Origin of the sequence: Halomonas litopenaei, from assembly GCF_003045775.1 — a bacterium.
GTDB lineage: Bacteria > Pseudomonadota > Gammaproteobacteria > Pseudomonadales > Halomonadaceae > Halomonas > Halomonas litopenaei.
Genome location: NZ_PXNS01000006.1, coordinates 57241 through 287926, shown reverse-complemented (window position 1 = coordinate 287926; position 230686 = coordinate 57241). Strand labels below are relative to the sequence as shown.

Sequence of the window (230686 nt, the reverse complement as noted above, 5' to 3'; positions counted from 1 at the left end):
CCAGCAACTGTGCACTCCGTGAATGCATGTCCAGGCGCCCCTCGAGCCGCACCAGGTTCCAGTAATGACCATTGAGCGTACGCGCCAGCAACAGCATGCCGGCAGGGGGCTGCAGGCGGTCCAGCGCGCCCCACACCCGGGGGCTCAGCTCGCGCAGACGCCGATGCACCCGTACATCGCCGAAGTCCTGCTCACCGGGCGCGAACAGCGGCGACACCGCTTCCGCGGATTCGCGATACAGCGCCAGCGGCGCGCCCTCTCCCTGTCGACCGCCGAGCCCGCGCACGGCCTCATCCATGGCCATGGGGTCGCCGTCCAGGGTTGCCCCAAGTAGCGCCACCAGACCGGCCAGCCGCTCCCGGGGGACCGCGATCACGGCGCCCAGGTCATACACCACCAGCCGGCCCTGTTCATCGACGGCAAAATTGCCGGCGTGGGGATCGGCGTGCAGTTCATGGTGGGTGAACAGCTCCTCGGTGATCCAGTCCGCCAGGGTGCGCGACACCCGCTGACGAAGGGTATCGTCGGCACCTTCGAGGTCACGCAGGGGCGTCCCCGGCAGATACTCCATCGCCAGCACCCTTGGACCACTGAGCTCCTTCACGGGCTGCGGCATCACCAGGTCGGGGTGATCGGCATAGCGCCGCCGGTAGCGCTCCAGTGCGTCCGCTTCGGCGCGATAGTCGAGCTCGCGCCGCAGTCCATCGGCGAGTTCGTCGAATAGAGCATCGAGGCGTGCCTGGGACACCTTGAGCCAGCGACCCAGTCGCAGCAGCCTTCTGACCTGCACCAGGTCCTGTTCCAGCACCCGATCGAGCCCCGGGTACTGCACCTTGAGCACCAGGGTACGACCGTCCCGGGTCCGGGCCCGATGCACCTGTCCCATAGAGGCGCTGGCAAAGGGCTCGGGCTCGATCTCGTCGAACAGGGCATCGAGGTCGCCGAGCTCTGCCTCAAGCGCCACCTTGATCTCGGCCCAGGGCGCCGGAGCAGCATCCTTCTGTAGCCGGGCAAGCTCTTCGGCCAGGGCCGGGGGCAGCAGGTCATCCCACTGGGACATGACCTGAGCGATCTTCATCGCCGGCCCCTTGAGCTCGGAAAGGCCTTCAAACAGCGACTCGCCGAGCGCCTGCCAATCGGCCTTGCCGCCGATTCTCGAGCGCAGCAGGGTCGATCCGGTACGAGCGGACAACCCGAGCATCCGGCGTGTCCGGCCTGACTGACGCATGCTGCCTCCTGCCCGTACGGGCGCCCTGCAAGATGCTGGCAACGCTGGCCTCACCGGGAGGATAGCGCGTCACAAGACGGTCACCTTACCCGCATCTGCACACAAAAATGATATAGGACTTGTACACTTTTCACTCCATGGTACACCTGGCATCTCATCACACATACTGGAAGAATATCCAGACGATTCACCCGCACCGGTGCGCTATGCGATTGATCATTGCGGAAAAACCGAGCCTGGCTCGCTCCATCGCCGAGGCGCTGCCCGGGGCAGCACAGAAAAAAGACGGCTACCTGTCCGTCGGCGACACCGAGGTCACCTGGTGCCTCGGCCACCTGCTGGAGCAGGCGCCGCCGGATGCCTACGACCCGGCCTTCAAGCCCTGGCGACGCGACCACCTGCCCATCGTGCCCGGTCAGTGGAAGCTGGTGCCCAGGCCCAAGGCCCGCGGTCAGCTGTCGGTGATTCGTGCGCGCCTGAAACAGGCACGCCAACTGGTGCACGCCGGCGACCCCGACCGCGAGGGCCAGCTGCTGGTCCAGGAGGTGATCGAGCACCTGGGCTGGAAGGGGCCCGTCCAGCGTCTGCTGATCAACGACCTCAACCGGCCTGCGGTGGCTCGAGCACTCGGGCGGATCGAGGACAATGCCAGGTATTACCCGCTCTACCGCGCCGCCCAGACCCGCGCCCGCGCCGACTGGCTGTACGGCATCAACCTGACCCGCGCCTGGACCCTGATCGGCCGCCAGGCGGGCCACGATGGCGTGCTGTCGGTGGGGCGCGTGCAGACGCCGGTGCTCGGCCTGGTGGTGCGCCGCGATGAGGAGATCCGTCATTTCACGCCCTACCCCTTCTATGTGCTGTGGGCTCACCTGCGCGTCGGCGCCGGCACCTTGAAGGCCTGGTGGGTCCCCGGCGAGTCCCATCGCCTGGACGAGCGCGGTCGACTGCTCGACGCCGCTCCTGCTCAGACGCTGGCAGAGCGCCTGCCGGGTGCTGAAGGCCAGGTGAGCAGCGTGGACTCCCGTCGTCGTCGCCAGCCGCCGCCCTTGCCTTACTCTCTGTCGGCGCTGCAGGTCGATGCGGCACGCCGCCACGGGCTCTCGGCCAAGGCGGTGCTGGACATCTGCCAGCGCCTTTACGAGCGCCATCAGTTGATCACCTATCCGCGCTCGGACTGTCGCTACCTGCCGCGTGAACACCTGGCGAGCCTGCCGGGCCAACTGGCCAGCGCCTGTCGCGATGACACCACCCTGTCCGGTTGGCTGGCCAACGCCGACATGGGGCTTCGCTCACGCGCCTTCGACGACGCCAAGGTCGGCGCCCACCACGCTCTTGCCCCCACCGGCAAGCCCTTCGTTGCCGAGCGCCTGTCGCGTCAGGAAGCCGACGTCTACCGTCTGATCGCGCGCAACGTGCTGGCCCAGTTCTATCCGGCGCTGGAAACCCAGGAGGTGAAGGCCGAGTTCCGCCTGCTGGACGAGCGCTTCCAGGCCTCCGGCCAGACGCTGCTGGTGCCCGGCTGGAAGCCCCTGTTCACCACCCGTGACGAGCCACCGCCGTTGCCGGCGCTGGTCGAGGGCGAGGCCTGTCAGGCACTGGAGGCCCAGGTCGAACAGCGCGAGACGCGCCCACCGGAGCCGTTTACCGATGCCAGCCTGATCAAGGCCATGATGAATATCGCCCGCTACGTGGAGGACCCCGAGGTACGCCGCACCCTCAGGGAAACCGACGGTCTGGGTACCGAGGCCACCCGTGCCGGCATCATCGAGACGCTGCTGGAGCGCGACTATCTGGTGCGCAAGGCCAAGGCGCTGCGCGCCACACGCCTGGGGGTGGGTCTGATCCACTCGCTGCCCGAAGCGGTCAGCCGCCCGGAGCGCACCGCCCTGTGGGAACAGCGGCTGGAAGGCATCGCCGAAGCCCAGGCCGAACCGGAACCCTTCGTCGCCCAGCTGGTCGAGGACCTTCGCACGCTGGTGGGCAGCGCCGACAGTCAGCGGCTGAGTGCCGCCCTCGGCGCCGCCCAGGGCGAGTCGCCGGAAGCCGGCCCCGCCAGCAAGCGAGGCCGCCGCACCAACTCGCCACGCCGCAGCGCCGGGCGTAAACGCCGCCCCTCCCGTAAAGGCAGCACCACATGACCACACTGATCATCGGTCCCGGCGCCATCGGCCGCCTACTGGCCTGTCGGCTTGCCGCTGGCGGCCAGAGCGTGCGCCTGCTGGGGCGACGACCGCTGCCGACGATCCAGACCCTGACCTCACCGGATGGCACGACCCAGCGCCTTGAACTGGCCACCACCACCGAGCCACGCCTTGCCTGCGTCGATGTCGACCAGGTCATGCTGACCACCAAGGCCTACGCCGCCAGGGCAGCCTTCGCTGCGGTGGCCGACCATCTGCCTGCCGCCACACCGCTGGTGCTGTGGCAGAACGGGCTGCGCGTGCAGCGACCCTTGACCGATACCTGGAGCGGGCCGGTGCTGTGCGCCTCCACCACCGAGGGCGCCTTTATCAGGGCGGACGACAGCGTCGTCCACGCCGGCCAGGGTCAGACCGTCATCGGTCATCTCGACGGCGGCCTCGACGGCCATCCAGGCGAAGGCCACGGCCCCCATACCCAACCCCTCCGGACTGACGCTCTCCAGACCCAAGCCCACCAGACCCAAGCCCTGGCCAGTTCGCTGGCCACCACCCTGAGCGCCGCCGGCCTGGCCACCGAGGCGGTGGACGATATCGCCACCCGGCTGTGGCACAAGCTGGCGGTGAACGCCGCCATCAACCCCCTGGTGGCACGCTACCGACTACGCAATGGCGAGCTGCGCGGGCATCCTTACCGCGACATGGTCGACGCCACCGTCGACGAGGTGGCGCAGATACTGGCGGCACTGGAGATTCCCGCTCCCGCCATCGACGTTCCCTCCAGCGACGTGCCCTCCAGCGACGTCAACGATGGCAACCGCGCCTGGCGCGCCCTGGTCTGGCAGGTCATCGAGCGGACCGCCGCCAACCGTGCCTCGATGCTGCAGGATATCGAGGCAGGCAGGCCCACCGAACACGACGCCATCCTCGGCCCGCTGCGCGAGGCCGCCACACGCCTGGGCCTCCCTTGCCCCCAGCTCGACGCGCATTGGCGCTTTCTGAATGCCTGAAACGAGCAAGCCCAGGCTGGCGGTACACAAAAGCGATTGCTATTTTAACGGTTGGCAGTGATTCGACTCCCACCTGAATATCGACTCGAATCACCTTGCCGGGCCGGCCCTCGAACAAGTCCGTGTCCCCGCATGCGGTCTTGCCTTTGTGAGCCATGTTCACTACGAGCTGCGTTCACACTGCGCCGTGTTCTCGATCAGCCTCGTTCAAAACTCGGTCAAAATGAGCCGCGTCAAGATTGAGAGCCAAGGTGAGAGCTGAGGTTGCTGAGATTTAAGTTGGCTGAGTCTAGAATTGAGAGCCGAGCCCTTGAGTAAAACCGAAGCATGATCGATCAGGTGCCACCCGCGGAGGCTATTCCGCCAGGACAACCATGATGACTGCTTGTCGCTTGCCCTCTCTCCCCGCTCGACGCCCCACGTCGCACACCTTGCTGGCGGGCCTGCTTGCGGCACTGACCCTTGTCGCCTTTTCGGCCCCTGTGCTGGCGAGCGAAGACGCTGCCGACCCGCTGGCCGACAATGACGCCGCCCACTCGGCCACCCCGGCCTTCTCCGGCATGGGCCAGGAAATCGTCAGGCTCGACAGCGGCGTCCTGGTGCAGGGCGACAAGGTCCACACCCCCGACGGCTACACCTCCGGCTTCCGCCTGACCGCCGGCATGGCGCCACAGCAGGAAAGCGGCTGGGACCTGGGGGCCGAGCTGCGCTATCGACAAAGCGATGACGTACCCATGTCTTCCAGCGACAGCCAGCATGTCCAGGACGTGACCAGCCTGGGGGGCAGCCTGGTCGCCGGCTTCCGAGTCGGCCACTTCGGCGTCTACGGCAAGACCGGCATGGCCCAGTGGGTCAGCGATCCGGTCACCGGTCGCAACACCTTCGATTCCACCAGTGGCTCCACCCGGGTCCAGGGTCTCGGGGCCCGCTGGATGACCCGCAGCTGGATCGGCCAGGTCGAGTTCGAGGAGGTCAATGACCCCGAACTTGAGCATCTGAATATGATTACGGCCTCGTTCCACCTCCCCTTCTAGGGCTTGTCTGAAAAGTGCCTGCGCTCGGTAATACGGCGTTAAAAATCGGCTGGTGCGCCAGCCCGGTCAACATGCTCATTTACACCCCGTAAACTGCGCTGTCTCACCGATTTTTGCCTTGTCTAACCTTCGCTCGTCGACTTTTCGGACTGAGCCTAGCACCGCCGGCAAACCGAGTCGGAATCGACTCGCTCGCGTTACACGCAGTGACTTTTGACGTCGCCTTGCGCCACACCTCATCTTTATGCGTTTGTTTTAAAGACATTTTTCTGAGTACGGCATGAGAATAGCTTCGTGGTTTGGCATAACACCAAATCACAAGGAATCTCCTGCCATGTCATCGATCCCCCACCGCTCCATCGATATCGACGCTAACCGCCTGTGGGACAGCCTGATGCAGATGGCCGAGGTCGGCCCTTCCCCCAACGGCGGCAGCCGCCGCCTCGCCATGACCCCTGAAGATGCCGACGGGCGCCGTCTGCTGCTGGACTGGGTCGAGGCGCTGGGCTGCACCTGGCAGCGTGACAAGGCCGGCAACCTGTTTATCCGGCGTGCCGGACGCGAGGACCACCTGCCCCCGGTGTCCATGGGTAGCCACCTGGACACCCAGCCGCTGGGCGGACGCTTCGACGGCGTGCTGGGGGTACTGGCGGGCCTGGAGGTGCTGCGCAGCCTTCACGACAACGCCATCACCACCCGCCGACCGTTGTCATTGATCGTCTGGACCAACGAGGAAGGCAGCCGCTTCGCCCCGGCCATGGGCGGCAGCGGCGTCTGGACCGGCCGCCTCGATGAGGCGACCTTCTTCGGCGCCAGCGACAGCAAGGGCGTCACCCTGGGCGAGGCCATCGCGGCCTGCGGTGAGGCCGGCGATCTGGCCCTGGGCGAACCCGAACTCGACGCCTACTTCGAGCTGCACATCGAGCAGGGCCCGGTGCTCGAGGAGCAGGGCCATCCCCTCGGCATCGTCACCGGGGTCCAGGGCATCCGCTGGTACGACCTGAGCCTGCGCGGTCAGTCGGCCCACGCGGGCCCCACGCCGATGAGCTATCGCCGTGACCCATTGCTCGCCGCCACCGCCATGATCCAGCGCATGCGCGAGGTGGTCATGGCGGATCCGGACGGCGCTGCGCGCCTGACCGTGGGCGACTTCCAGGTGGTCGAGCCCTCGCGCAACGTGGTCCCCGGCGAGGTCCGCCTGCTGCTGGACCTGCGCCACGTCAGCGACGAACGCCTCGATGCACTGGATGCCGAACTGGAACGTCTGGCCAGGGACGCCGCCGACGCCGAGGGCGTGGAGCTGACGTTCGAGCGCCGCTGGCATTCTCCGGTCACCCCCTTCGACGACGCCCTGATCGACTCCCTGCGCGAGGCCGTCAAGGCGCGCGAGCTCGATGCCCCCTGCATGATGAGCGGTGCCGGGCACGACGCCGTGCACCTGTCCCACGTCACCCCCACGGTGATGATCTTCGTGCCCTGCCGCGACGGCATCAGCCACAACGAGGCCGAATACGCCGAGCCTGAGCACTGCGCGCTGGGCACCCAACTGCTGTGCGACGCGGTGCTGGCACGCGCCGAGCGCGACTGAGATCGCCATCAGCGCCCTGAACAACACGCAATGAATCGATTTCGATTCATCGAGTCGGAATAGCATCAAAGGCCCTTTGCCCGATCAGCCGACTCGCTCCCCGGACGCTCAGGCCATTCACAACAAGAGATATCTTATGGACATCAACTCCCATGTGCTGCTGCTGTTTGCCAACGCCTTTCTGACCACCGCGCTGTCGGTGGTCATCGTCGGCGTCATCCTGCTGCGCGAATACCGGCCGACCATTCGTCGCCTGAAGGACGAGGCGGCGGCTTCCTCCTCGGCCGACACCACCAACCACAACAAGACTTCATCTGACCTGAGAGACCTGTCATGACCCTGGCCATCTTCGCCATCGTACTGACCGCCTACGTGGCGGTGGCGGCCCTGCTGGCACGCCGTATCAAGAACAAGGACGACTTCTACGTCATGGGTGAGCAGGGCTCGACGTTGCTGATCGTCGGCACCCTGGCCGCCACCTTCCTCAGCGCCGTGACCCTGATGGGGATCGCCGGCATCTCCTACAGCGAAGGCCCGCTGGTGATCGCGGCGCTGGGCTCCTTCGGCGCCTGGGTCGGGACCCTGATCGCGGTGGTGTTCATCGGTCGCAAGCTGAAGGCGCTGAACTGCCGCACCATGATGGACTTCTTCGACTACCGCTTTAACAACAAGTGGGTCAGCGTGGTCGCACTGATCCTGATGGTGATCGGCCTGCTCGGCTACGGCATCATCCAGCTGATCGGCGCCGGCCTGGTGCTGGCCGAGATCATCGATATCCCCTTCCCGGTGATCATCTTCGCCTTCACCCTGGCGCTGCTGGCGTTCTGCTCGCTGTCCGGCATGTACGGGGTGGTCTACACCGACACCATGATGTTCTTCACCATGCTGGCCATCGCCTTCGTCATCGCACCGATGTTGATCGGCGACGCCGGCTTCGAGGCGATGAAGGGCCTCGGCGAGACCCTGCCCGGTTTCTGGACCGTGGGGGGCGCCAACGACCGCCCGCTGGGCTGGTCGATCTCCCAGTTCCTGGTGTGGATCCTGTTCTTTGCCTGCACCCCGGCGCTGGTGTCCCGCGTCTTTCCGGCCAAGAACGACTTCGTCATCCTCAAGGTGGCGGTGATCGGCGTGTTCTTCGCCCCTGCCATGCAGCTGTTGGTGTTTCTGGCGGCCAGCGCCATGCAGGTGATCCAGCCCGGCATCGAGCCCACCGACCGCGCCATGATCGTCGGCTTCATGGAACACACCAACCCGACCCTGGCCGGTATCGGCCTGGCCGGCCTGATGGCGTCGATCATGTCCACCGCCTCGACACTGTTCGTGCTGACCGGCTTCGCCCTGGCCCGCGACCTCTACGAGAAGTTGTTCGACCGTGAGGTCAGCGAACGCAAGGGCGTGGTACTCGGCCGCATCTCCCAGGCGGTGGTAGCGCTGGTAGTGTGCGCCGTGGCGATCTCGCGCCCGGCGGGCATCTACTGGATCTCGATCTACGCCGGCGCGATCTTTGCCGTGGCCTGGCTGCCGACCATCGTCGCCGCCATGCACTGGCGTCGGATGAACGCCAACGCCGCGCTGGCCTGCATGCTGGTGGGCTCGATCACCTTCATCGTGGTGGGCGAACTCGAGCGCCACGGCCTGATCAGCCTGCCGCTGCATATCGACAACCTGCAGGTGGCCATCCTGCTCGGCACCCTGGCGCTGATCGCGGTGGGACTGAAGAGCCAGCCTTCCGAGTACGAGCTCAAGGTGTTCGACGACATTCGTGCAAGGCGACTGTCCGATACCACCATCCGCGACATCCTGGCCCGCCCCGATGGCGCCCGCGAGCTGGTGCGCGAATACCGCCAGGTGTGGGGCATCATGGTGCTGTTCGTGATCATCGCAGGCGCGCTGTGGGGCTATCTGTTCAGCAAGCTGGGGACCTGAGCCCACCGTCACCGCTGCTGTCACTGATCCACCAGGCCGGCGCCGTGAGGCGCCGGCCTGGCTTTACTAACACGCGCTCCCGGCACACCATTGACGTTCTGGACCCTGCCTGGAGCCTCGATGAACCACGGCCCCCTCATGCCCCGACAGCTACTGGCCATCCTCAACGCCCTCGAGGACGGCATCTTCATCACCGACCTCAAGGGACGCCCGCTGTGGGTCAACCAGGCGAGCCTGTCACAGCTCGATGCCAGCGCTGAGCACCTCTACCAGAGCGACGTCTACCGGCTCGAGGAGGAAGGTGTGTTCTCGCCCTCGGTCACCCGCTTCGTGATCGAGGAGCGGCGACCGGTCAGCGTGGTCCACCGTTATCGCGGCAAGGACTACCTGGTCAACGGCAGCCTGTTTCACCTGGGCGGCGACCCTTCCGGTGAACCCGATGCGGTGCTGGTCCAGGCCCGCAACCTGGACCGCGACGTACTGGCCTCGCGCTCGCCGGACACCACCCAGGCGCTGCTCGATCACGTCATGCATCAGCTCAAGCGTATCCGTCAGGAGCAGGTAGCAACGGAGGCCAGTCCCGCCTCGTCCAGCCGCAGCCCGCGCTATCGCCGGTGCCTGGAGCGCCTCGAGCGCGCCGCCGCCAGTGACACCACGGTGCTGCTCAGCGGCGAGACCGGCGTCGGCAAGAGCTGGCTGGTCAATCGCCTGCACCAGTTCAGCCCGCGCTCTGACAAGCCGCTGATTCACGTCAACTGCGCGGCGATCCCCGAGGCCCTATTGGAAGCCGAGCTGTTCGGCCACGAGAGCGGCGCCTTCACCGGCGCCCATCGCGACGGGCGGGTCGGCTACGTGGCCCTGGCCGAGGGCGGCACCCTGTTTCTCGACGAGATAGGCGAACTGCCGCTGACGCTTCAGCCCAAACTGCTGCAACTGCTGCAGGAACGTCAGTACCACCCGCTGGGCGGCAAGCCGCGCAAGGCCGAGGTACGCATCGTCGCCGCCACCAACGCCGACCTGGCCGCCCGGGTGCGGGATGGCAGCTTCCGCGCCGACCTGTACTACCGACTCAATATCGTGCCCATCGAGATTCCACCGCTGCGCGAGCGCGCCGAGGACATCCCCGGTCTGGCCAATCAGCTGCTGGCCAGGATATCCCGCCGCCACAAGCGCCGTATCACCCTGGAGCGCGACGCGCTGAGGGCGCTGACCCACCACTCCTGGCCCGGCAACGTGCGAGAACTGGAAAACCTGCTCGAGCGCCTCAGCGTGTTCTGTGAAGACGACACCATCGGCATCGACGATCTCGCCCTCGACCACCCGGAGCTTGTGCCCGCTAGCCTTGCCGACCGCGTTTCCCTCAACGGCTCGCGCAAGAGCTCCTTGCAAGACGACGGCCCAAGCGACGGGGCTCTGTCGCTGCCACTGGATGATTCCCGCCCCCTGCCCGAGCGCTTGGCCGAGATCGAACGCCAGGCCATCGATGACGCTCTGTCCCGCGCCGGCAGCACCCGCAAGGCAGCCCAGGGCCTTGGCGTCAGCCAGTCCTGGTTGATGCGACGGCTCAAGCGCGATCGGTCGAGCTCGTCCGACTGAAACGTCGGCATCCACAACACATCCCGAAACGCCCGACCGACACACCCAACCGATACGCTCACCCAAGACGCCAGCGCCCGGCCATCTGGCCGGGCGCTGGGTGTTCAGGGTATCGCTCGCGGTGGCGTCAGCCGGTGTTGCGAAGGCCAGCGGCGATCCCCGCCATGGTCACCATCAGGGCGCGGGACAGGTCCGCGCTGATGGCGCCGTCGGCGTCGCGGTTACGCTGCAGCAGTTCGGCCTGCAGGCCGTGCAGCGGGTCGATGTAGGGGTTGCGCACCTCGATGGCCTGGCGAATCAGCGGCGTCTTCTCGAGCAGCTCCTGCTGATCGAGGATCTTCAGAAGTTCCTCGTTGAGCTTGCCGAAACGCTCGCGCAGGCGGTTGCCCAGGGCCTCCAGGCTCGGCTCGTCCACCAGGCGATGCTCGTAGTAGGCGGCCAGCTCCACGTCGGCCTTGGCCAGCAGCATCTCGAGCATGTCCAGGTAGGTGCCGAAGAACGGCCACTGCTCGCGCATCTCCTGCAGCACCTCGAGTCCGCCGGGCTCGGCCAGGCGGGTGGCGAAGGCCTCGCCGGTGCCGAGCCAGGCCGGCAGCATCAGACGGATCTGGGTCCAGGCGAAGATCCAGGGGATCGCGCGCAGGGTCTCGACGCCGCCGTCCTGACGCCGCTTGGTCGGCCGTGAGCCCAGCGGCAGGCGGCCCAGCGCCCCTTCCGGGGTGACCGCACGGAAGTACGGCACGAAATCGGGGTCCTGGCGAACCACACCGACATAGGCACCGTGGGCGATCTCGGCCAGGCGGTCCATCTCGTCGCGCCAGGCCGGCTTGGGCTTGGGCGGCGGCAGCAGCGACGCCTCCAGTACCGCGCAGGCGTAGATCTCCATGGAGCGCAGGGCGATATCGGGCTGGCCGAACTTGAAGCGGATCATCTCGCCCTGCTCGGTCACCCTGAGGCTGCCGTTCACCGAGCCTGGGGGCTGGGACAGGATGGCGGCGTGGGACGGACCGCCGCCACGGCCCACGGTGCCACCGCGGCCGTGGAACAGGGTCAGGTCGACACCGTGGCTTTCACAGACATCGACCAGCGCCTCCTGGGCGCGGTACTGGGCCCAGGCCGCCGCCAGCTGGCCGGCGTCCTTGGCCGAATCGGAGTAACCGATCATCACCTCCTGGCTATCACCGGCGAACTGGCGGTAGCCGGGCAGCGCCAGCAGCCGATCGATGACGTCGCCGGCGCGATTGAGGTCGTCCAGGGTCTCGAACAGCGGTGCGATGGGCATGCCGACACGGCCCCCCACCTCCTTCATCAACAACGCCACGGTGAGCACGTCCGAAGGCTGCGCGGCCATGGAGATGATGTAGGTGCCCAGCGCCTCGCCGTGCTCGGCGGCGACCACCTGGAAGGTGTCCAGGGTCTCACGGGTCTCGGCGGAGCACTCCCAACGCCGCGGGATCAGCGGCCGGGTCGACTCGAGCTCCGCCAGCAGGAAGGCCTGGCGCTGCTCCTCGCTCCATTCGCGGTAGTTGCCCAGGCCCAGGTCGTGGGTCAGTTCTTCCATCACCAGGGCATGGCGGCTGGCCTCCTGGCGCAGATCGAGCTTGGTCAGGGTGACGCCGAATACCGCCACACGGCGCAGGGTATCGAGCAGCACACCGTTGGCGATGGTGTCCAGGCCGACGTCGCACAGCGAACGGTAGCAGGCCAGCAGCGGCGCATAGAGCTGGTCCCGGGTCTCGATGATCGGCCCGCCGTCATAGCTCTTGCCGTCGAGTTCGGCCTTTGCCCAGTCGCGGGTGGCCTCGACCTTCGCCACCAGACGCTTGAGCAGCTCGCGATAGGGCTCGGCGACGTTGCCGACCTCGGCACGCAGGGCACTGTTGGTGCTCCACATGGACAATTCGATCTTGAGCTGCTCGAGATCCCGCAGGTACAGGTCCGCCGCCATCCAGCGGCCCAGCAGCAGCACCTCCCGGGTGACCCGGGCGGTGACGTTGGGGTTGCCGTCGCGATCGCCGCCCATCCAGGAAGCGAAACGCAGCGGCGCGGCGTCCAGCGGCAGACGCTCGCCGGCGCTTTCCAGCAGCAGGTTATCCAGGTCCCGGTGGAAGTCCGGCACCGCCTGCCACAGTGAATTCTCGATCACCGCAAAGCCCCACTTGGCCTCGTCCACCGGGGTCGGCCGGTCGTGTCGGATCTCGTCGGTGTGCCAGGCCTGACTGATCAGCTCCTCGAGCCGCCCCTTGGCCCGGGCCGCACGCTCGGGGTACTCGCTGGAGGACTCGATGGCGCTGAGGCAGTCATCGATGGCGTCGTACTTCTGGATCAGGGTGCGCCGGATGACCTCGGTGGGATGGGCGGTCAGCACCAGCTCGACGCGCATGTTGGCCAGCGTCTCGACCAGGGTGCGCGACGAGTGGCCCTCGCGCCGGGCGCGCTCGAGCAGCTCACCGAGCACCGGCTGCATCCCCGGCTTGTAGTCCTCGACCCGACGAAAGCGGGCACGGTAGTGCTGCTCGGCGATGTTGGCCAGGTTGAGGAACTGGTTGAACGCCCGGGTCACCGGCAGCAGGTCCTTCTCCGGCAGCCGGCGCAGGTACTCGATCAGCTCCTGCTGGCCGGCCTCTTCGCCCTGGCGGCCCCGCTTGGCCAGTCCGCGAATCGTCTCGATGCGTGACACGAACTCGGGTCCGAGATCATCGGCGATGGTGCGTCCCAGGCTGTCGCCGAGGATGCGGACGTTATCGCGCAAGGATTCGTGCAGATCGTGGCTCATGGGGTCTCCTTGGGTGTGGTGTCCAGCGGGTCCCGAGCGTGCGGCCCCGCCTTGCTATCGATAGGGTCTGGCCGGCCTCGTCAGTCCATGGTCGGATCGGACGGCTCGGCGCGTTCGGCACGCTTGGCCTGCTGCCAGTGCTCTTCCATGCGCTCCAGCGAGGCCCGGCCGAGCGGCGTGCCCTGGGCATCCAGGGACCGCTCCATATGGCGAAAGCGGCTCTCGAAGCGCTGATTGGTGCCTCTCAAGCAGGCTTCCGGGTCGACGCCCAGGGTGCGCGCCAGATTGACGGTGGCGAACAGCAGGTCGCCCACCTCGGTGGCGGCGTGGTCGCGATCCCCGGCCGAGAGCGCCTCGCGAATCTCGCCCAGCTCCTCTTCGAGCTTGTCGAGCACCCCGTCGGTGTCCGGCCAGTCGAAGCCCACCCGGGCCGCGCGCTTGGACAGCTTGGCGGCGCGACTAAGCGCCGGCAGGGTCCGCGGCACGTCATCCAGCGCCGAGACAGAAACCACCGCTTCGGCCTCGCCCTGCTGCGGGCCGCTGCGTCCTTCCCGTTCCTCGGCCTTGAGCGCCTCCCAGCGGGAGTGGACCTGACGGGTCTCGACCTCGGCGGCACTGACGCCCTGGCGGCGGGATTCAAGGGTGCCGTCGGGAAACACGTGGGGATGGCGACGCAGCATCTTGTCGGTCAGCGTGTGCACCACGTCATGGAAATCGAAACGCCCTTCCTCGCTGCCGAACTGGCTGTAGTAGACTACCTGGAACAACAGGTCGCCGAGCTCCCCCGGCAGCTCGTCGAAGGCGCGTCGCTCGATGGCGTCGGCGACCTCGTAGGCTTCCTCGAGGGTGTGGGGGACGATGGTGTCCCAGTGCTGCTTGACGTCCCAGGGGCAGCCCTGCTGGGGGTCCCGCAGCACCGCCATCAGGGTCAGCAGGTCATCGATGGAATAGCGCCGGCTCATGTGCGACGCCCTCCCTGACCGCGCTTGCGCTTGACCTCGATGATATTGGGCAACTGCTGGATGCGGGAGAACAGCCGGCCCAGGGTCTCCAGGCCGTCCACCTCGGCGGTGATCGAGATGCGCGCGATGCCGTCGTCGGTGTTGGTCAGGGTATTGACCGAGAGCACGTTGACCTTGTCCTGGCCGAGCACGGCGGTGACGTCACGCAGCAGGCCGGAGCGGTCCCAGGCCTGGATCTCGATATCCACCGGGTACTGGCTGCTGGAGCGCTCGCCCCACTCCACCTCGATCACCCGCTGGGGTTCGTCGACCCTAAGCTGCAGGATGTTGGGGCAGTCCTGGCGATGGATCGACACGCCACGGCCCTGGGTGATGAAGCCGACGATCGGCTCGCCGGGGACCGGATGACAGCAGTTGGCCATGTTGGTCTTGAGGTTGCCGACGCCCAGCACGGTGATCTCGCCGTCCGGGGTCTTGGCCGGCTTCTGACGCGGCTTGGCCAGCAACCGGTCGAGGTGCTCCTGCTCGTCGCTGTCGCCGAACAGCTGCTGGGCCTGGTGCAGCACCTGACCGATACGCAGGTCGCCGGCGCCAAGCGCGGCGTACATGTCGTCGGCATTGGCGTAGTTGACCTTCTGGGCCAGGGTGGCGAGGTCCATGTCGTGGACGTCGAGACGCTTCATCTCGCGCTCGAACAGCGCCTTGCCCTCTTCCAGGTTCTGGTCACGCGCCTGGTGCTTGAACCAGGACTGGATCTTGGCCCTGGCCCGGGAGGTGCGCACGAAACCCAGGTTGGGGTTGAGCCAGTCACGGCTCGGGGCGCTCTTGTTGGCGGTCAGGATCTCGACCTGCTGACCGGTCTTGAGCTTGTAGGTCAGCGGCACGATGCGACCGTTGACCTTGGCGCCGCGACAGCGGTGGCCCACCTCGGTGTGCACGCGGTAGGCGAAGTCGATGGGGGTGGCGACCCTGGGCAGGTCGATGACGTGACCGTCCGGGGTGAACACATAGATGCGATCCGGCGCCACGTCGCTGGTCAGGCCCTCGCGCAGGTCGCCGAATTCGCCGATCTCCTCGTGCCACTCGAGCACCTGACGCAACCAGGCGATCTTTTCCTCGTAGCTGTCGCTGCGGGCATTGGTATCGTGGCCCTTGTAGCGCCAGTGGGCGCAGACCCCAAGTTCGGCCTCTTCATGCATGGCGAAGGTGCGGATCTGGATTTCCAGCACCTTGTTCTCGGGGCCGATGACCGCCGTATGCAGGGACTGGTAGCCATTCTTCTTGGGGTTGGCGATGTAGTCGTCGAACTCGTCGGGCACGGTGTGCCAGCGCGAGTGGACGATGCCGAGCATGGTGTAGCAATCCTGCACCGTGGGCACCAGGATGCGCACCGCGCGTACGTCATGAACCTGGGAGAAGTCGATGCGCTTGCGCTTCATCTTTCGCCAGATAGAGAAGATGTGCTTGGCCCGACCGTCCACCTGGAACTGGTGGATGCCCTGGGCCGACATCAGCGACTTCAGGGTCTCCACCACCTCCTGGATGTAGCGATCACGATCCAGTCGCTTCTCGGCCAGCTGCCGGGCGACGGTCTTGTAGTCGTCCTCGTGGAGGTAGCGGAAGGACAGGTCCTCGAGCTCCCACTTGAGGTGGCCGATGCCCAGGCGGTGGGCCAGCGGGGCATAGATGTCGAACACTTCGCGGGCGACCCGCACCTGCTTCTCGCGCGGGGCATCGCGGACCTGGCGCAGGGCGCAGGTGCGCTCGGCGATCTTGATCAACGCCACCCTGACGTCGTCGATCATGTTGACCAGCATCTTGCGCAGGTTGTCCTGCTGATCCTGCTGCTGCAGGCCGGCAGTGGTGGCCTGGGTATTGCTGATCGCGGCCATCTGCAGCACGCCTTCGATCAGGCTCGCCACCTCGCGGCCGAAACGTTTGGCCACTTGCTCGGGCTTGATCAGGTTCTCACGCACCGCGCGATACAGCACGGCGGCTTCGATGGCGGTCTGATCCAGGCGCAGCTCACCGAGGATATCGGCCATCTCGAGGCCCATGCGAAAGCTCGAGCCGTCCTTCAACCAGGACTTGTGGGGCCGCTCGGAGGCCTGCTCCAGCGACTGCGCCAGCTGGCAGGCCTCGACCAGTTCATCAGCGTCGGCCAGCTTGACGTCGTCCTGCAGCCGCGCGACCCACTGATCGATATCGACCCGACCATCCGCGGTCAACGGCTGGTCTTCCCGCACTTTAACCATCTTTCCTGACTCCTTGGCGTGGCGACGGCCCCTGGCGTTCGAACAGTACCATCGACTCGAGGTGCGAGGTGTGCACGAACATGTCCGCCATGGCGACCCGTTGCAGACGATAACCTCCCTGCAACAAGTGTGCCGCATCGCGAGAAAGCGTGGCGGGATCACAGGCAATATACAAGACCCGGGACACCGTACTTTTGGCCAGTGCCCGGCACAGCGCCTCGGCCCCTTCCCTTGGTGGGTCCAGTACCACCACCTCGGCATCATGGGTACGCAACAGCCTCGCCACCTGCCCTTCGTCATGCAGGTTGCCCTGGAGGGCAGCGACGTCCAGATCCGCGCCCGCGGCGTTGTCGGCCAGGCGTGAGGTCATCTCCGGCGAGCCTTCCACCGCGCTCACCGCGTAGCCCGACGCCGCCAGCGGCAGGCTGAAATTGCCGATCCCGGCGAACAGATCCAGCAGGGGTTCATCGACCCGGCGAGGTGTCCCCAGCCAATCCAGCGCGGTCTCGATCATGCGCTGGTTGACCTGGGCGTTGGCCTGCAGGAAGTCGCTCGGTCCGACGCCGAGGCTGAGCGGGCCACGCGCCGACGGGACCGTCACCTGGAGTCCTCGGGGCGGGGTCACCAGCCACTCGAAGCGCACCTGTTCACGGCCTGCCAGCACGCCGACGGCGATGCCTCGCTCATCGGCCCATGCACGCCAGCGAGCCAGGTCCGCGGGTTGCTCGCGCAGTTGGCGGATCACCAGGGTCACCTGGCCGTCGCTGGCCAGCAGTTCCAGATGGCCGACCTGGCGTGGCGCCTCGAGGCTCGCCAGCTGCTGGTGCAACGGTGCCAGCAGCGACGACAGCTCCGGCACCAGAACGGTGCAGCTCTCCACCGATACCAGCCGGTGACTGCGCCTGGCGCGAAAGCCCAGATGGATGCCGCCGTCGGCATCGACCCTGACGCCCAGGCGCGCACGGCGGCGATAGGCGACGTCATCACTGGCCAGCACCTCGATGCGTTCGAGGTCGACCTCGACGCCCTGACGGGCTAGCAGCTCCGACAGTACGACGGCCTTGTGACGACGCTGGGCGTCGAGTTCCAGATGCTGCAGATCACAGCCGCCACAGCGCTCGATGTAGGGACAGGGCGGCGTCACCCGGGTCGGCGCGGCCTCGATCAGCTCACGCAGGTGGGCCTCGTCGTAGCGCTTGCGGGTGCGATGCACCGCCACCCTGACCCGCTCGCCGGGCAAGGCCCCCTCGACAAACAGGGTCTTGCCGGCGGGCGAACGGGCAATCCCGCGGCCATCGTGGGACAGCCCCTGAATCTCGAGCACGTCGGGCAGCTCATCGGACGTGTCGGTCTGGTAGGCCCGGCGAGTGTCCGACGGGCGCTTGTGAGCAAGCCCCGAGACACCGGAGCGCTGACGCGGCGGACGGCGTTTTCCCAGTCCAGCCACCTCAGGACTCCGGCGCCAGCAGACCGGTGGAGAGATAACGGTCCCCCCGGTCGCAGACGATGAACACGATCACCGCGTTCTCGACCTCTTCGGCCACCCTGAGCGCCCCGGCCAGGGCGCCTCCCGAGGACACCCCCGCCAGGATTCCTTCTTCCCGGGCCAGTCGGCGCATGTGCTCTTCGGCCTCGTACTGGCCGATGTCCAGTACCCGATCGACCCGCTGGGGTTCGAAGATCTTCGGCAGGTAGGCCTCGGGCCAGCGACGAATCCCGGCGATGCTGGCGCCGTCCTCGGGCTGCAGGCCGATGATCTCGATGTCGCCGCGCTGCTCCTTCAGGTAACGCGACACCCCCATGATGGTGCCGGTGGTCCCCATGGAGCTGACGAAGTGGGTGATCCGACCGTCGGTCTGCTGCCACAGCTCGGGGCCGGTGGTGCGATAGTGACCCAGCGGGTTGTCGGGATTGGCGAACTGGTCCAGCGACTTGCCCTCGCCTCGGGCGACCATGGTATCGGCCAGGTCCCGGGCCTCTTCCATGCCGCCTTCCTTGCTGACCTCGATCAGCCTGGCACCGTAGGCCGCCATGGCCTGCTTGCGCTCGCTGGAGGCGTTCTCAGGCATGATCAGCACCATGCGATAGCCCTTCATCGCCGCGACCATGGCCAGGGCGATGCCGGTATTGCCGGACGTTGCCTCGATCAGGGTGTCGCCGGGGGCGATCTCGCCGCGCTTTTCGGCCTCGTCGAACATCGACAGGGCCGGCCGATCCTTGACCGAGCCCGCCGGATTGTCACCCTCGAGCTTTGCCAGCAGCACATTGTTGCGCCCGGCGCCGATGCGCTTGAGGCGGACCAGCGGGGTCTTGCCGACCAGCTGGTCGAGGTAGGGGAATTCCATAAGACTTTCCTTGTAACGTCATCTGACGCCATTATATCGACGCCCCTCGCCACTGGACAGGCATGGTCCCATGGGGTGACATGGAGACGTACGAGGCGGCGGTGGCCGCTCTTCGTCCGCGCCTATTCCCGGCCAGGAACGCAGCGCCTATGAGTTTGAGAACACGGTTGATGCTAGCCCTCGTGGGGCTGCCGCTGCTGCTGCTGGGGCTGGCGATCAGCCTCGCCTTGTATCAGGACCATGGCCTGCGCGAGGCCGCCATGGAAGAAAACCTCTCTACCGCCACGCGGCTGGTGGCACCGGAGATGGGCGAAGCCCTGTCGCTGGACGATATCGCCGGCGTTCAGGCGGCTGCCAATCGCCTGATGGATATCCCCAGCGTCCGTGCCCTGCGCCTGGTGCAGCAGGATCAGGTGGTGCTTGAACTCGGTCGACTGCGGGCCGAAGCCCTGAACGTCGAGGCTCCCGGCCAGGGGCTGTTGACCCAGCACTATCGCCAGTGGGTATTGACGACGCCGATCAATGCCGTGGACGGCGCCTACCTGATCCTCGATATCGACGCCTCGCTGCTGCTGCTCGCCACCTACAGCGATATCGCCAGGGGCGCCATGATCCTGCTGGTCTGCGGCCTTCTGCTGTTTCTGGTGGCCTTCACCCTGGGCCGCCGCCTGACCCAGCCGCTGGATGACATCGCCCACCTGCTCGACCAGCTCGCCACCGGCCGCCAGCCCCACCACCTGCCGCTGGACCACCCGCTGGAGCTGGCCGAGCTGGGGCGCCGGGTCAACGCCCTGATCGACCACCAGGCGCGGGCGCGCGAAGACCTGCAGCAGCAGATCGAACACGCCACCTCGGAACTTCAGGAGTCCATGGAGACCATCGAGGTGCAAAACATCGAGCTCGACATGGCCCATCGCCAGGCGGTGGAGGCCAACCGGGTCAAGTCAGAGTTTCTGGCCAACATGAGCCATGAGATCCGCACGCCGCTCAACGGCATCATCGGCTTCTGCCGGCTGCTGGGGCGCTCGTCGCTGGACCCGCGTCAGCGCGAGTGGCTCGACCAGGTGCAACGGGCCTGCGACAACCTGATGTCGCTGGTCAACGATGTGCTCGACTTCTCCAAGCTGGAAGCCGGTCGTCTGGTGCTGGAACAGGTGCCGGTGGACCTCCAGTCGCTGGTCGACGAGGTGCTGGGGCTGCAGGCGCCACTGGCCCAGCAGAAGGGCCTGCAGCTGCTCAGCCTGATCTATGACGACGTACCGGCGGAAATCACCGGTGATCCGCTGCGACTGCGCCAGATCATCACCAACCTGGTCAACAATGCCATCAAGTTCACCGACCGCGGCGAGATCATCGTGCGGGTCATGGTCGAACAGTCCCGTCACGAGCGCTTCACCCTGCGCATCAGCGTCAGCGATACCGGCATCGGCCTCAGTGACAGCCAGCAGCGTCGACTGTTCCAGGCCTTCCGCCAGGCCACCGCCGGACACAGTCGCCAGTACGGCGGCACCGGCCTGGGGCTGGCCATCTCGCGGCAACTGATCGAGCAGATGGGCGGCACCATCGGCGTGGACAGCACCCTCGACCACGGCTCCACCTTCCACTTCACCCTGCCCCTGACCAGCACCGCAAGCCAGGTGCGTGCGCCCGAACTGGCGCTCGACCAGGCCTCGATCTTTGTCGAGGAACCCCACGGCCCCACCCGCAGGGCCCTTTTGCATATGCTCGAACAGTGGGACGCCCGGGTTGTGGCGAGCCCTCAGCAGGCCGCGCTGGCACTGGAAGCCATCGCCATCGAGGAGCTCGAAGAGGGCCGCATCGGCGAGCTGCGCACACGACTCAGGCAGCGCAACTGCCCCACCCTGCTGTTGATCAATGCAGGACTTCCGGATGTGCCCGGACTGGGTCTGCCCGATGGCTCGAGCGTACTGTCCAAGCCGTTGGCTCGCCAGACCCTGGCGGAAGCGGTGGAGGGCGCCCTCGCCGGTACTCGCCACAGGCCGAGCCTGCCTGCGCCGACGTCCCCGCCGGCGCTACCGTCTCGCCAGCCCTATGTGCCCGACGAGACGTCGACAGCGGCCCCGGCTGCACCGCCCCAGTGGAACAACTCACAGACCCCGCCGCCTTCGCCGGACACGCAAACCTCTATGGCCAGCCTGCTGATCGTCGATGACAGTGAGACCAACCGCCTGCTGCTGCGAGAACTGGTGGAAGGCCCCGAGCGTCGCGTGACCCTGGCCACCAGTGGGGAAGAAGCCCTGGCGCTGGCCCAGCAGCAGCTCTATGACATGGTACTGATGGATATTCGCATGGGTGGCATGGATGGTGTGGAGACGACCCAGGCGATCCGCCAACTCAGCCCCGCCTGGGCGAAGCGACCGATCATCGCGGTGACCGCCCACGTGCTGGAACACCAGCGCCGAGCGCTTCTGCAAAGCGGCATGGACGATGTGCTGATCAAGCCACTCGACACCGAGTGCCTCGACCGCCTGCTTAGAGAAAGGCTGGGCAGCGGCCTGACGGAGACGACCCCGGCGCCAAACTCGCCGGTCTCCGACAAGTATCGACAGGACGCCAGTGACGCTGATGACTCGGTCGAGCCGGCTGTCCCAGACCAGGCCCATGGCAAGGAGCAAGGCAAGGAGCATGGCAAGAACCTTGGCAAGGACCTTGGCAAGGACCAGGGCCAGACCCGTGACAACAGCGATGACCAGGGCAACGACCTGCCCGACATCGACATCGCCCTGGGCACCCGCCTGGCGGGTGGGCGCGAAGCGCTGGCCAGGCAATTGCTGGCGAGCCTGGGGGCATCGCTGGACGAGACCCGTCGAGAGATCGAGGCGGCGCTGGCGGCCGAGGACGAAGAGGCCCTGCTCGATAGCATCCACGCCCTCAACGGCGCCTGCCGCTACTGCGGTGTACCGCGCATGGCGCTGCTGGTGGAAACCCTCGAGACCCGACTTCGCTCACGCGGGATCGACGGGGTTCGTCCGCTGCTGCCCACCCTGGAGCAGGCCATGACCCAGGTCGAGCGCTGGCAGCAGGACAGCGGAGAAACCCCACTGAAGGGACCGGTTTAGCCGACGCGGGCAACTGTCGCGCCCCCCTGCAGCGCTCAACGCCTTTCGAGCACCACGAAGGCCAGTGCCACATCGCTCTCGTCGCTGAGACTCAGGTGACAGGCGCCGACGCCCGCCTGGTCGGCCAGACGTAGCGCTTCCCCCGAGACCACCAGCTCCGGCCGCCCCAGGGGATCATTGACCACCTGTATCTCGGTCCAGCGCATGCCATGGCGAAGACCGGTGCCCAGTGCCTTGAGCCAGGCCTCCTTGGCGGCGAAGCGCTTGGCCAGAAAGGCCGAAGGCCGTGGCGCCTCGGTGTAGCGCTCGGCTTCCAGCGGCCCCAGGATGCGCTCGGCGAAGCGCGCGCCATGGCGCGCAATGGCCGCATCGAAGCGTTCGATCCGCGCGATGTCGGTGCCGATGCCGAGGATCATGCCAGGGCTCCGACAGACCCGGTATTCCCGGGCAAGGTCCCGACAGACAGACCTCCTCGAGCCGGCGCTGACATCGGCGACACTTCAGTGCTGATGGTCGTGCTCATGCTCGTGCTCTTGCTCAAATTCGTCGATGGCCGCGACCAGCCCCGCCTCGTAGCCGGCCAGCATCAGTCGCTTCATCTCCGCCACCGCCTCCTTGAGGCCGACGAACAGCGCCCGGGCGATGATGGCGTGACCGATATTGAGCTCGTTGAGGCCGGGGATGGCGGCGATGGCCTCGACGTTGTGGTAGTGCAGGCCGTGACCGGCGTTGACGATCAGATCGAGTTCGACGCCCATTTCGGCGGCGGCCACGATGCGCTGGTACTCGCGAGCCCGATCGCTGTCGTTATCGGCCTCGGCGAAGGCGCCGGTGTGCAGCTCGATGGCCGGAGCACCGGCGCGCCTGGCGCTGGCGATCTGATCCGGATCGGGATCGATGAACAACGATACCTCTGCCCCCACGGCGGCCAGTCGGCGACAGGCGGCTTCGATGGCGTCGAACTGGCCGACCACGTCCAGGCCACCTTCGGTGGTCAGCTCCTCACGCTTCTCCGGCACCAGACAAACGTGGGCCGGACGTACCTCTTCGGCCAGCGCCAGCATCTCCTCGGTCACGGCCATCTCGAGATTCATGCGGGTGTTGAGAACCTCGGCCAGCAGGCGCACGTCGCGTTCCTGGATATGACGGCGGTCTTCCCGCAGATGGACGGTGATGCCATCGGCGCCGGCTTCTTCGGCGACCAGGGCCGCCTGAATCGGGTCGGGATAGCGGGTACCGCGGGCCTGGCGCAGGGTCGCGATATGGTCGATGTTGACGCCGAGCAGCAGTCGAGGGGGATGCATCAAGGTTCTCCGTCATGGGGATGAAAGACGAGCCCTATGGTAGCACCGCCGACAGGCCGGCGGTCACCCGCGGCCAGGCGATATCAGCGCGCTGAAGCGTCAGCGAGACTGGCGGCGACGCTCGGCCATGGCGACCATCAGCGCACGGGAGCGCAGCGGACGGTCGCCCAGCAGCGGTGCCAGGGCGACAAGGGTCAGCGCGCCTGGCGGCGACGCTCGGCCATGGCGACCATCAGCGCACGGGAGCGCAGCGGACGGTCGCCCAGCAGCGGTGCCAGGGCGACAAGGGTCAGCGCGCCTGGCGGCGACGCTCGGCCATAGCGACCATCAGCGCACGGGAGCGCAGCGGACGGTCGCCCAGCAGCGGCACCAGGGCGACAAGGGTCAGCGCGCCTGGCGGCGCCGCTCGGCCATGGCAACCATCAGCGCACGGGAGCGCAGCGGACGGTCGCCCAGCAGCGGCGCCAGGGCCGCACGCGATAGCGCCTTGGCCGGCCCCGCGAGCCCGGCCTCGCCCCAGTCGGCCCCGGCCAGCAGGCGCAGGGTGCGCCCGTCGATGCCGCGCTCTGCGACGACAAAGGCCCGACTGCCGGGCTCGAAGCGGTAGCGCCGCTGGGGATCCAGGCCGCCACCGTCGGGCGTGGTGAAACGCGGCGCGGCGTCCAGCGCATCGAGTAGCGCAAATTCGAGCCGACGCAGGGCCGCAGCGCGGGAGGCCGGCGTCGCCAACTCGTCCAGCGCCGAGGTGTAGAAGGCGAACACCTGCCCCACCGGCAACTCCACCGGCAGCAGGCGGGTCAGCAATTCGTTGGCGTAGAGACCGCACAGCAGCCCCTCGCCGGCGAGCATCGCCGCCGGGCCACGGGACTCGATCAATCGCAGCCGCTTGAGCTCGCGATCGCCCTGCCAGGTCAGGTGCAGGGGCGCGAACGGCTGCATCTGACTGCGCGAGCGACTACCGGGACGCTGCACGCCCTGGGCCACGGCGCGCACACGCCCGTGGTCCAGGGTCAGCAGTTCGACCAATGCACTGGTCTCGCGGTAGGGACGCTTGTGGAGCAGAAAGGCGGGCTGGGGCTGCATGGGGATCCCGACGTCGGGGCAACAGGATCACAACAGGACCATCGTCGTCGATGATCCTGCCGGGGCGCGGGGGAACGGCTCAGTCGAGGTCGTAGCCGAGGCTCTTGAGGGCGCGTTCGTCGTCGGACCAGCCACGCTTGACCTTGACCCACAGGTTGAGCATAACCTTCTTGTCCAGCGCCCGCTCCATATCCAGGCGTGCCTCGCGGCCGATCTTCTTGATGCGATCGCCGCTGTCGCCGATCAGGATCTTCTTCTGGCCCTGACGTTCGACCAGGATCAGCGCGCTGATGTGCACCACCCGGGCCTCGTCACGAAACTCCTCGATCTCGACGGTCATCTGATAAGGCAGCTCGTCGCCGAGCTGGCGCATGACCTTCTCGCGTACCATTTCGGCAGCCAGAAAACGCATGCTCTTGTCGGTGACCTGATCTTCCGGGAAGAAGTGGATACCCTCGGGCAGGTGCTTGTCGATCTCGGCCTCGAGCTCCGGCACATTGGTGCCGTGCTGGGCGGCGATCGGCACCACCGCGGCGAACTCGCGCTTGTTGCCGAGCTCGGCCAACCACGGCAGCAGGGTGGCCTTGTCCTGCAGGCGGTCCACCTTGTTGACCGCCAGGATCACCGGCGCCTCGACGTTGGCCAGGCGGTCCAGCACGATCTGGTCCTCCTCGGTCCAGCGGGTGCGGTCGACCAGAAAGACCACGCAGTCCACGTCCCGCAGGGCCTGCACCGCCGCCTGGTTCATGAAGCGGTTGATCGCCTTGTTGCGGTCCTTGCCGAGGATATGGATACCCGGGGTGTCGACGAAGATGGCCTGAGCGTCGCCTTCGGTCTTGATCCCCAGCACCTGGTGGCGGGTGGTCTGCGGCCGCCGCGAGGTGATCGAGATCTTCTGTCCGAGAATACGGTTCATCAGGGTGGACTTGCCGACGTTGGGACGGCCGACAATGGCCACGAATCCACAGGTCTGACTCATGCGCTGACTCCCTTGGGATCGAGGCGTTGCAGGGCGCTTTCGGCGGCCATCTGTTCGGCGTGGCGGCGGCTGGCGCCGGTGCCGACGGTGTGTTCGTCGAGCATCTCGACATGGCACTCCACGGTAAAGGTCTGGGCGTGGGCCTCGCCTTCCACCGAGGTCACCTCGTAGCGAGGCAGCGGTGCCTGACGGGACTGCAGAAACTCCTGCAGGCGGGTCTTGGGGTCCTTCTGGGACTGCTTGAGGTCGATGCGCGCCAGGCGCTCCTCGAACCAGGCCAGCACCCGCGTGCGTACCGCGTCCATACCGGCGTCCAGGTAGATGGCACCGATCACCGCCTCGACGGCGTCGGCGAGGATCGATTCACGCCGATGGCCGCCACTTTTCATCTCGCCGGAACCCAGGCGCAGGCATTCGCCAAAGCGCATCTCCCGGGCCAGCTCCGCCAGGGTCTGGCCCTTGACCAGGCGCGCCCTCAGGCGCGAAAGCTGGCCTTCACGGGCCTCGGGAAAGCGCTCGAACAGCGCCTCGGCAATGACAAAGTTGACGATCGAGTCACCCAGAAACTCGAGGCGTTCGTTGTTGCGCCCACCGAAGCTGCGGTGGGTCATGGCCAGTTCCAGCAGACTCGCGTCCTGGAATTCATGGCCGATGCGGCGACTGAAGGGGGTCAGGGAATTGCTCACGACGCTCCTGTTAACTCTTTGTGCTGGCGATGGAAGAACCAAGCGGCGTTGAAGCGATCACGGGATCGTCCTCACGCTGGAAAAGCTCGGCAGTCCACCGTCCCAATGCATCCATACCGCGAAGGCCTTGCCGACGATGTTGGCTTCCGGGATAAAGCCCCAGTAGCGGCTGTCATTGGAGTGGTCCCGGTTGTCGCCCATGGCGAAGTACATGCCCTCGGGCACCACGACGTCGTGGACCAGCGGGCCGCGATCGCGGGGATTATTGTAGATCTGATGCTGATGTTCGCCCAATTGCTCGGAGAACAGCAGCTCACCTGGCGCGCTCTCCGGAGCGTCGTCGAGCAGCGTCTTGGGCACCGGCTCGCCGTTGACGTAGAGCTGTTTGTCGACGTAGCGCAGGGTATCGCCGGGCAGCGCCACCACGCGCTTGATGAAATTCACCGCCGGGTCCTGGGGATAGCGGAAGACCATGACGTCACCCCGCTCCGGCTCGTTCAGATCGAGGATCTTGGTGTTGGCCACCGGCAGCCTCAGGCCATAGGTGAACTTGTTGACCAGGATGAAATCCCCGACCTCCAGCGTCGGGCGCATGGAGCCTGACGGAATCTGAAACGGCTCCACCACGAAGCTTCTGAGCACCAGCACCACCAGCAGCACCGGAAAGAACGACTTGGCGTAGTCGACCGGCCAGGGGTCCTTGCGCGAAAGCTCCCGAGCGGACAGATCCACGCCTTCGGTGGTGCCGGTTTCGGCAGCTGCGGTGACGGCTTGACGCCGGGGGCGCCACCAGACCAGGTCGAGCAGCCAGATCAGACCGGTGACGGCGACCGCGATCACCAGCAGCAGGGAGAAGTCCATATCAGTGTTTCCAGGTGGCTTGTAAGTCGGTATCTGAGGGAGGGGCAAGCCGTCCCGGCGTCACACCGGGACGGATCGACCGCCGCTGGGGCATCAGTCGTTCACCTTGAGCACGGCGAGGAAGGCGTCCTGAGGGATCTCCACGCGACCGACCTGCTTCATGCGCTTCTTGCCGGCCTTCTGCTTCTCGAGCAGCTTCTTCTTGCGGGTCATGTCGCCGCCGTAGCACTTGGCGGTCACGTTCTTGCGCAGCGCCTTGACCGTGGAACGGGCCACGACCTGGCCACCGATGGCGGCCTGGATCGCCACGTCGAACATCTGACGCGGGATCAGCTCTTTCATCTTCTCGACCAGCACACGACCACGGCTGTGGGCATGATCGCGATGGATGATCACCGCCAGGGCATCGACCCGGTCGCCGTTGATCAGCACGTCGAGGCGTACCAGCTTGGCCGCCTCGAAGCGCTCGAAGTTGTACTCGAGCGAAGCATAGCCCTTGGAGATGGACTTGAGCCGATCGAAGAAATCCATGACGACTTCGCTCATCGGCAATTCGTAGGTCAGCTGGATCTGGCTACCCAGGAACAGCATGTCCTTCTGGGTGCCGCGACGCAGCTCGCACTCGCTGATGACGTTGCCGACGAATTCCTGGGGCACCAGGATGCTGGCGCGCACGATGGGCTCGCGCATCTCCTCGACGTCGGCCATGTCCGGAAGCTTGGACGGGTTGGAGACGTAGCTGACGTCACCGTTCTTCATCGCCAGTTCGTAGACCACCGTCGGCGCGGTGGTCAACAGGTCCAGGTCGTACTCGCGTTCCAGACGCTCCTGCACGATCTCCATGTGCAGGGTGCCGAGGAAGCCGACGCGGAAACCGAAGCCCAGAGCGTCGGAGTTTTCCGGCTCGTAGTCCAGCGAAGCGTCGTTGAGCGCCAGCTTCTCGAGCGCGTCGCGGAAGTCTTCGTAGTCGTCGGCGCTGACCGGGAACATGCCAGCGTAGACCTGGGGCTTGACCTTCTGGAAGCCCGGCAGGCGCTTGACGTCCGGCGTCTTGGCGTGGGAGATGGTATCCCCCACCGGAGCCCCCTGAATGTCCTTGATACCGGCCACCACGAAGCCCACTTCACCGGCGCGCAGGATGTCGGTCTCCTTGCGCAGCGGGGTGAAGATGCCGACCTCGTTGGCCTGCCAGTCACGTCCGGTGGACAGGATGCGAATCTTGTCGCCCTTCTTGAGCACGCCGTCGAAGATCCGTACCAGCGATACCACGCCCAGGTAGTTGTCGAACCAGGAGTCGATGATCAGCGCCTGCAGCGGCTTTTCGGGGTCGCCCTTGGGCGGCGGAATATCGCGCACCAGCCGCTCGAGCAGCGCATCGATGCCCAGACCACTCTTGGCCGACACCTGACAGGCGTCGGTGGCGTCGAGACCGATGATCTCCTCGACCTCGTGGGCGACCTTGTCGGGGTCGGCCTGGGGCAGGTCCATCTTGTTGAGCACCGGCAACACTTCTAGCCCCTGCTCGATGGCGGTGTAGCAGTTGGCCACCGACTGGGCCTCGACACCCTGGGCGGCGTCGACGACCAGCAGTGCGCCCTCGCAGGCATACAGCGAGCGCGACACCTCGTAGGAGAAGTCGACGTGCCCCGGGGTATCGATGAAGTTGAGCTGGTAGGTCTCACCATCGTTGGCGTGGTAGTCCAGCGTCACCGACTGGGCCTTGATGGTGATGCCGCGCTCGCGTTCCAGATCCATGGAGTCCAGCACCTGATCCTTGAGCTCGCGCTCTGACAGGCCACCGCAACTCTGGATCAGGCGATCGGCCAGGGTGGACTTGCCATGGTCGATGTGAGCGATGATCGAGAAGTTACGTATATTATTGATTACCTTGCGGTTATCAGGATCAGACATGCAGGATGATTCCATCTTGAGAACGCACCGGACAGCGACAGGCTCGCCCTGCCCCGATGACGCGGAAAAAAAAGTTGGCGCTATTGTACCGGCATCCCCTGCCCCGCGCATCCCAAGCCGTTGCGGCGGCTCGATTCGATATCACAGGACGACAACGCCCGAGGGCCATGGCGGCCCTCGGGCGTCGTCGGTCAGCGGGACGCGCCTCAGTCGTCGGCCAGGCGCAGCGCCACGAACAGCGAGCGACCGTCACGGTACAGACGGACCGGCACCGCCTGATCGGCAGGCAGCTCACGCACCAGCTGGCTAAGCTGGCGACCGCTTTCCACCGCGACCTGGTTGACGCTGACGATGATATCGCCACGCCGGATACCGGAAGCCGCCGCCACGCCACGCGGATCGACGTCGCTGACCCGCACGCCGGCGTCGATGCCGTACTTGTCACGCTCGGCGTCGGACAGCGACTGCACCGCCAGACCCAGGCGTGCCGGCGACGCGCTGCCGGACGACTGACCGCTGCCACCGGCCAGTTCCTCGGGCCAGTCGCCAACGGTGACCTCGAGGGTCTTGCGATCCCCGGCGCGCAGCACGGTCAACTCGACCTCGCTGTCCGGGGCGACACGGCCGATCAACCGCGGCAGGTTGCTGGAGCGCTCCACCGTCTCGCCATTGACCGCGAGCACGATGTCACCGGCCTGGACGCCGTCACGCGCCGCAGGTCCGTCGGGATCGACGTCGGCGATCAGGGCACCCTCGGGGCGGTCCATGCCGAACGACTCGGCCAGGTCCTTGGACACCGGCTGAATCATCACACCGAGCCAGCCCCGGGTGACGTGACCTTCGCTTCGCAACTGGTCGGCGATGTCCATGGCGACATTGATCGGAATGGCGAAGGACAGCCCCATGAAGCCACCGCTACGGGTGAAGATCTGGGAGTTGATGCCGATCACCTCGCCGTCGAGGTTGAACAGCGGTCCACCGGAGTTACCCGGGTTGATCGCCACGTCGGTCTGGATGAAGGGCACGTAGGCGTCACGCGGCAAGGTGCGGTTGATCGCCGAGATGATGCCTGCGGTGACCGAGTGATCGAAGCCGAACGGCGAACCGATGGCGGCCACCCACTCCCCCACCTTGAGGTCGTCGGAGTCACCCAGGGATAGCGTCGGCAGATCGCTGGCATCGACCTTCAGTACCGCCACGTCGGTCTTCTCGTCGGCCCCCACAAGCTCAGCCTTGAGGTCACGACGGTCATTGAGGCGCACCATTATCTCGTCGGCACCCTCGACCACGTGGGCATTGGTCATGATGTAGCCGTCGGCGTCGATGACGAAGCCGGAACCCAGCGACTGACGTTCCTCGGTGCGACCACCGCCTCCGCCGGGCGGCACCGGGAAGCGATCACCGAAGAAATGACGGAAGATGTCGGGGATTTCCTGGCCACCGAAATCGCCGAAGGGCGTGGAGTAGCCCTCGGTGACCCGCGTCGTCGAGATGTTGACCACGCCGGGGGCGGCCTCTTCGACCAGTTCGGTAAAATCAGGAAGATCCCTGGCCAGACTGGATTGGGCGACAACCATTCCCACCACCAGCGTCATCCACATGGACAGGGTGCGAGTCATTGGCTTCATGCAAGGCTCCTGCGTAAGACTCAGATAGGACTCAGAGTGCATTTGACGCAACCTCGAGGGTCGCTTCTTGTAGTACCGTCACGCCGCCAAAAGGTTCAGTCATTAGCGGGCAAAATAACGCGACAAGGGCCCGCAAAGTGCTCGGGCACAGGGCTATCACAACAGGGCTATCACAACAGAGCTATCACAACGGGGCTAGAGCACCAAGGTCGGCCGATACGCCTCGGCGCGGCGGCGCAGATGCCGACGCAGCACCACGCCGCCAAGGGCCAGGCCCGCGATAAACACCAGCGGCAGCGACCAGTGATCCGGCGACTGGACGTTGACGGCAAGGGTCGCCCCCAGCGCCAGCCACAGCGGCAGGCCGTAGACCAGCACGCTGGCGCGCACCAGGCTCGTCCGGGACAGGGCCAGGGTCACCGTCTGCCCGATGGCAGGACGCTGCTCGGTATCGATCTCGAGCTCACGCCGATCGTCGCTCCTGCGCAGCAGCCAACGTGCCCCGCAGCCGCCCCGAGCAGCGCAGCGCCCGCAGCCGCCGGTTGCCGCCAGCGCTACCCTGACCCCGGCGGTCGTCCAACCCACCACTCGCGCCTCTGCGGTCGCGCAGTCGGTGCTCATGACGACGCTTCCTGGTGGACGTTGCTCGCTGCCTCAGGGCGCGCACCATCGCTCACACCCTGCGGCTGCCCCTCGGCCAGCTCAAGGGTTTCGGCCACCTTGACCAGCACGCTGGGGGGTAATTCGCCTACCGCCACCACCTGAAGCAACTGGCCTTCACGCTGCACTCGGCGCACCGCGGCGTGACTGGCGCCCAGTCGATGGACACCCGGCCTTAGTACCCGTGAACCCGCTACCGGTTCGACGAACAGGCTGATGGTCGACAGGCCATCGCTGTACAACTTGTGGCGGCGAGGCCCATCGCTGTCGGATGCCATCGCCATCAACGGCTGGGCAACAAAGCCGCGAGGCAGCCAGCCTGCGCGCCAGTCGAGCCTGGCCGAGGACGGCGGCCGGCGCAGCTCCACCTTGCCGTCGTAGCGTTCCGGCGGCGTCATCGCCACCAATTGGAAGGTATCCAGCACCTGGCCCCGCTCGTCGATCAGGGTGCGCTTCAAGGGAATGGCCGTCTCGCGGTCGAGCCAGATGCGATAGCCGTAGCGCATGGCGTCAAGCGGCAACAGTTCCAGACGGATCGCGTGACGATTGGCGATTCGCTCCTCGCCGTCGAAGCGCAGCCGATAGAAGCGTGACAGGTGCTCGACCAGCGCCTGGGGAGAGGCCGGCGCCGCCCCCTGGCTATCACCGAGTTCGAAGCGAAAGGCGCCCCCCTCTCGCAGCAGCGAGCGACTGGGGCCATCGAGGAAGTGGAGGCGATCGCGCTCGACGCCCTGCTGGATGTCGCGGGCCACCGACAGCGTCACCACCTCCTCATCGACGATGCGAACGGCGCGCGCCTGATACTGGTAGCAATGGGAAGCCCAGACACTGCGCTCGAACCAGTCTCCCGGAGACTCGGGGGGTGACAAGGCGGTCAAGGCGCTGCAGTCGTAGACGCTCTGGATACTATTCGGGTCAGCTACCGAGTCAGCTGAGGCCTCGGCGTCCGCCGTTACGGCGTCGACACCAGGGTCGGCAACGGCCTGGGCGGGAAGAGAAAGACAGACAAGGGAAAGCGTCAGCCAGCCGGCCAACGCTGCAAGCGACCCCTGATGTGGCATAGAAATCATGTCCTGACAGGCACTGCTGAGAATGCGCTCGGCCCTGTGGGGCCGAGCAGATCATTGCTATCTCGATGCCAGATCGATCACCTCAACGGGCTTCCGCCGGGGTGCTGCGCAGCATCGGCATCCAGTTGTCGGCACTGCTGAAGGCCGCCCCCTGGGCATGACGATCGAGGTACGACTGCAACAACTGGGCCTGCGCCTGGTCACTGACCCGCGACTGCTGGGCAGATGGCGACAGCATCATCGGCGAGGCCACCTGGGCGCCGACGGTCATCAGGCCATTGCTGGAGCCTGTGCCGGACTGAAACATCGGCAGATCCATCAGCGAAGGCCGAGACGCCGCTACGCTGGCGAGCTCTGCACCTGGCACGGCGGACGCTGTCTGTGCTGCGCCGCTATTTACGCCGCCGCTTACGCCACCCGCAGCCCCGCTGCTGGCCACACCGGCACCGGAACCGTCGATGGAGCCATCGAAGGCGCCGTTATAGAACTGAACCCCGCTGATCACCATCAACGAGACCGCCGCGGCAATACCGGCACCGCGTGCGAGCCCCATTCCGCCGCGCTTGGCGACCGCGCCGTCGGCGGGAGCCTCCATCTGCGGCGCAGGCTCATCCTCGAGGCGAGCCAGGATACCGGCGGACAGATCCACCGAGGGGTCACTATCGGTCTCGCGGCGCAGCGCGGCACGCATCAAATGGTAACGACGCCAGCTCTCGGCGCTGTCCTGGTCGCTCTCGAGCGACTTCAGCACTCGACGCAATTCCAGCTCGTCACCTTCATTGTCCATCAGGGCTGAAAGCGATTCCCGTGCGTTCAGACTCATTCTCCACACCTCATTTCGACGAAGCGTCGCGCCTCCAGCTCCATAGACCACCGGAGATGCGCCAGGTTCCGCCACCGATTCTCGGTTACTCGCCACCGGCTCGAGCGCCAGGTGACGACCGTCGTTGATTGTTGCATCGGGCCGGTCACTGGGTAAGACGCCCAATCTGGCGAACAGTTCATCCCAATTTGAAAAAAATGGGGAATTCGGCAACAAAAGGGGTCGCCCTGCCTCACCCCTGCGCCCACGACCAGCTCACAGGGTCGCGATAGCGAATCAGGGAAGTGACTCGGCGTTTCGCGAGGTCGTCATCAGCGGCTGAATATGTTGATCCACTGCTTCCCTGGCGCGAAAGATGCGCGAGCGCACGGTACCCACCGGGCACTGCATGATCTGGGCGATGTCTTCATAGGAAAGACCATCGAGCTCGCGCAGGGTAATGGCGGTGCGCAGGTCATCGGGAAGATTCTCGATCGCCTCGAATACCGCCGCCTCGAGCTGGTCCCTGGCGATGGACGCCTCCGGTGTCTCGATATCGGCCAGCCGGCCACTCATGTCGACGATCTCGGCGTCATTGATATCCAGATCGCTGCCCGGCGGACGACGCCCGCGGGACACCAGATGATTCTTGGCGGTGTTGATGGCGATGCGGTACATCCAGGTATAGAAGGCGCTCTCGGCGCGAAACTTGCCAAGCGCCCGGTAAGCCTTGATGAAGGCTTCCTGGGCCACGTCCTGCACCTCGGCATGGTCGCTGATATAGCGACCGATCAGGCCCAGAATCTTGTGCTGGTACTTCTTGACCAGAAGGTCAAAGGCTCGGGTATCGCCCTTCTGCGCGCGCGCCACCAGCTGCTGGTCCGTTTCCTTGGGCGTCATGTCTCTCCTCCCCGACGATGTCGGGCTGACGACGCCGGACCCTCGGTCTGGCCCTTGGCAACAGGGTGCCACCTTTCGCCTGTCGGCGATGTATAGGTCATGGGTCTCGTCATGATAAAAGGCACAAGTGTTCCTGTTTCCTTGGCTCGCATCAAGCGTTCTCTGAGTGCATCTCTCGACGCCGCTCCGACATCGGGTGCGCGACAAGGTTCCCTCAGGCGATTGAATTTACCCCTCCCTCAAGGGATAGTAGAGCCACGCAGAAACGTCAGCGCTGACACGATACACACAGGTAGACCTCATGTCCGACAAGCAGGTGAACAACCTCAACGTCCTGGCCCAGGATGTTCTCGTCACTCCTGAGCAGTTGAAGCAGGAAATCCCTCTTTCTCCCGAGGCCGAGGCCACGGTGATCGAGGGCCGCAAGACCGTGCAGAACATCCTCGACGGCACCGATCCCAGGCTGCTGATGGTGGTGGGCCCCTGCTCGATCCACGATGTGGACGCCGCGCTGGACTACGCTCGTCGCCTGCGCCGCCTGGCCGACGAGGTGAAGGACAGCCTGTACATCGTGATGCGCGTCTACTTCGAGAAGCCGCGCACCACCGTGGGCTGGAAGGGTCTGATCAACGACCCCCACCTGAACGGCTCCTTCGAGATCGAGGAAGGCCTGCACATCGCCCGTCGCCTGCTGGTGGAGCTCTCCGAGCTGGGCCTGCCGCTGGCCACCGAGGCACTCGACCCGATCTCGCCCCAGTATCTGCAGGACTGCATCAGCTGGTCGGCCATCGGCGCCCGCACCACCGAGTCCCAGACCCACCGCGAGATGTCCTCCGGCCTGTCATGCCCGGTGGGCTTCAAGAACGGCACCGACGGCAGCCTCGACGTGGCCGTCAATGCGCTGCAGTCGGTCGCTCACCCGCACAACTTCCTGGGCATCGACCAGCAGGGCCAGGTGGCGATCATCCGCACCCGCGGCAACGCCTACGCCCACGTCGTGCTGCGCGGGGGCAACGGCAAGCCGAACTACGACAGCGTGAGCGTAGCGCTGGCCGAGCAGGAGCTGAAGAAGGCCGGGGTCAAGCCCAACATCATGATCGACTGCTCCCACGCCAACTCCAACAAGGACGCCGCCCTGCAGCCGCTGGTGCTCGACAACGTCACCCACCAGATTCTCGACGGCAACCGTTCGATCATCGGCCTGATGGTCGAGTCCAATATCGGCTGGGGCAACCAGAAGATCACCGAGGACCTGAGCGAAATGGCCTACGGAGTCTCCGTGACCGACGCCTGCATCGACTGGGACACCACCGTGGAGGCCTTCCGCAGCATGAACGAACGCCTGGCGCCGGAGCTGGCAAAGCGGGTGAATTGATTCGCCCCTGGTGCGAGGCAAGGGGCTGAAAGGCCCCGACGCCAGGCGCCAGCGGCGCCATCATCCCCAGCGCCAGCGACGCCTGCAGAAGCAACGCCCACGACAGCAAGGAGCCCGCCAAGTTGGCGGGCTCCTTGTTTTTGGCCGGTGTATCACGCCTGCTCGCGAGGCGCGGCTTCCCTCAGCCGGCCTGGCTTACGCCGTCGATCTCGCGCACGAAGGGCGGTAATGCGTCGAGCAGCGCGCGGCCGTAGCGGCGAGTCAGCACGCGGCGATCCAGCAAGGTGATGCGGCCACGGTCGGCCTCCTTGCGGATCAACCGACCACAGGCCTGGACCAGCTTGATCGAGGCATCCGGCACGCTGATGCGCATGAACGGGTTGCCGCCCTGGCTCTCGATCCATTCCGCCAACGTCGCTCCCACCGGGTCGTCCGGCACGGCGAACGGCAGCCGCGTGATCACCACATGGGTCAGGTAGTCGCCGGGCAGGTCGATGCCCTCCGCGAAGCTCGCCAGACCGAACAGGATGCTGCCCTCGCCGGCGTCGATACGCTGGCGATGGCGGCTGACCAGCTCGCGCTTGGGCAGACGGTCCTGGGCCAGCACTCGCTCTCGACGCTCCCGCGACAGGGCCTTCTCCACCCCGCGCAGCTGGGCCCGGGACGAGAACAGCACCAGCACCGCTTCCTTGTCGTCGAGAGCCTCGACGAAGTCGACGATGGCCCGCTCGTGGCCGTCACGGTCGGCGGGGTCCACCGCCTCCCGGGGCACGCTGAGCACCGCTCGGGAATAGTCGAAGGGACTCGGCAGACGCTGGTAGCGATAGCGGTTGGCCAGCCCCGCCCTCTCCTGCAGGCGCTCGAAACGGCCCAGGGCGGTCAGGGTGGCCGAGGTCACCACAGCGCCGTGACAGCGCCCCCACAACGAACGCGCCAGGGTATGGGCGGCAGATACCGGGCTGGCCGAGAAGATCAGCTCGGGCTCGCCCTGGAAGCGCTCCAGGGTCAGCCAGCGTGCCCGCGGCGGCGCGTCCGCCGGATCGCCCTCGGCAAAGGCCTGCCACAAGGCGTGGGCCTCCAGCGCCCGGCCGTGCAGCAGCGCCAGCAGCGGCAGCCAGGCTTCGGCCTGCTCCCGGGCAAGGCCGGTGGACTTCTCCGGGTCCAGGCTCTCGCGCAGGATGTCGGTCATCGACTCGAGCAGACGGCAGAGCTCGGCGAAGGGCACCACCAGCGCCTCGGCCTGGGCCCGCAGGGCCTCGGGCACACGCCCCATCTCGAAGCGGTGCTGAGCACCGTCCTCGTCGTCATTGAGCCCATGGGGCCGCTCGGCCAGCTGGTGGCCCAGCGCAAACACCTCGCCCAGGCGTGGCTCCAGCGCTTCCATCGCGGTGGGCAGTGCGCCCAGCAGTCGCGCCAGGGTCGGCTGCACGCCCAGGGCCGTATTCAGCTCGGTCAGCGAGCCCCTGAGGTTTCTCAGCCAGCGCAGCCCGCCGCCCACGCTGAAGCGATGGGTGAAGTGGGAGATCGCCTTGTCCGGCAGGTGGTGGCCCTCGTCGAAGACGTAGATACAGTCGGCAGGGTCTGGCAGCACCAGGCCGCCGCCGAGCGCCAGATCCGCCAACACCAGGTCATGGTTGGCGACGATGACGTCGGCCTGATCGAGGTCGCGCCGGGCACGAAAGAAGGCACAGGCACCGAAGTGCCCGCAGCGGCGGTTGGTGCACTGGCGGTGATCCACCGTCAGTCGCCGCCAATGGCTATCGTCGATGGCTTCGCCCCAGCTATCGCGATCCCCTTCCCAGCGACCGTTGCCGTAGGCGTCTCCCATGGCGGCCACCAGCGCCTTGAAGTCATCGCCGGTGGCGGCGTCCAGGCTCTGCTCGAACAGCGACAGGGTCGGGTTTTCCTCGGCGCCGTCCATGGCCGCGTCGAGCTTGGCCACGCACACATAGCGCCCGCGCCCCTTGGCCAGGGCAAAGTCGAAGGACAGTCCGCTGTGGGCCTTCAGCGACGGCAGGTCCTGGTGCAGCACCTGCTCCTGCAGCGCCACCGTGGCGGTGGCCAGCACCAGGCGCTTGCCGCGCGCCTTGGCCACCGGCAACGCCGCCAGCAGGTAGGCCAGGGTCTTGCCGGTACCTGTGCCCGCCTCCAGCACACAGACGTGCTCGTCGCTCACCCGCTTGCCATCCTCATCGGTCTCGATGCCGGCCAGGGTGCGGGAGATCTCGGCGATCATCAGCCGCTGGCCGTAGCGCGGGGTCAGCTCCAGCGCCTCCAGCACCCGACGATAGGCGCTTTGAATCTCGCTCTTGAGGGCGTCGTCTAGCATGGCGGGTCCACGACAATTGAGAAAAAGGACAAGGGGGAGAGACGCAAAGGGCCGGCGCTGGGCCGGCCCTGACTGCGTACAAGCGTCAAACGCCTGACGGGCTTACAGAAGCCCTTCCGGCGGATGCTCGCAGGGCAGCTTGTCGCCGATGAAGCGCTCGATTTCGGGCAGCGAGAAGGCGTCTTCTTCACCCACGAAGCTGATCGACACGCCCTTGGCGCCGGCACGGCCGGTGCGCCCGATGCGGTGGACGTAGTCCTCCGGATCCTCGGGCAGGGTGTAGTTGATCACGTGGCTGACGTCCTCGATATGGATGCCACGGCCGGCCACGTCGGTGGCCACCAGCACCTGAATCTCGCCCTCGCGGAACTGCTCCAGGGTGCGGATGCGCTGGTTCTGCGGCACATCGCCGGACAGCATGGCCACATTGATGTCGGCCTTCTTCAGCAGCTCCAGCAGCTTGCGCACCAGATCGCGGCGATTGCCGAACACCATCACCCGGTCGAACGACTCCTGCTGCAGCAGGTTGACCAGCAGTCGCTGCTTGTCTTCGTCGCCCACCATGTACACCCGCTGATCGATATCGGCGGCGTTATCCACGGTGACCGCGATCTCGACGTGGGCCGGCTGATGGGTCCACTGGCTGGCCAGGTTGAGGATGTCCTCGGTGAAGGTCGCGGAGAACAGGAAGGTCTGCCGCTCTTCGGTCTTCGGCGTGTAGCGGATGATGCGCTTGACGTCGGGAATGAAGCCCATCGACAGCATGCGATCGGCCTCGTCCAGCACCAGCACCTCGACCTGACCGAGGTCGATGTCTCGCTTCTGCTGGAAGTCCAGAAGGCGGCCCGGAGTGGCCACCAGGATATCGACGTTGCCGGCAAGCCCCTCGCGCTGCTTCTGGTAATCCATGCCGCCGACGACGCTGGTCACCTTGAGCGAGGTGAAGCGCGCCAGGGCCTTGGCGTCCTTCTCGATCTGCAAGGCAAGCTCGCGGGTCGGCGCCACGATCAGTGCGCGCGGCGTCCCCGGCTTCTGGCCATCCGGCACCTCCTCCTCGAGGAAGTAGGCCATCATGGAAATCAGGAAGGCGGCGGTCTTGCCGGTACCGGTCTGGGCCTTGCCCACCACGTCTCCACCCATCAGGGTGTGGGTGAGGGCCTCGGCCTGAATCGGCGTGCAGTACTCGAACCCGAGCGCATGGATGGCGCGCATCAGCGGCAGCGGCAGATCGAAGTCGTGGAACCGCCACTTGCCCGCCACGGCGGGCACCTGAAACTGGCGCAGATCCCAGTTGGACTGGCGGCGCCTCGGCTTGCGGCGACGACGCTTGGGCTTGCGGCTCTCGGCCGGTGCGGTGGTCTGTTCCGACTCGCTCATAGGCTGTGCTGTGTGTCCGTCTCGAAGAGAAGTTGAAGGAAAGCGGAAAGCGTCGAGGCAACGGCACAGGGCCCCCTCGAGTTTCCTCAAGCCGGGTATTGTACCAGCGTCTGGCCGTTTGGGCTTGCCCGATGCGCATCGAATCGTGTCTAGCGGCTGTCCTGGCGGCCCCGCACTGATAGAATGTGCCCATTGAATACAGGAGCCCCGCGTCATGACACGCCGCAAGAAGACCCGTTCCCTGGCCGACAAGGTGACCATCCGTACCGGTCGGCGCAAGGACTACAAGCAGTGGCGCCACGAAAATCCCGATGAGGTCACCTCATCACGGCGCTTCTCCGCCAAGAAGCGCCAGCAGCGCAAGGCCCAGGCCGCACGCCGGCTGGAGCGCATGCGCGCCGCCCCGTCGATCGAGATTCACCCCGAAGGCAAGGGGCCGGACAGCAGTAACAGCGACAGCAACAAGGGAGAGCAGTAATGCGCCTGGTGTGCTTCAACATCAACGGCATCCGCGCACGCCTGCACCAGCTCGAGGCGCTGATCGCCTCCCACCAGCCCGACCTGATCGGTTTGCAGGAAACCAAGGTCCAGGACAGTGAATTCCCCCGCGAGGCGGTGGAAGCCATGGGCTACCAGGTGCACTTCCATGGCCAGAAGGGTCACTACGGCGTCGCCATGCTGACCCGCGAGGCCCCGGAGGAGGTTCGCTATGGCTTTCCCGACGACGGTGAAGACGCCCAGCGCCGCATGATCGGCGTGCGTCTGCGCGCCGCCGACGGCGAGCCTGTATGGGTCTACAACGGCTATTTCCCCCAGGGCGAGAACATCGAGCACCCGACCAAGTTTCCCCACAAGCGCGCCTTCTACGCCCAGCTCCAGCGCCTGCTCGACGAGGACCACTCCCCCAGCGAACGCCTGGCGGTGATGGGCGACTTCAACATCTCGCCCGCCGACATCGATATCGGCATCGGCGAGGCCAGCCGCAAGCGCTGGCTGCGCGAAGGCAAGACCAGCTTTCAGCCGATCGAGCGCGAATGGCTGGATGGCATCAAGGCCTGGGGCCTCGAGGACAGCTATCGCCGCCTCTACCCCGAGGTGGACGATCGTTTCAGCTGGTTCGACTATCGCTCGAAGGGCTTCGATCGCGAACCCAAGCGGGGCCTTCGCATCGACCATATCCTGACCACGGCATCGCTGTCCGAGCGCGTCACCGACGCCGGCATCGACTACGACCTGCGCGCCATGGAAAAACCCTCGGACCACGCCCCGGTGTGGACCGAACTGGATCTTTAGAACTTCACAACACCACGCGCGGCACCAGAGACTGCATCAAGCTGCCACGCAGCGAGGCGTGAAGGCGCGTTACCATCGAGACGCGAAAGGGCCACTTCAGGTGGCCCTTTGCTTTTCCAGCTGCATTTTTGCAAGAAGATGGGGACCTCTACCCCTTCTCCACCAGCCTTCGGATGTCTGCGGCGATGGAGTCCACCGGATCGGTGTCACGCATCAGCAGACGGGCGTCGCCGCCTGAATCGAAGGCGAAGATAGCGCTGGAATGGTCGACGTCGTAGCTGCCGTCGGCCTCGGGTTCGCCCAGACGATAGCTGACGCGGTAGCGGTTGGTGACCGCGTCGAGGGCAGCCTTGTCGCCGGTCAGGCCGATAAAGCGCGGCCCAAAGGCTTCGGTATAGGCGTCGAGCACCTCGGGGCTGTCGCGCTCAGGATCCACCGAGACGAACAGCACCCGGACGGCGTCTCTGGTCGGCTCGTCGAGTTCACGAATCGCCGCTGACAAGCGCGCCAGCGCGGTGGGACAGACGTCCGGGCAGTGGGTGAAGCCGAAGTAGACCAGGGTCGTCTTGCCGGCGTAGTCACCCTCATCGACCTGCTGGCCGTTCTCGTCGATCAGCTCGAAGTCCAGCGCCGGCATGGCGTCGGAGATGTCGGTGCCACGCCAGTTGACGTCCTCGCAGCCGGCAAGGGCAAAAAGCGCAGCCGTCAGCAGCAGTGCCGCACCAGCCCTGGCGACTGCCTGGCTCGCTCCAGCTCCCCTTCTCTGCACCTTGCCATTGCCGCCGGTCCTGCCCTGTCGCATTGCCAACCTCGTAGCTTTCAGTTCATGGGCCGTTGTCTCGGCTCTACTTTGCAGCCTCTGCGGCCGACACCGTTCTCTCGACACCACTTTGCCGGCCCAGCTGTCTCAGCTGTCTCAGCTGTCTCAAGACCGTCGTTACAGCGCCGCCGGCGAGACCACTTCGAAGGTCGTCTCGACGCGCTCGTCCCCTTCGAGGATCAGGCGGACCTCGACTTCATCGCCAACGTTCAGCGACTGTTGCGGCTTCATGAACATCAGGTGATACCCCTGGGGGGCGAACTCGCGGGTCTCGCCGGGGGGCACTTCGAAGCGCTCGACGCCGTGCATCATGGCCATGCCGTCTTTCTCCATGCTCATGTGCAGCTCCACCGAGGCGTAGGCGTTGGTCTCTGCTCCGACCACCGCTGCCGGCTCGTCGCCCGCATTGTAGAGCTTGAAGTAACCGGCGCCAGGGCGGTCGCCGGGCAGCATGCGCAGCCTGGCGTCGCTGATCTCTAGCTCGGCGGCAAGCACCGGGGTAGCCGCCAGCAGCGACAGCAATCCGGCAACCAGGGTGCCCTTGAACATGCGCATGAAAACGTCTCCTTGAGAAAGTGCCGGCACGAGCCTGTGTCGCCGGGTGGCTCAGTCGTCAAACGCCGACCAACACCGTTCACCGTCGATGGATACCATCAGCACAGCGCCGACAGGCCACAGTGGGTATTGAAACGACGGGAGTTGACGTCCAGCTCCACCTCGCCGCTCTGGGTATCAAGATAGAAGGAGGCAAAGCCTTCGTCCGATGCCAGCCGATAGGAGCCGCACACGCCATAGCCGTAGCGCACCTCCTGCAAGTTGGCGAGCTCGATCGGTGCCGAGGTCTGAAGTGACGCCGCCAGGGCGGCACGCGCGTCATCGTCCAGACGGCTGTCGGACATCGCCTGGGAGCCAAAGATGGCCGCCCCGAGCAGCACCACGGCCACCGCGGGAACGATGACCAGCAATATGAGGCTTCTGGAATTCTTCATGGGGCGAATTCTACGCTGAGGGTCATTTTTGCCACAAGGCAGCGAGCCGCCTCAGCCAGCGCCCTCGTCGGAGGGTCGAGGTGAATCCGTGGCGCCAGCGCCAGGTTCAGCGGCCGCGCCCTGCCCCGTCTGCGAGCCCGCGGACAGCGCGCCCAGCCAGGTTTTCGCCTCGTCCTCGCCCTTGGCGAGTGCGCGGTTCAATGCCTCGCGCGCGGTCTGTTCGCGGCCCCAGCCTGCGGCAATCTGTCCCAACCGGAGCCAGTCCGAGCCAGCGTCGGAACGCTCGGCAAGAGTCTGCCAGGCGTCCAGCGCCTGGTCATGGTCGCGAGCCTGAAACCAGGCCTCGGCCAGCAACCGGCGACGTTGCTCGCTATCCTCGAGGACGCCTTCCGCCAGCGCCCGTTCGAGCAGCTCGGCGGCGCGTGCGGGGGTACCGGCGGCCAGGTGGAGCTCGATGCGACGTTCAAGGTCATCGTTGCCGGACAGGGCGCCCTGACGCCAGCCGGCCTCCCACAGCGCCGCGGCCCGGACCGGATCACCCAGCCGCTGGGCCATGGCCGCGGCCCGGCGCCAGGCATCGGCATCAGCAGGATCGGTGGCAAGCCGCGCCTCCAGGGCCGCCAGGGCCTGATCGAGACGACCGCTCTTGTGCATCACGCCACCGGCGAAATCGAGCCGCGCCTGACTCGGCTGCGGGTCCGCCGCCTTGGCCTGTTCGACCCCGTCGGCGGCGGCCTCCCAGTCCTCGTCGGCGGCCGCTAGCTCGGCCAGGGTCCACAGCGCCTCGACATCCTCGTGGCGCGATAGCCAGTCTTCCAACAGCGTTCTCGCCTGCTGACGTTGCTGCGCCTGGATGCGCTGTTCAATCTCCTGGCGCAGCCAGCGATCTCGCTGGGCCTGCTCGACCCCATCGATCCGGCGGGCGCTGGCCAGGTGATCGGCGGCCTCCTCGGGCCGGTTCTGGGCCGATGCCGCCCCGGCGGCAAGCTGCAGGTACAGCGCCCTGGCCCAGCGGTCCGAGGCGTTGCCTCCGGTGAGCCGCTCGGCCTGGCTCTCGGCCTTGGCCTCGGCCCCTGCCGGGTCGTCGGCCAGGCGCTGCTCGAGGCTCTTGAGGTCGGCGATGATGCCACCGGACAGGGTGGGCGCGGCGCTTGCCGCAGGACTTGCCAGTGCGCCGGCCAGACCCGCCATCAGGCCCAGCGCCAGGGCGGCACCAGTGCCTTGCAGGTAGCGCCCCAGCGGGGTGGTCTTCAACAGTACTGCCATGGCGATCGACCCCTTGTGTGGCTATCTCGATGTCTATCTCGACATCTATCTCAACTGGAACTCGAGTCGTTGACGCGCCCGCCGAAGCCCGGACGCCGCCTCGAAGCGCCAGCCGGCGATGGCCTGACGCGCAGCGTCCTCGAATACCCGACGGGGGCTGGCCTCGAGTACCTGAATGCTGCCGCGATCGACGCTGCCGTCGGCGCGGATGATAAATTGCATCACCACGTAGCCCTCGAGACCACGACGCTGGGCCCGGCGCGGGTACTCCGGCGGCACCTTGCGCGTAGCCCGGGCCGAGGTGCCCACGTCCACCGGCTCGTTGGAGGCAGGCGCGGCGGCGCCGGCCCCCGCCGCGCTGGCGCTGCCCGTGTTGCTGGTCGCATTGGTGGCCACGCTGGGCGCTGGCGTTGGCTGTGGTGCGGGCTCAGGCTGCGGTGCGGGCTCAGGCTGCGGCGTCGGCTCCGGCCGGGGTTTCGGTTCAGGCCTGGGCTCGGGTTCGGGCTCAGGTTCAGGTTCTGGCGGCGTCTCGGTCAGCTCCGGCAAGGCGCTGTCCAGCGCCTTGGGCTCGCGTGGCGGCGGTACCACCTCGGGGTCCGGCAACTGGATCTCGCTGACAGCGGTCTGGGCCGGGCTCGGCGGCGGCGGCGCGGCGGCCACCGGCGGTGGAGGTGGCGGCGCCGATGCCGAAGCAGCGGAGGCCTCCGCCGGGGCCTCGGCCTGGGGCGCCACCGCCTCGGCCAGGCTCAGAGTGATTTCCTCGCGCAGCTCAGGCTCGGCCTCCGGTGGCACCACCAGCAGCGCCAGCAGGGCGAACAGTACCAGGGTCAGCAGGCTACCCGCCGCCAGAGAGACCACTCGCCTCATGCGTCGGAGCTCCTTTCGGCGGCGACGGCAACCTTGTCGACACCGGCGTCGCGCAGCCGGTCCATGGTCTCGATCAACACCCCGGTGGCGGCGTTGCGATCGGCCTGGATCACCACCGAGCCATCCTCGGAAAGCATGCCGGCGACGGTGGTGCCGACGCGATGGATGTCCACCGGCTCACCGTCCACCCACAAGGCGCCTTCCGGCGTGATCGCCACCAGCACCTGGACGTCGGGACGAGAAGAGGCGGCGCTGGACTCGGGGCGCTCGATCTCCACCCCGCTCTCCTTGATAAAGCTGGTGGTCACGATGAAGAAGATCAGCATGATGAAGACCACGTCCAGCATCGGGGTCAGGTTGACCTCGCTGGCCTCTTCGGCGCCGGCGGACAGTCGACGTCTACGCATGTGCATCCTCCGCGGCGCGGGCAAGGCGGTCGTGCAGCCGCTGATCCTCGCGCCGAATGATATGTTCGAGCCGTGTAATGAACAGAAGCCCCACCACCGACACCGCCATCCCGGTCAGGGTCGGCAAGGTGGCCCGGGCGACGCCGTCGGCCATGGCGCGGGCCTGGTTGCTGTCGGCCATGGACAGACTGTCGAATACCGTGATCATGCCGGTCACGGTGCCGAGCAGCCCGAGCAGCGGGCAGATCACCACCAGGAGCTTCAACCAGGGCAAGGGGCCACGTAGCCGTCGGATCAGCTCCGTCACCCAGACCTCACGCAGGGTGCGGGCACTCCAGCTCTGGTGGTCGGGCCGCTCGACCCAGCGGCGCATCAGCTCGGCCCGGGCCGGGCGATAGTGGAAGCGAAAGAACCACCAGCGCTCGAGCCCCACCGAGAACAGCAGCATGGCCACCACGGCGATCACCACCAGCACCGGCCCGCCGGCGTCGATCAGCCGGACGAGGGGATCAAGCCAGGGGTGCGTCGGCATGGCGCCTGCTTCCTTGCTTTGCGTCGGTGGCCGGTTGCAGGGCCTTGCGATCGGCTTCCAGGCGGTCGGCCAGCACCGCGCTGGCGCGGCCTTCCATGGTGCCGATCAGGGCGCGCGAGCGTGACGACATGGCGGTATGGGCGAACAGCAGCGGTACCGCGGTGATCAGGCCCAGCACCGTGGTCACCAGCGCCTGACTGATACCGCCGGCCATCAACTGGGGATCGCCGGTGCCGAACACCGTGATCGACTGGAAGGTCACGATCATGCCGGTCACCGTGCCCAGCAGGCCCAGCAGCGGCGCCACCGCAGCGAGCATCTTGACCAGTGCCTGGCCGCGCTCGAGACGCGGCTGCTCGGCCAGCATCGACTCGTCCAGACGTGCCTCCAGGGCTTCGGGAGCATGGCCGGCACCGAAGGCGTGGAAGCGCTGAAGCACCCGGCCCAGGGGGTTGTCATTGGACAGCTCATCCATGTTGGCGAGCTGGCGACGGGTGGTCATGCTGACCCGCAGCAGGTACAGATACTGGCCAAGGGCGATCAAAAGACCCAGGGCGCCCAGGGCGACCACCACATAGCCGACCGCACCGCCCTGATGGAAGCGCTCGAGCAGCGTGGGCTGGCGCGACAGCGCCTCGATCACCCGTCCGTCAACGGGATCCACCGGCAGCAGCTGGCCATCGCCTGACTGATAAGCGTCGAGCACAGCGCCGACGCGCTCAGGGGTGTGCTCGAGGGCGGAGAGCCGCCCTTCGTCGCCGACCCGCTCGAGCAACTGGCCGCCGCCAAAGGCCATCAGGTCACCCACACGGGTCACCTGGCGTGGCGCGACCTCACCGCTGCCTGCGGCCACCGGCGCCTCGAATCGGCGCACCAGTCCGGTCTCGGCGGTCAGCCCCATCAGGCTGTCGGCCAGGGTCTCGATCTGGGCGACGGTCAGGATGGCGTCGTCGTCCAGCCGCGGCGGCAAATCGACGTCGGCGCCCAGGGTCAGCAGGCTCTGGCCGAGATCGTCTCTCAGTTCACCGCTGGTGCCGGCCACCGCGCTGAACACCGCGTTGAGGTCGCCGCCCTCGGCGTCGCGCTGTGCACCGATCTCGTCCAGCGCCTGACGCGCCTCGGCCATCTCGGACTCCAGCCGCTCGCGTTCGTCCCGGGCGGCGTCACGACGGGCCTCGGCCTCCTCGAGCGCGGCGGACAGCGCGTCACTGTCCTCCACCAGCTCGGCCAACCTCGCCTGATCACGCGCCTCGGCGGCCTCTCGCTCCAGCTTGAAGCTCGACAGTACGCTGTCGCTATCGCTGTGCTGCTGGGCCATGGCGGCAGGCGCAGCGGCGGCCAGCAGCGCGGTCACGGCGGCACCCAGCACCAGCCTGCGGGCGAGGCCCTTGCCCATCGGGTTGTGCCGGTTCAGCGACACCGGGAAATCCGTCAAAGACACCATCAGGAACGCTCCTCGATCGGTTGGGTCAGCGGCAGCGTCAGCAGTTCCGGTGCACGCTGGTCACGCACGATCTGCAGGCCCTTCTCCACCTGGTCGCGCTCGGCAGCGGACAGCGACTGCCAGCCTCCGTCGTCCCATACGCCACCGTTCTGGCCATCCGGGGTCAGGTAGTACCAGCCCACGCGTCCCAGTCGCAGGAAGTCGACCTCGCGGGTCTGATCGCCCTCTTCCAGGGTGCCGCGCCAGGCATCGAGATCGCGCCCATAGTCGAGCTCGGCACGCCAGGCCGCCAGCACCCGCTCGAGCTTCTCGGCTGCGGTCAGCTCGGGGTTGGCCAGGGAGGCCTCGAGCGACGCCACCCGGGCCTTGCGCTCGCCATGGAGGAATGGCACGTCCTGATCGACCCAGGCGTCGAGGCGGCGGGTCATGTCGTTCAACAGGCCCGGCAGGGCGTCGCGGGTCTCGGCCATGGTCGCCATGCCCTGACTGCGCTGCTCGAGGGTCGCCTTGAGCTGCTCGAGCTGGGGGGCCAGCGCCTGGTTGTAGGACTGAAGCCGCTGGGCCTCCTGCTCGGCCTGGCGCAGCGCCTCGATACGCTGACGCACCTCGTCGTCGGCCTGGTCGATCCGCGCCTGCAGCTCGGCCTGGGTCGTCTGGGCCGCCAGGGCCTCGTCGCCGAGATTGTCCGCCGTGTTCTGTGCCTGGGCTACCCCGCTGTGCCCCAGCGCCAGCGCCAGCGCACAGGAGACGCCCAGCAGGCTGTTCCTTGCCGCTGCGCCAGCCGTCACCACATCGCTGGGGCTAGCCTGTGATGGCCCGGCGAAGGGCCGCCCGTTGATCTGCTTGTTCGCCATTCCAAGGCCTCCGACCTGCTCTCGCGCCGCCTTGGGGCGCCGCGTCAAATGCCACGACAGTACCCGAAACACGAATTGTTATCAATGCGAGCAAGGTGCCTCTACCCCGAGTTCATCGCTGTCAACACCTCTCGGGCAAGGGCATCGACGCCCCTGTCCGACAGCGGATCGGCACGCCTGGCGAGGGGTTGGCGGCCATGCACATCGATGCCAGACACCCACCAATAAAAACGCCGTGGCGTTGGCCGCCACGGCGTTTGTCAGCGTTGCCGGCCTAGCCGGCACAGCCGTTTCTACATCTTGCACTCAGAGCTTGCTGTCGAGCTCCGGAATGGCCTCGAACAGATCGGCCACCAGGCCATAGTCGGCGACCTGGAAGATCGGCGCCTCCTCGTCCTTGTTGATGGCGACGATGACCTTGGAGTCCTTCATCCCGGCCAGGTGCTGGATGGCTCCGGAGATGCCCACGGCGATGTACAGGTCCGGCGCCACGATCTTGCCGGTCTGGCCGACCTGCATGTCGTTGGGCACGAAGCCGGCATCCACCGCCGCACGGGACGCACCGATGGCGGCGCCCAGCTTGTCGGCGATGTTGTCGAGGATCTTGAAGTTCTCGCCGCTGCCCATGCCGCGACCACCGGAGATGACCACGCGGGCAGCCCCCAGCTCGGGACGATCGCTCTTGGCCAGCTCTTCACCGACGAAGCTCGACAGGCTGTTGTCGATGCTCGCCTCGACCGGTTCGATGGCAGCGGAGCCACCCTGGCCGACGGCGTCGAAGGCGGTGGAACGCACAGTGATGACCTTGAGCGCGTCCTCGCTCTGGACGGTGGCGATGGCGTTGCCGGCGTAGATCGGACGCTTGAAGGTGTCGCCGCTCTCCACCGCGATGATCTCGGAGATCTGGGCCACATCCTTCAGTGCCGCCAGGCGCGGCAGCACGTTCTTGCCGGTGGTGGAAGCGGCCGCCAGCACATGGCTGTAGTCGTCGGCCAGGGCCACCAGCAGGTCGGCGGTGGGCTCGGCCAGCAGGTGAGCGAAGGTCTCGCTGTCGGCGACACGCACCTTGCTGACACCATCCAGCTTGGCTGCGGCCTCGGCCACGGCGGCCACGTCCTGACCGGCGACCAGCACGTCGATATCACCACCGATAGCCTGGGCGGCGGCCACCACGTGGGCGGTGGCGTCGGCCAGCTGGCCGTCGTGGTGTTCTGCCAGAACCAGAATGCTCATGAAATCACCTTCGCTTCATTCTTCAGTTTGTCCACCAGCTCGTCCACCGAGCCCACCTTGACGCCACCCTGGCGCTCGGCCGGCGGCTCGACCTTGACCAGCTTGAGACGGCTGGCCACCTCGACGCCCAGATCGGCCGGGGTCATCACGTCCATCGGCTTCTTCTTGGCCTTCATGATGTCCGGCAGCTTGGCGTAGCGCGGCTCGTTCAGGCGCAGGTCGGTAGTGACCACCGCCGGCAGCTTCAGCGACACCGTCTGCAGTCCGCCATCGATCTCGCGGATGACCTTGAGGGTCTCGCCTTCGACTTCCACCTCGGAGGCGAAGGTGCCTTGGGCCATGCCGGTCAGCGCGGCCAGCATTTGACCGGTCTGGTTGTTGTCGGAGTCGATCGCCTGCTTGCCGAGGATGACCAGCTGCGGCGCTTCCTTCTCGACCACCTTGGCCAGTGCCTTGGCCGCGCCCAGCGATTCAACGCGCTCGTCGCTCTCGACGTGGATGGCGCGATCGGCCCCCAGCGCCAGGGCCGTGCGCAGCTGTTCCTGCGCCGCCTTCGGCCCCACGGTCACCGCCACCACCTCGGTCGCCACGCCCTTCTCCTTCAAGCGCACCGCCTCTTCCACGGCGATTTCGCAGAAGGGATTCATGGCCATCTTGACGTTGGTCAAGTCAACGTCGCTGCCATCCGGCTTGACCCGGATCTTGACGTTGTAGTCGATGACGCGTTTGACCGCGACGAGTACTTTCATGTTGTCCTCGCTTGGTTCATCTGGGGAACCTTGAATGTAAGGAAGGAACCATCAACACGTTGGCGGTGACGGGCACCGCATCGATTTACGCATCGCGTGTCCCGAGAGGACACCACGATTGAGAACTTTTCGCTATGCCCTTATGCGTTTCATGCAAGCGTTTGATAGGGGCTCGGTGCGTACCTTCAATGTGCCACAGGCCGGGCCTTGGCAACAATCCCCGCATGCCGAGTCGACCATTGGGGAGGGTCGACCATCGTAAGGATGACCCGACGACGCTATTATGCCTATCATGGGACACACCGTGAAGCAAACGACCGTTTAAAATCTGTACGACGTTGGTGGCACCCCGACGTCACGCCGAGGAGGAAAGCACCCGATGGCAGAACAAGTAGAACGCGACACCATGGAGTTCGATGTGGTCATCGTCGGCGCCGGTCCGTCTGGACTGGCCGCCGCCTGCCGACTGATGCAGCAGGCCAACGAGGCCGAGCAGGAACTGACCGTCTGCGTGGTCGAGAAGGGCTCCGAGGTGGGCGCCCATATTCTGTCCGGAGCGGTGCTCGAGCCCCGCGCGCTATTCGAGCTGTTCCCCGACTGGGAGGAGCGTGGCGCCCCGCTGACCACCCCGGCGGTGCGTGACGAGCTGTACCTGCTCAAGGACGCCGAGAAGGCCCAGAAGCTGCCCAACGCGCTGGTGCCCAAGAGCATGCACAACACCGGTGGCGACATCACCCGCTATGTGATCAGCGCCGGCAACCTGTGCCGCTGGCTGGCCGAACAGGCAGAGTCCCTGGGCGTCGAGATCTTCCCGGGCTTCGCCGCCCAGGACGCCATCGTCGAGGACGGCGTGGTACGCGGCATCCTGACCGGCGACATGGGCGTGGCCGCCGACGGCAGCGAGAAAGGCGGCTACGCACCGGGCATGGAGCTTCGTGCGAAATACACCCTGTTCGCCGAGGGCGCCCGTGGCCACATCGGCAAGCGCCTGATCCGCGAATTCCGCCTGGACGAGGGCAAGGATCCCCAGCACTACGGCATCGGTCTCAAGGAATTGTGGGACGTACCGGCGGAACAGCACGAGCCAGGGCTGGTGCTGCACGGCTCCGGCTGGCCGCTGGACAAGAACACCCACGGCGGCTGGTTTCTCTACCACGCCGAGAACCAGCAGGTGGTGGTCGGCCTGATCATGGACCTGGCCTACCAGAACCCCTACCTGTCGCCGTTCGACGAGTTCCAGCGGATGAAGCACCACCCGGTGCTCAAGCGCTACCTGGAAGGCGGCAAGCGGGTGGCCTACGGGGCCCGTGCCATCGCCAAGGGCGGCCTCAACTGCCTGCCGAAGATGACCTTCCCCGGCGGGCTGCTGATCGGCTGTGACGCCGGCACCCTCAACTTCGCCAAGATCAAGGGCATCCACACCGCCATGAAGTCCGGTCTGGTGGCGGCAGAAAGCGTGTTCGAGTCGCTCAAGGACGGCAACGAGGGCGGCGACGAACTCAAGGCGTTCGAGGCCAGGTGGCAGGACAGCTGGGCCTACAAGGAGCTCGAGCAGACCGCCAGCTTCGGTCCCGCGATCCACAAGTACGGCACCGTGGGCGGTGGCGCCTACAACTTCGTCGATCAGTTGCTCGGCGGCAAGCTGCCCAGGGTCCACGACACCACTGCGGACCATGCGGCGCTCAAACCCGCCAGCGAGTTCGAGAAGATCGACTACCCCAAGCCCGACGGCAAGCTGTCCTTCGACAAGCCCTCCTCGGTGTTCCTGTCCAACACCAATCACGAGGAAGACCAGCCCTGCCACCTCAAGCTCGAGGATTCGGAAATTCCGATCCACAAGAACCTGCCGGAGTACGCCGAGCCCGCTCAGCGCTACTGCCCCGCCGGGGTCTACGAAGTGGTCGAGGGTGACGATGGCCAGCCGCGTTTCCAGATCAACTTCCAGAACTGCGTCCACTGCAAGACCTGCGACATCAAGGACCCCGCCCAGAACATCACCTGGGTCGCCCCTGAAGGCGGCGGTGGTCCCAACTATCCCAATATGTGATCGCGGGCGGGCCGCGTCGCTGCCGAACGCGGCCCAACCATGACCCAGGGCGTTGACACGCCCGTTAGCCAACACCCTCAGCGGACGGGCCCAGCCCCGTCCGTTTTTTTATTGCAGGGCATACACTTAACGTCATAACAAATCGGTCTATTGGGCTTCTTGCCAAGACATCGCCGAGCCCTAATAGTGTGCCCCCTTATCGATCGCCCCCCCCCTGCCGAACACCCGCCTTGTCATCGGCCTATCCGGCCGAACTCCAGGCCAGGGCCAGGGACAGCGACAGGGCAGCCGTGATCGAGGCCGCTACAGGGAGATACCATGGCCCACACCCGTCAAATACTGCTGGCCCTGATCCTCGGGATCCTGGCCGGCGGCGCCGTCAATCTGTTCCTGCCCCAGTGGGCGGGCGTCCTGGATACACAACTGCTGACCCCACTGGGTCAGGTATTTCTGCGCCTTCTGCAGTTTATCGTGGTGCCTCTGGTGTTCTGCGCTCTGGTACTGAGCTTTACCCAGGTCGATCGCAGCGAAAGCGTCGGGCGCTACGCCGGCAAGCTGCTGATGCTCTATGTGCTGACCAGCGCGGTGGCCCTGGCCATCGGCATGGGCATGGCCGCCTGGCTGACCCCGGGCCTCGGCGTGGACAGCGCTCAGGCCGCCGGCGTCGAGGCCCGCGACCCGACCCCGCTGGCCCAGTGGCTGGTGGGCCTGGTACCGAAAAACCCCTTTGAGGCGCTGGCCGAGGCCAACCTGCTGCAGATCATCCTGGCCGCCGCCCTGGTCGGCGTGGCCGCCCGCCAGCTACCGGAACAGAGCCGGCCGCTGGTCTCGCTGCTGCAGAGCGGCTACGACGTGACCCTCAAGATCCTGTCGATGGTACTCAAGCTCGCCCCCATCGGTGTGTTCGCGCTGATCGCCTCGGTGGTGGCCACCCAGGGGTTCGACCTGCTGTTGAAGCTCGGCCTGTACGTGATCGGCCTGCTGGCGGCCATCGGCGCCATGGCGGTGTTCTATCTGGCCCTGCTGGCGATCACAGGTGCCCGCCCCCTGGCCTACCTGCGCCACTTCGGCGAGGCCCTGAGCTTTGCCCTTGGCACCGCCAGCTCCAACGCCACCCTGCCGATCGCCCTCAACAATGCCCGGGCCTACGGTGCACCACACCAGCTCAGCGCCTTCGCCCTGCCCTTCGGGACCGCCCTCAAACGTGACGGCGCCGCCGTGCTCCAGGGCTTCAATGCGCTCTTCGTGGCGCAGCTTTTCGGCGTCGAGGTGACCCTGACCCTGGCCGCCACCATCTTTACCACCGGCCTGCTGGTATCCTTCTCCACCGCTGGCGTGCCGGGCGCTGGCCTGGTGGCCATGAGCACCGTACTGTCGGCTGCAGGGCTGCCGCTGGAGGGCGTCGCCGTGGTCGCCGGCGTGGACCGCTTCACCGATGGCTTCCGCACCTCTCTGAACGTGATGGGCAATACCGCCAACGCCATGCTGCTGAGCCGTCTGGAGGGCCGCCACCATGCCGCCCACCCAGCCGCCCACCCAGACTCTGGCCAGACAGGCGCCAGCGAGGCAGGCCGCTAGACGATGAATCGACAGGGCCCGGCTGCGCAGGAGAGCCAGGCCCCACCTCGACCAGGTACTGATGATTCAGCGCCATGCTGATAGTCCAACGAGCACGGCCCCGTCACCTGATGACGGGGCCGTGCTCGTTGATGGTGTTGACGCTGAAGGACCGCTGTAGGCGCCACAAGGCGGCGCCGTCAGCAGTGGCGTCAGGAAGCGGTGGCGGGGCCGGTCTCGGCCGGGCGTGCGGGATCGCCGCTCCACTCGCTCCAGGAGCCGACATAGAGCCGCGGGGCCGGCAGACCCGCCAGGCGATAGGCGAGAATGTCATGGCAGGCGGTAACGCCGGAGCCGCAGTAGGCAATCACGCCAGGATCCTGCTGCGACGTCTGGGGCAGTTCTCTTGCTAAAGCCTCCGGCGACTTGAAGCGTCCATTGTCGTCGAGATTGAGGCTACAGGGGCGATTGACCGCACCAGGGATATGCCCGGCTCGGGGGTCCATCGGCTCGACCTCGCCGCGATAGCGCTCACCGGCCCGGGCGTCCACCTTCAGCGCCGCAGTCGACGCCATCTCCTCGAGGACGACGAAACGACTGTCGTCGAATTCGGGTGCCCACTGCGACGGCGCAGGAGGTGCACCCTCCCCCACCTCCCAGTCACCATTGATGCCCTCCCAGGCGGCGAGGCCACCGTCGAGCAGGCGCACCCGCGGGTGGCCGGCCCACTCGCTCAGCATCCACCAGGCCCGTGCCGCCGCCAGCTGGCCGCCGGCATCATCGAGCACCACCACCTCGCGCTCAGGCGCAACGCCCAGCCGCTGAAGGGTCGCGGTGAAGTCGGCGTGGCTCGGCAAGGGGTGTCGTCCGCCTGCCCCGGAGCCAGCGTCCCTGGGCCCGGACAGGTCACGGTCCAGATCCAGGTGCAGACTGCCAGGGACATGCGCCTGACGCCACAGCGCCGCCCCGGCCTCGGGGTCGTTCAAGCGCACGCGGCAGTCCAGCACCAGCGGCGGGGTGTCGCCGTCTAGCGCGTGTCGCAGGCTATCGGCGTCGATCAAGGGATGGGTCATGACGAACTCCTTCTCATGTCAGAACACTGTCTGGTGGCGCAAGGCTTTATCGCACCGGAGCCTTATCGTATCGAAGCGCTTTCGCGCGTCTCGACAAGTGGCCCGCGTCCTGTCCAGCCGGCACGGGGCAAGGCCTGAAGGCGCCCCGCTCGCGAAGCCGCCCTGATCAGGCGCTCGACAGCCGCTCGATCGGGGCGCGATGGGCGATCAGGCGGCGCTTGCCGGCACGATCGAAGCGCACCTCGATGACCGGATTGGCGGGGTCGCCTTCCACCAAGGCGACCTCACCGTCACCGAAGACGCCGTGGCGAATGCGCTCACCCACCTGGTAATGGCCATTGCCTGGCGCTCGCTCAAGCGCCTTGATCGGCAGCGGCTGCCCCAGGGCATTCAGATAGCGCCCCACCAGTGCCGGCTCGGCGACGCTCACCTCCTCGGGGTCGGCTCCGTCAGCGCATCGGTACAGCGCCCTGGCCACGGCGCTGGCGTCGCGGCAGGCGCTCTCTTGGATAAAGCGGCTGGGACGATGATCGCCGCCATCGTGGAGGAGGACCAGACGTTCGATGGCCCGGGTGATGGCCACATAGTAGAGCCTGCGCTCTTCCTCGAGACGCTCGGGGGACAGGGGGTTGTCACGACTGTAGTGGGGAAAGTCCTCTTCATTGACCGCCCCCACCATCACCAGCGGCCACTCCAGGCCCTTGGCGCCATGGACGGTGTTGATCAACACCCCTTCGTCGCGGTTCTGCACCGGGCGCCGCAACAGCTCGATGAAGGTGGCGATGTCGCCGACCTCCCGAGCCTGCTCGATCAGGACATCGAGCAGGCGCACGTCCTCCTCGCCCTTGTCGCGGCGGGAGGCGGCGCGCTTGAGCACCTTTTCCGCCTCGACCTCCGCGACCACGTGCTCGAGCAGCGCGTCGGCGGACAGATGGGCAAGCTTCGGCAGCTCGCACAGCAGTTGCCAGCGACGCTTGAGGGTGCGCTTCTGGTGGGGCTTCAGTCGCGCCAGCAGCGCGTCGCTCGGCCCTGGCCAGGTCTGGGTGTCGGCCAGGCGCTGGACCAGGCTAGCGAGCACTTCACGTGGTACGAAGCAGGTCGGCTGGGCAAACATTGGCATCAGCGCGCCGGGGTCGCGCAGTTTCTCGGGCGACAGCGCCAGCGATAGATAGCCGGCCAGAGCCTCCACCAGCGGCAGGCGAAAGACGAAGCGATCCTCCCGGGCCAGGCGAAAGGGAATGCCCTCGCGCAATAGCGCCAGCTGCATCGGCACCGACAGGGTCCAGCTACGTACCAGCAGACAGGCTTCGTCGAGACGACGGCCGGCTTCCACCCAGCGCTTGAGTCCATCGAGGAAGGCACTGGCGCCCCGTGCCACCTTGAGCTCGGTACGCGGATTGGTGGGCGCCGCCAGACACAGCTGATCCGGGCGACGCGGGTTGCCGGCGATGGCATGATTGGCGGCCAGCGCCAAGGCGTGACCATGGCGAAAGGTGGTCGACAAGGGGTAGTCGGTGGCGGCACCGAAGATCCGGGTAAAGTTCTCGAGCATGGCCTCCGGGTGGGCGCCGCGCCATTCGTAGATGCACTGGTTGGCGTCACCCACCGCCATCACCGAGGCCTGGTCGCCGGCCAGCACCGCCAACAACCGCTGCTGAGCGGCATTGATGTCCTGATACTCGTCGATGATCACGTGGTCGAGGAAGCCCTGAACCCGCTGGCGCAGCGCGGGATCACCTTCGAGTGCCAGCAGCGGTCGATACAGCAGATCCGAATAGGTCATCACGCCGTGATCGGCCAGCAAGGTCTCGAGACACTGGTGGGCGACGACGAAGTGGCGAGTCCCCTCGCCGAGCTCGAGCCGCTCATACAGCAACTGGGGGTCGATCACCTCGGCCTTGACCAGCGAACAGAAGTGAGCGAGTTCCTCGATGCGATCGGGCTCGAGCGCGGCGTCGCGATCCTCGTCGACCTGGGCCAACGCCTCCAGGGTCGCCTGGCGCAGCAGTCGCTCCTGCTGCCAGTCTGCGGTCAGCAGTTCGCGCCGTGGCAGCGCGCCCCAGCGGGTCAGGCTCTGACTCAGGCGATGTCCGAGAGAGTGAAAGGTACGCACCTCCGGCAGTTCCATGCCGGGTTCGGCCATGGTCACCAGACGGCGCTGAAAGTCTTCCCGGGCGGCGCGGTTGAACATCAGCACCATCATGCGCCGGGCGCTGACTCCATGGGACAGCAGGTGCAGTACCCTGGCCACCAGGGTGGTGGTCTTGCCCGCTCCGGCCACCGCCGCGACCCTGGCGTGGCCTGCCGGGTGGGCGACAACGCAGCGTTGTTCGGGCGTCAGCGCGAGCCGCTCCAATGCAGGTGAAGCCATCAGTGCGCGTCACCCTCCAGGCGTCCCAGCGGCTGCCACACGCCGTCGCTGGTAAGCCCCAGCTCGCCGCGCTCGGTGCGCGCTTCGGCCTGTTCGACCAGACGGTAGAAGACGTTACGCCCGAGTCGAGCACTCACGCCATAGGGCAGGCACACCTGGGGCACCTCCTCGCCCGCCGGTGTCGTCGACAGCGACAGTCGATACTCCTGACCCAGGGCGATACGCTCGCCGACGTTGGTGGTCAGCCACCAGCGCTTGTCTACGTGGTCTTCTGGCTGGCCTTTTGACTGGCCTTCCCGCTGAGCGTCTGCCTGCTCGGCCTCCAATACCACGAAGGCGGTGTCCTCGACGCTGATCCGCCACTTTTCGATAGGCGTGACCAGGTAATGGTGGCCGTCTTCCTCCCGTCGCAGGATGCGCGCGAACAGGCGCACCAGCTCAGGTCGCTGGATCGGACTGCCTTCGTGGATCCAGCGCCCGTCTCGGGCGATCACCAGGTCCATCTCGCCGCTCGGTTCGGGCTGCCAGTCAGACAAGGGCGGACGCTCACCAAGCTCGGCGATGCCGTTCAGGATGTGATCGAGTTGCATGGAGGCTACCTCGTCGAGTTATCGCTCAAGGCCCGGCCAACAGACCGGTGCCCGTGCCGACCGGGGCCATGGGCCCTGTTCACAACAAAGCCCGCTTAGCCCTGGTCCACAAAGCCCGCGTCGCGAAGGGCCTGCTTGAGGTCCTCCGGGGCGGCAGGCTGGGCCTTGGGAAACAGCCGGTAGAAGTTGGCGGTGGTCTGCATCGCCACCTCTTCCACGCTGATTCCTCGCTCGTCGGCGATGCACTGGGCCACGTCGACCACCCAGGCCGGCTCGTTGGGCTTGCCACGGTGCGGCACCGGCGCCAGATAGGGGCTGTCGGTCTCGATCAGCAGACGATCCAGCGGTACTTTTCTGGCCACCTCGCGCAGCGACTCGGCGGTGCGAAAGGTGACGATCCCCGACAAGGAGATATAAAAGCCCAGGCGCACCGCATCCCGCGCCATCTCGAGGTCCTCGGTGAAGCAGTGAAGTACCCCGCCGACCTCGGGATCGCTGTACTGACGAATCAGCGAGAGCGTGTCCTCCCTCGCTTCCCGGGTATGCACCACGATCGGCAGCGACAGCTCGGTGGCGGCCTGCAGATGGCGAGCGAAACGCTCGTGCTGCACCTCGGCGGGAACGCTGTCGTAATGATAGTCCAGTCCCGATTCACCGATGGCCACGGCGCCATGCTCCTTGGCGCAGGCGACAATCTCGGCAACGCCGGGTTCGTGCTCCACCTGATGCAGCGGATGCACCCCGGCGGAGATCACCACATCGTCGTGGGCCTGGCGAATTGCGGCCAGTTCGGGTACGCCGTCGAGGGTCACGCTGATGGCCAGGAACTGCTGGACGCCGCGCTCGCGGGCGGCGTCCAGGGCCCGCGACAGATCGCCGCCATGGGTATCAGGAGAAAGGCGATCGAGATGGCAGTGGGAATCGACGAACATGAAGATCTCTCGGGGCTTGAATACGGATGTCAGGGACGAATACCGGCGACGATGATCAGAGACGCCAGTGAGCCTCCGGGGAGGACGTCTGGGCACACGACGTCGCTCAGGAACGCAACAGTGCCGCCCAGCGGACCAGCCAGGCCTCGAGCACCAGTTGCGGGTTGGGATTGCCGCCTTCACTGAGCAACCGACGCTGCTCACGGGCGTAGTCGAGCAGGCGGAACCAGTCGCGCACCCGGCCATTTTTCACCGCCTGGCGATAGAGCGGTGCCAGGTCGGGGTTTCTGAGGCCTTCAGGCTCGCCGGAAAGGCCCAGGCGAATCAGATCCTCCAGCCAGGCGATACCGTACCACAGGATGGCATCGATGGCCTGGCGGTCCAGCCGGGCCGCCTCGGCCACCGGTTCGGCGCCACGTACCAGGGCGTCGAAGGTCTCGTGCAGCTGTTGACGCAGCGCCCGCGAGCCCGGCTCGGCCAGCTGTCGCGCTGCCAGCGGCAACCCACCGGCGGCTCGAAACCAGAAGCGTGCTTCGTCCTCGGAACCGAGTTCCTTCGACAGCCAGTCCAGGCAGTCTTCGAGTTCCGGCGGCTTGAGCGTCCACTGCTGGCAGCGCGAACGGATCGTCGGCAGCAGGTGGGACGGCATGTCGGAGACCAGCACGAACAGGGTGTCCTGCCCCGGCTCCTCCAGGCTCTTCAGCAGGGCGTTGGACGCGGCCACGTTCATCGCCTCGGCAGGACGGATCTCGATGACCCGGTGCCCACCCTGCTGAGCGGTCTGGGAGACGAAGCCATTGACCTGACGGATCGGGTCGATGCGAATCATCCGCTTGCCCTCCTCCGGCGCCACCCGAAGCAGGTCAGGATGGTAGCCCGAGGCCAGCATATGGCAACTGTGGCACTCACCGCAGGCGGTCTCGCCTGGGCGGGCACACAGGGCGCGGGCAATCAGTGCCTCGGCCAGGGACTGCTTGCCGAGCCCGCGGGGGCCCGACAGCAGCACGGCATGGGGCAGACGACCGGCGTCCATCAGCCGCACCAGTTCGTGCCAGCGCGGCGCCAGCCAGGGCATCGGCGGCTGGGCGACGCTACTACTCACGTCCATTGCGCCACCCGCTCGTCCAGTACCCGCGTGATCCGCCGCTGCACCTCTTCGAGGCTGGCGTCAGCGTCGATCCTGACCATCCGCTGCGGTGCCTGCTCGGCCCGGGCCAGGTAGGCCAGGCGCACCCGCTCGAAAAAGTCGCGGCGCTCCTGCTCGAAGCGATCCTTGCGCGTGCCGGTGCGGTCCAGACGACCCGCCAGGCGACGCTCCGCCGCGTCCAGCGGCATGTCCAGCAACAGCGTCAGATCCGGCGTCAGTTCTCCCTGGACCAGACGTTCGAGCTGGACGATGCGCTCGAACGGCAGGCCTCGACCGCCACCCTGGTAGGCAAAGGTGGCGTCGGTGAAGCGGTCGCTGACCACCCAGGCGCCGCGCTCCAGGGCCGGGCGAATACGCTGGGCAAGATGCTGGGCCCGTGCCGCGAACACCAGCAGCAGCTCGGCGTCACTGTCCAGCGGCTCGTCGCTGGACGCCAGCAGCAGTTCGCGAATGGCCTCGGCCCGAGGCGTCCCGCCGGGCTCGCGGGTCTGTACCACCTCGATGCCACGCGCCTCGAGGGCGTCGACCACGAAGGCCAGGTTGGTGGACTTGCCGACGCCTTCTCCGCCCTCCAGGGTAATGAAGCGCCCGCGCGCGCCGGAGGTGGGCTCGGCCGGTTGTGTCTGCGTCATGGATACCACTCCTGGTTCGGGAGACGTCCGCGTCAACGGCGCCGAATATAACGATTGACGGCGTTATTGTGCTCACGCAGCGTGCGGGAGAAGTGGTGGGTGCCATCTCCCTTGGCGACGAAGTACAGGGTGTCGCCCTCCTGCGGGTCGACGGCGGCCTCCAGTGCAGCCCGCCCCGGCAATGCGATCGGGGTCGGCGGCAGGCCATCGATCACGTAGGTGTTGTAGGGGGTGGCTTCGCGCAGGTCGGCCCGAGTGATATTGCCCTCGAAGCGATCGCCCATGCCGTAGATCACCGTTGGATCGGTCTGCAGCCGCATCCCACGCTCCAGGCGGCGCTTGAACACCCCGGCGATCTGACGCCGCTCTTCGGGGGCGCCGGTCTCACGCTCGATCAGCGAGGCCATGATCAGCGCCTCGTACGGCGTATCGATGGGCAGATCCTCGGCGCGATCGGCCCACACCTCCTCAAGCAGGGCTTCCATGCTCTGATTGGCCTGGCGCAGAATCTCCAGATCCTCCACCCCCTTGTGGTAGGTGTAGGTATCGGGGAAGAAGCGTCCTTCCGGATGCTCGCCCTCGTGCCCCAGCGCCGTCATGATCTCGTCGTCGCTCATCTCGGCACTGGCGTGGGCCAGCTTCTCGGCCTCGGCCAGGGCCGCACGCATCTGCTGGAAGGTCCAGCCCTCGGGAATGGTCACGCTGTAGGTGACCACCTCGGCGCTGGCGAGCTTATCGAGTACCTGCATGCCACTCATGCCTGGCTCCAGCGAGTACTCGCCGACCTTCAGCGACGGCACACGATCAGGCTCCACTCGCGTCAACAGCTTGAAGGCCCAGGCGTCGGCCAGCACACCCTGGGCCTCGAGATCATCCACCACCCGATTGAAACCGGCCCCGGGCGGCACCTCGTAGAGCATCGGTTCATCGAGGGTGATCGGGGCCTGCAGACGCGTCTGCCAATAGTGATAAGCGCCGTAGCCGCCAATAGCGGCAATGACGACAAGAGTGAGCAAGACCTTGAGCGCGGTGCGCATGGAAGTTCCTTAGTCTGGTCGCGCCGGCGCACGGCGCTTGTCTGAAGCGGTCAGAATAGTACGGCAAAGCGGATGCAGGCACCCCGGCTGGAAGCGCCCGGGTGACTCAGTCGGCCCCGGCATACCCCAGCAGGCGGTGGGCTCGGCGCTGAAAGGCGCGATGGACATCATTCAGCTCCCAGCCATGCTGGGGCTGCCCTTCGCTGTCGTCGAGTCGCGCGACGGGCCACACGCCCTGGACGCTGTTGCCAAGCCATACAGCCTCGCAGGACGAAAGCTCGTCGGCCAGCAACGGCGCCTCCACCACCGCGCCCTGTTCCAGCAAGGCGGCTCGCAGGGTACCTGCCACGCCACACTGATCCAGCGACGGGGTCGATACCTGTTCGGCGCCCCGGGCGAGAAAGAACACGTTCATGGCGGTGGCTTCGACAAGCTGGCCTCGATCATCCTCGAGAAGCCCCTCGGCGATGGCGGGGTCCCGCCACTCCGCTCGTGCCAGCACGTTCTCGAGACGGGCCAGATGCTTGATCCCGGCCAGCACGGGCTGGCGTGCCAGGCGCAGGCGGCAGCGACGAACCCTGACCCCGGCTGCCCAACGCTGTTGATCGGGTGCGAAGCTCGACCACACCGCCTCAAGCCTGGGGCTTGCGGACGCCGGCGGCGCGTAGCCCCGGCCACCGCTGCCCCGGGTGTAGACCAGCTTGAGCACGCCAAGCCCCGGCCCCGCGCCAGCGAGGGCGGATGCCAGGGCCTCTGTACGGGGCGGGGGCAGGTCGAGCACCCGGCAGCCCTTCAGCAGTCGTGCCAGGTGCTCAGACCACAACAGCGGCGTGCCGTCGCGCACCAGCACCGTCTCGAAAAGGCCATCGCCGTAGGCCAACCCCCGGTCACTCAGGGGCAATGTCGGCTCGGGCGGCCTATTCATCCATCAGGCCTTCTTGAACACCAGGGTGCCATTGGTGCCGCCGAAGCCGAAGGAGTTGGACAGGGTCACGTCGACCTTGGCATCGCGGGCGGTATGCGGCACGTAGTCAAGCACGCACCCTTCCTGGGGATTGTCCAGGTTGATGGTGGGCGGCAGCGCCTGATCACGAATCGCCAGGATGCTGAAGACCGCCTCCACCGCACCGGCGGCACCGAGCAGGTGGCCGATCATCGACTTGGTGGAGCTGACCGCAACGCTTTCGGCGGCGCTGCCCATGACCTTCTCCACCGCGCGACTCTCGGCCAGGTCACCGGCGGCGGTCGAGGTGCCGTGGGCGTTGATGTAGTCGATATCGCTGGCGTCGATGCCGGCGTCCTTGATCGCGTTGGCCATGGAGGCCGCCGCGCCGCGACCGTCTTCCGGCGGCAGGGTCATGTGGTAGGCATCATCGCTCATGCCGAAACCGATCAGCTCGGCGTAGATGGTCGCCCCACGTGCCTTGGCGTGTTCGTACTCTTCCAGCACCACCACGCCGGCGCCGTCGGACAGCACGAAGCCATCGCGATCCTTGTCCCAGGGGCGGCTGGCCGCCTGGGGATCGTCATTGCGTGTGGACAGTGCCCGCGCGGCGGAGAAGCCGCCCAGCCCCAACGGTGTGGTCGCCATCTCGGCACCGCCACAGACCATCACGTCGGCGTCGCCGTAAGCGATGGTGCGGGCGCTGTAGCCGATATTGTGGGTACCGGTGGTGCAGGCGGTGGTGATGGCGATATTGGGGCCACGGAAGCCGTGCTGAATCGCCAGATTGCCCGAGATCATGTTGATGATGGAGCCGGGCACGAAGAACGGCGAGATACGCCGGGCGCCGCTCTTGTTGAGTGCGTTGTGGTTGTGCTCGATCATCGGCAGCCCACCGATCCCCGAGCCGATGGCCACGCCGATGCGATCGGCATTTTCCTCGGTGCACTCGATACCGGCGTCCTCGATGGCCTGAGCCCCCGCGGCAATACCGTACTGGATGAACAGGTCCATCTTCCTGGCATCCTTGGGGTTCAGGTAGGGGCTGATATCAAAGTCCTTCACCGAACCGCCGAAGCGCGTGTTGAAGCCGCTGACATCGAAGTGCTCGATGGGCGCCACACCGCTCTTGCCGGCCAGGATGCTGTCCCAGCTTTCCTTGACGGTGTTGCCCACCGGTGTGACCAGGCCGAGGCCCGTCACCACTACCCTTCTACGAGACATCAGCTTTCCTCCAGACATCCAAAAAGTTACGGCCCAACTGTGGAGGACCGTCGGTTGCGCGCATTATACCCGAGACACAGGCCGCTGTGCTCCCCCCGGCGCCGAGGCTTTACCGGGAAGGCTGGCACAGGACCCTGGCTTCGAGGCCTGGACACGCAAAAGCCGCCCTGGCGAACCAGGACGGCTTCCGCGGGGATTGCATCCCCGCCTTTCAGCAAGCGGCCATCGCCGCCACCGGCAGACTGACTCGGAACACCGAGCCGGTCTTACTGGTTGGCGTTGACGTAGTCGATCGCTTCCTGAACGGTGGTAATCTTCTCGGCTTCTTCATCAGGAATTTCGGTATCGAATTCCTCTTCCAGCGCCATCACCAGCTCAACGGTGTCCAGGGAATCAGCGCCCAGGTCCTCGGTGAAGGAAGAGGAGTTCTGAATATCTTCTTCCTTGACGTTCAGGCGCTCTGCCACAACTTTCTTCACGCGCTCTTCGATGGTGCTCATTTAGACATACTCCAGTCGTTCACGTTAGCCGTTCTGATGACCAGCTGGTTAATTCCGCAAGTAAACTGCGGGGTAGTTTATAGACCCCTTCGGGTCGACGCAACACACGCAGGAAGCGCATTCAGCGCATGTTCATCCCGCCATTGACGTGCAGGGTTTCGCCAGTGATATAGGCTGCGCTATCGCTGGTCAAGAACCCGACCGCCGCGGCGATTTCCTCGGGCTGCCCCAGACGCGCCAGAGGCACCTGCCCCTTGAGCATCGTCTGCTGATCCTCGGACAGCGCCTGGGTCATGTCGGTGGCAATAAAGCCAGGCGCCACGGCATTGACGGTAATGGCACGGGAAGCCACCTCGCGCGCCAGCGCCCGGGTGAAGCCTTCCATGCCCGCCTTGGCGGCAGCATAGTTGCTTTGGCCGGCGTTGCCCATGGTGGCGACCACCGAACTGACGGATACGATACGGCCCCAACGGGCCTTGCTCATGCCACGCAGGCACGCCTTGCTGAGGCGAAAGACCGACTTGAGGTTGGCGTCGAGTACACCATCCCACTCATCTTCCTTCATTCGCATCAGCAGATTGTCACGGGTGATACCGGCATTGTTGACCAGGATGGTCGGCGCACCAAACTCGTCGTTGATCGACTTCAGCAGTGCTTCGACGCTGGTCGGATCGGTGACATCGAGGCGGCGCCCTGCGCCCTGAAACCCCTGCTCCTTGAGGTCCGCATCGATGCGGTCGGCACCGGCATCGGTGGTGGCGGTGCCGATCACGATGCGACCCTGCCGCCCCAGCTCGTGGGCGATGGCACGGCCGATACCGCGGCTGGCCCCGGTAATCAGGGCGACTCTAGGCTCGGTTGTCATGGTCACTTCCATTGCTTCGTCGTTGTCGCCCGGCACAGCGCCGGGCCAGGAGGCTTTCGATCAGTTGATCTCGCGAGCCAGCTCAAGGGCGGCACTGAGACTGTCGGGATCATTGACCGCCAGTCCGCGACTGCCCCGGGCAATACGCTTGTTGAGGCCGGTGAGGACCTTGCCGGGCCCGCACTCGATGAACACCTCGGCACCGCCGTCGACCATCTTCTCGACGCAGGAGACCCAACGCACCGGCTGGTAGAGCTGCTCGATCAGGCGAGTGCGCAGGGTGGCCACATCGGCATGGGCCTGGGCATCGACGTTCTGCACCACGGTATAGCGCGGCGCCTTGAGCTCGATATCGCCAAGCGCCTGCTCCAGCCGCTCGGCAGCCGGCCGCATCAGGTCACAGTGGGAAGGCACCGATACCGGCAACGGCATCGCGCGCTTGGCCCCGGCCTCCTGACAGGCGGCGATGGCACGATCCACGGCGGCCTTGCTGCCGGCGATCACCACCTGCCCGGGAGCATTGTAGTTGACAGCAGAGACCACGTCCCCGTCGGCCGCCTTGGCGCAGGCCTGCTCGACGGCCGCGTCGTCCAGACCGAGAATCGCTGCCATGGCGCCCTGCCCGGCCGGCACGGCCTGCTGCATGGCTTCGCCGCGCAGGCGAACCAGACGAACCCCTTCCGCAAAGGAAAGCGCGCCGGCGCACACCATGGCGCTGTATTCGCCGAGACTATGGCCGGCCATGGCACCGGGGCGCGGGCCCTCGAGTTCCTGCCACACGCGCCAGATCGCCACGCTGGAGGCCAACAGTGCCGGCTGGGTGCAGGCGGTGGCATTGAGCGCCTCCGCAGGACCTTCCTGGACCACCTGCCACAGGTCGTAACCCAGCGCCTCCGAGGCCTCCTCGAAGGTCGTCCTCACCACGCTGTAGCGTTCGGCCAGATCGCGCAGCATGCCGACCTGTTGCGACCCCTGCCCAGGGAAGATAAGGGCAAGCGGTTGAGTCATCTTGATCACCTATAGCTCTTGTTGGCCATCATCCATATCCACACTGCCCCCTGACAAGGGACCGGAAGATGGACGACGATGGTCGAGCTCGGCCTCCAGCCGGCTCGGCAAGTCACGGCTGACCTCCTGGGAGGCGCGCTTCAGGGCGTAGTAAAAACCCTGAGCGTCACAGCTGCCATGACTCTTTATCACAATACCCGCCAGCCCCAGCAGGCTGGCGCCGTTGTAGCGAACCGGATCCAGTTCACTCTTCAATCGTCTGAGCGCTGGACGGGCCAGCATCCCCACCAGCCGACTCCCCCAGTGCGCCTCGAAGGTCGCCTGGACGCGACCGACCAGCATCTTGGCCAGGCCCTCGCTGGCCTTGAGCAGCACATTGCCGACAAAGCCGTCACAGACCACGACGTCCGCCTGACCGGCAAACACGCCATCGCCCTCGATAAAGCCAAGATAGTCGATCCCGGCCACCTGGCGCAGTGCCGCATCGGCCTGCTGTACCGCCAGGGAGCCCTTGGTCGACTCCACCCCAACGTTGAGCAGGGCAATCCGCGGAGCCGCCAGACCGTCGACGTGGCGCGCCATGATATCGCCCATCAGGGCGAAGTCCACCAGGCGCTCCGCCGACACATCCACATTGGCACCCAGATCAAGCAAATAGCAGCGTCCGTCGCCTCGCGTCGGAATCGCCGTACTGATGGCCGGGCGTGGCACGCCCGGAACCATGCCAAGGGCGCGGCGCGACAGCGCCATCAAGGCGCCAGTATTGCCGGAACTGACGCCGACATCGGCCTCACCCGCCGCCACACAGTCAAGCATGCGAGCCATGCTTGAAGCATGGCCTCGGCGCAGCGCCTGAGAGGCGCGCATATCGGCGGGGATGATATCGGGTGCGTCACACAGGTGCAGATGCGACGCCGCCGCGGCCAGAGGCCGCGGCAGGCGTGAAATCTCGTCATCCAGCAGGCCCGCAGGGCCAAACAGCTGAATGTCGAGCTGCGGGTCCTCGATGACTGCCCTGGCCGCCCCCGCCACGGTGGCGCGGGGACCCTTGTCCCCGCCCATGGCATCTACGGCAATCCGCATCCCGGCGGCCAGGCGCTATCGAGGCGTCGTCAACTTATACGTCGACGACCTTGCGACCGCGATAGAAACCGTCCGGGGAGACGTGGTGACGCAGGTGAGTGGTGCCGGTCTCCTTGTCCTGGGACAGGGTCGGTGCACTCAGGGCGTCGTGGCTACGACGCATGCCGCGCTTGGAACGGGTCTTACGGTTCTGCTGAACTGCCATGGGAAATCACTCCACAAAAAATCGATCAGGTATCGGTGTTGCCCTTGAGGCGCTTGAGCACGTCAAAGGGACTGCCAGAGGGCGCTTCCGAGACTTCGGCATCCGCCCCGCTGCTCAGCTGGTCGCGCGAGACAGGACACTCTGACTCGTCGTGGTAGACCACCTGGGGCAGACTGAGGATAAGTTCATCCTCGACCACACCCAGCAGGTCCAGCTGTTCATTCTCCACCAGCACCGGTTCATGGGTGCTCGGCAGATCGGCGGCCAGGTCGTCACTGCTGACGAGCCCGAGCAGGAAGTCGCTCGTGACATGTTGGGCCATGGGCTCGAGGCAGCGGCGACACGGCAGCTGCAGATCGGCCTCCAGGCGCCCCCGGATCACCCGACGCCCCTGAGCGTCGATGGCGAATTCCAGCCAGGCGCTGGCATCGCCCTGTTGAGCGCCGACCTCTTCGGTCAGGCGGCTCATGTCGGCCAGCGCCACCAGGCCTTCGAGGTGTTCGGCTTGGGCGGCGAGCTTGTAGGGCTCGACCCGGCCGGGCAATCGTGAGGTCAACATAGGCGCGCAATGATAGGCACTCGTTCCGCCCCTGTCAAAGCCCTGTGCTCAATAGGTTACCATGTCCCGGGATCCGCTCGAACCCGACGAGCACAACCTGCCCATAGCGGGCCTCCCCGACACGACTCCACACATTGCAAGGAAGGACGCATGACCCCACTGGTGCTTGCCTCCAGCTCACCCTGGCGCCGCGAACTGCTTGAACGGCTGGGCCTGCCCTTCTCCTGGGCGAGCCCGGACATCGACGAGACCCGCGGCACGGACGAGACGCCCACATCATTGGTGCAGCGGCTGTCGCTGACCAAGGCCGAAGCGCTGGCCGACGCCTACTCGCGCCACCTGATCATCGGCTCCGACCAGGTAGCCCTGTTCGACGACCAGATCCTGGGCAAGCCCCACACCCAGGAGCGCGCCTGCGCACAACTGCGAGCCTTCTCGGGGCAACGGGTGCGTTTTGTCACCGGACTGGCGCTGCTCGACACCGCCGAGCATCGCCATTGGGTCGGCTACCAGCACTATGACGTGGTCTTTCGCCGTCTCACCGACACCGAGATCAGCACCTACGTCGCCCGCGAGCAGCCGCTTCAGTGCGCTGGCAGCTTTCGCATGGAGGGTCTCGGCATCACCCTGTTCGAGCGCCTGGAGGGTGACGACCCGAACAGTCTGATCGGCCTCCCTCTGATTCTGCTGTGCCGGTGGCTGCGCGAGGCTGGCGCCGACCCCCTGGCGGCATCCGCCACCGATGTCGCGAACGGCGATCAGGGCAACTGATAACGCACCGGCGATGACGCCTGCGGCAGCCCCATCCACTGGGCCACGCCCACACCGAAGCGCCGAGCCAGGCGGTCGAAGGGGTCCTGGGATGGGGTGTAGTCCTTGATTCGTGGCTGGTCGAGCCATTCATGGGCCTCTTCGTCCAGGGTACCCAGGCGATCCACCAGGCCCAGCTCCAGCGCCTGCTCTCCGGTCCAGATCAGGCCGCTGAAGATCCGGGGATCATCGGCCAGACGATCACCGCGCCCTGCCTTGACCGCATCGATGAACTGCTGATGGGTCGTATCCAGCACCTCTTGCCAGAAGGCCTGCTGTTCGGGACGCATCTCGGAGAAGGGATCGAGAAAGGCCTTGTTGTCGCCTGCGGTGAAGACGCGCCGCTCCACACCCAGGTCATCGATGGCCCCCTCCAGCCCGAAGCCGGCGTAGATGACGCCGATAGAGCCGACCAGACTGGACGGCGCAGCGACAATCTCGTCCGCCGCAGACGCCATGTAATAGGCGCCGCTGGCCCCCAGGTCCTCGACCACCGCGACGATCGGCTTGTCGCCGCGCTCGCGCAGGGCCATCACCGCCTTGTAGACCCGCTGGGACTGCACCGGACTGCCGCCCGGACTGTTGATATGCAATACCACCGCGGCGCTGCTGGGCGACTCCCAGGCGGCTTCGATACCTTCGATCAGGCGCTCGGCATTGGCCGGCGACTCGCTATCGATCACACCGTCGACCTTGACCACCCCAAGATGCCTGGCCTGCTCTCGCTCATCGCCAGGCACCATCAGCAGTGCAAAGCCCACCAGCGCCGCCACTCCCAGCAGCAGCGCCAGCCAGGCGAAACGAAAGAACAGCTTCCAGCGCCGACTGCGCCGCTGCTCGACCAGTACGCTCTGGATCCAGCGGTCCATGCTCTCGATCTGGGCAAGGCGCTGGCGCTCCCGCAATACTTCGGCGCTGTCGCCGGACGATTCAGCCGGCCCGCTGCCGCCGCTCTTGTCCGGCCCACTACCGCCGGCTGCCGCCGCTCCCTTGCCGCTGGAAGACGACATCTCCCCCTGGGTCCAGGGGTCATCCTTGGGGGTATCCGACATCCCACCACTCCTTGCAAGCCTGGCGACAACCAGGAATAGAAAACGATTTGCCAGACGATCGACGCGATTCAGCCAGCCAGGTGGTCCAGCACCTGATCGAAGCGATCCGCCACCAGCAGCGGCTCACTGCGCGACAGCCGCTGCACATCGTGCACACCATACGAGACAGCGATGCGCGGCATGCCGATGGCACGCGCCATTTCCATATCGTACTCGGTATCGCCGATCATGACGGCGCGGGAGGCGTCGACGCCGCACTCTTCGAGCAGCTCGACCAGCATCAGGGGATCCGGCTTGGAACGCGTCTCGTCGGCGGTACGACTGGCACGAAAGAAGCGACCGGTGTCGCTCTGGCGGAAGATACGATCGAGCCCGCGACGGCTCTTGCCGGTGGCCACGGCCAGCGCCGAGGACGAGGCCAGCGAGGCCAGCCCCGCCTCGACGCCGGGATAGAAGGTGACCGGGGTGGCATCACCCTCGACGAAGTGCCAGGCATAGCGTGCCTTCAAACGCTCGGCCTGCTCCGGCTGGATACCCGGACACAAGGTGGCGATGGCTTCCGGCAGACCGAGACCGATGATATCGCGAATCTCGCCTTCCCCCAGCTCGCCCCACTCGGCCTCGCGGCCAGCCGCCTGCATGCAGGATACGATCCGGGCGATGGAATCCATCAGGGTGCCATCCCAGTCAAAGATGGTCAGGTCATAGCGCAAGAGACAACTCCTCGAGAGACGACGGCGTCCACGCCATCGCCCATGGATAAATGCCTCTTCCCCGATGATGGGTCACTCAAGCACGCAGACCGGCTCGGCGCAGCACCAGAGAACCAGACGCCACGACTAACAGTGACAGCGGCCTGCGCCCGTCAGGACTAGTCTGCCAGCCGAGTCACCACCCTAGCCTTGCCCTCCAGCGTCAGATGCACCGGACACAGGTCAGCGATGGCCAAGAGCTTGTCGCGGGCCTCCTGGTCGAGATCCCCCGTCAGGAAAAGGACACGTTCGAAGTGGTCGATTTTGCCACTGGTCGCCTCGCACTCGCCACAATCCTTGGCGTGAATCTTGTCATGGGAGACGTCCACGGTGACATCATCGAGCGGAAGCTTCTTGCGCCTGGCGTAGCTGCGCACGGTCATCGCCGTGCAGGAGCCGAGCGCCGCCGCCAGCAACTGGTACGGCGTAAAACCGAGATTGGTCCCACCGTAGGAAAGCGGCTCGTCGGCCAGCAGGTGGTGCGCACCCGCGACCACGTCCTGACGAAAGCCTGCGGGATCGGCTTCGGATACTCGGGTGACGCCTTCAGGCGCTCCCGCGGGGGGCTTCGGCGCCTCCAGGCCCAGATAGCGCGACGCCCAGCCGACGATGACCTCGGCGGCGTACTCGGCGTCCTGTGGCCGGGTCAGCAGATGGTCGGCGTCATCCAGCGAAACAAAGCTTCTGGGATGACGAGCGGCGGTGAAGATGGCCGAGGCGTTTTCGATCTCCACCGTTTCGTCGTTGGGCGCGTGCAGCACCAGCAGCGGACGCCCCAGGTTCTCGATGCGCTCGTGCTGACGCTGACTCTGGAGATCCTCGATAAAGGCCTTGCGGATGGTAAAGGGACGGCCTGCCAGGACCAGCTCGGCCTCCCCTTCGCGTTCGATGACGTCGAGGTTCGAGCCGAAGTTATGAACCACATGAGCCGGATCGTAGGGCGCCCCGACGGTGGCCACCGCCTTGACCCCGGGCAGACGCTCGGCGGCGGCGATCACCGCCGCACCGCCCAGCGAATGGCCGACCAGCAGAGACGGTGACAGCCCACGCCCCTCGAGATGCTTGGCGGCGGCCACCAGGTCATCCACGTTGGAGCTGAAATGGGTATTGGCGAACTCACCCTCGGAATGACCAAGACCGGTGAAATCGAAGCGCAATACCGCCACGCCCCGCGACACCAGTCGTGCCGCGATACGCTTGGCGGCGAGGATATCCTTGGTACAGGTAAAGCAATGGGCGAAGATCGCCACCGCCTGGGGCTCACCCACCTCCGGCCGGTCGAACCTCGCCGCCAGCTGGTTGCCGTCGTGACCGGGAAACTGTTCTCTTTCGCTGATGACACGCATGACCGTCCTACCCTCCGAAGACTCATGGGCGCATCGCCGGCACAAACCGCCGATGCCTTACCTGAATCCTTGGCCGAGGACGATCGTTTGGCAACCTGGCTCGCCTGCCCGGCGCGGGCTCACCACGTCCGCCAGACACAGCGATTCACCCACACTTGCTCATTTAGCGCACTGTAATTTCAGTCTTTCTTGCCACAAGGCGGGCACCAGGCAAGGCCGCCGGCGACATCTTTCACTGTCGCCGCCGAGCCTTGTCGAGCACAGTTTCCAGGGCATCGTCGAGGGGAGCGCGAATCTGCACCGGCCGCTGACTGGTCGGCTCGGGGAAGGTCAGCGAGGCAGCATGCAGAAACAGGCGATCCAGCCCCAGTTCGCGCCCAAGGCGAGCGCCCTCTCGGGTACCGTACTTGTCGTCGCCCAACAGCACGTGTCCGGCGTGGGAAGCGTGGACGCGAATCTGATGGGTACGCCCGGTGATCGGCTCCGCCTCCACCAGGGTTGCACCGGCAAAGGTCTCACGCACACCAAAGCGGGTCCGAGCCACCTTGCCCTGCGGATCGACCCTGACTCGACGCTCGCCGTTGCCGGCGTCGTAGCGATCCAGGCGGGCACTGACGAAATCCCGACGGGCTGGCCAGCGGCCTGCCACAAGCGCCAGATACTGCTTGTTCATCTTGTGCTGCTTGAGCGACTGGTTCAGCGCAAGCAGCGCCGGCCGGGACTTGGCCAGCAGCAGACACCCTGAAGTATCCCGATCCAGCCGATGCACCAGCTCCAGGAAGTCCAGGTCCTCGCGCACCTGCCGCAGCGCCTCGATCAGTCCGATCTTGACGCCACTGCCGCCGTGCACCGCCAGTCCCGACGGCTTGTTCAAGACCATCCAGTCAGGCCCTTCCAGCAGCACGCTGCCGGCCAGCAGATTACGCAGATTATCGCTGACCTCGCGCACTGCCTCCTGCGGTGCCAGCTTGAGCGGGGGAATACGCACCAGATCGCCAAGCGCCAGACGGGTATCCGCCTTGACCCGCTTCTTGTTCACGCGCACCTCACCCTTGCGCACGATGCGGTACACCAGCGAACGGGGGGCGCCCTTGAGGCGACTCATCAGAAAATTGTCGACGCGCTGGCCGACCTGGCCTTCGGTCACTTCCACCCACTGCACTTCACGCCCTTCGGCCACGCTGTCACCCCACTCGAAACCCGCAATAAAGCGCCATTCTAGCGCAGCTTGTCGCCAATTGCTGACCCCTGGCATTGCTGTTATATTGCTTGTTCGCTCCCCGGGTCCGATTGACCCCTGCAAGCGCCTGCACGACTAGACACGCAGGCCCGAGCGAAACGTGACTGACACAGCGTTTGCCACAGAGGCCGCGACGACCCACAGAGGTCCCGCCGCCGATGTCAAGTGACAACACCGAGCCCGGCGCGCTCCACCCCAGCTGGATACCTTTCCGAAGGGGTGGGCCGTCGCCGGGAGACGTACAACACCGTGCCGGAGGCCGGCAGCGGTGAATCGATGAATGCCAGGTGTTGGCGGTGACGGCAGGACCGGATGGGCAAGGCCCCACCGAGACACGTCCTCCCTCCGCCCCGTACTCAACATGATCATGCCGTGACGTTCCTGATGAAGTAACGTCGCGGCCGGGCGCAGCTTCCGCGACATGCGCTGAGCACAAGCACGCTGCACCAACGGTTCACCCTTGCCGTTGCCCATGGGCGCCCTCCGGCGCGCCCATATTGCGAGACAACATGAAACGGATGCTCATCAACGCGACCCAGCCCGAAGAGCTGCGTGTCGCCCTGGTGGATGGACAACGCCTGTACGACCTGGACATCGAATCCGGTGCCAGGGAACAGAAAAAAGCCAATATCTATCGCGGCAAGATCACCCGCGTGGAACCCTCCCTCGAAGCCGCCTTTGTCGATTTCGGCGCCGAACGCCACGGTTTTCTGCCCCTCAAGGAAATTGCTCGCGAGTACTTCGTCAAGGAGCCTTCCGGCCGCCCCAGCATCAAGGAAGTACTGAAGGAAGGTCAGGAAGTCATCGTTCAGGTCGACAAGGAAGAGCGTGGCAACAAGGGCGCCGCCCTGACCACCTTTGTCAGCCTGGCCGGCCGCTTCCTGGTGCTGATGCCCAACAACGCCCGCGCAGGCGGCATCTCGCGTCGCATCGAGGGCGAGGAACGCGCCCAGCTGAAGGAAGCCATGGGCCAGCTCAGCGTGCCCGACAAGATGGGCCTGATCGTGCGTACCGCCGGTATCGGTCGTTCGCCCGAAGAGCTGCAGTGGGACCTCGACTATCTGGTACAGGTGTGGGAATCCATCACCGAGGAAGCCGGCAAGCGCGCCGCCCCCTTCCTGATCTACCGCGAGTCCAATGTCATCATTCGCGCCATGCGCGACTACCTGCGCCAGGATATCGGCGAGGTACTGATCGACAGCCCCGAGGTGCACCAGGAGGCGCTGGCCTTCATTCGCCAGGTGATGCCGTCCTACCAGCAGAAGATCAAGCTGTACGCCGACGAGGTGCCGCTGTTCTCGCGCTTCCAGATCGAGTCGCAGATCGAGACCGCCTACGAGCGTGAAGTGAAGCTGCCCTCCGGCGGCTCCATCGTGATCGACCACACCGAGGCACTGGTGTCCATCGACATCAACTCGGCGCGAGCGACACGCGGCAGTGACATCGAAGAGACTGCGCTGCAGACCAATCTGGAGGCGGCCGACGAGATCGCTCGCCAGTTGCGCCTGCGTGACATCGGCGGCCTGGTGGTCATCGACTTCATCGACATGGGGCCAGCACGCAACCAGCGCGAGGTCGAAAACCGCGCTCGCGACGCCCTCAAGCTCGACCGTGCCCGGGTACAGATCGGCCGTATTTCGCGCTTTGGCCTGATGGAAATGTCGCGTCAGCGTCTGCGTCCGTCCCTCGGCGAAACCAGCGGCGTGGTATGCCCCCGCTGTGACGGCCAGGGCACCATCCGTGACGTGCGTTCGCTCTCGCTGTCGGTCATGCGCCTGATCGAAGAAGAGGCCATGAAGGAGCGCAGCGCTCAGATCCGCGCCATCCTGCCGGTGCCTGTCGCTACCTATCTGCTTAACGAGAAGCGCGCCATCCTGGCCGATATCGAGCGTCGCCAGGGCGTCCGCGTGGTCATCCTGCCAAGCCCGGACATGGACACCCCCCACTACGACGTCCAGCGTCTGCGCGACGACCACGTCGACGAGGAAGGCACCGCCAACGCCTCCAGTTTCGAGCTGTCCACCGACACCGAGGTCGGCAAGGAGCCCGACGCCGCCTTCGGCAAGCCGGTGCAACGCGCCGAAGCCGCGGTCAAGAGCGTAGTCCACAACGCCCCTGCCCCCGCTTCCTTGAGCCAGGAAGAGGCTGCCAGCGAGGACAAGCCCGCACAGCCCAGTCGTCAGCCCAGCGCTCAGGGCGCTCAATCCGGTCGCCAGGCCTCGTCGTCCAGCCGCAGGCAGAGCAGCCCTCAGGCTAATCGCCAGTCAGGCCGTCAGAGCCCCGCAGAGTCTCGTCAGGCGGTTCAGAACGCCGGCCTGTTCGGTCGACTGGTCAAGGGCTTCGCCCGCTTCCTCGGCGGCGAGGAAGAAACCAGTAACGGCGCCGCGAGCGGCAGCCAAGGCTCGAGCAGCACTCGCACTCAATCCTCGAGTCGCGACGACAATGCTCAGCGCGGCGCCCAACAGCGCAGCGACAGCGGCCAGCAGCGCGGTAGCGACACGCGACAGCGCAATCGCCGTGGTGGCAGCCAGAACGGCCAGCGTCAGAGCAGCAACAGATCCAACCGTAGCGATGGCAACAGCCAGGACCGTCGCCAGCAGGATCGCCGCCAGCCGGCCGCCAAGAGCGACGGCCGCAGCGAGACTCGAAACGACGCACGCACCGACAGCAAGGCAGACACTCGAGCCGACAGAAATGACGGCAACGACAACCGCCAGCGCTCTCGCCGTGACGACAATCGTCAGCAGGACAACCGCCAGGCTGAAGGACGTCAGCAAGAGGGTCGTCAGCAGGAGGGTCGTCAACAGGAAAGCCGCCAGCCGGATAGCCGCAAGAGCGACGACAACAAGTCGCCCCGTTCGGCCAGCCGCGGTGAAACGCAGCAGGCAGATGCTGCCAGCAGCGATGCTGCCAAGGACAGCAAGCCCAAGCGCACCCGCAACAATCCGCGCAACCGCAGCCGCAAGCAGGCCATCAACCCCGAGGCGCTGAAAGAGCAGCAACGCCTGCAGGCGGAAGCGGCCGCGGCCGCGGCTCAGGAAGCTCAGCCCGATGCGGGCCAGGCAAGCGCTGCGGAAGCTACGGCCGAACAGACCAAGCCCGAAGCAAAAGCCGAAACAAGAGCCGAAGCAAAAGCCGAAGCCAAGGCCGAAGCCCCCAAGGCTGACGCCAAGACTGACGCCAAGGCCGAGGCTCCCAAGGCTGACGACAAGCCCGTCGAGAAAGCTGCAGAGAAAGCCAAGCCAAAAGCCGAAGCCAAGGCCGAGACTTCCAAGGCTGACGACAAGGCCGACGCCAAAGCCGAAGCCCCCAAGGCGGATACCAAGCCCGTCGCCAACGCCGAGGCTCCCAAGTCGGACGACGCCAAGCCCGTAGAGAAAGACGAGCCGAAGACCGAAGCCAAGGCCGAGGCTCCCAAGGCTGACGCCCAGCCTGAAGCTGCAGCCAAGGCTCCCAAGGCTGACGCCCAGCCTGGAGAGAAAGCCGAGCCGAAAGCCGAAGCCAAGGCCGAGACTCCCAAAGCTGACGCCAAGGCCGTCGAGAAAGCTGCAGAGAAAGCTGCAGAGAAAGCCGAAGCCAAGGCTGAGGCTCCCAAGCCCGAGGCTCCCAAGACTGAGGCCCCCAAGGCTGACACCAAGCCTGCAGAGAAAGCTGACGAGAAAGCCGAGCCGAAAGCCGAAGCCAAGGCTGAGGTCCCCAAGGCCGAGACGCCAAAGGCCGAGACTCCCAAGGCTGACACCAAGCCTACAGAGAAAGCCGAGCCGAAAGCCGAAGCCAAGGCCGAGACGCCAAAGGCCGAGACTCCCAAGGCTGACACCCAACCTGCAGAGAAAGCCGTAGCGAAAGCTGCAGAGAAAGCGGAGGCACCCAAGGCCGATGCCAAGGCGGAAGAGAAAGCCGAGGCGCCCAAGACTGACGCCAAGGCCGACGACGCCAAGACAGAAGCCAAGACTGACGCCAAGGCCGAAGACGACGCCTTGAGTGGCGCCACTGATGATGGCCAGGCGCCTCGCCGCCGTCGCCGTCGCCGGGCCCACAACGACCCGCGCGAGCGTCGCAAGCTCGAGGCCGAAAAGGCAAGTGACGGCCACAACAGCTGATCACTCGCCGTAAAGCAAAACGCCCGCGTCCAAGGACGCGGGCGTTTTCATTTATGCGCTTTCGTTACTCACACAGCGCCTCCGGTGCCGGCAAGTCAGGTGCTACAAATCAGGCCAGGCGCGGCTCTCGTTCGAGCGTCACACCGAAGCGTTCGGCGACCCGCGCCGACACCTGGTCGGCGAACGCCAGCAATTCCGTGGCATTGCCGCCACCGTGGTGCACCAGCACCAGCGCCTGACGATCATGGACGCCAAAGTGACCCTGTCGCCAGCCCTTGAGGCCGCACTGATCGATCAGCCACCCCGCCGCCAGCTTGACCCGTCCGTCTTCCAGTTCATAGGCCGGCATACCCGGATAGCTCTCGCGCAGTGCCCCGGCACGCGCTGCCTCGACCACAGGATTCTTGAAGAAGCTGCCGGCATTGCCGAGCTGCTCGGGGTCGGGCAGCTTCTCGCGGCGCACCTGGCAGACCGCCTCGGCCACCGCCAGAGGAGCGGGGGCCTCCCCCACCCGGGACGCCAGATCGCCGTAGCCAAGCTTCGGCGCGCCGTGACGGCTGACCCTCAAGGTGAGGTCGGTGATGATGACCTTGCCGTCCCACTCCCCCTTGAAGCGGCTCTCCCGATAGCCGAAGCCACAGGCACCAGCCGGCAAGCTTTCCACCGCACCACTGTCGCGATGGACCAGGGTCACCGACTCAAGCACATCGGCCAGTTCGACCCCATAGGCGCCGATGTTCTGTACCGGTGCCGCACCACAGTGCCCGGGTATCAGCGCCAGATTCTCGATGCCCCACCACCCCTTCGACGCCAGCGCCATGACCAGTCGATGCCAGTTGACCCCGGCACCGACATGCACCAGCGCATCCTGCCCGCACCGCTCGACCCACCAGTAATCGAGCCGCGGTCGCAGCGTCATCCCCGGCAGATAGTCGGGCAGAATCAGATTGCTGCCGCCGGAGAGCAGGGTCAATCGGCGGTCTCCGACCTGCCTGATCAGGGAGGCGAGCTGATCACGACTGAAGACATCGACGACCTCTTCGGCGACACAGGGCAGCCCCAGGGTGTTGGCTCGGGTCAAGTCCTGATCGAGGCCTATGACGGGCCTCAAGACGACGCCCCCAGACGCTGCGACAAGGTGGCCACCAGGCCATCGGCGGCACGCTCGATCATCGCGTAGACACCATCGAAGCCGCCCTCGTAGTAGGGGTCCGGCACCGCAACGCCGGGCTCCCCGGCGAACTCCATCAAGAGGCCGATATGGGCCTGGCAATTCGCCGGCGCCTGGCGCTCGAGCACGCTCAGGTTGTCGGCGTCCATCGCCAGCAGGTAGTCACATGTTTCGAAATCGGCGACCTCGAGCTGGCGACCGCGCAGCTTCGATAGATCGATTCCCCGCTTGCGCGCGGCCTGCTGGGCGCGGGCATCCGGTGGCTCACCCACGTGCCAGGGCCCGGTGCCGCAGGAATCCAGCACCACCCGGTCCGCCAGACCGTGCTCCTCGAGTCGCTGCCTCACTACCCCCTCGGCGGTGGGCGAGCGGCAGATATTGCCCAGACATACGAACAGTACCCGCATGCTTGTCTCCTGATCGTTGGCCTTCACTGGTCCGGCGACGTCTGCTGGCCGCCGAAATGGGCGCGAACCCGCTCAAGATCCTCGGCGGTGTCCACCCCCGCCCCGGGCGTCTGCTCGGCCAGCGCCACCTGGATGGCGTGCCCATAGTGCAGCGCACGCAACTGCTCGAGCTGTTCGAGCTGTTCGATGGGAGCCGGCAGCCACTGGCTGAAGGCCCGCAGAAAGCTCGCTCGATAGGCATAGAGGCCAATATGGCGTAGCCAAGCGTCGGTGGTGAGCAGCGTCGGAGGCTCACGAAAGCCCTCCCGGTCCCAGGGCATCGGGGCGCGAGAAAAGCTCAGCGCCCTGCCCGATGCGGCCCGGGTTACCTTGACCACATTGGGGTTGAACAAGGTGTCGACGTCGCCAATGGACTCGGCCAGGGTCGCGACCGAGGCGCCCTCGTCGCGCATCAGCCGCCCCGCCACCTGATCGATCAGTTCGGGCGGCAACAGCGGTTCGTCCCCCTGAACGTTGACCAGCACCGCCTCGTCCGGCAGCGCCAGGCGCTCGACCACCTCCGCCAGCCGATCGGTCCCGGTGGTATGGTCCTCGCGGGTCATCACTACCTCGGCGCCCAGCTCGAGCATCACGCTTTCGATGCGCGCATCGTCGGTGGCGATCACCACTCGGCTCGCCGAGGAGCGCCGGGCCTGATCCCAGACCCGGGCGACCATGGGTCGGCCGGCGATATCTGCCAGCGGCTTTCCGGGCAGACGACTCGAACCGTAACGCGCCGGTATGACAACGATAAAATCCTGCATCGTCTAGCGCTCCTTCACGTCTCGTCCGTGCTGGAGGTGCCCCGCCCGGGGTTGGTCTTGAGGGTCTCGTCGACCTCCATGACCCGCGCCTCCTCGACCAGCATCACCGGGATGCCGTCACGGATCGGATAGGCCAGGCCATCGAACTGGCAGCACAGCTCGCCGGCATCGCGGTCGTAGCGCAGCTTGCCCTGGCACTGGGGGCACACCAGCATCGCCAGTAGTTCCTTGTCCATCATCGTTTCTCCTGTTGAATTTGAGCCTTCGGCGGCAGTGCTCAGTCACTCTGCCGCTGCGCGATCCCGGTATCATGAGCGACCTGCGCATCGTCGGTGCCTCGCCAGGCGGACACTCGCCGATCGAACCAGGCCACGAAGGACGCCTCGGGTCTAGCCTCTACATCCAGGGCCCAGCAATCGTCGGGAACAAAGCTTCGACACTTGACCGCATCCTTGGCGGTCATCACCACAGGTCGCTGGTCGCTGGTGGTCAGGTCGGCCGGGCTGAACCGGTGGTGGTCGGAAAAGGGGGCCGGTCGATGGGCGATCCCCAGCTCCGACAGGGTGGTAAAGAAACGCTCCGGATGACCGATCCCTGCCACCGCGGTGACCGGTGTGGCGAAGGGCAGCGGCGTCAGTGGACGCCGCTCGTCGTCACCGACCCTGCGCCAGCAGGCGGGCTCCAGTTGCATGGTGAAGCCGTCGGCGGCAAGCGCGCTCGACGATTCGCCGTTGACGATCAGTGCGTCGATGCGCTCCAGCCGCTCCAGCGGTTCGCGCAGCGGCCCTGCCGGTAGGCAGCGCCCATTGCCGAAGCCTCGCTTGCCGTCCACCACCACCACCTCGAGATCACGCCCCAGGGCATGGTGCTGAAGGCCGTCGTCGGTGACGATGACGTCACAACCGGCGTCGATCAGGCACTGGGCCCCACGCGGGCGGTCCGGGTCGACCACCACCGGCAGCCCGGTCTGATCGGCCAGCATTCGCGGCTCATCGCCGCTGGCCGCTACTGGTGTATCGTCGGCAAGGTGCAGGGGGTAGCCATCGGCCTTGCCACCGTAGCCCCGTGACAGAATCCCGGGGCGAAAGCCGCGTTCGGCCAGGTGCCGCCCCATCCAGGCGACCAGCGGCGACTTGCCGGTGCCGCCGAGAGTCAGGTTGCCGACCACGATGACGGGTACCGAAGCGCGCCACACCGGCTTGTCGCCACGCGCAAAGGCGTCGGCTCGCCGGCGTACCTCGCGGCGATAGAGCGCCTCCAGCGGCCGCAGGACGGCAAGCCAGGGAGCCCCACGATAGGCCGCCTCGAGCCAGCGCTGCCCAAGCCCCATCTACGCCTCCTGGAATTGCAGCTGGTGCAACGCGGCATAGGCACCGCCATCGCGTTCCAGCAGCTCGGCGTGGGAGCCCTGTTCGATGATCTCGCCCTGTTCCATGACCAGGATGCGGTCGGCCCGTTCGATGGTCGACAGGCGGTGGGCGATGACCAGGGTGGTGCGATCCTTGCAGACCTCTTCCAGGGCCGCCTGGATATGGCGCTCGGACTCGGTGTCCAGCGCCGAGGTCGCCTCATCGAGGATCAGGATGGGAGCATCCTTGAAGATCGCCCGAGCGATCGCCATGCGCTGACGCTGACCACCGGAGAGCATCACACCGTTGTCACCGACCAGCGCCTGGTAGCCGCCGGGCATGCGCTCGATGAACTCATGGGCATGGGCGGCGCGGGCCGCCGCCTCGATGTCAGCAGGATCGGCATCGGGGACCCCGTAGGCGATGTTCTCGGCGATGGTAGCGTTGAACAACGTCACCTGCTGGGACACCAGCGCAATCTGCTGTCGTAGCGCCGTCAGCTGGTACTCCTCGATGGGGGTGCCATCGATCAGGATACGCCCGCCCGTCGGTCGGTAGAAGCGCGGCAACAGGCTGACCAGGGTCGACTTGCCGCTGCCCGAGCGGCCGACGATGGCCACCATCTCGCCCTTGCGCACGTCCAGGTCGATGCCCTTGAGCACCTCGGGCTGATCGTCTCCGTAGGCGAAACGCACCTGTTCGAGCTGTATCCGCCCCTGCAGGCGCTCGGGCATCAGGGTTCCGGTATCGCGTTCCTCAGGCTCGTCGAGCAGCCCGAACAGTTCACTGGAGGCAGCGATACCCTTCTGGATGGTGCCGTTGATCTCGCTGAGCGAGCGAATCGGCTTGGCCATCAGCGAGGCGGCGGTGATGAAGGCCACGAATTCGCCCGGCGTCATGTTGTCCATCAGCGCCGGTGACATGGCAAGCCACACCAGCAGCGCCAGCGACAGTGCCACCAGCATCTGGATGACCGGGGTGCTGGTGGCCTTGGTCAGGGCCTCCTTCAGGCTCTGGCGACGGTTGACTTCACTGGCGTCGTGGAAGCGCCCCATCTCGTATTTCTCGGCGCCGTGGGTACGCACCACGCGGTAGCCGGTCAAGGCCTCGGAGGCGACGTGGGTGACGTCCCCCATGGAGCGCTGGATGCGCTTGGAAATGCGCCGAAAGCGCTTGCTGGCGTAGCTCACCACGCCACCAATCAGCGGCGTCACGGCCATGAACAAGAGCGTCAGCATCCAGTTGGTCCACAGCAGATAGCCCAGCAGGCCGAGTACAAACAGGCCCTCCTGGAGGATTACCGTGATCGCCTTGGTGCCTGCGCCGGTCACCTGCTCCACATGGTAGGTCACCCGCGAGATCAGGTGGCCGGAAGAATGATTGTCAAAGAAGCGCCCCGGCAGGCGCAGCATATGGTTGAAGACGTCACAGCGCAGCGCGTGCACCATGTTGCGTGCGACGTTGCTCATGAAGTAGGTGCCGAGAAAGGTGCCGACACCCCTGGCGCCGAACATGCCGACGACGAACAGCGGCAGAAACAGACGAAAGGCGGCGTCGGGATTCTGGATGCCATCGATCAGGCGCTTCATCATCTCGGCCAGGGCGGTACTGGACGCCGCGTAGATGGCGTAGCCGACCACGGCGACGAGAAAGGACTTCCAGAAGGGTTTGACGTAACCAAGAAGACGCTTGTAGAGCGTCCAGCCGGAGTATTCGATCACGTTGGCTCCAGTTGCGAGGGAATCGGTCCTGTCTGGCCGCCGCGGATGGTCCAGGTGGCGATCACCCGGGCCCGCACGGCCGTCTGCCGCCGACAGCGGACGCGGCGTCGCTCCTGGCCGGCCGACACACAGGGCAGTGAGATTCAGTGCCGCGATTCTACCCCATGGCAGGGGCCTTCGACACCGCCACCGGTCAGACGGGGATGGATACCCTGCGCCGCCGCTATCCCGGCCTGGGACAAGAGGATGTTCACTCGCCCATCCACAGCGGTGTCCATCAGGCAACTGCCGGCGCGTCGCAGGCGACGCACCACCTGGTCGGCAGGATGACCGAAGCCATTGTAGGCACCGCGGGAAATCACCGCCAGGCGGGGCGGCCTGGCCGTCACCAGGGCCTCGCCGGTGCTGTCCGCGCTGCCATGATGCCCCACCACCAGAACCGCAGGCGCCAGCGGCAAGCGCGGGATCAGGAAGCGCTCGACGCGTTTTCCCGCATCGCCGGTAAGCAACACGCTGCCACCGGCGGTACTCACCAGCAGCACGCAGGAGCGATCATTGCTGCCATGCCCGGCAACGTCGCTTGCCGTTGCGCTGCCGGCCGAGGCAGGCGGCCACAGAAAGGTGAAGTCGACACCGTCCCAGCGCCAGCCCTCCCCGGCATGACAAGGGTGTCGCGGCGCGTGCGCCGACAGCGCCAGCGTCTCGCCCTCGGGGTGCCACCAATGAGCCACCCGGTGATCGCGCGCCAGGCTGGCGAGTCCTCCTGCGTGGTCCTGGTCGGCGTGGCTGATCACCACCTCGTCGAAGGCTTGCGGAGCTGCCCAGATGGACGCCAGCGGCGTAAAGCCGGAGCGAAAGCGAGGACCGCTGTCGTACAGCAGTCGATGACGGGCGGTGATCAGCTCCACCATCAGCCCCTGCCCCACGTCCCAGACCATCAGCCGTACCTCGCCCAGTCCAGGCCTGCCACCGAAGGCCGGCATCATCGCCATGGCCGCAACAAGTGCCAGGAGGCTTGCTGATCGCAGCCCGGCACCCAGGCCAGGCAGCAACAGCAGCGCGCCCAGGCCCAGCAGCAGAATACCGAGTGTCCAGCGCCCTCCTTCTCGCAGCGACAGACCGGGTGACAGTTCGGCGAACATCCGCAACGACGCCAGCATCACCTCAAGGCCCGCTTCGAACAGCCACCAGCTCGCCATCGCCGCCTCAGACGACACCGTCGACAGCACCCAGCCCAGCATCCCCAGCGGCACCAGCACCAGCGTCACCAGGGGCACCGCCAGCAGATTGGCCAAGGGGGCCAACGGCGCCACTTGACCCATCGCCAGCAGCACCAGACCCGCCATGGGTAGCGCCAGCAACAGCTGGGTACGCAATAGCGCCACCAAGGCACCCTTGAGCCCGGACGGCACCTGCCTGCCCTGCCACATCAGGATCAGCAGGGCTACAGCACCGAAGGACAGCCAAAGCCCGGGGCGCCACAGCGCCAAAGGATCCCACAGCACGACCACCGCCCAGGCCAGTGCCCAGCCCTGCCACGGCGAAGGAGAATGCCGCCCCCCGGCCACCCAAAGGGCGATAAGGACCATCACCAGTGCCCGCAGCGCCGGCGGTTCGGCGCCGACCAGCCAGACAAAGCCGCTGGTGGCCGTTGCGGCGGCCAGCCACGGCCAACGCAAAAGCCGCCAGCGCCCCGGCTGAATCAACCGCGCCACCAGGCGCGACAGGGTCAGCGCCAGCGCTGCCACCAGGCCCACGTGCAGCCCGGACACCACCGCCAGATGGGTCGTCCCGGTGGCGTTGAGCAGCGCCCAGTCGTCGGCCTCGAGTCGCTCGCCACGCCCCAGGGTCAAGGCCGCCAGCCAGCGCTGCGTCGTCTCATGCAGCGGCTGGCCATCGAGCTGTCGCAGTAACACTCGGCGTGGGTCCCGGGGTGCGGCGGCCAAGCGTTGCGGCGGCGGTTGTCCGATGACCGACCCGGTGGCGTGGATGCCTTCCCGCCACAGCCAGCGGCGATAGTCGAAGCGCCCGGGATTGGCGAGGCCACCAGGTGGGCGTAGTCGTACATCGAACCGCCAGCGCTCACCGACGGCCATCATCGTGTGCGCTGTTGCCGACGCGGTCCCGACCTCGCCGTCCATGGTGCTATAGCGACTGACCCGTATCCGCTCGAGTCCCGAGCAGTCAGGCAGCCCGGCTTCCAGCGGACGGCAGCTCTCGACCCTCATGGTCAGACGCTGCAGGCCATCGCTCTGGCGACTTGCCAACACCCGCCCCTCGACCGTCAGCGGCACCCCGGCAAGCCCCGAGGGCAAGCGGGCCGCCTGCTGCTGCAACAGACAGCCAAGCACCCACAGCCCGGCCAGACAGACCAGCAGCGCCGCCGTCCGGCGCAAGGCCAGTGATACCAGTGCCGCCACTGTCAGCAGATTCAGGCCGAGGGCGGCCTCGGGCAGCGTCAGACCGGCGCCTCCAAGGACGCTGCCCAAGGCCAGCGCCCATGCCAGCGAGAGGGAACAGGTGCCTTGACAGGAGCGGCCTGGCGGCCGACGTATCGATCGTTGCCAATCTTCGTCAGATTCCATCGCCCTCTCTCTGGAGCCCTGGAGCCCTGGAGGCTTGGGGCCCCGAAGCCCTGGAGCATTGGAGCCCTGGAGGCTTGGGGCCCCGAAGCCCGACAGCCTGTCGGCGGCGTCACGCATGCCCATCGTTGGCCGACGTCATGGCAAGGGCGGCGGCTTGTATGGATAATAGCCACGCATCCGCAGCCTCGAGCTGATTCGCCATGCCGCGTCGACTACTCAAGCGCTATCTGCCCTCGCCGGACGCCCTGCGCCGGCAGCGCTCGCTACGCTTCATGGCGCACCTGATCGCCGACCCCGCCCTGTGGGTGCTGACGCGCCGCAGCGTGGCCAACGCCTTCAGCGTTGGCCTGTTCAGCGCGCTGCTGCCGATCCCGTGTCAGATGGTCGTCGCCGCCCTCGGCGCCCGTGTCGGACGCTGCAATCTGCCGCTGTCGGTGGCTCTGGTGTGGATCACCAACCCGCTGACGATGCCGATCATCTTCTACGCCAACTACTGTCTCGGCGCCTGGCTGATGCAACGCCCGGCGCTGGAGGCGCCCCATCGGCTGACCACCGACTGGCTGCAGTCCCAGTTGCTGGACATCCTGCCGTCCCTCCTGATCGGCTCGCTTGTGGCGGCGATCGCCGTCGGCGGCCTGGCCAACCTGGTGATACGCCTGCTATGGCGCTGGCAGGTGGCACGCAGCTGGAAGGCACGCGCGCGCCGGCGACGCCGCAGGACCCAGCCGCACTGAACCAACCACACTGACTCAACCGCATCGACCCAGCCACACTGCCCCAGCCGCACTGACTCAGCCTGCGCAAAAGGCCCTGCTCGGCCCGGCGCCGTTCCCGCTGGTCTGCCGAGAAAGCCCGGACAAGCAATCCCCTACGAAAGAAGGCCCCGATGCGATTGCATCGGGGCCTTCTTCTGGCTTCTTCTGGACGCTGCGAAAGACCTACTCGGCGTGCAGCTTGCCGTTGTCGAGTCTCAGCACGCGGTCCTGATGGGCGGCCAGGGCCGGGTCATGGGTGACGATGACGAAGGCGCAGCGAGCGCTGGCGGCAAGCTCATCCATCAGCGCCAGGATGCTGGCGGCGGTGTGCTTGTCGAGGTTGCCGGTGGGCTCGTCCATCAGCATCAGGCTGGGATCGGTGACCAAGGCCCTGGCGATCGCCGCACGCTGGCGCTCACCGCCGGACAGCTCGCCGGGCTTGTGTTCGGCCCTGGGGCCCAGCCCTACCTTGTCCAGCAGAGCACGCGCCTTGTCCTCGGCGTCACGCTTGCGGCTACCGCGAATGATCAACGGCAGCGCCACGTTCTCCAGCGCCGAGAACTCCGCCAGCAGATGGTGGAACTGGTAGACGAAGCCGATGTGGCGATTGCGGAAGCGCCCGATCTCGGCGTCGCCCATCTTGTGCAACACGGTGTCGGCCACCCGTACTTCGCCGGCGCTGGGGCTGTCGAGGCCACCGAGCAGGTTGAGCAGGGTGGTCTTGCCGGAGCCGGAACTGCCGACCACCGCGACTCGCTCGCCGGCGTGCACCTTGAGCTCGAGCTGGTCGAGCACCACCAGGTCGGCGGGACCTTCATCGTAGACCCGGGACAACTCGCGGCACTCGAGCATCAGATCGTTGCCGGCGGGGGTCGACGCCTCGACACCAGGCTTGGCGATTACCGAATCATTCATAGCGCAGCACCTCGGCAGGCTGGACCCGCGCCGCGCGCCAGGCCGGATACAGGGTGGACAGGAAAGTCAGCACGAAGGCGGCCCCCACGATCTGATAGACATCGCTCCAGATCAGCTGGGACGGCAGGTCACTGATGAAGTAGACACCCGCGTCGAGGAAGTGGATGCCCAGAGTCGACTCGACGAAGGCAATGATATCGGACACCGTCAGCGCCAGCAGAATACCCAGCGCGACCCCGATGACGATACCGATCACCCCGATGGCGATACCCTGGACCATGAAGATGCCCATGATCGAACCCGGGGTGGCGCCTATGGTCCGCAGGATGGCGATGTCGGCGTGCTTGTCGGTCACCACCATCACCAGGGTCGAGACGATATTGAAGGCAGCCACGGCGATGATCACGGTCAGCAGCAGGCCGATCATGCGCTTTTCCATCTGGATCGCCTGGAACAGGTTGCCCCGGGTGAAGGTCCAGTCGTAGCCGCGATAGCCACCGCCCAGCTCATTGACGATGGCCTGGGTCTCCTGACCGGCCAGGAACAGATCGTCGAGCTCCAGACGCAGCCCGCCAATGCTGTCCCCCATGCGCGCCAGGGTCTGCATGTCCTCGATGTTGGCGTAGGCCAGGTTGGCGTCCAGGTCGGCACCGACACTGAAGATGCCGCTGACGGTGAAGCGCTTGAGCCTGGGGAAGACGCCTGCCGGGGTGATCGAGGCCTCCGGCACCAGCAGGGTCACGCTGTCCCCCACGTCGACGTTGAGGTTGTTGGCGAGGATGGAGCCGAGCACGATGTGCCACTCCCCTGCCTTGAGGTCGTCCAGCGAGCCACGCGACATGTTCTCGTCGACGATCGACACCCGGCTTTCCCACTCGGGCTCGATGCCGTTGACCATGGCGCCCTGATTGCGCCCGGCCACCGAGAACATGCCCTGCTGCTGGATATAGGGCGCCGCCCCGATGACATGTTCGCGCTGGGTCAGGCGCTCGGCCAGGGGCTGCCAGTCGGTCATCCCACCGGCCTGTTCGATCTGGGTGTGGGGCACCATGCCCAGCACCCGCTGGCGCAGCTCCCGGTCGAAGCCGTTCATCACCGAGAGCACCAGGATCAGCACCGCCACGCCCAGGGTAAGACCCAGCATGGAGGTCAGCGAGATGAACGAAATGAAGTGGTTGCGTCGCTTGGCTCGCACATAACGCAACCCGATCAGAAAGGGCAATCGATCAAGCATGGACTCGTTCCTTGTCGGCGGGCCGTCATGGTACGGTTTTTTGCGAGCGACTGCATCGCCACGGCAGAGGAATTGCGAGATCCTTGCATCTTCGATCACAGCCGCCTACATTTCGCCGTTTCTTGGCCCCAGGACATCACCCATGCCCCGCCTGCTACCCGAATGGCACCCTCAGGATGCCGTCCAGCTGACCTGGCCCCGCCGCGACAGCGACTGGGCGCCGACGCTGCCCGCCATCGAGGCGATGCTCGAGCAGCTCGCCCTGATCATCAGTCGTTATCAGAGCGTGATCATCGGGGTGCCCGACCGTGACACCGGCGAGGCGCTGTCAGGCCGCCTGCTGGCCCGAGGCGCGCCACCCGAGCGTCTGCGCCTGACCGTGGTCGACGCCGACGACACCTGGGCCCGGGACCATGGCCCGCTGGCGACCGGTGACGGCGACGGCGTTACCTTCCATGACCTCGGCTTCAACGGCTGGGGCGGCAAGTTTCCGGCCGATCGCGACAACACCCTGACCCGCCAGCTCAAGGATGCCGGCTTGATCGCCTGCCCGACAAGCGAGAGCGCGGTGATCATGGAGGGCGGCGCCCTGGAGACCGATGGCGAAGGGACGCTGCTGACCACCGAGGCCTGTCTGCTCAATCCCAACCGCAACCCCTCGATGTCGCGGGCCGATATCGAGACCTGGCTGGCCGAGACGCTGGGCATCCAACGGGTGCTGTGGCTCTGCCACGGACATCTCGAAGGCGACGATACCGACAGCCATATCGATACCCTGGCGCGCTTCTGTGATCCCCAGACCATCGCCTATGTGCGCTGCGATGATCCGAGCGATGCGCACTACGCCGAGCTCGCCGCCATGGAGCGCGAACTCAAGGCGCTGACCCGCGCGGACGGCTCGCCCTATCGCCTGGTACCGCTGCCCTGGCCTAGCGCCTGCCATGACGCCGAGGATGGCCACCGCCTGCCGGCCACCTACGCCAACTTCCTGATCATCAACGGGGCGGTGCTGGTGCCGGTCTACGGCGATCGTCACGATCTGGCGGCGCTCGACGCCCTGGCCGGGGCCTTCCCCGACCGGGATATCATCCCGGTGGACGCCAGCGCCGCCATCGTTCAACACGGCAGCCTGCACTGCCTGACCATGCAGTGGCCCCAGGGCACCCTCACCACCGCCGAAGGAGACCGCCGATGACACGCCAATTGACCGTGGGCCTGGTCCAGCAACCCGCCTGGCCCGACAAGGCCAGAAGCCTTGACGCCAGTGAAGCGAGCATCCGCGATCTCGCAGGCCGCGGTGCCAGACTGGTGATGCTGCAGGAACTCCACGCCACCCACTACTTCTGTCAGTACGAGGATCCGGCCCTGTTCGACCTGGCGGAGCCGCTGGACGGGCCCACCGGCACACGACTGGCCGAACTCGCCGCAGAGCTCGACATCGTGCTGATGGGCTCGCTGTTCGAGCGCCGCGCGCCGGGCATCTATCACAACACGGCAGTGGTCTACGACGGCGCCAAGGGCGCGGTGGGTCACTACCGCAAGATGCATATCCCCGACGACCCGGGCTTCTACGAGAAGTTCTACTTCACCCCCGGAGATCATGACGCCTCTCTCGGACAAGGGTTCACCCCCATCGACACCTCGGTGGGCCGGCTCGGGGTACTGGTGTGCTGGGATCAGTGGTACCCGGAGGCCGCGCGCCTGATGGCCCTGGCCGGTGCCGAACTGCTGCTCTACCCCACCGCCATCGGCTGGGCGCCGGGCGACGACGACGCCGAGAAGACGCGCCAGAAGGACGCCTGGACGCTGATCCAGCGCAGCCACGCCGTGGCCAACGGTGTCCCGGTGCTGGTCGCCAACCGGGTGGGCCACGAGGAGGATCACTCGAAGGTCAGCGAGGGCATCGACTTCTGGGGCGGCAGCTTTGTCGCCGGGCCCCAGGGGGAGCTGCTGGCCCACGCCGGCACCGAGCCCGAGACCCTGCTGGTGACCCTGGATCTCGACCATGGCGAAAACGTGCGGCGGATATGGCCCTACCTGCGGGACCGGCGCATCGATGCCTATGGGGACCTGACCCGCCGCTACCGCGACTAGGGCTTGCCGCCAAAGAGCCGGGCTTCGTCGACTTCTCGCATAAAGCCCAGGGCTTGTACGAAAAGCGCCGACGCTCGTCGAGCTTGAGAACAGAGCCAAGCGGCAATGGAACGACATGCCCCTGAACGCAAGAAACCCCGCCAGGTCTCCCTGGCGGGGTTTCTTGCATCTGGTAGCTAGCGGCCGGTGCTGGCCCTTTTCGCCAACGCCTTAGCGCCAGAAGTCGCGGATCGAGGCGATCCCCTGGGCCCCCACGGCGCGGGCATGGCTGGCGTCGTGGCGCGTCATGCCACCCAGCGCGTAGACCGGCATGCCGGCGCGTTCGACCAGTTGCTGGAAGTCATGCCAGCCGATCGGTGCCACTTCCGGATGGGACGGAGTGGTGCGCAGCGGTGACAGGGTCACGAAGTCGCAGCCAATGGCGTGGGCCTGGTCGAGCTGGGCCTTGTCGTGGGTCGAGGCCGCCAACCACTTGGCCTCGGCGATGGGGCGACGCTCCAGGCCCATCAGCCGCTCGCTGGTCAGATGGATACCATCGGCATCGATCCGCTCGAGCAGCTCCGGTTCACCGTTGAGCATCAGCTTGGCACCGTAACGACGGCACAGCGCCAGGGCACGCTCCGCACGGGCCACGTAGGCGTCCTCGTCGAGGGTCTTGGCGCGCAGCTGAACCAGACGCACGCCATCTTCCTCGAGGGCCCGCTCGAGCTTGGCGTCAAAGGCGTCCTCGTCGGCTTCCTCGTCACTGATCAGGTATTCCGAGGGCAGCATCACCGCACGCAGGATCGGCAGGTTGGCGGCCGGGAAGGGATAGCCAATCAGCTCGCCCATGGGCACCCAGCGTACCGCCTGTCCTTCGCGACCGAAGGGCTCACCGGAGAAGTCCTTGACCTGCCAGACGTCGAGCAGAATGTGCTTGTCGGAGTACTCGTGGTGGATGCGAATCAGCGGTTGGGCGCGACGAATCTCGATGCCGAGTTCTTCGTGCAGCTCGCGCTTGAGCGCCTCAAGCCCGGTCTCGTAGGGCGCCAGCTTGCCACCGGGAAACTCCCACAGGCCGCCGTGGTCCACATTGGAAGGACGCCGGGCCAGCAGCACTTCGTCACCGTTCGGGCTGATGATGGCGGCCGCCGCCACGTGCACCCTTCTCTTCACCATAGTGTTCATTCAACAATACCAGCTTCGGTTCGCGGGCCACGCCCGCACCAGTTTTCAGTCGGGAGGGCGATAAAAGTCGGCATAGGATACCGATTCGCTCGCCGAGATTCATCTGCCGCTGATGCATCGCCGATGGATCGGCTCCACCGCTACCCGCCGGACAGGCAAAAAAGACGACACAGGATACCGATTCACCGGCCGAGATTCATCTGCCGCCGACGAACCCATGCGGAATCAACTGCGGTAGTCGGCGTTGATCGATACATAGTCGTGGGACAGGTCGGAGGTCCACACCCGCGCGGCAGCGTCACCACGCCCCAGATCGATGGCAATGGTGATCTCTTCTGCCGCCATCACCGCACTGCCGGCGTCCTCACTGTAGCCCTCAGCACGCCCACCGTTCTCGACCAGGCGCACATCGCCCAGATCAATGGTCACCCGATCGACATCGAAGTCCTCGACCCGGGCACGCCCCACCGCAGCGAGGATACGCCCCCAATTGGCGTCACTGGCGTACAACGCGGTCTTTACCAGCGGCGAATGGGCCACCGTAAAGGCCACCTCGCGCGCCTCCTCGACGCTCAGGGCACCGCTGACATTCAGGGTGACGAACTTGGTCGCACCCTCGCCGTCGCGAATGATCGCCTGGGCCAGCTCCACCAGCACCTCATCGAGGGCCTGACGAAATATCCGCTCGTCATCGTCATCGGCGAGTGCTGCGCCCTGGCCGGTGGCGATCAGCATGCAGGCGTCGTTGGTCGAGGTATCGGAGTCCACGGTGATGCTGTTGAACGAGCGCTTGACGCCCTCCCTGAGCAGGGCATCAAGACGCTCGGACTCGATCGCCGCGTCGGTGGCGACAAAACCCAGCATGGTGGCCATGTCGGGACGGATCATGCCCGACCCCTTGGCGATGCCATTGAGGGTGACAGTGCCCTGCTTGAGCGTCACCTGGCGGGTCGCGCCCTTGGTCCGGGTGTCGGTGGTGAGGATGCCTTCGGCCGCCAGAGCCCAGGCGTCGCCACCGTCGTCGAGCTGGTCGAGCGCCTCTGGCAGGCCACCGAGAAGTTGCTCCATCGGCAGCGGTTCGCCGATCACGCCGGTGGAGAACGGCAGCACCTGGTCGGCCGACACCTCGGCGAGTTCGGCCAGCGCCTGACAGGTGGCGTGGGCGTCGCGCATGCCGATCTCGCCGGTGCCGGCGTTGGCATTGCCGGTATTGATGACCAGGTAGCGAACCGCGTCGCCCGCGGCCAGATGCTGGCGGGCCACATGGACCGGCGCCGCGCAGAAGGCGTTGCGGGTAAAGGTGCCGGACACCCTGGCGCCCGGGGCCACCTCGATCACCACCAGATCACGCCGGCCCGGCTTCTTGATGCCCGCCATGGCACTGCCCAGGCGAACCCCGGGGATCGGCCCCATTGCCGGAAAAATGCTGTCACCGACTGCCATTGTTTTCTCCTTGCGTCAAAGACGACCCCAGGCCTTGAAGCCCGGGGTCGCCGTCGTCATGGGTTGCGAGGCTTGCTCAGCTGAGCTTGCCGCAGCACTGCTTGTACTTCTTGCCGGAGCCGCAGGGGCAGGGATCATTGCGGCCAACCTTGGGGGCGTCTCGACGCACCGGGCGCTGATCGGCAACCTCGTTGACGTGACGCTCGCCGCCCTCGTCGGCCATCTCGGCGTCCGTCGCGGCAGGTGCGTCGTGGCGACTGGCCGCCTGGGCGCTCTCACGGGCCAGGGCCTCGCGACGCTGACGCTCCAGGGCGTCCACCTCCTCGGGGGCACGCACCTGCACGTGACTGAGGATACGGGTGACGTCGGCCTTGATATTGGTCAGCAGGTTCTGGAACAGCTCGAAGGATTCGCGCTTGTACTCCTGCTTCGGATTCTTCTGAGCGTAGCCACGCAGATGGATACCACGACGCAGATGGTCCATGGACTGCAGGTGTTCCTTCCAGCGGGTGTCCAGCACCTGCAGCATGACCTGCTTCTCGAAGCGCCGCATCAGCTCCTCGCCGGCGATGGCGACCTTGGCCTGATAGGTCTCGCGATGCTGGGTCTGCAGTCGCTCACGCAGCTGCTCCTCGTGGAAGCGCTCGTCCTCCTCGGCCCACTGCACCACCGGCGCGTCCAACTGGTACTCGCTCTTGAGGTGAGCCTCGAGCCCCGCCAGATCCCACTGCTCGGGCAGGCTCTGGGGTGGCACGTAGGCACTGATGGCCTCGTCCAGCACCTCTTCACGAATGCCCATGACGTTGTCGGAGACGTCGCTGGCGGCCAGGATCTCGTTGCGCTGCTCGTAGATCACGCGACGCTGATCGTTGGCCACGTCATCGTACTCGAGCAGCTGCTTGCGGATATCGAAGTTGCGACCCTCGACCTTCTTCTGGGCACGCTCGACGGCGTTGGACACCATCTTGTGCTCGATGGCCTCGCCCCGCTCCAGGCCCAGCGCCTGCATCAGCTTCTGCACCCGTTCGGAACCGAACAGACGCATCAGGTTGTCTTCCAGCGACAGGAAGAAGCGGGTCGAGCCCGGATCGCCCTGGCGGCCACTACGACCACGCAGCTGATTGTCGATGCGCCGTGACTCATGGCGCTCGGAGCCGATGACGTGCAGGCCACCAGCGGCCAGCACCGCCTCGTGGCGCTCGCGCCAGGCCTCCTTCAATGCCTCTCTCTCGGCGTCGCTGGCGTTCTCCAGCTTGGCCGCTTCGGCCTCCCAGTTGCCGCCGAGCACGATATCGGTACCACGACCGGCCATGTTGGTCGCGATGGTCACCGCACCTGGGCGCCCGGCCTGGGCGATGACCTCGGCCTCGCGCTGGTGCTGCTTGGCGTTGAGCACGTTGAAGTCGATGCCGGACTTGCGCATCAACTCGGCCAGGTATTCGGACGTCTCGATGGACGCGGTACCCACCAGCACCGGACGGCCGGCCTCGACCTGGACCTTGACGTCCTCGATGATCGCCTCGAACTTCTCTTCGGCGCTGAGGTAGACGAGGTCGTTCATGTCCTTGCGCGCCAGCGGCCTGTTGGTGGGGATGACCACCACATCGAGCCCGTAGATCTGACGGAATTCGAAGGCCTCGGTATCGGCGGTACCGGTCATCCCGGACAGCTTCTCGTACAGGCGGAAGTAGTTCTGGAAGGTGGTGGAGGCCAGGGTCTGGCTCTCGCGCTGGACGGTCACACCCTCCTTGGCTTCCACCGCCTGGTGCAGGCCCTCGGACCAGCGACGGCCCGGCATGGTACGCCCGGTGTGTTCGTCGACGATGACCACCTGTCCCTCGCTGACGATGTAGTCGACGTCAGGGTGGTACAGGTGGCGCGCACGCAGCGCCGAGTGCATATGCTGCAACAGGTTGAGGTTCTGGGCGGCGTAGAGCGAGTCGTCTTCGCCGAGCAGCCCCTGGGCGCGCATCAGCTCCTCGACCTTGTGGTGACCGCGCTCGGTCACCTCGACCTGCTTCTGCTTCTCGTCGAGGGTAAAGTCGCCGCTTTCGGGATCTTCCTCGTCGCTGCAGGGCGTGAGCTCCCTGGCGAGCCGATCCACCACCTTGTACAGCTCGGTGTTCTCGTCCACCGCACCGGAGATGATCAGCGGCGTGCGCGCCTCATCGATAAGGATGGAGTCCACCTCGTCGACGATGGCAAAGTGCAGTTCCCGCTGAACCTTGTCTTCCAGCGAAAACGCCATGTTGTCGCGCAGGTAGTCGAAGCCGAACTCGTTGTTGGTGCCGTAGGTGATGTCGCAGGCGTAGGAGTCACGCTTCTCCTCGGAGGTCTGGCCGGAGTAGATCACGCCTACCGACAGGCCGAGAAACTCATACAGGGGGCGCATCCAGTTGGCGTCACGCCGGGCCAGGTAGTCGTTGACCGTGACCACGTGCACGCCCTTGCCGGGCAAGGCGTTGAGGTACACCGCCAGGGTCGCGACCAGGGTCTTGCCCTCACCGGTCTTCATCTCGGCGATCCGGCCGCGGTTCAAGGTCATGCCGCCGATCAGCTGTACGTCGAAGTGACGCATGCCCATCACCCGCTTGCTGGCCTCGCGCACGGTGGCAAAGGCTTCGGGCAACAGGGCATCGAGCGACTCACCGGCCGCCAGACGCTCACGGAACTCAGCGGTGCGGGCGGCCAGCGCAGCGTCGTCGAGGGCTTCGAGGCTCGGCTCGAGCTCATTGACGGCGCGAACCTGGCGGGACATGCGCTTAACGTCGCGGTCGTTCTTGGAGCCGACGACTTTACGCAGCAGAGAATTGATCATGAAACTTCCTGAAATCTGGAACCTGAAAAAGAGGCCGCCAGGCATTGGCGACCGTCACGCTTCATCGAATTCAGGCGATGTCAGGAGGACCCCGGCGGGACACCACGTCGAGGGCGGCCACCGGCACCAGCATTGGCGCCGCCCAGGCCACCGACGGGGACGATGGTTTGGGCAGGGTCTTGAGGGGATGTCGGGCCAGCCGATGGCGGCAGGCCTTGAGCATGGTATGGGCCCGGATGACCGCCGGCGCCATGATGCAGATCTGCACCAGTCGCTCGGTGGCTCGGGGAGATTCGGCGGCGCTCAGGCTCGCCGGCAGCAGGCAGCCCACCAGCAGCCCTGCCAACCACCATCTGGCCACCCGACGGGCACGAGCCTCGCGGGGGCAGCAGCGATGTGGGTCGATGGCAGTCATGCTGTCGGGGAACTCCCTGGCGTGCTAGTCTCGGGCCGGCGCCATGCCGGCTGCCCATCACTCGAGCGGCCATCATGCAAACGGCCATGACACCTGCGTTCCACAGACGAACGCCGCCGAGCGACAAATTCATTGATCCTGGGGCATCCCAAGACACAAGCACATGAGTATAAAGGTTAAGCGGTTCCGCGCCCAGTCCATGACAGGGCTTCTTCAGGGCCGCGGCGAACTGGGCGGACTGATGCGCATGGCGCGCCTGATCGAGCGCGCTCAGGAGCATCTGCGCAATGAACTCTCGCCCACCCTGGCGGAACACCTGTTTGTCGGTGGCTTCCGTGACGGCCGTCTGACCCTGATCACCGACGGCGCAGCCTGGCTGACCCGTCTGCGCTACGAGCAGCCGCGTCTGCTCGACTGCCTGCACCAGTTGCCGGAGTTCCAGGCGGTGACCGGCTTCCACCTCAAGGTACGCCCAGTGCGCCCGGCCAAGGTTGCGCCGCGCCAGGTAAGGCGCCTGCCCGCCCAGGCCGGTGACGAGCTCTCGAGCTGCGCCGCCGATGTCGAGGATCCGCGACTCAAGCGCGCCCTGGAGCGCCTGGCGGCCCACGCCGAGTCGCCTTCAGGGAAAGACGACGCCTAGCCCCATCGGCGCTCCCCGCGCATGAATCGCCGCCCCCGGGCCACTCATGGGGCCACTCACGGGGGTACCCACAAGGCAGCGCCGCGGCCTCCCGACCCTGCCCGCGCCGCTTGGCGACGCCGAACACGACGTGAACATGAGGCGAACATGAAACCCCAGACAGCAGAACGCCGCCCCGAGGGGCGGCGTTCAAGCGAGTGATGGCCGAAGACAAGTTGCTACGGAAGACTGGCGATCTGCGGGGCTAACCTTGGCCTGGCCATCACCGAGGCTTGCATCACGCCATGGCCGGTGCCGCGTAGGAAATCGGCGCCGATTCGGCTTCGCTCTCGTAGGTCACGATCTCCCAGGCCTCGGGCTGCTCGATGAGCGCACGACACAGCTGGTTGTTCAGCGCGTGGCCGGACTTCACGCCACGGAACTCGCCGATCAGGCTGTGACCGAGCTGGTAAAGGTCACCGATGGCGTCCAGCACCTTGTGCTTGACGAACTCGTCGTCGTAGCGCAGACCACCGTCGTTCACGATGCGGTAGTCGTCCACCACGATGGCATTGTCGAGGCTGCCACCAAGCGCCAGGTTGTTCGAGCGCAGGTACTCGAGATCACGCATGAAGCCGAAGGTCCGCGCGCGAGACACCTCCTTGACGAAGGACGTCGTGGAGAAGTCGACCATGGCGGTCTGCTTCTGGTCCTCGAACACCGGGTGATCGAAGTCGATGGCAAAGGAGACCTTGAAGCCCTGATGGGGCAGGAAGACGGCTTCCTTGTCGCCTTCGCTGACCTTGATCTCACGCTTGATGCGGATGAACTTCTTGGCCGCGCTCTGCTCCTGGATCCCGGCGGACTGGATCAGGAACACAAAGGGTCCGGCACTACCGTCCATGATCGGCACTTCGGGCGCGCTCACATCGACGTAGGCATTGTCGATGCCGAGACCCGCGAAGGCGGACATCAGGTGCTCCACGGTCGCGACCTTCTCACCATTCTGAGACAGGGCGGTGCAGAGAGTGGTGTCGGTCACATTCAACGCCTGGGCGGGAATGCGGACCTCCGGCTCGAGGTCGGTGCGCACGAACACAATGCCCGTGTCCACCGGCGCGGGGCGAAGCGTCAGGTAGACCTTCTTGCCGGAGTGCAGTCCTACGCCCGTGGCGCGGATGACATTCTTGAGGGTACGTTGTCTGATCATTGTGCAGTCGCCAGGCAGTCGTTGGTTATCAAACACCGTTCACTATAACACCAAACGGACGTTTCAACAAAAAAACATCGCCTTTCGATCCCTGCACCCCGGAAATTTCGCGCACTCTGCTCTCGATCAGTCCGCCTGACGCCGCAGGAAGGCGGGAATATCGAGATAATCGTCCAACTCCTGAGACTTGCGCTTCTCGGCCTGCGGACGCGGTGATTCCTGCGCCTCTGGCTTGCTCGCTGCGGCCACACCGGCGCCGCCCTGGGCGCGATTGATCGCACTCTGCTGAGGACGCTGGCGCGCCTCGGGACGACGAACCTGCTGCTGCGCCGCCGGCTTCTGCTGGCGTGACACCTGATTGTCGAGACCCGCCGCGACCACGGTGACCCGCAGTTCGTCGGTCATGTCCATGTCGATGGAGGTACCCACGACGATGGTGGCGTCCTGGGAGGCGAACTCCTGCACCGTGGCGCCGACGTCGTTGAACTCACCGATCGACAGATCCGGCCCAGCGGTGATGTTGACCAGGATGCCGCGAGCGCCGTGCAGATCGATATCCTCGAGCAGCGGACTGCGGATCGCCTTCTCGGCGGCCTCGCGAGCGCGATTTTCGCCGGTGGCACCACCGGTGCCCATCATCGCCATGCCCATCTCTGACATCACGGTGCGCACGTCGGCAAAGTCGACGTTGATGATGCCCGGGCTGGTGATCAGCTCGGCGATACCCTGCACGGCACCCAGCAGGACGTCATTGGCGGCGCTGAAGGCAGTCAGCAGTGTCGCGCTCTTGCCAAGCACGGACAGAAGCTTCTCGTTGGGAATGGTGATCAGCGAGTCGACATGCTCGGACAGCTCCTTCATGCCCTCTTCCGCTGCGCGCATGCGCTTGGGGCCCTCGAAGGGGAACGGGCGGGTGACCACCGCGACGGTCAGGATGCCCAGTTCCTTGGCGACCTGAGCGACCACCGGTGCCCCGCCGGTGCCGGTACCGCCACCCATGCCGGCGGTGATGAAGACCATGTCGGCGCCACCGAGCAACTCGGCGATCCGCTCACGATCTTCCATCGCGGCCTGACGACCCACTTCGGGGTTGGCACCGGCGCCAAGCCCCTTGGTGATCTCGCTGCCGAGCTGCAACACGGTCTTGGCGGAGACGCGCTTGAGCGCCTGAGCATCGGTATTGGCGCAGATGAACTCCACCCCTTCGATGCTGCTCTCGACCATGTGATTGACGGCATTGCCGCCGCCGCCACCGACGCCGATGACCTTTATGACCGCGCTGCTTGAGGGCGCGCTATCTACGACTTCGAACATTTGCCCCGTCTCCTGAGCCGCTTGTGCGGCCCTTTCAGAAATTTCCTTTGAACCAGCCTTTGATCTTTTCCAGCGCCGGAGTCCTTTCCTCTGGTCCACGCCGGGAGACGTCCTCGCGTCTCGATTGCGACGAGATGGTGCCACCCTGCCCCTGGTGGACACGACCCTGACGGGCCTCATGTAGAGCGTAATGTAACAAACCGACACCCGTCGAATAAATCGGATTTCGCACCACGTCGGCCAGGCCCCTCACATTCTGCGGACAAGCGACCCTGACCGGCATGTGAAATATCTCTTCGGCAAGCTCCACCACACCTTCCATGCGTGATGTGCCACCGGTCAACACCACCCCTGCGGCGACCAGATCCTCAAAGCCGCTGCGGCGCAGTTCGTCGCGCACCAGGGTGAACAATTCCTCGTAACGCGGCTCGACCACTTCGGCCAGCGACTGTCGAGACAGGTCTCTGGCGGGACGGTCGCCGACGCTCGGCACCTTGATCATTTCGTCGCTGGAAGCCAGCTGGGTCAGCGCACAGGCGTACTTGACCTTGATCTCCTCGGCATACTGAGCCGGGGTACGCAGCGCCATGGCGATATCGTTGGTGACCTGGTCACCGGCGATCGGTATCACCGCAGTGTGGCGGATGGCGCCCTCGGTGAATACCGCGATATCGGTGGTGCCCCCGCCAATGTCGACCATGCAGACGCCCAGCTCACGCTCATCCTCGGTAAGCACGGCATGACTGGAAGCCAGCTGCTCGAGGATGATGGCGTCGACGTCGAGCCCACAGCGACGCACGCACTTCTCGATGTTCTGTACCGCGTTGAGTGCGGCGGTCACCAGATGAACTCGCGCCTCCAGACGCACACCCGACATGCCCAGCGGCTCACGGATACCGCCCTGGGTGTCGATGGCGAACTCCTGGGGCAACACGTGCAGCACCCGCTGCCCTTCGGAAATGGCCCTGGCCCGCGCCGAGTCGATCACTCGCTCGATATCGGAAGGCGCAACTTCGCGCTCCTTGATCGCCACGACCCCGTCGGAATTCATGGAACTGATATGACTGCCGGCAATGCCCACATAAACCGAATGTATGTCGCAACCGGCCATCAACTCAGCTTCTTCAACCGCACGCTGAATCGACTGGACCGTGGATTCGATATTGATCACCACTCCCTTCTTCATGCCACGGGAGGGATGAGAGCCGATACCGGCAATTTCGATACCACCATCGTCGGTGGGTTGCCCCACGATCGCGACGACCTTGGATGTTCCGATATCCAGCCCGACTACCATATTGGACACGTTGGATGGACCTGCCATGAGCCGGGAAATCTCCTTGAACGGATTCCGTTACCTCGGAACCTGCCTCTGTTATAAAAAAACCTGGGACGATTATAGGAACAATAGCGCTTGTTCGACCAGCCCGGGGCGTACATTCATTCCACGATACGGACACATTTAAACAAAAGAAACCGAGAAAACTTTGCCGATGGCCGGAAAAGTGTCGCCATATATTTCCGTTCTCGCGTCTGATCCATGCCGTCTTTTCGTTAACCGCGAGTCGCGGCCTCATCATCGACCGGCTCCGTCTCGCCATGCCAGGCCACGGCGACGCCGTTGGGGTAGCGCAGATCGATGTAGCGAATGTGCGACGCGACCTCACCCAGTTCACGCCGCCAGGCCGCCTCGAGGCGCCCGAGGCGGGCGTCCAGATCTCCACGGCCGAGCATGATCCAGACGCCGCTGTCCAGCTGAAAGCGCCAGGCGCCGCGGGCTTCCAGACGTAGCTGGTCGATCCCGAGCCCCATCTTGTCCAGCCGCTGCCCCAGGTCATCGAAGTAGGCCAGCACCTCGGGACCGGCGCCACCGGGCCCCGCCATATCCGGCAGTCCCATGGGCGGCTCCACCGGGGCAAAGACAAAGGGCTCGCCATCGCCGTTGAGCAGTTGATCGTCGTTCCAGCGCGCCACCGGGCGCTGCTCCTCGAGCTCGAAGGTCAGTGCATTGGGCCACTCGCGACGAATACGCACCTCCTTGAGCCAGCCCACCTGCAATGCCTGCTCACGCAGCGCCTCCAGGTCCACCGACAGCCAGGTGCGGCCCCTGACCAGCGGCGCCAGCTGGCCCTTGAGATAGCTGGCGTCCACGTGGTGCAACTCACCACCGATGGACACCCGCTCGATGGGCCGATCCAGCCACAACCACAGCGCCTTGCCACCGGCGCCCACCAGGGCAGCCAGCAGCACGACGCCAAGCCAGGTGCCGCGCCTGGCCATCTCAGCCGCGCTCCCTGGCGGTATCGAGAATACGCAGGACCAGCTCGTCGAAGTCGATGCCTGCATGGGCCGCCGCCTGGGGCACCAGACTGTGATCTGTCATGCCGGGCACGGTATTGACCTCGAGCAGCCAGAACCGACCTTCAGCGTCGCGCATCACATCGACGCGGCCCCAGCCCTGACAGCCCACCGCCTCGAACGCCGCCAGGCACAGCTCGCCCAGCGCGGTCTCCTGCTCGGCATCCAGACCACAGGGCAGGTGGTAAAGCGTCTCGTTGGACAGGTACTTGGCCTCGTAGTCGTAGAAGCCGCTGGGCACCTCGACGCGAATGGCCGGCAGCGCGCTGTCGCCAAGTACCGACAAGGTAAATTCGTCTCCCGACACAAAACGCTCGGCCATCACCCGAGTATCGAAGGTGGCAGCCTCACGATAGGCGGTTTCGAGTTCATCACGGCTGTTGACGATGCTGATGCCGATGGTCGAACCCTCATGGACCGGCTTGACCACCAGCGGCAGACCCAGTCGGTCGGCCACCTCGTTCCAGTCGGCTTCGGGCGACAGCAGCACGCTCTCGGGCGTCGGCAGACCCAGGGTCTGCCACAGCGCCTTGGTCCTGAGCTTGTCCATGCCCAGCGCCGAGGCCAGCACACCGCTGCCGGTATAGGGGATTCCCGCCAGCTCCAGGGCCCCCTGCAGACAGCCGTCCTCCCCTCCCCTGCCGTGCAAGGCAATGAACACCAGATCGGGGTTCAGCGCCTGCAGCCCGGCAACGCCGCCCTCGGCAAGGTCATAGCCGGTCACTTCAAGGCCCTGGCGCTGACACGCCGCCAGCACGGCGGCACCGCTGTTCAGCGACACTTCTCGTTCGGCGCTATGGCCACCGTAGATGACCACCACATGGCCGTAGGACTGTACTTGTCGTGTCACAGGATCACCTCGTCGAACTGAAGCTGGGCATCCGCCAGACGCTGGGAGATGCCACCCACGTCACCGGCGCCCTGAGTAATCAGGATATCGCCGGGTCTGAGCACCTTGGCCAGCAGCGCCGGCAATTCCGCCTTGTCCTGGGCGAAGATCGGATCGACTTCGCCACGCTGACGGATGGAACCCGCCAGGCTGCGACCATCGGCGCCGGGCAGCGCGGCTTCGCCGGCACTGTAGACGTCGAGCAGTACCAGCGTATCGACGCCGGACAGCACCCTGACGAAGTCCTCGTAGAGATCGCGCGTGCGTGAGTAGCGGTGGGGCTGGTAGACCATCACCAGCCGGCGCTCGGACCAGCCATCGCGCACCGCCTTGATGACCATCTCCACCTCGCGGGGGTGGTGACCATAGTCGTCCACCAGCATCACCTCACCTTCACCGTTGGGCGCGGCGAAGTGACCGTGTACCTGGAAGCGACGGCCAACCCCGGCAAAGCTCGCGAGTCCCCGCAGAATCGCCTCGGCGTCGACCCCGGCGTCGCTGGCCACGGCGATCGCCGCCAGCGCATTGAGCGCATTGTGACGGCCCGGCATGGCCAGACTGACATCGAGATCCTCGAGGTTGCCGGGCCGCACTGCGGTAAAGCGGACTTCGCCGGCACTCTGGGTGAAGTTCTCGATGCGATAGTCGGCGTCGTCGGAGAAGCCGTAGGTGACGAACTGGCGATTGATGCGGTCGAGCAGGCCACGCACGTTGTCGTCATCGATACACAGTATCGCCAGTCCGTAGAACGGCAGGTTATGCAGAAACTCGATGAAGGTGTGCTTGAGACGCTCGAAGTCGCCACCATAGGTGCTCATATGGTCGGCATCGATATTGGTGACGATGCTGACCATCGGCTGCAGGTGCAGAAAGGAGGCATCGGACTCGTCCGCCTCGGCCACCAGGTAGTCGCCCTGCCCCAACTGGGCGTTGGTGCCGGCGCTGGTCAGCTTGCCGCCGATGACGAAGGTCGGGTCCAGCCCGCCCTCACCCAGAAGAGTGGCGGTCAGGCTGGTGGTGGTGGTCTTGCCATGGGTCCCGGCCACGGCGATGCCGTGACGGAAGCGCATCAGCTCGGCCAGCATCTCGGCGCGACGTACCACCGGCACGCGATGCTCGTGGGCCCACACAAGCTCCGGGTTGTCCGCGTCCACGGCAGTGGATACCACCACCACATCGGCACCGGCAGCGTGCTCGGCAGCGTGTCCGATGAACACCTGGGCGCCGCACTGTTCGAGTCGCGCCACCACCGACGAATGACGCAGATCGCTGCCGCTGACCTGGTAGCCCTGATTGGCCAGCACCTCGGCGATGCCGCACATGCCGGCGCCGCCGATGCCGACGAAGTGGATACGACGAATGCGCCGCATGCCGAGACCGGGCCTGGTGGCAGCGGATGAGCTCAGTTGGCCGGGGACCGGCCCTTGGGTCGAATTACTCAAAACCTGTCTCCATACAGCCCGCCACCAGCCGTTCCACAGCGTCAAGGTGGGCCTCGGCCCTTGCCTTGCTCGCCATGGCCGCCAGGGTGTCGGGCTCAAGCAAGGTCCCCAGGCGCTCGGCCAGGGACGTCGGATTCATGTCACGCTGCTGAATAAGCGCCGCGGCACCGGCACCGACCAGCGCCTGGGCGTTGGCCGTCTGATGATCATCCACGGCGTGGGGAAAGGGTACGAACAGCGCCGGCTTGGCCGCCGCCGCCAGCTCCGCCACGGTCAGCGCGCCGGAACGACAGACCACCAGATCCGCCCAATCGTAGGCGTCGGCCATGTCAGCGATAAAGTCGCTGACCTCGGCGTCAACGCCGGCAGCCTGATAGCCCTCGCGGGTCGCCTGGTCCTTGTCTCTACCGGCCTGGTGGCGCACCTCGGGACGCGACTCGGGGGGTAGCTCGGCCAGCGCTCTGGGCATCTGCTGGTTAAGCGCCAGCGCCCCCAGGGAGCCGCCGACCACCAGCAGCCGCAGGCGTCGCCCGCGCATCTGGTCGGCCACGCGTGCACTCTCGCCGAGGGCGGCGATGTCATCCCTGACCGGATTGCCGACGACCTCGGCGCGGCCACCGAAGGCCTGGGGAAAGGCGGCGTAGACTCGCTTGGCCAGGTGCGACAGTGCACGATTGGTCAGCCCGGCCACGGCGTTCTGCTCGTGGATGACCAGCGGTCTGCCGCACAGTCGGGCGGCAAGCCCGCCGGGGCCGCTGGCAAAGCCTCCGAGCCCGACCACCAGCTGTGGGTCGAACTCGCGAATCACGCTTCTCGCCTGGCACACGGCGCGTCCTAGACGCACCGGCGCCTTGAGCCAGCCCGCCAGACCGTTGCCCCTGAGGCCGCTGATGGCGATCTGGTGAAGCACTATGCCGGCCTCGGGCACCAGGCGATTCTCGATACCTCTGGGACTACCCAGCCACGCCACCTCGACGCCCTGCTGCTGCAATCCCCTGGCCAGCGACAGCGCCGGGATGACGTGCCCCCCGGTGCCGCCGGCCATGATCAGCGCTCGCCTTCCCTGTGTGTCACTCACGGCTTCACTCCTGCAGCCTTGGTTCTCCTGGGCGCTTCGCGGGCCTGGTCACGCCGCGCCGCCGGCGACTGCCGACGCTGGCGCTCGCGCGTCTCGATGTCCACCCGCAGCAACAACGCCACCATGATACAGCTCACCACCAGGCTCGACCCACCGTAGGACAACAGCGGCAGGGTCAACCCCTTGGTCGGCAACATGCCGGTACTCACCGCGATGTTGATAAAGGCCTGGGCGCCGATCACCAGGGCGATGCCATAGCTCAGGTAGGCGGCAAACGGTAGCCTCGCAAGCTCGGCCCGACGCCCAACCGCCATGGCCCGCCACACCAGCAGTGCGAACAGGCCGACCACGGCGATCGCGCCGACCATGCCGAGCTCTTCGGCCAGCACCGCAAAGACAAAGTCGGTGTGGGCCTCCGGCAGGTAGAACAGCTTCTGTACGCTGTTGCCGAGGCCCATGCCGATCAAGTGGCCGCGACCGAAGGCGATCAGCGCCTGGGTCAGCTGGTAACCGCTGGCGAACTGGTCCGCCCAGGGATCGATGAAACTTGTCAGTCTCGCCATGCGGTAAGGTTCGGCCACCGCCAGGATGGCACCCAGGGTTCCCACCAGCACGAACAACAGCAGAAAGCGCCCCCAGGGCGCCCCGGCCATCAGCAACATGCCCATGACGCAGCTGGTCATGACCACCACACCGCCGTAGTCGGGCTCGAGGATCAGCAGCACGGCCACCACTCCAACCACTACCAACGGGCGCAGAAAGGCCCCCCACTGACGCCTGACCTGTGGCAGAAAGCGTTCCAGATAGCCCGCCATGTAAGCGATCAAGCAGAGCTTGGCGACCTCCGAGGCCTGTAGATTGAAGGGCACCCCGGGGATCGACAGCCAGCGGCGGCTGCCGTTGACCTCGCGCCCCACCAGCAGTACCAGCAACAGCAGCACCAGCCCCACCACCAGCAGCAGCGGGCCATTGGCCTTCCACCAGGCCAGGGGGACGCGCAGCGCCAGGCACCCCACGGTCAACCCACCCAGCACGAAGATGCCGTGGCGAATACTGAAGTACCAGGCGTTGCCGGTCAGGCTCGACGCCACCTCGGTGGAGGCCGACGTCACCATCACCCAGCCGATCAGCAGAAGCGACAGAGTAGCCACCACCAGCCAGCCATCGAAGGCATGGTCGCGGGTGGAAAGACGCTCGCGCAGGGCACCGAGGCGCTGGCGAGATCGGGCGAGACGACTCATGGCTTGGCTCCGCTGGAAAGGTCCTGCACCCAGGCGCGAAAGGCGTCTCCCCTGGCCTGATAGTTGACGAACTGATCGAGACTGGCGCAGGCCGGTGACAGCAGCACCGCATCACCGGGCCTTGCCACATCCCGTGCGCGACACATGGCTGCGTCCAGGTCGTCGACGCGGGTGATGGCGACCGCGCCCTTCAGGGCCTGGGCCAGCGCCTCGGCGTCGCGGCCGAACAGCACCACCTCACGGGCGTAGCGCGACAGCGGGGCGGCCAGCGGCGAGAAATCGGCACCCTTGCCGACACCGCCGGCCAGCAGCACCAGACGCCCATCCAGGGTCGGGCCGAGTCCGGCGATGGCGGCCAGGGTCGCGCCCACATTGGTGCCCTTGGAGTCGTTGATCCAGTCGACGTCGTCGATGGTGGCGAGCCACTCGCTGCGGTGGGCAAGCCCGCTGAAACGTTCGAGCACCCGGGCCATGGCCTCCAGCGGAAAACCGAGACGCTGGCCCATGGCCAGGGCGGCCAGCGCATTGGCCTGGTGGTGACGGCCGCTCTGGCGCATGCGAGCCACCGGCAACAGCGGTTGGTCCGCGTGGAAGAACCAGGGCTCGCCCTGGTGCTCCACCACGCCCCAGTCGTCGCCGGATTGCGGCGCCATCACGCCGAAGCGCGACAGTGCAGGCAACGCCTCGTCGGGCCAGGTCAGGGGGTCCTCGGCGTTGACCACCGCGTGCCTGGCACCACGAAAGATCGCGAGCTTGGCGCGGCGATAGCCGGCCATGTCGCCGTGGCGATCGAGGTGGTCCTCGCTGAGGTTCAGGAAGGCAGCACTGTCGGCCCCCAGACACGGGGTCGTCTCGAGCTGAAAGCTGGACAGCTCCAGCACAAAGAGATCCGCCTCGGGTTCCTGCACCAGCAGGTCCAGCGCCGGGGTACCGAGGTTACCCCCCACGGCCACCCGCCGCCCCGCCTCGCGGGCCATCTCGCCGACCAGGGTGGTCACGGTGGACTTAGCGTTGGCACCGGTGATGGCCGCCAGCGGCGCGCGACAGGCCCGCCGGAACAGCGCGATCTCACCCACCAGACGGGGCTCGCCGGTATCCGGATCGATGCGCCTGGCCGGCGTCTCGAAGCACGCCTGATGGGGGTCGATGCCGGGGCTCAGGATCACCTCCCGCGCGTCGTCCAGCACCAATCCATCGAGCGGCCCCAGGCGCACCGGCACCCCCGGAAAGTCCGCCAGGAAGACGTCGAGTCCCGGCGGCGCCTCGCGGGTATCCACCACCATGAAATCGCGGCCTTCACGCTTGAGATGACGACAGATCGCCATCCCCGACAGGCCGAGCCCTACCACCACGCTCAGGTGGGCGGGCACGACATGGCGTTGCGGCAGTCGCACATCCTGACTGGCGTCCATGGCCACCTCAGCGGATCTTGAGGGTGGCCAGACCCAGCAGGACCAGCACCACGGTGATGATCCAGAAGCGCACGATTACGCGAGGCTCGGGCCAGCCCTTGAGCTCGAAGTGGTGATGCAGCGGCGCCATGCGGAAGATACGACGACCCGTCAGCTTGTAGGAGCCGACCTGAAGGATCACCGAGATGGTCTCCATGACGAAGACGCCACCCATGATGAACAGCACCACTTCCTGGCGCACGATCACCGCGACCACGCCCAGGGCCGCACCCAGCGCCAGGGCGCCAACGTCACCCATGAACACCTGGGCGGGATAGGTGTTGAACCACAGAAAGCCGAGTCCGGCGCCGGAAATGGTGGCGCAGAATACCGCCAGCTCGCCGGCACCGGGGATCATCGGAATCTGCAGGTACTCGGAGAATACCGCGTTGCCGCTGGCGTAGGCGAAGACGCCAAGGCCCATGGCGACCATCACCGTGGGCATGATCGCCAGGCCGTCGAGGCCGTCGGTCAGGTTGACTGCGTTGGAGGAGCCGACGATCACCAGGTAGGTCAGCAGGATGTAGAAGCCACCCAGGGGCAGCACGAAGTCCTTGAGCAGCGGCAGGATCAGGCTGGTTTCCACCGGCGAGGCCGCGGTCAGGTAGAGCACCACGGCAGCCCCCAGGCCGATCACCGACTGCCAGAAGTACTTCCAGCGAGCCGGCAGTCCACGCGGGTTCTTTTCCACTACCTTGCGATAGTCGTCGACCCAGCCGATGGCGCCGAAGCCCAGCGTGACGACCAGCACCACCCACACATAATGGTTGGTCAGATCGCCCCACAGCAGGGTACTGACGGCCATGGCCATCAGGATCATGGCGCCGCCCATGGTCGGCGTACCGGCCTTGGACAGGTGGGACTGGGGACCGTCATCGCGCACCGCCTGGCCGATCTGACGCTCCACCAGACGGCGGATCATCAGGGGGCCAAACCACAGACACAGCACCAGCGCGGTGATGGTCGCCAGAATCATCCTCAGGGTGAGGTATCCAAAGACGTTGAAGGCGCTTTGATAGTTCGCCAACAATTCAGCCAGGAAAAGCAACATGTATCAGGTTCACCTTGAAACATCCGGCCGCAAGGCCGCCACGACGCCTTCCATCCCCGCGGCGCGGGAGCCCTTGACCAGCACGCTGGCCGCCTCGGGCAGATGTTGACGCACATGGCGGACCATCGCCGCCTGATCAGAAAAATGGTACCCGCCTTCGCCGAAGGCTCGGGCGGCGGTCTCGGCCGCCTCGCCCAGAGTACCGAGAAATGTGATGCCGCGTTCCCGCGCGTAGCGTCCGATCTCTGCGTGCAGATCGGCAGACGCTTCACCCAGCTCTCCCATGGCGCCGAGCAGGCACCAGTGCGGGCCGGGCAGTCCCAGCAGGGCGTCGATGGCCGCCTTCATCGCCCCCGGGTTGGCATTGTAGGTATCATCGAGCAGCCGCGCACCGCGTAACCCCTCCTCCACGGTCAGGCGTCCCGGCGTCGGCACCACCTCGCCAAGCCCCGCCACCACGTCGGCGGCGGGCAGTCCCATGGCCAGCGCCCCGGCCGCAGCCGCCAGGGCATTGGACACGTTGTGACGACCCATCAGCGGCAGCTCGACACGCCCCAGCACCTGAGCGTCGAAAGTCAGCGTGAAAGCATAGCGCCCGAGCGTATCGCAGACCAGCTCCCCGGCATGGAGTCGCGCCTCGGGCGTCAGTCCGAAATCGATCACCTCACGGGGCGACGCCAGGCGCTGCCACAGCGAGAAGTAACGGTCGTCACGGTTGAGTACGGCGACGCCCTCGGGGCCGAGTCCGCCGAGAATCTCCCCCTTGGCCTGGGCGATGCGCCCCATGCCACCGAACTCGCCGACGTGGGCCCCGGTGACATTGGTGATGATGGCGACCTGGGGTTCGGCCAGCGCTACCGTCCAGGCGATCTCGCCCAGGTGGTTGGCGCCGAGCTCCACCACGGCTCTCTGGTGATCCGAGGCAAGCGCCAGCAGCGTCAAGGGCGCGCCGATATCGTTGTTGAGGTTGCCGTGGGTGGCGAGGGTCTCGCCCTGACGAGCCAGCAATGTCGCCAGCATCTGCTTGACCGTGGTCTTGCCACTGTTGCCGGTCACCGCCACCAGCGGACCATCCCAGGCCCGGCGCCGCTCACGGGCCAGCAGCCCCAGCGCCATGCGGGTATCGCCCACCACCAACTGGGGCAAGGGGTCGTCCACCGGGTGCTCGACCACCGCCGCCACGGCACCGCCTTCGCGGGCCTTGGCAATAAAGTCATGGGCATCGAAGCGCTCGCCCTTCAAGGCCACGAACAGCGTGTCCGCCGCCACCCGACGGGTGTCGGTGACGATGGCGGCTATCGGCGAGTTCGCAAGCCCCTGAAGGCCGCCGCCCTCTTCATCGACACCCAGCGCACGGCACACCGACCTCAGCGACGCGAGCCCTGGCGCGCTCATTGGTCCCGCCCCTGTCGACGCTGGTCCAGGGCGGCTTCGGCCTCGGCCAGGTCGGAGAAGTCGTGGCGCACGCCCTGAATCTCCTGGTAGGCCTCGTGTCCCTTGCCGGCGATCAGAATCACGTCATCGGCGCTCGCCTCGGCGATGGTACGGGCGATGGCGTCACCGCGCCCGGCGATGTTCCATGCCTGCTGGCGGGCCTGGCCCTCCAGCCCCGCGAGCATCGCCTGGCGAATGGCGTCCGGGTCCTCGCTTCTGGGGTTGTCGTCGGTGATCACCACTCGATCGGCCTGGCCTGCGGCCGCCTGGGCCATCAGCGGGCGCTTGCCGCTGTCGCGATCACCGCCGCAGCCGACCAGGCACCACAGCGCCCCGCGTCCGGGCAGGTGGGCGCGAAGCGCCGCCAGGGCGTTGTCCAGCGCATCCGGCGTGTGGGCGTAGTCGATCACCACGGTGGGAGCCCCGGGCCGCGTCAACGCCTGCATCCGTCCCGGCACCGGCGTCAGGGTCGCGGCGGCAGTCACCAGCTCGTCGATGCCGACACCCAGACCGTAGAGGGTGGCCATGGCCAGCAGGGCGTTGTCGAGATTGAAGCGACCAAGCAGCGGCAGCACCACCACCTTCTCGCCTTCCGGCGTGGCGATCAGCGCACGCTGCCCACCGACGTCGGGCTCGACATCCAGCACCCTGAGCGAGACGGCATCGTCTTCACCACAGGCCAGCACCCGGGTGCCCTCGCCGATGCCCGCCAGCATCAGCCGAGCCAGGGGATCGTCGCCATTGACCACGGCCAGAGTGATCTCCGGGCGCTTGAACAGCTTCGCCTTGGAGGCGGCGTAGGCGATCATGCTGCCGTGATAGTCGAGGTGGTCGCGGCTCAGGTTGGTAAACACCGCGGCAGTAAAGCGACAGCCCGCCATCCGCTCCTGCTCCAGGGCGTGACTGGAAACTTCCATGGCTATCCGAGTGATGCCCTGGTCGGCGAGCTCACCCAACTGGCGCTGCAGCGCCAGTGGCTCGGGGGTGGTCAGCATGCCCTGGGTCAAGGCACCCGGGCGACCGTGACCCAGGGTACCGATCAGGCCACAGTCGCTGCCCGTGGCGCGGGACAGCTCGGCAATATAGTGGGTCACCGAGCTCTTGCCGTTGGTGCCGGTGACACCGATCAGCTCGAGCCCATCGGGCACCTGATACAGGGTGCGCGCGAGCTCGCCGAGTCGGGCGCGCAGCCCGGGCAGCCACAGTACGCGACCATCGACCCGCGGCGGAGCGTCTTGCGGACCTTCCGCCAGCACCAGGCAGGCGCCGGCATCCAGTGCCTTGTCGATGTAGTCGCGGCCATCGGCGGCGACGCCGGGGATCGCGACAAAGGTCGCGCCGGGCGACACCTCGCGGCTGTCGGTAGTGAGCCAGGTCGCCACCTCGCCGGCGACCGCGGCGTTCGGCGCAAGCTCACTCCAGAACTGGGTCAGCACGTCTTCAAGACGCGCCAGGGATAGGGTCATGGCGGATTCCGTCGCCTTCTGCGTCATGGGCTGTCGCCCTCCTGTTCGGGGCGATCCGGCGGTACGTCGAGGATGCGCAGGGCACTGCCCGCCACCCGCGAGAACACCGGGGCAGCGATGGCGCCGCCGTAGTAGGCGTCGCCCCGGGGATGGTCGATCATTACTACGGTGATGATGCGCGGGTCGGAGACCGGGGTAATCCCGACAAACAACGACCGGTAGGCGTTCTGCTCGTAGCCACCGCTGCCGCTCTTGCGCACGGTGCCGGTCTTGCCGGCCACACTGTAGCCGGGCACCAGCGCGCGTCGGGCGCCGGTGCCTGGTGCCACCACCTCATCCATCATGGCCAGGACGCGGTCGGCGACGTCAGGCTCGATGACCGGCTCGCCCTGGGCGGCGCGGTTGAGGCGCAGCAGCGACGGCGGCAGGCGTTCGCCATGATTGGCGATGGAGGTATAGGCACTGGCCAGCTGCAAGGCGGTGACCGACAGACCGTAACCGTAGGACAGCGCGGCCCACTGACTGCTCGACCACACCGCCGGCGCCGGCATGTTGCCGGTGGCCTCTCCGGGGAAGCCGGTGCCCGGGGCCTGGCCGAAGCCCAGCGCGCGGTAGCGATCTGGCACCACCGGGTCGTCGAGCTGCAGGGTCAGCTTGGCCATGCCGATGTTCGAGGACTTGCGCAGGATCCCGGCCAGGGTCAGCTCGCCATTGTTGGAGACGTCGCGGATGGTGTAGCGGTCGATTCGCATCCAGCCAGGCGACGTATCCACCACGGTGTCACGTGGAAAGCGACCGGTCTCGAGCAGCGCCGACATGGCCAGCGGCTTCATCACCGAGCCCGGTTCGAACACGTCGACCATGGCCCGGTTGCGCAGCCCCTGGGGGTCCAGGCCGGCGCGGTTGTTGGGGTTGTAGGAGGGCTGATTGGCCATCGCCAGCACCTCGCCGCTGCGCGCGTCCATCATCACCAGTACGCCGCCGTCGGCGTCGTTCTCATCCACGGCAGCCTTGAGCTCACGGTAGGCCATGTACTGCAGTCGCTGATCGATGGACAGCGTCAGGTTGCCGCCTGGCTCTGCCTCCTGCAGCACCTCCAGGTCGCGCACCAGACGTCCACGGCGGTCCTTGAGCACGCGGCGCTTGCCGGGCTCACCGGACAGGTAGGATTGATAGGCCAGCTCCAGTCCTTCCTGGCCCTGGTCGTCGACGTTAGTGACCCCCAGCAACTGGGCGGTCACCTCGCCGGCAGGATAGTAGCGCTTGTACTCTTCCCGGGCGTGGACGCCAGGCACCCGCAGCTTGAGCACTTCCTCGGCCTGGGCCGGGGTCATGCGCCGACGCAGGTACATGAATTCACGTTCGCTGTAACGCGCGATGCGCTCGTTGAGGGCATCGAGGTCCTGGCCCAGCGCCTGGGCCAGGCGTAACCGCTGGATGTCGTCGGCGGGCAGGTCCTGGGGGTTGGCCCACAGCGTCACCACCGGAGTCGAGATCGCCAGCGGTTCGCCGTGACGATCGGTGATCATGCCCCGGTGGGCGGGGATCGGATCGGTTCTGAGGGTACGGGCGTCCCCCTGCACCTGAAGAAAGTTTCGATCGATGACGTGAAGATCGACGATCCGCCCGGCCAGCAGACCCAGGCCCAGCAGGATCAGCGTCATCATCACCACGTAGCGCGCCCGCCCCATCGGTTCCATCGGTGGCGGGCGGCGAGGTGTAACGCCCCGGGGAAGTTCCGCGGTCATGGCGTGATCACCTCGATGTCATGGATATCGGGCAGCCGCATCTCCAGACGCTCCACCGCCAGGCGTTCGACACGCGACGGCGTCGACCAGGCGCTCTCCTCCAGCAGCAACTGCCCCCACTCCGTCTGCAACTGCTGCTGTTCACGCTCCAGCTCCTGGAGCCGAGCATACTGCTGGCGAGTCTGGTGACTGACGCTGATCACCGCCAGCGCCGACACCAGGCATGCCAGCAGCAGCGCCACCACCAGCAAAAGGCGTGGCGACATGGTGCGCGGCAGCGGCCAGCCAAAGGCGTTGATGTCCAGTCGTCCTTGAGCCATGGAAGGTCCTCAGTAGCGCTTGCGCGCCATGCGCATGACGGCGCTGCGGGAGCGTGGATTGGCCTCGACCTCTTCGGCGCTGGCCTTCATCGCCTTGCCCAGTGACTCCAGCCGTCGCGCGATCTGATCGTCGCGCAGCGGTATACCCCGGGGCACCTGGGTATCGCCCTTGACGTGATCGCGGATAAATCTCTTCACCCGTCGATCCTCCAGCGAGTGGAAGCTGATCACCACCAGATGCCCCCCGGGCGCCAGTGCCTCCAGCGCGGCTTCCAGCGCCAGATCGAGCTGATCGAGCTCACCGTTGATCTCGATACGCATGGCCTGGAACACGCGAGTGGCAGGATGCTTGCCCTTCTCCCAGGCGGGATGGGCGGCCTTGACCACCTCGGCAAGATCGGCCGTGCGGGTGAAAGGCCGTTCCTGGCGCCGAGCGATGATGGCCCGCGCCAGCCGACGAGCGTAGCGCTCCTCGCCGTAACGCTTGAACACCGAAGCCATCTCGGCCTCGCCCACACGCGCAATCCACTGGGCCGCGCTCTCGCCCTGGGTCGGGTCCATGCGCATGTCCAGCGGGCCGTCGCGCAGAAAGCTGAAACCGCGATCGGGATCGTCAAGCTGAGGGGAGGACACGCCAATGTCGAGCAGGATACCGGACAGCTTGCCATCCAGGCCGTGATCGCGGGCGACCTCTCTCAGCCGCGCAAACTCGGCACGTTCGATGGTAAAGCGTGGGTCATCGATGCTGGCCGCCTCGGCGATCGCCTGGGGGTCGCGATCAAGGGCCAGCAGGCCACCGTCTTGTGCAAGGCGGGAAAGGATGGCGCGGGAATGACCGCCTCGTCCGAAGGTGCCATCCAGATATACGCCAGCGGGATCATGCACCAGGGCGTCGACGGCACCGTCGAGCAGGACGCTTTCATGAGCGAAGCCGCGCACGGAGGATTCAGGGGAAGGTGACGGCATGCGGGTCTCGTTCGACGGCGGTGTTCCTACGCGCGGCCAGCCATCAGCGCCGTCAGCGGTGGAAAACCCTCACGCCACTGGACTCCTGGCCGCACAAACTAGTGATCGCGCCGCTCGAGCCAGGCCCGAGCGCGCAAGAAAAATGGGGAGTCGGCCGATAAGCCGGGTTCTGTCGAGGACAGTCATTCCTCTAGGAGCAGTGTCACCACTGCCCTCAAGCAACCTACCCGAACCCAGCGCGGGCCACGCCAACGGGTTCCTATTTGGTCTTGCTCCGAGTGGGGTTTACCGTGCCACGCACTGTTGCCAGGCGCGCGGTGCGCTCTTACCGCACCCTTTCACCCTTGCCGGCCTCCCGAGGGAGACGTAGGCGGTCTACTCTCTGCTGCACTTTCCGTCGGCTCACGCCGCCCAGGGGTTACCTGGCACTCCGCCCTATGGAGCCCGGACTTTCCTCCCCCGCATCAAGCGGCGGCGACTGTCTGGCCAACTCCCGCGGCAAGCATACCAGTGCCCTGCCACCCCCTCAATCCCCGCCTTGCCGTGACGGGCCTGGGACAACCCCAGCCTCTTCAGGCGATCGCTCCTGATGCCCTCTCGACACCCTCTCGACGCCCTCAATCCCCGCCTTGCCGTGACGGGCCCGGGACACCCCATAGCTCGTCCTAACGACCGCCTGGCAGCGAACCGGGACTGGATTCAATCGGCGTCCTTCAACGCCTGCGCCTGGGCGTACCACTGCTTCTTCGGCCCGCCGAGCACGCGCGCGGCCACTGCCGCGGCCTGCTTGACCCCCACCCCTTCGGCCAGCAGCGCGCGCAGCAGCGCTTCATCATCCACCGCTCGCTGGTCCGGTGCCGGCCCCGAGGCCCCGGCCACCATCACCACGAATTCGCCACGCGCCTGATCAGGATCAGACTCCATCAGTGTCAGCAGCTCGGCGGCGCTGCCGTCGAGGAAGGTCTCGAAGGTCTTGGTCAACTCTCGCCCGAGCACCACTCTGCGCTCGCCCAGTACGGCGGCCAGATCGGCCAGGGTGTCGCGGATACGATGGGGAGACTCGTAACAGACCTGGGTGACGGGTGAATTCCTCCAGGCCTCGATGCGCGCTCGCCGCCCCGCACCCTTGGCCGGCAGGAAGCCATGAAAACTGAAATGATCGGTAGGCAGCCCGGCGGCACACAGCGCAGTGACCAGGGCGCAGGGACCGGGGATCGGCACCACCCGAAAACCCGCCGCCCTGAGCTCACGCACCACGACGTAGCCGGGATCGCTGATCAAGGGAGTCCCGGCATCACTGATAAGCGCCACATCGTCGCCCTGGACGAGCCGCTGCCTGAGCGTCTCGACCCGGGACGCCTCGTTATGGTCGTGCACGGAAATCATCGCCGGCGACAGACCGAGATGACGCATCAGGCGGCCACTGTGGCGGGTATCCTCCGCCGCGACCAACGCCACCTGGCCCAGCACCTGGGCGGCGCGGGGACTGAGATCTTCCAGATTCCCAATTGGCGTGGCGACCACGTACAATGAACCAGCTTTCGCTTCTGACATCTTGGCTCCCTGGGCTGCCATCCGGAATACGGACAAGGAAGGATTCATGAGGACTTTGACTCGCGGCCCCGTGGCCGCCGCTGTACTGGCCATCACGCTGGCCGGCTGCAGCTTCACGCCGAGCATCGTACAGCGGGCCATGGACGACGACCCGGACCAACTACTGGCGCAAGCCGCCCAGCAACAAGGCACCGAAGCGGCGCAGACCCGGCTGAGGGCGGCCGACATCCTAGCACGCTCCGGACGCCGCCCCCAGGCACTGGAAGCCCTCAACAGCCTGGACGACAGCCAGCTCTCCGGCGACAGCCGGCGTCAGTGGGCACTGCTGCTGTCCGAACTGGGGGACAGTGAGGGCGATCCCCAGGCGGTCGTCAGAGCCGCCAGCGTGCTCGACGAGATGCAGCTGCCCAACGATGAAGCCAATCTGCTGCGCCTGCGCCAGGGGCTGGCGCTGGGCCAGCTGGGCGAACCTCTCGAGTCGGCTCGCCTGCTGATGCAGGTGCAGAGCGCCACCGGCCGCGAGGACATCAACGACGCCATCTGGGACCAGTTGAGCGCACTCAACGGCCGCCAGCTCGAGGCACTTGAAGAGCCCGACAACGCCATCGTCACCGGCTGGCTCGAGCTGACCCGCCTGGTCAACCAGAGCGGCGGTGACATCCAGAGGCTATTCGCTCGCCTCGATGACTGGCGCGTGGCCAATCCGGACCACCCCGCCAACCGTCGCCTGCCTACCCAGATCACCCAGTTGCGCGAACTGCGTGGCAAGAGCGTGCAGAGCATCGCGGTGCTGCTACCCGAGTCGGGCCCGCTTTCCGGCGTCGCCGACGCCATCGAAAAAGGAATTCGCAGCCACCAGGCCAATGTGGTCAACGGCGGCGGAAACGGGGCCCAGCTCAGCTTCTTCGACGCCTCCAACGGCAACCTCGACGAACTCTATCAGCAGGCCCAGAGCAGCGGCGCCCAGGTGGTCATCGGCCCGCTGGACAAGAGCGACGTGACCCGACTCGAAAGCCGCGCCGAGGTGCCCCTGCCGACCCTGGCGCTGAACTACGGCCAGTCTGCCTCCAACCAGACCAAAAACCTCTACGAGTACGGCCTGTCGGCAGAAGACGAAGCCCGCCAGGCGGCCCGCCGCGGCTGGCAGGACGGCCACCGCAGCGCCTCCATGCTGGTACCGGACAACGACTGGGGTCAGCGGGCCGGCGAGGCCTTCTGGAACACCTGGAGCGAACTGGGCGGCGATATCGCCACGGCAGTGCGCTACAACCCCGGCGCCTCGGCCACCGACAGCACCCGCCGCGCCATCAGCAACCCGCGTCCGGACATGCTGTTCCTGCTGGCCCTGCCGGACTTCGCCCGCCAGGTGCCGCCGACACTGGAATACTATTCGGCCTCCGATCTACCGGTGTACGCCACCTCACACCTCTACGAAGGCACCCCTCAGTCGCGCCTGGACCGCGACCTCGACGGCGTGCAGTTCCCCGATATTCCCTGGAACATTCCGGACGCCGCCGTGGGCGGTGCCGAGGCCCTCCCGTTCTACGACACCTATCAAGAGCTCAAGGCCGAGAACAAGCCAGCCATCTTCCGCCTGATGGCGATGGGCGTCGACGCCTACGAACTGGCACGCCGCATGCCGCAGATCCAGGCCCTGCCGGGTTCACGCATGCAGGGCGCTACCGGCACCCTGAGCGCCGCCGGCGATGGCCGCATCTACCGCGAACTGCCATGGGCGCAGTTCAGCAGCGGCGTGCCGGCACCCGTGTTCAGTGACGGCCTCGGTGATGCGGCGCCCTGACGCCATAGACGCCGTCGCCCGCGGCCAGGCCATCGAGCGTCACGCCGAGGCCTGGCTGTGCCAGCGTGGACTGATAGCGATCTCGCGCAACCAGCGCGCCAAGGGAGGCGAGATCGATCTGGTGATGCGCGACGGCGAGACCCTGGTGTTCGTCGAAGTTCGCCACCGCCGCAGCATCCGCCACGGCCATCCTGCAGAAACAATCACCATCACCAAACAACGCCGCCTGATCCAGGCGGCGCGTTTTTATCTCCACCGCAACGGGCTATCATGTCCTTGCCGCTTCGATGTCCTGGCCGTTACCGGCTCGTCACCGAGCCTAGACATCCAGTGGATCGCCGGTGCATTCGAAGCAAACTGACACAGCGGGCTCCCGGCGAGCCCCCATGGACCAGGAAGGCAGCATGGATTTCCAGAGCCGAATTCTCGGACAGTTCAACGACAGTATCGACACCAAGACCTACGCCAGCGAAGTGCTTCCACCGTTCATCGAGGTCGCGAGCCAGATGATGGTCCAGAGCCTGGTCACCGACGGCAAGATTCTCGCCTGTGGCAACGGCGGCAGCGCCGGCGACAGCCAGCACTTCTCCTCCGAACTGCTTAATCGCTTCGAGCGCGAGCGCCCCAGTCTGCCGGCCCTGGCCTTGACCACCGACACCTCGACGTTGACCTCCATCGCCAACGATTACAGCTACAACGAGGTGTTCTCCAAGCAGGTGCGCGCCCTGGGCCAGCCTGGCGACGTGCTGCTGGCGATTTCCACCAGCGGCAACTCGGCCAATGTCATCCAGGCCATCCAGGCCGCTCATGACCGTGACATGACGGTGGTGGCCCTGACTGGACGGGACGGCGGCAACATGGCCTCCCTGCTGGGACAGGACGATTGCGAGATCCGGGTGCCGGCCACCTCCACGGCCCGTATTCAGGAGGTTCACCTGCTGGTGATCCACTGCCTGTGTGACCTTATCGACGAACAACTCTTTGGTGCGAGTGAATAACATGACGCAACGCGATTCCCGTTCGACACGCCCCCTGATGACCGCCCTGCTGCTGTCCGCCCTGCTGGCCGGCTGCACCACCGTAACCTCGGTGACCAACCCCGGCACCATCGACGAGGATTACGGCGAGCGCACCCTGGGCGCGACCGTCGAGGACGAGAGCATCGAGACCAAGGCCGCCCACAACCTGGGACGCGTCGATGCACGCCTGAAGGACGCCAGGATCAACGTCGACAGCTACAACGGCGTGGTACTGCTGACCGGCCAGGTCCCCAGCGAAGAGCTCAAGCAGCGCGCCGAAGAGATCGTCAGCCAGGTGCGCAACGTTCGCCGGGTCCACAATGAACTCAGCGTGGCGGCCAACCTGCCCACCAGTCAGCGCCTCAATGACGCCTGGCTGGACACCAAGGCACGTACCGCCCTCGCCACCAGCGATCAGGTCGACTCCGGCCGCATCACCGTGGTCACCGAGAACGCTACCGTCTACCTGATGGGCCTGGTGACCCACGCCGAGGCCGACCGTGCGGTCAATGTGGTATCCAACGCCGGCGGCATGGAGCGTATCGTCAAGGTATTCGACTACATCGACTGATGGCGACAGGCGTGCCCTCGCAAGAAGGCACGCCCCTCAAGCGCAAAAGATGCACAAAAAAGCGGCGAGCCTGAGGGCTCGCCGCTTTTTATGAGATCACGCTTGTGAAGAGGTCCCGCTTGTGAAGAGGTCACGCTTTTCCAGCAGATCAAGCCGACGACAGCTCGCCGCCGACCACCTTTAGAGCGCGATGCGCCCGATGGCCTTACTTGATCACCCTGAGGGATGGACGCCCCTTGCGAGGCGGCTTGGACCTCTCGACACCTTCATCCACGCCATCGCCGCCATCGGACTCACCGCCTGCGTCCTCATCGGAAGCGGCAGGAGACTCCTCCTCTGACGAATCCTTGACGCTCTCCAGGGCCGGCGCATCGACGTCGTTGGCCTCTTCGACGGGAAGCTCAGGCTCGTGACCAAAGACCATGCCGACGCCGTTCTCGCGGGCGTACAGGGCAATCAGTGCAGGCAGCGGTACAAACAGCAACTCCGACTTGCCACTGAAGCGCGCCGAGAAACGAATCACGTCGTTGCCCATGTCCAGATCACGCACGGCGGTAGGGCCAAGGTTCAGCACGATCTGGCCGTTCTGCACGAACTGCCTGGGAACCTCGACGTTCTCGTACTCCGCATCGACGACGATATACGGCGTCAATTCATTATCCAGCAGCCACTCGTACAGCGCCCTGGCCAGGTAGGGACGGCTCGACTTCATGATATGGCCCTCTTGGTTGGCGAATGGGAACTCGGGCGACTCCGGTGGCGACCGGACACACACGGCTCAGGTATTCCGTTCAAGCAAAACATCAGGGACGAATTTCGCGCTCGGCCTCGGACAGCGCAGCACGGAAGCCATCACGGGCGAACACGCGCTCCATGTAGCCCATCAGCGGCCGTACCTGCTTCTCGGGCAGCTCGATATTGAGCGCAGGAAGACGCCACAGGATCGGCGCAAGGCAGCAGTCCACCAGGGTGAACTCCTCGCTCATGAAGAAGGGCATGTCCTCGAAGATCGGCGAGATACCGATCAGGCTTTCACGCAGCTCCTTGCGCGCCTTGTCGGCTTCCTTCTTGCTGCCGGACAGGATGCGATCGACCATCGGGCACCACTCGCGCTCGATACGATGCATCCACAGTCGGCTCTGGGCACGCGCGACAGGATAGACCGGCAGCAACGGCGGGTGCGGGAAACGCTCGTCCAGATACTCCATCATGACCTTGGACTCGTAGAGCACCAGGTCACGATCCAACAGCGTGGGGACGCTGTTGTAAGGGTTCAGGTCCGCCAACTCCTCGGGATGCTTGTCGTCGGTCACCTCGACAATATCCACGGCCACGCCCTTCTCAGCCAGCACGATCCGCACACGATGGCTGAAATGGTCCTCGCCACCGGAGTAGAAGATCATCGACGACCGCTTGGCCACTACACCCATGAAACAATCCTCGCATCAGTTCAAGCCGGGATGATAACACGACAACCCCCTTCTCGGGGGGGCATCAGGGGCACATCTTTGCTCCCGCAGCGGGTCCGCCCGGGCGCAACGATGATACCAGAAAAGGCAACGGGCGCGTGGTCATCGACCCCGCGCCCGCCATGGTGGACCAATCGGTCAGTGAATGTCTCGCCAGTACTCGCGCTTGAGGAAGTAGGCGATGATGCCAAACAGCAGGATGAAGATCAGCACCTTCGGTCCCAGCGCCTGGGCATGCAGCTTGGACGGCTCACCCACGTAGGCCAGGAAGTTGGTCAGATCATACACCGCCTGCTCGAACTCCTTGGGCTCCATGCTGCCCGGCGACGTCACCTGCAGGGTCTCGCAGGACTGGTACTTGCCGGTCAGCGGATCGAGTTCGGCGTCACCGACCGCATGATCGGAGGCTGCACAGACCTTCTCCTGCACCCCCTGCAGCGGCTCGAGCACGTTGGGCATGCCCACCGCCGGGAACACCACATTGTTGACCCCAGTGGCACGCTCGCTGTCACGATAGAAGCTCAGCAGATAGCTGTAGATCCAGTCGGTGCCGCGCAGTCTGGCCTCCAGGGTCAGATCCGGCGGCGCCTTGCCGAACCATACCTCGGCATCCTCGGCACTCATCGCCTTGTGCATCTGGTCGTTGTACCCCAGTTCCGGCGAGAAGATCAGATTGTCCTCGACCAGATCCTGGGGCATCCCCAGATCCTCGGCCGCGCGGGAGAAACGCTGGTACTCCAGGGAATGACAGCCCATGCAGTAGTTGACGTAGAGCTTCATCCCGTTCTGCAGCGAGGCCTGGTTCTCCAGATCCGGCGACATGCTGCGCAGGTGCACCCCCTCGCCGCCCGCGGCGAAGGAGCAAAGCGGGACCAGCGCGAAGAGCAGTGCGAACAGTTGCTTTTTCATTAGCCAGTCACCCTTTCAGGAACGGGTTTGGTCTTCTCCAGCCGCGTATAGATGGGCATCAACACGAAGAAGGCGAAGTAGATCACGGTGCAGATCTGGGCCAGCAGCGTCCTGGCGCCGGTCGGCGGCAGCACCCCGAGCACCCCGAGGATGACAAAGCTGATCGCGAACAGCACCAGCATCACCTTGGAGATCCAGCCCTTGTAGCGCATGGAGCGCACCGGAGAGCGGTCGAGCCAGGGCAGCACGAACAGCACCGCGATGGCCGCCCCCATGAAGATGACCCCGAGGAACTTGGCGTCCAGCCCAAACAGCGAGAAGGTGATGGCGCGCAGGATCGCGTAGAAGGGCGTGAAGTACCACACCGGGGCGATATGATCCGGCGTCTTCAGCGGGTTGGCCGGCTCGAAGTTGGGCTTCTCGAGGAAGTAGCCGCCGCCTTCGGGGAAGTAGAAGATCACCGCACAGAACACGAACAGGAACACCGCCACTCCGACGATATCCTTCACCGTGTAGTACGGATGGAAGGGAATGCCGTCCAGCGGCTTGCCGGTCTCGTCCTTCTTGGCCTTGATATCGATGCCGTCGGGATTGTTGGACCCCACCTCGTGCAAGGCAATGATGTGCAACACCACCAGCGCCAGGATCACGATAGGCAGCGCCACCACGTGCAGGGCAAAGAAGCGGTTCAGCGTGATCCCGGAGATCAGATAGTCACCGCGCACCCACTGGGCCAGGTCGGGACCGATACTCGGGATGGCGGAGAACAGCGAGATGATGACCTGGGCACCCCAGTAGGACATCTGTCCCCAGGGAAGCAGATAGCCCATGAAGGCTTCGGCCATCAGCGCCAGGTAGATCGCCATGCCGAAGATCCACACCAGCTCACGCGGCGCCTTGTAGGAGCCATAGAGCAGGCCGCGGAACATGTGCAGGTAGACCACCAGGAAGAACGCCGAGGCGCCGGTGGAGTGCATGTAGCGGATCAGCCAGCCGTACTCGACATCACGCATGATGTACTCGACGGAGGCGAAGGCACCCTCGGCGCTGGGGTTGAAGCTCATGGTCAGCCAGACACCGGTGAGGATCTGATTGACCAGCACCAGCAGCGCCAGGGAGCCGAAGAAGTACCAGAAGTTGAAGTTCTTGGGCGCGTAGTACTCGGACAGATGCTCCTGCCACATTTGGGTGGCGGGGAAGCGATCATCGACCCAGCGCATGAAACCGCGTTCGGCCTTGGCCTTGTTGGGATTCGCCATTATGCGCCCTCCCCGTCTTCGCCGACCACGATGACCGACTCGTTGACAAAGTAGTAGGGTGGAACTTCCAGGTTCACCGGAGCGGGCACATTGCGAAACACCCTGCCCGCCAGGTCGAAGCGCGAACCATGGCACGGGCAGAAGAAGCCACCGGGCCAGTCATCGACACCGACGCCTTCGGCGTTGGGCTCCGGCTTGAACAGCGGTGAACAGCCCAGATGCGTACAGATGCCGACCAGCACACCGATCTCGGGCCGAATGGAGCGCAGCGAACCGCCGGCATAGTCCGGCTGCATCGGCTTGGCGGAATCCGGGTCTGCCAGCACCTCGTCGGTCAACGCCTCGGTACGTTCGATCATCTCCGGCGTGCGATTGATGACCCATACAGGACGGCCCCGCCACTCGACGGTCATTCGCTGCCCGGGTTCGAGCTTCGAAATATCCGCCTGAACGGGCGCACCCGCCGCCCGAGCCCTGGCACTAGGCTGCCAGGAAGCCACAAAGGGTACCGCTACCCCGACGGCGCCGACTGCTCCAACTACGGAGGTCGCCCCTACGAGGAAACGGCGTCGCCCTTTGTTCACGCCGTTGTCTGCCATGATCTGGTTTCTCCCATCAGACTTTATCCGTTGTTGTTTTCACGGCCCCTTGAATGTCCGTGACCACGGATACAAGTGGATTGTATGTTAGGAAATCCCCCCCACCGGCACAAGAAGCCGGCTGACCCAGACCCCCTGCGCAAGCCCCAGACAATTGACGTGGAACAACTTTATACCACTGTGCCTGTTCGCCTTGACGGACCGGGCGGCTCAAAAGGCATAGACGATGACAGATTAACGAGGGAAACAGGCGCCGCCAGGCGACCCGATGATCCCCACCATCAGAGCACTACAGCACACAATTTTTCGAACCCCGGACACGACAACGCCCGGGCCAATGGCCCGGGCGTTGTTGATCGGCAAGCGTGGGTGATTAACGCTTGGAGAACTGCGGGCGACGACGCGCCTTGCGCAGACCGACCTTCTTACGCTCGACTTCACGTGCGTCACGAGTGACGTAGCCGGCAGCACGCAGCGGCTGACGGAAGTCCTCGTTGTACTGCATCAGGGCACGGGTGATGCCGTGACGAATGGCGCCGGCCTGGGCGCTGCCGCCGCCACCCTTGACGGTGACATAGACGTCGAACTGGCCGAGGGTCTCGGTCAGTTCCAGCGGCTGGCGAACCACCATGCGGCCAGTCACGCGACCGAAGTATTCGTTCAGGTCACGGCTGTTGACGGTGATCTTGCCGGTGCCCGGCTTGAGGAAGACGCGCGCGGTTGAGGTCTTGCGGCGCCCGGTACCGTAATACTGCTGTGTCATGGCGAAGATCCCCTCAGATGTTCAGTTCTTGCGGCTGCTGGGCAGCGTGCGGATGTTCGGAACCGGCGTAGACCTTGAGCTTGGCGTGCATGGCACGGCCCAGCGGACCCTTCGGCAGCATGCCCTTGACGGCACCTTCGATGACACGCTCGGGAGCGTGGTCGATCAGCTGGCTGAAGGTCATGGAACGCAGGCCACCCGGGTAACCGGTGTGACGATGGTACATCTTGTCGCTGGCCTTGTTGCCGGTGACCTTAACCTTCTCGGCATTGATCACGACGATGTAGTCGCCGGTATCAACGTGAGGAGTGTATTCCGGCTTGTGCTTGCCACGCAGGCGGCGAGCAATTTCGGTAGCCAGACGACCGAGCGTCTTGTCCGCGGCATCGACGACATACCAGTCGCGCTGGACGGACTGCGGCTTAGCACTGAACGTCTTCATGGATGAAATCACCAATTCGATGTGTTGGATCCCTTTCGTCGTGTTGTGGACACCCGACAGGTGTTCAGCGAGACCACGCCGCGAAGAGATCATCCCTATTTTTCTTGGTTGCGCGGCACCCGGAAATCCGGACGATGCCGCCACAACGGTCGAGCGAGCGCGCATTCTACATGAGCGAAAGCGTGCCGTCACCCCCTCGGACACACGCAATCACCGTCGGTTCAAGGCTTGTGGGGCAGCGCCAGGTACTCCCGGGACTGCATCTCCTGAAGCCTGGACAGAGTGCGCTCGAACTCGAACTCCAGCTTGCCACCCTGGTACAGCGCCTCTGCCGGCGCTTCGGCGGACATCAACAGCTTGACGCCACGGTCGTAGAACTCGTCGACCATGTTGATGAAGCGCCTGGCCTGATCGTCGGTGGCGGCGTCCATGCGCCGCACACAGGACACCAGGACCGTGTGGAACTCGCGAGCCAGCTCGATGTAGTCGTTCTGACTGCGCGGCCCGTCGCACAGCTCGAGAAAGTCGAACCAGACCACGTCCTCGTGCAGTCGACGCGCCTTGAGGATGCGATGGTTGATCTCCACCGGCACCTGCTCTTCCCCCGCCTGACCGGCGATCTCGCGAAAGCTGCGCTCGAGCTCCTGATCCGCCGCCTCGTCCAGCGGCGAATGGAAGATCTCGGCGCGCTCCAGCGCCCGCAGTCGATAGTCGACGCCGGAATCGACGTTGACCACCTCACAGTGGCGCTTGAGCAGATCGATGGCCGGCAGAAAGCGAGAGCGCTGCAGGCCATCCTTGTACAGATCGTCCGGCACGATGTTGGAGGTGGCGACCAGCACCACACCGCGCTCGAACAACGCCTCGAGCAGATTGGCCAGAATCATGGCATCGGTGATGTCCTTGACGAAGAATTCGTCAAAACAGATCACCCTCGCCTCCTCGGCAAACTTGCCGGCGATCAGCCGGAGCGGGTTCTTCTCGCCCTTGCAGTGATCCAGCTCGTTGTGGACACGCTGCATGAAGCGATGGAAATGGGTGCGCATCTTCTGGGAAAACGGCAGCGCTTCGTAGAAGGTGTCGACCAGGTAGGTCTTGCCACGACCGACGCCGCCCCAGAAATAGAGCCCGGAGATGGCTGGCAGCGCCGGCTCCTGCTCTTCCTCCTTGCGCCCGAACAGGCCCTTCACCTTCGACGCCCAGCCGTCACGCGCCGCCGCCGGCGCCTTGGCCTTGGGCGCTGCCACCAGCTCGTCATACAGTCGCTGCAGATGCGCCACGGCATTGGCCTGGGCGGCATCCTCCGTGAAATCATCACGTTGGAGGTCGCGCCGGTAGCGTTCCAGCGGAGTTTCTGGCCGACCACTGCTCGACGGGGAAGAGCTCATGTAGCGTCCTGACTGTCAACAAGTTCGGAGCCGCATTATACGCAGACCACACAGGAATGGCAGGTCCCAGGCCGCGACCGGCAACAGCGCATCACGCCAGCACGACAAGGGAGGCCCCAGGCCATTGACCCTTTATGAGCCAACGCCTCTATAATGGGCCGTCGGCCAGGCCGGCGGCGGCCGCGGGTCGTCCGAAAGAGCTCAGGGAGAACTACGTGGAACCAAGCAACTTCAACATGATCCTGGCGGCGGCTTGCCTGGTGGCCGGAATTGGACTCGGCGCACTGGGCTACCACCTGCTCAACGGCGGCGCACGCAGTGCCCAAAGGCTGCGCCTCAAGCTGACCGAACGGGAACGCCAGCTGACCGAGTGGAAAGACGGTGTCGACGACCACCTGCAACAGATGGACGACCTGGCCCGGCAGGTCTGCGATGACGCCCTCACCCTGCAGCGCCAACTTCACGAGTCGGCGCGCCAGCTTGGCAGCAAGGCCATCGGCGGCGAGGTGACACCGCCCAGCGAACCCGGCGAGACCAGCGATGATATCGCCATTCCGCGGGACTACGCCGACGGCAACCGCGGCACCCTGTCAGAGGACTTCGGTCTGCGCCAGGCCAATGACGACCAGAACGCAGAACCGCGCCCGCCACGTTACTGACCACCCCACCATGACAGAGCCCGCACACTGGTGCGGGCTCTGGCGTTGGCAGCGACACAAGCGGTCGATGGCGCTTGCTGCTCAGGCAGGGTTGTCGATGTCGACGAAGCGGTGCTCGACACCAAAGCGCTGCGCCAGCCATTCACCCAACGCCTGGACGCCGTAGCGCTCGGTGGCGTGATGACCCGCTGCCAGATAGTGGATCCCCATCTCCCGCGCCAGGTGGGTTGTGCGCTCGGATATCTCGCCCGAAACGAACACCTCGGCACCGGCCTCGGCGGCCGGGATGATCATGTCCTGAGCGCCGCCGGTACACCAGGCGATTCGACTCACCGCGTCGGTACCAGGCGCCTCGATCACCAACGGCTCGCGTGCCAGCGACGCTCCTACCTGGGCAGCCAGCTCGGCAACGCCCATTGGCCTTTCCAGCCGACCGTGCCACAGAAGCCCTTCGCCCATGGGCGCGTCCAGCGTTCCCTCCACTGTCCACCCCAGGCGCTGCGCCAGGGTCGCATTGTTGCCAAGCTCGGGATGGGCGTCCAATGGCAGGTGGTAGGCCAGCAGGTTGATGTCGTTGGCCAGCAGAGTCGACAGCCGCCGGCGCTTCATGCCGGTAACCGCCACCGGCTCGTTCTTCCAGAAGTAGCCGTGGTGCACCAGCACCAGATCGGCCTGCCAGCGCACCGCCTCGTCAAGCAGCGCCTGACAGGCGGTGACGCCGGAGAGCACACGGGTGACCGTGCGTGCGCCCTCCACCTGCAGCCCGTTCTCGGTGTAGTCCTTGAAGCGCCGGGCCTCCAGCAGCTGCTCGCAGGCCGATACCAGTTCGTCGCGGTCTATCATGAGATCTCCTGAAATAGCTCCAAACAAGCATCAGGTTGGCGATGCTACAATGGCGCACATTGTACGCACCGCCCCGCCGGCCCGCGACCGCCTCACTGCCAAGCGCCAAGGATCATCGCCGCATGCGACGCACCCTCTCGACCTATATCTGGCCGGTCCTCATCGGCATTCTGCTCGCCATCGTGCTGATCAATGCCTTCCCCGAACGGCTCGGCAGACTACCGTCACCGAGCGGTGACAGCCTGACGGTAGTTCCCGCCACGCCACCAGCGACAACCACCGAGCAGCAGGCACCGCAACGTCCTGCCCCCGAGGTCAAGGAGGCTGCGCCGCTGGACCGCCGTGGCGGCCCCGTGAGCTACGCCGAGGCAGTGGAGAAGGCCGCGCCCGCGGTGGTCAACGTCTACTCCTCGCGGGTCGTGGAACGGGAAACCCACCCGCTGATGTCAGACCCCTTCTTCCGCCAGTTCTTCGGCAACAATGACGTGCCGTCGCGCCAACGCATGCTTTCGAGCCTTGGCTCCGGCGTCATCGTCAGCGAGGACGGCTACGTGCTGACCAACCACCACGTCATCAGCGGCGCCGACCAGGTCCAGGTGGCGCTGCGCGACGGCCGCGAGACCCTGGCCCGGGTCATCGGCACCGATCCCGAAAGCGACCTGGCGGTACTCAAGATCGATCTCGGCGACCTGCCGGTGATCGAGCTGACCGACTCGCGCAAGGTCGCGGTGGGCGACGTTTCGCTGGCCATCGGCAACCCCTTCGGGGTCGGCCAGACGGTGACCATGGGCATCATCAGCGCCACCGGTCGCAGCCATCTGGGACTCAACGCCTATGAGGACTTCATCCAGACCGATGCGGCGATCAACCCGGGCAACTCCGGCGGCGCCCTGATCAACCCCGACGGCGCCCTGGTCGGCATCAACACCGCCATCTTCTCCCGCTCGGGGGGCTCCCAGGGTATCGGTTTCGCGATCCCGGCCAACCTGGCCCGCAGCATTCTCGACGAGCTGGTCACCCACGGCCGGGTCATCCGCGGCTGGCTCGGCATCGAGGCCCAGGAGCTGAACCAGGAACTGGCCGCTTCCTTCGGCCTGCAGGCGCCAGCCGGGGTAATCATCGCCGGCGTGGTGTCCCAGGGACCGGCCGACCGGGCGGGACTGAAACCCGGAGACGTACTGCTCGAGGTTGACGGTCGCGCGGTGATCGATCCGCGTCGGACCATGAGCGACATCGCTGCGGTGGCTCCCGGCACCACCCTGACCGTCAGCGTCGCCCGCGACGGCAGGCCGATAGAGGTGGAACTGGAAGTCGGCGAGCGCCCCACGCCCCAATCCCAGTCGCAGCAAACCGGCAGCAGCCAGTCAGCCCCCTGAGACGCACCCCGAGGTGGGTAACGCAGAGGCAGTGTCCAGGCGTGCCCCACCGTCCAGACATGAAAAGGCCCGGAATTGCTCCGGGCCTTTTCATGTCTGGATGCCTGTCTGGGGCCGGGGGCGCTCGGTCACAACGACCACCGGCCCTGCGTCGCTTCAATCCTTGATGCGGTACTCCGCCGAGCGCGCGTGGGCGGTCAGCGATTCACCACGAGCCAGCACCGAGGCGGTCTTGCCCAGGGTAGACGCGCCCTGTGGCGAGCAGTGAATGATCGAAGAGCGCTTCTGGAAGTCGTAGACGCCAAGCGGTGACGAGAAGCGCGCCGTACCCGAGGTCGGCAGCACGTGGTTGGGACCAGCGCAGTAGTCACCCAGCGCCTCTGCGGTATGCCGCCCCATGAAGATGGCACCGGCGTGGCGCACCTGCTCCGCCAGTCGCTCCGGGTGCTCCACCGACAACTCCAGGTGCTCCGGCGCGATGCGATTGATCAACTCCAGCGCCTCGCCCTCGTCACGACAGGCGATCAGCGCACCGCGCGTACGCAGCGAGGCCCCGGCGATGGCTTCGCGCTCGAGCGTCGGCAGCAGTCGTTCCATGGACGCTTCCACCGCCGCCAGATGCTCCACGTCCCAGCTGACCAGGATCGCCTGGGCGTCTTCGTCATGCTCTGCCTGGGAGAACAGGTCCATGGCCAGCCAGTCAGGATCGGTCTGGCCGTCGGACACCACCAGGATCTCGGAAGGCCCGGCGATCATGTCGATCCCCACCTGACCAAAGACCGCGCGCTTGGCGGTGGCCACATAAATGTTGCCCGGCCCGACGATCTTGTCGACCCTGGGCACGCTTTCGGTGCCATAGGCCAGCGCCGCCACGGCCTGGGCACCGCCCAGGGTAAACACCTTGTCCACCCCGGCCAGATGCGCCGCCGCCAGCACCAGATCGTTGACCACGCCGTCGGGCGTGGGCACCACCATGATGATCTCCCGCACTCCCGCCACGTGGGCCGGCACAGCGTTCATCAGCACCGATGAGGGATAGGCGGCCTTGCCGCCGGGCACATAGATACCGGCGCGATCCAGCGGCGTCACCTTCTGCCCCAGCACGGTGCCGTCATCTTCGGTGTACTGCCAGGAAGTGGGCTTCTGGCGTTCGTGGTAGACGCGGATACGCTCGGCGGCGGTGGCCAGCGCCTGACGCTGGTCGTCGGGCAGAGCGGCGTAGGCGGCCTCGAGACGATCGGCCCCCAGGGTCAGATCCGCCATGCTCGAGGCCTCGAGGCGATCGAGGCGACAGGTCAGCGCCACCAGGGCGGCGTCGCCCTCCCGACGAACCTGGCTGATGATCTCGGAGACCGCCTGCTGGACACCATGGTCCGACACGCCTTCCCACGCCAGCAGGTCGGTGAGACGGGACTCGAAATCCGCGTCCCGGGTCGAGAGTCGGGCCACCAGGGGCGTGTCTTGGCTCATGTCGGAAATCTCCGCTTCTGTCTTGGCCATACGTTGAGAACCCTCAGGTTCCGTTGGCTGGTGCGCTCAGCTTGCCGCCTGCCGCCGCGCCTCGACGGCGTCGCTCAAGCGGCGCAGCAGCGGTTTGATCTGATCATGCTTGATGGTCATCGAGGCCTGATTGACCACCAACCGGGTGCTGATATGGGCCATCAGTTCCCGTGGCTCCATACCGTTGGCACGCAGCGTATTGCCGGTATCCACGATATCGACGATCTCGTCGGCCAGGTTCATCAGCGGCGCCAGCTCCATCGCACCGTACAGCTTGATGACCTCGGCCTGGATGCCCTGCTCGGCGTAATAGCGCCGCGCCACATTGACGAACTTGGTCGCCACCCGACGCCGGGCACGGGCGGGCTCGGCACCCTGAATACCAGCCGTCATCAGCTTGCAACGCGCGATATTGAGGTCCAGCGGCTCATAGAGCCCCTCGGCACCGTGCTCCAGCAGCACATCCTTGCCGGCCACCCCCAGGTCCGCCGCCCCCAGCTGCACATAGGTCGGCACATCGGTGGCACGAATCACCACCAGCTTGACGTCTGGCAGATTGGTGTCGAACAACAGCTTGCGACTCTTGCCCAGGTCCTCGGCGGGCCGGATGCCGGCATCCGCCAGCAGTGGCAGCGTCTCGTCGAGAATGCGCCCCTTGGAGAGCGCCACTATCAATTGCTTGCTCATGGTCTCGCCCGGTTGTCGGGTTGGAAGTCAATGTGGCGTGTTTCCCCGCGCCGGCTCGGGCAGTCCGAGCCGGCTGGGCGAAGAAAGCTCAGCCCGGGACGCGCTTGATCCGAGCACCCAGCAGGTGGAGCTTTTCCTCGATGCATTCGTAGCCGCGATCGATGTGGTAGATACGATCGACCAGGGTCTCGCCCTTGGCCATCATCGCCGCGATCACCAGTGAGGCCGAAGCGCGCAGATCGGTGGCCATCACCGGTGCACCGGACAGATGCTCGACGCCTTCGATGACGGCAGTGTTGCCTTCCAGGGCGATGTTGGCGCCCATGCGGTTCAACTCCTGCACGTGCATGAAACGATTCTCGAAGATCGTCTCGACCACTCGCGAGGAGCCCTCGGCCACCGCATTCATGGCCACGAACTGGGCCTGCATGTCGGTGGGAAAGGCCGGATACGGAGCGGTCCTGATATTGACCGCCTTGGGCCTGCGCCCTTCCATGTCCAGCTCGATCCAGTCCTCACCGGTGGTAATCCTGGCCCCCGCCTCCTCGAGCTTGGCCAGCACCGCCTCGAGAATGTCGGCACGGGTACGACGCACCCGAACGCGGCCACGGCTGAGCGCCGCTGCGACCAGGAAGGTGCCGGTCTCGATACGGTCCGGCATGACGTCGTGGCGAGCCCCGTGGAGCCGTTCCACCCCTTCGATGGTGATGGTGTCAGTACCGTGACCACGGATATCGGCACCCATCTTGATCAGGCACTCGGCCAGATCCACGATTTCGGGTTCCTTGGCGGCGTTCTCGAGCACCGTGGTGCCGTCGGCCAGGGTCGCGGCCATCAGCAGGTTCTCGGTACCGGTCACGGTCACGGTATCGAAGAAGATGGTGGCACCCTTGAGGCGGCCCGGCGTGGTAGCACGGATGTAGCCACCCTCGACCCGGATATCGGCACCCATGGCCTCGAGGCCACGAATATGCAGGTCCACCGGACGCGAGCCGATGGCGCACCCGCCCGGCAGCGACACGTCGGCCTTGCCGAAGTGGGCGAGCAGCGGTCCCAGCACCAGGATCGAGGCGCGCATCTTCTTGACCAGCTCATAGGGCGCGTGGCAATCGCTGACCTGGGCTCCGTTGAGCTGAATGCACATCTTTTCGCCCATCACCGCCTGCACACCCATGTGGCCGAGCAGTTCCAGGGTGGTGGTGATGTCCTGCAGGTGGGGAAGATTGCCGATGGTGACCGGCTCTTCGGACAGCAGGGTGGCGCACAGGATGGGCAGCGCTGCATTCTTGGCGCCACTGGCCCAGACGTCGCCCTCGGCGGGTCCGTTGCCGGTAATGATCAATTTGTCCATGAAGGCGGTACCATCAGGCTCCGGTGTTTTCGGCGGCAGCCTGCCACTGTGCGGGGGTATAGGTCTTGATGCTGACCGCATGAAGGGCGCCGGAGGCGATTTCCTCGGACAGCGCACCATAGATGACCTGCTGACGCTTGACCGGTGACAGCTCGGCGAAGCGTTCGCCCACCGCAATCACCTGAAAGTTGCAGCCTTCACCCTGGATATGAAATTCACAGCCGTCGACACGGCTCTCGAGCAGCGCTTTGACGTCGCTGGGTTGCATGCACCTGCTCCTTGACCAGACCAATGACGGGAGACGCCCACAGCCTCGCCGTGACGTCCCGAAAAAACTCAAAGGGCATATGGTAAAGAAAAGCGGCGCGCTTGGCGATGACGCAGCGAGGTTTCCACCTATACATCCGTCACAAAAAAGACACCCCCGGCCACCTTGCGGTGGTCGGGGGTGCCGGAAGGGCTAGCGGCGAGGGCGAGCAGCCCGGATCAAGGCGCTGGATTCAGACGTCGAACCAGGCGCATCACGGACACCAGCAGCCAGACAACCGCCGCTAGGCGGTAACGGTGCTGGAAGGCAACAGATCATCCAGACCGGCAAGCTCGGTCAACTGCCTGAGCTGCGCCGACAGCTTGATGCTGTTGAGCGACAGCCCGATCCGGCGAATGGTACGCGCCCACTCGAGCATCATGGTCAGCGCCGCGCTGGAGACGTGCTCCACCTCGCTCAGGTCGAGGCACACCGAGGTGCCCGATGCCCGACTCTGGAGCCACTCACGACCTGCCTCGGCCATGTCCGCGGCCCCGTCGAAGTCGACCTTGCCACACACCCGGAGTGTACTTCCGTCCTCGAGCAGGCGGGCCGACGCCACTTCCATCAACACGCTCACGCACCGCGCTCCAGTTCGTCGACGCCGACATCCGGCGACCAGTTGTTGATCACGGCGTCGTAGTCACGGTTGTGGTCACGCATGGCCTGATCGAACTGGTTGCGGAAGGTCAGACCGAGGTTGATGCCGTTGACGATGACATTGACCACCCGCCACTGGCCGTTGGACTTGCGCAGGGTGTAGTTGACCGGGTAGATGGTGCCATCGGTGGCCACCACTTCCATCTCGACGCTGTCCTGATCGTCATAGCGTGAGGCGGACTGGTTATCGAGCACGCGAACTTCCTTGTACTCGAAGGTCACCAGGCCCTTGGCATAGGTGTCGAGCAGGGTCTGCTTGAACACCTCGACGAAGCGCGAACGCTGCTCCGGCGTGGCATTGTTGAAGTAGCGGCCCATCACACTGGCGCCGATGTAGCGAAAGTCGGCGACGCCACGCAGACTCTCGTCGACCATCTGCTTGAGCTCGTCGGGACGGTCCATGAAGTAGGCCTCTCGGCCGCCGATCATCCCCATCAGATCATTGACGCTGTCGCGAATCAGCTGTTCGGGGGATTGCTGGGCCATGGCCGGCAGACTGGCCAGCACCATCATCAGCGCCATCAACCAGCGGCGCAGGTGAACCATTGCGGGCAAAGAACGGGTCATGGAATGCCTCCTTGTATCTCCGGAAACTGCCGGATCAGTCTTTCGTCAGATTGGACACGAACTGCTGGATCAGTTCCTCGAGCACCAGCGCGGACTGGGTATCACGAATCGCCTCACCCTCGGCGATCATCTCCGGTGATCCCCCGACCGACAGCCCGATGTACTGCTCACCAAGCAGGCCCGAGGTCAGGATCGCCGCGGTGCTGTCATCCGGCAGCTTGCCGGCCAGGGAGCTGTCCAGCGACATCACCACCACGGCATCGTAGAACTCGGTATCCAGCTCGATGCTCTCTACCCGTCCCACGGTCACCCCGGCCATCGTCACTCGTGCCCGCGGCTTGAGCCCACCGATATTCGCGAAGTTGGCCCGGAGCTCGTAGGTGTCGTCGGCACGTTGCAGGTCCAGGCCGCTGACCTTGAGCCCCAGGAATACCAGCCCCAGGATACCGGCCAGCATGAACAGGCCCACACCAAACTCCATCGTCTTGCTGCGCTTCATGGACAGTCTCCGCAGAATCAGGAAAGCCCGCCGAACATCACGGCGGTAAGAACGAAATCCAAGCCCAGCACGGCCAGGGAGGAATACACCACGGTACGGGTGGTGGCCCGCGAAATACCTTCCGAGGTCGGCACCAGATCATACCCCTGGAACACGGCAATCCAGGTGACCACTATGGCGAACACGATGCTCTTGACCACGCCGTTGCCGATATCGGTAAAGAAGCCGACGCTGGCCTGCATGTTGCCCCAGTACGAGCCTTCGAACACCCCGAGCCACTCGACCCCGACCAGGTAGCCGCCGTACACGCCGACCACGCTGAAGCCGATGGTCAACAGCGGCAGCGAGACGAACCCCGCCCACAGGCGTGGCGCCACGATACGACGCAGCGGATCGACGCCGATCATCTCCATGCTGGTCAGCTGCTCGGTGGCCTTCATCAGGCCAATCTCGGCGGTCAATGCCGAGCCCGCGCGCCCGGCGAACAACAGCGCCGCCACCACCGGCGCCAGTTCACGCAACAGGGCCAACGACACCATCTGGCCGAGCGCGTCCTCGGCACCGAACCCGACCAGGATGGTGTAACCCTGAAGCGCCAGCACCATGCCGATGAACAGCCCCGACACCAGCACGATGGCCAACGACAGCACACCGACCGCATAGACCTGGGCCACCCACAGGCTGAACCCTTCAGCTGAGGGGCGCCCCAGCATGGACTGGCCGAGAAAGATGCTGGCCCGGCCGACGGCCTCCAGCAGGTCGCAGCCGCGCCGTCCCATATGGGTGATTCGTTCGATCATGGACGGCTCCCCTGGCCCAGAATGTCATCGTGAAAATCGTTGGCCGGGTAGTGAAACGGCACAGGGCCATCCGGCTCACCATGCACGAACTGACTGACTCGGGCGTCCTGTTCCACGTCCAGCGATGCCGGCGTGCCGTGGGCCATGACCCGCCCGTCGGCGACCACGTAGACGTAGTCGGCGATGGACAGGGTCTCCTTGATATCGTGGGAGACCACCACCGCCGTCAAGCCCAGCGCCTGATTCAGCCGTCGAATCAACTGGACCAGCACACCCATGGAGATCGGATCCTGGCCGACGAAGGGCTCGTCGTAGAGAATCAATTCAGGATCCAGCGCCACCGCCCGCGCCAGCGCCACACGCCGCGTCATGCCGCCGGACAGCTCTGCTGGCATCAAGTCTCTGGCCCCACGCAGCCCCACCGCCTCGAGCTTCATCAGCACCACGTCACGCACCATGCTTTCCGGCAGATCGGTGTGCACCCGCAGCGGAAAGGCCACGTTCTCGTAGACACTGAGATCGGAAAACAGCGCGCCACTCTGGAACAGCATGCCCATGCGCCGACGCATCTGGAACAGATCCTTGCGCGACAGGCGATGGACGTCCTGACCATCGATCAGGACGCGTCCGCCACTGGGGTTGAGCTGCCCCCCGATCAGTTTCAGCAGGGTAGTCTTCCCGGTGCCACTTGGCCCCATGATGGCCGTGATCTTGCCGCGGGGTATGGAGAGATCCACGCCGCGAAAGATATCCCTGTCGCCGCGCGTGAAATGCAGATTCTCCACCTCCACCAAGGAGGAAGCCGTCATCGCAGTCCCTATAGAGTCAGTATCACCGTGAACCGGCGGTTCAGACCGGACGCCCGCCCCGAATCCTCGGATTCGACGCCTGGCCAGACCTGAGCCCGAACCTTGAGAATAGAGCGCCTTGAGCCGCGCTCGGTTTTCGAACATCGTATCTTAACTCAAATGCAGCATGCCAGTGCCCCGGTTGCGCGCTTGCGCGCAGGTTTATCTAAGGGTTCAATGGGCGCCCTTTCTGCAACCAAGTCGTTCTCCATGCTGTTACCGTCTGTCGTCGTCGCCCTGGGTCTGGTGGGCCTGCTCGAGAGCGCGGATCGCTTTGTCGGCGCCGCCGCCGCCACCGCCTACCGCGCCGGCATGAGCATCATGCTGGTCGGCATGACCATCGTCTCCATCGGCACCTCTGCCCCGGAAATCGTGGTCTCGGTGATGGCCTCGCTGGATGGCGCCCCCGACCTGGCCACCGGCAATGCGCTGGGCTCCAATATCGCCAACATCGCGCTGGTACTGGGTGTGACTGCACTGGTGGTGCCGATCCCGGTACGCTTCACCATCGTGCGCCGCGAGCTGCCACTGCTGTTGGGCGCCACCGGCCTCGCCGGCTACGCCCTGGCCGATGGCAGCCTCGATCGCCTCGACGCGGCCCTGCTGATCGCGCTGCTGGTATTCAGTCTGTGGTGGCTGTTTCGCGCCGACGAGGCCGAACAGGAGATGGCCGACGACATTCCCGGCATGGCACTGGGCAAGGCCATCGGCTGGCTGGTGCTGACCCTGGCGGTGATGATCGCCAGCTCCCGCGCCCTGGTCTGGGGCGCCACTGAGCTGGCACGTACCTTTGGCGTAAGCGAGCTGGTGATCGGTCTGACCGTCGTCGCCATCGGCACCAGCCTGCCGGAACTCGCCGCCTGCGTGGCCAGCGCGCTGAAGCGCCACCACGATCTGGCCATCGGCAACGTCATCGGCTCCAACCTGTTCAATATGCTGGCGGTACTGCCGGTACCGGCGCTGCTGGCGCCGGGAGCCACCGATCCCGCAGCCGCCGGCCGCGACTTTCCGGTAATGCTTGGCCTGACGCTGCTGCTGGCGGCGCTGCTGCTGTGGCAACGCCGAGGGCGCCTGGGGCGCTGGATCGGCGCGCTGCTGGCCTGCACCTATGCGCTTTATCTGACCTGGCTCGGCCTTTCGGTCGCGGCAGGCCCCTTGTGACAACGGCAGTAAACGGCAACAATCATGGCCATGAGCAAACACCCCTCCTCGGCGCAGACGCCGACCCTGAGCGTCCGCGATATCGCACGACGCACCCTGGAGCTGGAACGTGACGCCATCGACGCCCTGATCGGGCGTCTCGACGGCGACTTCGACCGTGCCTGCCAACTGCTGCTGGCCTGCCGCGGCCGGGTGGTCGTCACCGGCATGGGCAAGTCGGGACATGTCGGCGGCAAGATCGCCGCCACCCTGGCAAGCACCGGCACGCCGGCCTTCTTTGTCCATCCCGGCGAAGCCAGTCATGGTGACCTGGGCATGATCACGCCCGGCGACGTCGTCCTGGCACTGTCCAACTCCGGCGAAACCGCCGAGGTCACTGCCCTGCTGCCGCTGCTCAAGCGCATGGGCATTCCACTGATCAGCATGACCGGCCGAGCACAGTCGACCCTGGCCCGCCACGCCGAAGCCCATCTATACGCAGGGGTCGAGCGCGAGGCCTGCCCACTGGACCTGGCCCCGACCTCTTCGACCACCGCAGCGCTGGCGCTGGGCGACGCCCTGGCGGTGGCGCTGCTCGAGACCCGCGGCTTCACCGCCGAGGATTTCGCCCTGTCCCACCCGGGCGGCAGCCTGGGCAAGCGACTTCTGTTGACCGTGGCCGACCTGATGCATACCGGCGACCGGCTGCCCTCGGTACCGTCGGGCTCGCCGCTGCGCGACGCCCTGCTCGAGATCACCCGTCAGGGACTCGGCTTTACCTGCGTGGTATCCCCCGACGGCACCCTGGCCGGGGTCTATACCGACGGCGACCTGCGCCGCACCCTGGATCGCCATCAGGACTTCAGCTCGCTTACCGTGGATGACGTGATGACCACCCCCGGGCGACGCATCGGCCCCGCCACCCTGGCGGCGGAGGCGGTCAAGCTGATGGAAGAAGGCCGGATCACCGCCCTGGCGGTGGTCGATGACGAGCAGCGCCCAATCGGTGCACTGCATATGCACGACCTGCTGGCCGCCGGTGTCATCTGAGCCTCATTTATCCCTTTACAAGGAACGCCGTCATGTCTCACGAGCTTCTCGCCTCCCTCGCGCCGGAACTGGTGGAGCGCCTGCGCCACATCAAGCTGCTGGCGCTGGACGTGGACGGCGTACTGACCGATGGTCGACTGTACTTCCACGCCGACGGCTCCGAGTTGAAGGCGTTCAACACCTTGGATGGCCACGGCCTCAAGCTGGCCAAGCGCGCCGGCATCCAGGTGGCCCTGATCACCGGGCGCAGCTCCCCCATGGTCACTCAAAGAGCCAGAGCACTCGGCATCGAGCACGTACAGCAAGGGGTCGAGCGCAAGCTGCCCGCCCTTGAATCGCTGTGCGATTCGCTGGGCCTGACCCTCGACCAGGTCGCCTACTGCGGCGATGACCTGCCGGATCTGCCCTGCATCCATCGCAGTGCGGTCGGCATCACCGTGCCAGGCGCCCCCTGCTACCTTCGTCAGCACGCCGACTGGGTCACCCAGGTTGCCGGCGGACATGGCGCGGTGCGCGAGATCACCGACACCCTGCTGATGGCCCAGGGCCGCCTCGACGATATCATCGACAGCTACCTGAGCAACGGACCGCTGACATGAAACTGAGCGCACTGCGTCCAGGCTTTCGCTTCTGGCTGGTCATCCTGCTGCTGGTACTCGGTGGCGGCCTGACGTTGCTCGACCCCCGCGAGAGCAACGTCCCCGACCTGGTACCCAATGACAAGGCCGGCGAGCCCGACTACTACCTGGTGGATGCCCGCCTGACCCGCTTCGATGCCCAGGGCACCCCCCACCAGCGCATCGATACGCCACGCCTTGTGCACACACCGCTCGACGACGTCACCCGGGTGGACCAGCCGGACCTTGCACTGATCGACGACAGCGGCCGAGAGTGGATCGCCGACGCCGACAACGGTGAACTGGGTCCGGACGGCAACCCCCTGACCCTGTCGGGCGACGCCCATCTCGAGGCCCCCGCGGAGCGTTGGCAGCTTGATACAGAGGTATTGGTCTACGACAGCGACAGTGGCCATGTCTGGAGCGAAACGCCAGCCGTCCTACGCCAACCCCCTCAACAGATGCAAGGGGAGCGCTTCGACGCCTGGATCCATGACAATACCGCTCGCCTGACCGACAATGTCACCGGTCATCATCCGCCAGAGCCTCAATAAGGAGCCCCTTCCATGATGCGTCCAAGTCCCGCCCTCCTGCTTGCCCTGGCCCTTGGCCTGGCCGCCGGCGCCACCGGCAGCAGTGTCCTGGCGCTGGAAAGTGATCGCAGCGCACCGATTCAGGTGGAGGCCGACCAGCTGGATCTCGATGATCGCGCCGGTACCGCGGTCTATACCGGCGACGTGCGCATTGTGCAAGGCAGCATGATCCTCACCGGCGAACGCGTCGAGATCCAGCGCAACGACCAGGGACAACTGTCACTGGCGACCGCGACCGGCTCCCGCGCCTACCTCGAGCAGAAGCCATCCCCGGAAGAACCGGTGGTCAAGGGCTGGGGCCGCAAGGTGATCTACCACGTGGCCGAACGCCGCATGGAGCTGATCGACCAGGCTGAGCTGCACAAGGCCAATGACACCTTCGACGGTGCCTATCTGGAGTACTTCCTCGATCGCCGCGTGGTCCAGGCCCGCTCCAGCGCCCAGGGCGTCCAGGGCGAGCAGCGCATTCGCATGACCCTCGAGCCGGAAAGCCAAGGAAACTGATGAAGACTCTCCACGCTCGCCATCTGGCCAAGAGCTACAAGAAGCGTCGCGTCGTCCAGGACATCAGCCTGTCGATCGAGCAGGGCAGCATCGTCGGTCTGCTGGGCCCCAACGGGGCCGGCAAGACCACCTCCTTCTACATGATCGTCGGCCTGGTCAGAGCCGACGCCGGCAGCATCAGCATCGATGATCAGGACCTGAGCCGCGCGGCCATGCACCAGCGCGCGCTGGCCGGTATCGGCTACCTGCCTCAGGAGGCTTCGATCTTTCGCAAGCTGTCGGTGGCCGACAACATCATGGCGATCCTCGAGACCCGCAAGGACCTCGACCGCGAGGGCCGAGAAGCACGTCTCGAGCAACTCCTCGAGGACTTCCACGTCAGCCATATTCGCGACAACCCCGGCATGAGCCTGTCCGGCGGGGAGCGTCGCCGGGTCGAGATCGCTCGCGCCCTGGCCACCGAGCCGGCTTTTATCCTGCTCGATGAACCCTTCGCCGGGGTCGACCCGATCTCGGTGGGCGAGATCAAGTCCATCATTCGTCAACTCAAGGCCCGCGATATCGGCGTCCTGATCACCGATCACAACGTGCGCGAGACCCTCGATATCTGCGATCGTGCCTACATCGTCGGCGACGGCCAGATCATCGCCGAGGGTAGCGCCGAGTCCATCCTCGCCAACCAGCGCGTCAAGGAGGTCTACCTGGGCGAGAACTTCCGCCTCTAGACCGCAGGGCCGCCCGACAGCCGCATCAAGCGGCCGCAACACTTACCAGCATCAGCATCCAACCGCCGGCCCCGAAAGGGTCGGCCTCACCTTGCACACAGGGCCTCCCTCGAAAGAAGCACCTCCCCCCTACCAAGTTGTTCCACATCGACCTTTTCACTCCCTCCCACAGGTCAAAAAACACCAACTTGGCAAGATGCTTGCATGTCTGATGACTCGTCGTTAGGGTAAAGCCTTTCGACAACACTGGTGGATCCCGACCCATGGCCCTCAAGGCGTCACTGCAGCTGCGCATCGGTACCCAGCTGACCATGACCCCGCAACTGCAACAGGCGATCGGCCTGCTGCAGCTTTCGACCCTGGACCTGCGCCAGGAGGTCCAGCAGGCGCTGGAGGCCAACCCCATGCTCGAACTCGAGGACGAGTTCGGCGAACAGCAGACCAGGGAAGCCGTGGAAGATGACTGGGCGGATCAGATTCCCGCGGAACTCAGTGTGGACAGCGACTGGTCCGACACCTACCAGGACCTGGGCACCACCCCCGCCGGCAGTGGCGAGGCGCCGGATTTCGAGCGCCAGGCAAGCTCCCAGTCACTGCACAGCCACCTGAGCTGGCAACTGGCGATGCTCGACGTCAGCGACCAGGAGCGCCTGATCGCCGAGAGCCTGCTCGACGCGGTCAACGCCGACGGCTATCTCGAGCAGACACTGGATGACATCGCCCAGGGGCTCGAGCAAGACGGTCGTCGCCCCCCTCCCCTCGCCGAGGTGGAGGCGGTGCTGGTTCGGCTGCAACAGTTCGAACCGACCGGAGTGTTCGCCCGCGACCTGCGCGAGTGTTTGATGCTGCAACTGGATAGCCTGCCTCGCGATACCGTCCTGCTGCCCCAGGCCGGACGACTGGTACGACAGTTTCTCGAGGCGCTTGCCAGCGGCGACCGACGTCTGCTGAAGCGCCGACTAGGACTCGATGACGACCAACTCGACAGCGTCATCGAGCTGATCCGGAGCCTCGACCCACGTCCCGGCAGCCAGTTCGGTGACAGCGATAACGACTACGTCATTCCCGACCTGCTGGTACGCCACACCGAAGAGGGCTGGCGCGTTGAACTCAACCCGGATGCAATGCCTCGACTGCGCATCCAGCCCGACTACGCTGCGCTGATTCGGCGCGCGGACAAGAGCCAGGACAACCAGTTCCTCAAGGACCACCTGCAGGAGGCGCGCTGGCTGATCAAGAGTCTGTCCAGCCGCAACGACACCTTGCTGAAGGTCGGCCGGGAAATCATGGTGCGTCAGATCGACTTCCTCGAGCAGGGAGAAGCGGCCATGAAACCGTTGGTGCTGGCCGATATCGCAGACAAGGTGGAGATGCACGAGTCCACCATCTCCCGCGTGACCACCCAGAAGTTCGTGCACACGCCTCGCGGCGTGTTCGAGTTGAAGTATTTTTTCTCGAGCCAGGTCGGCCAGGATGGCGACGCCCATTCCAGTACCGCCATCCGCGCCATGATCAAATCGTTGATTCAAAAGGAACCTGCCCGCAAACCTCTGTCGGACAGCAAACTGGTGGAATTGCTGGCGGAAGACGGCGTCAATGTCGCCAGACGCACCGTGGCAAAGTACCGGGAAGCCATGAATATTCCGTCTTCCAGCGAGCGCAAGCGACTGCGCTGAGGCCTTGCGCTGCGGCGTCGCTAGCCTAGTTATCGGGAAAGCGCAAGCACTTGAAATTTCGCATGACATCTGCGTCTTTCTGCGTAGCGTCGAGGGGGTTTGCAGGATCGGAAAAAGGGTTACAATCAAGCCACCACCCGAAAGAGCAAGGAGCCTGTCATGCAAGTCAACATCACCGGCCACCACGTCGAATTGACCGATCCCCTGCGTGACTACGTACAAGAGAAGCTCGCCCGTGTGGAGCGCCACTACGACAACATCACCAACGTCCAGGTGACCCTCTCGGTGGAAAAGGAACGCCAGCTGGCCGCCTGCACCCTTCACGCCGCCGGTGCCGACCTGCATGCCGAAGCGCAGGACGGCGACATGTATGCCGCTATCGACGCCCTTGCCGACAAGCTGGACCGCCAGCTGGTCAAGCACAAGGAAAAATCCCAAGCCCGCGCCCAAGGCGCCGGAATTCGCTGACTCTCATGACATTGGAAGCCATTCTCCCTCCCGAGCGCACATTGTTCGATGTCCCGGGAGGCAGCAAGAAGAGGGTGCTGGAGTTTTTCAGCACCTTCATTGCGCAGAACACCCCGAGCCTGGACAGCCAGGAGGTTTTCAGTCGGCTGATCGGACGTGAGCGCCTGGGCAGTACCGGCATCGGCAATGGCGTCGCCATTCCCCATGCCCGCAACCCCCACTGCAAGGCGCCCATCTCCGGCTTCCTCAAACTCGCGGAACCTGTCGACTTCGATGCCATCGATGGTGAGCCCGTCGATCTGGTGTTCGTGCTGCTGGTGCCGGAAGAGGCCGACGACGCCCATCTCGCCCTGCTCGGCCAGGTCGCCGGCGTCATGAACGACGCCGACACACGTCACCGTCTGCGCCACGCCAGCTCCCAGCGCGAGCTTCACGAGCGCCTGCAGGAAGCCATCCGCCAACAAGCGCCAGGGGACGACACTCCCTCCTGATCGCGGCCTTGCCTAGGCCATCAGCAATGGACGCCTGCCCAAGGAGACAGGACATGCAGCTCGTGATCATCAGTGGTCGCTCCGGCTCGGGAAAGTCCGTGGCCCTTCAGGCCCTGGAGGACCTGGGGTTCTACGCCATCGACAACCTTCCCGCGACCTTGCTGGGCGCCCTGGTGGACGAGCTGGAAAACGGTCATTCCCGCCGTATCGCCGTCAGCGTCGACGCCCGCAACCTGCCTGAGGCGCTGGAACGCTTCCCCGCCCAGCTGGCGTCCCTCAAGCAGAGTCCGATCGACTGCCAGGTGGTCTACCTGACCAGTGATGCGCGAATTCTGCTCGAGCGTTATTCCCACACGCGGCGCCGTCACCCCCTGACCCGTGATAGCGACATGACCCTGGCGGAGGCCATCGAGTCCGAACAGAAGGCCCTTTCGGGTATTCGAGACCTGGCCGATCTGGTCATCGACAGCTCTCGCCTGTCGGTGCACGAACTGCGTTCGCGCATCGCCGAACAGGTCGCCGATCACCGCAGCGGCCAGTTGAGCCTGACCGTGGAGTCCTTCGGCTTCAAGCGAGGCGTGCCGCCGGATGCAGACATCGTGTTCGATGCCCGCTGTCTGCCCAACCCCTACTGGGAACCATCGCTGCGTGATGCCAATGGCTGCGATCCCAGCGTCATCGACTTCCTCGAACGCTATCAGGACGTCGCCGACATGAAGCGCGACATTCTCGCCTGGGTGCGCACCTGGCTACCGCGCTATCAGCAAAGCCAGCGCAGCTACCTCACCGTGGCGGTGGGCTGCACCGGAGGACAGCATCGTTCGGTCTACCTGGCCGAGGGAATCGCCTCGGCCCTGGCCGACCAGCATCCCCGCGTCCGTCTACGCCACCGCGAACTCGGCCAGCAACGCCGACTGGACAGCGGAGGACTCTAGGCGTGGCCCGACGCACCCTGACCCTGACCAATCGTCGTGGCCTGCATGCACGCGCCGCGACACGCCTGGTCACCTGCTGCCAACCCTTTGACGCCACCGTCACCGTCCACCATGGCAGCCGCTCGGGTGACGCCGCCAACATCATGTCGCTGCTGATGCTGGCCGCCCCCTGCGGTACGGAGCTGACCCTGGAGGCCGAAGGCAAGGACGCGGACGCGGTGCTGGACGCTCTGGAGGCACTGTTCGACGCACGCTTCGACGAAGACGCCTGACGTCTTCCCTCTCTTGTTTTGACCGCCACCCCCTGCCTGCCAAGGACGCCATGCAACTGATCCAGACCGGCAAGTACACCGAGGTCCACTACGATCCGGACCAGGACGCCTTCATCAAGACCTTCACGCCCAAGACCAGCGATCGCTGGCGCTACCGCCTGGGCATCCGGCGCTACCCCGGCCACAATTTTCGCTATGTCGCCGGCCGACTGGAGCGACTGGGTATCGCCACACCGAAAATCCTGTCGGCAGAGCGCTATCGTCTGGTCACCGCCAACGTGCACGGCATCGCGCTCAAACAGCTGGTCCTCGACTCTCCGGAACTGCAGAACCGCTACCTGGACATTCTCGAAGCCTTGTACCGTGACCGTATCCACTGTCGTGGCCTGCACACCGAGAACTTCCTGGTCGTCGACGGAGAGGTAATCGCCATCGACCTGGACGCCTACAAGGCGCCGCGGGTCTTCACCTATCCGCGCCGAGAGTTCATCGACTGCCTGAGTCGCTCGCTGAAAAACGACGAGGCGTTCCTGTTCGAGCGCTTTCTCGAACGTGTCGACGCCCAGCATCCCTGAGCCCAGCATCCCCGAGCCCAGCATCCCTGAGCCCAGCATCCCTGAAAAAGCACCGCTCCTCCTTGTGCCCTCGCCTGCCCCGCGCTACCCCGGTTTTCCGGGTACGAGCGCTGGCGTTGGCGACGGTAGCAGCAGCAGTGGTAAACTTTTAACTCGTCACTCAGTTTACCACCAAGCGTCCTTCAGGAGCCGACATGACCTCTCCGGTGTGGCATCCCTACGCCCATCTCAAGACCCAGGCCCCTGCCCCCCGGGTAGTCGGCGGCCAGGGCACCCGCTTTACCCTGGACAGCGGCGAATCATTGCTCGACGCGACCTGCTCCTGGTGGTGCATGATCCACGGCTACGGACATCCACGGCTGGTCAAGGCGATTCAGGAGCAGGCTGCCACGCTGTGTCACGTGATGCTTGGAGGACTGACCCACGATCCCGCCGACCAGCTAGCGCGGGAACTGGTTCGCGTCACGCCAGAGGGCCTCAACCACGTGTTCTTCTCCGACAGCGGCTCGGTGGGCATGGAGGTGGCGATGAAGATGGCGGTGCAGTACCACCATCTGCGCGGCCGCCCCAACAAGCACCGCATGCTGTCGCTGATGAAGGCCTACCACGGTGATACCGCCGGCTGCATGGCAGTGTGTGATCCCGAAGAGGGCATGCATTCGCTGTTTTCCGGCTTTCTTCCTCAACACCATTTCGCCCCGGCGCCGACGGCCCCCTATGCGGCCACGCCGGAGCAGGTCGCCGCCGACCTCGACGCCTTGCGAGCGGTGCTGGAAGCCCACCACCACGAGATCGCCGCGCTGTTGATGGAACCCCTGCTGCAAGCCGCCGGAGGTCTCAACATGACCTCACCGGACTATCTGAAGGGTGCTCGCGCCTTGTGCGACGAGTTCGACGTGCTGTTGGTGTTCGACGAAGTGGCCACCGGCTTTGGCCGCACCGGGCGCATGTTCGCCGCCGACCATGCTGGTGTCAGTCCGGACATCATGGTGCTGTCCAAGGGGCTGACCGGCGGCTACCTTGGCCACGCGGCGACCCTGGCCAACGACCGTGTCCATGACACCTTTATCGGCGACAGCGAGCTTCACGCCTTTATGCACGGCCCGACCTTCATGGGCAATCCGCTGGCCTGTCGCGTGGCACTGGAAAGCCTCAGGGTCTTCGAGGAGGACGACTATCTGGGCCGTATCGCTCGGCTCAACGCCATCCTTGTGCAGGAACTCGCCCGCGACAGTGACCTGCGCGCCCACCCTGCGGTGGCCGACATCCGTGTGCTCGGCGCCACCGGCGTGATCGAGGTGCACGACAGTAAAGCGCTGAAAGGCGCCGCCGCCATCGCCCGTGAACAGGGCGTGTGGCTGAGGTCCTTCGGCAGATGGCTTTACACCATGCCTGCCTATATCACCTCGGATGAGGAAATGCACCAGATCATCAAGGCCATGAAGGCGCCTTTCACAGCAAACGCATAACTTTCACAGCAAACGCATAATGAGTGGGCAGGGTCGGCGCTGACTAGCTCTCTACCAGCCCGCCCGCCTACATCACCTCGGATGACGAGATGCGCCAGATCATTGCGGCCCCGCTTCACCAGAGATAGGCCCCTTTCACCGCAAACGCATAATGAGTGGACAGGGGCGGCGATGGTTGGCTCTCTACCACGTTCTACCAGCCCCAGAACAGCAGCCACCAGGCGCCGATCACCGGCGCCTGGGCGGCGAGCATGGGCAGCATGGCAGCGAGTCGACGCGGGCCGCTGGCGTAGCGTCCGAGGATGCCCCAGCCAAGCCCCGCGCTTGCCACTACGCCAAGCCCAAGCAACAGCGCCCTGGCGTCATTGGCCCAGTGGATCAGCAGGCCATCGCCTCGCAGCAGGGTCAGGGTGGTCATCGACAGGCCCAGGAAGACGCCGACCGCGGCCAGGGGTATCAGGGCGTAGGACAGGTGCCACAGGCGCTGCCAGCGCCAGCGGCCAAGCAGACGGTTGGTCAGCGACAGCGACAGCGAGACAAGCCCCCCCAGCACCAGGGTAGTCACGCCGATATAGCCCAGCAGCAGGGCTCCATCGAGCAGGGTGAAGACGTCGTTGTGTTCGGGATAGTGGGTCAGCAGCCACCAGGGTGCGCTGGTTTCCAGCGGCCATCCCCAACCGCGCTGATAGAGCCAGACGGCCGCCTGCTGCTTGGCGGCCACGAACCAGGGGCTCGCCGACCAGTGGAATGCCCCCACCGCGATGCCCAGCAGGCCGAATACCACCAGCACGAACTCCCACAGGGTCGCGGGTCGCTGAGGCGGTGGCGACACCACCTCGATGCCGGGCGCCCTGAGCTCGAGATGGATAGCATCCTTGTAGCCTGAACAACGCGAGCACAGATGGCAGTCACTGGCGCTGTCCAGCTGCTTCAGCGGGATCAGCACCGGGCAGTCCGGAGCCCGGCTTCTTGACACCTCACGCCGGCGCTGGCGCCGTCCGTGTTCGGTCCATACCTCGGGGTCGGCGCGGTAGTGCAACGGCGCCAGCTTGGCCAACAGCGCAAAGACGCCGCTGACCGGACACAGATGGCGACACCAGACGCGCTTGCCCTTGCCGTAGACCAGACCGATCACGGCCGCCGCCAGGGTCGAGCCCCCCAGCACCAGCAGCGCGGCCTTGGGATACTGGTAGACGCTGACCAGCTGCCCATAGATCGTGGTCATGGCGAAGCCCACGAACGGCCAGCCACCCCAACGCATCCAGCGCGGTATCGCCCGGCCCATGCCGACACGGCTGGCGGCTTCCGTGATGGCACCCTCCGGACACATCATCCCGCACCATAGCCGCCCCGCCACCACCATGCTGACCATGACAAAGGGCCACCAGATACCCCAGAACACGAACTCGGCGAACACCGTGAGGTGATCGAGGATGCGTGCCTCATGGTTCGGCAGGGGCAACAAGGGTGGCACCAGCAGCAGCACGGCGTAGAACGCCACCACGGCCCACTGCAGTGTCAGAATCCAGCGCCGATGATGCTTCAGCCAGGCTCCCAGACGCGCCCAGCGTCGGGTCTTGCGGGCGCCTGGATGCCGATTCTCAGCCACGGTTGGCCGAGTGTCCTTGCCAGACCCGCAGCGGCGATCGCTGGCTTCTGGCATCACTGCTGGCGTCACTGTTGCCGTCCCTGTTGCCGGCACTGCCGCCGCCTCGTTCACGACACCGCTCCCTCGACGACGTTGTGGGACGGGCGCTGCCCGCCCACCCACCAGTAGACGAGCCCCCAATAGCACAGGTAGCCGAGCACCAGCGTCGAGGAAGGCCAGGCACGGTAACCGGCGATACTGGCCAGCAGTCCGCCGACTCCCTGGCCATCATCCAGCCAGGCACTGGTGTCCCACAGCGGATCGATCCCGACCGGCAACCAGCCCAGATTCATCAGCCGCTCGAGCGCCGCCACCCACAGGCCCGCCGCCACCAGCAGCAGCAGGATCTCGCTGGCCCGGAAGAACCCGCGCCAGGCCAGTCGTCGCGAGGACCACTGCAGCATCACGAAGCAGGCAGCCGCCGTGACAAAGCCGAGACCTGCGGCCAGGGCGAAGGAGGTCAGTTGTCCGCCTCGCCACTGGGCCAGACCCAGACCGTACAGAAACACCAGGGTCTCGGCGCCTTCCCGAGCCACCGCCAGGGCAACCAGGGTAGCAATGCCCCACAGCCGTGAGCGCGACAGACTCAGCATGGCGTCACACTCCATGGAGCGTTTGAAGGAGGCGCCGCGACGGCGCATCCACGCCACCATCTGCACGATCAACGCGGCGGCCAGCGCCGACATGGCGGTCTGAAACAGGGTCTGGGCGTCACCGGTCAACCAGCGCCCTACTCCCATCAGCACAGCACCCAGCACCACCGCCAGGGCGATACCCGCCGCGACACCGCCCCACAGCCAATTCAAGGCATCGCGACGCCCCTCTCGGGCGAGCCAGGCGTAGACAAGGCCGACCACCAGGATGGCCTCCAGGCTCTCGCGCAGGACCACGATAAAGGCCGCTTCGTTCATGGGTGAGCCTCCTCGGAGGCTTCCCGAGCGATGATCACGCCCTGGGCATCGGGCAGGTGAAACTCGTCGAAGTAGTCGTAACGCCCTGGCTTCAGCGGGTGGACCACGACGAAGGAGTGAACGCCGGGGCCCATCACCTTTTCCTGGCGAAGCCGGCGACTCTCGAATTCCACCGGCGTACTTCCGGCATTATGCAGTTCGATCTTGAACCGCTGCCCGGCGACGACCTCAAGTTCGACGGGATCAAGCCTGCCGTCAACAAGGGTCAACCGGTAGGTAGGCAGCGCTCCGGCCTCTGCCTGACCAGAGGTGGCGCACAGTGTCATCAGCGACAGCGCGACCAACGGCGCCGTGATCAGCGCGCCCGAGAGACGGGAACGACGTAGCAACAACATGACCGCCTCCTCTCAGTAGCCGCCCTTCTTGCCCACGCCGGCGTAGACAAAGTCGTACTCGACGTCGAAGGGCGCATACCAGGGTGCCACGCCGGTTTCCTTGTCGATGTGACGCATCAGGTGCGGCGCTTCGATGTGGAAGCTCAGGTGATAGCGCCCCATGCCCTCGAGCGCCACATTGACACCATAGTGGGTGCCGTCGCTGGCGATCATCGGCATCAGGCTACCTTCGATCACACTGTCGCTGCCTTCCTTCTGCAACCGATAGTCAATGTGCAGAAAAGGAATCCAGGCGCCGGGAGGAAAACCGTTGTCGTTGTCCTCGAGGGCGTGAATATCCGCCTCGAGATGAATATCGGCCTCGGCAGCGGCCAGCTCACCGGCAGGCTCCATGACCACCGGCTGCAGGTAGACCGCGGCGACTTCCATGCCGTTGACCAGTTCGGGCTCGCCGATCGGATACTCCAGCGCCGAGGCACTGCTGGAAAAGACACCAAGACAGACGGTGGTGGCCAGGGCGGCCAGGGCGGAGCGGTCAAAGATCGGCGATGCAGACATGCGAGAACCTCGGGATAGAAAATGGCGAGAACCGTTCGCGCTTCAAGAATCATTTCCATGAAAAAGTTCATGAAGCATCGCCCGGTGTCGCCACACTCTAGCCTGTGCCGGCAGGCACGCCTGTGACGTGCATCAAAGTCTCGAACCTCTGTTGCACTGGCCGCGCTTTTGCGTGACGCTGCACCATCGGTACCTAAGGCCCCTGACGAGATAGCGAAAGCCCATGACCAGCCTCAGCAAGACCCGCACCAGCTTCTATCGACGCCTCTACCTGGCCCATCTGGTGGCCACCGGCATCGATAGCGTGCCGGCCATCACCACCGCCACCGGCATGCCGAGACGTACCGCTCAGGACACCCTCGCCGCCCTCGAGGAACTGGACATCCGCTGCCGCTTCGAGCATCAGCCAGGCAAGCCTCACAATATCGGCCACTATCGCATCGAGGACTGGGGGCCGATCGATCCCGACTGGCTGTCGCTTCACGCCGAGCGCCTGGGGCAGTTGCTGGGCTACCCCTCCCTCGCCAACGCGCACCCTTGATCCCTTCACCGCGCAGGCAGCGAGCGCCCATGGGTGGAGATCACGACGGCTCAGTCAACGGGGCGTGCATGCCCGAAGCTCTCTCGAAGTGCATCACTGGCACGGAGCGTCGATACCTCCAGCCCCAGCCTCTCCACCCATTCAAGCGTCGTCTCGACCCAGCCGTCCCGTGAGACCATGAGCCGGTCACCACAGCGGCGGCAACTCTCCACCAGCAAGCGATGCTCTCCGCGCCGTTCATCCGTGAGCTCGAGCCAGTCCGCCCCTTGCGTCAACTGCAGCGCTGTCTCCGGCCACCAGGCCAGCCTCAGGCGAGGATCGACGGCCTCGGGTTCACCGGCGACCAGCAGCGCAATGGCGCCGCAGCCACACTCTGCCCTGGCGTAGAGATTGTTGCTCATGGTGTTCTCCCTGTTGATCCACGCCCTGTGATAGCCGACGCAAACGCCCCGGCTGGCGCCAAACGACGCCAGCCCCTATAGTCGAGCTTTCCTCGACACTGCATCGGATCATGGATTCACGACTCGAACAACGGGCCCTGTCGCTTTCGATCATCACCACCCTGGGCGTCGCCCTGCTCGGGGTCAGTTTCGGCCTGCTGGCCGGCTCCCAGTCGATCCTCTTCGACGGCGTCTTTTCCACCATCGACGCCGCCATGTCGGGGCTTGCGCTGGCGGTATCGCGGCTGGTCGTGCGCGAGGCGACCTCGCGCTTCCAGCATGGCTTCTGGCACTTCGAGCCGATGGTGGCGGCGCTCAACGGTGGCATTCTGCTGCTCTTGTGCTTCTACGCCTTTCTCAACGCGCTGCGGGAATTGCTGGGCGGCGGCCACGCCCTCGCCTTCGGCGCGGCCACCCTCTACGCCGCCGTGGTGCTGGTGATCTGCAGCGCCATGGCGGTGTATCTCAAGAAGATCAATCGCAGGGCCAACTCCGAGTTTCTGCGAATCGATCAGAAGAACTGGCTGATGGCGGCGCTGATCACCGGCGCGCTGCTGGTGGCCTTCGTGATCGCCCTTATGCTGGAAGGTACCGCGCTCGACCACTGGACGCCCTATGTCGATTCGGCGCTGCTGGTGGTGCTGACCCTGGTGTTCATGCCGGTGCCCATCAATATCATTCGGCGAGCCGCCAAGGACATCCTGCTGATGGCACCCAGCGCCATCGATCGTGAGGTGCACGCGGCGATGAAGGAGATCATGCAAAGGGAGGGTCTCAGCCACTACTACAGTCATGTGGCCAAAAGTGGCCGGGGCCACTTTATCGAGATCCATATCGTCACCGCGCCGAACTTCGCCGCCGGGCGCGGCATGGTAGAGATGGACGAGATCCGCGAGGAGATATCCTCACGACTGAGCATTCCCCCCGAGCGCCGCTGGTTTACCGTCGCCTTTACCGCCGAGGAACGCTGGGCCTGAAGGCGAGGCCGTCAGCCTGGCGCGGGGTCACCGGCAAGACGCGAATAGACCACATGGGACAGCGCCCGTCCGCCGACCCATTCGCACTCGCGCAGCACGCCTTCCTGTCGAAAGCCGAGTCGCTCGGGGATAGCGCGACTACGGCTATTGCCTTCGGCACAACGAATCTCGAGTCGATGAAGCTCGAGCTCGGCGAAGCCCCATTCCACCAGGGTTGCCACGGACTGCGACATCCGACCCTCACCCTGGCGGTCACTGCGCAGCCAATAGCCCAGCGACGCCCAGCGGTGACGTTCGACGATGCGGTTGAAGCCGACGACGCCGATCAGCGCGTCATCCTCGAGCAAGGCAAAGTGTCGAGCGCTGCCGAGACGCCGCTCGGCCATGGCAGCGGTGACGAAGACCTCGCAATCTCCAGGCTCGCGGGTCGCATCGACCCATGGCAGCCAGGGCCTCAACGATTCCCGGCTCGCATCGATGGCGTGCCACAGAGCGTCACAGTGTTCCTTGCCGATCGACGCAAGCCACAGCCGCTCGGACACCCTCAGCATGCTGCCGGCACCTCCTGCCTTCCAGGTCCGGACCCGCGCAACCTCCAGCGCCGACACACCATCTGAGGCTGAGTCAGAACGCCCGTCACTCGGCGGCCTCCCAGCGATCTCGCCCATTGCGCTTGGCCTGATACAGCGCCTGGTCGGCGCGATTCATGGTCTGCTCGTAGGTCTCGTCATGACGGTGCTCCGCCGCGCCGATGCTGACGGTCAGCGTCAGGGAGTCGTCGCTCACCACCTGGGTGGTACGCAGCTTGGCCTGGAGCCGCTCGAACAGGGGTTCAGCCGCCCACAGCGAAGCGCCGGGCAAGGCGATCAGAAACTCTTCGCCCCCCCAGCGACCGACGATATCGCCACCACGCAGGGTGTCGTCGAGGACCTTGGCCACTACCAGCAGCGCCTGATCGCCGACATCATGCCCATGCTCGTCGTTGAAGCGCTTGAAGTGGTCGATGTCCACCATCGCCAGGGTAAAAGGGCGTTGCTGTCGGCTGGAGGCGGCCATCAGTCGACGCAGCTCGGTGTGCAGGCCACGACGATTGGGGATCTTGGTCAATGGATCGAGCATGACCTCGCTTTCCAGCGTCTGCTTGCGCTCGAACAGCAGCTCCTGATAACCATCGGCGATGCGTGACAGCTTGTGCTGGCGACGCTGCTGTCGCTCCAGCCGGCGTTCGGCGGTGGACAGGTCGCTCTTGACGTTGCGCTGAAAGCCATCGGAAATGGAAGCCATGCGGTCCAGCCGCTCAAGCTGCTCGGTATGCCGCCGGTAGAGCGCTTCGAGCGGTGCCTTCAGTGGATTGTCCTGATGCTCGGACGAGGCCAGCAGCGCCTCGATGTCCCGCAGCAGCTGACGATCCCTTTCGGTCATGAACTGGTATCCTCGACGGGGGTGATCGCAAACGGAAAACTGCAGTCTTCCTTGAACTCCTCGGCCAGCTCGGCGATGCGTTCGTTTCTGACATCGTAGCGCCAATCCACGCTGCAGGCCTTGCCTTCCAGGTGAGCCTCCTCCATCAGGTCGAAGATGTCCATCATCGCCTTGACCGAGCTGGTGTTGAGGTAGACCAGTTCCAGGCACACCTCGAGGGGGCTCTCGCCGTCTCGCAGGTAGTGATCTACCCAGTTCAGCACGCCACTGTAGAGCTCGAAGGTGTTTTCGGGATAGGAATCGCCACGCATGGTCAGCGTTCCGGCGTCCCAGTCAGAACGAATGTCAGGGGTCGACTGGGTCCCGTCAATCGCAATGTCGTTGATCATTTTCTCGACTTTCCGTCAGATAGTGGCGGTGATGCAGAAAAAGCTCTGTTGATCGGAGAGCGGCGTCAGGTTCGACTGAAGCGGCTGGCAGGACTTGCGCGCCATGTCGATCAATCCCAGCCCTGCTCCCCGGGAGCCGTCTTCACGCGGCTTTCTGAGTTGCTGCTTGTAGCATCGCTTGAGCTCGACCGCGTCCATCTCGCCGAGTTCCTCGACGGTCGCCATCAGACGCTGGCCATCGGCATGCTCGACCACGTTGCCCGCCGACACCAGATAGTGACCCTGCTCGCCCCGCGCCACCGCAACGGTGGCGGTGGCGCGCTGTTCGTCATAGCCCATGGCGGTGGCGTAATGGCTGATGTTCTGGGTCATTTCGATGTAGGTCGAGAACACGTCCATCGCCGCCGATGGTGCCGCAGATTCGCTGTTGAGATAGTTGCGAATGGCCTTGCCGATCTCTTCGATCAGGCTATGGGAAATCGGGCCATTGAAGCTTAGCAGCACGCGCTGTTTCTCGAATTGGTCGCGCAGCGTCAAGAGGTCCATGGAACTTCCTCATCGTGACCGTGGTGAATATTGGACGTCGCGGACGCGGTGCCGTCCTGCTCGTCCTCGACCGCCGGCTGGAAGCACAGCAGGGTGATATCGTCACGCTGGTGCGCCTCACCCTGGAAACACGCCAGCGCATCCAGGAAGGCCGCGACCTGTGCTCTGGGATCGAGCTCGGCGTGCTCCAGCAGCATGGCCTCGAAACGCCGCCTGCCGAAGCCGAACCCGTGCTCGCCGCCTGCCTGATCCAGGAAGCCGTCACTGCACAGCGTACAGGACCAGCCAGGTACCAGTGCCAACGTTTGATTGGTGAACTCCCCACGACGCTTGAATGCCAGGGCGCGTCGGCCACCGGCCAGTACCTCCAGGCGCTGGCCATCGGTGGCATAGAGATCCAGCTTGGCGCCGGAGAAGGTCAATTGCTGCTGGTCGGCGCCGACCCACACCAGCCCCGCATCCATGTGCGGCGTCACGCCGTGAGCCTCGCTGTCGGCCTCGAGCGTGCGGCGAATGCGCCGGTCCATCTCCTCGAGGATACCCGCCGGATTCTCGGGCCCCACCTGGTTGACCGAGTTGTCGAAGGCCGCACGGGCGAGCATGGTCATCAGGGCGCCGGGCACGCCGTGTCCCGCGCAGTCGATGACCCCCAGCAGATAGCCGCGGTCATGACCGAAGTCCCGAAACACGAAGATGTCGCCGCCGACCGTATCCTTGGGACTCCACAGCACGCCGTGCCTTAGCCCGGCGCAGCGTTGCATGTCGCGGCTGGGCAGGATCGCCTGCTGCAATACCCGAGCGCAGTCGAGGGAATCATCGATCTGACGCTTGGCCTCGCTCATCTGCCGGTTGGCCAGGGTGAGATCCATGGTGCGCTGACGGATGCGTTCCTCGAGCTCCTCGGTATGGGCCTGAACCTGATCGGCCATGCGCTGGAAATCGCGTGACAGATCACCGATCTCGTCACCGCGGTCACTGTCGAGCCTGGTGTCATAACGGCCCTGGGCCAGCGCCTGGGCGGATTGACTGAGGCGACGCATCGGGTTGACGATCAGCCGCCGCAGGGCGATCACCACCACCAGCAGCACCACCCCGAGACTGGCCACCAGGGCGAACATCAGCGGCCACAACCAACGCTTTTCCAGCAAGGTGGCGGCGTAGGGATCGACCGCCGACACCAGCCACCAGTCGAGCTCCGGCATGTAGCTGACCGCCACCACTCGCTCCTCACCGGACCACTCGAGGGTGCGGGTCTCTACCTCTCCGCCGCTCTCTCGGGCCGATGCCAGCATCTCGGCGAGGGCCTCGGGATCCTCGACCGCCGCATCAAGCACGCCGCCGCCTTCATCGACCTGGCTCAAGTCGGTCGCCTGGAGCTCTCCGTCCTCTGCCATCGCCAGCACCCGACCCTCGCGGCCGAGCAGGAAGGAAGCCACACCCAACGGCTGATCGTCGAAGCTGCTGGCCAGAAGGCGGTTGAAATTGAGGCCGCCACCGACCATGCCAAGGGGCCCGTTCTCGCCGTCGACGCGAACATTGATCCACACCCGGGTGATGTCCAGCGCCGGACTATAGGCGACCTGAACCCGGGTAGGCGCCCCGCTGTCCATCATGCGGAAGTACCAGCTGTCTTCACTGTCACTGCGTGACAGCTGGTTGCGGGGGGCACGGCTTGGACTCATCTTGCCGTCGTTGAAGTAGAACTGGCGGCTGTCGTGATGCACCACAAAGTAGTCGTCACCGTCGAACTGCTGGCGAAATCCCTCGGACTCGGCGAAGAAACGGGCCTTGCGTTCCTCGTTGTCGATATCCGAGAGCCACTCGCGGGTGACCGTCAGATCGCCGAAGCGCCTGGCCAGGGCCAGTTCGGTGGACAGAGGCGTCAGCATTCGCTGGGTATGCAGCTGGCTGTACTGCTCGGCGAAGCGTTGTCCGAAGTGGCGCTCGACGTCCTGAAGCGCGTGGCTGCCGATCCACAGCACCGGCACCAGTGCGACCAGAAAGGACAACAACGGGATAAGTAACGACTTGACCCCCAATCCCAGGTGGCGGCTCATGATGCCTCCTTGGCGAGAATCGACAGGTGTAGAGAGTCTTGCATCACCTTCACTATAAGAATATGCGTATCGACGCATCATGCCATGAAACCCGTATGGCGGCTAATGAAGTGTCTCAGTCTTCTGCTCCGACAGACGCCTCCCCGGACTCGCTTCGCCACGATAAAAAAAGGGCGGCGAGCCAGGCTCGCCGCCCATCAACGATCAGTCACCCGATCGAGAGAGCTCAGCAAAACATCGTGTCGACAGGCAGTCCCGTCTACACCTCGAAACCAAGGCCGAAACTGGCCGCGTCCATCGCCATCAGGCCCTCGGCCCCTGCCTGCATCTGGGCGGCGTGGGTACGGGTGCGCGGCAACAGCCGTTCGAAGTAGAAGCGCGCGGTCTGGATCTTGGCCTGGTAGAAGCTGGCGTCGCTGGGCGAGTCCGCCAGCGCTTCCCGGGCGCACTTGACCGACCGGGCGAACAGATAGGCCAGGGTCACGTAGCCCGAGTACATCAGGTAGTCCACCGAGGCTGCCCCCACCTCTTCACGATCGCTCATGGCCTTCATGCCGATGCCCATGGTCAGCTCGCCCCATTGACTGTTGAGCTTGGCCAGCGGGCCAACAAAGGGCGCCATGGCCTCGTCGTCGGCATTGGCCTGACAGAACTTGTGGATCTCCTTTGTGAAGACCTTCAGGCTCTCGCCCTGGTTCATCAGCACCTTGCGTCCCAGCAGGTCCAGCGCCTGGATCCCGGTGGTGCCTTCGTACAGCCGTGTGATGCGTGCATCACGCACCATCTGCTCCATGCCCCATTCCTGGATAAAGCCGTGGCCGCCGAACACCTGTACCCCTTCATTGGTGGCCTCGAAACCAAGCTCGGTCAGGAACGCCTTGACGACCGGGGTCAACAGGCCCAGCAGGGTCTCGGCCCGCTCGCGCTCCTCGCCGGCCGAACACTGCTCGACCACGTCCACCAACTGGGCGGTATACAGCACCAGCATCCGGCCGCCTTCGGCGATGGCCTTCTGGGTCAGCAGCATGCGCCGCACGTCCGGATGGACGATGATCGGGTCCGCGGCTTTTTCGGGTGCCTTGGGGCCCGACAGCGCGCGCATCTGCAGTCGATCCCGGGCGTAGGCCAGGGCGTTCTGGAAGCTCGCCTCGGCGAGCCCCAGGCCCTGGATACCGACCCCGATACGCGCGGCGTTCATCATGGTGAACATGCACGCCAGCCCCTTGTTCGGCGCACCGATCAGGTAGCCGGTGGCACCGTCGAAGTTCATCACGCAGGTAGCGTTACCGTGGATGCCCATCTTGTGTTCGAGAGAGCCGCACACCACGCCGTTGCGCTCACCCGCTTCGCCCTGGCCATCAGGCATAAATTTCGGTACCAGAAACAGCGAGATGCCCTTGGATCCCTCGGGTGCATCCGGCAGCTTGGCGAGCACCAGGTGAAGGATGTTGTCGGCCAGATCATGCTCACCGGCGGAGATGAATATCTTGGTCCCGCTGATGCGGTAGCTGCCGTCATCCTGGGGCAGCGCGCGGGTCTTGATCAGCCCGAGGTCGGTACCGCAGTGGGGCTCCGTCAGGCACATGGTGCCGGTCCAGCTCCCCTCCACCAGCTTGGTCAGGTAGACGCGCTGCTGCTCTTCGGTGCCGTGGTGACGCAGCGCGTCTGCCGCCCCGTGGGACAGACCCGGATACATGCCCCAGGCCAGGTTCGAGCCACAGATCATCTCCGACAGCAGCATCGACAGTGACGGCGGCAGCCCCTGGCCGCCGTGCTCGGGCTCTGCGGCAAGGCTCGGCCAGCCACCCTCCACGTACTGGCGATAGGCCTCGCGAAAACCGCTCGGCGCCTTGACCTCGCCACCTTCGAGACGACAGCCCTCGCGATCACCGCTCTGGTTGAGAGGCAGCAGCACCTCGCGGGCGAAGCGCGCGCCCTCCTCGAGGATAGCCGCCACCACGTCGGGCGAGACATCATCCCCCGCGGGAAGACGAGCATAATGGCTCGGGTAGTCGAACAGTTCGTCCATCACGAAGCGCATGTCGCGCAGCGGGGCCTGATAGTCGGGCATGGGGCACTCCTGGATTCGGTGGCTGCGCCTGCGATGGACCTCGCCAGGACGCACTTTCAAACATGTGTTTGAAAGTAGCGACGGCCGCCTTCTAAGTCAAGCGTTCGTTTCAGGGCAGGATTCACTGCATGCGAATACCGCCATCCAGGCGAATGACTTCGCCATTGAGCATGCTGTTGGTGATGATCTGCTCCGCCAGGCGGGCAAATTCATCGGGCTTGCCCAGCCGCTTGGGGAAAGGCACCGCCTGGGACAGCGCGGCGACGGCATCCTCGGGGATGTCCGCCATCATCGGCGTCTCGAACACGCCCGGCGCGATCGCCATCACCCGGATGCCGTGACGCGACAGTTCCCTGGCGGCCGGCAGGCTCATGCCTACCACCCCCGCCTTGGAGGCGCTGTAGGCGCACTGCCCCACCTGGCCATCGAAGGCGGCGACCGAGGCGATATTGATGATGACCCCACGCTCACCGTCGTCTCCCGGCGGGTTCTGGCTCATGGCCGCCGCCGCCAGGCGCATGACGTTGAAGGTCCCGACCAGGTTGATCTGCACGGTGCGTGCATAGGCGTCGAGGTCGGCCGGGTTGCCGTGGCGATCCACCAGCTTGGCCACACTGACCACACCGGCGCAGTGGATCACTCCGGCAAGGCCGTCACCGTGGGCCTGGGCCGCGTCGATCACCGCCTGGATGTCATCCGCCGAGGTGACATCGCCCTGCACCGCGATGGCAGCGTCGCCCAGACGTCTGGCCTGGTCCTGCACGCCCTCGCTCAAGTCGCACAGCACGACTCGACCACCGGCGGCCACCAGGCGTTCGGCACAGGCGGAGCCAAGGCCGGAGCCGGCACCGGTGATGACAAAGGTCGCGTTCTCGATACGCATGCGAATTCTCCTGATCAATCATGCAACAAGCCCCGAGCACTCGCTCGGGGCGTAAGGTAAAAACGTCTATCTGGATGCCTGGCCCGACACCATACCGACGGCTCGTTCAGGCCTTTTCGGCGGCATCGGCTCGCAGCTTGAAGCGCTGAATCTTGCCGCTCGGTGTCTTCGGCAATTCATCGACAAACTCGATCACCCGAGGGAAGGCGTGGGTCGACAGGCGCTCTCGCACCTGCTGACGAATTTCGTCGGCCAGGGCATCGCTGGCCTCGAAGCCGTCACGCAGCACCACATAGGACTTGATGATCTCGCCGCGGATCTCGTCCGGCTGCCCCACTGCCGCAGATTCCGCCACCGCGGGGTGGGTCAGTACCGAGTTTTCGACGTCGGTGGGGCCGACCCGATACCCGGCGGTGGTGATGATGTCGTCGTCACGCCCGGCGAACTGGAAGCTGCCGTCCTCGTTGCGCACCACCACGTCTCCGGTCAGGTAGTAACCCTCGGCGAAGGGATGCTTCTCCTGCCAGGTATAGCCCGGGAAGAAGTGCGCCGGCGAGCGCTCGATATCCACCGCCAGCACGCCGGGCTCACCGGGGGGCAACTCCTGGTACTCGGCATCGAGGATCACCAGGCGGTAGCCGGGCATGGGTACGCCCATGCCGCCGATGTGTTTCGGGTGCTCGAGCCGGTGGTGGTTGTTGCAGGTCATGCCGGTCTCGGTCTGGCCGTAGTGATCCATCACCGGACAGCCCAGCGCCGACTCCACCCAGCTCACCACTTCTGTATTGAGCGGCTCGCCCGCTGAACTCGCCGCGCGCAGCGACAGCGTCTCATGGGCATTGTCGAACAGACCCGAGGCCTTCATCAGCCGATAGGCGGTGGGCGCCGCAGCAAAGTTGGTGATGTCATGGCGCTGCATGAAGGCAAGCGCTCCCTCGGCGCTGAACCCCGCCTCGCAGAAGTGGGTGGTGACGCCCAGCAGCAGCGGCCCGGCGATGGCGTAGTAGAGGCCATAGGCCCAGCCTGGATCGGCCATGTTCCAGAAGCGGTCTTCGGGGCGCAGGTCGACGGCAAGTTCCATGTACAGCGCAAAGGCCGGCATGGCCGACAGCGGTACCGCCACCCCCTTGGGCTTGCCGACGGTGCCGGAGGTAAACATCTGCAGAAAGGGGGCGTCCGGCGACAGCCGCGGCGGCGAGTCCTGGAGCGCTTCGCTGGCCAGCGCCTCATCCCAGGACAGGTCCTGCGGGTACGCCTCGCTGGCCCCACCCAGCGCCAGCACCGGGGGACAGCTTTCCAGGCCGTCGAACTTGTGACGATTGGCCGCGTCGGTGATGACCAGGCGGGTGTCGGCGCGTCCCAGGCGGTAGTCCACCGCATCCGGCCCGAAGGCGGTAAACAGCGGCTGGTACACCGCACCCAGACGCCAGGTCGCCACCACTGCGACCAGCAGTTGCGGCGAACGCGGCAGCATGCAGGCGATACGGTCACCGACACCCAGCCCCCGAGCCGCCATCCAGCCCGCCAGACGCGCGCTTTGCTGGTCGAGCTCACGATAGGTCAACCGGCTCACCTGACCGGCGGTGTCCTCATGCACCAGCGCCAGGACGTCGCCTCTGCCCTGCCCTAGATGTCGACCACAGCAGGCATGATAGGCGTTGAGATATCCATCCTGGTGGTCGTCCAGACGATCGATCACCTGCTGGATGTCGAAGGTCTCGCGATAGCTCTCGGCATCGACGGGCGTGACGTGGCTCATGACGGGCCTCTTGCGTTGTGATTGTTGATGAAGCTCTCCAGGGTGACCCCGGCAGCAATATTCCGTTGACGTAAGCGTCAACCTAGCAAGCGCTAGGGTTGAAGCTAGAGGCTTCAACGTCATGACACAAGCAAGAGTGCGCTAGACCATCGTCTAGGAATACCTCGAAGTACCGCACCGACCGAGCACGACGGACGTGCCCGCGCACTCGGCGAAAGAATGAACCTCATCGAGGCAACGACAACGCGGGAATGGGAAAAGGAGAACAGGAGCAAAAGAGAAAAGAGAAAGAGAAAAGACGAGCAGAACCGACTACCAGGCACACGGCGCGCCCCAGCTGTCCATCACAGGGGGCGGCCCGCTACTCTGCCCTTGGCAGATCAAGGACGGCGGGTGATCATCACGACCAGTTCGTGGGCCAGCTGTTCGGGGTCACGCGGCCCGTCCGGGTCGTACCAGCGCACCGTCCAGTTCAGGGCGCCCAGCACAAAGCGCGAAACCAGGGCGCGATCGCCGGTGACCAGATCCGCTGCGATGGCGTCATCCAGCACCTCGTTCCACAGCGCCTCGTAGGCGTCACGCAGGTGGGTCAGGTGGTCCCGAGCGCCATCGTCGAGGCGCCGCCACTCATACAGCGCTACCACGTGGGCGTTGCGGTCGGTCAACAGCGTATCCAGATGGGCCCGCGCCATGGCATGCAGCCTGGACAAGGGGTCGGGCGCACTGTCCTTGAGCGCGGCTCGAGCCAGCGTCAAGGCGTTCTGGGTGCCCTCTTCGATGACCGCAGCAAGAATCTCCTGCTTGTCACGAAAGTGGTGAAAGAGGCTTCCTGACTTGATCCCCATTTCCTGTGCCAGCATGCGCACGGTGGTGCGATCGAAGCCTTCCTGGACAAACAGCTGAGCGGCGAGCCGGGTCAGCTCCTTGCGACGGGGCGAGTCATTCATTACATTCATCGACAGTTACACTAGCGCTTGCTTGGTTTCGTTGAGAAAAGCATAGCCCACCCTCGGGGTCAACGTCGTTTGCTGACCTTGTCGTACGCGATTCGCGTCGCGAGCGAAACCCCGGGGACTGAACCACACTGACATCACAGCGCCGTGTCCACGGCCCACACAAACACAACACCTTGCCGCTCGATCGCAGAATCGACATGCAAGAGTTTCAGGAGTCACGCCATGAGTCAGTCCGATATCGTCTTTCTTGCCGCTGCCCGCACCCCCATGGGCGGCATGCTGGGCTCCCTGTCCAGTCAGACCGCCCCCGAACTGGCCGCCTGCGCCATTCGTGCCGCCATCAAGCGCGCCAGGATTCCGGCAGACGCCATCGAAGAAGGGATCTTCGGCTGCGTGCTGCCGGCCGGGGTCAAGCAGGGGCCGGCCCGTCAGGCCATGCGCCAGGCCGGCATTCCCGACCACCGCGGCGCCACCACCATCAACAAGCTCTGTGGCTCGGGCATGAAGGCCACCATGCTGGCCCACGACCTGATCAAGGCCGGCACCGCCGAGGTCATGCTGGCCGGCGGCATGGAGTCCATGTCCAACGCCCCCCATGTGTTGACCAAGGCCCGTGGCGGCTACCGCCTGGGCCATGGCGAGCTCAAGGACCATATGTTCCTCGATGGCCTGGAGGACGCCGAGACCGGCAAGCTGATGGGTGGCTTCGCCCAGGAGGTCGCCAGTGAGCGCGGCTACGAACGCGAGCGCATGGACGACTTCGCCATCGCTTCACTGGAGCGGGCGATGCAGGCCACCGAGGCCGGCCACCTGGCCGCCGAGATGGCCCCCGTCACGGTCTCCAGCCGTCAGGGTGACACCTTGGTCGAGCATGACGAGCAGCCTTTCCAGGCTCGTCTGGACAAGATTCGCACCCTGAGGCCGGCCTTTGCCAAGGACGGTACCATCACGGCGGCCAACGCCAGCTCCATCTCCGATGGCGCCTCTGCCCTGATCCTGTCCACCCAGGCAGCGGCGGATCGCCTCGGCGCCACCCCGCTGGCCCGCATGCTTGGCCACAGCACCCACTCGCGCCACCCCAGCGAGTTCACCATTGCCCCGGTGGGCGCCATCGAGTCACTGATGAAGAAGCTCGACTGGTCGGTGGATGATGTGGATCTGTTCGAGATCAACGAGGCCTTCGCCGTGGTCACCCTGATGGCCATGGACGATCTCGGGCTGCCCCACGACAAGGTCAACGTCTTCGGCGGCGCCTGCGCCCAGGGTCACCCCGTCGGCTCCACTGGCTCGCGGATCATCGCCACCCTGATCCACGCCCTGCGCACCAAGGGCGGAAAACGCGGGATCGCCAGCCTGTGCATCGGCGGCGGTGAAGCCACCGCCGTGGCGGTGGAACTGATCGACTGAGGCCGAGAGCTGATCGACTGACGTCGAGACCTGGTTAGCCAACGTCGTAGTCTGAAAGGCAGGCGCGATGCTTGCCTTCCACGCCGATAAGCGGTCAGCATGGCCGGGGGCGCTCACAGGCGCTCCCGGCCATTTTTTTTGACCTCAGGTCTGGATCCACAACAGGACTCACGCATGGAGCGCTCTCGTCTGGCCCTGCCGCTGATCGTGCTGGCTCAGTGGTGCGGTACATCGCTGTGGTTCAGCATCAACGGCGTTGCCGCCTCGCTGGGAAGCGACCTCGGCATTCGCGAGGCCGAAATCGGTCACCTGACGCTGGCAGTGCAACTCGGCTTTATCGTCGGCACCCTGACGATCGCCGCCAGCGGACTCGCCGATCGCTACCGTGCCAGTCGCATCTTTCTAAGCGCAAGCCTGGCAGGCGCTCTGGTCAATCTCGCCTTTATCACGGTTGCCGAGCACCACGCCCTCGCCCTGCTGCTGCGCTTCGCCACCGGGCTCTGCCTGGCCGGCATTTACCCGTTGGGCATGAAGCTGGTGATCGGCTGGACCCCGCGTCACACCGGGGCCGCCCTGGCCTGGCTGGTGGGCATGCTGACACTCGGCACGGCCATGCCCCATCTGCTGCGCGGCGCCACCCTGGATCTCCCCTGGGCCTGGACCCTGATCCTGTCCTCGGCCCTGGCGGTGGCCGGCGGTATCGCCGTGGCGCTATTGGGCGACGGCCCGCACCTGCCAGCAAACGCGTCTCGCGCCAGGCTGAAGGATGGCCTTGCCGCCTTTCGTGATCGCCACTTTCTCAGCGTCGCCGGCGGCTACTTCGGCCACTGCTGGGAACTCTACGCCTTCTGGCTGCTGGTGCCCTTCCTGGTCGGCCGTGAGGTCACGCGCCTTCAGGCGCCAGCCGACTGGGCGCCCTGGCTAAGCTTTTCGGTCATCGCCGTGGGGGCGCTGGGCTGCATCCTGGCCGGCGCCCTCAGTCGACGCCACGGCAGCGCCAGCGCCGCCAACCTGGCGCTCGCCACCTCCGGCGCCCTGTGCCTGATCTACCCCTGGCTTGGTCAGGCCAGCCCCCTGCTGCTGCTGGGCCTGCTGTACCTCTGGGGCTTCAGCGTCATCGCCGACTCGGCCCAGTTCTCGTCACTGGCCTCGGCCACCGCCCCCAGGGCACACATCGGCGCGACCCTGGCAGTGATGAACGCCATCGGCTTCACCCTTACCCTGCCCGGCATCTGGCTCGGTGCCAGCCTGTGGCAGGAACACGAACTGAGCGTGTTGTGGCTACTGTTGCCCGGACCGGTGCTGGGACTGTGGTCGATGCGTGGTGTCGCCGCCTACGTCCGCCGCCAGCCCGCCAGTTCCTGATGCCAGCCCCCTGACACCAGCCCCCTGACACCAGCCCCCTGCACCAGACCCTGACATCAGATGCAGACACCAACCCTGACACCAGAGCGGACCACCACCGTTCCTGGGCCCGGTTCACAGGTAGTAAAAAGGGAGGCCCGAAGGCCTCCCTTTGCTACCGCAGTGAACGCTACCACGCTAACCGGCGCTTCTCGGCCTAGCCGTAACGACCGGTGATGTAGTCCTCGGCCTTCTTGGTATGCGGGGTCGAGAACATGGTCTTGGTGTCGTTGTACTCGATGACCTCGCCTAGGTGGAAGAACGCCGTGTAGTCGGCGACACGAGCCGCCTGCTGCATATTGTGCGTCACCGTGATGATGGTGTACTGCTGCTTGAGCTTGTCCATCAGGTCTTCGATGGTGGCGGTGGAGATCGGGTCCAGCGCCGAGGTCGGCTCATCCATCAGGATCACGTCCGGCTGGACCGCGATGGCACGGGCGATGCACAGACGCTGCTGCTGGCCACCGGACAACGAGGTGCCGGGCTGGTGCAGCTTGTCCTTGACCTCTTCCCACAGGCCGGCGTCACGCAGGGCGCGCTCGACCAGCTCGTCCTGGTCGGCCTTGCGGCTGACCAGGTCATGCATCTTCGGGGCATAGACGATGTTGTCGTAGATCGACTTGGGGAAGGGGTTCGGCTTCTGGAACACCATGCCGACCCGACGCCGCAGCGCGACCTCGTCCATCTTGGGCTCGTAGACGTCGCGGCCATCCATCTCGATCAGGCCCTTGACGCGTACGCTCGGGATCAGATCGTTCATGCGATTCAGGCAACGCAGGAAGGTCGACTTGCCGCAACCGGACGGGCCGATCAGGGCGGTCACGTTCTTCTGGTACAGATCCATGTCGATCGACTTCAGCGCGTGGAAGTCTCCGTACCAAAGATTCAGGTCGTTCACTCGAATGCTCAACTCGTGGTTGGCATCCTCGTTGCGAGTGACCGGCTGGCCGGGCTGGTCCTGCTTCATCACGCTATCTCCGCGCTGGGCAACTTTCATGTTCATGGCAACGTATCCTGTTTGGGGGCCGGTTTACCAGCGCCGCTCGAATTTCTTGCGCAGCACCACCGCGGTGGCGTTGAGCGTGATAAGGATCGACAGCAGCACCAGAATGCCGCCCGACGTCTTCTCGATGAAGGCCCGGTCAGGCTCGCCCGCCCAGGTGAATATCTGTGCCGGCAGCACGGTGGCCGCCTCGGTAAAGGAGTTGGTCACATCGGGGATGAAGGCCACCATGCCGACGATGATCAACGGAGCGGTCTCGCCCATGGCCTGAGCCAGGCCGATGATCGAACCGGTCATGATGCCCGGCAGCGCCACCGGCAAAACATGGTCGCGCACCATCTGCCAGCGTGAGCAGCCGACGCCGAAGGCGGCATGACGGATGGAGTCGGGCACGCTGCGAAGCGCGGTCCGGGTGGCGATGATGATCACCGGCAGGGTCATCAGCGCCAGGGTCAGGCCACCGACCACCGGGGAGGAGCGCGGCACGCCGAAGAAGTTGATGAAGATCGCCAGGCCCAGCAGACCGAACAGGATCGAGGGAATCGCCGCCAGGTTGTTGATGTTGATCTCGATCAACTGGGTAAAGCGGTTGTCCGGCGCGAACTCCTCCAGGTAGACCGCCGTCATCACGCCGATGGGAAAGGCTACCGCCAGGGTCACCAGCAGGGTCAGCACGGTGCCCATGGCCGCCGAAGCGATACCGGCGAGCTCGGGCATCTTGGAGTCACCGCTGGAGAAGAAGGTCGAGTTGAAACGCAGCTCGGCCCGCCCATCCTCTTTCAGCCGATCGACCACCGCCATTTCCTTGTTGCTGAGCTTGGCGTGGTGGCCCTTGAGGTACTGGTCCACCTGGCCGTCGGCCAGCACCCACTCCATGCGGGAGGTACCGAGCAGGTCCGGGTTGTCTTCCATGCGACCCGGAATCAGGCGCAGATAGCCGCGACTGACCAGCGGGCGGACGTCTTCCTGAACCGCCGCCAGGGGAATCTGGCTGGCCTGCTCGGAGTAGTCCACCTCGACCTGGATCTGGGCCTGCTGGAAGGCCGGCAGCCCCTTGACCAGCATGTCGGCAAAGAACAGCACCAGGAACAGGCCGGCAAGACCGAGCGCTCCCATGGACGCCCACTTCAGTCGGGCCGACCTGCGGTGGCGAGCGCGGAGCTGGGCGCTGATGTCATCGAAGGATTGTCTCATTGGCTTTGGCTCCACGGCTTACAGGTTGTTGACGCGATACTTTTCGCGGAAGCGACGGATCATGATCACCGACACCAGATTCAGGCTCAGGGTCACCACGAACAGCATCAGTCCGAGTGCGAACGCCGACAGCGTCTCGGCACTGGCGAATTCCTGGTCTCCGGTCAGCGCGGCGACGATGCGCACGGTCACGGTGGTCATGTCTTCCAGCGGATTGAAGGTCAGGTTGGGGCGCATGCCTGCCGCCATCACCACGATCATGGTCTCGCCCAGCGCCCGGGACACCGCCAGCAACGAGGCCGAGATGATGCCCGGCAGGGCTGCCGGCACCACGATGTCGCGAATCATCTCGCCCTTGGTCAGGCCCAGCGCCAGCGAACCTTCGCGCATGCTGTTGGGCACCGAGTTGATGACGTCATCGGACAGCGAGGAGATGAACGGAATGATCATGATGCCCATGACGATGCCCGGGGCCAGGGCGTTGTTGAACGAGGCCTCGAGACCGAAGAACCCGGCCACGGCAACGATGATCGGCGCCACCGTGATGGCGGCAAAGAAGCCGTAGACCACGGTCGGAATGCCGGCCAGCACCTCGAGCACCGGCTTGGCGATGGTACGCACCTTGGGCGGCGCGAACTCGGCCATGTAGATGGCCGCCAGCAGACCGATCGGAATCGCCACCAGCATGGCGATGAAGGTGATCATGAAGGTACCGGCGAACAGCGGCACCGAACCGAACTTGGCGGCACTGGCCCCTTCCTCGGCGCGACCGGCGGCCTCGAGGAAGCTGGCACCCGGGTTCCAGGTGGTGCCGGTGATAAAGTCCCAGAAGCTCTGCATCTGGAAGAAACGGATCGCCTCGAAGACGATGGACAGCAGGATCCCCAGGGTGGTGAAGATGGAGATCAGGGCCGCGCCGGCGAGAAAGAAGCGGATGACCCGCTCGATCGCCTGACGCGCGTGGAAGTCGGGACGCACCATCGCCACGCCCAGCACCAGGCCGATGCAGGCGATGACCAGGCAACTGGCCAGCAGCAGCAGCGGCGGAATCTCGGCACCCACGAGCAGCATGATGAAGCTACCCACGGCACCGACCACCAGCGCAGGACCCGCCGTGGACATGACGGTGAACCAGCCGTACTGATCGGGTTGGGCGTACATGGAGGTGCCGGAGGCTCGGACTCTGGCGGCCTTGCCGCGGGCCAGGAAGAAGGCGATCAGACCGAGCAGAAGCAGCGAGCCGCTGAACATCGCCAGGAGTTGATTGGTCTGCATGGGTGTCTCTCGGGGTTCTGTGCTCAAGCAAGCATGGGCTTGCCGGAACGTGTACCGGCCGACACCCGTTGCAGGATGCCGGCCGGCGTGATCAGGACCGTGTCCCTTACTTCAGGTCGGCCAGCTCGAGGGTCTCGTGGTTCTCGACGGCACTACGAGCCTCGGCGCGCTCGTCTTCCGGCGCCGGGATCAGGCCGATGCCCTTGAGGTAGCCGAGGTCACCGACCATCTGCTCGCTCATGAACATGTTGGCGTACTCGTACATGGCCGGCACGTCTTCGGCGTGCTGGTTCTTCACGTAGAAGAACATGGAGCGAGACACCGGGTACTCACCGCTGCCGATGGCGTCCGGAGTCGGCTCGACGCCGTCGATGCTGGAGCCGATCAGGGTGTCGGAGTTCTCTTCCAGGAAGGAGTAGCCGAAGATGCCGAAGGCATCGGTGTTCTCGGCCAGGCGCTGAACGATCAGGTTGTCGTTCTCGCCGGCGTCGATGAAGGCACCGTCGGCGCGCACGTCGGTGTAACCTTCACCGCCGTAGGCCTCCATGTCCTCGGAAACGGCTTCCATCACGAGCTCAGCGAAGGCATCACGGGTACCGGAGGTGGTGGGCGGTCCGTAGACGGCGATCTCGCGATCCGGCAGCGAGGAATCGATGTCGCTCCACTTGGTGTAGGGGTTGTCGACCAGCTCACCATCGACCGGCACCTTGGCGGCCAGCGCCAGGAAGATCTGCTCGCGGGTGACGTCCATCGCCTCGTTGTCGCCGGACTGGGCGAAGGCGATGCCGTCATAGCCGATGAAGGCTTCGGTGATGTCGGTCACACCGTTGGCTTCACAGGTCTCGAACTCGGAAGTCTTCATGCGACGCGAGGCGTTGGTGATGTCCGGGGTATCGTCACCCAGACCGGAGCAGAACAGCTTCATGCCGCCACCGGAACCGGTGGACTCGATGACCGGCGTCGGGAAGTCGGTGGTGGCACCGAACTCTTCGGCCACGTAGCTCGAGAACGGGTAGACGGTGCTGGAACCAACGATACGGACTTGATCGCGGGCTTGAGCGACACCCACCACGCCCATGACGGCGGCGGCGATAGCGGTGGTCTTGAGGATGCGGTTCATGGAGAAAGCTCCTGATGATGAGATGGTCAACCTTCGCGAAACACACAATGCCGCAGAAAAATGACAGCTTCATGACAGTGCACTCCGGTTGACGCCTTCCCGATACCTCTTACGTTTCCCCCCTGCCCCTCCTCCTGCCCGGCCATGTCATGACAGCGTCACGGCCCTGTCACCGCGACCCCGGTCATCGCCACGCTTTTACAGCCGACGGCAACCTGAGCGGACACAAAAGAAGCTGCCGCAAAAAAAGGCCGCCCGGCTTTGCGCCGGACGGCCAATCTGGTGTCGCTGCGATAGCGACGACATGAAACAACCAGGTCAGCTGATCAATAGCCCCAATGCCGCCGCGGCGCACAGGGTCAAGGACGCCGCCTGCAACAGTCGCCGAGGCAACTTCGGCGCCAGCACCGCCCCTAGGGCGTGGCCCGCCACCACCATGGGCATGAAACTGAGGCTCACGCCCAACAGCCACAGCGGCACCCTGCCCACGGCGGCCAGGCTCGCCAGGGTCATCAACGACGAGATAAGAAAGAACGCCGCCAGGTTGCCCCGCAGGCGGTCCATCGGCATGCCGTGCATCAGCAGCACGATGGGCGGTCCGCCGATCGCCGCCACGGCACCGAACACTCCCGACAGAAAACCAGCACCAAACAGTGACGAGCGGTTGACCGGCAGGCGCAGCTTGAACAGCGTCACCACCACCGCAAACAGCACGATGCTGGCGATCATCACCTCCAGCGTCGCCATGGGTGCCACCAGCAACAGCCAGACCCCGAGCAGGGTTCCCGGCACCTTGCCCACCAGGGCCATGGAGATATCGGTCATGGCGACTTCCCGGCGATAGCGGCGTACCACCAGACAGGACACCAGAAAGCCGTAGACCACCAGCACCACCGGCACCAGGGACGGCGCCTTCAACAGGATCAGTGGCGCCCCCACCACCGCCATGCCGAAGCCGGTGGTACGCTGGACGAAGGTCCCCAACGCCAGTACTGCCCCCACCCACAGCCACGAGCCGAGGGTCAGCTCGCTGAGCACCCACCACTCCCTTGCGCAGTCCTGCACTGCGGCCAGCAACGACGCCATCATGACGCCGCCTCCTCGACCCGAGGCGGACGTCCGGCGAGCACGCGCAGGCCGACGTTGCCGATCAACGCCACCGTGACCATGGCGATCACCATGGGCCAGGCAGAGTCGATTTCAAAGGCGGTGACCAGGGCACCGGACAGTGCTGCACTGCTGAACTGGATACTGCCGAGCAGCGCCGTGGCGGTAGCGCTCATATGACTGAAACGCTCCAGCAGCGACGAAATGGCGTTGGGCGAGATCAGACCCACCACGCCCAGAAACGCCATCACCAGAGGCACCACCGTGAACAGCGAGTCCGTCCCCGTGGCCACTACCACCAGCAGGCCGCCGGCGGCGACCAGCTGAATGGCGAGACCAAGGCGCAGGTTCTGCTGGGGTGTACGCCGACGCAGCAGGCGAATATTGACCCGGTTGGACAGCGCCATCACCACCACATTGGCACCAAAGACGAAGGGATAGGCCGCCGGCGACAGCCCGTAGTGCTGCATGTAGAGAAACGGCGACGAGGTGACGAAGGCAAAGATGCCGGCGAAGGACGCCGCCACCGCCAGGATGTAGCCCATGGCCTGACGGTCGGTCAGCACACTTGCGTAGTTGCGCAGCACCTGACGGGGCGAGGCCACCGGTGCCCCTGCTGGCCGGGTCTCCGGCAGAAAGGCCCCGAGCAGCCACATCAGGAAGGCGGCATAGACAGCCAGGAAGACGAAGATCAGCCACCAGTCGGCCAGGTACAGCAGCAGGCTGCCGACCATCGGCGCCACCAGCGGCGCCAGCATCAGGATCATCGCCATGGTCGACATGACCTTGGCCGCCTCGCGGCCACTGAAACAGTCGCGCACGATGGCTGCGGAATTGACCACGCAGGCGCCGCCGCCCAGCGCCTGGACAAAGCGCCAGACCAGAAGCTCCGTCAACGAATCGACGCTGACGATCACCAGACTGGCGATCAAGAACAGGATCTGTCCGGCCAGCAGCACCGGCTTGCGTCCGATGCGATCGGAAAGCGGCCCGCAGGTGAGCTGGCCCACGGCAAAGCCGACCATGAACACGCTGAGTGAAAGCTCGGTGTGATGAACACTGGCCCCCACCGACTCGGCCAGCGCCGGCATGGCCGGCAGATAGGCGTCGATGGCGAAGGGGGCAAGGGCGGTATTGGCGGCCACCAGCAGGGCGACACGCCGGGCATTCAGGGACACAGGCGCTCCATGAAGAACAAGGTTTGAAAAATTGTCATCGGGTTGATCGTGACGCCGCTGCGGCTGTTGTCCACATCGACGCCTTGGTACAGTAGGTCCAGCTCACCACCGCCCATCTACGGAGATTGCCACATGGCAGACGATCTGCTGACCCAACTGAAGGCGATGACCACGGTGGTCGCCGACACCGGCGACCTGGACGCCATTCGTCGCTTCCAGCCCACCGACGCCACCACCAACCCGTCGCTGATCCTGCAGGCCGCCAGCCACGCCGATCGTCGCGCCCGCCTGGCCGCCATTGCCAAGGAGGCCAACGACATCGATGACGCCCTCGATGCCGTGGCGGTGGACATCGGCAGCGAGATCAGCGAGCTGGTGCCTGGCTATGTGTCGACCGAGGTCAGCGCACGGCTATCGTTCGATACCGAAGGTACCCTGGCCCGCGCCCATTCACTGATCGAGCGCTATGCCCGCAAAGGCGTCGGCGCCGAGCGCATCCTGATCAAGGTGGCGTCCACCTGGGAAGGCATTCGTGCCGCCAAGACGCTGGAGCGAGAAGGCATCCGCACCAATCTGACGCTGCTGTTCAGCTTCGCCCAGGCTCAGGCCTGCGCCGATGCCGGGGTCACGCTGATCTCGCCCTTCGTCGGCCGCATCCTCGACTGGCACAAGGCCCAGCAGCCGGAGGCCGACTTCAGCGGCGACAACGATCCCGGCGTGCAATCGGTCAAGCGCATCTACGACCACTACAAGGGCCACGGCTACTCGACCATCGTGATGGGCGCGAGCTTCCGCAACACCGACGAGGTCAAGGCGCTGGCCGGCTGCGATCGTCTGACCATCTCGCCGGCACTGCTCGAGGAATTGCACGGTCAGCAAGGCGCTCTCGAACGCCGCCTCGTGCGCAGCGACGCCGAGACCAGCGCACCGGAGCCCCAGACCGAAGACGACTTCCGCTGGGCCATGAACGAAGACGCCATGGCCACCGAAAAACTGGCCGAAGGCATCCGTAAGTTCATGGCCGATCAGCGCAAGCTGGAAACCCTGCTGACCGAACTGCGCCAGGGATGATCACGAGCGCACCACCGGCAAGCCTTGCTGGGCCTGGCTGCAGATGATCAAGAGGGCGATCCATGGATCGCCCTCTTGCATTATGCGGTTGCCAGCTTGCGGCGATCTGACACCGCTTTCCGCTTTCGGAGTTCGCCATTTTCTACGCCTTCGGCGCCTTCTGCTGAACACGCCTTCGGCGCGTCGACGTCAGGCCCGGCAAGGGCAGGATCAGGCCTTGTGCGAAGCGTCGTTCTGGGCCTCGAGCATCTCGACCAGCGGCTGGAACTGTTCGTGGTTATGCTCGTTCATGCGCATCAGGATACGATGCGCTTCGAGGATGCGCTCCCGCAGCCCCTCTTCATCGGCGGGCACTTCGGGGAGCTCCTCGAAGTCGTCGACCTCGGCGATGGGCCGCTCCAGCAAGGTAAAGAAAGCGCCAAAGCCCATCACCTCGAGCATCCGCTTGACGTCGGGATTGTCGGCCACGATGGTCGGCGCCTGCTCGAGCTTGCCGCGCAGCGCCATGGCCACCTTGGCCAGGAAGCCAAGCGCCGTGGAATCGACGTTGCTGGCCTCGCGCAGGTCGATCATCACCGCCTTGAGTCCCGGCGTGTCGGCCAGTTGCTGGGCCTGGAGATCCAGGGTGGCACACAGGGTCAGGCGCACGTCGCCACATAGCTTCAGGACGAACACACCGGCCTCGAATGCCGCCTTCAGTCGACCTTCATGCACTTTCATCGCCAAACCCGCTCACCAACATGATCGTCAAGTCGTCGGGCAGCTCTTCGCGCCCCGAGGTGGGGTCCTCCAGCGCTTCTTCATCGCTGGAGAGCGCCCCCAGGGCCAGCCCCCGACGCATCGTATCCAGGGAATCACTGTCTTCGACCCGCTGCCTGAGATCGTCAAGGCGCGCCTCGAGACTGTCCCCCGGCAAGCACTCCAGCACCCCATCGGAGCAGAGCCAGAGCGAAAAGTCATCGGGCAAGTCACATCCCAGTGCCGGATAACTGACCTCCGGAAACAAGCCTACCGGCATGCCCTCTCCCGCCAGCGTGGTGACGCCCTCGTCGGACTTCAATAGCGGCATCGGCAGCTGCGCGCCGAGAGAATAGTGCAGATAGCGCTTCTGCTGGTCGATCACGCCGACGAACAGGGTGGCGTGCTTGCCGATCCCCGTGTCCAGCAGCTCCCGATTCAACTGGGACAGCCAGCGCGGCGGCAATGCCTCGGGTGCCTCACCGTCCCACTCGCCTTGCCAGCGATTGAACAGGTACTTGAGCAGCACCGTCACGAAGGCGGACGAGGCTCCGTGGCCCGACACATCAGCGAAATAGAATAATGTATAGCGCTCATTGTACGCCTGGATATCGAGAAAGTCGCCTGACAGATACAACGAGGGCGCAAGCCAGTAGTCACAGCCGATCGCCCCCAGTTGCTGCGGCCTCGGCGGCAGCATGCGACGCTGGATCTGACCGCCGGCCTGCTGGTCGAGCCGGAGCATCGCCAGGTGGGTCTCCAGGCTCTCGTTGAGCTCTTCCAGTCGCGCTCGATCCTCTTCACGCTCCCGGGCCAGACGATTGACGTCCACCACACGCCGGATCATCCGCCTGAGCAGATGGGCATGGCGCAAGGGGTCGATCACGTAGTCGACAAGGCCCGCGTCAACGGCCTTGAGCAGATCGTCGTCTCGCCGGTCCTCGCTGACCACCAGGGTGGGCCAGCGCTCGGCCAGCACCATCCACTCGCGACTCGGTACCGCCAGCGAATGTGCCACCACAAGCGCCGTGGAGCCGGGAAGCTCATCGGCGCTGGCGGCGGCAAAGACCGCAAGTCCGTCGCGAGCAATCGCGTCCACCAGGGCGTCGCGGTGCTCGCCCGGGTGGTCGATTACCCCGATCAGAGGTTTGGCTGCTTGCATGCAGATGCCACCTTACTCGGCGAAGGCATCTTCGTCGTAGTCAAAGCCATCGTCGATAAAGCTGTCGTCACCAAGCTCACCATCGGTGACCTCGAAACGACGACGCTGTAGCCAGGCGTCACGAATGAAGCTGTAGCGATCACCGCGAATCAGATCCTCCTGATCGAGAAGGCTGGCACGCGCGTCGAGCAGCTCGAGACCACGCAGCGAGTAGCGCACGGTGTCGTCCTCGACGTAGGTCAGCGGGTAGGTGTACCAGTCGACCGGCAAGGCGCTGGTGTCACGCACTGTGCTGGGGCCGAGGAACGGCAGCACCACGAAGGGCCCCTCGCCCACGCCCCAGGCAGCCAAGGTCTGGCCAAAGTCTTCCTCATCGGCGATAAAGCCGGCATGGGTCGCCGGATCCAGAAGACCACCCAGACCGAAGGTGGTGTTCATCAAAAAGCGCATGCTCGAGTTGCCCGCATTGGCACCCTTGCCCTGCAACAGGCTGTTGAACACCGTGCGCACTTCGCCGAGGTTGTCGAAGAAGTTGCTGACACCGCGCTCGAGCGGGTCCGGGGTCACGTAGCGATAACCCTGGGCGGCAGGCTTGAGTGCATAGCGATCCAGCACATCGTTGAAGGCGAAGACCCTGCGATTGAAGCCCTCCCAGGGGTCCGCTGGATTGGGCTCGCTGGATACGCCGCTGCTGGCGCAGCCACTTGCCGCCAGGGCGACGGCCATGACCAGGACACCCCTCTGCATGCCCTTGCCCAGGGCACCGCTGTAGTTCGCGTTCATCGTTCGACTGCCTCCCTTGCCTGTCCTTGTCACGATCGTCAATCTATCGGCGCTGTTGTCCGGGGTTGGACTCCGGGTAGCGTCAGCGACGACGCCTCTGCGTACGGCAGTCGTCTGGTTCCGCCGACGAGTCAGCTGTCGGTTCCCCGGAGGGTCGGCCTCAGTCCCTGCGAATCACCACGCAGCCCGCACTGTAGCCCGCGCCGAAGGAACACACCACCCCGGTAGCGCCCGGTTCCAGGTCTTGATGATGCAGATGGAACGCGATGATCGAACCGGCAGAACTTGTATTAGCGTAACGGTCAAGAATAATCGGCGCTTGATCCGGAGCAGGCTCCTGGCCCAGCACCCGTCGTGCGATAAGATCGTTCATGTGTCGATTGGCCTGATGCAGCCATAACCGCGACAGCGTACCAGGCGCGATATCCAGGCTCTCCAGGTGGTCACGGATCAACTGTGCCACCATCGGGCAGACTTCCTTGAAGACCCTGCGGCCTTCCTGCACGAACAGCTTGTCGGCTGCCTGGGGGTCGGCGTCGGTGACGCGGTTGAGAAAGCCCGCATTATTGCGAATGGCGTTGGAAAACTGCGTCACCAGGCGGGTCCCGAGGACCTCGAACCGTGTCTCGGCTGTCGCCACCTGGTCGCTTTCCAGCACCAGGGCGGTACAGGCGTCGCCAAAGATGAAGTGGCTGTCGCGGTCGCGGAAGTTCAGGTGTGCCGAACACACCTCGGGGTTGACCACCAGGGCGCGGCGCACGCCGCCGGAGCGGATGGCGTTGGCGGCGTTGTCGATGGCGAAGGTGGCCGAGGAACAGGCCACGTTCATGTCGAAGGCGTAGCCCCCGGTGCCCAGCGCACGCTGCAACTCCACCGCCACCGCCGGATAGGGGCGCTCCAGATTCGAGCAGGCCACGATCACCAGGTCGATGTCGGCGGCCTCGACCCCCGCCGCGGCCAGCGCCTCGTGCGAGGCGGCCAGCGCCATCTCGCACTGGATGCCGGGGCTGTCGTTGTCGCGCTCGTCGAGCTTCGGGCGCATGCGCTCAGGATCAAGGATACCCTCGGCGTCCAGCACGTAGCGGCTGTGGATACCCGAGGCCTTGACGATGAATTCACTGCTGGAATGCGCCAGGGCGTCACGTTCCCCGGCCTCGATCGCCTCGCGGTGGCGGGCATTCTCGGCATCCACCCAGGCGTTGTACGACGCCACCAGGGCGTCGTTGTCGATGGCGTTGGCCGGGGTATACAGGCCGCTACCGGTAATAAGCACCTTCGCTGGGGTCATGCCCTTCTCCTTCATGCGGCACCTCGGTGCCGCCGGTCGATCGCGACCGCCCGGGGCGGCCACTCACTTTCGTCATCTTTGGCGCGGGGGCCTTACCCCCGCCCGGTCAATTCCGCCCAGCGTTTCTCCAGGCGCTTCTCCGATACCGGCATGGCGGTACCCAGCTGCTGCGCAAACAGCGATACCCGCAACTCCTCGATCCACCAGCGAAACTCCACCAGCGATGGATCTTCGACGCCGCCTCGGTGCTCGGCCTGTCGACGCGTCTCGAGGCGCGTCTCGAAGTCCTGCACCGTCTGCATCAGCATCTGGTCGCGCATGCGCTCGCGCGGGGCCTTCTCCAGGCGCACCTGGGCGGCCTCCATGTAGCGCGGATAAGCCTCGAGCCAGGCACCGGCGTCGGTCACGAACCCCGGGTACACCAGCCGCTGCATCTGTGCCTTGAGATCACTGTATACCAGCGCCAGCGACAGGCTCAGGTTACCCTTCAACGCCTTTGTCACCGCCAGGTGGCCCTCCAGTGCCGGCTTGAGCACCGCCACCAGCTCGTCGGCATGGGGAACGATATCCTGGCGAACCGCCTGAATGCGTTGTTCCAGGGCCTCGGCACTTCGCGGCAGCGGGTCCACCGCCACGACCTGCCGGAAGACGGCCGTCACCACATCTTCGGTCAGTGCACGCTTGCTGCCTACCTTGGCGAACAATAGAGCACAGGTCGACAGTCCCTGGGTACGCTCGATGGCCTTCACTTGATCTGGCAGGCGTTCCATCGCCGCCTTGACCACCCCGCGGCGATGCGCTTCATGGGCCTTGGCCGGATGATCGAACAGCTCGAGGCTGAGCCCGCTCGACGAAGGCACCAGCGCCGGGAATGCCTCGACACGAATCCCGGCCTGGGAGGTCACCCGCGACTCCGGCAATGCCTGCTCGGGGAAGCCCGACAGCTCGGACTGGCTCTCCACGCTCTTGGCCAGCGCCCGGGCACCCTGACTGGCGGCAGCCTCGAAGCGCCGCTCCAGCGCCCGCAGGTCGCGGCCCTGGCCCAGCACCTTGCCACTGTGGTCGACCACCTTGAGGTTCATCACCAGATGGGGCTCGAGCTGATCGAGGCGCCAGTCGTCCGGCGACAGGCGCAACCCGGTCTTGACCCGCAGAAATTCACCGAGCGCCTCGGTCAGGCTGCCGTCCCCGGGCACCAGTGCCTCCAGCGCTGCGTCGACCCAGTCGGGGATCGGCACCACCTGCCGGCGTATCGACTTGGGCAGCGACTTCAACAGGGCGATGCACTTGTCCCTGAGCAGTCCCGGCACCAGCCACTCGAGGCGAGACGACGACAGCTGAGACAGCATCGCCGCCGGCACCGTCATGGTCACACCGTCATCCTCGGCCCCCGGCGCGAAGTGATAAGCCAGCGGATAGCGCACACCGTCGATCGACAGCTCGTCAGGATAGGCGTCACCGGTGACGTCATCCGCCTCCCGTGCCAGCAGCGCCTGACGGTCGAACTTGAGAAGCTCAGGGTCACTGCGCTCGGCCTTGCGGCGCCAGGCCTCAAAGCCCTTGCCGTTGACGATATCCTCAGGCAGGCGAGCGTCGTAGAAGTCGAACAGCTGCTCCTCGTCCACCAGAATGTCGCGCCGCCGTGCACGATCCTCGAGGTCCTCGACCTCGTCGATCAGCGCCCGGTTGTGGGCGAAGAACTCGCCCTTGGTGCGAAACTCGCCTTCCACCAGCGCCCGGCGGATAAACAGCTCACGGCTTTCGACCGGGGCGATGGGACCATAGTGGACCTTGCGCCGGGCCACGATCGGCAGCCCGAACAGGGTGACCTGCTCGAAGGCCACCACCTGGGCCCGCTTCATCTCCCAATGGGGCTCGCTGTAGCTGCGCTTGACCAGATGGCCCGCCAGAGGCTCGATCCACTGAGGCTCGACCTTGGCCACGCTGCGCGCGAACAGCTTCGAGGTCTCGACCAGCTCCATCGCCATCACCCACTTCGGAGACTTCTTTGAAAGCCCCGATGCCGGATGAATCATGAACTTGCGATTGCGCGCCCCAAGATACTCGCGGTTCTCGGTCAGGGTGCCCAGATGGCTCAGCAGGCCGGTCAACAGCGCCTTGTGCATGGCCACCGTCTGCTGACGCTTTCGCTCCTTGGCCTGACCGTCGTCATCTTCACCTTCGGCGGCGATGGCGGGCCTGGCCGACGGCACCTGGATATCCATGTCCTTGAGCAGCTGACGCAACTGGCGGAAGGTATCGTGCCACTCGCGCAGGCGCAGGTAATTCAGGAAGTTATCACGACACCAGCGACGCAACCGGTTGCCCGAGAGTTCCTCTCGGGCGGCTTCGAAGCCGTGCCACAGATTGAGCAGCGCCACGAAGTCGGAATCCGGATCCTGCCAGCGGCGGTGGGCCTGATCGGCGGCTTCGCGCTTGTCGGAGGGTCGATCACGCGGGTCCTGCACCGCCAGCGCCGAGACCACGATCAGCACCTCGCGCAGGCTCTGCTGCTCGCCCCCGGCCAGCACCATGCGGGCCAGGCGCGGATCGATGGGTAGTCGCGCCAGCCGTCGCCCCAATGTCGTCAGGCGGCTGTTGTCGTCGACCGCACCCAGCTCATAGAGCAACTTGAAGCCATCGGTGACGAAGCGCGAGTCAGGTGGATCGACGAAGGGAAAGTCCTGGATGTCGCCCAGTTTCAGCGACAGCATCGACAGGATCACCGAGGCCAGGTTGGTGCGCCGGATCTCCGGATCGGTAAACTCAGGGCGCGCCAGGAAGTCGTCTTCGTCATACAGACGGATGCACACGCCTTCCGCCACCCGGCCGCAGCGGCCCTTGCGCTGATTGGCGCTGGCCTGGCTGACCGCCTCCACCGGCAGGCGCTGAATCTTGGCGCGATAGCTGTAGCGACTGATGCGCACCAGCCCCGGGTCGATCACGTAGCGGATACCCGGCACCGTCAGCGAGGTCTCGGCCACGTTGGTGGCGAGCACGATGCGCCGCCCGCTGTGGGGAGCAAACACGCGGTTCTGCTCGGCGTTAGAAAGCCTGGCGTAGAGCGGCAGTATCTCTGTGCTCTTGAGATCGGCGCGCCGGAGCACGTCGGCGGTCTCGCGGATCTCACGCTCACCGGGCAGAAACACCAGGATATCGCGGGGACCATGGAACCAGCGCTTTTCGCGCTCGATGGTCTCGATTTCCTCCACCGCGTGAAGGATACCCTCGCTGAGGGTGCGGTCTTCCTCGTCATCTTCGTCGCGGATCAGCGGCCGATAGCGCACCTCCACCGGGTAGGTACGACCCGAGACCTCCACCACCGGAGCAGGACGCACGACGCCGTCCTGGTCTCGGCTGGCAAAGTGCTGACTGAAGCGTTCCACATCGATGGTGGCGGAGGTGATGATGACCTTGAGGTCGGGGCGGCGATCGAGCAGGCGCTTGAGGTAGCCGAGCAGGAAGTCGATATTGAGGCTGCGTTCGTGGGCCTCGTCGATGATCAGGGTGTCATAGCGGCGCAGGTCCGGATCCTGGCGGGTTTCCGCCAGCAGGATGCCGTCGGTCATCAGCTTGACCAGGGTGTCGTCGTTGGTCTGGTCGGTGAAGCGGACCTGATAACCCACCTGCTCGCCCAGCGGCACCTGCAGTTCTTCTGCCAGACGGGTCGCCACCGAGCGCGCCGCCAGGCGCCGCGGCTGGGTGTGGCCAATCAGCCCGCGACGGCCAAGCCCCAGCTCCAGACACAGCTTGGGCAACTGGGTGGTCTTGCCGGAGCCGGTTTCGCCGGCCACCACCACCACCTGATGGGACTCCAGTGCCTTGAGAATATCGGCTCGCCGCGCCGCCACCGGGAGCTGTTCGGGATAGTCGAGCGTGACCGGGCGCGCCTGGCGCGAGGCCAGGGTCTGACGAGAGCGCTGCCAGTGGTGCTCGACCTCCTTGAGTCCCCGGTCGATGGGCTTGCCGTCGCGTCGACGACGCTCGAGACCGGCCAGACGCTTGGCCAGCGTCGGGCGATCGCGAAGCATCACCTGTTCCAGTCCTTCGGTCAGAAACTTCAGGCGAGAGGCGTCGTCGGCGTTTTGCTGGGCGGTGGGCGTAGAACTACTCACGTTGGGGTCGAAGGCTCCGGGTGGATCATGGGCGCCGCGTCGCACGGACGCGGGGCGGGAAGGCTCCCGCAACGCAAAGGGCGCTATTGTAACGCCGCAGCCAAGGCAAGGGCCAATCGCCGGCCCCTGCCCTTCCCCGGACCTTGTCGGCGGGCGTCAGCCGTCGGTGCCGGTCCCGGTTTCGGTGCTGCCTTCGTCACGCAACTGGCGCCGGAGCACCTTGCCGACGTTGGTCTTGGGCAGTTCGTCACGAAACTCCACCAGCTTGGGCACCTTGTAGCCGGCCAACTCCTGCTTGCACCAGGCGCGCAGCTCGTCACTGGTCAAGGAGCTGTCCTTGGCCACCACGAACAGCTTGATGACTTCGCCGCTGGTATCGTCGGGCACCCCGACGGCGCAGGACTCGACCACCTTGGGGTGGGCCGCGACCACGTCCTCGATCTCGTTGGGATAGACGTTGAAGCCGGACACCAGAATCATGTCCTTCTTGCGATCGACGATACGCACGTAGCCATCGTCCTGGATGACCGCGATGTCACCGGTGTGGAAGAAGCCATCGGCATCGATGACCTTGGCCGTCTCGTCATCGCGGTTCCAGTATCCCTTCATCACCTGGGGGCCGCGCACGCACAGCTCGCCCGGCTCGCCCGGCTCGGGGTCGCCACCGTCAGGGTTGCACAGCTTGAGCTCGGTGCCGGCGACGGGGCGGCCGATGGTGCCCAGCTGTATCGCCTCCACCGGGTTGAAGCTGACGATCGGCGAGGTCTCGGTCAGGCCGTAACCCTCGGCGATGGGGCAGCCTGTCACCTCTTCCCAACGCTTGGCCGCGGCCTTGGTCAGCGCCATGCCACCGGAGATGGTCAGGTGCAGGTGGGAGAAGTCCAGCGCCTTGAAGTCGTCACGATTGCATAGCGCATTGAACAGCGTATTGAGCCCTACGAAGCCGGTGAAACGCGTCTTCGAGAGTTCCTTGATAAAGGTATCGAGGTCCCGCGGATTGGTGATCAGCAGCGAATGGTTGCCGCCTTCCAGCATGAACAGGCAGTTCACCGTAAAGGTATAGATGTGATAGACCGGCAGCGGCGCGACCACCACCTCGCTACCCTCGCTCAAGCCACCCCCGATGATCTGCTTGGCCTGCAGCATGTTGGCCACCAGATTGCGGTGGGTCAGCATCGTGCCCTTGGCAAGCCCGGTGGTCCCCCCGGTGTACTGTAGCGCGGCGATATCGTCGAGCTCGCGTTCTACCTCACGGTGCTCGAGGGAGGCGCCTTGCTTGAGCACCTGACGCAACCCGACCGCCTTGGGGATCGAGTAGCGCGGCACCATCTTCTTGACGTACTTGACCACAAAGTTGATCAGCGGTCGTTTGGGGAAGTCGTGCAGGTCACCGATCTCGGTGATCACCACATGCTCGATGTCGGTCTTGTCCAGCACCCGCTCGAGCTTGTCTGCCATGTTGGCCAGGATCAGGATCGCCTTGGCGCCGGAATCCTTGAACTGGTGGGTCATCTCGCGCTCGGTGTACAGCGGATTGGTGTTGACCACCACCATGCCGGCGCGAATGGCACCGAACACCGCTACCGGGAACTGCAGCAGATTCGGCAACTGGATCGCCACCCGATCACCGGGCTCAAGGTTGGTCTCGTGCTGCAGCCAGGCGGCGAAATCACCGGACAGCCGGTCAAGCTCGGCGTAGGTCAGGGACTTGCCCATGCACGAGAAGGCCACCTTTTCGTCGTAGCGCTTGACGGAGCGGTGGAAGATATCCATCACCGAATGATAGTCATCGAGCCCTTCCAGGGCCTCCCCCCGAACGATCGATGCAGCGGCGTTCTCACTCATGGGCGTTCTCCATTCGGGGGACCAGGTCCCCTCTTATTATCAAATTGTGGTGTCGACACTGGCTACCATAGCCCAGTCCCGCAGCGACTGTAATACGCTTGATTCAAACTTTCGTTTAAAACCCGCTATTCATCGCTTAGATAACGGGCCACGATCTCGCCTTCCCGCCACACCAGCAGCTCACCCGGCTGCATGCGCACCCACTCTTCGTTGTCGGTGAGCGGTTCGGTGGCCAGCACCGAGACCACATCGTCGGGGGTGGTGTGCTCGACAAAGTTGACCACCATCTCGGCGTCCGACAGGTTGGCCTCGCCAAAGGGCGCGCGGCGGGTGATATGGGCGAGCTTGGTGGAACAATAGGTGTACAGGTACTCGCCGTCGGCCAGCAGCAGGTTGAAGACGCCCAGACCTCTGAGCTTCTCGCACAGCTCGTGCAGCGAAGACCACAGACCGCGACGATCCTCCGGCGGGTCTGGATAGCGCCGCCGGAGCTCACCCAGCAGGTGGCAGAAGGCGTGCTCGCTGTCGGTGGACCCCACCGGTCGATAGCTGGCGAGGTCCAGCGTCTCCCAGCCGGACAACTGGCCGTTGTGGGCATAGCACCAGGGCTGCCCCCACATCTCGCGCACGAACGGATGGGTATTGGCCAGCTTCACTCCGCCCACATTGGCCTGGCGGATGTGGCTGATGACGATATTCGACTTGATCGGGTATTCACAGATCAGCCGGGCGATTCGCGAGTGCACCGAAGGATGAGGGTCGCGAAATTCGCGATAGCCCCCCTCTTCGTAAAAAGCGATGCCCCAGCCGTCACGGTGGGGACCGGTGCCGCCGCCACGATGCAGAAAGCCGGTAAAGCTGAAACAGATATCCGTGGGCACATTGGCACTCATGCCCAGAAGCTCACACATGGGGTTCCTCTCTTGTTGACCCGGCCGCAGCCAGGCGAGTGCGCCGGCGACGCCACAACAGCCAGGCGATCACCACCACCGCCAGGATAGCGGCCACCAGCCAGCTGCGCGGATCATGCCGAGCACGCTCGAGGGCGGGCTCAAGACCAGGCCTTCCCTCGCGCCACCACTGCACCAGCCGCTCGGGGCCTTCATTCACCAACGCCACAAACTGGTCGGCCAGCGCCTCGCCAGCCTCCTCCTCGGCCTGTCGCTCACTGGCTTCGGCGAAGCGTTCACCGGACAGGGTGGGGCCTGCCAGCGCCCGATCCAGGGCCACCTCGCCATCGCGATTGATCCACAGCGGCGGCAGGTTCCAGCGGGTCTCGTTGCCGTCGATCGTCGCCACCGCCGAGATCCGCAGCGGACGGCTGACCTCATCCTCCTGGGGCGGAATTTCCAGGCTCCAGCGCCTGGCGTCTGCCGGGGCCACCTCCAGCGACTGGCCCAGCAGATCGGCCTCGAAGCGGGTGTTGTCGTGGCCAAGGCGCGGATGTTCGGCCACCAGCGTCACCCGACGCCCGGATTCGTCCAGTGCCGCGCCGACGGCCGGCAGCACATTGACCGCCTGCACCCGTCGGCGATGGAAGTCCTCGCCCTCGGCGGTGATCACCAGCTCAGCCGCGCCGGTGCCCGACGGCGACGGCAGCCGCCCGCGAAACACGCCATCATCGTTGCCAAGCGCCAGGATCTGCAGGCCGTCCACCGCCTCGCCGGACAGCTCCGCCGTCACCTTGAGCCCCTCGGGCACCGTCACCTCGCCGTCACTTTCGACACGCACCGCCAACGGCACCTCGAAGCCGGAATACAGCGTCGCGGGCAGCGTCTCCGTCACCAGGTGGCGATCGCTGTTGACGGTAATCCGCGAGTCCGCCGCCAGAGGACCTTCGATCCGCCACTCCCCCTGGGCGGGGTCGGGTACGCGGATCAGGTCGAAGCGTGGTTCCCGCTGCCAGCGCACCTCTGCGGGTGCGGTGTCGCGGGTGTAACGGGTGCCGTCCGGCGCCACCAGGGTCACCTCTCCCTGGCCGGGGTCATGGAAGATCAACGCGGAAAAATCGTCGACGCCGGCATCGACGGTGAAACGACGGTCCTCAAGCGGCACCTGATCCACCGGGAAGATGCGCTCGACGATATCGAGAAAGGCGCCCAACAGGGCGTCCGGTGTCTCGACCACCGCCGCCAGCCCCCCGGTGCGCTGCGCCAGTCGCTCGACCAGGGCAACGTCGGCGCCTGGCGAAAAGGCGATGGCGTGGATGGCCACCCCCTGGTTGGCCAGGTCCGGCACCATCGCCTCGACCAGGCGTTGGCGAGAGGCAAGGTCCACGTCGGGCTTGGCACCCCGGCCCGGCGACAGGTCGATCACCCCGTCGGTCAGCAACACCAGGTGGCGCCAGCCGTCACCCTCGGCTGCTGCCGCGGTGCGCAGCGCCGCCTCGATATCGGTATGCTGCTGATACTGTTCCAGCGCCGGCGGCAGCGCCAAGGCCCGCTCGCGCCACTGGGCGTCGACCTGCCCCAGAGGCAACGGATTGTCGATCGACTCGCCGAAGGTCCAGATGCCGGCGCTGACACCACTCGGCAACAGCGCCACCAGCATGTCCAGCGCACTGCCTGCCAGGCGATTGGGGTCATTGGTCTTCATGCTGCCGGACACGTCCACCACGACGCGAACGTCCGGTGGCTCATCCGAGCCCGCTTGCCCAGTCGCCGACTGGGCAAGCGCCGTCAGCGGCGACAGGCACAACGCCACGATTGTCGCCATCATTACCCCTTTCCCGCAGCGTTGCTGGCCCCGCTTGGCCATGTGTCCTCCTTGGAACTCGCCCGGAATCTCCAGGCCGTGGGCGGTGGACGTCTTTTACATCCCCCTTCGACGTGTTCATCGATGGTCCACCGTTCACGGTGGCCAGAGCGACCTCGCCAGCAGTTTCTAGCCGAACAGTTTCTAGCCGAGCACCGGCTCCTGACGCTCCCGCCCTTCTTCACGCGACGCCCCATGAGCCTCTGCGTCCTGGTCACGCGCCGCTGCAGCGGCCTCGGCCTTGCGCAGACGGCGGCGACGGCCACTCCACCACAGTGCCAGTCCGAACAGCGCACCGATCGCGGCGCCGACGATGACGCGCGTGGCCGCCGGCACCAGCACGCCATTGTTGCCGTCCATGAAGGCGACCGCTGCCACCATGATGGCCGGCGCCTGACCGCTGTAGACCTGGCCTTCCTCGATCAGCGGCAGTTCGAACATCGACGGCATCCACATCACGCCGGCCACTGCCCAGGTCAGCACCAGGCGTGGCAGGCGCGGTAAAAAAGCCAGTCCAAGGTAGCCAGCCAACAGTACGACCAGCGACAATGCGCCATAGATCAACCACAGCGTGGACATGGAATCCGAAATCAACATTGCATGCTCCAACCTGACGTGCGCGCCGCGCACAGATGAAATTTCTCTTGAGTATGGTACATCTCGCACCATGAAAGCACAGCCGCCAAATGCACCGGCCGCAGCAACTCGGGGCCCCGCCCTGGACTTCACGCGTCAGGACGATAACGCCTGGCACTGGCTCGAGAATCGCGACGATCCCGCCGTGAGTGACTTTCTCGAGGCCGCCAACCGCCAGGCCGACACCTGGTTTGCCCCTCTGGAATCCTTGATCGAGCGACTCTACCAGGGCCACCTGGCGCGGCGAGAGCTGGCCGTCAAGGGGCTGCCCAGTCGCCTGGACCACTTCACCCTGTGGAGCGAGACCGCCGCCGACGCCGACTATCCGGTCTGGTGGCGCCACCCCAACGATGCCCCGCAGTCGCGCGAGGTGTTCTTCGACCTCGAGGCCAGAGCGCAGGAGCACACCTTCCTCGAACTCGGTGACATGGCGCTGTCCCCGGACGAGCAGTGGCTGGCCTGGACCGAGGACACCCAGGGTGACGAGACCTATCGCCTGTTCATCAAGCGCCTGCCCGATGGCGCCGAGCATCGACTGCTGGACGACATCGGCCCTGAGCTGTGCTGGGCCGAGGACGGCCAGACCCTGCTGTTCACCCGCTACGACGCCACCCAGCGACCCGACAGCGCCTGGCGGCTCAGCCTGTCGCTGGATGCGGCCAGCGCAGACGCCAGGGTCGAGACCGACGAGCTGGTCCTGCGCGAGGACGACGCCGAGTTCTGGATCGGTCTGGGCAAGACCCGATCGCGGGCCTGGCTGACCATCGAGTCGGCCTCCAAGGACACCAGCGAGACCCATCTGGTTCCGGCCCACGCGCCAGCGACTCCCCCGCACTGCTTTCAGCCCCGTCGCCCGGGCGTTGAGTACGCCCTCGATCATCGTCCCGGTCACTTCTATGTGTTGCACAACGAAGGGCTGGTGCACTTTCAGCTGGAAGTGGAGAACGAGGACCGCTCCGGTCAGCGGCGAGTACTGGTGCCCCATCGCCAGGAGACCACCCTGGAGGGTGTCGATGCCTACGCCTGGGGCCTGGTGATCGCCGAACGCGACCACCTCGAGGCCCAGGTGCGCCTGCGTCGCCTCGAGTTCGACAGCGACCACAGCGTCACCCTCGACGCCCCCCTGCCCTGCTCGCCCGCACCGCTTAGCCTGGGGCTCGGCGACAGCCCACACTTCGACGACCGGGTACTGCGCCTGCGCGAGGAATCCTTCTGCACCCCGCCAAGCTGGTGGTCGCTGGATCTTGATAGCGGCGAGCGCCGACTGCTCAAGCGGCAGCCTCTGCACGGCGATCTGGCACCGGAAGACCTGCACTGCCAACGGCTGTGGGCCGAGTCCCACGACGGCGAGCGGGTACCGGTGTCCGTGGTCTGCCGCAAGGACCTGGCGAACCAGCCGCTGCCGACGCTGCTGTATGGCTACGGCGCCTACGGCGAGGCGCTGGACCCATGGTTCTCGGTATCCCGCCTGGAACTGCTCCAGCGTGGCGCGGCCTTCGCGGTGGCCCACGTGCGAGGCGGCGGTGAGCGCGGCGAACCCTGGTACCTGGCCGGCAAGCTCGAGCACAAGCCCAACAGCTTCGAGGACTTCCTGGCCGCACGTGACGCCCTGGTCGACGCGGGTGTATCGAATCCCCAGCGTATCGTCGCCTACGGGGCCAGCGCCGGCGGTCTGCTGGTGGGCGCCAGCCTCAATCGCGCGCCACAGGCATTCTGCGCGGCGGTACTCGACGTGCCCTTTGTGGACGTCCTGCGTACCATGGAAAACCCGGACCTGCCGCTGACCACGGCGGAGTACACCGAATGGGGCAATCCCAGCCACGCTGCCGACGCCCGACGCATCGGCAGCTATTCACCGCTGGACAACCTCGATGCCGAGGCCTGGCCGCCAGTATTCCTCCAGGGTGGCTGGCACGATAGCCGTGTGCCCTACTGGGAGCCGGCCAAGCTCTACGCACGCCTGAGCCTGGCGAACGCCGAGCAGGCGGCACTGTCCAACCGGACAACCCTATTGAAGACCGACATGACGTCCGGTCACGGCGGCGCCTCGGGTCGTTTCAAGGCCTGGCGCGAAGGGGCACGCCAGGATGCCTTCGTGCTCTGGGCCCTGGACTTGCTGGATGCAGACCTGGTGAATGCGGACCTGATGGACAACTCTCCGGTCGAATCACCAAGGCCCCATCCCTGCTCCACCGACGAGAGCCCGCAGGCCTGACCGCACCTTTGGACGCCCTTGGCCGCTTTAGCGGCCACTTTCAGAATAAGGAATTTCATGAACGCCAAACCGATGCTCGCCCTCACCGCTGCGCTATGGCTCGGCACCTCCCTCGTCGGCTGCTCCGACGACAGCGATTCCGAGACGTCCGAAGGCGCGTCACAGCAGAGCGAAAACGTCACCTCCGGTAATGGTGGCGGCAGCAACGAGAGCGCAGACTCCGCCAGTGAAGACGACACCAGCGGCGAACAAGGCGACGACATCTCGGAGATGAGCCCGGCGGATCGCCGCGAGGCACTGGAGCAGTCCCTGCGCGCCAACTTTGATCCCCAGCTCGGCGAGATTCGCTACCTGGTCGGCTGGAGTGACCTGAACGACGATGGTCAGGACGAGGCCGTGGTCCACGTGGTCGGCCCGATGGTCTGCGGCACCGGGGGTTGCGATACCCTGATCCTCGAAGCCCAGGACGACGCCTACCGCGTCATCAGCGCCCAGCCCACCACCCAGCCTCCGATCCAGCTTGGCGAAGCATCTCACGAGGGCTGGCGAGACCTGGTGGTCAAGCGCCACCTGGCCGCCGATCAGCCGGCGCAGGCCCTGCACCTGCGCTTCGACGGCAGCAGCTACGTCGAAGCCGAGGGCAACGAAGGCGAGGCCGAGAACGCCACCGTCCTGATCGAAGACTTCAACAGCCTCGATGACGCCCGTCCGCTGTTCACCGGTGAGGGGGCCATGTCGGGGTCTCTCGAAGGTGACATGGAAGGCGAGATGGAAGAAGCGATGGAAAGCGAGCGCTCAGAGCCAGCGGTCGACCCCGACGACGCCGCTACAGCCGCCGAACCGCAAGGTAGCGATGACGCCCAGGCTGACAACGAAGGAGAAAGCACAGAAGACGGCGACGACCGGCAGACGGACGCTAGCCACAGCGGCAATTGATCGCCAACACTCGGCGAAGCCCTCTTTGCCGACAAGGCGCCGGGCCTCTTCACGAGGCCCGGCGCTGTCGTTTCCCTATCTAGCCGGTCATAGCGGTGGCTCCATGCCGGGCCAGACCACGGCCCAGGGCGTAGCTCCCCCAGGCCACCACAAAGGTCAGCGGTGCCGAGGCTCCGGCCAGACTCGGCGACAGCATCAGCGCGATGCCGACAATCGCTGCCAGGGCCCAGGCCGCCAGCCCCACAGGGTTGAAGGCGCTGATGTCAGCGTCCAGGTCGACCTCGAGACGCCCCTCCGGCGACAGGATATGGGCCAGTGCCACCCCCACCCAGGCCACCACGAACACGCCTTGATAGGCCAGGGCCGCCAGCAGGTAGCTGAACACGTCCGCCCGCATCAGCAGGTAGGCAAGCCCGCCCACCAGACAGCCGGCCAGGATCTTGTTGAGCTTGAGGCCGGTGAGCTTGCCGACGAAGGCCTCGAGATTGACCGTCGCCAGGTAGAAGTTGGCGGTATTAATGCGGCTCTGGGTCACCCACACCAGCGCCAGCCCGCCGAGCCCCATCAACTCTAGCAGCCCCAACACGATGGACGCCTCCGACAGGCCGTCGGTAGGCAGGCAGGCGTCGAGCAGGATCCCCACCACTCCGCTGAACACGAAGGTCATCAGATAAAAGGGAATGCCGAAGGTGACGCGGGCATGGAAGCGGCTATCCTCGACGCGACCGAAGCGGGCGTAGTCGAAGGTAAACATCATCAGCACCCAGACCCCCATGTAGTAGGCAAAGGTGGACAGCCAGCCGAAGGGACTGGCGCCTCCTTCGGGCACCCGGGAGAGCCAGCCGGAGGGATAGCCGAACTCGGCCATCGCCATGCCCACGGCGATCAGCATGCCGACGATGTACACCGGCAGCAGCACGCCGTTGAACTTGTCGAGCCAGTGCTGGACGCTGCCGAAGATCAGCGAGACTCCGACCACCACCACGATCAGGGTAGCGCTGGCCATGCCGAGCGAGGGCGACCACTCGGACAGCACCAGCGCCATCACATAGCCTTCGAATACCGCGTAGTAGAGCGCCGTGGCAAAAAAGATCAGGGTCGCGATCATCGCTCCCAGATGACCGAACAGGACCCGGGAAAACAGCGCCACGGTCAGCCCGGTACGTATCGCATAGCGGCTGATCACCGCATTGATGACGCCGTAGCAGACCACCGTCAGGGCGATCCCGATCAGCGCGTTGGTGGTGCCGTAACTGCGGGCCATGGCGGCGGCCACCACCATGTAGAAGATGGCGCTGCATACCGCCCACCAGGCCATCATCAGATTGCCCCTGGGCATGCGTTGGTCCAGGGGCATGGGGCGGTCGGCGAAGTCGCCGGCGCCTTGCCCAGCCTTCTCGCGGGATGTCGTGTCGTTCATGGTTGTTGCCTCGTGCTGTTGTTGTGGTTGGACGAAGCCCTTGGACCGAAAAGCCAGCCCATACCTCGGTGACAGGGCTCGAGTGACATTCCGGGCAAGGGGAGCCCGGGCGGAGACATCTGGCTCCGCCGGGCAAAGTGGCAATTGCGGGAATAAGTGAGACGGGATCGAAGCACTCAGGCTCTTGCCTTCGATCCTTTTCAGCCGGCTAGTCGAGCGCCTGGCCCAGGGCCTGGTCCCGGGCATCGCCCAGTGCTTGACGCAGTGCCTCCAGGCGCCCTGCGTAGGCCCTGCGCGCCTCCAGCGCCTGTTCGAGGGACACCTGTACGAAGCGCACCTTCTGATGGGGCTGAATCTGGCCCACCAGATCCATGTCGGCGCTGATCACCGTGCCAACCATGGCGTAGCCACCGCCGGACACGGCGTCTCGGTGGAGAATGATCGGCTCGCTGCCGGCGGGCACCTGGATCGAGCCGATGGGATAGCAGGCATCGACGATGTTGGACGGGTCGTCACCGGCTCCGAAGGGCGGCTCTCGCTCGATGAACCGAAGCGGTGTACCGCCCTTGAAGCGATAGCCGATGCGATCGGCCTCCGAGGCCACGCTCCAGTCCTCCTGATAGAAGCGTTCCCTCGCCTCTTCCTCGAGCAGGTGGTCGTAAAGTCCGGGCACAACGCGCAGCTCATAGTGCTTGGCAAAGCGCGGCACAAAGGCCTCGGGAAGACGCCGACCGACTGCCGCGCGGCTTGCGGCGTTCGATTGACCGAGGGGCAGCACATCGCCAGCCTTGAGCGGACGCCCCTCGTAGCCACCGAGGGCGCCGAGCGCGTAGGTGCTGCGGCTACCCAGACGCTCGGGCACATCGATGCCGCCCTCCACCGCCAGGTAGAGCCGCGCCCCGGCGCGCACAAAGTCGAAACTCAGCACGCTGCCGGCGGGCACCTCGAGCACCTCGAAGTTGGGATGGGGCTGGCCATCGATCTTCGGCACCATTTCCGCGCCGCCGGTGGCGATACGGCAGGCCTGGGTAAAGCGCAGCTCCGGCCCCATCAGGGCGCACTCGAGCACCGCGGCGTCCTCGGCGTTGTCCAGCAGCAGGTTGGCCGAGCGCATGGCGAACTGGTCCATGGCGCCAGAGGGCGGAATGCCCAGGTGGTAATGACCGGCGCGTCCAGCATCCTGGACCGAGGTCGCAAGCCCCGGCTTGATCACTTCAATGCTCATTGAGCACCTCCTCGACGCGACGGGCCACGGCTTCCGGGGCCTCGCGATATTCATCCAGGTCGAACACGAATGGCGCGGTTTTCGGGCGGAAGCGCCCGGCCTCGGCAGCGGCCACCATCGCGTCGTACTCGCTGCGATCGACGGGTCGATGCTTGACGATGTCACCGGGACGGAAATAGATCATCGAGTCATCGATGTGGGGCTGGCTGCCGCTGGGATCGTAGATCGGCATGGGGGTCACCCCGAACATCTGATAGCCCCCGGCGCCGCGCACCGAGTAGATGCAGCTGAAGCAGCCGCCATAGCCGACGGTCTGCTTGGGCGTATCGGTACGAGGCCGTACGTACTTGGGCACCTCGATCTGCCGCTCACGGGGCACCATCTGGTACATGAACGGCAGGCCGGCGACGAAGCCCACCATGGACACGAACCAGGGACTGGCGCTGTGGGCCTCGATAAAGCCATCGACGCTGGCAAAGCCGTTGATCCTGGCGGCGTACTCCAGATCGGTGCCTGACGGGTCCTGGTGGCGATCGCGAAAGCGCATCAGCGTCTCGTGGGTCCAGGGGTCGTTGTAGAGCACCGGCACCTCCACCACCCGGGTCTCCAGGCGCTGAACCTGCTGGCCGAGCACCTCGGCATCGATCTGCTCCAGAGTCTCGATCAAGCGTGACAGCGGCAGCCGGTCGGGATCGTAGCGCACCTGATAGGAGGCGTTGGCGGGACAGATCTCGGCCACCCCGGGGATCTCGCGCTCGGCAAGCCGACTGGTGATCGACACCCCGCGAAAGAAGGCTTCCAGGTTCATCGCCTCGGACAGTTCGACGAACAGGAACTCGTCTCCGGCGGCGCTGTAGCGCGCTGGCTTGGCCTGCCTGGGGTCACGCTGGGTGGATGGCTTCATGACGCTTGCTCCTGTACTGATGGCGCTGACGCCGCCGAGGCTGTGTCCAGCCAGAGCTCCAGGGTGCCGGTATGGAAGTCGCCGCGACGTACTGCCTGGTCTTCCACCAGCCGACGATGCAACCCCGCCGTGGTGGTGAAGCCCTCCAGCGTGAATTCGTCGAGGGCACGACCGGCACGGACCAGCGCCGAGGCGCGATCCTCGTCCCAGACGACCAGCTTGGCCACCAGCGAGTCATAGAACGGCGGCATCCTGTAGCCCTCGTACAGGGCGCTGTCGACGCGTACTCCCGGGCCGGTGGGCCAGGTCAGTCGCTCGACCTGCCCCAGCGACGGGAAGAAGCCATTGTCCGGGTCTTCCGCGTTGATACGCATCTCCACGGCCCAGCCACGTATCGCGATATCGTCCTGGACCACCCCCAGCGGCTCACCCAGGCATACCCTGAGCATCGCCCGCACCAGATCGACACCGGTGATCATCTCGGTGACCGGATGCTCCACCTGGATGCGGGTATTCATCTCGATAAAGAAGAACTCACCGCTGTCATCGTCGTACAGGTACTCAAGCGTCCCGGCGGCCTTGTAGCCGACGTGCTCGGCGAGCGCCACCGCTGAGGCGCAGAGGCGCTCGCGGGCGGCCTCGTCCAGCGCTGGCGATGGGCTTTCCTCGAACACCTTCTGACGCCGTCGCTGCAGCGAGCACTCCCGCTCGTACAGATGCACGGCACGCTCACCGTCGGCCAGGATCTGCACCTCGATATGTCGTGCACGCTCGATAAAACGCTCGAGATAGACGCTGTCATCGCCGAAGGCGGCTCGCGCCTCGCTCTGGGCCAGCGGTAGCTGGGCGCGGAGTTCCGCCTCGTCGGCAGCGGTGCGAATGCCGCGCCCGCCACCGCCGGCGGCGGCCTTGATCAGCAGTGGATAGCCGACCTCGAGTGCGACCTTCACCGCCTCCTCCACGTCGGCCACCGCCGACGGCGACCCCGGCACTACCGGAACACCTGCGACCAGAGCGGTGCGCCTGGCCTCGGCCTTGTTGCCCATGCGCTCGATCAATTCGGCGTCGGGGCCGACGAAGATCATGCCGGCCTCGACCACACGGCGCGCGAAGTCGGCGCTCTCCGACAGGAAGCCGTAGCCGGGATGGACCGCCTCGGCACCGACTTCCCGGGCTGCCGCCAGGATCGCCTCGATGTTCAGATAGCTCTTGGCGGCCTGGGCCGGGCCGATACATACCGCCTCATCGGCCAGTTTGACCGCCAGGCTGTCGGCGTCGGCCTCACTGTGGGTGACGATGCTGGTCAGGCCGAGTTCGCGGGCGGCGCGCACCACCCGCACGGCGATCTCACCGCGATTGACGATCAACAGACGGGTCGCATTCATGCCTCGCCCTCCGAAACGTCGATGACCAGGATGTCCTGACCGGCTTCCAGCACATCGCCGTCATCCACCTCGATGGACGCGATCTGGCCTGTCACCTCGGCCTTGAGTTCGCAGAACTGCTTCATCACTTCGAGCAGGCCGATGGTGTCGCCGGCCTGGACGCTATCACCCGGGGACACGAAGGCCTCGGCCTCGGGCGAGGGACGGCGATAGAAGACGCCGGGAAAGGGGGCTTGCTGTGTTTGCTGGGACATGAGGTCTCTCGCTTGTCATTGGAATTGGTTTGCGCTGAACACGATCAAGGTGAAGATGGCTGTGGCCAGGCGGCCGCAGGCTCAGGGAGCCTTGAGCTCGATGCTGGCATCGGCCAGCCGGCGGCGGATGGCGTCGAGCATCTCCAGCGCCCCGGGGGAATCGCTGTGCAGACACACCGACTGAAAGCTGACCGGTACACGCTTGCCGCTGGCGGTCTCGACCACGCCCTCGCGGGCCGCCAGCAGCACCTTCTCGGCTACCGTTTCGGGGTCGAGGCGCTGCACCTGCCGGACAAAGACGATGGAACCCTGATCGTCGTAGTCACGATCGGCGTAGAACTCGTGGACGCGCTGGATGCCCTCGGCCTCGGCGACCCGATCGATCACCGACCCGGCCAGGCAGTAGATCGGCAGATTGGCGTCGATGGTCATCAGTGCGCGACATAGCGCCGTGGCGAAGCCCTCGTCCCTGGCCGCGTGCATGAACAGGGCCCCGTGAAGCTTCAGGTGATGAAGGCCTAGGCCCTCCCGGGCGGCCAGTTCGCGCAGGGCGCCGAGCTGATAGATGACGTCATTGACCAGTTCATCGGCGGCGGCGTGAATATGCCGGCGACCAAAGCCGACCAGGTCGCGGAAACCGGGATGGGCCCCCACCGCGACACCGTGCTTCGCCGCCTGCTGCAGGCTATGGGTCATGATGGTGGGATCGCCGGCGTGGAAGCCGGTGGCGATATTGGCGGAACTGATGCCGGCCATGATGCGATCGTCGATGTCTCCGCCGATGCGCCAGGCGCCGAATCCCTCCCCCATGTCGGCATTGAGGTCCAGTGTTGTCATTGTGGGTCTCCTCGCGGGTGTTCCATCGTTGTATATGAGAGACGCCACTGATTGGAAATACCAATTCTTGTTTGGCATTATCAAAAAATCCGAATAACAGGTTCGAACAACAGAACTTGAGGGAGATCTCACATGGCGCGCAGTCCTTCCCTTCGCAAGCTGCGCTACTTCGTGGCAGTGGCGGAAAGCGGCAAGGTGACCCAGGCCGCGGTTGACCTGAACGTGTCCCAGTCGTCGATCACCACCGGGGTGCGGGAAATCGAGGACGAGCTGGGCGTCAAGCTGTTCGACCGACAGGCCCAGGGCATGGTGCTGACCCGCGAAGGCACGCGTTTTCTCGACCGGGTCAGACACGTCTTCCAGGCGGTGGACGAGGCCTTCGACTCGACCCGGGTGCACTCGCCGACGCTGGAGGGACGCCTCGATCTGGCCATGAGCTATACCGTGGCGGGTTACTTTCTTCCGCCGCTGCTGGCACAGTTTCAACGTCGCTATCCCGGTGTGACGGTACGCCTGCACGAGGCCTCGAGGCCGACGATCCAGGCCGGCCTGCTCGGCGGCCGCTTCGATCTGGCCATCATGCTGATCTCAAACCTTGAACCGGGTGCCCCGCTGGCCCAGCACCTGCTGATCCGATCGCCCCGCCGCCTGTGGGTCGCCAGCCACCACCCTCTTCACGGCAGGCGCGACGTTGGCCTGGCCGACGTCGCCCGCGAGCCCTATATCATGCTCAACGTCGACGAGGCCGAGCAGACCGCACTGCGCTACTGGGCACCATCGGGACTCGGTCCACAGACCCTGTTCAGCACATCCTCGGTGGAAGCGGTGCGCTCCCTTGTCGCCAGCGGCTCGGGCGTCAGCATCCTGTCGGACATGGTCTATCGGCCCTGGTCGCTGGAGGGCCGGCGCATCGAGCACATCGACCTGGCCGACCCCATCCCGACCATGGATGTGGGCTTCGCCTGGGATCGCAAGAGAGCACTGTCGCCGCCAGCCCAGGCGTTTCGCGATGCCCTGATCGAGGCCATGGCGGCGGGCTGACGGCACGCCAGGTACCAGGGGCATGCCACAACGCAAGCGACCTCCCGAAGGAGGTCGCTATCAGAGATTGCAGGTGGCGTTGCCACAAGAGGCGTTCAGCCCTCGACCGGGATCACTGCGATGATGTGGTCCTCGAGGTCGGCCTCGTCCACCTCGGTCTCGGGGATGGCGAAGCTGCGCACGCTGATACCCTTGCGGTGGACCCGCTCGGGATCACCGCAGATCAGATGGTGCCAGCCGGCGAGCTTTCGTCCCTCGGCCAGCCGTCGGTAGGCGCAGGAGTGCGGCAACCACTTGAACTGGTGGGCGAGCTCGGGCGTCAGTTGGGTGCAGTCCGGCACCTTGGCGAGGCGATTGTCATAGTCGCTGCAGCGGCAGCTGTGGGTATCGAGCAGCCGGCAGGACAGGCCCAGCACCGCCAGATCGCCGGTGTCCTCGTCCTCGAGCTTGCGCAGGCAGCACTGGCCGCAGCCATCGCACAGCGCCTCCCATTCCTGCTGGGTCAGCTCATCGAGCGCGTAACGCTCCCAGAAACGTTCTCTCAGCTCGGCCATGACGTCAGTAGCGGGCTTCGGTGGGGGTGCGATACAGGTCCAGCAGATACTCGTCCTTGGCCGGCGGCATCTGAAAATAGAACCCCTTCTCCTCGATCGCCGCCATCACCTCGGCGCCGCTGGCGCGCGCCAGCGCCTTGTCGGCGGTGAGGATCATGGTCATCACCGATACCGGCGTGCCGAAACGTTCCATCAGCGCTTCGGGGACGCGCTTGAGCCCCTCGCGCTTGTCCACGTAGAGATACATCTCGTCCTTGCGCGAGCTCTTGAAGATCTCGCACAGCATCTTGCCCTGCATCGTCGTCATGTCGGTCTCATCGGGCGCCACCTGGGCAGCCCTGTCGGTCTGGTGAGCGTCCTTTCGATTTATCGGACGCCTCGTCGTTGCTGTTTATGTATCGCGGGTCTTGTCGAACCCTTCTTTCTAGCCGACTTGGGCCAACTCCCCCAGAGCGCCCTCGAGACGCTCATTGAGCCGCTCGCCACGCCAGCCACTGGGCAATGGCAGCGGCTGGTTGCGCAGGCTGGCGGTGACCAGGGCTTCCAGCTCACGCCGGCGCAGCAGCACCTCGGGGGCGACGCCCAGCGACTCAGCGTCGAGATTGACCACCTTCTTGAGCGCCTTCATGCGCGCCTTGAACGGCGGCAAGGTCGGTGCCAGTGGCGCAGGTGCGAGCTCCGAGGCCTCTCGGTGAGCGGCCTGCTTGACCATCGCCAAGAGGGTGTCGCCCTCTCGCTTGATCAGGGTCGGCTTGACGCCCTCCACCGCCGCCAGGTCATGACGGTTGGCCGGCATCTTCTCGGCGATGGCGTAGAGCACACGATCCTGAATCACCCAGTTGCGCGGCAGGTCCCTGGCCCGGGCCTCGCCCTCGCGCCAGGTGGTCATCAGGCGGTAGGCCTCGACCTGACGCGGGGCCAGCCGCCATAGCTGACGCTGGCGCAGGTACCACTGGCCGTCGCTTTCGCTGGAGCGCTGCGACTGGGCCACCAGGTCGGTGCAGTCCTCCAGCACCCACTCGAGTCGACCGTGGCGCTCCAGCGACTCACGCTGGTGCTGCCACACCATCAGCAGGTAGACCACGTCCAGCGCCGCGTAGCTCAGCTGGGAATCACTCAGGGGGCGCTCCAGCCAGTTCGAACGGGTCTCTTCCTTGGGCAGCGTCTCGCCCACCCAGAACTCCACCAGCCGCTGGTAGCCCATGGCGGCGTCTTCGCCCAGGAGCCCCTGGGCCACCTGGGTGTCGACCAGCGGCGTCGGCGCGACCCCGGCCCAGTGGCCGAATACCTCGAGGTCCTCGCTGCTGGCGTGCAGCAGCTTCAAGGCGTCATTGGTCAGCAGTTGCCGGCAACGCTCGGTGCAGGCGACCTCCAGCGGATCGATCAGATAGGTGGCGTCGCCACCGTAGATCTGGATCAGTGCGGGAACCGGGTGAAAGGTCTTCTCGCGAAAGAACTCCGTGTCCAGCGCCAGTACCGGTGCCTGGGACAGCGCCTGGCAGGCGTCGTCGAGAGCGTCGGCGCTATCGATCCATCGAATATCAGGGATTACAGGCATTCAAGCATCCATTTGAGGCAACAACGTTCGCCCGACTTATTCACTGTCGAAGGGCAGGCGACCGGAAAAGGCGCGGCTCAAGGTCCCGCCGTCGACGTACTCGAGCTCACCCCCCATGGGAACACCATAGGCCAGACGCGACAGACGTGCACCGTGGCGCTGGATCTGGGTGGCGATATAGTGGGCGGTGGCTTCGCCTTCCACGGTGGGATTGGTCGCAAGCACCACCTCCTCGATCAGGCCTTCTTCCATCAGGGTCTCGAGCTGATCGAGACCGATGTCCTCGGGCCCGACACCGTCCAGCGGCGACAGGTGGCCGTGCAGCACGAAGTAACGCCCCTGAAAGCCGCCGGCCTCCTCGATGGCCAGCATATCCGCCGGCGACTCGACCACACACAGCAGGCTGTCGTCCCGACGCGCGCTCTGACAAAGCCCGCACAGCGGCTCTTCGGTCAGGGTCCGGCAGCGCTGGCAGTAGCCTACCCTTTCGACCGCCTCACGCATCACCTCGGCCAGACGCTGGCCACCTTCACGCTGGCGCTCCAGCAGGTGCATGGCCATGCGCTGGGCGGTCTTGGGCCCGACGCCCGGCAGCACGCGCAGTGCGTCCATCAATTGCTCGACCAGGGGAGAAAAACTCATGGGCAAACTCGTCCAGCGCCGGGCAAACACTGCGTCCGGCGGATACACTCTCGCCCAGGCCAGTCGCTGGCCTGGGTCGCGTCAGGGTCGGCTCAGAACGGCATCTTGAAGCCGGGCGGCAGGTTGAGGCCCGAGGTCACCTCTTCCATCTTGGCCTTGGAGCTGGTCTCGACCTTGCGCACGGCATCGTTGACCGCAGCGGCCAGCAAGTCCTCGAGCAGTTCCTTGTCCTCTTCCATTACCGACGGGTCGATCTCGACCTTGCTGACGTCATGGCGGCCGTTCATGGTCACCTTGACCATGCCGGCGCCGGCTTCACCCAGCACCTCTGCCTTGGCGATTTCTTCCTGGACCCGCTGCATCTTGTCCTGCATTTCCTGGGCCTGCTTCATCAGGTTACCCATTCCACCTTTCATCATGGTCCGATCCTCTCGTTTTAAACTGTCAGGCGCAGACGCTCAGCGTCTGGCCTTGCGGGTCTCGCCGGCGGGGGTCACGGTGGACTCCACCAGCCTGGCGCCGAATGTCTGCTGCAATTGTTGAATATGGGGATCACGCTTCAAGGCCTCAACCGCTTCGGCGTGGCGTTCCGCTGCCAGGCGTTCGGCCATCTGCCGCGGAGTCTCGACGCTGGTGTCGAGCTGACGCACCTCGATCTCGAGTCGACGGGGATACCCCAGGGCCTCGAGGGCATCGCGAATCCGGTTCTGGTGAACCTCGGCGTTCATCGCCGATTGCGACGGGTCCAGATGCAGATGTAGCCGTTCACCGTCGTCGGCGGCCACCACGCAGTGGGCGGCAAGGTTACGGGTCAGGCCCGACACGCCAAGATCATCGAAGTGGGCCAGCCAGGCGCTGTGAGTCAGCGCCCCTGTCGGCGTCGCGGTAGTCTCGCCAGCGGCGAGCTCTGCGGCGAGCTCTGCGGCGTGCTGCTGGTGCTGCGAGGCCTCGTCGACCATCGCCTCGGCCGCCATCGCCTCATCCGCCCTCTCCTCGACCCTTGCATCGGGCTCAAGGCTTGGCTCTGGGCTTGGCTCGGGGCTGGGCTCTTCGCTACTCGCTTCGCTCCCGGCGACCGCAGGCGTTTCGGCCAGGTGCGGTTCAGTCGGGAGCGGTTCGGTCGGGAGCGGTTGGTCCTGAGTAGACGCCATCGCTTGCCCGGCCTGGGCCTCGGCGGACGGCGTCTCGGCCAGGCCAACCGGCTCATTCGAGGCGGTCGGTGCCGGCTCGCTGGCGACGGCGGTGGGCGCCTCAGCGCCCGGCGTAGGGTCCTCGGGAGCACCGCCCTCCCAGGGCGGCGGCACGTCACTGGCGTGGTTGTTCGCACGATAGTCGGCTTCGCCACCGCTATCATCGCGACTGTCTGGCGCTTCACCCGGCATGGGCGCTGGCCCATCGACGGGCGCCGGCGCGGCATCGACACTGGCCTCGACCGGCGCCGCCGTCTGCGCCTGGGTCTCGGACGGGGATGGCGCCCCAGGCTCGGGCTGTGGTTCAGGCTGCGGTGCGGGCTGAACGTGAGACTGAGCCTGGCCGTGAGGCTGAGCTTGGTTCTGAGCTTGGGCCTGAACTTGTGTCTTAACTTCGGGCTGCGGTTCGCTCCGACAGTCAGGCAGCGCGGCAGACGGTGAACCCGCCTGCGGCGCTGTCTCGCCGCGCATCGGCAGCGGCGTCCGGGCGGGCCTGGGCACGCCCTGGGGACGAAACGCCAGCATCCGCAGCAGGGTCATTTCCAGGGCGGTACGCAGGTCAGGGGCGTGGGCCATGTCGGCACGTCCCTGTACCCCGATCTGATAGTAGAGCTGCACGTCCTCGGCGGCGAAGCGCCCGGCCAGTTCCAGCAGCGCCTGACGGTCGCCGTGACCGTTGTCCAGCGCCGACGGCACCATCTGACCGATCGCCAGGCGGTGCAGCACCGCCGTCAGATCGTCGAGCACCGCGCCGAAGTCCGGGCCCTGCTCGGCCAGGCTCGCCACCTCCTGGAGCAGCCGCGCGGCGTCCACCTCGGCCAGCGCCTCGATCAGCGCCAGCACGTGGCGATGGTCGAGGGTACCGAGCATGGCGGCGACGTCGGCGTGGCGGACCTCACCCTGGCCGAAGGCGATCGACTGGTCGGTCAGACTCATGGCATCGCGCATGGAGCCGGCGGCGGCCTTGCCCAGCAGCCACAGTGCAGACTCCTCGAAGGGTACCTGCTCGGCTTCCAGCACCTTGGACAGGTGGCCGACGATACGCTCCGGCGGCATATGCTTGAGGGTAAACTGCAGGCAGCGCGACAGCACCGTGGGCGGCAGCTTCTGCGGATCGGTGGTCGCCAGCAGGAACTTCACATGGGGCGGCGGCTCTTCCAGGGTCTTCAGCAGCGCATTGAAACTGCTGGTGGAGAGCATGTGCACCTCATCGATGAGGTACACCTTGTAGCGACCCTGGGTCGGCGCGTACTGAACATTGTCGAGCAGCTCGCGGGTGTCCTCGACCTTGGTCCGAGAGGCGGCGTCGACCTCGATCAGGTCGACGAAGCGGCCCTGGTCGATGGACTGACAGCTATCGCAACGGCCACAGGGGGTCGAGGTCACGCCGTCGTCACCTTCCCCCTTGTCGGTGCAATTGAGGCACTTGGCCAGGATACGCGCCAGGGTCGTCTTGCCGACACCTCGGGTCCCGGTGAACAGGTAGGCATGGTGCAGGCGGCCCTGGTCCAGGGCATTGACCAACGCCCGCTGGACATGCTCCTGCCCCACCAGTTCATGGAAGGTGCGAGGCCGCCATTTGCGGGCCAGTACCTGATAGCTCATTGAACGTTCTTTCCTGCGGCTGGGCTTTGGGCCAGGCGACCCGCTGAGACAACGCGGCGGGAGCGAGGCGGCGTGGCGGTCACGCGACGGTGTTTCCCGCCCGATGGTCGTGGCATTCTACCGGGTGGGGCCTTGGGCGCAAAGGCCAAGGGGGTTCACGCCGTTGAAGCGGCACCTCACGCCTGTTCGCCCGCCTGGCATTACTCGCATCCGCCACTGGTGAGAGGTACCCGCAGCCAACCGACGGTCGCGTCCCGCCTTCCATTGCCACAGGACCCTTCATGCCTGACTCCGTGCTCACCTCCTCTGAGACGCCCCCCACCGCGAAGCGGCGGCTATCGCCCTCACGGCGACTGAAGGTGCTGCTGACGCTGGCCATCGTCGCGGTGATGGCGCTGTCCTGGCTCGATGTGCTCGACCGTGCGACCCAGCGCCAGGTCGAGGGCGCCACTACCCAGGCGCTGCTCGCCTTCGCTGCCGCCCGCGGGCTCAATGCGGGCATCTCGGTGCTGCAGTCCACCGAGATGGGCGTTGGCGTGTCGACCCATCCCTTCGAGGCGCTGGACCCCTTCAACGACCTGGTGGAGGACTACGCCAGCGTGATGAAGCTGGCCATCGGCTCACTGATCGGCCAGACCCTGCTGCTGGAAATCACCGGCTCGCTGATGTTCAAGATTGCCTTGAGCCTGGCCGGTGCCTTGCTGATCCTGTGCCTGTGGCGAGATTGGCGGCTGACGCCACTGGCGTGGAAGGCCTTCGCACTGATCGGACTCGGCCGGTTTCTGCTGCTGATGACACTGGTGGCCAGCACCCTGGTGGACCAGGCCTTTCTCGATGAGCGCACCAGCGCCAGCATGGCCGAGGTCCAGGGCCTGTCCGAAGAGGTCCAGGCCACCGGCCTGGCAGAGGCCGGCGATGCCCTGACGCCACAGCAGCGCGAGCGGCTTGAGGCCGAGATGTCCGATACCGACCAGCGGCGCCAGCAACTGCGCGAATCGCTGATCGAGACCAATCGACAGATCGGCAAGGCCGAGGACGCGGTGGAACAGAGTCGCGGTCGGCTGTCGCTGTTGACCGCCCGGCTGAGTCTGACCGAGCGCCTCAACCCCTTCCACGACAACCCCGAGATCGAGCGCCTCGAACAGCAGCTTGGCCAACGGCGACAGCGCCTGGCCGAGCTCACCGACGAGCGCGAGAGCCAGCTCGCCGAGCTCGCCGCCGTGGACCGCGAACGCGACACCCTGCGCCGCCGCCTGGCGGGCGAGGACCCGGACGAAGGCCTGTTCGACAGCCTGGCCGAGCGCATCGGAGCCCTTACCGACGGCCTCAGCATCAGCGCCATTCAGAGCCGAGTCGAATCCGGCACCAACGCCATCCTCCAGTTGATGGCGCTGTTTGTGATGCGCACCCTGGTGATTCCGCTGCTGTTTCTATGGCTTGGGCTGAAGCTGTTCAAGGGGCTGTATTCGCGGCCCGGGGCATCGCTTCGCCTGCCGCCACCCAGGCAGGAGCGAGTGATCCATCCGCCGCCCCAGGCAGACGTCGAGTCGCGAGACTGAACGCCGCCCCCTGGAAGCCTAGGCGCCCTGGAAGCCCTGAAGCACCTTGGCCACATTGACGCCGATCTCTTCCACCGCGTAGCCGCCCTCCATCAGGATGACGCTGGGCAGGCCCAGGCTTGCCAGCCGACGCCCCATGTCGAGGAAGTCATCGCTCTTGAGGCGGAAGCTCGAGATGGGGTCGCCTTCGAAGGTATCGACACCCAGCGACACCACCAGAAGGCTTGCCTGCTTGTCGCTGATCTCGGCCAGGGCAAGCTCCAGGCGCTCGCGCCAGGTGGCATAGTCGGTACCCGGCGGCAGCGGATAGTTGACGTTGTAGCCAAGCCCCGGCCCCTCGCCCTTCTCGTCGGCGTGGCCGAGATAGTAGGGAAAGCACTGGTCCGGGTCGCCGTGGATCGACTGGGTCAGGACATCGTCACGGCCATAGAAGATCTGCTGGGTGCCGTTGCCGTGGTGGAAGTCGACGTCGAGGATCGCCACCCGAGCATGACCATCGTCGAGCGCACGCTGGGCCACGATGGCCGCATTGTTGAAAAAGCAGTAGCCACCGAACTGATCACTGGCGGCGTGATGACCCGGCGGGCGGCACAGGCCGAAGCTCGGCTGGCCGCTGGAAGCGGTGTGCTCGTAGGCCGACAGCGCCACGTCCTTGCTGGCCATCGCCGCCTCGAAGGTGCCGGGGGAAATCGAGGTATCGCCACCGAGGGCATAGTAGCCGAGCTTGCCGCCGACATGGCCGGGAATACGATCTTCGCGCATGGTGCGTGTCGGCCAGATGGTGGGGATGGCCTCGCCGCCGTGACCGGCGGCCTGCCATTCGTCCCAGCAGGTCGAGAGAAACTCGACGTAGGCTGCATCATGCACCGCAAGCACCGGCGCCAAGCCGTGCTCCCTCGGCGCGGCCACTGGTCCGACACCACTGTCACGGAGCCGTGCGAGCACCAGGTCGACCCGCTCGGGGCACTCGAAGGGGGTCATCAGCTGGCCATCGTGGAGTTCGGTCCTGGCACGACGCAGCTTGGTCGCTTCACTGTGGTACACCTGCATGCTTGCATTATTCCTTTTGTTGACCGGCGACGGGTTGACCGACAACGCCTTCAGCGCAAATCGGCCGAACGTATTGTGCCGCCGGGCCCGTCAACAAGGGAAGCCCGGCGACCGGCGCCGGGCTTCATCATCAAAAGGCTTTTCTGTCAGGCCTCTTGTCAGAGCTTGTCCGAGGGCTTCTCAAGTGGTCGTGCGTGACGGTGGCTCAGCCCTGCCCCTCGAGCTGGCGTTCCAGTTCGCGACGCACGTTCTCGTCCAGCGACAGCGCGGTGCCCAGCTCGTCCAGCCAGGCACGTTCCATGGCATTCTGGTCGTCGATCACCGCGGCGCTGGCCAGGTACATCTCCCGCGCCGCCTGGGGCGAGTCGGCCTGACTGGCCAGGGCTTGGGCGTCCAGCGGTGCCTGGAGCTGACGCTCGACCCAGGCATGCAGCTCATCATCGGCCCCGAGCTGCTGAATCTGCTCGCTGATCAGGGCGCGCTCCTGGGCGTCGATGTGGCCGTCGGCCCGGGCCGCCATGATCACCGCCTGCAATACCTCCAGGCTACGCCGTTCCTGGGCCTCGCCGCCGAGCTCCTCCAGCGGAGCCCCTTCACCGGATTGAGCCCCCTGAGACGCGGGGGTGGCCTCGTCACCGCCACGGGACTTCTGCCAGGCCTTCCAGGCCAGCATGCCGACGCCGGCGATGGCGCCATACTTGATCGCCTTGCCGCCCATGCTGCGGCCGCGCTTGGACCCCATCAGCATGCCCAGCGCACCGCCGCCGAGCAGGCTCTTCATGTCCATGCCGCCGCCACCGCTGGACGACGACGATCCCCCGGACAGCTGGGACGAGACGCTGTTGATCAGCCCCTGCACGTCGAAGCCGCCCTTGCCGGAAGACGAACCGCCGGAAGACGAACCGCCGGCCTGTTTCATCAGTTGGTCGAGCAGGTACTTGGCATTCATATCGCACTCCTCCTTGGTCGATGGTCATTGGAAAGCTCGACGACGGCGAGGTTCCCTGGATACGAGCCGCCATCTCGATTCAACCGCGGACAAGGGCCCATGGCGTCACCATAGACACTGGCACTAGCCTTGGCATCCTGTTTTGTCCTCGCGGATCGAGTCCTCCTGAACGCAAGAACCCGCCAAGCGAACTTGACGGGTCCTTGTCCAGCGGCGCATCCCGCTGTCGGCTCAAATGTCGGCCCGGGATCAGCGTGCCATCTTCACCATCTGGCGGTTGACGAACTCATCCATGCCATCCTTGCCAAGCTCACGGCCGAAGCCGGAGCGCTTGACGCCACCGAAGGGCAGCTCGGCTTCGCTGCCGGGCGGCTCGTTGATGTGGACCATGCCCACCTCGAGACGATTGGCCAGCTCGAGCGCTCCCTCGGGGTTGGAGGTCTGGATCACTGCACCCAGGCCATAGGGCGTGTCGTTGGCCAGGTCGATCGCGTCCTCCAGATCGGCGGCGCGGTAGACCACAGCCACCGGTCCGAACAGCTCCTCCTGGAAGATGCGCATGTCGCGGGTCACGCCGGTCAGCAGGGTCGGGGCGTACCAGGCGCCAGCGCGATCCAGGCGCTTGCCGCCGGTGACCAGGGTCGCGCCCTGGCGGATCGCGTCCTGGACCTGAGCATCCAGGTTGGTAAGCGCCTGCTCCGAGGACATCGGTCCCATCACGGTATCGTCCGCCATGGGATCGCCGACCTTGATCTGCTCCACCGCCTCGCGGAAGGCCGCCAGGAAGTCATCGTAGACGGCGTCGTCGACGATGATCCGCTTGGCCGCGTTACAGGCCTGACCGCAGTTACCGAAACGCCCCTGCACCGCCTGCTTGACGGCCTGTTCCAGATCGGCGTCGGGCAGCACCAGGAAGGGATCGGAGCCCCCCAGCTCCAGCACCACCTTCTTGAGCTGGCGACCGGCCTGCTCGGCCACCGCCGCGCCAGCACGCTCTGAACCGGTCAGCGACACGCCCTGCACCCGTGGGTCGGCGATCAGCTCGCCCACCTGCTCGTTGCTGGCGTAGAGGTTGGTGTAAAGCCCCTTGGGCGCCCCCGCCTCGGTGAAGATGTCCTCGATGGCCTTGGCCGATTCCGGGCACTGGGGGGCGTGCTTGAGCAGGATGGTGTTGCCGTTGAGCACATTGGGCCCGGCAAAGCGCGCCACCTGATAGTAGGGGAAGTTCCAGGGCATGATGCCCAGCAGCACCCCGAGTCCCTGCTTGCGCACCTCGGCCTTGGCACCGCCGGTGACGATGGGCTCCGGCTCCAGCCAGGCCGGGCCGTTGTCGGCGTAGTAGCGGTAGATGTCCACCACCACCGACATTTCGCCCAGGGCCTGGGACTTCGGCTTGCCCATCTCGCGCACGATGATATCGGCGAGCTGGTCACGACGCTGTTCGTGCAGGTCGGCGACCCGGTGCAGCAGCGCCGCACGCTCGGCGGGGGTAACGTCACGCCAGGCCAGATACGCCTGATGCGCCGACTCCACGGCCTTCAGAATCTCGCCGTCGCTGGCGTCGGGGTAGGTGGCTTCGACCTCTCCGGTCGCCGGGTTGGTAACCTTGTAGTGGCTCATGGCTGTCTCTCCTTGCGGCATGGCTGTGCGACCAGCCTTCGCATGGCGAAGGCTCTCGGCAGATTCAGGGGGCTAAACAGCATAGCGCCGGCCCGCCACGGTGGACAGGAGGATTCGACCAGAGTTCGGCGTGGCTGCCGAACAAATTTCTCCTCCCGAGGACTGTCGACGCTTCAGTGATCCCCGTCGCCACGCGCCGTTGCAAACTCCTCGGTGTCGATATCCGCCTGCTGGGCCTCGCTGTAACGCGCACCGACCACCTGGTCCGGCGTCATCATGGCGTTGATCAGCGCAAGCGTGCCGGCATCCAGCGTCAGCGCCTCGGCAGCCAGGTTCTCTTCCTGGTGGGCAGCGGTACGCGATCCGGGGATCGGTATCACGTCCGCCCCCTGCCCTCTCAGCCAGGCCAGCGCCAACTGGGCGGGGGTGCACTCGCGCTGGTGCGCCAGTGCCTCGAACTCGGCCAGCAGGGCGAGATTGCGCGGGTAGTTGTCGGCACTAAAGCGCGGCATGCCTCGGCGCATGTCGGCCTCCTCGAGCCTGGCGGGGTCACGCAGGGTACCGGTCAGAAAGGCGCGCCCCAGCGGGCTGAACGCCACCAGCACGGTATTCGACTCACGGCAGGCGTCGAGCAGCGCGATCTCGGGGTTGCGCGTCCACACCGAGTACTCCGACTGCACCGCCGCGATGGGATGCTCCTGCCGGGCCTGCCTGAGCGTCGCCGCCGACACCTCGGACAGCCCGACCCCGCCGATCTTGCCTTCCTGCTCGAGTCGTCCAAGTTCTCCCACGCTCTCCTCGATCGGCACCTGACGATCCCGTCGATGCAGGTAGTAGAGATCCAGATGATCGGTCTTCAGTCGCGAAAGGCTTTGCTCGCATTGGCGGCGCAGCGTCTCAGGCCGCCCGTCGATGCGCTTGGCACCGATCTCCGGGTCGAAGGCCATGCCACACTTGCTGGCCAGGAAGACCTCTTCACGGCGACCGGCAAGCGCTTGCCCCACGACTCGCTCATTGGCCGTCTTGCCGTAGAGGGTGGCGGTATCGAAGTGGCGGTAGCCCACCTCGAAAGCGTGCTGCAACACCCTGACCGCCTCGGCTTCCGGCAACGGACTGCCATAGGCGTGGGACACGTTCATGCAGCCAAGGCCGATGGCTGACGCCCGCAACCGCTCGAGCCGACGAAGGACGTCTGACATGCAATCTCCCGATCATGTTGATAAAAAACTGACAACCCACATCGAAACGACGGGATTTCCGCTTCTAAGCGTCATCGACAACCACTACTATCGTATTAGCTCGATTCAGCATACCTGTTTAAGGCTACACCAGTATGCCCGCGAGACGGCCATCGTTTCTGGTAACCCGGAAGCGATTCCCAGCACATAACGATAACCCCTAAAAAGGATAGACAACGCAGTGGACAACCTATCGATTGGCGTGGACATCGCCACCAGCCTGGCGATCCTCGGTGCCTTCGTGTCCTGGACGCTGGACAATCACCGTCAGCGGCGCATGGCTCGCGAGGTCGGCATCAATGACCAGGCCCGCGCCATCGCCGTGACCAAGGTCCAGGAAACCACCATCCAGCTGTCAAAAGACTTCAACAGCATGATCACCAACGCCGGCAAGATCGAACGACGCCTCAACCGGCTGTGGAAACAGGATGGTGTGGATGCGGTCCAGCGGCATATCGAGCAGAACGACGACTACCTGGAAGAGGTCGGCGAATACCTGCAGGCGTTCAAGGACGAGGTCTCGCGCTACTACGAGAGCTGCCACGTCCACAAGTACCTGCTGTTCCCTGTCCTCGGCAGCCTGCCCGAAGGCGACGGCATGGTCGCCAGCATCAAGAGCGACTTCGACGATATCGCCCGCTGCCATGACGAGATCAACTCAGGCTACGCCCACCTGCTGCGTGAACTGGAAGGCGCAGTCAAGATTGCCAGCCGGCTCGCCAAGGTCGACGAGCAGGATCCCGAGCACGCCGCCCTGAAAAAGAAGCTGGTCAACGCCGTCAGCAGCATCGCCTACGACCCCGACTACAAGGAGTTCATCCACTACTTCATCCCCGACGGCCAGGAAGAAGCCTTCTACCGTGAGTACGACAATCGGGAGATCCAGGACCAGGAGCTGAGTGGCGTGGTCATCGGTAACCTTTACGGCACCCTGATCAAGCGCCCTGCCCGCGCCCAGGCCATGTGCCTGCTGCTGGCACGCCAGTCGATCCAGCGCACCCGCACCGAATGCAAGGAGGTGCTGTGTTCGCTGAGCGCCGTCGCCAGCGTGCTGCTGTCGCGCAACGAAGAATCCACTCTCTCGGCGGAGATCGCCAAACTCAAGTCCGATGACTACTTTGCCCTGGATCGCGAGATCCGCTAGGCATGGCAGTATCCGCCTGGGCGAGGAAGAGCCGAGACGAGAAAGACAGGTAGGGGCGCCGAGCAAGGCGCTCCGCTGTGTAAACAGGAAGTTCCTGGTATCGCAGCGCGGGCGGCGCATCAGACCGGCGAATGCCACATCGAAGGGGCACCTCAATACCGACCCACAAATGCGGGAATAAGGAATACTCAGCGCAAGATAGCAGACACGGTTGTCCCACCTCTTTGCACCACTGTTGTGTAACAGCGGGATCAATGAGGCAGAAGGTCCTTAAGAATCAAAGGCATGGCCTGAAATGGAGGCGGCCCCGACAGCCACATCCCGGCACACGCGTCCACCACTACCGTTGCTCCCTTCCGGGCCTGGCGGGGTTTGCGGTCTAGCGTTGCGGGAGGACCGACAGGGCCACCACAGCAAGGCGAGCTCGACAACAAGGAAATGTCGACTGCCTGAAAACGTCACCGGGCAAGGCCTGAAAAATCAGCCTCTTGCTCAGGACGCGGGCACTATACCAAGGTCATGCCCGGGCCACAAGGGCAAACCCAGTAGACTTTGCCTCAACAGTCATGCAGCGCTCGAAATGTGAGACTTCTACACTGAAGCTGTATGGTGGAAGCACCTTAACGCCTGGGAGCTCATACTCACCAGGCGTCACTTTTTGAGGATGACGACCACGAACAACCAGCACTATTACGCCCACCAACGCCCATTCCAAGGAGGCGCTGCATGAACAAGGATCCCAACAAAGGCTACATCGCACTACTCGGCTGGAGCCTGAACGCCATCGAGGCCGCCGAGAATTTCGACCGTCGCTACGTTGTGGTGGCCCCGGACTGGGCCGAGGACTACTGCAAGCAGCACGATATCCCCTACGTCTCCTGGAACTTCGAACGGCTCAACGACCGCTCGCTGGAAATCGCCGAGACCCTGCGCGACATGGGCGTGGACGTGTCCATTCCACTGTTCGAGGAAACCGTGGAGTGGGCCGGAGCGATCAACTCAGTGCTACTCGACAACCCGCGCCTCTACGGCCAGTCGCTGCTGCTGCGTGACAAGGCCCTGATGAAGCGGCGTGCGCAGCTCGGCGGTATTCGCGTCGGCATCTTCGAGGAAGCCCACGACCACCAGGACGTCATCCGCTTCCTCAAGCGGGTCAACCAGACCCTGCTCAAGCTCGACGGTGACCCCAACGACCCGATCCACCTCAAGGCCTTCGACAAGGCTGGCTGCCTTGGACACCGGGTGATCCGTACACCCGACGAGGTCGACACCATCCCGGAAGAGGAATTTCCGGTGCTGATGGAATCCCACCTGGACGGCTGGGAGTTCGCGGTGGAGGCCTGGATCCATGATGGCAAGATCGCCTTTCTCAATATCTCCGAGTACGTGACCCTGGGTTATTCGGTGTTCGTGCCGGCCTCGCCGGAGCTTGAGCGCTACCGCGAGCAGATCCGCGTGCAGATCGAGAAGCTGATCAAGGCCTTCGACATCGATTTCGGCCTGATCCACCCCGAGTACTTCGTCACCAGCGATGGCGAGATGTACTTCGGCGAAGTGGCCTATCGTCCGCCCGGCTTCAAGGTGTTCGAGCTGCTCGAGCGGGTCTATGGCTTCAACGCCTACCAGGCCAGCATGCTGGTGTTCGACCCCAAGACCACGCCCGAGGAAGTCGCCGAGTTCTTCCCGCGCGAAGTGGTCGACGCCAACGGCTTCGCCGGCTGTTTCGGGGTCTATCCGCGCCGCCGTGTGGTCAGCCGTCTGGAAATCCCGGAGTCGGTGGAAGACCACCCCTACTTCGAGTCACACGAGCTGACCGCACCTCTGGAAGAGACCGTCACCAAGCGTACCGCCTTCGGTACCCACTGGGGCCTGGTCTACTTCAAGGGCGACGACGCCCATACCTTGCGCGACCTGTTGAAGGCACAGGAAGACGAGGACTACTACATCTAGGCCTGCCTGTTAAGCGCTGCCCCGTCGGGGCAGCGCCGCCGGATTGGCGACGCCGCCGCCCGAGCATGCGTATACTGGCGTCGTCCGCTCGACGTGACACGACTCGACCCCCTGATGTAGGGACTGCTGCCGGAACTCCTCCGGGAGCCAACTTCAGGACGACAAGGAGCCGGTGTGACCAACCCAGACACTCCATCCCCCGCGGATAACGACAAGCTTCGGGGCCTGCTGACCAAGCTGGACGACGCGATCGCCAGCCTTGGCGAGTCCCGGGAGTTCGCCAAACCGGCCAAGCTGCCTCGGGTCATCGATACCTGCCGCCGTGTGCTGATGCAGCCAGGAGGCTGCGCGGAAATCGAGCAGCGCGCCGAAACCCTCGAACAGGCAGGCCTGTTTCTGGGATCGGACTGGGCCAGTCCGCATATTCTGATCCCCTCCCTGACCACCCAGTCGCTCAAGAGCGCCGATAGTTCGCTGGTGGTTATCGAGGCCTTGAGCGAGTTGCGCATGCTGGCAGTCGCCAAGGGACGCTATCGCCACCACCTCATTTCCGATGAGGGGGCCCACCACTACCTCACCCAGGTCATGGCGATCAATCTGCCGCTGCTGTTTTCCGCCCCGTCGGAGGCAGAGCGTGAGACCCAGGGCCGTCTGGCCGAGATTCCCCGCCAGCTGTTTCAGTACCTGGCCGAGCGCATCGGCTACGAACACGTCATCGACGAGCTGATCAGCGAGATCTGGCGGATCCTGCAGCAGCGCCCGATCCAGGTCGATCCGGTCAAGCAGATGATCACCCAGATCGCCCTGTGTCAGGCCAACCCCGAGATCGACCTGGGCGCCAGTGGCCAGGGCGCGGACCGCCTGGTCAGCTCGCTGTTCGGCCCGACCCAGGGCTGCCGTGAGGACCCCGGCATCGAGGTCTACCGCGAACGGCTAGCCAGCATGGACGCGAGAGGCCTGCAGTACGAAGCCAGCGGTTTTGCCAGAGCGATGCACGACACCGGCCTGGTGTCGCCCTATCACACGGTACTGCTGCGCCACCTGCTCGACTTTGGTGACAACCTGCTGTCCGAGGCGCTGGGGCTTTCGTCCACCGGCCGCGATTGCCTGCTGTGCTACTGCGATCTGGTCCACACCATGGTGCGCACCGCCATCTATCCAGAGACCGCCCAGGCCGTCTATGGGCTGGCACTGACCCTGGAACGTGGCATCCTTTACCAGCCACCGGTGGCGCCGGCACTGTGGCGGCAGCTTGGCCTCAAGCTATCCGACTGGTCCGAGGCGCGACTCCACGCCGCCTTCGGTGATGGCGTGTCCTATCGGGCCCGCCTGATGGAAGGTGTGCTGTGCATGCTGGGCCTTCCATTGGGGGTCGGCCAGGGCAACAACCCGACCTGCCAGTCGGCGCGGGCGCTGTCCATGTGGGCCTACAACGACCCGGACTATCTGCTGCAGATGGTAGCCTGGGCCGCCCGCGACGATGAGATCCTGATGCACTTCGAAGGCCAGCCGATCTCGTCTCAGGAGAGCCTCTCCGGCGTCGCACAGACCCTACCGCTGGACCTTGATCCAGTGTCGCTGCTGGTGGTGCCGCATCTGGACCGTATCTACGCCGAGATGGGGCGTCGCTGCCTGGGTCGTGAGGGAGACCCCCACCGCTGGGTCAACCCGGAATTCCATGGCTGGTGGGCAGGACGCGGGTTTCGTATCAATGTCGACGTGGCCACCGGCCAGCTCACCGACCTGGACACCTTCCTGCGCCATTTCTATGCGAGCTACCACCCCTACTACAACGGTAACCAGCCGCTGATTCACCCCCAGCCCGCCGGCATCGCCGTCACCGACAGCGCCGGGCGCTTCATCGGCTGGCATGCCATCACCGTGTTGCGGGCCTCGCTGGATCCGTCGGGACAGATGCGCATCTACTTCTTCAACCCCAACAACGATAGCGGCCAGGACTGGGGCATGGGCGTGAAGGTCAGCACCTCCAGCCACGGCGAGCGCTTTGGCGAGGCCTCTCTGCCCTTCGAGCAGTTCGCCTCGCGTCTGTACATCTACCACTACGACCCGCTGGAGCACGGCGAACTGGCCCAGGTCGACCAGCAGGAACTCGACCGCGTCGTCGCCATGATTCAGGAAAGCTGGGGCGCCGACCGCATCCCGGCAGGTGGCCTACAGGCCGACGAGGGCGTCTAAAACGCCACTGGCCCGGACTTGAGGGGAAGAATGCTTCCTTCCGCCAAGTCCGGGCCAGTGCCCTTCCCTCTACCTGTGTAAACCTTTTTGAATCGTCGTCCAGACACAACAGACACCGACCACACGGTGTCAGAGGACCTGCTACCCTCGCCGCCACCCGACTCGGCTTGCCGGGACTGCCGGTGCATGAATGTCTGGATTCAAGGTCGTCTAGCGCATTAACGTCGCCATCATGCGCTTACCACGTGCAATTCTCAGCTAGCCATTGCTGAAGGGTCGCTTGCCAGTCGACCATACATCGCCGAGTCAGAGACAATGCCGTTGACTTCCCAACGCTGCCTCAACAAGCCTTCTCGGGAAAACCCGAGTCTCTCAAGCGCTTTTGCAGAGGACTGGTTGTCCGGGTCAATCTCTGCCTCAATTCGACGAAGCCCCAGTGAATTGAAACCATACTGAATTAATGCCTCTCCTGCCTCACCAATGTAACCCCTTCCCCAAGCAGAGCGACCCAACCCAAATCCGATCTCGGCACGCCTGGATTCCTTGTCATAGCTGAACAACATACATTTACCAGCCAGCTCACCCGTAGACTTCAGATATACGCCAAGTACGAGCGATGTTTGACGTCGCATCGCATCATTACTCGCATTAATGAAGTCAATGGCGTCCTGAATGGTTTCCCAAGGCGCAGTATTCCAATACCGCATAACCTCAGGATCAGAGGAAATTCCCAGCAGGCTGTCCGCGTCCTCAATTGCTATAGGCCTAAGTGCCAATCGTTCAGTTTCCACAACTGGAAAAAATAACTCTTTCGACATTCACCTCTCCACTTTTGCGTATAACGCTAAGCAAAGCGGCGCCACTTCAGTGGCAGCCAACGACCCCGTACTGATGCGATTCGTTATGCAGTGATCTGTTGCACAAAGCCGGACTCATCCCGAACTCCAACTCGGTTGCCATCAGGATCACTGATATTGATGGTTCTTCCCCATGCACTCTCGGTAATAGAAGCTTCGATGCCCCATGACCTAATTTCCCTCAGCGCATCTTCCAGGTCATCAACGTTGAACCGCAACTTGAAACTGCACTCTTTTGGCGACTTGATTTCCTTCTTCGCCTTGCCCCCCTGTTCAACCATCAGGTAACCGCTTCCATACTCGAAACAGGCTAGTTTAAAGCTATCCTCATTTTTTTCGAACAGCGGAGGAAGACCAAATAGGTCGCGATAAAAAGCAACGCAATCCGAATAGTTTTCGGAGTTCAGGATGATTCCGTAACGGGACACATTTGCGTACACAATTCCCCCTACTGCTTGACGTTTAGCGTACCGGCGAAATATGGAGCGCAGCGACAAATCTTGCCCGCGTTCACGCGGTGGTTAGGCGAGTTTACTCCATATCGAAAAGATAACCGACATGTCGACCACAACATGGAAGGAATGGGAAGTGCTCAACCTTCTTGCGGCTTCAGCCACTTGTCACACCGCAACTAAGCCTCATTAAATGCGTGCTCGCAGCTCAAACACTTAAAATTATCAAGAATATTCTCGTCTACTGCCCTACCCGTCATCGCTCCAGCCGTGGCACCTACTGTACCTCCTGCCAAGGCACCAGCGATAGCTCCCGCCACTGTACCAATCGAGGCTCCCGCTGCCGCACCAAGAGGGCCAGCAATCAAGCCAACTGCCGCACCTGCCTTTCCTCCTGCAGCAGCGCCAGCAACGGCGGTTGCCGCCCCACCGGCTGCTCCACCCATCCCCCCGATGGTAGCCCCCGCTCGCTTTCCATAATTCCGCTTGTCAATCTTTAAAGATCCACACTTTGGACACTGCATTGTCACTCTCCTTCTGCATAACGCCCAGCGTAACCGGTTGGCTTTTCAGCGTCACCGGAAAAGCCAGTCCGCGTTGATGCTATGGTTAGGCTCTTATTCATGAAGCCATGGCGCATAACTCAGACCTACCAACACTCCCTCGGGGCTCATAAACCTTGCAACTGTCTGCCCCCAGGGTTCAGCCCGGGATTCATGAACGAACTCCTGCCCCCTTTCCTTCAATTCTTTCACTGCCGCTTCCACTGCAGCTGCGTCCGCCAACTCAAATTCAATTGTAGCTGTCGGCTCAAGAACATGGTCAGGCCATTCCTCCTGCCCAAAACAAGATTGGGCCGCCATAGCGAGGGGCCATACCCCGAAATGATTCGCTCCTGGGAATTTATCCATGAAACGATAATCGTCCATCTTTTCTAGCGGCAGACCTAGCGCATCCTCATACAAGGACGTACTTGCCGCAGGGTCTTTGGTAATTGATGCAAAGCCTGCAATACACTTGATTTCCACTCAATTCCTCCGTGGCTCATGGAGCCTAACACCTGAACTCAGGGGCATTTGCGCTTTGCGATAGCAAGCGGGTGTCGGGTCAAACGTCCCCTGCAGCAACTGGTTAGGCCGCACCGGCTCAACCTTTGATGATTGTGAAAAGAAGCGCGACGATTCATCGGCGGCCTATTCTTCAACACGGCTCGTGGGGTCACGATCTTGGGTGTAGCGCCGGACAGATGGAAACGCCTGCAACCAAGACTCTCGACGGCTCGTCCAGAGTTCGTAGGTCGGGGTTAGTTGATCAGGAAAGTCCAGCGAACCTAGATTGACCTCGATTTCATCTGCGCTGCACGAATAGACCGATGAGCCGCATTGTGGGCAGAGATGACGCTCCTCATAGTTTCTGGTCTCGCCATCGATCATGACTGCGTCTCTGGGAAAAACGGCGGAAGCGTGAAAGAGGGCACCATGGTGCTTGCGGCAGTCAAGACAATGGCACAGGCCGACGCGATAAGGCTGGCCTGACGCCATAATTCGAACGGCACCACATAGGCAACCACCGTTGTATGTGGCCATTCATTGCCTCCAGTGAGCAGTACGCATCCGTGCGGCCTAACGCCTGAGATAACCGGCATGCGTAAGCATGTCCGAGTTGATTGATTTGTTAGGTATCTTCACCTTCATGCCCCTCTAGGTAAACAGGCAAATCATCGCCTAGTTGAAACCAGGACAACTTATATTTAGCCATAGTTAAGTCCTTTGGTGGTAAATTCTCAGGGTCATCCAAGGTGCAGGTGGTAACATCAATAGACGATGGTGATTCAGTAGAACTGAAGGTTAGTGGTGTACCGCAGTCTGGGCAGAATGTACGAGTACCATGAGCGGAAGACTTAAATATTGAGGGACTGCCACTAATAAAATGGAAGTCTTCAATTGGCACCGTGAACCAAGTGACGAGTGGAGCTCCACTGGTACGGCGACAAATAGAACAGAGGCAATTGGTTTCGAAGCTGGGTGAATGGCCAGCCTCGTAGATTATATTGCCGCAGAAGCAATGACCCTTTAACATAAGGCTACTCACTGATGCCTAACATTTTTAATCGTAGGCGTGCTCAAATTTTCCGCGACTAGTTCCGCAAAGTCCCCGATTATCTACTTGAAATCCCACGGGTGGTTTCACTTCTCCGTCAATTCGCGAAATCTGAAAACGTGCATGCTCATTTTTTCCGATAACCGTGCCGCATATTGCTTCGAGGCTTTTCTCTATGCTTTTTGTTTTTCCAACTAAAACCTTGAGACTATGCGCATTAAGTGAGCACCCACTTTCAGCATTCCCTGCCGGCCCTCGGCGTGCAGCCAGATATACTGTGTATAAATCCATTTTAGTACGAGCGCTGCGGCCCCATCAGGAGACCCTTGCTGGCCTCCCCCACAGGGCAATCAGTCGTTGTAAATCAGGTGGCGCGAACATAGCGGTGGGGAGCGGCGACACAAACCGTTCGAGCACCCTACCGGGGGGACATGCCATCCGTGCAAGTCTCTCCCTGAACATCACGGTGGCGACGTCATCGCTCTCTGTCGGGGAGATATCACAAGTTTCGTAAGCTGGGACTGGTGCTGCGCGTTGTGTGACATGACGTATTTGAAGCCAAGGTTATGGCTTTGGCTTGTCACCTGATTCCGTCGTTCGATCAGCATTCCCTCGCCGTACTGCTTGTCTCGCCGCCACTTGTCGCAACTCCGTACAGAACCTGACGCCTTGTGCAATCCTAAGTAAGCTTGTTGGTTTTTAGCATAGCCTGCGATCCTGGCCATTTCGACCGGGAGGTGGCGCTAAAACTGGATAGTCTTCCTACGGTGTGAGAGCCCAGGCGGTGTCGAAAGGCGACGATAGCTAGCCAGAGGCGAACAACAGGTTAGCGAGTAGAAACTGACAGAATATGATGGAAAGCTGCGGGGACGGCTGTGGTTGACGGCTCAAAGCGCTTGAGACTGGTGTGCGCCCCCACGGGGGCCTCGCCGTGGCATAATGCGCCGGCATTTTCTGCTTGAACTCTAGACGGCCCGACCAAGGCGCCACAGGAACACCCCATGCCACGTCTCGACCAACTCCTCGTCAGCCAAGGCCTGGTTCGCTCTCGCACCCGCGCCCAGCGTTTGATCCGCCACGGCCGTGTCTCCCGCCGGGATGACGGCAAGGTATTGACCCGCCCCGGGGAGAAGTGCCCCGACGACCTCGCTCTGGTGGTCGCAGAAGACCCGGAGGAGCGCTATGTGTCCCGCGCCGGACTCAAGCTGGAGGCGGTGCTCTCGGCGTTGGAACTGTCACTGGATGGTCGCCTGGTGCTGGACGTGGGCCAATCCACCGGTGGCTTTACCGACTGCGCCCTGGCCGCCGGTGCGCGCCACGTCATCGGCATCGAGGTGGGACACGGGCAGCTCGACGATAGCCTGCGGGGCGACGCCCGCGTCAGTTGCCTGGAGGGGCTCAACGCCCGCCACCTGAGTGAAAGCCGCGAACTGGCGACGCTGATGGAGAAAATCGGTCGGCCGGAGGTGGCGGTGATGGACGTGTCCTTTATCTCGCAGACGCTGATTCTGCCGGAGCTGGCGACGCTGCTGGCACAGGACGCCCTGCTGCTGTCGCTGGTGAAGCCCCAGTTTGAGCTGGGGCCTGGTGCGGTGGATCAGCGAGGCGTGGTCAGCGACCCCCGCCGCTACGCCGAGGTCGAGCAGCGCATCCGCGACTGCTGCGCCTCGGTCGGCTTCGAGATCCTGCACTGGCAGGAAAGTCCGATCCTCGGTGGCGACGGCAATCGCGAGTTTCTGCTACAGGCCCGTCGGCGCTAGCAACGGGCCTTACAGCAGACCACGTAGCATCACGCCGGTGGCCGTGGTCGGCCGCCCTTAGCGCCCGCCGGCGTCTCCGCCCCCATCGCTGCCGCCGCCATCCCCGATACCGACGTCACCCGGGTCACCCTTGGCCCCGGGGGGCGGGTGGCCTTCCTGAGGGTCGCCCTTGACCCGATGCACGCCCTTCCACACGTCGCGCTGCCCCGAGCGTCGAATGTGTACATCGAGCTGGTCGAAGGCGATACGGATGCCATGCTCGGAGAACATGTCGCCGATGCGGCCATTGAGCTCGTCGGTGGCCAGCAGTCGATCCCCCAGGGCATTCACGTAGATGCGCAACTCGTACTCCATGGTGCTGGCGGTGTAGGCCATGAAGTAGATCTCGGGGGGCGGGTCGGACAGCACCCGCTCGTTCTCCTCGGCGGCCTGCTCTAGCAGGCGATGCACCAGGCTGCGATCGGCGTCGTGGCTGACCCCATACTTCAACGTCACCCGCGTCACACTGTCCGACAGTGACCAGTTGATCAGCTGGTCGGTGACGAAGGTCTTGTTGGGGATGATGATCTCCTTGCGATCGAAGTCGGTGACCGTGGTCGCGCGGATACGAATCCGGCTCACCGTACCGGTAAGGTTGCCCAGGGTAATGGTGTCGCCGATGCGTACAGGCCGCTCGAACAGGATGATCAGACCCGAGATGAAGTTGGCAAAGATCTCCTGAAGACCGAAACCGAGACCCACACCAAGAGCCGCTACCAGCCACTGCAACTTGGCCCATGACACCCCGAGTGCGCCCAGGGTCATCACCGTACCGGTGCCGACGATGGTGTAGGACAACAGCGAACTGATGGCGTAGGCGCTGCCCTGCTTGAGCTCCAGGCGCGACAGCACCATCACCTCGAGCAGACCCGGCAGGTTGCGCGCCAGCATCATGGTCACCCCGGCGATGAACAAGGCCACCAGCACGTCGCCGACACTCAGGTTGTCCTCAAGCGCCTCGCCACCCTCTCCGGTGGCGCCTTCCACCAGGGTGACGTTGTCGAGGTAGCCGATGACCCCGAGGAAATCGGTCCAGACCAGATACAGCAAGGCGGCGAAGCCGATGGTCAGCAGCAGCTTGGACAGCCTCAGCGACTGCTGGTTGACCTGCTCCATATCCAGCGGCGGCTCTTCGACGATATCGAGGCCACGGTCGTTGTCGTCCTGGGCCAGGGCTCGCCGGCGAGCCAGCGCACGACGATAGGCCAGACGCCGGGCAGCCACCGCCAATCCGCGGACCACCGCTGCCTCGACCAGGATCCACACGCCCAGCAGGTACAACGAGATCACGAAGCGGCTGACCAGACTCAACGCCGAGTAGACGTAGCCATAAAGCACGGCACCACCCAGCACCACCGGCACCATCGCCAGCGCCAGCCCCAGCACCAGACGAAAGAGCTTCACCCCGAAGAAGGGGGTGTGGGCCATGATCAGCTTGCTGAGCGCCACGCTCATGCCGATCAGCCCCAGCAGCAACAGTCCGAGCCCCAGCGGGCGCTGGTTGAAGGTCACCGCAGCGTCCCTGGCAAGCGGCGCGATCAGCAGCACCGGCGCCATGCTGACGCCAAGCCACAAGAGCCACCAGCGCAGCTTGCCCACGTACTTGACCGGCCAGTGGAAATGACGTGTCGCCACGCCGTCGCTGACCAGCAGGCGACGCGACCAGGCGACCACGCCCCAGGCCAGTGAAAGCTGCAGTACGGAGTAGCCGACATCCGCTGCCACCTCGGAGCCACCGAGGGTCAACAGCAGGCCGAAGGCCACCAGACACAGCGGTCCCGGTGCGGCCACCAGGGCGTTCAGCGCCACCGCCTTGGGCGTATGCAGCTGAGAATCGTAGCGAAGTCGACCGATCTGGTCGTGCAGGGTGACCAGTCGACGCATGATCGCGCGCCTGAGCGCCAGCAGCAGCAACACCACCAGCAGTACCGGGACCGCTACCCAGGCACCAGGCCCCGGCCAGCGCCAGTTGTGAGGCAGGATCTGGCGCCACTCGCCTTCCCGCCACTCCATCATCAGGTTCTGGGGGATCTTCATCAGCCAGCCGAGATCGATGGGCCTGGCGTTAGCCACCCAGAACAGCTGTTCGTCGATGCTGGTGCGCAACTGCGCACTGATGTCGAGCAACTGCTGCTGGTTGAGCTGCATATCGATGGCAGCCGTGAGGATCTGACCGTAGGTGGGCTCTAGCTGGCTGATCAGCTCACGCCGAGAATTGAACAGCTGCACCAGCGGCTCCACCAGGGGCTCGGGCTCGTCCACCTCGGCCTGCGCCAACACCTCCCTTGCCAGTGCCTCCGGGGAGCGCAAGGCGTCGCGTTCGCTGTCGAGTTCGAACTGCGCCAGGCGTACATCGGCGATCTCGTCACGCAGGCCCGGCCGTGGCTGCACTTCGGGCAGCGATCCGCGCTGCTCACGCAGGATGCGCGACAACAGTACACTGCCGCGCACCGCCTCGATGTTCTGGGTCAGCCCCTGCTGCAGGCGACGCACCCGTTCGAGCTGGCGACGCACTTCGAGTCCGTCACGCACCAGATCGTTGGCTCGCGAGGTGGCGTTGAGCAAGTCCTTGGAGAGCTGACGGTTGGTGGTCTGGGCCGCCTGAATCACCGGATGCCGTGAGATGGCCTCTGGCTCATCGCGTACCGCCTCGGCGATGGCCCGCTCGGTCTGCTCGCGGCGCAGTCGATCCAGCCGACCCTGCAGCGCGGAGACCCAGGCCTCCTCGCTTGCCGCCTCCAGTTTCAACAGCGCGAGGCGCTGCTGCAGCACCTCACGCATACGTGTATTAGTATTGAGCTGACGCTGGTGCAGCTCGAGCTGAGCCTCGGCCAGAGCCTGGCGCGCCCGCGCCGCCACCCGCAAGGGGGCATCTTCCGGCACGTCACGACGATTGAGGTCTTCGAGCTTGACCCTCGCCTCATCCATCTCCCGATTGGCCTCGGTGATGGCCTGTTGCGCCCGCTCCGGCAGCGTCTGGGCCCCCAGCAACTGGCTCTGCACACTGGTCAGGGTATCCTGGGTCGACTGCAGCACTCGGGTGGCGTCGCTCAGGCGCTGCTCGACGGCCGGCATCTTCAGCCCCTCGAGCTCAGCCAGATTGTGCGACTCGCCTTCTTCACTCTGGCGCAGCGCTTCCTCAAGCGCCGCCAGCCGTTCGGGTGCCTCCTCGATACGCCGCTCTAGACTCTCCAGGTCACGCTCGACCTCGGCCAATTTCTCCACCGCATCGATCGCCTCTGACAGCGCATCGATCTCTTCCTGCGCCGTGGCGCTTGGCGGATCGCTGGCATTGGCGACGCGCTCGTCAAGGCGCGACTGCAGCTCTTGCTTGTCCGGCAGCCTCTTCTCGGGCGCTTCCTGGGCCACCACCGCAGATACCGACAGCAGAGACAGCAGCAACACCAGCAAGAGGGGGAGTATTCGGAACAACGAAGAAGGCGAGCTGGGCATCTTAAGAGAACTTCCTGTCGCAGCGTGGAGGAGGCGAGATTCTCAACCCAGTGTGTCAGTATGGCAATCCAGTGCAAGATTCTTCCACGAAGTTGACTCGCTGCGCCGCCATGGTAGAACAACGCCTCCACCTGTCGAATGGATTCACCCTATGACCCGCCCCGCCGTCCGTTCCTCCCTGTTCCCTTCCCTGCTGGCGCTTGCCATCAGTGGACAGGCCGTCGCCGACGGCGGCCTGACCGACGCCGAGCGCGCGGCCAAGGAGGCGCGTATCGAGGCCCTGAAGGCTGAGCTCGCCAAGCTGGAAAATGAACTCGACGATGACGAGGCCCAGCGCGAGGGTGCACAAGCCGTGGCCGTCAGTAGCGCCGGTACTTCATCGACGGTCAACGCCGAAGCCCCCGACACCACCGGTCTGCCCGCCTCCGAGGAGATCGTTGCACGTGCCTCGGGCAAGCCCATCGAGGAGACCGTCGAGGAGCGTCGTCAGCTAGAGCAGGAGTCCGAGAGCAACCCGTTCTCGATCACCACCCACCGGCGCAACTACATCCTGCCGATCAGCTACAACACCAACCCGAATTCCGGCGCCTTTCGTGCCGGTGAAGACGATGCTGACATGGACAACACCGAACTCAAGTTTCAGTTCAGTGCCAAGTTCAACATCGCCGAGGACGTGCTGTTCGACAACGCCGACCTCTACTTCGCCTACACCCAGAAGAGCTGGTGGCAGGCCTACAACAGCGACGAGTCCTCGCCGTTTCGCGAGACCAACTACGAGCCTGAGTTCTTCATCGACTTCCAGAACGACACCACCCTGTGGGGCTGGACCAACGTCAACAACCGCATCTCGCTCAATCACCAGTCCAATGGCCGCTCGGACCCGCTGTCACGCAGCTGGAACCGGGTCATCGGCACCACTTCCTGGATCAACGACGAGTGGGCGCTGGCAGTCTCGCCGTTCTGGCGCATCCCGGAAGACGATAGTGATGACGACAACCCCGACATCGAGGACTACGTGGGTTATGCCGACGTCACCGTGGCCCGGCAGATGTTCGACACCCACGAAGCCAGCCTGCTGATGCGCGGCAACCCCGACGAAGGCAACTACGGCACCCAGCTCGACTACTCCTGGCCGCTGTTCGGCAAGGTGCGTGGGCACGTGCAGTACTACTATGGCTACGGCGAGAGCCTTATCGACTACGACGAGCGCGTCAATCGCCTGGGTATCGGCTTCAGCATGAACCCGCTGTTCTCGGCGGGCGGCTTCAATCCGTGATGCCGGCGGCGGCCAATTGTGCTTCTTTGCACAGTCGGCCGCCGGCCATTGCCGTGACTGCTATTCTGATGCGAGCATGAACGGGTAAAGATTCATCTTTGGTACCGTTAATCCACCTGCGTCAAAGGAAGACACGATGGCTACACGAAGCTCCAGCACCACCGCCAGCAAGTCCAACGCCAAGAGCGCTGCAAGCGACGCGGACACCAGCAGCTCCAGCGCCTCCACCGAGCAACTCAGGGACGACCTCAAGCAGCTGTCGAGCACCCTCGAGGACCTGCTGAGCGCCACCGCCGACGACTCCAGCGAGACCGTCAAGGAATGGCGCAGCAAGGCAGAGGCGCGACTGAAGGACACCCGTGCTCGCCTCGAAGCCACTGGAGAGCGCGTCTACCGTCAGACCCGCGACAGCGTCACCGACCAGGTCGATGCCTGTGATCGCTACGTCCACGACAACCCCTGGAAGAGCATCGGCATCGGTGCTGCCGTCGGCTGCATCGTCGGTATGCTGATCGGGCGGCGCTGATGGCAGACAGCCAAGGACCGGCACAACGGCTATTCGGGGCGGGCAAGCGGGTCCTCTCGACCCTGATCGCCACCGGCGAGACGCGCCTGCGTCTCGCCGTTCTAGAACTCGAGGAAGAACGCGCTCGACTGGTAACCCTAGCCCTATTGCTGGGGCTGAGCATGGTGTTGCTGATGCTCGGCATCGCCACCCTGACGGCCTTCGTCGTGGTGCTGTTCTGGAACTCCTTCCGGCTGACCGCCATCGCCGTATGCGCGGCGGTGCTTCTGGCAGGAGGCGTCGGGCTGGCCCTGGCGGCAATGCGCCTGGCACGCCGTCGCACGCTGCTGGTCAGCACCTTGAAGCACCTGGCACTGGATCGAGAGCTTGCCGAAGAATCGATGCGGCCGGACGTCGATGAGCCACATCGTCGATGAGCCGCCATCTTTCTGCCGACACGTCAGGGAGCAATGCCATGAGCCGCGATGACCGCCGTGCGAGCCCCTCTCGCGCCGAGCGCAAGGCCGAACTCGAGGCCACCATCGAACAGCAGCGGCTGGACATCCTGCTGGCCTCGCGCCGTTTCCATCTTGCCGGAGAGCGCATCGACGCCGGCTGGCAGGCCCTCAGTCGCTATCGCACGCCGGCCCTGCTTGCCGCCGGCACGGCGCTGATTCCCGTGCTGCGCCACCCCGGCCGACTGGCTCGCTGGGGTCGCAAGCTGGTGGTGACCGGCCTCGCCATCCAGCGCGTCAGGCGCCTGGTCAAGCGCTGACAGGACACCGCCCCCTCACTGTCCGGCCCTACAGCACCCAGCCCCTCTGCGCCCAGCCCCTCTGCGCCCAGACCTTCAGCGCCCCAACCTTCAGCCAAGAAAGGTTGTTGTTGCAGCGACTACCAAGACCGTATACAAAACAACGTCAATATCCCCTGGCGAACAACGCCATTCACTGCACAAAGCTGTGCTAAAGTCGTTGTTCTAGTTCATCAAATTCACGGGGCGAATTGCGATGCGGATGTTGTCGCTTTACAGCATCAAGGGGGGCGTGGGCAAGACGGCGTCGGCGGTCAATCTAGCCTGCGAAGCCGCCGCCTGTGGCCACAGGGTGCTGCTGTGGGACCTAGATCCCCAGGCGGCAACGACGTTCTATCTGAAGATCAAGCCCAAGATCCGCGGTGGCGTCGAGAAGCTGGTGAAAGGCAAGGCGGCCTTCAACAAGGTCATCCGCTCGACCAACGTGGATGGCCTCGATGTGCTGCCGGCCTCGCTGGACTCCCGCGAGATGGACCAGCTGCTCGAGCATCATGGCTCCAGTCATCTGCGTCAGATCCTCGGCAAGGTACGCGACGAGTACGATCTGGTCATCCTGGACTGCCCACCGACGCTGTCCCACATGTCAGAGAACATGTTCACCAGCGTCGACGCCCTGCTGGTGCCGGTGGTGCCTTCCACCCTTTCGCTACGCACCCTGGAGCAACTCGAGACCTTCCTCGACGACCAGGATCTGGTCTGCCCGCTGTGGCCCTTCATCACCCTGGCCGATCGGCGCCGCACCATGCATCGCGAGGTGATGGAAAGCTTCGGCAAGCGCTGGCCGCTGCGGCTGTCCAGCGTCATCCCGGCGGCCAGTGCGGTCGAGCGCATGGGGCTTGAGCGCGCCCCAGTACGCCACTTTGCCCCCTATACCCCAGCGTGCCGCGCCTACACCAGCCTGTGGAAGGAGATCGAACAGCGCCTGGCCTGATTGAACGGCCCGAGGCTTGTTCTCGGGCGCGCCCTCAGGGCCGCCCTGGGTCTTTTTCAGCGCTATTGCGGAGCCTTCATCAGTGTCACGGCCTCATTGATCCTGGCCTCGAGACGCTCCAGGCGCGGCTTGCGACATAGCGCCTGCACCCGTTTGAGGTTCTGCTCTGTCTGCGCCTCGTGATGCGCATGCAGCAGCATGAAACCGCGCAGGTGGCGAGGCGCGGTGGCCCTGGGTGAGGCCTGCTCGAGTGCTGCCTCCAGACGATCCAGGGTTTCTTCCTCGGTGTGCAAGAGCGCCGCCGTGGTCAGCACGTCGCCCCTCACCAGGTCGTCGTGGAGATCGCCAAAGGCATCCTGAAAGGTCTTCAGCTCTTCCTCGAGCTCGGCGAAGACCTCGCCCTGTTCCCGCCAGGGACGCAGCAGATAGCGCAGTCGCTTGCCGGTGATACGCGGCCGGTGCAGCGTCTCTTCTTCCTCGCGCCCTTTTACCGCGGCGAGTTCCTCAAGCCAGCCCTCACCAAGCCGGGCCAGCACCTGGGCCGAGGCGTCACCAAACCGAGGCTCCTTGCCGGCCTTGTTGCTGCCTTTTTTCTTGTCCTTGTTCTTGTCCTTCTTCTTGCTGTCCTTGTCTTTGCCCTTGTCCTTGAGAGCGGCCTTGCCGGCAGCCTCGCGCAGGCGGGTGTCGAGCAGCGGAAACCCCGCCACACTGGCGTCGATGGAGGCGTACTCCTGTTCCACCTGAGCCGCCAGGCGTTCCCGCCACCAGCCGATGGCACCCCGCTCCGGCGCTCCCGTCGACTCGGCCACGCTATCGAGCCAGGCCAGCATCACCTCACCGTCGCGAGCGTCGTTGGTGGCTCGCGCCAGCGCCGTCAACTGGCGCAACAGCGCCTTGTCGATCGCAAACCCCGGCTGATCGCCAAACTCCTTAATGGTGCTGCGCAGGCGCCTCAAGGCCACCCGAAAGTCGTGCAGCCCTTCGCTGTCCTCGGGGTCCTGGATGCGCGGATAGGCCTGACGAGCGTCATCGAGCATCTCAAGGATGACCGCTTCAAGCACCGTCCCCAGCCGCCGTTGTCCCAGCGCCTTGGCCATACACTCTCTCCTGAACAAGAAATAGATGATGCATTCAAGCGTAGCGCAGAAACTCAGCGATCCGACAGTCCGCCGGCCAGGCGCATCAGGCGTACCGCCTCGGCGCGATAGCCGTAGCGGTCCTTGCCCTTGCTGGCCTCTGCCAGCGCGATAGCCTCATCCCAACCCCAGTCGCCCAGGTAGCGATCGTCACCCAGCAGCTGGCCGAAGCCTGCGATGGCGGCGGCGAAGGACGCCTCGCTGTCGGCTGTCGTCACGCCTTGCGAGATCGGCGTCTCGATCAGGCGGCTTTGCGACTCCCCCGGCACCTTGTAGCGCAACGCCACATGCCCCAGCTCGTCATGCTGGCCCCCCGTCACTTGCTGTCCCTGCTGATAGCGGGATGGCCGGGTCAGGGCAGCGCTCGAGCCCACCGGGGCAATCTCGTAGAGCGCCGTCACCTGATGACCCGCGCCGATATCGCCGGCATCGACGCGGTCGTTGCGGAAGTCCTCTCGCCTGAGCGCGCGGGTCTCGTAGCCGATCAAGCGGTACTCCTGCACCCGCGCCGGATTGAATTCGACCTGCACCTTGACGTCGTTGGCGATGGGCTCGAGCGACGCCGCCAGTTGGTCCACCAGCACCTTCTGCGCCTCGGCCAGACTGTCGATATAGGCGGCCTGGCCGTTGCCATGCTGGGCCAGCGACTGCATCACGGCGTCGTCGAGATTACCTCGGCCAAAGCCCAGCACCGACAGATACACGCCGCCCTCACGCCGGTCGGCGATAAAGCGCTCTAACGCCTCGGGATCACTCAGCCCCAGATTGAAATCGCCGTCGGTGGCCAGCAGCACCCGGGTCGTCTCGTCCTCGCCGTTCATCTGCCCCGCCAGCCGATAGGCCTGGCTCAGGCCGGCTTCGCCGGCGGTACCACCGCTGGGCGCCAGGCTCTCGAGCGCTTGCATGATCTCCTCTGTGTTCGATGCCTCAGTCGGTGCCAGTGCCACCCCGGCGCTGCCGGCGTAGGTGACGATGGCGACCTCGTCGTCGTCATTCAGCTCACCCAGCAACAGCGCCATGGAGCGCTTGAGCAAGGGCAGCTTGTCTGGCGAGCGCATCGAGCCGGAGGTGTCGATCAGCAGCACCAGGTTGACCGGGGAGCGGGGGCCAGGCGTGGCCGCCCTGCCCTGCAGCGCCACGCGCACCAGCTGACGCTCGGGATTCCACGGCGAGGCAAAGACATCGACCATCGGGCGAAAGGCCTCGGCGTCCGGCTGGGGGTAGTCGTAGCCGAAGTAGTTGATCATCTCCTCGATACGCACCGCCTGGGGCGGCGGCAACTGCCCCTGCATCAGCGAAGAACGCACCACCGCGTAGCTTGCCGTGTCCACGTCCACCGAGAAGGTCGACACCGGCGTCTCGGCGGTCACCCTGACACTCGAGGCGTCGAACTCGGGATAGGCTTCCGAGGAGGCGGTGGGCATCTGGACCGAAGGTCCCGGGCTCGGCAAGGGCGCTATCCGTGCGACCTCCTGACTCGGCATCAGGCCGCGCATCTCCATCGATGTCGAAGGAGAAAGCGACGTCGATGGTGAAGAAGAGAACGACGTCGATGGTGAAGAAGAGAGCCCGGGAGGTCGCGACACAGAGAGCCTGGGAGCCTCGGCCAACTGAGTGACCTGCCCCGCAGACTTGCTTTCCGTCTCGACAGCCGTCACGACGGCCGTATCAAGGGGCATGTCACCGGCCATCTGGTCTGCCACCGGTCCTGTCTTGCTCGCCACAATCGCCAGACGTTCGCCCTCGGTCGACTCAGGGGCAGACTCGGGCTTGCTGGCAGTTCGAGGTGGCGAGACGGCCATCTCGGCATCCTGGCTCGGCTCGGGCCCTGTCATGGCGTCGAAGTCCTGGGCCTGGGGCCACAGCAGGTAAATCCCCAGTGACAACGCCGCCAGCGAGGCGGCGGCAGCCACTGATGGTCGACGATGCAATGGACGACGGTGTGACGGGCTGTGGCTAAGCGATCGGTTCATGCTGGCATCCCTCCGGGGTGAACGCGGCCGCGACCTGATGTCGTCGCGACCTTCCCCCGAGAGACGTGGCTCGGCCCTGGACTCTTGGTCGGCGGCCTGACGTTGATCGAACTGGTCAAGCGCCGCCTTTAGATGCCCGGACTTCACCTCCGCCTCCGGCGCGGGTGCCGATGACAAGGCCCGTTCGAGGCGCTTCAGCTCATCACTCATCTTTCCTCCTCCGCCTGGGCCAGCGCGCTCAATTGTCGTTTCACCTCGCTCATGCGCCAGGCCACGGTACCTTCTGAAACCTCCAGCACCTCGGCCACCTGCGCCTGGGTCATGCCTTCGCCCAGGGACAGCGCCACGGTGTCACGCAGGTCAGTCGATAGCGTCGCCATCGCCCTGGCGAGCCAGCGCTGTTCATCGTCGCGCTGTCGATTGCGCTGGTGTCGGCCACGCTCCCAGGCCTCCCAGCCCTCGGCAGCCTTGCGCCGCGTGGCCTGCTGCCGGCGGCGATCGTGGGCGGCGTTGACCGCGACCCGATAGAGCCAGGTGGTAAAGGCGGCGCGCCCATCGAAGCGGATTAGCTTGTCGGGCAACGCAAGACAGATGTCCTGGGTCAGATCCTCGGCCTCGGCGCGGCTGCCGGTCAGCCGCCAGGCCAGCGCATAAAGCCGGTCGTAGTGGCGAGACAGCAGGCACGCGAAGGCCTCACGCTCGCCTCCGGCGGCGCCCTTCACCAGTTCTACATCCGTTGGCGCCCGGGTTTCGGGCTCTTGAATCGACAAGTGGCCGCTCCTCGCGGTCGGGCTCTCGGAAATACACATCAGCCCACAGGGGGGCATCTACATGTAAAGACGTCGCTGGTAGCCGATTCCTTGGGCGGCTGAGAAAAAAAGTGGCGAACAGGCATCGCTTGAACAGGAAGCCTCCACGTCTGCAAACGGTAGTAGCACAAAAAGAGGCGGCCCGTAGGCCGCCTCCCCGCGATTTACCACCTGGGCTTGCGCTCAGGTCCAGGACGCCAGGTACCGCGGCGTCCTGGCTTTGCTGCCTTGCGCTTCTCAGGAAGGCAACGTACCGGCGCTCTTGTGGCGCCAGCGTTGCACGCCCCAGATCGCCGCGCCCAGTCCCAGGCCGATCACGTCGGTGACGAGGCCACCGGAGATCATCGCCAGGGCGGCTGCCCCCAGCACCACACGCTGGAGCAGATTCGCCGGAGCCGCCAGGAAATAGCCCTGAAGCGCCGCCGCCAGCAGATAGATGCCGATACCGGCGGTGATCGCCACCCTCAGGATCGCCCACCAGGTCCCCTGCATCAGAAGCTCGGGGCTGTAGAAGAACATGAAGGGCACGATGAACGCCGCCAGGCCGAACTTGAACGAAGTGGCCGCGGTCTTCAGCGCATTGGTGTTGGAGATCGCCGCCGCCGCGTAGCCGGCCAGCGCCACTGGTGGCGTGATCGCGGACAGAACCGCGTAGTAGAACACGAAGAAGTGTGACACCAGCGGCGAGATACCGATCTGCTGAAGCCCCGGCGCCACCACCGACGCCGCCACCGCGTAGGCCGCCGTGGTCGGCATGCCCATGCCAAGCAGAATCGAGATGCACATGGCGAAGAACAGCGCCAGGAAGTGGCTGGTGTCGGCCAGCCCCAGCAGCATGGAGGCAAAGCGCGCACCGACGCCGGTCAGCGAGATCACGCCGACGATGATGCCGGCACAGGCGCACACTGCGATCAAGGGCACCGACATTCGGGCCCCCAGTTCCAGCGCCCGCAGCAAGGCCTTGGGCCCCATCCAGTGCGGCGTCAGCCAGGACACCACGGCGGCGCTGGCCATCGCCAGGGTGCCGGCACGGATCACCGAATAGCCCATGAACAGGGTGGTGATCAGGATGATGATCGGCAGGAACAGATAGACCCGCTTGAGCATCTCGGTGACCAGCGGCAACTGGTCCTTGGGCAGACCCTGCATGCCGTCGCGTCGGGCTTCCAGGTCCACCATCAGATAGATGGCGA

At 65.1% G+C, this 230686-nt stretch carries 209 protein-coding genes and 2 other RNA genes (2 of these 211 running past the window's edge); 57 read left to right on the top strand and 154 right to left on the bottom strand.

Annotated elements, in window-relative coordinates; translation table 11 throughout:
• A protein-coding gene (locus C6W88_RS12825; RefSeq protein ID WP_108132716.1) for an ABC1 kinase family protein crosses the window boundary here: on the bottom strand, positions 1-1228 show its 5' portion. The gene continues 17 nt to the left of window position 1, outside the view; 1228 of the gene's 1245 nt are visible here — the first part of the coding sequence; the start codon lies at positions 1226-1228; its stop codon lies beyond the left edge, outside the window.
• A gap of 206 nt (positions 1229-1434) precedes the next feature.
• Between C6W88_RS12825 and C6W88_RS12820 the strand changes: the two genes are divergently transcribed.
• From C6W88_RS12820 to C6W88_RS12790, 7 genes are all read left to right on the top strand, one after another.
• Positions 1435-3369 carry a DNA topoisomerase III gene (locus C6W88_RS12820; RefSeq protein WP_108132715.1) on the top strand — a complete coding sequence of 645 codons (1935 nt, stop codon included), beginning with the start codon at positions 1435-1437 and terminating at the stop codon, positions 3367-3369.
• A complete protein-coding gene (locus C6W88_RS12815; protein WP_108132714.1) occupies positions 3366-4379 on the top strand; it encodes a ketopantoate reductase family protein in 1014 nt (337 codons plus the stop codon). Before C6W88_RS12820 ends, C6W88_RS12815 begins: the two co-directional genes overlap by 4 nt.
• 374 nt (positions 4380-4753) lie before the next feature.
• Positions 4754-5413, top strand: a complete 660-nt coding sequence (locus C6W88_RS12810) for an outer membrane beta-barrel protein (protein ID WP_146164656.1) — start codon at positions 4754-4756, stop codon at positions 5411-5413.
• Between the two features lie 334 nt (positions 5414-5747).
• The gene (locus tag C6W88_RS12805; RefSeq protein ID WP_108132712.1) at positions 5748-7001 is read left to right on the top strand and encodes a M20 family metallo-hydrolase; all 1254 of its coding nucleotides are present in this window, start codon (positions 5748-5750) and stop codon (positions 6999-7001) included.
• Positions 7002-7137: 136 nt separating this feature from the next.
• Positions 7138-7338, top strand: coding sequence for a hypothetical protein (locus C6W88_RS12800; protein WP_045993193.1), 201 nt, complete (start codon positions 7138-7140; stop codon positions 7336-7338).
• Positions 7335-8927 carry a sodium:solute symporter family protein gene (locus C6W88_RS12795; protein ID WP_108132711.1) on the top strand — a complete coding sequence of 531 codons (1593 nt, stop codon included), beginning with the start codon at positions 7335-7337 and terminating at the stop codon, positions 8925-8927. Before C6W88_RS12800 ends, C6W88_RS12795 begins: the two co-directional genes overlap by 4 nt.
• A gap of 120 nt (positions 8928-9047) precedes the next feature.
• On the top strand, positions 9048-10523 hold the full coding sequence (locus C6W88_RS12790) for a sigma-54 interaction domain-containing protein (RefSeq protein WP_108132710.1): 1476 nt from the start codon (positions 9048-9050) through the stop codon (positions 10521-10523).
• Positions 10524-10650: 127 nt separating this feature from the next.
• On the opposite strand, the gene ppc is transcribed toward C6W88_RS12790, so the two are convergent.
• The 5 genes from ppc to cysM all read right to left on the bottom strand — a co-directional run bounded on the left by ppc (position 10651) and on the right by cysM (position 18861).
• Positions 10651-13299 carry a phosphoenolpyruvate carboxylase gene (gene ppc / locus C6W88_RS12785; RefSeq protein ID WP_045993191.1) on the bottom strand — a complete coding sequence of 883 codons (2649 nt, stop codon included), beginning with the start codon at positions 13297-13299 and terminating at the stop codon, positions 10651-10653.
• An 80-nt stretch (positions 13300-13379) separates the two neighbouring features.
• Positions 13380-14261, bottom strand: coding sequence for a nucleoside triphosphate pyrophosphohydrolase (gene mazG, locus C6W88_RS12780; protein WP_108132709.1), 882 nt, complete (start codon positions 14259-14261; stop codon positions 13380-13382).
• Positions 14258-16516 carry a GTP diphosphokinase gene (gene relA / locus C6W88_RS12775; RefSeq protein ID WP_108132708.1) on the bottom strand — a complete coding sequence of 753 codons (2259 nt, stop codon included), beginning with the start codon at positions 16514-16516 and terminating at the stop codon, positions 14258-14260. Before relA ends, mazG begins: the two co-directional genes overlap by 4 nt.
• On the bottom strand, positions 16509-17963 hold the full coding sequence (locus C6W88_RS12770; protein WP_108132707.1) for a TRAM domain-containing protein: 1455 nt from the start codon (positions 17961-17963) through the stop codon (positions 16509-16511). Before C6W88_RS12770 ends, relA begins: the two co-directional genes overlap by 8 nt.
• A gap of 1 nt (position 17964) precedes the next feature.
• Entirely contained in the window at positions 17965-18861 is an 897-nt protein-coding gene (gene cysM, locus C6W88_RS12765; RefSeq protein ID WP_108132706.1) for a cysteine synthase CysM, read from the bottom strand.
• Positions 18862-19010: 149 nt separating this feature from the next.
• Between cysM and C6W88_RS12760 the strand changes: the two genes are divergently transcribed.
• Positions 19011-21941 (top strand): ATP-binding protein, encoded by a 2931-nt coding sequence (locus C6W88_RS12760; RefSeq protein ID WP_181248639.1) that lies wholly within the window; start codon positions 19011-19013, stop codon positions 21939-21941.
• A 35-nt stretch (positions 21942-21976) separates the two neighbouring features.
• On the opposite strand, the gene acpS is transcribed toward C6W88_RS12760, so the two are convergent.
• The 12 genes from acpS to rpoE all read right to left on the bottom strand — a co-directional run bounded on the left by acpS (position 21977) and on the right by rpoE (position 33825).
• Positions 21977-22357 carry a holo-ACP synthase gene (acpS, locus tag C6W88_RS12755; protein ID WP_108132704.1) on the bottom strand — a complete coding sequence of 127 codons (381 nt, stop codon included), beginning with the start codon at positions 22355-22357 and terminating at the stop codon, positions 21977-21979.
• An 84-nt stretch (positions 22358-22441) separates the two neighbouring features.
• Positions 22442-23245, bottom strand: a complete 804-nt coding sequence (gene pdxJ / locus C6W88_RS12750) for a pyridoxine 5'-phosphate synthase (RefSeq protein ID WP_108132703.1) — start codon at positions 23243-23245, stop codon at positions 22442-22444.
• 384 nt (positions 23246-23629) lie between these two features.
• Positions 23630-24328, bottom strand: a complete 699-nt coding sequence (gene recO, locus C6W88_RS12740; RefSeq protein ID WP_108132702.1) for a DNA repair protein RecO — start codon at positions 24326-24328, stop codon at positions 23630-23632.
• Positions 24329-24407: 79 nt separating this feature from the next.
• A complete protein-coding gene (gene era / locus C6W88_RS12735) occupies positions 24408-25307 on the bottom strand; it encodes a GTPase Era (protein ID WP_045993485.1) in 900 nt (299 codons plus the stop codon).
• On the bottom strand, positions 25304-25993 hold the full coding sequence (gene rnc, locus C6W88_RS12730; protein WP_045993484.1) for a ribonuclease III: 690 nt from the start codon (positions 25991-25993) through the stop codon (positions 25304-25306). Before rnc ends, era begins: the two co-directional genes overlap by 4 nt.
• Positions 25994-26050: 57 nt before the next feature.
• On the bottom strand, positions 26051-26854 hold the full coding sequence (gene lepB, locus C6W88_RS12725; protein WP_045993483.1) for a signal peptidase I: 804 nt from the start codon (positions 26852-26854) through the stop codon (positions 26051-26053).
• Positions 26855-26947: 93 nt separating this feature from the next.
• Positions 26948-28765, bottom strand: coding sequence for a translation elongation factor 4 (lepA, locus tag C6W88_RS12720; protein WP_045993482.1), 1818 nt, complete (start codon positions 28763-28765; stop codon positions 26948-26950).
• 206 nt (positions 28766-28971) lie between these two features.
• Positions 28972-30393, bottom strand: coding sequence for a DegQ family serine endoprotease (locus C6W88_RS12715; RefSeq protein WP_108132701.1), 1422 nt, complete (start codon positions 30391-30393; stop codon positions 28972-28974).
• A gap of 195 nt (positions 30394-30588) precedes the next feature.
• The gene (locus tag C6W88_RS12710) at positions 30589-31014 is read right to left on the bottom strand and encodes a SoxR reducing system RseC family protein (RefSeq protein ID WP_108132700.1); all 426 of its coding nucleotides are present in this window, start codon (positions 31012-31014) and stop codon (positions 30589-30591) included.
• Positions 31011-32114: a MucB/RseB C-terminal domain-containing protein gene (locus C6W88_RS12705; protein ID WP_181248640.1), complete on the bottom strand. Its 1104-nt coding sequence runs from the start codon at positions 32112-32114 to the stop codon at positions 31011-31013. The genes C6W88_RS12710 and C6W88_RS12705 overlap by 4 nt, the downstream gene beginning before the upstream one ends.
• A 91-nt stretch (positions 32115-32205) precedes the next feature.
• Positions 32206-32946, bottom strand: a complete 741-nt coding sequence (locus C6W88_RS12700; protein WP_045993479.1) for a sigma-E factor negative regulatory protein — start codon at positions 32944-32946, stop codon at positions 32206-32208.
• A gap of 276 nt (positions 32947-33222) precedes the next feature.
• Entirely contained in the window at positions 33223-33825 is a 603-nt protein-coding gene (gene rpoE / locus C6W88_RS12695) for an RNA polymerase sigma factor RpoE (protein ID WP_108132698.1), read from the bottom strand.
• 301 nt (positions 33826-34126) lie between these two features.
• Here rpoE and C6W88_RS12690 point away from each other — a divergent pair, with 301 nt between their 5' ends.
• The gene (locus C6W88_RS12690) at positions 34127-35200 is read left to right on the top strand and encodes a 3-deoxy-7-phosphoheptulonate synthase (protein ID WP_045993477.1); all 1074 of its coding nucleotides are present in this window, start codon (positions 34127-34129) and stop codon (positions 35198-35200) included.
• Positions 35201-35381: 181 nt separating this feature from the next.
• Here C6W88_RS12690 and dinG read toward each other — a convergent pair whose 3' ends face one another.
• Together dinG and rhlB are read right to left on the bottom strand one after the other, a co-directional pair.
• A complete protein-coding gene (gene dinG / locus C6W88_RS12685) occupies positions 35382-37529 on the bottom strand; it encodes an ATP-dependent DNA helicase DinG (RefSeq protein WP_045993476.1) in 2148 nt (715 codons plus the stop codon).
• 102 nt (positions 37530-37631) lie between these two features.
• On the bottom strand, positions 37632-38906 hold the full coding sequence (gene rhlB, locus C6W88_RS12680) for an ATP-dependent RNA helicase RhlB (protein WP_045993475.1): 1275 nt from the start codon (positions 38904-38906) through the stop codon (positions 37632-37634).
• Positions 38907-39120: 214 nt separating this feature from the next.
• Here rhlB and C6W88_RS12675 point away from each other — a divergent pair, with 214 nt between their 5' ends.
• Positions 39121-39384 (top strand): hypothetical protein, encoded by a 264-nt coding sequence (locus C6W88_RS12675; RefSeq protein ID WP_045993474.1) that lies wholly within the window; start codon positions 39121-39123, stop codon positions 39382-39384.
• Complete coding sequence (gene xthA, locus C6W88_RS12670; protein WP_108132697.1) at positions 39384-40199, top strand: exodeoxyribonuclease III; 816 nt, start codon at positions 39384-39386, stop codon at positions 40197-40199. Before C6W88_RS12675 ends, xthA begins: the two co-directional genes overlap by 1 nt.
• Positions 40200-40347: 148 nt before the next feature.
• On the opposite strand, the gene C6W88_RS12665 is transcribed toward xthA, so the two are convergent.
• The 11 genes from C6W88_RS12665 to C6W88_RS12615 form a co-directional block, all read right to left on the bottom strand.
• Positions 40348-41001 (bottom strand): SCO family protein, encoded by a 654-nt coding sequence (locus C6W88_RS12665; protein WP_308812434.1) that lies wholly within the window; start codon positions 40999-41001, stop codon positions 40348-40350.
• Between the two features lie 135 nt (positions 41002-41136).
• A complete protein-coding gene (locus C6W88_RS12660; protein WP_108132696.1) occupies positions 41137-41574 on the bottom strand; it encodes a copper chaperone PCu(A)C in 438 nt (145 codons plus the stop codon).
• A 98-nt stretch (positions 41575-41672) separates the two neighbouring features.
• The gene (locus C6W88_RS12655; protein WP_045993471.1) at positions 41673-42008 is read right to left on the bottom strand and encodes a hypothetical protein; all 336 of its coding nucleotides are present in this window, start codon (positions 42006-42008) and stop codon (positions 41673-41675) included.
• A 51-nt stretch (positions 42009-42059) separates the two neighbouring features.
• Positions 42060-43274, bottom strand: a complete 1215-nt coding sequence (locus tag C6W88_RS12650; protein ID WP_181248641.1) for a tetratricopeptide repeat protein — start codon at positions 43272-43274, stop codon at positions 42060-42062.
• A gap of 45 nt (positions 43275-43319) precedes the next feature.
• A complete protein-coding gene (locus C6W88_RS12645; protein ID WP_108132695.1) occupies positions 43320-44141 on the bottom strand; it encodes an energy transducer TonB in 822 nt (273 codons plus the stop codon).
• A complete protein-coding gene (locus tag C6W88_RS12640) occupies positions 44138-44548 on the bottom strand; it encodes an ExbD/TolR family protein (protein ID WP_108132694.1) in 411 nt (136 codons plus the stop codon). The genes C6W88_RS12645 and C6W88_RS12640 overlap by 4 nt, the downstream gene beginning before the upstream one ends.
• Positions 44541-45080 carry a MotA/TolQ/ExbB proton channel family protein gene (locus C6W88_RS12635; RefSeq protein ID WP_108132693.1) on the bottom strand — a complete coding sequence of 180 codons (540 nt, stop codon included), beginning with the start codon at positions 45078-45080 and terminating at the stop codon, positions 44541-44543. Before C6W88_RS12635 ends, C6W88_RS12640 begins: the two co-directional genes overlap by 8 nt.
• Complete coding sequence (locus tag C6W88_RS12630; protein WP_231498636.1) at positions 45058-46524, bottom strand: MotA/TolQ/ExbB proton channel family protein; 1467 nt, start codon at positions 46522-46524, stop codon at positions 45058-45060. Before C6W88_RS12630 ends, C6W88_RS12635 begins: the two co-directional genes overlap by 23 nt.
• Positions 46524-47378: a DUF3450 domain-containing protein gene (locus tag C6W88_RS12625; protein ID WP_108132692.1), complete on the bottom strand. Its 855-nt coding sequence runs from the start codon at positions 47376-47378 to the stop codon at positions 46524-46526. The genes C6W88_RS12630 and C6W88_RS12625 overlap by 1 nt, the downstream gene beginning before the upstream one ends.
• 306 nt (positions 47379-47684) lie before the next feature.
• A complete protein-coding gene (locus C6W88_RS12620; RefSeq protein ID WP_108132691.1) occupies positions 47685-48611 on the bottom strand; it encodes an electron transfer flavoprotein subunit alpha/FixB family protein in 927 nt (308 codons plus the stop codon).
• Positions 48608-49360 (bottom strand): electron transfer flavoprotein subunit beta/FixA family protein, encoded by a 753-nt coding sequence (locus C6W88_RS12615; RefSeq protein WP_045993416.1) that lies wholly within the window; start codon positions 49358-49360, stop codon positions 48608-48610. Before C6W88_RS12615 ends, C6W88_RS12620 begins: the two co-directional genes overlap by 4 nt.
• A 379-nt stretch (positions 49361-49739) precedes the next feature.
• Here C6W88_RS12615 and C6W88_RS12610 point away from each other — a divergent pair, with 379 nt between their 5' ends.
• Both C6W88_RS12610 and C6W88_RS12605 read left to right on the top strand, forming a co-directional pair.
• Entirely contained in the window at positions 49740-51407 is a 1668-nt protein-coding gene (locus C6W88_RS12610; RefSeq protein WP_045993415.1) for an electron transfer flavoprotein-ubiquinone oxidoreductase, read from the top strand.
• Between the two features lie 318 nt (positions 51408-51725).
• On the top strand, positions 51726-52985 hold the full coding sequence (locus tag C6W88_RS12605; protein ID WP_108132690.1) for a dicarboxylate/amino acid:cation symporter: 1260 nt from the start codon (positions 51726-51728) through the stop codon (positions 52983-52985).
• A gap of 191 nt (positions 52986-53176) precedes the next feature.
• Here C6W88_RS12605 and C6W88_RS12600 read toward each other — a convergent pair whose 3' ends face one another.
• From C6W88_RS12600 to C6W88_RS12530, 15 genes are all read right to left on the bottom strand, one after another.
• Positions 53177-54037, bottom strand: coding sequence for a sulfurtransferase (locus C6W88_RS12600; RefSeq protein WP_108132689.1), 861 nt, complete (start codon positions 54035-54037; stop codon positions 53177-53179).
• 166 nt (positions 54038-54203) lie between these two features.
• Positions 54204-56408, bottom strand: coding sequence for an ATP-dependent helicase (locus tag C6W88_RS12595; protein WP_108132688.1), 2205 nt, complete (start codon positions 56406-56408; stop codon positions 54204-54206).
• Entirely contained in the window at positions 56408-56998 is a 591-nt protein-coding gene (locus tag C6W88_RS12590) for a DUF1285 domain-containing protein (protein WP_108132687.1), read from the bottom strand. Before C6W88_RS12590 ends, C6W88_RS12595 begins: the two co-directional genes overlap by 1 nt.
• 95 nt (positions 56999-57093) lie before the next feature.
• Positions 57094-57930 carry a TatD family hydrolase gene (locus tag C6W88_RS12585; RefSeq protein WP_108132686.1) on the bottom strand — a complete coding sequence of 279 codons (837 nt, stop codon included), beginning with the start codon at positions 57928-57930 and terminating at the stop codon, positions 57094-57096.
• 106 nt (positions 57931-58036) lie between these two features.
• The gene (locus C6W88_RS12580; protein ID WP_108132685.1) at positions 58037-59038 is read right to left on the bottom strand and encodes a DNA polymerase III subunit delta'; all 1002 of its coding nucleotides are present in this window, start codon (positions 59036-59038) and stop codon (positions 58037-58039) included.
• Positions 59029-59709 (bottom strand): dTMP kinase, encoded by a 681-nt coding sequence (tmk, locus tag C6W88_RS12575; RefSeq protein WP_108132684.1) that lies wholly within the window; start codon positions 59707-59709, stop codon positions 59029-59031. The genes C6W88_RS12580 and tmk overlap by 10 nt, the downstream gene beginning before the upstream one ends.
• 32 nt (positions 59710-59741) lie before the next feature.
• A complete protein-coding gene (gene mltG / locus C6W88_RS12570; RefSeq protein WP_108132683.1) occupies positions 59742-60746 on the bottom strand; it encodes an endolytic transglycosylase MltG in 1005 nt (334 codons plus the stop codon).
• Between the two features lie 106 nt (positions 60747-60852).
• On the bottom strand, positions 60853-61671 hold the full coding sequence (gene pabC / locus C6W88_RS12565) for an aminodeoxychorismate lyase (RefSeq protein WP_108132682.1): 819 nt from the start codon (positions 61669-61671) through the stop codon (positions 60853-60855).
• A gap of 3 nt (positions 61672-61674) precedes the next feature.
• A complete protein-coding gene (gene fabF / locus C6W88_RS12560) occupies positions 61675-62913 on the bottom strand; it encodes a beta-ketoacyl-ACP synthase II (protein ID WP_108132681.1) in 1239 nt (412 codons plus the stop codon).
• Positions 62914-63179: 266 nt separating this feature from the next.
• Positions 63180-63413 (bottom strand): acyl carrier protein, encoded by a 234-nt coding sequence (acpP, locus tag C6W88_RS12555; RefSeq protein ID WP_021820799.1) that lies wholly within the window; start codon positions 63411-63413, stop codon positions 63180-63182.
• A gap of 121 nt (positions 63414-63534) precedes the next feature.
• Entirely contained in the window at positions 63535-64278 is a 744-nt protein-coding gene (gene fabG / locus C6W88_RS12550) for a 3-oxoacyl-ACP reductase FabG (RefSeq protein ID WP_045993432.1), read from the bottom strand.
• A 60-nt stretch (positions 64279-64338) separates the two neighbouring features.
• Entirely contained in the window at positions 64339-65286 is a 948-nt protein-coding gene (gene fabD / locus C6W88_RS12545) for an ACP S-malonyltransferase (RefSeq protein ID WP_045993431.1), read from the bottom strand.
• 9 nt (positions 65287-65295) lie between these two features.
• Positions 65296-66369, bottom strand: a complete 1074-nt coding sequence (gene plsX / locus C6W88_RS12540) for a phosphate acyltransferase PlsX (protein WP_083970469.1) — start codon at positions 66367-66369, stop codon at positions 65296-65298.
• Between the two features lie 34 nt (positions 66370-66403).
• Positions 66404-66574 (bottom strand): 50S ribosomal protein L32, encoded by a 171-nt coding sequence (gene rpmF / locus C6W88_RS12535; protein ID WP_010627954.1) that lies wholly within the window; start codon positions 66572-66574, stop codon positions 66404-66406.
• A 25-nt stretch (positions 66575-66599) separates the two neighbouring features.
• Positions 66600-67133 (bottom strand): YceD family protein, encoded by a 534-nt coding sequence (locus C6W88_RS12530; RefSeq protein WP_045993405.1) that lies wholly within the window; start codon positions 67131-67133, stop codon positions 66600-66602.
• 150 nt (positions 67134-67283) lie between these two features.
• Here C6W88_RS12530 and C6W88_RS12525 point away from each other — a divergent pair, with 150 nt between their 5' ends.
• A complete protein-coding gene (locus C6W88_RS12525) occupies positions 67284-67904 on the top strand; it encodes a Maf family protein (protein WP_108132680.1) in 621 nt (206 codons plus the stop codon).
• Here the strand turns inward: C6W88_RS12525 and sppA are convergent.
• From sppA to C6W88_RS12505, 4 genes are all read right to left on the bottom strand, one after another.
• Positions 67892-68995 (bottom strand): signal peptide peptidase SppA, encoded by a 1104-nt coding sequence (gene sppA / locus C6W88_RS12520; RefSeq protein ID WP_108132679.1) that lies wholly within the window; start codon positions 68993-68995, stop codon positions 67892-67894. The two genes, C6W88_RS12525 and sppA, sit on opposite strands and share 13 nt — an antisense overlap.
• A 68-nt stretch (positions 68996-69063) precedes the next feature.
• Positions 69064-69708, bottom strand: a complete 645-nt coding sequence (locus tag C6W88_RS12515) for an HAD-IA family hydrolase (RefSeq protein ID WP_108132678.1) — start codon at positions 69706-69708, stop codon at positions 69064-69066.
• Between the two features lie 158 nt (positions 69709-69866).
• Positions 69867-71093 carry a bifunctional alpha/beta hydrolase/OsmC family protein gene (locus C6W88_RS12510; RefSeq protein ID WP_045993401.1) on the bottom strand — a complete coding sequence of 409 codons (1227 nt, stop codon included), beginning with the start codon at positions 71091-71093 and terminating at the stop codon, positions 69867-69869.
• A gap of 232 nt (positions 71094-71325) precedes the next feature.
• On the bottom strand, positions 71326-72273 hold the full coding sequence (locus tag C6W88_RS12505; RefSeq protein WP_108132677.1) for an RluA family pseudouridine synthase: 948 nt from the start codon (positions 72271-72273) through the stop codon (positions 71326-71328).
• 569 nt (positions 72274-72842) lie between these two features.
• On the opposite strand from C6W88_RS12505, the gene rne reads away from it, so the two are divergent.
• Positions 72843-76433, top strand: a complete 3591-nt coding sequence (gene rne / locus C6W88_RS12500) for a ribonuclease E (protein WP_108132676.1) — start codon at positions 72843-72845, stop codon at positions 76431-76433.
• 109 nt (positions 76434-76542) lie between these two features.
• Here rne and murB read toward each other — a convergent pair whose 3' ends face one another.
• The 7 genes from murB to C6W88_RS12465 all read right to left on the bottom strand — a co-directional run bounded on the left by murB (position 76543) and on the right by C6W88_RS12465 (position 84373).
• Positions 76543-77514: a UDP-N-acetylmuramate dehydrogenase gene (gene murB, locus C6W88_RS12495; protein ID WP_231498635.1), complete on the bottom strand. Its 972-nt coding sequence runs from the start codon at positions 77512-77514 to the stop codon at positions 76543-76545.
• 26 nt (positions 77515-77540) lie between these two features.
• Positions 77541-78011, bottom strand: coding sequence for a low molecular weight protein-tyrosine-phosphatase (locus C6W88_RS12490; RefSeq protein ID WP_108132674.1), 471 nt, complete (start codon positions 78009-78011; stop codon positions 77541-77543).
• 23 nt (positions 78012-78034) lie between these two features.
• Entirely contained in the window at positions 78035-78814 is a 780-nt protein-coding gene (kdsB, locus tag C6W88_RS12485) for a 3-deoxy-manno-octulosonate cytidylyltransferase (RefSeq protein WP_108132673.1), read from the bottom strand.
• Positions 78815-78828: 14 nt separating this feature from the next.
• Positions 78829-79050 carry a Trm112 family protein gene (locus C6W88_RS12480; protein WP_108132807.1) on the bottom strand — a complete coding sequence of 74 codons (222 nt, stop codon included), beginning with the start codon at positions 79048-79050 and terminating at the stop codon, positions 78829-78831.
• 41 nt (positions 79051-79091) lie between these two features.
• The gene (lpxK, locus tag C6W88_RS12475) at positions 79092-80144 is read right to left on the bottom strand and encodes a tetraacyldisaccharide 4'-kinase (RefSeq protein ID WP_108132672.1); all 1053 of its coding nucleotides are present in this window, start codon (positions 80142-80144) and stop codon (positions 79092-79094) included.
• Complete coding sequence (gene msbA, locus C6W88_RS12470; protein ID WP_045993428.1) at positions 80145-81881, bottom strand: lipid A export permease/ATP-binding protein MsbA; 1737 nt, start codon at positions 81879-81881, stop codon at positions 80145-80147.
• 146 nt (positions 81882-82027) lie between these two features.
• On the bottom strand, positions 82028-84373 hold the full coding sequence (locus C6W88_RS12465; protein ID WP_231498634.1) for a DNA internalization-related competence protein ComEC/Rec2: 2346 nt from the start codon (positions 84371-84373) through the stop codon (positions 82028-82030).
• 296 nt (positions 84374-84669) lie between these two features.
• Between C6W88_RS12465 and C6W88_RS12460 the strand changes: the two genes are divergently transcribed.
• The gene (locus C6W88_RS12460; RefSeq protein ID WP_045993394.1) at positions 84670-85203 is read left to right on the top strand and encodes a DUF2062 domain-containing protein; all 534 of its coding nucleotides are present in this window, start codon (positions 84670-84672) and stop codon (positions 85201-85203) included.
• 204 nt (positions 85204-85407) lie between these two features.
• Here C6W88_RS12460 and C6W88_RS12455 read toward each other — a convergent pair whose 3' ends face one another.
• Positions 85408-86139 (bottom strand): ABC transporter ATP-binding protein, encoded by a 732-nt coding sequence (locus C6W88_RS12455; protein WP_045993393.1) that lies wholly within the window; start codon positions 86137-86139, stop codon positions 85408-85410.
• Positions 86132-87373, bottom strand: coding sequence for a lipoprotein-releasing ABC transporter permease subunit (locus C6W88_RS12450; RefSeq protein ID WP_045993392.1), 1242 nt, complete (start codon positions 87371-87373; stop codon positions 86132-86134). The genes C6W88_RS12455 and C6W88_RS12450 overlap by 8 nt, the downstream gene beginning before the upstream one ends.
• A gap of 142 nt (positions 87374-87515) precedes the next feature.
• Here C6W88_RS12450 and C6W88_RS12445 point away from each other — a divergent pair, with 142 nt between their 5' ends.
• Both C6W88_RS12445 and C6W88_RS12440 read left to right on the top strand, forming a co-directional pair.
• Positions 87516-88568 (top strand): agmatine deiminase family protein, encoded by a 1053-nt coding sequence (locus C6W88_RS12445; protein ID WP_108132670.1) that lies wholly within the window; start codon positions 87516-87518, stop codon positions 88566-88568.
• The gene (locus tag C6W88_RS12440) at positions 88565-89467 is read left to right on the top strand and encodes a carbon-nitrogen hydrolase (protein WP_108132669.1); all 903 of its coding nucleotides are present in this window, start codon (positions 88565-88567) and stop codon (positions 89465-89467) included. The genes C6W88_RS12445 and C6W88_RS12440 overlap by 4 nt, the downstream gene beginning before the upstream one ends.
• A gap of 210 nt (positions 89468-89677) precedes the next feature.
• On the opposite strand, the gene C6W88_RS12435 is transcribed toward C6W88_RS12440, so the two are convergent.
• The 4 genes from C6W88_RS12435 to C6W88_RS12420 form a co-directional block, all read right to left on the bottom strand.
• Positions 89678-90625 carry a Nudix family hydrolase gene (locus tag C6W88_RS12435; RefSeq protein ID WP_045993389.1) on the bottom strand — a complete coding sequence of 316 codons (948 nt, stop codon included), beginning with the start codon at positions 90623-90625 and terminating at the stop codon, positions 89678-89680.
• Positions 90626-90859: 234 nt separating this feature from the next.
• Entirely contained in the window at positions 90860-92077 is a 1218-nt protein-coding gene (gene argJ, locus C6W88_RS12430; RefSeq protein ID WP_108132668.1) for a bifunctional glutamate N-acetyltransferase/amino-acid acetyltransferase ArgJ, read from the bottom strand.
• 76 nt (positions 92078-92153) lie between these two features.
• Entirely contained in the window at positions 92154-94895 is a 2742-nt protein-coding gene (secA, locus tag C6W88_RS12425; protein ID WP_108132667.1) for a preprotein translocase subunit SecA, read from the bottom strand.
• A 70-nt stretch (positions 94896-94965) separates the two neighbouring features.
• Positions 94966-95310: a hypothetical protein gene (locus tag C6W88_RS12420; protein ID WP_108132666.1), complete on the bottom strand. Its 345-nt coding sequence runs from the start codon at positions 95308-95310 to the stop codon at positions 94966-94968.
• 163 nt (positions 95311-95473) lie between these two features.
• Here C6W88_RS12420 and C6W88_RS12415 point away from each other — a divergent pair, with 163 nt between their 5' ends.
• On the top strand, positions 95474-95950 hold the full coding sequence (locus C6W88_RS12415; RefSeq protein WP_045993385.1) for a DUF721 domain-containing protein: 477 nt from the start codon (positions 95474-95476) through the stop codon (positions 95948-95950).
• A gap of 277 nt (positions 95951-96227) precedes the next feature.
• Here C6W88_RS12415 and lpxC read toward each other — a convergent pair whose 3' ends face one another.
• The 17 genes from lpxC to rsmI form a co-directional block, all read right to left on the bottom strand.
• Entirely contained in the window at positions 96228-97139 is a 912-nt protein-coding gene (gene lpxC / locus C6W88_RS12410) for a UDP-3-O-acyl-N-acetylglucosamine deacetylase (protein WP_045993384.1), read from the bottom strand.
• Positions 97140-97265: 126 nt separating this feature from the next.
• Positions 97266-98453: a cell division protein FtsZ gene (gene ftsZ / locus C6W88_RS12405; protein WP_045993383.1), complete on the bottom strand. Its 1188-nt coding sequence runs from the start codon at positions 98451-98453 to the stop codon at positions 97266-97268.
• A gap of 34 nt (positions 98454-98487) precedes the next feature.
• Entirely contained in the window at positions 98488-99777 is a 1290-nt protein-coding gene (gene ftsA, locus C6W88_RS12400; protein ID WP_045993382.1) for a cell division protein FtsA, read from the bottom strand.
• Positions 99778-100007: 230 nt separating this feature from the next.
• Positions 100008-100733 (bottom strand): cell division protein FtsQ/DivIB, encoded by a 726-nt coding sequence (locus tag C6W88_RS12395; protein WP_108132665.1) that lies wholly within the window; start codon positions 100731-100733, stop codon positions 100008-100010.
• Position 100734: 1 nt separating this feature from the next.
• Positions 100735-101661 carry a D-alanine--D-alanine ligase gene (locus C6W88_RS12390; protein ID WP_108132664.1) on the bottom strand — a complete coding sequence of 309 codons (927 nt, stop codon included), beginning with the start codon at positions 101659-101661 and terminating at the stop codon, positions 100735-100737.
• Positions 101658-103070 (bottom strand): UDP-N-acetylmuramate--L-alanine ligase, encoded by a 1413-nt coding sequence (gene murC, locus C6W88_RS12385; RefSeq protein WP_045993379.1) that lies wholly within the window; start codon positions 103068-103070, stop codon positions 101658-101660. The genes C6W88_RS12390 and murC overlap by 4 nt, the downstream gene beginning before the upstream one ends.
• A gap of 64 nt (positions 103071-103134) precedes the next feature.
• Positions 103135-104187 (bottom strand): undecaprenyldiphospho-muramoylpentapeptide beta-N-acetylglucosaminyltransferase, encoded by a 1053-nt coding sequence (murG, locus tag C6W88_RS12380; RefSeq protein ID WP_108132806.1) that lies wholly within the window; start codon positions 104185-104187, stop codon positions 103135-103137.
• A gap of 29 nt (positions 104188-104216) precedes the next feature.
• Positions 104217-105461 carry a putative lipid II flippase FtsW gene (gene ftsW / locus C6W88_RS12375; RefSeq protein ID WP_045993378.1) on the bottom strand — a complete coding sequence of 415 codons (1245 nt, stop codon included), beginning with the start codon at positions 105459-105461 and terminating at the stop codon, positions 104217-104219.
• Positions 105458-106873: a UDP-N-acetylmuramoyl-L-alanine--D-glutamate ligase gene (murD, locus tag C6W88_RS12370; RefSeq protein ID WP_108132805.1), complete on the bottom strand. Its 1416-nt coding sequence runs from the start codon at positions 106871-106873 to the stop codon at positions 105458-105460. Before murD ends, ftsW begins: the two co-directional genes overlap by 4 nt.
• A gap of 7 nt (positions 106874-106880) precedes the next feature.
• Positions 106881-107963 (bottom strand): phospho-N-acetylmuramoyl-pentapeptide-transferase, encoded by a 1083-nt coding sequence (gene mraY, locus C6W88_RS12365; protein WP_108132663.1) that lies wholly within the window; start codon positions 107961-107963, stop codon positions 106881-106883.
• A 9-nt stretch (positions 107964-107972) separates the two neighbouring features.
• The gene (locus tag C6W88_RS12360; protein WP_108132662.1) at positions 107973-109358 is read right to left on the bottom strand and encodes a UDP-N-acetylmuramoyl-tripeptide--D-alanyl-D-alanine ligase; all 1386 of its coding nucleotides are present in this window, start codon (positions 109356-109358) and stop codon (positions 107973-107975) included.
• Entirely contained in the window at positions 109355-110863 is a 1509-nt protein-coding gene (locus tag C6W88_RS12355) for a UDP-N-acetylmuramoyl-L-alanyl-D-glutamate--2,6-diaminopimelate ligase (RefSeq protein ID WP_108132804.1), read from the bottom strand. The genes C6W88_RS12360 and C6W88_RS12355 overlap by 4 nt, the downstream gene beginning before the upstream one ends.
• A 23-nt stretch (positions 110864-110886) precedes the next feature.
• Positions 110887-112554, bottom strand: a complete 1668-nt coding sequence (locus C6W88_RS12350; protein WP_375038222.1) for a peptidoglycan D,D-transpeptidase FtsI family protein — start codon at positions 112552-112554, stop codon at positions 110887-110889.
• A gap of 53 nt (positions 112555-112607) precedes the next feature.
• On the bottom strand, positions 112608-112931 hold the full coding sequence (gene ftsL, locus C6W88_RS12345) for a cell division protein FtsL (protein WP_052704393.1): 324 nt from the start codon (positions 112929-112931) through the stop codon (positions 112608-112610).
• Positions 112932-112940: 9 nt separating this feature from the next.
• Positions 112941-113897: a 16S rRNA (cytosine(1402)-N(4))-methyltransferase RsmH gene (rsmH, locus tag C6W88_RS12340; RefSeq protein ID WP_108132660.1), complete on the bottom strand. Its 957-nt coding sequence runs from the start codon at positions 113895-113897 to the stop codon at positions 112941-112943.
• Positions 113898-114039: 142 nt separating this feature from the next.
• Positions 114040-114391, bottom strand: an RNA gene (rnpB, locus tag C6W88_RS12335) — RNase P RNA component class A.
• Between the two features lie 205 nt (positions 114392-114596).
• Positions 114597-115451, bottom strand: coding sequence for a 16S rRNA (cytidine(1402)-2'-O)-methyltransferase (rsmI, locus tag C6W88_RS12330; RefSeq protein WP_108132659.1), 855 nt, complete (start codon positions 115449-115451; stop codon positions 114597-114599).
• A gap of 46 nt (positions 115452-115497) precedes the next feature.
• On the opposite strand from rsmI, the gene C6W88_RS12325 reads away from it, so the two are divergent.
• From C6W88_RS12325 to C6W88_RS12310, 4 genes are read left to right on the top strand one after another with little or no spacing between them, the layout of a single operon-like run.
• A complete protein-coding gene (locus C6W88_RS12325; protein WP_108132658.1) occupies positions 115498-117252 on the top strand; it encodes a penicillin-binding protein activator in 1755 nt (584 codons plus the stop codon).
• Positions 117239-117613: a YraN family protein gene (locus C6W88_RS12320; RefSeq protein ID WP_108132657.1), complete on the top strand. Its 375-nt coding sequence runs from the start codon at positions 117239-117241 to the stop codon at positions 117611-117613. The genes C6W88_RS12325 and C6W88_RS12320 overlap by 14 nt, the downstream gene beginning before the upstream one ends.
• Positions 117614-117656: 43 nt before the next feature.
• A complete protein-coding gene (locus C6W88_RS12315; protein ID WP_045993370.1) occupies positions 117657-118250 on the top strand; it encodes a phosphoheptose isomerase in 594 nt (197 codons plus the stop codon).
• 1 nt (position 118251) lies between these two features.
• Positions 118252-118842: a BON domain-containing protein gene (locus C6W88_RS12310; protein WP_108132656.1), complete on the top strand. Its 591-nt coding sequence runs from the start codon at positions 118252-118254 to the stop codon at positions 118840-118842.
• Positions 118843-119047: 205 nt separating this feature from the next.
• Here C6W88_RS12310 and C6W88_RS12305 read toward each other — a convergent pair whose 3' ends face one another.
• The 8 genes from C6W88_RS12305 to zapE all read right to left on the bottom strand — a co-directional run bounded on the left by C6W88_RS12305 (position 119048) and on the right by zapE (position 125671).
• Positions 119048-119554, bottom strand: coding sequence for a ClpXP protease specificity-enhancing factor (locus tag C6W88_RS12305; RefSeq protein WP_045993368.1), 507 nt, complete (start codon positions 119552-119554; stop codon positions 119048-119050).
• Positions 119555-119645: 91 nt separating this feature from the next.
• Entirely contained in the window at positions 119646-120272 is a 627-nt protein-coding gene (gene sspA, locus C6W88_RS12300) for a stringent starvation protein SspA (RefSeq protein WP_045993367.1), read from the bottom strand.
• A gap of 177 nt (positions 120273-120449) precedes the next feature.
• Entirely contained in the window at positions 120450-121220 is a 771-nt protein-coding gene (locus C6W88_RS12295; RefSeq protein WP_045993366.1) for a cytochrome c1, read from the bottom strand.
• Positions 121220-122479: a cytochrome b gene (locus tag C6W88_RS12290; RefSeq protein ID WP_045993365.1), complete on the bottom strand. Its 1260-nt coding sequence runs from the start codon at positions 122477-122479 to the stop codon at positions 121220-121222. Before C6W88_RS12290 ends, C6W88_RS12295 begins: the two co-directional genes overlap by 1 nt.
• Positions 122479-123078 (bottom strand): ubiquinol-cytochrome c reductase iron-sulfur subunit, encoded by a 600-nt coding sequence (gene petA, locus C6W88_RS12285; protein ID WP_045993364.1) that lies wholly within the window; start codon positions 123076-123078, stop codon positions 122479-122481. Before petA ends, C6W88_RS12290 begins: the two co-directional genes overlap by 1 nt.
• 373 nt (positions 123079-123451) lie before the next feature.
• Positions 123452-123841 (bottom strand): 30S ribosomal protein S9, encoded by a 390-nt coding sequence (rpsI, locus tag C6W88_RS12280; protein ID WP_045993363.1) that lies wholly within the window; start codon positions 123839-123841, stop codon positions 123452-123454.
• 13 nt (positions 123842-123854) lie between these two features.
• Positions 123855-124283 (bottom strand): 50S ribosomal protein L13, encoded by a 429-nt coding sequence (gene rplM, locus C6W88_RS12275; protein WP_045993422.1) that lies wholly within the window; start codon positions 124281-124283, stop codon positions 123855-123857.
• 221 nt (positions 124284-124504) lie between these two features.
• Positions 124505-125671 (bottom strand): cell division protein ZapE, encoded by a 1167-nt coding sequence (zapE, locus tag C6W88_RS12270; RefSeq protein WP_108132655.1) that lies wholly within the window; start codon positions 125669-125671, stop codon positions 124505-124507.
• 215 nt (positions 125672-125886) lie between these two features.
• Here zapE and C6W88_RS12265 point away from each other — a divergent pair, with 215 nt between their 5' ends.
• Positions 125887-126330 (top strand): Z-ring associated ZapG family protein, encoded by a 444-nt coding sequence (locus tag C6W88_RS12265; protein ID WP_052704392.1) that lies wholly within the window; start codon positions 125887-125889, stop codon positions 126328-126330.
• An 81-nt stretch (positions 126331-126411) separates the two neighbouring features.
• Here C6W88_RS12265 and C6W88_RS12260 read toward each other — a convergent pair whose 3' ends face one another.
• Entirely contained in the window at positions 126412-127173 is a 762-nt protein-coding gene (locus tag C6W88_RS12260; protein WP_045993361.1) for a Nif3-like dinuclear metal center hexameric protein, read from the bottom strand.
• Between the two features lie 122 nt (positions 127174-127295).
• Between C6W88_RS12260 and C6W88_RS12255 the strand changes: the two genes are divergently transcribed.
• Complete coding sequence (locus C6W88_RS12255; RefSeq protein WP_108132654.1) at positions 127296-128549, top strand: Do family serine endopeptidase; 1254 nt, start codon at positions 127296-127298, stop codon at positions 128547-128549.
• Positions 128550-128705: 156 nt separating this feature from the next.
• On the opposite strand, the gene hisD is transcribed toward C6W88_RS12255, so the two are convergent.
• From hisD to C6W88_RS12210, 9 genes are all read right to left on the bottom strand, one after another.
• Positions 128706-130019 carry a histidinol dehydrogenase gene (hisD, locus tag C6W88_RS12250; protein ID WP_108132803.1) on the bottom strand — a complete coding sequence of 438 codons (1314 nt, stop codon included), beginning with the start codon at positions 130017-130019 and terminating at the stop codon, positions 128706-128708.
• A gap of 66 nt (positions 130020-130085) precedes the next feature.
• Complete coding sequence (gene hisG, locus C6W88_RS12245) at positions 130086-130736, bottom strand: ATP phosphoribosyltransferase (RefSeq protein ID WP_045993265.1); 651 nt, start codon at positions 130734-130736, stop codon at positions 130086-130088.
• Between the two features lie 88 nt (positions 130737-130824).
• A complete protein-coding gene (murA, locus tag C6W88_RS12240; RefSeq protein WP_108132653.1) occupies positions 130825-132087 on the bottom strand; it encodes a UDP-N-acetylglucosamine 1-carboxyvinyltransferase in 1263 nt (420 codons plus the stop codon).
• 13 nt (positions 132088-132100) lie between these two features.
• Positions 132101-132355 carry a BolA family protein gene (locus C6W88_RS12235; RefSeq protein ID WP_045993263.1) on the bottom strand — a complete coding sequence of 85 codons (255 nt, stop codon included), beginning with the start codon at positions 132353-132355 and terminating at the stop codon, positions 132101-132103.
• Between the two features lie 283 nt (positions 132356-132638).
• Complete coding sequence (locus C6W88_RS12230) at positions 132639-132974, bottom strand: STAS domain-containing protein (RefSeq protein WP_045993262.1); 336 nt, start codon at positions 132972-132974, stop codon at positions 132639-132641.
• Positions 132971-133621: an MlaC/ttg2D family ABC transporter substrate-binding protein gene (locus C6W88_RS12225; protein ID WP_045993261.1), complete on the bottom strand. Its 651-nt coding sequence runs from the start codon at positions 133619-133621 to the stop codon at positions 132971-132973. Before C6W88_RS12225 ends, C6W88_RS12230 begins: the two co-directional genes overlap by 4 nt.
• A gap of 34 nt (positions 133622-133655) precedes the next feature.
• Positions 133656-134120, bottom strand: a complete 465-nt coding sequence (gene mlaD / locus C6W88_RS12220; protein WP_045993260.1) for an outer membrane lipid asymmetry maintenance protein MlaD — start codon at positions 134118-134120, stop codon at positions 133656-133658.
• 17 nt (positions 134121-134137) lie between these two features.
• Entirely contained in the window at positions 134138-134920 is a 783-nt protein-coding gene (gene mlaE / locus C6W88_RS12215) for a lipid asymmetry maintenance ABC transporter permease subunit MlaE (protein WP_045993259.1), read from the bottom strand.
• Positions 134917-135729: an ATP-binding cassette domain-containing protein gene (locus C6W88_RS12210; RefSeq protein ID WP_045993258.1), complete on the bottom strand. Its 813-nt coding sequence runs from the start codon at positions 135727-135729 to the stop codon at positions 134917-134919. The genes mlaE and C6W88_RS12210 overlap by 4 nt, the downstream gene beginning before the upstream one ends.
• A gap of 249 nt (positions 135730-135978) precedes the next feature.
• Between C6W88_RS12210 and C6W88_RS12205 the strand changes: the two genes are divergently transcribed.
• From C6W88_RS12205 to bioA, 13 genes are all read left to right on the top strand, one after another.
• The gene (locus C6W88_RS12205) at positions 135979-136929 is read left to right on the top strand and encodes a calcium/sodium antiporter (RefSeq protein ID WP_108132802.1); all 951 of its coding nucleotides are present in this window, start codon (positions 135979-135981) and stop codon (positions 136927-136929) included.
• A 30-nt stretch (positions 136930-136959) separates the two neighbouring features.
• Positions 136960-137958, top strand: coding sequence for a KpsF/GutQ family sugar-phosphate isomerase (locus C6W88_RS12200; RefSeq protein WP_108132801.1), 999 nt, complete (start codon positions 136960-136962; stop codon positions 137956-137958).
• Positions 137959-137990: 32 nt separating this feature from the next.
• Positions 137991-138557 (top strand): KdsC family phosphatase, encoded by a 567-nt coding sequence (locus C6W88_RS12195; protein ID WP_108132652.1) that lies wholly within the window; start codon positions 137991-137993, stop codon positions 138555-138557.
• Complete coding sequence (gene lptC, locus C6W88_RS12190) at positions 138554-139129, top strand: LPS export ABC transporter periplasmic protein LptC (RefSeq protein ID WP_108132651.1); 576 nt, start codon at positions 138554-138556, stop codon at positions 139127-139129. The genes C6W88_RS12195 and lptC overlap by 4 nt, the downstream gene beginning before the upstream one ends.
• Before the next feature lie 12 nt (positions 139130-139141).
• Positions 139142-139672 carry a lipopolysaccharide transport periplasmic protein LptA gene (gene lptA, locus C6W88_RS12185; RefSeq protein ID WP_083970449.1) on the top strand — a complete coding sequence of 177 codons (531 nt, stop codon included), beginning with the start codon at positions 139142-139144 and terminating at the stop codon, positions 139670-139672.
• Positions 139672-140397, top strand: coding sequence for an LPS export ABC transporter ATP-binding protein (gene lptB, locus C6W88_RS12180; RefSeq protein ID WP_108132650.1), 726 nt, complete (start codon positions 139672-139674; stop codon positions 140395-140397). Before lptA ends, lptB begins: the two co-directional genes overlap by 1 nt.
• A 263-nt stretch (positions 140398-140660) precedes the next feature.
• On the top strand, positions 140661-142073 hold the full coding sequence (locus tag C6W88_RS12175; protein WP_108132649.1) for an RNA polymerase factor sigma-54: 1413 nt from the start codon (positions 140661-140663) through the stop codon (positions 142071-142073).
• Between the two features lie 159 nt (positions 142074-142232).
• On the top strand, positions 142233-142541 hold the full coding sequence (gene hpf, locus C6W88_RS12170; protein WP_045993252.1) for a ribosome hibernation-promoting factor, HPF/YfiA family: 309 nt from the start codon (positions 142233-142235) through the stop codon (positions 142539-142541).
• A gap of 5 nt (positions 142542-142546) precedes the next feature.
• Positions 142547-143032, top strand: coding sequence for a PTS IIA-like nitrogen regulatory protein PtsN (gene ptsN, locus C6W88_RS12165; RefSeq protein ID WP_045993251.1), 486 nt, complete (start codon positions 142547-142549; stop codon positions 143030-143032).
• A gap of 53 nt (positions 143033-143085) precedes the next feature.
• Positions 143086-143967 carry an RNase adapter RapZ gene (gene rapZ / locus C6W88_RS12160; protein WP_045993250.1) on the top strand — a complete coding sequence of 294 codons (882 nt, stop codon included), beginning with the start codon at positions 143086-143088 and terminating at the stop codon, positions 143965-143967.
• 2 nt (positions 143968-143969) lie between these two features.
• Positions 143970-144239, top strand: coding sequence for an HPr family phosphocarrier protein (locus C6W88_RS12155; protein ID WP_045993249.1), 270 nt, complete (start codon positions 143970-143972; stop codon positions 144237-144239).
• Between the two features lie 50 nt (positions 144240-144289).
• On the top strand, positions 144290-144814 hold the full coding sequence (locus C6W88_RS12150; protein WP_108132648.1) for a BUD32 family EKC/KEOPS complex subunit: 525 nt from the start codon (positions 144290-144292) through the stop codon (positions 144812-144814).
• 194 nt (positions 144815-145008) lie between these two features.
• Positions 145009-146283, top strand: coding sequence for an adenosylmethionine--8-amino-7-oxononanoate transaminase (bioA, locus tag C6W88_RS12145; RefSeq protein ID WP_108132647.1), 1275 nt, complete (start codon positions 145009-145011; stop codon positions 146281-146283).
• Positions 146284-146476: 193 nt separating this feature from the next.
• Here the strand turns inward: bioA and C6W88_RS12140 are convergent, their stop codons facing one another.
• The 4 genes from C6W88_RS12140 to C6W88_RS12125 form a co-directional block, all read right to left on the bottom strand.
• Positions 146477-147892, bottom strand: coding sequence for a 4Fe-4S binding protein (locus C6W88_RS12140; protein ID WP_231498633.1), 1416 nt, complete (start codon positions 147890-147892; stop codon positions 146477-146479).
• Positions 147893-147999: 107 nt separating this feature from the next.
• Positions 148000-148842: an FTR1 family iron permease gene (locus C6W88_RS12135; protein WP_108132646.1), complete on the bottom strand. Its 843-nt coding sequence runs from the start codon at positions 148840-148842 to the stop codon at positions 148000-148002.
• Positions 148839-149237 carry a cupredoxin domain-containing protein gene (locus C6W88_RS12130; protein WP_231498632.1) on the bottom strand — a complete coding sequence of 133 codons (399 nt, stop codon included), beginning with the start codon at positions 149235-149237 and terminating at the stop codon, positions 148839-148841. Before C6W88_RS12130 ends, C6W88_RS12135 begins: the two co-directional genes overlap by 4 nt.
• Before the next feature lie 12 nt (positions 149238-149249).
• The gene (locus C6W88_RS12125; RefSeq protein WP_108132645.1) at positions 149250-149795 is read right to left on the bottom strand and encodes an iron transporter; all 546 of its coding nucleotides are present in this window, start codon (positions 149793-149795) and stop codon (positions 149250-149252) included.
• Positions 149796-150018: 223 nt separating this feature from the next.
• Here C6W88_RS12125 and C6W88_RS12120 point away from each other — a divergent pair, with 223 nt between their 5' ends.
• Positions 150019-150336: a winged helix-turn-helix domain-containing protein gene (locus C6W88_RS12120; protein ID WP_108132644.1), complete on the top strand. Its 318-nt coding sequence runs from the start codon at positions 150019-150021 to the stop codon at positions 150334-150336.
• Positions 150337-150386: 50 nt separating this feature from the next.
• On the opposite strand, the gene C6W88_RS12115 is transcribed toward C6W88_RS12120, so the two are convergent.
• Positions 150387-150737: a hypothetical protein gene (locus tag C6W88_RS12115; RefSeq protein WP_108132643.1), complete on the bottom strand. Its 351-nt coding sequence runs from the start codon at positions 150735-150737 to the stop codon at positions 150387-150389.
• A 110-nt stretch (positions 150738-150847) separates the two neighbouring features.
• Between C6W88_RS12115 and C6W88_RS12110 the strand changes: the two genes are divergently transcribed.
• Positions 150848-151753, top strand: a complete 906-nt coding sequence (locus C6W88_RS12110; protein WP_108132642.1) for a cation diffusion facilitator family transporter — start codon at positions 150848-150850, stop codon at positions 151751-151753.
• A gap of 11 nt (positions 151754-151764) precedes the next feature.
• Here C6W88_RS12110 and C6W88_RS12105 read toward each other — a convergent pair whose 3' ends face one another.
• The 9 genes from C6W88_RS12105 to C6W88_RS12065 form a co-directional block, all read right to left on the bottom strand.
• Positions 151765-152304 (bottom strand): GNAT family N-acetyltransferase, encoded by a 540-nt coding sequence (locus C6W88_RS12105; protein ID WP_181248642.1) that lies wholly within the window; start codon positions 152302-152304, stop codon positions 151765-151767.
• Between the two features lie 85 nt (positions 152305-152389).
• On the bottom strand, positions 152390-153175 hold the full coding sequence (locus C6W88_RS12100) for a diguanylate cyclase (RefSeq protein WP_108132640.1): 786 nt from the start codon (positions 153173-153175) through the stop codon (positions 152390-152392).
• On the bottom strand, positions 153172-153564 hold the full coding sequence (gene siaC / locus C6W88_RS12095; protein WP_249742852.1) for a biofilm regulation phosphoprotein SiaC: 393 nt from the start codon (positions 153562-153564) through the stop codon (positions 153172-153174). The genes C6W88_RS12100 and siaC overlap by 4 nt, the downstream gene beginning before the upstream one ends.
• 15 nt (positions 153565-153579) lie before the next feature.
• Positions 153580-154110 carry a biofilm regulation protein kinase SiaB gene (siaB, locus tag C6W88_RS12090; protein WP_108132639.1) on the bottom strand — a complete coding sequence of 177 codons (531 nt, stop codon included), beginning with the start codon at positions 154108-154110 and terminating at the stop codon, positions 153580-153582.
• On the bottom strand, positions 154098-156167 hold the full coding sequence (gene siaA, locus C6W88_RS12085) for a biofilm regulation protein phosphatase SiaA (RefSeq protein ID WP_181248643.1): 2070 nt from the start codon (positions 156165-156167) through the stop codon (positions 154098-154100). Before siaA ends, siaB begins: the two co-directional genes overlap by 13 nt.
• Positions 156168-156426: 259 nt before the next feature.
• On the bottom strand, positions 156427-158238 hold the full coding sequence (locus C6W88_RS12080) for an acyl-CoA dehydrogenase C-terminal domain-containing protein (protein WP_108132637.1): 1812 nt from the start codon (positions 158236-158238) through the stop codon (positions 156427-156429).
• 121 nt (positions 158239-158359) lie between these two features.
• Positions 158360-159121 carry an SDR family NAD(P)-dependent oxidoreductase gene (locus C6W88_RS12075; RefSeq protein ID WP_108132636.1) on the bottom strand — a complete coding sequence of 254 codons (762 nt, stop codon included), beginning with the start codon at positions 159119-159121 and terminating at the stop codon, positions 158360-158362.
• A 106-nt stretch (positions 159122-159227) separates the two neighbouring features.
• Entirely contained in the window at positions 159228-160880 is a 1653-nt protein-coding gene (locus C6W88_RS12070; RefSeq protein WP_108132635.1) for an AMP-binding protein, read from the bottom strand.
• A 380-nt stretch (positions 160881-161260) separates the two neighbouring features.
• Positions 161261-161827: a TetR/AcrR family transcriptional regulator gene (locus C6W88_RS12065; protein ID WP_045993235.1), complete on the bottom strand. Its 567-nt coding sequence runs from the start codon at positions 161825-161827 to the stop codon at positions 161261-161263.
• Between the two features lie 231 nt (positions 161828-162058).
• Here C6W88_RS12065 and C6W88_RS12060 point away from each other — a divergent pair, with 231 nt between their 5' ends.
• Together C6W88_RS12060 and C6W88_RS12055 are read left to right on the top strand one after the other, a co-directional pair.
• Complete coding sequence (locus C6W88_RS12060) at positions 162059-163243, top strand: acetyl-CoA C-acyltransferase (RefSeq protein WP_108132634.1); 1185 nt, start codon at positions 162059-162061, stop codon at positions 163241-163243.
• Positions 163244-163417: 174 nt separating this feature from the next.
• Complete coding sequence (locus C6W88_RS12055; RefSeq protein WP_108132633.1) at positions 163418-164608, top strand: MFS transporter; 1191 nt, start codon at positions 163418-163420, stop codon at positions 164606-164608.
• A gap of 196 nt (positions 164609-164804) precedes the next feature.
• On the opposite strand, the gene pstB is transcribed toward C6W88_RS12055, so the two are convergent.
• From pstB to C6W88_RS12025, 6 genes are all read right to left on the bottom strand, one after another.
• Entirely contained in the window at positions 164805-165614 is an 810-nt protein-coding gene (gene pstB / locus C6W88_RS12050) for a phosphate ABC transporter ATP-binding protein PstB (RefSeq protein ID WP_045993272.1), read from the bottom strand.
• A gap of 63 nt (positions 165615-165677) precedes the next feature.
• The gene (gene pstA, locus C6W88_RS12045) at positions 165678-166844 is read right to left on the bottom strand and encodes a phosphate ABC transporter permease PstA (protein WP_108132632.1); all 1167 of its coding nucleotides are present in this window, start codon (positions 166842-166844) and stop codon (positions 165678-165680) included.
• Positions 166845-166862: 18 nt separating this feature from the next.
• Positions 166863-168119: a phosphate ABC transporter permease subunit PstC gene (gene pstC, locus C6W88_RS12040; RefSeq protein WP_108132631.1), complete on the bottom strand. Its 1257-nt coding sequence runs from the start codon at positions 168117-168119 to the stop codon at positions 166863-166865.
• A 106-nt stretch (positions 168120-168225) separates the two neighbouring features.
• Positions 168226-169239: a substrate-binding domain-containing protein gene (locus tag C6W88_RS12035; protein ID WP_108132630.1), complete on the bottom strand. Its 1014-nt coding sequence runs from the start codon at positions 169237-169239 to the stop codon at positions 168226-168228.
• Positions 169240-169557: 318 nt separating this feature from the next.
• Positions 169558-170328 (bottom strand): TSUP family transporter, encoded by a 771-nt coding sequence (locus tag C6W88_RS12030; RefSeq protein WP_308812435.1) that lies wholly within the window; start codon positions 170326-170328, stop codon positions 169558-169560.
• A complete protein-coding gene (locus C6W88_RS12025; protein ID WP_045993229.1) occupies positions 170325-171524 on the bottom strand; it encodes a Bcr/CflA family multidrug efflux MFS transporter in 1200 nt (399 codons plus the stop codon). Before C6W88_RS12025 ends, C6W88_RS12030 begins: the two co-directional genes overlap by 4 nt.
• 132 nt (positions 171525-171656) lie before the next feature.
• Between C6W88_RS12025 and tal the strand changes: the two genes are divergently transcribed.
• Entirely contained in the window at positions 171657-172595 is a 939-nt protein-coding gene (gene tal / locus C6W88_RS12020; protein ID WP_045993228.1) for a transaldolase, read from the top strand.
• 210 nt (positions 172596-172805) lie between these two features.
• On the opposite strand, the gene C6W88_RS12015 is transcribed toward tal, so the two are convergent.
• The 9 genes from C6W88_RS12015 to C6W88_RS11975 form a co-directional block, all read right to left on the bottom strand.
• Positions 172806-173315 carry an STAS domain-containing protein gene (locus C6W88_RS12015; protein WP_045993227.1) on the bottom strand — a complete coding sequence of 170 codons (510 nt, stop codon included), beginning with the start codon at positions 173313-173315 and terminating at the stop codon, positions 172806-172808.
• Positions 173302-174495: a PP2C family protein-serine/threonine phosphatase gene (locus C6W88_RS12010; protein ID WP_045993226.1), complete on the bottom strand. Its 1194-nt coding sequence runs from the start codon at positions 174493-174495 to the stop codon at positions 173302-173304. The genes C6W88_RS12015 and C6W88_RS12010 overlap by 14 nt, the downstream gene beginning before the upstream one ends.
• A 12-nt stretch (positions 174496-174507) precedes the next feature.
• A complete protein-coding gene (locus tag C6W88_RS12005; RefSeq protein ID WP_045993225.1) occupies positions 174508-175278 on the bottom strand; it encodes an MlaA family lipoprotein in 771 nt (256 codons plus the stop codon).
• 160 nt (positions 175279-175438) lie between these two features.
• The gene (locus tag C6W88_RS12000) at positions 175439-176566 is read right to left on the bottom strand and encodes a beta-ketoacyl-ACP synthase III (RefSeq protein WP_045993224.1); all 1128 of its coding nucleotides are present in this window, start codon (positions 176564-176566) and stop codon (positions 175439-175441) included.
• 92 nt (positions 176567-176658) lie between these two features.
• Entirely contained in the window at positions 176659-180681 is a 4023-nt protein-coding gene (hrpA, locus tag C6W88_RS11995) for an ATP-dependent RNA helicase HrpA (RefSeq protein ID WP_108132796.1), read from the bottom strand.
• 156 nt (positions 180682-180837) lie between these two features.
• Entirely contained in the window at positions 180838-182526 is a 1689-nt protein-coding gene (locus C6W88_RS11990) for an AMP-binding protein (RefSeq protein ID WP_108132629.1), read from the bottom strand.
• A 125-nt stretch (positions 182527-182651) separates the two neighbouring features.
• Positions 182652-183437: a class II glutamine amidotransferase gene (locus C6W88_RS11985; protein ID WP_108132628.1), complete on the bottom strand. Its 786-nt coding sequence runs from the start codon at positions 183435-183437 to the stop codon at positions 182652-182654.
• Positions 183430-185283, bottom strand: coding sequence for a vWA domain-containing protein (locus tag C6W88_RS11980; RefSeq protein ID WP_108132627.1), 1854 nt, complete (start codon positions 185281-185283; stop codon positions 183430-183432). The genes C6W88_RS11985 and C6W88_RS11980 overlap by 8 nt, the downstream gene beginning before the upstream one ends.
• A gap of 141 nt (positions 185284-185424) precedes the next feature.
• Entirely contained in the window at positions 185425-185877 is a 453-nt protein-coding gene (locus tag C6W88_RS11975; protein WP_108132626.1) for a hypothetical protein, read from the bottom strand.
• Between the two features lie 70 nt (positions 185878-185947).
• Between C6W88_RS11975 and C6W88_RS11970 the strand changes: the two genes are divergently transcribed.
• Together C6W88_RS11970 and C6W88_RS11965 are read left to right on the top strand one after the other, a co-directional pair.
• Positions 185948-188131, top strand: a complete 2184-nt coding sequence (locus C6W88_RS11970; protein ID WP_108132625.1) for a S9 family peptidase — start codon at positions 185948-185950, stop codon at positions 188129-188131.
• Positions 188132-188188: 57 nt separating this feature from the next.
• Positions 188189-189067: a COG3650 family protein gene (locus C6W88_RS11965; protein ID WP_108132624.1), complete on the top strand. Its 879-nt coding sequence runs from the start codon at positions 188189-188191 to the stop codon at positions 189065-189067.
• Between the two features lie 79 nt (positions 189068-189146).
• Here the strand turns inward: C6W88_RS11965 and C6W88_RS11960 are convergent, their stop codons facing one another.
• The 6 genes from C6W88_RS11960 to C6W88_RS11935 form a co-directional block, all read right to left on the bottom strand.
• A complete protein-coding gene (locus C6W88_RS11960; protein ID WP_108132623.1) occupies positions 189147-190487 on the bottom strand; it encodes a purine-cytosine permease family protein in 1341 nt (446 codons plus the stop codon).
• Positions 190488-190695: 208 nt separating this feature from the next.
• Positions 190696-191712 carry a 5-oxoprolinase subunit C family protein gene (locus tag C6W88_RS11955; protein ID WP_108132622.1) on the bottom strand — a complete coding sequence of 339 codons (1017 nt, stop codon included), beginning with the start codon at positions 191710-191712 and terminating at the stop codon, positions 190696-190698.
• The gene (locus C6W88_RS11950; RefSeq protein ID WP_108132621.1) at positions 191702-192616 is read right to left on the bottom strand and encodes a 5-oxoprolinase subunit B family protein; all 915 of its coding nucleotides are present in this window, start codon (positions 192614-192616) and stop codon (positions 191702-191704) included. The genes C6W88_RS11955 and C6W88_RS11950 overlap by 11 nt, the downstream gene beginning before the upstream one ends.
• A complete protein-coding gene (locus C6W88_RS11945; protein WP_108132620.1) occupies positions 192613-194001 on the bottom strand; it encodes an acetyl-CoA carboxylase biotin carboxylase subunit in 1389 nt (462 codons plus the stop codon). The genes C6W88_RS11950 and C6W88_RS11945 overlap by 4 nt, the downstream gene beginning before the upstream one ends.
• Positions 193998-194255: an acetyl-CoA carboxylase gene (locus C6W88_RS11940; protein ID WP_045993215.1), complete on the bottom strand. Its 258-nt coding sequence runs from the start codon at positions 194253-194255 to the stop codon at positions 193998-194000. The genes C6W88_RS11945 and C6W88_RS11940 overlap by 4 nt, the downstream gene beginning before the upstream one ends.
• An 81-nt stretch (positions 194256-194336) precedes the next feature.
• Positions 194337-195092 (bottom strand): 5-oxoprolinase subunit PxpA, encoded by a 756-nt coding sequence (locus tag C6W88_RS11935; protein ID WP_045993214.1) that lies wholly within the window; start codon positions 195090-195092, stop codon positions 194337-194339.
• 132 nt (positions 195093-195224) lie between these two features.
• On the opposite strand from C6W88_RS11935, the gene C6W88_RS11930 reads away from it, so the two are divergent.
• Positions 195225-196133 (top strand): LysR substrate-binding domain-containing protein, encoded by a 909-nt coding sequence (locus C6W88_RS11930; RefSeq protein WP_045993213.1) that lies wholly within the window; start codon positions 195225-195227, stop codon positions 196131-196133.
• 95 nt (positions 196134-196228) lie between these two features.
• Here C6W88_RS11930 and C6W88_RS11925 read toward each other — a convergent pair whose 3' ends face one another.
• From C6W88_RS11925 to dnaX, 6 genes are all read right to left on the bottom strand, one after another.
• Positions 196229-196687, bottom strand: coding sequence for a YcgN family cysteine cluster protein (locus tag C6W88_RS11925; protein ID WP_045993212.1), 459 nt, complete (start codon positions 196685-196687; stop codon positions 196229-196231).
• Positions 196688-196691: 4 nt separating this feature from the next.
• Positions 196692-196994, bottom strand: coding sequence for a YcgL domain-containing protein (locus tag C6W88_RS11920; RefSeq protein ID WP_083970450.1), 303 nt, complete (start codon positions 196992-196994; stop codon positions 196692-196694).
• Positions 196995-197111: 117 nt separating this feature from the next.
• Positions 197112-198245 carry a ribonuclease D gene (gene rnd / locus C6W88_RS11915; protein WP_108132619.1) on the bottom strand — a complete coding sequence of 378 codons (1134 nt, stop codon included), beginning with the start codon at positions 198243-198245 and terminating at the stop codon, positions 197112-197114.
• Between the two features lie 36 nt (positions 198246-198281).
• Complete coding sequence (gene recR / locus C6W88_RS11910) at positions 198282-198887, bottom strand: recombination mediator RecR (RefSeq protein WP_108132618.1); 606 nt, start codon at positions 198885-198887, stop codon at positions 198282-198284.
• 92 nt (positions 198888-198979) lie between these two features.
• Entirely contained in the window at positions 198980-199306 is a 327-nt protein-coding gene (locus tag C6W88_RS11905; RefSeq protein ID WP_045993209.1) for a YbaB/EbfC family nucleoid-associated protein, read from the bottom strand.
• A gap of 39 nt (positions 199307-199345) precedes the next feature.
• Entirely contained in the window at positions 199346-201682 is a 2337-nt protein-coding gene (dnaX, locus tag C6W88_RS11900) for a DNA polymerase III subunit gamma/tau (RefSeq protein WP_108132617.1), read from the bottom strand.
• A 281-nt stretch (positions 201683-201963) separates the two neighbouring features.
• Here dnaX and C6W88_RS11895 point away from each other — a divergent pair, with 281 nt between their 5' ends.
• Positions 201964-203241, top strand: coding sequence for a hypothetical protein (locus C6W88_RS11895; RefSeq protein ID WP_108132616.1), 1278 nt, complete (start codon positions 201964-201966; stop codon positions 203239-203241).
• Between the two features lie 18 nt (positions 203242-203259).
• Here C6W88_RS11895 and C6W88_RS11890 read toward each other — a convergent pair whose 3' ends face one another.
• From C6W88_RS11890 to C6W88_RS11875, 4 genes are all read right to left on the bottom strand, one after another.
• Positions 203260-204291 carry a histone deacetylase family protein gene (locus C6W88_RS11890; RefSeq protein ID WP_108132615.1) on the bottom strand — a complete coding sequence of 344 codons (1032 nt, stop codon included), beginning with the start codon at positions 204289-204291 and terminating at the stop codon, positions 203260-203262.
• Positions 204292-204496: 205 nt separating this feature from the next.
• Positions 204497-205240, bottom strand: coding sequence for a tellurite resistance TerB family protein (locus C6W88_RS11885; protein ID WP_108132614.1), 744 nt, complete (start codon positions 205238-205240; stop codon positions 204497-204499).
• Positions 205241-205489: 249 nt separating this feature from the next.
• Entirely contained in the window at positions 205490-206860 is a 1371-nt protein-coding gene (locus C6W88_RS11880; protein ID WP_108132613.1) for an NAD-dependent succinate-semialdehyde dehydrogenase, read from the bottom strand.
• A 173-nt stretch (positions 206861-207033) separates the two neighbouring features.
• A complete protein-coding gene (locus C6W88_RS11875) occupies positions 207034-208059 on the bottom strand; it encodes an aldo/keto reductase (RefSeq protein ID WP_108132612.1) in 1026 nt (341 codons plus the stop codon).
• Between C6W88_RS11875 and C6W88_RS21370 the strand changes: the two genes are divergently transcribed.
• Positions 208058-208249, top strand: a complete 192-nt coding sequence (locus C6W88_RS21370; RefSeq protein WP_146164655.1) for a hypothetical protein — start codon at positions 208058-208060, stop codon at positions 208247-208249. The genes C6W88_RS11875 and C6W88_RS21370 overlap by 2 nt on opposite strands.
• A gap of 30 nt (positions 208250-208279) precedes the next feature.
• Positions 208280-209242, top strand: coding sequence for a hypothetical protein (locus C6W88_RS11870; RefSeq protein WP_108132611.1), 963 nt, complete (start codon positions 208280-208282; stop codon positions 209240-209242).
• Positions 209243-209547: 305 nt separating this feature from the next.
• Here C6W88_RS11870 and ffs read toward each other — a convergent pair.
• An RNA gene (gene ffs, locus C6W88_RS11865) (signal recognition particle sRNA small type) lies at positions 209548-209644 on the bottom strand.
• Positions 209645-209968: 324 nt separating this feature from the next.
• Between ffs and C6W88_RS11860 the strand changes: the two genes are divergently transcribed.
• A complete protein-coding gene (locus C6W88_RS11860; RefSeq protein ID WP_045993197.1) occupies positions 209969-211192 on the top strand; it encodes an ATP-grasp domain-containing protein in 1224 nt (407 codons plus the stop codon).
• A gap of 174 nt (positions 211193-211366) precedes the next feature.
• Positions 211367-213388, top strand: a complete 2022-nt coding sequence (locus tag C6W88_RS11855; protein WP_108132610.1) for a hypothetical protein — start codon at positions 211367-211369, stop codon at positions 213386-213388.
• A 254-nt stretch (positions 213389-213642) separates the two neighbouring features.
• Here C6W88_RS11855 and C6W88_RS11850 read toward each other — a convergent pair whose 3' ends face one another.
• The 5 genes from C6W88_RS11850 to C6W88_RS22085 all read right to left on the bottom strand — a co-directional run bounded on the left by C6W88_RS11850 (position 213643) and on the right by C6W88_RS22085 (position 216776).
• Positions 213643-214206, bottom strand: a complete 564-nt coding sequence (locus C6W88_RS11850; protein ID WP_108132609.1) for a GNAT family N-acetyltransferase — start codon at positions 214204-214206, stop codon at positions 213643-213645.
• Between the two features lie 83 nt (positions 214207-214289).
• The gene (locus C6W88_RS11845) at positions 214290-214673 is read right to left on the bottom strand and encodes a VOC family protein (protein WP_231498631.1); all 384 of its coding nucleotides are present in this window, start codon (positions 214671-214673) and stop codon (positions 214290-214292) included.
• A gap of 641 nt (positions 214674-215314) precedes the next feature.
• Positions 215315-215725 (bottom strand): VOC family protein, encoded by a 411-nt coding sequence (locus tag C6W88_RS11835; RefSeq protein WP_045993305.1) that lies wholly within the window; start codon positions 215723-215725, stop codon positions 215315-215317.
• A gap of 165 nt (positions 215726-215890) precedes the next feature.
• Positions 215891-216283, bottom strand: a complete 393-nt coding sequence (locus C6W88_RS11830) for a GFA family protein (RefSeq protein WP_108132607.1) — start codon at positions 216281-216283, stop codon at positions 215891-215893.
• Between the two features lie 88 nt (positions 216284-216371).
• On the bottom strand, positions 216372-216776 hold the full coding sequence (locus C6W88_RS22085; RefSeq protein ID WP_083970458.1) for a GFA family protein: 405 nt from the start codon (positions 216774-216776) through the stop codon (positions 216372-216374).
• Between the two features lie 1022 nt (positions 216777-217798).
• Between C6W88_RS22085 and C6W88_RS11820 the strand changes: the two genes are divergently transcribed.
• A complete protein-coding gene (locus tag C6W88_RS11820; RefSeq protein WP_108132606.1) occupies positions 217799-218557 on the top strand; it encodes a TlyA family RNA methyltransferase in 759 nt (252 codons plus the stop codon).
• Between the two features lie 57 nt (positions 218558-218614).
• Here the strand turns inward: C6W88_RS11820 and mscK are convergent, their stop codons facing one another.
• Entirely contained in the window at positions 218615-222049 is a 3435-nt protein-coding gene (gene mscK / locus C6W88_RS11815; RefSeq protein WP_045993307.1) for a mechanosensitive channel MscK, read from the bottom strand.
• Between the two features lie 151 nt (positions 222050-222200).
• Here mscK and C6W88_RS11810 point away from each other — a divergent pair, with 151 nt between their 5' ends.
• The 5 genes from C6W88_RS11810 to C6W88_RS11790 all read left to right on the top strand — a co-directional run bounded on the left by C6W88_RS11810 (position 222201) and on the right by C6W88_RS11790 (position 225575).
• Positions 222201-223325: a phospholipase A gene (locus tag C6W88_RS11810; RefSeq protein ID WP_108132605.1), complete on the top strand. Its 1125-nt coding sequence runs from the start codon at positions 222201-222203 to the stop codon at positions 223323-223325.
• Positions 223326-223461: 136 nt separating this feature from the next.
• Positions 223462-223851 (top strand): ElaB/YgaM/YqjD family protein, encoded by a 390-nt coding sequence (locus C6W88_RS11805; RefSeq protein WP_045993309.1) that lies wholly within the window; start codon positions 223462-223464, stop codon positions 223849-223851.
• Positions 223851-224267: a phage holin family protein gene (locus tag C6W88_RS11800; RefSeq protein ID WP_045993310.1), complete on the top strand. Its 417-nt coding sequence runs from the start codon at positions 223851-223853 to the stop codon at positions 224265-224267. The genes C6W88_RS11805 and C6W88_RS11800 overlap by 1 nt, the downstream gene beginning before the upstream one ends.
• Positions 224268-224305: 38 nt before the next feature.
• Positions 224306-224605, top strand: coding sequence for a YqjK-like family protein (locus C6W88_RS11795; protein ID WP_045993311.1), 300 nt, complete (start codon positions 224306-224308; stop codon positions 224603-224605).
• 235 nt (positions 224606-224840) lie between these two features.
• The gene (locus tag C6W88_RS11790; protein WP_045993312.1) at positions 224841-225575 is read left to right on the top strand and encodes a ParA family protein; all 735 of its coding nucleotides are present in this window, start codon (positions 224841-224843) and stop codon (positions 225573-225575) included.
• Positions 225576-225637: 62 nt separating this feature from the next.
• Here C6W88_RS11790 and C6W88_RS11785 read toward each other — a convergent pair whose 3' ends face one another.
• The 4 genes from C6W88_RS11785 to C6W88_RS11770 form a co-directional block, all read right to left on the bottom strand.
• Positions 225638-226672, bottom strand: coding sequence for a CHAD domain-containing protein (locus C6W88_RS11785; protein ID WP_052704386.1), 1035 nt, complete (start codon positions 226670-226672; stop codon positions 225638-225640).
• A 53-nt stretch (positions 226673-226725) separates the two neighbouring features.
• The gene (locus C6W88_RS11780) at positions 226726-228684 is read right to left on the bottom strand and encodes a vWA domain-containing protein (protein ID WP_197037112.1); all 1959 of its coding nucleotides are present in this window, start codon (positions 228682-228684) and stop codon (positions 226726-226728) included.
• A gap of 206 nt (positions 228685-228890) precedes the next feature.
• Positions 228891-229454 (bottom strand): RNA polymerase sigma factor, encoded by a 564-nt coding sequence (locus C6W88_RS11775; RefSeq protein WP_197037111.1) that lies wholly within the window; start codon positions 229452-229454, stop codon positions 228891-228893.
• 276 nt (positions 229455-229730) lie between these two features.
• Positions 229731-230686, bottom strand: the 3' portion of a protein-coding gene (locus C6W88_RS11770; RefSeq protein WP_181248644.1) for a TRAP transporter permease. Its footprint extends 1231 nt past the window's final position; only the last 956 of its 2187 coding nucleotides appear in the window; its start codon lies beyond the right edge, outside the window; the stop codon is at positions 229731-229733.

Coding starts and splice junctions, on each gene's coding strand:
- C6W88_RS12820 (WP_108132715.1), top strand. CDS start 1,435: ATGCGATTGATCATTGCGGAAAAACCGAGCCTGGCTCGCTCCATCGCC.
- C6W88_RS12815 (WP_108132714.1), top strand. CDS start 3,366: ATGACCACACTGATCATCGGTCCCGGCGCCATCGGCCGCCTACTGGCC.
- C6W88_RS12810 (WP_146164656.1), top strand. CDS start 4,754: ATGATGACTGCTTGTCGCTTGCCCTCTCTCCCCGCTCGACGCCCCACG.
- C6W88_RS12805 (WP_108132712.1), top strand. CDS start 5,748: ATGTCATCGATCCCCCACCGCTCCATCGATATCGACGCTAACCGCCTG.
- C6W88_RS12800 (WP_045993193.1), top strand. CDS start 7,138: ATGGACATCAACTCCCATGTGCTGCTGCTGTTTGCCAACGCCTTTCTG.
- C6W88_RS12795 (WP_108132711.1), top strand. CDS start 7,335: ATGACCCTGGCCATCTTCGCCATCGTACTGACCGCCTACGTGGCGGTG.
- C6W88_RS12790 (WP_108132710.1), top strand. CDS start 9,048: ATGAACCACGGCCCCCTCATGCCCCGACAGCTACTGGCCATCCTCAAC.
- ppc (WP_045993191.1), bottom strand. CDS start 13,299: ATGAGCCACGATCTGCACGAATCCTTGCGCGATAACGTCCGCATCCTC.
- mazG (WP_108132709.1), bottom strand. CDS start 14,261: ATGAGCCGGCGCTATTCCATCGATGACCTGCTGACCCTGATGGCGGTG.
- relA (WP_108132708.1), bottom strand. CDS start 16,516: ATGGTTAAAGTGCGGGAAGACCAGCCGTTGACCGCGGATGGTCGGGTC.
- cysM (WP_108132706.1), bottom strand. CDS start 18,861: ATGGAATTCCCCTACCTCGACCAGCTGGTCGGCAAGACCCCGCTGGTC.
- C6W88_RS12760 (WP_181248639.1), top strand. CDS start 19,011: ATGAGTTTGAGAACACGGTTGATGCTAGCCCTCGTGGGGCTGCCGCTG.
- acpS (WP_108132704.1), bottom strand. CDS start 22,357: ATGATCCTCGGCATCGGCACCGACATCGCGCGGATCGAACGCTTCGAT.
- pdxJ (WP_108132703.1), bottom strand. CDS start 23,245: ATGCATCCCCCTCGACTGCTGCTCGGCGTCAACATCGACCATATCGCG.
- recO (WP_108132702.1), bottom strand. CDS start 24,328: ATGCAGCCCCAGCCCGCCTTTCTGCTCCACAAGCGTCCCTACCGCGAG.
- era (WP_045993485.1), bottom strand. CDS start 25,307: ATGAGTCAGACCTGTGGATTCGTGGCCATTGTCGGCCGTCCCAACGTC.
- lepB (WP_045993483.1), bottom strand. CDS start 26,854: ATGGACTTCTCCCTGCTGCTGGTGATCGCGGTCGCCGTCACCGGTCTG.
- lepA (WP_045993482.1), bottom strand. CDS start 28,765: ATGTCTGATCCTGATAACCGCAAGGTAATCAATAATATACGTAACTTC.
- C6W88_RS12715 (WP_108132701.1), bottom strand. CDS start 30,393: ATGAAGCCAATGACTCGCACCCTGTCCATGTGGATGACGCTGGTGGTG.
- C6W88_RS12710 (WP_108132700.1), bottom strand. CDS start 31,014: ATGAGCACCGACTGCGCGACCGCAGAGGCGCGAGTGGTGGGTTGGACG.
- C6W88_RS12705 (WP_181248640.1), bottom strand. CDS start 32,114: ATGCCACATCAGGGGTCGCTTGCAGCGTTGGCCGGCTGGCTGACGCTT.
- C6W88_RS12700 (WP_045993479.1), bottom strand. CDS start 32,946: ATGAGTCTGAACGCACGGGAATCGCTTTCAGCCCTGATGGACAATGAA.
- rpoE (WP_108132698.1), bottom strand. CDS start 33,825: ATGACGCCCAAGGAAACGGACCAGCAGCTGGTGGCGCGCGCGCAGAAG.
- C6W88_RS12690 (WP_045993477.1), top strand. CDS start 34,127: ATGTCCGACAAGCAGGTGAACAACCTCAACGTCCTGGCCCAGGATGTT.
- dinG (WP_045993476.1), bottom strand. CDS start 37,529: ATGCTAGACGACGCCCTCAAGAGCGAGATTCAAAGCGCCTATCGTCGG.
- rhlB (WP_045993475.1), bottom strand. CDS start 38,906: ATGAGCGAGTCGGAACAGACCACCGCACCGGCCGAGAGCCGCAAGCCC.
- C6W88_RS12675 (WP_045993474.1), top strand. CDS start 39,121: ATGACACGCCGCAAGAAGACCCGTTCCCTGGCCGACAAGGTGACCATC.
- xthA (WP_108132697.1), top strand. CDS start 39,384: ATGCGCCTGGTGTGCTTCAACATCAACGGCATCCGCGCACGCCTGCAC.
- C6W88_RS12665 (WP_308812434.1), bottom strand. CDS start 41,001: ATGCGACAGGGCAGGACCGGCGGCAATGGCAAGGTGCAGAGAAGGGGA.
- C6W88_RS12660 (WP_108132696.1), bottom strand. CDS start 41,574: ATGCGCATGTTCAAGGGCACCCTGGTTGCCGGATTGCTGTCGCTGCTG.
- C6W88_RS12655 (WP_045993471.1), bottom strand. CDS start 42,008: ATGAAGAATTCCAGAAGCCTCATATTGCTGGTCATCGTTCCCGCGGTG.
- C6W88_RS12650 (WP_181248641.1), bottom strand. CDS start 43,274: ATGGCAGTACTGTTGAAGACCACCCCGCTGGGGCGCTACCTGCAAGGC.
- C6W88_RS12645 (WP_108132695.1), bottom strand. CDS start 44,141: ATGAGGCGAGTGGTCTCTCTGGCGGCGGGTAGCCTGCTGACCCTGGTA.
- C6W88_RS12640 (WP_108132694.1), bottom strand. CDS start 44,548: ATGCGTAGACGTCGACTGTCCGCCGGCGCCGAAGAGGCCAGCGAGGTC.
- C6W88_RS12635 (WP_108132693.1), bottom strand. CDS start 45,080: ATGCCGACGCACCCCTGGCTTGATCCCCTCGTCCGGCTGATCGACGCC.
- C6W88_RS12630 (WP_231498636.1), bottom strand. CDS start 46,524: ATGGTGTCTTTGACGGATTTCCCGGTGTCGCTGAACCGGCACAACCCG.
- C6W88_RS12625 (WP_108132692.1), bottom strand. CDS start 47,378: ATGGCGAACAAGCAGATCAACGGGCGGCCCTTCGCCGGGCCATCACAG.
- C6W88_RS12620 (WP_108132691.1), bottom strand. CDS start 48,611: ATGAGCATTCTGGTTCTGGCAGAACACCACGACGGCCAGCTGGCCGAC.
- C6W88_RS12615 (WP_045993416.1), bottom strand. CDS start 49,360: ATGAAAGTACTCGTCGCGGTCAAACGCGTCATCGACTACAACGTCAAG.
- C6W88_RS12610 (WP_045993415.1), top strand. CDS start 49,740: ATGGCAGAACAAGTAGAACGCGACACCATGGAGTTCGATGTGGTCATC.
- C6W88_RS12605 (WP_108132690.1), top strand. CDS start 51,726: ATGGCCCACACCCGTCAAATACTGCTGGCCCTGATCCTCGGGATCCTG.
- C6W88_RS12600 (WP_108132689.1), bottom strand. CDS start 54,037: ATGACCCATCCCTTGATCGACGCCGATAGCCTGCGACACGCGCTAGAC.
- C6W88_RS12595 (WP_108132688.1), bottom strand. CDS start 56,408: ATGGCTTCACCTGCATTGGAGCGGCTCGCGCTGACGCCCGAACAACGC.
- C6W88_RS12590 (WP_108132687.1), bottom strand. CDS start 56,998: ATGCAACTCGATCACATCCTGAACGGCATCGCCGAGCTTGGTGAGCGT.
- C6W88_RS12585 (WP_108132686.1), bottom strand. CDS start 57,930: ATGTTCGTCGATTCCCACTGCCATCTCGATCGCCTTTCTCCTGATACC.
- C6W88_RS12580 (WP_108132685.1), bottom strand. CDS start 59,038: ATGGACGTGAGTAGTAGCGTCGCCCAGCCGCCGATGCCCTGGCTGGCG.
- tmk (WP_108132684.1), bottom strand. CDS start 59,709: ATGACGCAGACACAACCGGCCGAGCCCACCTCCGGCGCGCGCGGGCGC.
- mltG (WP_108132683.1), bottom strand. CDS start 60,746: ATGCGCACCGCGCTCAAGGTCTTGCTCACTCTTGTCGTCATTGCCGCT.
- pabC (WP_108132682.1), bottom strand. CDS start 61,671: ATGAATAGGCCGCCCGAGCCGACATTGCCCCTGAGTGACCGGGGGTTG.
- fabF (WP_108132681.1), bottom strand. CDS start 62,913: ATGTCTCGTAGAAGGGTAGTGGTGACGGGCCTCGGCCTGGTCACACCG.
- acpP (WP_021820799.1), bottom strand. CDS start 63,413: ATGAGCACCATCGAAGAGCGCGTGAAGAAAGTTGTGGCAGAGCGCCTG.
- fabG (WP_045993432.1), bottom strand. CDS start 64,278: ATGACAACCGAGCCTAGAGTCGCCCTGATTACCGGGGCCAGCCGCGGT.
- fabD (WP_045993431.1), bottom strand. CDS start 65,286: ATGACTCAACCGCTTGCCCTTATCTTCCCTGGGCAGGGGTCGCAACAG.
- plsX (WP_083970469.1), bottom strand. CDS start 66,369: ATGCGGATTGCCGTAGATGCCATGGGCGGGGACAAGGGTCCCCGCGCC.
- rpmF (WP_010627954.1), bottom strand. CDS start 66,574: ATGGCAGTTCAGCAGAACCGTAAGACCCGTTCCAAGCGCGGCATGCGT.
- C6W88_RS12530 (WP_045993405.1), bottom strand. CDS start 67,133: ATGTTGACCTCACGATTGCCCGGCCGGGTCGAGCCCTACAAGCTCGCC.
- C6W88_RS12525 (WP_108132680.1), top strand. CDS start 67,284: ATGACCCCACTGGTGCTTGCCTCCAGCTCACCCTGGCGCCGCGAACTG.
- sppA (WP_108132679.1), bottom strand. CDS start 68,995: ATGTCGGATACCCCCAAGGATGACCCCTGGACCCAGGGGGAGATGTCG.
- C6W88_RS12510 (WP_045993401.1), bottom strand. CDS start 71,093: ATGCGTGTCATCAGCGAAAGAGAACAGTTTCCCGGTCACGACGGCAAC.
- rne (WP_108132676.1), top strand. CDS start 72,843: ATGAAACGGATGCTCATCAACGCGACCCAGCCCGAAGAGCTGCGTGTC.
- C6W88_RS12490 (WP_108132674.1), bottom strand. CDS start 78,011: ATGCGGGTACTGTTCGTATGTCTGGGCAATATCTGCCGCTCGCCCACC.
- kdsB (WP_108132673.1), bottom strand. CDS start 78,814: ATGCAGGATTTTATCGTTGTCATACCGGCGCGTTACGGTTCGAGTCGT.
- C6W88_RS12480 (WP_108132807.1), bottom strand. CDS start 79,050: ATGGACAAGGAACTACTGGCGATGCTGGTGTGCCCCCAGTGCCAGGGC.
- lpxK (WP_108132672.1), bottom strand. CDS start 80,144: ATGGGGCTTGGGCAGCGCTGGCTCGAGGCGGCCTATCGTGGGGCTCCC.
- C6W88_RS12460 (WP_045993394.1), top strand. CDS start 84,670: ATGCCGCGTCGACTACTCAAGCGCTATCTGCCCTCGCCGGACGCCCTG.
- C6W88_RS12455 (WP_045993393.1), bottom strand. CDS start 86,139: ATGAATGATTCGGTAATCGCCAAGCCTGGTGTCGAGGCGTCGACCCCC.
- C6W88_RS12450 (WP_045993392.1), bottom strand. CDS start 87,373: ATGCTTGATCGATTGCCCTTTCTGATCGGGTTGCGTTATGTGCGAGCC.
- C6W88_RS12445 (WP_108132670.1), top strand. CDS start 87,516: ATGCCCCGCCTGCTACCCGAATGGCACCCTCAGGATGCCGTCCAGCTG.
- C6W88_RS12440 (WP_108132669.1), top strand. CDS start 88,565: ATGACACGCCAATTGACCGTGGGCCTGGTCCAGCAACCCGCCTGGCCC.
- C6W88_RS12435 (WP_045993389.1), bottom strand. CDS start 90,625: ATGGTGAAGAGAAGGGTGCACGTGGCGGCGGCCGCCATCATCAGCCCG.
- argJ (WP_108132668.1), bottom strand. CDS start 92,077: ATGGCAGTCGGTGACAGCATTTTTCCGGCAATGGGGCCGATCCCCGGG.
- secA (WP_108132667.1), bottom strand. CDS start 94,895: ATGATCAATTCTCTGCTGCGTAAAGTCGTCGGCTCCAAGAACGACCGC.
- C6W88_RS12420 (WP_108132666.1), bottom strand. CDS start 95,310: ATGACTGCCATCGACCCACATCGCTGCTGCCCCCGCGAGGCTCGTGCC.
- C6W88_RS12415 (WP_045993385.1), top strand. CDS start 95,474: ATGAGTATAAAGGTTAAGCGGTTCCGCGCCCAGTCCATGACAGGGCTT.
- lpxC (WP_045993384.1), bottom strand. CDS start 97,139: ATGATCAGACAACGTACCCTCAAGAATGTCATCCGCGCCACGGGCGTA.
- ftsZ (WP_045993383.1), bottom strand. CDS start 98,453: ATGTTCGAAGTCGTAGATAGCGCGCCCTCAAGCAGCGCGGTCATAAAG.
- ftsA (WP_045993382.1), bottom strand. CDS start 99,777: ATGGCAGGTCCATCCAACGTGTCCAATATGGTAGTCGGGCTGGATATC.
- C6W88_RS12395 (WP_108132665.1), bottom strand. CDS start 100,733: ATGGCCAGGCGCGGCACCTGGCTTGGCGTCGTGCTGCTGGCTGCCCTG.
- murC (WP_045993379.1), bottom strand. CDS start 103,070: ATGCGGCGCATTCGTCGTATCCACTTCGTCGGCATCGGCGGCGCCGGC.
- murG (WP_108132806.1), bottom strand. CDS start 104,187: ATGGCCGGCGGCACCGGGGGGCACGTCATCCCGGCGCTGTCGCTGGCC.
- ftsW (WP_045993378.1), bottom strand. CDS start 105,461: ATGAGTCGTCTCGCCCGATCTCGCCAGCGCCTCGGTGCCCTGCGCGAG.
- murD (WP_108132805.1), bottom strand. CDS start 106,873: ATGGACGCCAGTCAGGATGTGCGACTGCCGCAACGCCATGTCGTGCCC.
- mraY (WP_108132663.1), bottom strand. CDS start 107,963: ATGTTGCTTTTCCTGGCTGAATTGTTGGCGAACTATCAAAGCGCCTTC.
- C6W88_RS12360 (WP_108132662.1), bottom strand. CDS start 109,358: ATGAGCGCGCCAGGGCTCGCGTCGCTGAGGTCGGTGTGCCGTGCGCTG.
- C6W88_RS12355 (WP_108132804.1), bottom strand. CDS start 110,863: ATGACCCTATCCCTGGCGCGTCTTGAAGACGTGCTGACCCAGTTCTGG.
- C6W88_RS12350 (WP_375038222.1), bottom strand. CDS start 112,554: ATGGGGCGGGCGCGCTACGTGGTGATGATGACGCTGATCCTGCTGGGC.
- ftsL (WP_052704393.1), bottom strand. CDS start 112,931: ATGGCTCAAGGACGACTGGACATCAACGCCTTTGGCTGGCCGCTGCCG.
- rsmH (WP_108132660.1), bottom strand. CDS start 113,897: ATGCCGTCACCTTCCCCTGAATCCTCCGTGCGCGGCTTCGCTCATGAA.
- rsmI (WP_108132659.1), bottom strand. CDS start 115,451: ATGTCAGAAGCGAAAGCTGGTTCATTGTACGTGGTCGCCACGCCAATT.
- C6W88_RS12325 (WP_108132658.1), top strand. CDS start 115,498: ATGAGGACTTTGACTCGCGGCCCCGTGGCCGCCGCTGTACTGGCCATC.
- C6W88_RS12320 (WP_108132657.1), top strand. CDS start 117,239: ATGCGGCGCCCTGACGCCATAGACGCCGTCGCCCGCGGCCAGGCCATC.
- C6W88_RS12315 (WP_045993370.1), top strand. CDS start 117,657: ATGGATTTCCAGAGCCGAATTCTCGGACAGTTCAACGACAGTATCGAC.
- C6W88_RS12310 (WP_108132656.1), top strand. CDS start 118,252: ATGACGCAACGCGATTCCCGTTCGACACGCCCCCTGATGACCGCCCTG.
- C6W88_RS12305 (WP_045993368.1), bottom strand. CDS start 119,554: ATGAAGTCGAGCCGTCCCTACCTGGCCAGGGCGCTGTACGAGTGGCTG.
- sspA (WP_045993367.1), bottom strand. CDS start 120,272: ATGGGTGTAGTGGCCAAGCGGTCGTCGATGATCTTCTACTCCGGTGGC.
- C6W88_RS12295 (WP_045993366.1), bottom strand. CDS start 121,220: ATGAAAAAGCAACTGTTCGCACTGCTCTTCGCGCTGGTCCCGCTTTGC.
- C6W88_RS12290 (WP_045993365.1), bottom strand. CDS start 122,479: ATGGCGAATCCCAACAAGGCCAAGGCCGAACGCGGTTTCATGCGCTGG.
- petA (WP_045993364.1), bottom strand. CDS start 123,078: ATGGCAGACAACGGCGTGAACAAAGGGCGACGCCGTTTCCTCGTAGGG.
- rpsI (WP_045993363.1), bottom strand. CDS start 123,841: ATGACACAGCAGTATTACGGTACCGGGCGCCGCAAGACCTCAACCGCG.
- rplM (WP_045993422.1), bottom strand. CDS start 124,283: ATGAAGACGTTCAGTGCTAAGCCGCAGTCCGTCCAGCGCGACTGGTAT.
- zapE (WP_108132655.1), bottom strand. CDS start 125,671: ATGAGCTCTTCCCCGTCGAGCAGTGGTCGGCCAGAAACTCCGCTGGAA.
- C6W88_RS12260 (WP_045993361.1), bottom strand. CDS start 127,173: ATGATAGACCGCGACGAACTGGTATCGGCCTGCGAGCAGCTGCTGGAG.
- C6W88_RS12255 (WP_108132654.1), top strand. CDS start 127,296: ATGCGACGCACCCTCTCGACCTATATCTGGCCGGTCCTCATCGGCATT.
- hisD (WP_108132803.1), bottom strand. CDS start 130,019: ATGAGCCAAGACACGCCCCTGGTGGCCCGACTCTCGACCCGGGACGCG.
- hisG (WP_045993265.1), bottom strand. CDS start 130,736: ATGAGCAAGCAATTGATAGTGGCGCTCTCCAAGGGGCGCATTCTCGAC.
- murA (WP_108132653.1), bottom strand. CDS start 132,087: ATGGACAAATTGATCATTACCGGCAACGGACCCGCCGAGGGCGACGTC.
- C6W88_RS12235 (WP_045993263.1), bottom strand. CDS start 132,355: ATGCAACCCAGCGACGTCAAAGCGCTGCTCGAGAGCCGTGTCGACGGC.
- C6W88_RS12225 (WP_045993261.1), bottom strand. CDS start 133,621: ATGACCCGTTCTTTGCCCGCAATGGTTCACCTGCGCCGCTGGTTGATG.
- mlaD (WP_045993260.1), bottom strand. CDS start 134,120: ATGAAGCGCAGCAAGACGATGGAGTTTGGTGTGGGCCTGTTCATGCTG.
- mlaE (WP_045993259.1), bottom strand. CDS start 134,920: ATGATCGAACGAATCACCCATATGGGACGGCGCGGCTGCGACCTGCTG.
- C6W88_RS12210 (WP_045993258.1), bottom strand. CDS start 135,729: ATGACGGCTTCCTCCTTGGTGGAGGTGGAGAATCTGCATTTCACGCGC.
- C6W88_RS12205 (WP_108132802.1), top strand. CDS start 135,979: ATGCTGTTACCGTCTGTCGTCGTCGCCCTGGGTCTGGTGGGCCTGCTC.
- C6W88_RS12200 (WP_108132801.1), top strand. CDS start 136,960: ATGAGCAAACACCCCTCCTCGGCGCAGACGCCGACCCTGAGCGTCCGC.
- C6W88_RS12195 (WP_108132652.1), top strand. CDS start 137,991: ATGTCTCACGAGCTTCTCGCCTCCCTCGCGCCGGAACTGGTGGAGCGC.
- lptC (WP_108132651.1), top strand. CDS start 138,554: ATGAAACTGAGCGCACTGCGTCCAGGCTTTCGCTTCTGGCTGGTCATC.
- lptA (WP_083970449.1), top strand. CDS start 139,142: ATGATGCGTCCAAGTCCCGCCCTCCTGCTTGCCCTGGCCCTTGGCCTG.
- lptB (WP_108132650.1), top strand. CDS start 139,672: ATGAAGACTCTCCACGCTCGCCATCTGGCCAAGAGCTACAAGAAGCGT.
- C6W88_RS12175 (WP_108132649.1), top strand. CDS start 140,661: ATGGCCCTCAAGGCGTCACTGCAGCTGCGCATCGGTACCCAGCTGACC.
- hpf (WP_045993252.1), top strand. CDS start 142,233: ATGCAAGTCAACATCACCGGCCACCACGTCGAATTGACCGATCCCCTG.
- ptsN (WP_045993251.1), top strand. CDS start 142,547: ATGACATTGGAAGCCATTCTCCCTCCCGAGCGCACATTGTTCGATGTC.
- rapZ (WP_045993250.1), top strand. CDS start 143,086: ATGCAGCTCGTGATCATCAGTGGTCGCTCCGGCTCGGGAAAGTCCGTG.
- C6W88_RS12150 (WP_108132648.1), top strand. CDS start 144,290: ATGCAACTGATCCAGACCGGCAAGTACACCGAGGTCCACTACGATCCG.
- bioA (WP_108132647.1), top strand. CDS start 145,009: ATGACCTCTCCGGTGTGGCATCCCTACGCCCATCTCAAGACCCAGGCC.
- C6W88_RS12135 (WP_108132646.1), bottom strand. CDS start 148,842: ATGAACGAAGCGGCCTTTATCGTGGTCCTGCGCGAGAGCCTGGAGGCC.
- C6W88_RS12130 (WP_231498632.1), bottom strand. CDS start 149,237: ATGTTGTTGCTACGTCGTTCCCGTCTCTCGGGCGCGCTGATCACGGCG.
- C6W88_RS12125 (WP_108132645.1), bottom strand. CDS start 149,795: ATGTCTGCATCGCCGATCTTTGACCGCTCCGCCCTGGCCGCCCTGGCC.
- C6W88_RS12120 (WP_108132644.1), top strand. CDS start 150,019: ATGACCAGCCTCAGCAAGACCCGCACCAGCTTCTATCGACGCCTCTAC.
- C6W88_RS12115 (WP_108132643.1), bottom strand. CDS start 150,737: ATGAGCAACAATCTCTACGCCAGGGCAGAGTGTGGCTGCGGCGCCATT.
- C6W88_RS12110 (WP_108132642.1), top strand. CDS start 150,848: ATGGATTCACGACTCGAACAACGGGCCCTGTCGCTTTCGATCATCACC.
- C6W88_RS12105 (WP_181248642.1), bottom strand. CDS start 152,304: ATGCTGAGGGTGTCCGAGCGGCTGTGGCTTGCGTCGATCGGCAAGGAA.
- C6W88_RS12100 (WP_108132640.1), bottom strand. CDS start 153,175: ATGACCGAAAGGGATCGTCAGCTGCTGCGGGACATCGAGGCGCTGCTG.
- siaC (WP_249742852.1), bottom strand. CDS start 153,564: ATGATCAACGACATTGCGATTGACGGGACCCAGTCGACCCCTGACATT.
- siaB (WP_108132639.1), bottom strand. CDS start 154,110: ATGGACCTCTTGACGCTGCGCGACCAATTCGAGAAACAGCGCGTGCTG.
- siaA (WP_181248643.1), bottom strand. CDS start 156,167: ATGAGCCGCCACCTGGGATTGGGGGTCAAGTCGTTACTTATCCCGTTG.
- C6W88_RS12080 (WP_108132637.1), bottom strand. CDS start 158,238: ATGCCCGACTATCAGGCCCCGCTGCGCGACATGCGCTTCGTGATGGAC.
- C6W88_RS12075 (WP_108132636.1), bottom strand. CDS start 159,121: ATGCGTATCGAGAACGCGACCTTTGTCATCACCGGTGCCGGCTCCGGC.
- C6W88_RS12070 (WP_108132635.1), bottom strand. CDS start 160,880: ATGAGCCACGTCACGCCCGTCGATGCCGAGAGCTATCGCGAGACCTTC.
- C6W88_RS12065 (WP_045993235.1), bottom strand. CDS start 161,827: ATGAATGACTCGCCCCGTCGCAAGGAGCTGACCCGGCTCGCCGCTCAG.
- C6W88_RS12060 (WP_108132634.1), top strand. CDS start 162,059: ATGAGTCAGTCCGATATCGTCTTTCTTGCCGCTGCCCGCACCCCCATG.
- C6W88_RS12055 (WP_108132633.1), top strand. CDS start 163,418: ATGGAGCGCTCTCGTCTGGCCCTGCCGCTGATCGTGCTGGCTCAGTGG.
- pstB (WP_045993272.1), bottom strand. CDS start 165,614: ATGAAGCAGGACCAGCCCGGCCAGCCGGTCACTCGCAACGAGGATGCC.
- pstA (WP_108132632.1), bottom strand. CDS start 166,844: ATGAGACAATCCTTCGATGACATCAGCGCCCAGCTCCGCGCTCGCCAC.
- pstC (WP_108132631.1), bottom strand. CDS start 168,119: ATGCAGACCAATCAACTCCTGGCGATGTTCAGCGGCTCGCTGCTTCTG.
- C6W88_RS12035 (WP_108132630.1), bottom strand. CDS start 169,239: ATGAACCGCATCCTCAAGACCACCGCTATCGCCGCCGCCGTCATGGGC.
- C6W88_RS12030 (WP_308812435.1), bottom strand. CDS start 170,328: ATGATGGCGTCGTTGCTGGCCGCAGTGCAGGACTGCGCAAGGGAGTGG.
- tal (WP_045993228.1), top strand. CDS start 171,657: ATGGCAGACGATCTGCTGACCCAACTGAAGGCGATGACCACGGTGGTC.
- C6W88_RS12015 (WP_045993227.1), bottom strand. CDS start 173,315: ATGAAAGTGCATGAAGGTCGACTGAAGGCGGCATTCGAGGCCGGTGTG.
- C6W88_RS12010 (WP_045993226.1), bottom strand. CDS start 174,495: ATGCAAGCAGCCAAACCTCTGATCGGGGTAATCGACCACCCGGGCGAG.
- C6W88_RS12005 (WP_045993225.1), bottom strand. CDS start 175,278: ATGAACGCGAACTACAGCGGTGCCCTGGGCAAGGGCATGCAGAGGGGT.
- C6W88_RS12000 (WP_045993224.1), bottom strand. CDS start 176,566: ATGACCCCAGCGAAGGTGCTTATTACCGGTAGCGGCCTGTATACCCCG.
- C6W88_RS11990 (WP_108132629.1), bottom strand. CDS start 182,526: ATGAGTGAGAACGCCGCTGCATCGATCGTTCGGGGGGAGGCCCTGGAA.
- C6W88_RS11985 (WP_108132628.1), bottom strand. CDS start 183,437: ATGTGTGAGCTTCTGGGCATGAGTGCCAATGTGCCCACGGATATCTGT.
- C6W88_RS11980 (WP_108132627.1), bottom strand. CDS start 185,283: ATGGCCAAGCGGGGCCAGCAACGCTGCGGGAAAGGGGTAATGATGGCG.
- C6W88_RS11975 (WP_108132626.1), bottom strand. CDS start 185,877: ATGTTGATTTCGGATTCCATGTCCACGCTGTGGTTGATCTATGGCGCA.
- C6W88_RS11970 (WP_108132625.1), top strand. CDS start 185,948: ATGAAAGCACAGCCGCCAAATGCACCGGCCGCAGCAACTCGGGGCCCC.
- C6W88_RS11965 (WP_108132624.1), top strand. CDS start 188,189: ATGAACGCCAAACCGATGCTCGCCCTCACCGCTGCGCTATGGCTCGGC.
- C6W88_RS11960 (WP_108132623.1), bottom strand. CDS start 190,487: ATGAACGACACGACATCCCGCGAGAAGGCTGGGCAAGGCGCCGGCGAC.
- C6W88_RS11955 (WP_108132622.1), bottom strand. CDS start 191,712: ATGAGCATTGAAGTGATCAAGCCGGGGCTTGCGACCTCGGTCCAGGAT.
- C6W88_RS11950 (WP_108132621.1), bottom strand. CDS start 192,616: ATGAAGCCATCCACCCAGCGTGACCCCAGGCAGGCCAAGCCAGCGCGC.
- C6W88_RS11945 (WP_108132620.1), bottom strand. CDS start 194,001: ATGAATGCGACCCGTCTGTTGATCGTCAATCGCGGTGAGATCGCCGTG.
- C6W88_RS11940 (WP_045993215.1), bottom strand. CDS start 194,255: ATGTCCCAGCAAACACAGCAAGCCCCCTTTCCCGGCGTCTTCTATCGC.
- C6W88_RS11935 (WP_045993214.1), bottom strand. CDS start 195,092: ATGACAACACTGGACCTCAATGCCGACATGGGGGAGGGATTCGGCGCC.
- C6W88_RS11930 (WP_045993213.1), top strand. CDS start 195,225: ATGGCGCGCAGTCCTTCCCTTCGCAAGCTGCGCTACTTCGTGGCAGTG.
- C6W88_RS11925 (WP_045993212.1), bottom strand. CDS start 196,687: ATGGCCGAGCTGAGAGAACGTTTCTGGGAGCGTTACGCGCTCGATGAG.
- C6W88_RS11920 (WP_083970450.1), bottom strand. CDS start 196,994: ATGACGACGATGCAGGGCAAGATGCTGTGCGAGATCTTCAAGAGCTCG.
- rnd (WP_108132619.1), bottom strand. CDS start 198,245: ATGCCTGTAATCCCTGATATTCGATGGATCGATAGCGCCGACGCTCTC.
- recR (WP_108132618.1), bottom strand. CDS start 198,887: ATGAGTTTTTCTCCCCTGGTCGAGCAATTGATGGACGCACTGCGCGTG.
- C6W88_RS11905 (WP_045993209.1), bottom strand. CDS start 199,306: ATGATGAAAGGTGGAATGGGTAACCTGATGAAGCAGGCCCAGGAAATG.
- dnaX (WP_108132617.1), bottom strand. CDS start 201,682: ATGAGCTATCAGGTACTGGCCCGCAAATGGCGGCCTCGCACCTTCCAT.
- C6W88_RS11895 (WP_108132616.1), top strand. CDS start 201,964: ATGCCTGACTCCGTGCTCACCTCCTCTGAGACGCCCCCCACCGCGAAG.
- C6W88_RS11890 (WP_108132615.1), bottom strand. CDS start 204,291: ATGCAGGTGTACCACAGTGAAGCGACCAAGCTGCGTCGTGCCAGGACC.
- C6W88_RS11885 (WP_108132614.1), bottom strand. CDS start 205,240: ATGAATGCCAAGTACCTGCTCGACCAACTGATGAAACAGGCCGGCGGT.
- C6W88_RS11880 (WP_108132613.1), bottom strand. CDS start 206,860: ATGAGCCACTACAAGGTTACCAACCCGGCGACCGGAGAGGTCGAAGCC.
- C6W88_RS21370 (WP_146164655.1), top strand. CDS start 208,058: ATGCAATCTCCCGATCATGTTGATAAAAAACTGACAACCCACATCGAA.
- C6W88_RS11875 (WP_108132612.1), bottom strand. CDS start 208,059: ATGTCAGACGTCCTTCGTCGGCTCGAGCGGTTGCGGGCGTCAGCCATC.
- C6W88_RS11860 (WP_045993197.1), top strand. CDS start 209,969: ATGAACAAGGATCCCAACAAAGGCTACATCGCACTACTCGGCTGGAGC.
- C6W88_RS11850 (WP_108132609.1), bottom strand. CDS start 214,206: ATGTCGAAAGAGTTATTTTTTCCAGTTGTGGAAACTGAACGATTGGCA.
- C6W88_RS11830 (WP_108132607.1), bottom strand. CDS start 216,283: ATGGCCACATACAACGGTGGTTGCCTATGTGGTGCCGTTCGAATTATG.
- C6W88_RS22085 (WP_083970458.1), bottom strand. CDS start 216,776: ATGTTAAAGGGTCATTGCTTCTGCGGCAATATAATCTACGAGGCTGGC.
- C6W88_RS11820 (WP_108132606.1), top strand. CDS start 217,799: ATGCCACGTCTCGACCAACTCCTCGTCAGCCAAGGCCTGGTTCGCTCT.
- mscK (WP_045993307.1), bottom strand. CDS start 222,049: ATGCCCAGCTCGCCTTCTTCGTTGTTCCGAATACTCCCCCTCTTGCTG.
- C6W88_RS11810 (WP_108132605.1), top strand. CDS start 222,201: ATGACCCGCCCCGCCGTCCGTTCCTCCCTGTTCCCTTCCCTGCTGGCG.
- C6W88_RS11805 (WP_045993309.1), top strand. CDS start 223,462: ATGGCTACACGAAGCTCCAGCACCACCGCCAGCAAGTCCAACGCCAAG.
- C6W88_RS11800 (WP_045993310.1), top strand. CDS start 223,851: ATGGCAGACAGCCAAGGACCGGCACAACGGCTATTCGGGGCGGGCAAG.
- C6W88_RS11795 (WP_045993311.1), top strand. CDS start 224,306: ATGAGCCGCGATGACCGCCGTGCGAGCCCCTCTCGCGCCGAGCGCAAG.
- C6W88_RS11790 (WP_045993312.1), top strand. CDS start 224,841: ATGCGGATGTTGTCGCTTTACAGCATCAAGGGGGGCGTGGGCAAGACG.
- C6W88_RS11785 (WP_052704386.1), bottom strand. CDS start 226,672: ATGGCCAAGGCGCTGGGACAACGGCGGCTGGGGACGGTGCTTGAAGCG.
- C6W88_RS11780 (WP_197037112.1), bottom strand. CDS start 228,684: ATGAACCGATCGCTTAGCCACAGCCCGTCACACCGTCGTCCATTGCAT.